This window comes from Vibrio sp. MMG023, assembly GCF_021654215.1.
In the GTDB taxonomy this organism is placed as follows: Bacteria; Pseudomonadota; Gammaproteobacteria; order Enterobacterales; family Vibrionaceae; genus Vibrio; species Vibrio jasicida.
The window spans coordinates 403,699-634,384 of record NZ_JAKFZP010000001.1; the positions used below are offsets into that span (position 1 = coordinate 403,699).

The 230,686-nt window shown below is 45.5% G+C and carries 191 protein-coding genes, 1 tRNA gene and 1 pseudogene (1 of these 193 cut by a window edge); 88 read left to right on the forward strand and 105 right to left on the reverse strand.

Annotated elements, in window-relative coordinates:
• The 4 genes from L1076_RS01775 to L1076_RS01790 form a co-directional block, all read right to left on the reverse strand.
• Positions 1-94: the beginning of a glycosyl transferase family protein gene (locus tag L1076_RS01775; RefSeq protein WP_237303013.1), read on the reverse strand. It extends 860 nt beyond the left edge of the window; only the first 94 of its 954 coding nucleotides appear in the window; its start codon is at positions 92-94; its stop codon lies beyond the left edge, outside the window.
• Positions 91-996, reverse strand: a complete 906-nt coding sequence (gene cobA / locus L1076_RS01780) for a uroporphyrinogen-III C-methyltransferase (protein ID WP_237303014.1) — start codon at positions 994-996, stop codon at positions 91-93. Before cobA ends, L1076_RS01775 begins: the two co-directional genes overlap by 4 nt.
• A gap of 20 nt (positions 997-1,016) precedes the next feature.
• The gene (locus L1076_RS01785) at positions 1,017-3,680 is read right to left on the reverse strand and encodes a nitrate reductase (RefSeq protein WP_237303015.1); all 2,664 of its coding nucleotides are present in this window, start codon (positions 3,678-3,680) and stop codon (positions 1,017-1,019) included.
• 275 nt (positions 3,681-3,955) lie between these two features.
• Positions 3,956-4,390: an N-acetyltransferase gene (locus tag L1076_RS01790; protein WP_039976522.1), complete on the reverse strand. Its 435-nt coding sequence runs from the start codon at positions 4,388-4,390 to the stop codon at positions 3,956-3,958.
• Between the two features lie 363 nt (positions 4,391-4,753).
• Between L1076_RS01790 and L1076_RS01795 the strand changes: the two genes are divergently transcribed.
• From L1076_RS01795 to L1076_RS01820, 6 genes are all read left to right on the forward strand, one after another.
• Positions 4,754-6,970, forward strand: a complete 2,217-nt coding sequence (locus tag L1076_RS01795) for an EAL domain-containing protein (protein WP_343231837.1) — start codon at positions 4,754-4,756, stop codon at positions 6,968-6,970.
• A 220-nt stretch (positions 6,971-7,190) separates the two neighbouring features.
• Entirely contained in the window at positions 7,191-8,447 is a 1,257-nt protein-coding gene (locus L1076_RS01800; protein WP_237303017.1) for an aromatic amino acid transport family protein, read from the forward strand.
• 782 nt (positions 8,448-9,229) lie between these two features.
• Complete coding sequence (locus L1076_RS01805; RefSeq protein ID WP_237303018.1) at positions 9,230-11,005, forward strand: tetratricopeptide repeat-containing diguanylate cyclase; 1,776 nt, start codon at positions 9,230-9,232, stop codon at positions 11,003-11,005.
• Positions 11,006-11,014: 9 nt separating this feature from the next.
• Positions 11,015-11,350 carry a hypothetical protein gene (locus tag L1076_RS01810; protein WP_038873503.1) on the forward strand — a complete coding sequence of 112 codons (336 nt, stop codon included), beginning with the start codon at positions 11,015-11,017 and terminating at the stop codon, positions 11,348-11,350.
• Between the two features lie 256 nt (positions 11,351-11,606).
• On the forward strand, positions 11,607-13,385 hold the full coding sequence (locus L1076_RS01815; RefSeq protein ID WP_104027149.1) for a S8 family peptidase: 1,779 nt from the start codon (positions 11,607-11,609) through the stop codon (positions 13,383-13,385).
• Positions 13,386-13,397: 12 nt separating this feature from the next.
• Positions 13,398-13,841, forward strand: coding sequence for a hypothetical protein (locus L1076_RS01820; protein ID WP_104027150.1), 444 nt, complete (start codon positions 13,398-13,400; stop codon positions 13,839-13,841).
• 82 nt (positions 13,842-13,923) lie between these two features.
• On the opposite strand, the gene L1076_RS01825 is transcribed toward L1076_RS01820, so the two are convergent.
• From L1076_RS01825 to L1076_RS01840, 4 genes are all read right to left on the reverse strand, one after another.
• Positions 13,924-15,213, reverse strand: a complete 1,290-nt coding sequence (locus tag L1076_RS01825) for an alkaline phosphatase (RefSeq protein ID WP_038873495.1) — start codon at positions 15,211-15,213, stop codon at positions 13,924-13,926.
• Positions 15,214-15,351: 138 nt separating this feature from the next.
• Positions 15,352-16,281 (reverse strand): SRPBCC family protein, encoded by a 930-nt coding sequence (locus L1076_RS01830; protein ID WP_237303019.1) that lies wholly within the window; start codon positions 16,279-16,281, stop codon positions 15,352-15,354.
• Positions 16,282-16,438: 157 nt separating this feature from the next.
• Positions 16,439-17,680, reverse strand: coding sequence for a HAMP domain-containing sensor histidine kinase (locus tag L1076_RS01835; protein WP_038873489.1), 1,242 nt, complete (start codon positions 17,678-17,680; stop codon positions 16,439-16,441).
• Entirely contained in the window at positions 17,652-18,320 is a 669-nt protein-coding gene (locus L1076_RS01840) for a response regulator transcription factor (RefSeq protein ID WP_038873507.1), read from the reverse strand. The genes L1076_RS01835 and L1076_RS01840 overlap by 29 nt, the downstream gene beginning before the upstream one ends.
• Before the next feature lie 89 nt (positions 18,321-18,409).
• Here L1076_RS01840 and L1076_RS01845 point away from each other — a divergent pair, with 89 nt between their 5' ends.
• The 3 genes from L1076_RS01845 (at position 18,410) to L1076_RS01855 (ending at position 20,463) form a co-directional block, all read left to right on the forward strand.
• Positions 18,410-19,591 carry a DUF5666 domain-containing protein gene (locus L1076_RS01845; protein ID WP_237303020.1) on the forward strand — a complete coding sequence of 394 codons (1,182 nt, stop codon included), beginning with the start codon at positions 18,410-18,412 and terminating at the stop codon, positions 19,589-19,591.
• Positions 19,592-19,713: 122 nt separating this feature from the next.
• Entirely contained in the window at positions 19,714-20,049 is a 336-nt protein-coding gene (locus L1076_RS01850; RefSeq protein WP_042602915.1) for a hypothetical protein, read from the forward strand.
• Between the two features lie 117 nt (positions 20,050-20,166).
• Positions 20,167-20,463: a hypothetical protein gene (locus L1076_RS01855; protein WP_038877133.1), complete on the forward strand. Its 297-nt coding sequence runs from the start codon at positions 20,167-20,169 to the stop codon at positions 20,461-20,463.
• A 65-nt stretch (positions 20,464-20,528) separates the two neighbouring features.
• On the opposite strand, the gene L1076_RS01860 is transcribed toward L1076_RS01855, so the two are convergent.
• Entirely contained in the window at positions 20,529-21,569 is a 1,041-nt protein-coding gene (locus L1076_RS01860) for a hypothetical protein (protein WP_045405184.1), read from the reverse strand.
• A 375-nt stretch (positions 21,570-21,944) separates the two neighbouring features.
• On the opposite strand from L1076_RS01860, the gene L1076_RS01865 reads away from it, so the two are divergent.
• Both L1076_RS01865 and L1076_RS01870 read left to right on the forward strand, forming a co-directional pair.
• Positions 21,945-22,406 (forward strand): hypothetical protein, encoded by a 462-nt coding sequence (locus L1076_RS01865; protein WP_038873475.1) that lies wholly within the window; start codon positions 21,945-21,947, stop codon positions 22,404-22,406.
• A gap of 85 nt (positions 22,407-22,491) precedes the next feature.
• A complete protein-coding gene (locus L1076_RS01870; protein WP_038873472.1) occupies positions 22,492-22,968 on the forward strand; it encodes a copper chaperone PCu(A)C in 477 nt (158 codons plus the stop codon).
• 238 nt (positions 22,969-23,206) lie between these two features.
• On the opposite strand, the gene yegD is transcribed toward L1076_RS01870, so the two are convergent.
• The 3 genes from yegD to L1076_RS01885 all read right to left on the reverse strand — a co-directional run bounded on the left by yegD (position 23,207) and on the right by L1076_RS01885 (position 25,828).
• On the reverse strand, positions 23,207-24,559 hold the full coding sequence (gene yegD, locus L1076_RS01875) for a molecular chaperone (protein ID WP_045405181.1): 1,353 nt from the start codon (positions 24,557-24,559) through the stop codon (positions 23,207-23,209).
• An 86-nt stretch (positions 24,560-24,645) separates the two neighbouring features.
• A complete protein-coding gene (locus L1076_RS01880; protein ID WP_038873467.1) occupies positions 24,646-25,272 on the reverse strand; it encodes a hypothetical protein in 627 nt (208 codons plus the stop codon).
• A 235-nt stretch (positions 25,273-25,507) separates the two neighbouring features.
• Positions 25,508-25,828 carry a DOPA 4,5-dioxygenase family protein gene (locus L1076_RS01885; RefSeq protein ID WP_038873466.1) on the reverse strand — a complete coding sequence of 107 codons (321 nt, stop codon included), beginning with the start codon at positions 25,826-25,828 and terminating at the stop codon, positions 25,508-25,510.
• Between the two features lie 595 nt (positions 25,829-26,423).
• Here L1076_RS01885 and pdhA point away from each other — a divergent pair.
• From pdhA to L1076_RS01900, 3 genes are read left to right on the forward strand one after another with little or no spacing between them, the layout of a single operon-like run.
• Positions 26,424-27,518 (forward strand): pyruvate dehydrogenase (acetyl-transferring) E1 component subunit alpha, encoded by a 1,095-nt coding sequence (gene pdhA, locus L1076_RS01890; protein ID WP_237303021.1) that lies wholly within the window; start codon positions 26,424-26,426, stop codon positions 27,516-27,518.
• Positions 27,511-28,494, forward strand: a complete 984-nt coding sequence (locus L1076_RS01895; RefSeq protein ID WP_009696326.1) for an alpha-ketoacid dehydrogenase subunit beta — start codon at positions 27,511-27,513, stop codon at positions 28,492-28,494. Before pdhA ends, L1076_RS01895 begins: the two co-directional genes overlap by 8 nt.
• Positions 28,491-29,633, forward strand: a complete 1,143-nt coding sequence (locus L1076_RS01900; RefSeq protein WP_237303022.1) for a dihydrolipoamide acetyltransferase family protein — start codon at positions 28,491-28,493, stop codon at positions 29,631-29,633. Before L1076_RS01895 ends, L1076_RS01900 begins: the two co-directional genes overlap by 4 nt.
• Positions 29,634-29,762: 129 nt before the next feature.
• Here L1076_RS01900 and L1076_RS01905 read toward each other — a convergent pair whose 3' ends face one another.
• A complete protein-coding gene (locus L1076_RS01905; RefSeq protein WP_237303023.1) occupies positions 29,763-30,728 on the reverse strand; it encodes an FAD-binding protein in 966 nt (321 codons plus the stop codon).
• Between the two features lie 11 nt (positions 30,729-30,739).
• Positions 30,740-31,489 carry an electron transfer flavoprotein subunit beta/FixA family protein gene (locus tag L1076_RS01910; protein ID WP_005450138.1) on the reverse strand — a complete coding sequence of 250 codons (750 nt, stop codon included), beginning with the start codon at positions 31,487-31,489 and terminating at the stop codon, positions 30,740-30,742.
• Between the two features lie 278 nt (positions 31,490-31,767).
• Here L1076_RS01910 and L1076_RS01915 point away from each other — a divergent pair, with 278 nt between their 5' ends.
• Both L1076_RS01915 and L1076_RS01920 read left to right on the forward strand, forming a co-directional pair.
• Positions 31,768-33,429, forward strand: coding sequence for an electron transfer flavoprotein-ubiquinone oxidoreductase (locus tag L1076_RS01915; protein WP_237303024.1), 1,662 nt, complete (start codon positions 31,768-31,770; stop codon positions 33,427-33,429).
• 194 nt (positions 33,430-33,623) lie between these two features.
• A complete protein-coding gene (locus tag L1076_RS01920) occupies positions 33,624-35,141 on the forward strand; it encodes an arylsulfatase (protein ID WP_237303025.1) in 1,518 nt (505 codons plus the stop codon).
• A 221-nt stretch (positions 35,142-35,362) separates the two neighbouring features.
• On the opposite strand, the gene L1076_RS01925 is transcribed toward L1076_RS01920, so the two are convergent.
• Complete coding sequence (locus L1076_RS01925) at positions 35,363-36,247, reverse strand: LysR family transcriptional regulator (RefSeq protein WP_045405178.1); 885 nt, start codon at positions 36,245-36,247, stop codon at positions 35,363-35,365.
• A gap of 116 nt (positions 36,248-36,363) precedes the next feature.
• Between L1076_RS01925 and L1076_RS01930 the strand changes: the two genes are divergently transcribed.
• Entirely contained in the window at positions 36,364-37,035 is a 672-nt protein-coding gene (locus L1076_RS01930; protein ID WP_237303026.1) for a type 1 glutamine amidotransferase domain-containing protein, read from the forward strand.
• A 390-nt stretch (positions 37,036-37,425) separates the two neighbouring features.
• On the forward strand, positions 37,426-39,189 hold the full coding sequence (locus L1076_RS01935) for a DUF3859 domain-containing protein (RefSeq protein WP_237303027.1): 1,764 nt from the start codon (positions 37,426-37,428) through the stop codon (positions 39,187-39,189).
• Between the two features lie 45 nt (positions 39,190-39,234).
• Here L1076_RS01935 and L1076_RS01940 read toward each other — a convergent pair whose 3' ends face one another.
• Positions 39,235-39,882: a glutathione S-transferase family protein gene (locus L1076_RS01940; protein WP_237303028.1), complete on the reverse strand. Its 648-nt coding sequence runs from the start codon at positions 39,880-39,882 to the stop codon at positions 39,235-39,237.
• 118 nt (positions 39,883-40,000) lie between these two features.
• Here L1076_RS01940 and L1076_RS01945 point away from each other — a divergent pair, with 118 nt between their 5' ends.
• Positions 40,001-40,831 (forward strand): LysR family transcriptional regulator, encoded by an 831-nt coding sequence (locus tag L1076_RS01945; RefSeq protein WP_237303029.1) that lies wholly within the window; start codon positions 40,001-40,003, stop codon positions 40,829-40,831.
• A gap of 84 nt (positions 40,832-40,915) precedes the next feature.
• Here L1076_RS01945 and artM read toward each other — a convergent pair whose 3' ends face one another.
• The 4 genes from artM to artP form a co-directional block, all read right to left on the reverse strand.
• Entirely contained in the window at positions 40,916-41,584 is a 669-nt protein-coding gene (gene artM, locus L1076_RS01950) for an arginine ABC transporter permease ArtM (RefSeq protein ID WP_005388569.1), read from the reverse strand.
• Positions 41,581-42,270 (reverse strand): arginine ABC transporter permease ArtQ, encoded by a 690-nt coding sequence (gene artQ / locus L1076_RS01955; protein ID WP_005388570.1) that lies wholly within the window; start codon positions 42,268-42,270, stop codon positions 41,581-41,583. Before artQ ends, artM begins: the two co-directional genes overlap by 4 nt.
• A gap of 1 nt (position 42,271) precedes the next feature.
• Positions 42,272-43,003: an arginine ABC transporter substrate-binding protein gene (locus L1076_RS01960; RefSeq protein ID WP_005443853.1), complete on the reverse strand. Its 732-nt coding sequence runs from the start codon at positions 43,001-43,003 to the stop codon at positions 42,272-42,274.
• 88 nt (positions 43,004-43,091) lie between these two features.
• Complete coding sequence (artP, locus tag L1076_RS01965; RefSeq protein ID WP_343231840.1) at positions 43,092-43,820, reverse strand: arginine ABC transporter ATP-binding protein ArtP; 729 nt, start codon at positions 43,818-43,820, stop codon at positions 43,092-43,094.
• Positions 43,821-44,350: 530 nt separating this feature from the next.
• Between artP and L1076_RS01970 the strand changes: the two genes are divergently transcribed.
• Entirely contained in the window at positions 44,351-46,579 is a 2,229-nt protein-coding gene (locus L1076_RS01970; RefSeq protein ID WP_237303271.1) for a hypothetical protein, read from the forward strand.
• A gap of 169 nt (positions 46,580-46,748) precedes the next feature.
• Positions 46,749-47,543, forward strand: a complete 795-nt coding sequence (locus L1076_RS01975) for a glycine betaine ABC transporter substrate-binding protein (protein WP_237303031.1) — start codon at positions 46,749-46,751, stop codon at positions 47,541-47,543.
• Between the two features lie 85 nt (positions 47,544-47,628).
• Here the strand turns inward: L1076_RS01975 and L1076_RS01980 are convergent, their stop codons facing one another.
• From L1076_RS01980 to L1076_RS02020, 9 genes are all read right to left on the reverse strand, one after another.
• Positions 47,629-48,021, reverse strand: coding sequence for a nuclear transport factor 2 family protein (locus L1076_RS01980; protein ID WP_080764979.1), 393 nt, complete (start codon positions 48,019-48,021; stop codon positions 47,629-47,631).
• A gap of 142 nt (positions 48,022-48,163) precedes the next feature.
• A complete protein-coding gene (locus L1076_RS01985; protein ID WP_237303032.1) occupies positions 48,164-49,690 on the reverse strand; it encodes a M28 family metallopeptidase in 1,527 nt (508 codons plus the stop codon).
• 71 nt (positions 49,691-49,761) lie between these two features.
• Complete coding sequence (locus L1076_RS01990; protein WP_237303033.1) at positions 49,762-52,104, reverse strand: M4 family metallopeptidase; 2,343 nt, start codon at positions 52,102-52,104, stop codon at positions 49,762-49,764.
• An 830-nt stretch (positions 52,105-52,934) separates the two neighbouring features.
• Positions 52,935-53,666 (reverse strand): DUF3726 domain-containing protein, encoded by a 732-nt coding sequence (locus L1076_RS01995; RefSeq protein WP_237303034.1) that lies wholly within the window; start codon positions 53,664-53,666, stop codon positions 52,935-52,937.
• A complete protein-coding gene (locus L1076_RS02000; protein WP_237303035.1) occupies positions 53,663-55,399 on the reverse strand; it encodes a hypothetical protein in 1,737 nt (578 codons plus the stop codon). Before L1076_RS02000 ends, L1076_RS01995 begins: the two co-directional genes overlap by 4 nt.
• A 117-nt stretch (positions 55,400-55,516) precedes the next feature.
• Entirely contained in the window at positions 55,517-57,121 is a 1,605-nt protein-coding gene (locus L1076_RS02005) for a BCCT family transporter (RefSeq protein ID WP_038866535.1), read from the reverse strand.
• Between the two features lie 107 nt (positions 57,122-57,228).
• Positions 57,229-58,221, reverse strand: a complete 993-nt coding sequence (locus L1076_RS02010; protein WP_045405162.1) for a membrane dipeptidase — start codon at positions 58,219-58,221, stop codon at positions 57,229-57,231.
• 67 nt (positions 58,222-58,288) lie between these two features.
• Positions 58,289-59,749 (reverse strand): aldehyde dehydrogenase family protein, encoded by a 1,461-nt coding sequence (locus L1076_RS02015; RefSeq protein ID WP_045405160.1) that lies wholly within the window; start codon positions 59,747-59,749, stop codon positions 58,289-58,291.
• Between the two features lie 98 nt (positions 59,750-59,847).
• Positions 59,848-60,246: a Rid family hydrolase gene (locus L1076_RS02020; RefSeq protein WP_237303036.1), complete on the reverse strand. Its 399-nt coding sequence runs from the start codon at positions 60,244-60,246 to the stop codon at positions 59,848-59,850.
• A gap of 155 nt (positions 60,247-60,401) precedes the next feature.
• Between L1076_RS02020 and L1076_RS02025 the strand changes: the two genes are divergently transcribed.
• Entirely contained in the window at positions 60,402-61,298 is an 897-nt protein-coding gene (locus L1076_RS02025) for a LysR family transcriptional regulator (RefSeq protein WP_039975208.1), read from the forward strand.
• 340 nt (positions 61,299-61,638) lie between these two features.
• Here L1076_RS02025 and L1076_RS02030 read toward each other — a convergent pair whose 3' ends face one another.
• The 13 genes from L1076_RS02030 to L1076_RS02090 form a co-directional block, all read right to left on the reverse strand.
• Positions 61,639-62,733: an NADH:flavin oxidoreductase gene (locus L1076_RS02030; protein ID WP_237303037.1), complete on the reverse strand. Its 1,095-nt coding sequence runs from the start codon at positions 62,731-62,733 to the stop codon at positions 61,639-61,641.
• 264 nt (positions 62,734-62,997) lie between these two features.
• The gene (gene cyoE / locus L1076_RS02035; RefSeq protein ID WP_005451612.1) at positions 62,998-63,870 is read right to left on the reverse strand and encodes a heme o synthase; all 873 of its coding nucleotides are present in this window, start codon (positions 63,868-63,870) and stop codon (positions 62,998-63,000) included.
• A gap of 8 nt (positions 63,871-63,878) precedes the next feature.
• Entirely contained in the window at positions 63,879-64,190 is a 312-nt protein-coding gene (cyoD, locus tag L1076_RS02040; protein WP_005443825.1) for a cytochrome o ubiquinol oxidase subunit IV, read from the reverse strand.
• Positions 64,190-64,789 (reverse strand): cytochrome o ubiquinol oxidase subunit III, encoded by a 600-nt coding sequence (cyoC, locus tag L1076_RS02045; protein WP_042602952.1) that lies wholly within the window; start codon positions 64,787-64,789, stop codon positions 64,190-64,192. Before cyoC ends, cyoD begins: the two co-directional genes overlap by 1 nt.
• On the reverse strand, positions 64,779-66,815 hold the full coding sequence (cyoB, locus tag L1076_RS02050; RefSeq protein WP_237303038.1) for a cytochrome o ubiquinol oxidase subunit I: 2,037 nt from the start codon (positions 66,813-66,815) through the stop codon (positions 64,779-64,781). The genes cyoC and cyoB overlap by 11 nt, the downstream gene beginning before the upstream one ends.
• Before the next feature lie 5 nt (positions 66,816-66,820).
• Entirely contained in the window at positions 66,821-67,702 is an 882-nt protein-coding gene (gene cyoA / locus L1076_RS02055; RefSeq protein ID WP_080774367.1) for a ubiquinol oxidase subunit II, read from the reverse strand.
• Between the two features lie 913 nt (positions 67,703-68,615).
• The gene (locus tag L1076_RS02060) at positions 68,616-69,374 is read right to left on the reverse strand and encodes an SDR family oxidoreductase (protein ID WP_005443821.1); all 759 of its coding nucleotides are present in this window, start codon (positions 69,372-69,374) and stop codon (positions 68,616-68,618) included.
• A 59-nt stretch (positions 69,375-69,433) separates the two neighbouring features.
• On the reverse strand, positions 69,434-70,339 hold the full coding sequence (gene mmsB / locus L1076_RS02065) for a 3-hydroxyisobutyrate dehydrogenase (protein WP_039975199.1): 906 nt from the start codon (positions 70,337-70,339) through the stop codon (positions 69,434-69,436).
• 11 nt (positions 70,340-70,350) lie between these two features.
• Positions 70,351-71,475, reverse strand: a complete 1,125-nt coding sequence (locus L1076_RS02070; protein ID WP_237303039.1) for an enoyl-CoA hydratase/isomerase family protein — start codon at positions 71,473-71,475, stop codon at positions 70,351-70,353.
• 8 nt (positions 71,476-71,483) lie between these two features.
• Positions 71,484-72,272, reverse strand: coding sequence for an enoyl-CoA hydratase (locus tag L1076_RS02075; protein ID WP_237303040.1), 789 nt, complete (start codon positions 72,270-72,272; stop codon positions 71,484-71,486).
• Between the two features lie 69 nt (positions 72,273-72,341).
• Positions 72,342-73,496, reverse strand: a complete 1,155-nt coding sequence (locus L1076_RS02080; RefSeq protein WP_045405149.1) for an acyl-CoA dehydrogenase family protein — start codon at positions 73,494-73,496, stop codon at positions 72,342-72,344.
• A gap of 17 nt (positions 73,497-73,513) precedes the next feature.
• Positions 73,514-75,007 (reverse strand): CoA-acylating methylmalonate-semialdehyde dehydrogenase, encoded by a 1,494-nt coding sequence (locus L1076_RS02085; RefSeq protein WP_045405148.1) that lies wholly within the window; start codon positions 75,005-75,007, stop codon positions 73,514-73,516.
• A 36-nt stretch (positions 75,008-75,043) separates the two neighbouring features.
• Positions 75,044-76,255, reverse strand: coding sequence for a thiolase family protein (locus L1076_RS02090; protein ID WP_237303041.1), 1,212 nt, complete (start codon positions 76,253-76,255; stop codon positions 75,044-75,046).
• 289 nt (positions 76,256-76,544) lie between these two features.
• Here L1076_RS02090 and L1076_RS02095 point away from each other — a divergent pair, with 289 nt between their 5' ends.
• The 5 genes from L1076_RS02095 (at position 76,545) to L1076_RS02115 (ending at position 81,869) form a co-directional block, all read left to right on the forward strand.
• Entirely contained in the window at positions 76,545-76,928 is a 384-nt protein-coding gene (locus L1076_RS02095; RefSeq protein ID WP_009704658.1) for a MerR family DNA-binding transcriptional regulator, read from the forward strand.
• A gap of 381 nt (positions 76,929-77,309) precedes the next feature.
• Entirely contained in the window at positions 77,310-78,479 is a 1,170-nt protein-coding gene (locus L1076_RS02100) for an isovaleryl-CoA dehydrogenase (RefSeq protein WP_237303042.1), read from the forward strand.
• Between the two features lie 21 nt (positions 78,480-78,500).
• Positions 78,501-80,105, forward strand: coding sequence for a carboxyl transferase domain-containing protein (locus L1076_RS02105; RefSeq protein ID WP_237303043.1), 1,605 nt, complete (start codon positions 78,501-78,503; stop codon positions 80,103-80,105).
• Positions 80,106-80,130: 25 nt separating this feature from the next.
• Positions 80,131-80,976 carry an enoyl-CoA hydratase-related protein gene (locus tag L1076_RS02110; protein ID WP_237303044.1) on the forward strand — a complete coding sequence of 282 codons (846 nt, stop codon included), beginning with the start codon at positions 80,131-80,133 and terminating at the stop codon, positions 80,974-80,976.
• Positions 80,973-81,869 carry a hydroxymethylglutaryl-CoA lyase gene (locus L1076_RS02115; RefSeq protein ID WP_237303045.1) on the forward strand — a complete coding sequence of 299 codons (897 nt, stop codon included), beginning with the start codon at positions 80,973-80,975 and terminating at the stop codon, positions 81,867-81,869. The genes L1076_RS02110 and L1076_RS02115 overlap by 4 nt, the downstream gene beginning before the upstream one ends.
• Here L1076_RS02115 and L1076_RS02120 read toward each other — a convergent pair.
• Together L1076_RS02120 and L1076_RS02125 are read right to left on the reverse strand one after the other, a co-directional pair.
• Positions 81,866-82,417: a DUF2301 domain-containing membrane protein gene (locus tag L1076_RS02120; protein ID WP_237303046.1), complete on the reverse strand. Its 552-nt coding sequence runs from the start codon at positions 82,415-82,417 to the stop codon at positions 81,866-81,868. The genes L1076_RS02115 and L1076_RS02120 overlap by 4 nt on opposite strands.
• A gap of 74 nt (positions 82,418-82,491) precedes the next feature.
• Positions 82,492-83,370 carry a DMT family transporter gene (locus L1076_RS02125; RefSeq protein WP_237303047.1) on the reverse strand — a complete coding sequence of 293 codons (879 nt, stop codon included), beginning with the start codon at positions 83,368-83,370 and terminating at the stop codon, positions 82,492-82,494.
• Positions 83,371-83,713: 343 nt separating this feature from the next.
• Between L1076_RS02125 and L1076_RS02130 the strand changes: the two genes are divergently transcribed.
• From L1076_RS02130 to L1076_RS02150, 5 genes are all read left to right on the forward strand, one after another.
• Positions 83,714-83,884 carry a hypothetical protein gene (locus L1076_RS02130; RefSeq protein WP_164492026.1) on the forward strand — a complete coding sequence of 57 codons (171 nt, stop codon included), beginning with the start codon at positions 83,714-83,716 and terminating at the stop codon, positions 83,882-83,884.
• 397 nt (positions 83,885-84,281) lie between these two features.
• On the forward strand, positions 84,282-84,644 hold the full coding sequence (locus L1076_RS02135) for a cytochrome c (protein ID WP_038877234.1): 363 nt from the start codon (positions 84,282-84,284) through the stop codon (positions 84,642-84,644).
• Between the two features lie 15 nt (positions 84,645-84,659).
• Positions 84,660-86,069, forward strand: coding sequence for a cytochrome-c oxidase, cbb3-type subunit I (gene ccoN, locus L1076_RS02140; RefSeq protein WP_237303048.1), 1,410 nt, complete (start codon positions 84,660-84,662; stop codon positions 86,067-86,069).
• 1 nt (position 86,070) lies between these two features.
• Positions 86,071-86,682, forward strand: a complete 612-nt coding sequence (locus tag L1076_RS02145) for a cbb3-type cytochrome c oxidase subunit II (RefSeq protein ID WP_038866596.1) — start codon at positions 86,071-86,073, stop codon at positions 86,680-86,682.
• Positions 86,679-88,835 carry a c-type cytochrome gene (locus tag L1076_RS02150; RefSeq protein WP_237303049.1) on the forward strand — a complete coding sequence of 719 codons (2,157 nt, stop codon included), beginning with the start codon at positions 86,679-86,681 and terminating at the stop codon, positions 88,833-88,835. Before L1076_RS02145 ends, L1076_RS02150 begins: the two co-directional genes overlap by 4 nt.
• An 82-nt stretch (positions 88,836-88,917) precedes the next feature.
• Here the strand turns inward: L1076_RS02150 and L1076_RS02155 are convergent, their stop codons facing one another.
• Together L1076_RS02155 and L1076_RS02160 are read right to left on the reverse strand one after the other, a co-directional pair.
• On the reverse strand, positions 88,918-90,111 hold the full coding sequence (locus L1076_RS02155) for an acetate/propionate family kinase (RefSeq protein ID WP_038866598.1): 1,194 nt from the start codon (positions 90,109-90,111) through the stop codon (positions 88,918-88,920).
• A gap of 363 nt (positions 90,112-90,474) precedes the next feature.
• Positions 90,475-92,433 (reverse strand): DEAD/DEAH box helicase, encoded by a 1,959-nt coding sequence (locus L1076_RS02160; RefSeq protein ID WP_038866599.1) that lies wholly within the window; start codon positions 92,431-92,433, stop codon positions 90,475-90,477.
• A 379-nt stretch (positions 92,434-92,812) separates the two neighbouring features.
• On the opposite strand from L1076_RS02160, the gene rnb reads away from it, so the two are divergent.
• Together rnb and L1076_RS02170 are read left to right on the forward strand one after the other, a co-directional pair.
• A complete protein-coding gene (gene rnb, locus L1076_RS02165; protein WP_104028919.1) occupies positions 92,813-94,816 on the forward strand; it encodes an exoribonuclease II in 2,004 nt (667 codons plus the stop codon).
• 72 nt (positions 94,817-94,888) lie between these two features.
• Complete coding sequence (locus tag L1076_RS02170) at positions 94,889-95,683, forward strand: AraC family transcriptional regulator (protein ID WP_038877240.1); 795 nt, start codon at positions 94,889-94,891, stop codon at positions 95,681-95,683.
• A 24-nt stretch (positions 95,684-95,707) separates the two neighbouring features.
• Here L1076_RS02170 and L1076_RS02175 read toward each other — a convergent pair whose 3' ends face one another.
• The gene (locus L1076_RS02175; RefSeq protein ID WP_039975181.1) at positions 95,708-96,064 is read right to left on the reverse strand and encodes a DUF3024 domain-containing protein; all 357 of its coding nucleotides are present in this window, start codon (positions 96,062-96,064) and stop codon (positions 95,708-95,710) included.
• Positions 96,065-96,362: 298 nt separating this feature from the next.
• On the opposite strand from L1076_RS02175, the gene L1076_RS02180 reads away from it, so the two are divergent.
• Positions 96,363-97,190, forward strand: coding sequence for a phosphate ABC transporter substrate-binding protein (locus L1076_RS02180; RefSeq protein ID WP_038877242.1), 828 nt, complete (start codon positions 96,363-96,365; stop codon positions 97,188-97,190).
• 64 nt (positions 97,191-97,254) lie between these two features.
• On the opposite strand, the gene L1076_RS02185 is transcribed toward L1076_RS02180, so the two are convergent.
• Positions 97,255-97,935 (reverse strand): MaoC family dehydratase, encoded by a 681-nt coding sequence (locus tag L1076_RS02185; RefSeq protein ID WP_237303050.1) that lies wholly within the window; start codon positions 97,933-97,935, stop codon positions 97,255-97,257.
• A 330-nt stretch (positions 97,936-98,265) separates the two neighbouring features.
• Here L1076_RS02185 and L1076_RS02190 point away from each other — a divergent pair.
• Together L1076_RS02190 and modF are read left to right on the forward strand one after the other, a co-directional pair.
• A tRNA-Ser gene (locus tag L1076_RS02190) sits at positions 98,266-98,356 on the forward strand.
• 477 nt (positions 98,357-98,833) lie between these two features.
• Positions 98,834-100,282, forward strand: a complete 1,449-nt coding sequence (gene modF, locus L1076_RS02195; protein ID WP_237303051.1) for a molybdate ABC transporter ATP-binding protein ModF — start codon at positions 98,834-98,836, stop codon at positions 100,280-100,282.
• 4 nt (positions 100,283-100,286) lie between these two features.
• On the opposite strand, the gene L1076_RS02200 is transcribed toward modF, so the two are convergent.
• On the reverse strand, positions 100,287-101,753 hold the full coding sequence (locus L1076_RS02200; RefSeq protein ID WP_237303052.1) for an EAL domain-containing protein: 1,467 nt from the start codon (positions 101,751-101,753) through the stop codon (positions 100,287-100,289).
• Between the two features lie 448 nt (positions 101,754-102,201).
• Here L1076_RS02200 and L1076_RS02205 point away from each other — a divergent pair, with 448 nt between their 5' ends.
• The 3 genes from L1076_RS02205 to L1076_RS02215 all read left to right on the forward strand — a co-directional run bounded on the left by L1076_RS02205 (position 102,202) and on the right by L1076_RS02215 (position 107,073).
• Positions 102,202-102,936 (forward strand): IclR family transcriptional regulator, encoded by a 735-nt coding sequence (locus L1076_RS02205; RefSeq protein ID WP_038869667.1) that lies wholly within the window; start codon positions 102,202-102,204, stop codon positions 102,934-102,936.
• Positions 102,937-102,942: 6 nt separating this feature from the next.
• A complete protein-coding gene (locus L1076_RS02210) occupies positions 102,943-103,782 on the forward strand; it encodes an arginase (protein ID WP_038869659.1) in 840 nt (279 codons plus the stop codon).
• A 318-nt stretch (positions 103,783-104,100) separates the two neighbouring features.
• Entirely contained in the window at positions 104,101-107,073 is a 2,973-nt protein-coding gene (locus L1076_RS02215) for a DUF6701 domain-containing protein (protein WP_237303272.1), read from the forward strand.
• 80 nt (positions 107,074-107,153) lie between these two features.
• Here the strand turns inward: L1076_RS02215 and L1076_RS02220 are convergent, their stop codons facing one another.
• Complete coding sequence (locus L1076_RS02220; RefSeq protein ID WP_038869656.1) at positions 107,154-108,446, reverse strand: DEAD/DEAH box helicase; 1,293 nt, start codon at positions 108,444-108,446, stop codon at positions 107,154-107,156.
• 291 nt (positions 108,447-108,737) lie between these two features.
• Here L1076_RS02220 and L1076_RS02225 point away from each other — a divergent pair, with 291 nt between their 5' ends.
• Together L1076_RS02225 and L1076_RS02230 are read left to right on the forward strand one after the other, a co-directional pair.
• Positions 108,738-108,980 (forward strand): hypothetical protein, encoded by a 243-nt coding sequence (locus L1076_RS02225; protein WP_039976164.1) that lies wholly within the window; start codon positions 108,738-108,740, stop codon positions 108,978-108,980.
• 211 nt (positions 108,981-109,191) lie between these two features.
• Entirely contained in the window at positions 109,192-109,467 is a 276-nt protein-coding gene (locus L1076_RS02230) for a hypothetical protein (RefSeq protein ID WP_038869654.1), read from the forward strand.
• Positions 109,468-109,544: 77 nt separating this feature from the next.
• On the opposite strand, the gene L1076_RS02235 is transcribed toward L1076_RS02230, so the two are convergent.
• The 4 genes from L1076_RS02235 to pcp all read right to left on the reverse strand — a co-directional run bounded on the left by L1076_RS02235 (position 109,545) and on the right by pcp (position 113,455).
• Entirely contained in the window at positions 109,545-111,164 is a 1,620-nt protein-coding gene (locus L1076_RS02235) for a diguanylate cyclase (protein WP_237303053.1), read from the reverse strand.
• Positions 111,165-111,327: 163 nt separating this feature from the next.
• Positions 111,328-112,314 (reverse strand): GTP-binding protein, encoded by a 987-nt coding sequence (locus L1076_RS02240; RefSeq protein ID WP_104037002.1) that lies wholly within the window; start codon positions 112,312-112,314, stop codon positions 111,328-111,330.
• Positions 112,315-112,378: 64 nt separating this feature from the next.
• Positions 112,379-112,642 (reverse strand): hypothetical protein, encoded by a 264-nt coding sequence (locus tag L1076_RS02245; RefSeq protein ID WP_038869651.1) that lies wholly within the window; start codon positions 112,640-112,642, stop codon positions 112,379-112,381.
• 174 nt (positions 112,643-112,816) lie between these two features.
• A complete protein-coding gene (gene pcp, locus L1076_RS02250) occupies positions 112,817-113,455 on the reverse strand; it encodes a pyroglutamyl-peptidase I (RefSeq protein WP_104026695.1) in 639 nt (212 codons plus the stop codon).
• Between the two features lie 262 nt (positions 113,456-113,717).
• Between pcp and L1076_RS02255 the strand changes: the two genes are divergently transcribed.
• Positions 113,718-113,966, forward strand: a complete 249-nt coding sequence (locus L1076_RS02255; protein WP_038869647.1) for a hypothetical protein — start codon at positions 113,718-113,720, stop codon at positions 113,964-113,966.
• 484 nt (positions 113,967-114,450) lie between these two features.
• On the forward strand, positions 114,451-114,789 hold the full coding sequence (locus L1076_RS02260) for a hypothetical protein (RefSeq protein ID WP_039976158.1): 339 nt from the start codon (positions 114,451-114,453) through the stop codon (positions 114,787-114,789).
• Between the two features lie 163 nt (positions 114,790-114,952).
• Here the strand turns inward: L1076_RS02260 and L1076_RS02265 are convergent, their stop codons facing one another.
• The 3 genes from L1076_RS02265 to L1076_RS02275 are packed head-to-tail and all read right to left on the reverse strand — an operon-like array spanning position 114,953 to position 116,154.
• Positions 114,953-115,195, reverse strand: a complete 243-nt coding sequence (locus L1076_RS02265; protein WP_020195304.1) for a hypothetical protein — start codon at positions 115,193-115,195, stop codon at positions 114,953-114,955.
• Positions 115,196-115,236: 41 nt separating this feature from the next.
• Positions 115,237-115,452 (reverse strand): DUF3820 family protein, encoded by a 216-nt coding sequence (locus L1076_RS02270; protein WP_005433583.1) that lies wholly within the window; start codon positions 115,450-115,452, stop codon positions 115,237-115,239.
• Positions 115,453-115,455: 3 nt separating this feature from the next.
• Positions 115,456-116,154, reverse strand: coding sequence for a DUF3313 domain-containing protein (locus L1076_RS02275; protein ID WP_045405120.1), 699 nt, complete (start codon positions 116,152-116,154; stop codon positions 115,456-115,458).
• 161 nt (positions 116,155-116,315) lie between these two features.
• Here L1076_RS02275 and L1076_RS02280 point away from each other — a divergent pair, with 161 nt between their 5' ends.
• Positions 116,316-116,624 (forward strand): cysteine-rich CWC family protein, encoded by a 309-nt coding sequence (locus tag L1076_RS02280; protein ID WP_237303054.1) that lies wholly within the window; start codon positions 116,316-116,318, stop codon positions 116,622-116,624.
• A gap of 60 nt (positions 116,625-116,684) precedes the next feature.
• On the opposite strand, the gene L1076_RS02285 is transcribed toward L1076_RS02280, so the two are convergent.
• Complete coding sequence (locus L1076_RS02285; protein ID WP_237303055.1) at positions 116,685-117,029, reverse strand: HopJ type III effector protein; 345 nt, start codon at positions 117,027-117,029, stop codon at positions 116,685-116,687.
• A gap of 232 nt (positions 117,030-117,261) precedes the next feature.
• Here L1076_RS02285 and L1076_RS02290 point away from each other — a divergent pair, with 232 nt between their 5' ends.
• Complete coding sequence (locus L1076_RS02290; protein WP_237303056.1) at positions 117,262-119,031, forward strand: choice-of-anchor I family protein; 1,770 nt, start codon at positions 117,262-117,264, stop codon at positions 119,029-119,031.
• 93 nt (positions 119,032-119,124) lie between these two features.
• Here the strand turns inward: L1076_RS02290 and L1076_RS02295 are convergent, their stop codons facing one another.
• Together L1076_RS02295 and phhA are read right to left on the reverse strand one after the other, a co-directional pair.
• Positions 119,125-119,463 (reverse strand): 4a-hydroxytetrahydrobiopterin dehydratase, encoded by a 339-nt coding sequence (locus tag L1076_RS02295; RefSeq protein WP_237303057.1) that lies wholly within the window; start codon positions 119,461-119,463, stop codon positions 119,125-119,127.
• Complete coding sequence (phhA, locus tag L1076_RS02300) at positions 119,453-120,247, reverse strand: phenylalanine 4-monooxygenase (protein WP_237303058.1); 795 nt, start codon at positions 120,245-120,247, stop codon at positions 119,453-119,455. The genes L1076_RS02295 and phhA overlap by 11 nt, the downstream gene beginning before the upstream one ends.
• Positions 120,248-120,468: 221 nt before the next feature.
• Here phhA and L1076_RS02305 point away from each other — a divergent pair, with 221 nt between their 5' ends.
• Entirely contained in the window at positions 120,469-122,439 is a 1,971-nt protein-coding gene (locus L1076_RS02305; RefSeq protein ID WP_237303059.1) for an acetoacetate--CoA ligase, read from the forward strand.
• Positions 122,440-122,502: 63 nt separating this feature from the next.
• Here the strand turns inward: L1076_RS02305 and L1076_RS02310 are convergent, their stop codons facing one another.
• The gene (locus L1076_RS02310; protein WP_042605292.1) at positions 122,503-123,078 is read right to left on the reverse strand and encodes a methyltransferase domain-containing protein; all 576 of its coding nucleotides are present in this window, start codon (positions 123,076-123,078) and stop codon (positions 122,503-122,505) included.
• A 172-nt stretch (positions 123,079-123,250) separates the two neighbouring features.
• Here L1076_RS02310 and L1076_RS02315 point away from each other — a divergent pair, with 172 nt between their 5' ends.
• Both L1076_RS02315 and L1076_RS02320 read left to right on the forward strand, forming a co-directional pair.
• Positions 123,251-124,129, forward strand: coding sequence for a LysR family transcriptional regulator (locus L1076_RS02315; protein WP_104047846.1), 879 nt, complete (start codon positions 123,251-123,253; stop codon positions 124,127-124,129).
• 175 nt (positions 124,130-124,304) lie between these two features.
• Entirely contained in the window at positions 124,305-125,198 is an 894-nt protein-coding gene (locus L1076_RS02320; protein ID WP_237303060.1) for a cation diffusion facilitator family transporter, read from the forward strand.
• Positions 125,199-126,837: 1,639 nt separating this feature from the next.
• Here the strand turns inward: L1076_RS02320 and yddG are convergent.
• Positions 126,838-127,740 carry an aromatic amino acid DMT transporter YddG gene (gene yddG / locus L1076_RS02325; RefSeq protein WP_237303061.1) on the reverse strand — a complete coding sequence of 301 codons (903 nt, stop codon included), beginning with the start codon at positions 127,738-127,740 and terminating at the stop codon, positions 126,838-126,840.
• Positions 127,741-127,869: 129 nt separating this feature from the next.
• Between yddG and L1076_RS02330 the strand changes: the two genes are divergently transcribed.
• From L1076_RS02330 to L1076_RS02345, 4 genes are all read left to right on the forward strand, one after another.
• Positions 127,870-128,016 (forward strand): hypothetical protein, encoded by a 147-nt coding sequence (locus tag L1076_RS02330; RefSeq protein ID WP_005453721.1) that lies wholly within the window; start codon positions 127,870-127,872, stop codon positions 128,014-128,016.
• 12 nt (positions 128,017-128,028) lie between these two features.
• Positions 128,029-128,679 carry an isoprenoid biosynthesis glyoxalase ElbB gene (elbB, locus tag L1076_RS02335; RefSeq protein WP_005442612.1) on the forward strand — a complete coding sequence of 217 codons (651 nt, stop codon included), beginning with the start codon at positions 128,029-128,031 and terminating at the stop codon, positions 128,677-128,679.
• 334 nt (positions 128,680-129,013) lie between these two features.
• On the forward strand, positions 129,014-130,162 hold the full coding sequence (gene yiaY, locus L1076_RS02340; RefSeq protein ID WP_005442614.1) for an L-threonine dehydrogenase: 1,149 nt from the start codon (positions 129,014-129,016) through the stop codon (positions 130,160-130,162).
• Between the two features lie 149 nt (positions 130,163-130,311).
• Positions 130,312-131,388, forward strand: a complete 1,077-nt coding sequence (locus tag L1076_RS02345) for a PQQ-dependent sugar dehydrogenase (RefSeq protein WP_237303062.1) — start codon at positions 130,312-130,314, stop codon at positions 131,386-131,388.
• A gap of 28 nt (positions 131,389-131,416) precedes the next feature.
• On the opposite strand, the gene L1076_RS02350 is transcribed toward L1076_RS02345, so the two are convergent.
• Entirely contained in the window at positions 131,417-132,412 is a 996-nt protein-coding gene (locus L1076_RS02350; RefSeq protein WP_237303063.1) for a S66 peptidase family protein, read from the reverse strand.
• 124 nt (positions 132,413-132,536) lie between these two features.
• Here L1076_RS02350 and L1076_RS02355 point away from each other — a divergent pair, with 124 nt between their 5' ends.
• Positions 132,537-133,151, forward strand: a complete 615-nt coding sequence (locus L1076_RS02355; RefSeq protein WP_237303064.1) for an HAD family hydrolase — start codon at positions 132,537-132,539, stop codon at positions 133,149-133,151.
• 108 nt (positions 133,152-133,259) lie between these two features.
• On the opposite strand, the gene L1076_RS02360 is transcribed toward L1076_RS02355, so the two are convergent.
• The 4 genes from L1076_RS02360 to L1076_RS02375 form a co-directional block, all read right to left on the reverse strand.
• A complete protein-coding gene (locus tag L1076_RS02360; protein WP_005388254.1) occupies positions 133,260-133,739 on the reverse strand; it encodes a Dps family protein in 480 nt (159 codons plus the stop codon).
• Between the two features lie 300 nt (positions 133,740-134,039).
• The gene (locus L1076_RS02365; protein WP_237303065.1) at positions 134,040-136,040 is read right to left on the reverse strand and encodes a methyl-accepting chemotaxis protein; all 2,001 of its coding nucleotides are present in this window, start codon (positions 136,038-136,040) and stop codon (positions 134,040-134,042) included.
• A 121-nt stretch (positions 136,041-136,161) separates the two neighbouring features.
• The gene (locus L1076_RS02370; RefSeq protein ID WP_005453713.1) at positions 136,162-136,515 is read right to left on the reverse strand and encodes a hypothetical protein; all 354 of its coding nucleotides are present in this window, start codon (positions 136,513-136,515) and stop codon (positions 136,162-136,164) included.
• A gap of 447 nt (positions 136,516-136,962) precedes the next feature.
• Complete coding sequence (locus tag L1076_RS02375; protein WP_237303066.1) at positions 136,963-154,509, reverse strand: tandem-95 repeat protein; 17,547 nt, start codon at positions 154,507-154,509, stop codon at positions 136,963-136,965.
• A 200-nt stretch (positions 154,510-154,709) separates the two neighbouring features.
• Between L1076_RS02375 and L1076_RS02380 the strand changes: the two genes are divergently transcribed.
• From L1076_RS02380 to L1076_RS02410, 7 genes are all read left to right on the forward strand, one after another.
• Positions 154,710-155,063 carry a hypothetical protein gene (locus L1076_RS02380; protein WP_039839707.1) on the forward strand — a complete coding sequence of 118 codons (354 nt, stop codon included), beginning with the start codon at positions 154,710-154,712 and terminating at the stop codon, positions 155,061-155,063.
• Positions 155,064-155,075: 12 nt separating this feature from the next.
• Positions 155,076-156,425: an HlyD family type I secretion periplasmic adaptor subunit gene (locus tag L1076_RS02385; protein WP_009704725.1), complete on the forward strand. Its 1,350-nt coding sequence runs from the start codon at positions 155,076-155,078 to the stop codon at positions 156,423-156,425.
• Positions 156,426-156,428: 3 nt separating this feature from the next.
• Entirely contained in the window at positions 156,429-158,660 is a 2,232-nt protein-coding gene (locus tag L1076_RS02390; RefSeq protein WP_237303067.1) for a response regulator, read from the forward strand.
• Positions 158,635-160,059, forward strand: a complete 1,425-nt coding sequence (locus L1076_RS02395) for a TolC family protein (protein ID WP_237303068.1) — start codon at positions 158,635-158,637, stop codon at positions 160,057-160,059. The genes L1076_RS02390 and L1076_RS02395 overlap by 26 nt, the downstream gene beginning before the upstream one ends.
• A complete protein-coding gene (locus tag L1076_RS02400) occupies positions 160,049-161,635 on the forward strand; it encodes an ATP-binding cassette domain-containing protein (RefSeq protein ID WP_237303069.1) in 1,587 nt (528 codons plus the stop codon). The genes L1076_RS02395 and L1076_RS02400 overlap by 11 nt, the downstream gene beginning before the upstream one ends.
• Complete coding sequence (locus L1076_RS02405; protein ID WP_038895814.1) at positions 161,632-163,770, forward strand: ATP-binding cassette domain-containing protein; 2,139 nt, start codon at positions 161,632-161,634, stop codon at positions 163,768-163,770. The genes L1076_RS02400 and L1076_RS02405 overlap by 4 nt, the downstream gene beginning before the upstream one ends.
• Before the next feature lie 107 nt (positions 163,771-163,877).
• Positions 163,878-164,234 carry a hypothetical protein gene (locus tag L1076_RS02410; protein WP_038867489.1) on the forward strand — a complete coding sequence of 119 codons (357 nt, stop codon included), beginning with the start codon at positions 163,878-163,880 and terminating at the stop codon, positions 164,232-164,234.
• Between the two features lie 56 nt (positions 164,235-164,290).
• Here L1076_RS02410 and L1076_RS02415 read toward each other — a convergent pair whose 3' ends face one another.
• The 7 genes and pseudogenes from L1076_RS02415 to L1076_RS02445 form a co-directional block, all read right to left on the reverse strand.
• Positions 164,291-165,181, reverse strand: coding sequence for a sigma-70 family RNA polymerase sigma factor (locus L1076_RS02415; RefSeq protein ID WP_237303070.1), 891 nt, complete (start codon positions 165,179-165,181; stop codon positions 164,291-164,293).
• A gap of 291 nt (positions 165,182-165,472) precedes the next feature.
• A complete protein-coding gene (locus tag L1076_RS02420) occupies positions 165,473-166,732 on the reverse strand; it encodes a hypothetical protein (protein WP_237303071.1) in 1,260 nt (419 codons plus the stop codon).
• The gene (locus L1076_RS02425; RefSeq protein ID WP_237303072.1) at positions 166,725-167,438 is read right to left on the reverse strand and encodes an ABC transporter ATP-binding protein; all 714 of its coding nucleotides are present in this window, start codon (positions 167,436-167,438) and stop codon (positions 166,725-166,727) included. The genes L1076_RS02420 and L1076_RS02425 overlap by 8 nt, the downstream gene beginning before the upstream one ends.
• Positions 167,438-168,673, reverse strand: a complete 1,236-nt coding sequence (locus L1076_RS02430) for an FtsX-like permease family protein (RefSeq protein ID WP_237303073.1) — start codon at positions 168,671-168,673, stop codon at positions 167,438-167,440. The genes L1076_RS02425 and L1076_RS02430 overlap by 1 nt, the downstream gene beginning before the upstream one ends.
• Entirely contained in the window at positions 168,663-169,892 is a 1,230-nt protein-coding gene (locus L1076_RS02435) for an FtsX-like permease family protein (protein ID WP_237303074.1), read from the reverse strand. Before L1076_RS02435 ends, L1076_RS02430 begins: the two co-directional genes overlap by 11 nt.
• A pseudogene (locus tag L1076_RS02440) lies at positions 169,846-170,529 on the reverse strand (outer membrane lipoprotein-sorting protein); the annotation flags it as partial. The pseudogene L1076_RS02440 and the gene L1076_RS02435, both read right to left, overlap by 47 nt.
• Before the next feature lie 116 nt (positions 170,530-170,645).
• Entirely contained in the window at positions 170,646-172,088 is a 1,443-nt protein-coding gene (locus L1076_RS02445) for a sensor domain-containing diguanylate cyclase (protein ID WP_054755223.1), read from the reverse strand.
• A 362-nt stretch (positions 172,089-172,450) separates the two neighbouring features.
• On the opposite strand from L1076_RS02445, the gene L1076_RS02450 reads away from it, so the two are divergent.
• The gene (locus L1076_RS02450) at positions 172,451-173,614 is read left to right on the forward strand and encodes a threonine/serine exporter family protein (RefSeq protein ID WP_038867439.1); all 1,164 of its coding nucleotides are present in this window, start codon (positions 172,451-172,453) and stop codon (positions 173,612-173,614) included.
• Here the strand turns inward: L1076_RS02450 and L1076_RS02455 are convergent.
• Complete coding sequence (locus L1076_RS02455; RefSeq protein WP_237303075.1) at positions 173,586-173,870, reverse strand: ribosome alternative rescue factor ArfA; 285 nt, start codon at positions 173,868-173,870, stop codon at positions 173,586-173,588. The genes L1076_RS02450 and L1076_RS02455 overlap by 29 nt on opposite strands.
• 368 nt (positions 173,871-174,238) lie before the next feature.
• Here L1076_RS02455 and L1076_RS02460 point away from each other — a divergent pair, with 368 nt between their 5' ends.
• The 4 genes from L1076_RS02460 (at position 174,239) to L1076_RS02475 (ending at position 176,084) form a co-directional block, all read left to right on the forward strand.
• Complete coding sequence (locus L1076_RS02460; protein ID WP_005433440.1) at positions 174,239-174,448, forward strand: cold-shock protein; 210 nt, start codon at positions 174,239-174,241, stop codon at positions 174,446-174,448.
• Between the two features lie 73 nt (positions 174,449-174,521).
• A complete protein-coding gene (locus tag L1076_RS02465) occupies positions 174,522-175,067 on the forward strand; it encodes a YaeQ family protein (protein WP_038867436.1) in 546 nt (181 codons plus the stop codon).
• A complete protein-coding gene (locus L1076_RS02470; protein ID WP_237303076.1) occupies positions 175,054-175,596 on the forward strand; it encodes a hypothetical protein in 543 nt (180 codons plus the stop codon). Before L1076_RS02465 ends, L1076_RS02470 begins: the two co-directional genes overlap by 14 nt.
• A gap of 128 nt (positions 175,597-175,724) precedes the next feature.
• A complete protein-coding gene (locus L1076_RS02475) occupies positions 175,725-176,084 on the forward strand; it encodes a glutaredoxin (RefSeq protein WP_038867434.1) in 360 nt (119 codons plus the stop codon).
• Positions 176,085-176,163: 79 nt separating this feature from the next.
• Here L1076_RS02475 and L1076_RS02480 read toward each other — a convergent pair whose 3' ends face one another.
• Positions 176,164-176,790 (reverse strand): OmpA family protein, encoded by a 627-nt coding sequence (locus L1076_RS02480; RefSeq protein ID WP_038881812.1) that lies wholly within the window; start codon positions 176,788-176,790, stop codon positions 176,164-176,166.
• 370 nt (positions 176,791-177,160) lie between these two features.
• Here L1076_RS02480 and L1076_RS02485 point away from each other — a divergent pair, with 370 nt between their 5' ends.
• Positions 177,161-177,793: a thiol:disulfide interchange protein DsbA/DsbL gene (locus L1076_RS02485; protein ID WP_042603273.1), complete on the forward strand. Its 633-nt coding sequence runs from the start codon at positions 177,161-177,163 to the stop codon at positions 177,791-177,793.
• 14 nt (positions 177,794-177,807) lie between these two features.
• Positions 177,808-178,281: an FKBP-type peptidyl-prolyl cis-trans isomerase gene (locus tag L1076_RS02490; RefSeq protein WP_038881814.1), complete on the forward strand. Its 474-nt coding sequence runs from the start codon at positions 177,808-177,810 to the stop codon at positions 178,279-178,281.
• Between the two features lie 75 nt (positions 178,282-178,356).
• Here the strand turns inward: L1076_RS02490 and L1076_RS02495 are convergent, their stop codons facing one another.
• The 6 genes from L1076_RS02495 to L1076_RS02520 form a co-directional block, all read right to left on the reverse strand.
• Complete coding sequence (locus L1076_RS02495) at positions 178,357-179,295, reverse strand: hypothetical protein (protein WP_237303077.1); 939 nt, start codon at positions 179,293-179,295, stop codon at positions 178,357-178,359.
• Positions 179,285-181,684, reverse strand: a complete 2,400-nt coding sequence (locus L1076_RS02500) for a fimbria/pilus outer membrane usher protein (protein ID WP_237303078.1) — start codon at positions 181,682-181,684, stop codon at positions 179,285-179,287. Before L1076_RS02500 ends, L1076_RS02495 begins: the two co-directional genes overlap by 11 nt.
• A gap of 46 nt (positions 181,685-181,730) precedes the next feature.
• On the reverse strand, positions 181,731-182,393 hold the full coding sequence (locus L1076_RS02505; RefSeq protein ID WP_038881816.1) for a fimbria/pilus periplasmic chaperone: 663 nt from the start codon (positions 182,391-182,393) through the stop codon (positions 181,731-181,733).
• 50 nt (positions 182,394-182,443) lie between these two features.
• Positions 182,444-182,956, reverse strand: a complete 513-nt coding sequence (locus L1076_RS02510) for a hypothetical protein (protein ID WP_039978069.1) — start codon at positions 182,954-182,956, stop codon at positions 182,444-182,446.
• Positions 182,957-183,135: 179 nt separating this feature from the next.
• Complete coding sequence (locus L1076_RS02515) at positions 183,136-183,771, reverse strand: response regulator transcription factor (protein ID WP_237303079.1); 636 nt, start codon at positions 183,769-183,771, stop codon at positions 183,136-183,138.
• A gap of 232 nt (positions 183,772-184,003) precedes the next feature.
• Entirely contained in the window at positions 184,004-184,606 is a 603-nt protein-coding gene (locus L1076_RS02520; protein ID WP_038881819.1) for a beta-phosphoglucomutase family hydrolase, read from the reverse strand.
• A gap of 76 nt (positions 184,607-184,682) precedes the next feature.
• Between L1076_RS02520 and arfB the strand changes: the two genes are divergently transcribed.
• Complete coding sequence (arfB, locus tag L1076_RS02525; protein ID WP_038867424.1) at positions 184,683-185,096, forward strand: alternative ribosome rescue aminoacyl-tRNA hydrolase ArfB; 414 nt, start codon at positions 184,683-184,685, stop codon at positions 185,094-185,096.
• 70 nt (positions 185,097-185,166) lie between these two features.
• Positions 185,167-186,936 carry a methyl-accepting chemotaxis protein gene (locus L1076_RS02530; protein WP_042604497.1) on the forward strand — a complete coding sequence of 590 codons (1,770 nt, stop codon included), beginning with the start codon at positions 185,167-185,169 and terminating at the stop codon, positions 186,934-186,936.
• Positions 186,937-187,189: 253 nt separating this feature from the next.
• Here the strand turns inward: L1076_RS02530 and vmeZ are convergent, their stop codons facing one another.
• Together vmeZ and vmeY are read right to left on the reverse strand one after the other, a co-directional pair.
• Positions 187,190-190,342, reverse strand: coding sequence for a multidrug efflux RND transporter permease subunit VmeZ (gene vmeZ / locus L1076_RS02535; protein WP_039978065.1), 3,153 nt, complete (start codon positions 190,340-190,342; stop codon positions 187,190-187,192).
• A gap of 8 nt (positions 190,343-190,350) precedes the next feature.
• Positions 190,351-191,478, reverse strand: a complete 1,128-nt coding sequence (gene vmeY, locus L1076_RS02540) for a multidrug efflux RND transporter periplasmic adaptor subunit VmeY (protein WP_038867417.1) — start codon at positions 191,476-191,478, stop codon at positions 190,351-190,353.
• Positions 191,479-191,825: 347 nt separating this feature from the next.
• Here vmeY and L1076_RS02545 point away from each other — a divergent pair, with 347 nt between their 5' ends.
• Entirely contained in the window at positions 191,826-192,284 is a 459-nt protein-coding gene (locus L1076_RS02545; RefSeq protein WP_045398369.1) for a cytidine/deoxycytidylate deaminase family protein, read from the forward strand.
• A gap of 69 nt (positions 192,285-192,353) precedes the next feature.
• Here the strand turns inward: L1076_RS02545 and pepT are convergent, their stop codons facing one another.
• The gene (pepT, locus tag L1076_RS02550) at positions 192,354-193,583 is read right to left on the reverse strand and encodes a peptidase T (protein WP_042603276.1); all 1,230 of its coding nucleotides are present in this window, start codon (positions 193,581-193,583) and stop codon (positions 192,354-192,356) included.
• Between the two features lie 190 nt (positions 193,584-193,773).
• Entirely contained in the window at positions 193,774-194,634 is an 861-nt protein-coding gene (locus tag L1076_RS02555; RefSeq protein ID WP_038877598.1) for a DUF6279 family lipoprotein, read from the reverse strand.
• A gap of 263 nt (positions 194,635-194,897) precedes the next feature.
• Between L1076_RS02555 and L1076_RS02560 the strand changes: the two genes are divergently transcribed.
• Positions 194,898-195,071 carry a hypothetical protein gene (locus tag L1076_RS02560; protein WP_038867409.1) on the forward strand — a complete coding sequence of 58 codons (174 nt, stop codon included), beginning with the start codon at positions 194,898-194,900 and terminating at the stop codon, positions 195,069-195,071.
• Positions 195,072-195,122: 51 nt separating this feature from the next.
• Here L1076_RS02560 and L1076_RS02565 read toward each other — a convergent pair whose 3' ends face one another.
• Both L1076_RS02565 and narQ read right to left on the reverse strand, forming a co-directional pair.
• Positions 195,123-195,755 (reverse strand): response regulator, encoded by a 633-nt coding sequence (locus L1076_RS02565; protein WP_227740525.1) that lies wholly within the window; start codon positions 195,753-195,755, stop codon positions 195,123-195,125.
• Positions 195,742-197,478 (reverse strand): nitrate/nitrite two-component system sensor histidine kinase NarQ, encoded by a 1,737-nt coding sequence (gene narQ / locus L1076_RS02570; RefSeq protein WP_104037475.1) that lies wholly within the window; start codon positions 197,476-197,478, stop codon positions 195,742-195,744. Before narQ ends, L1076_RS02565 begins: the two co-directional genes overlap by 14 nt.
• Positions 197,479-197,724: 246 nt before the next feature.
• Here narQ and napF point away from each other — a divergent pair, with 246 nt between their 5' ends.
• The 6 genes from napF to L1076_RS02600 all read left to right on the forward strand — a co-directional run bounded on the left by napF (position 197,725) and on the right by L1076_RS02600 (position 202,337).
• Positions 197,725-198,210 carry a ferredoxin-type protein NapF gene (gene napF / locus L1076_RS02575; protein WP_082041419.1) on the forward strand — a complete coding sequence of 162 codons (486 nt, stop codon included), beginning with the start codon at positions 197,725-197,727 and terminating at the stop codon, positions 198,208-198,210.
• A gap of 42 nt (positions 198,211-198,252) precedes the next feature.
• Entirely contained in the window at positions 198,253-198,561 is a 309-nt protein-coding gene (locus L1076_RS02580; RefSeq protein ID WP_038877602.1) for a chaperone NapD, read from the forward strand.
• Complete coding sequence (gene napA / locus L1076_RS02585; RefSeq protein WP_038877605.1) at positions 198,558-201,047, forward strand: periplasmic nitrate reductase subunit alpha; 2,490 nt, start codon at positions 198,558-198,560, stop codon at positions 201,045-201,047. Before L1076_RS02580 ends, napA begins: the two co-directional genes overlap by 4 nt.
• A gap of 76 nt (positions 201,048-201,123) precedes the next feature.
• Entirely contained in the window at positions 201,124-201,579 is a 456-nt protein-coding gene (locus tag L1076_RS02590) for a nitrate reductase cytochrome c-type subunit (protein ID WP_038877609.1), read from the forward strand.
• Positions 201,580-201,608: 29 nt separating this feature from the next.
• Positions 201,609-202,187 carry a NapC/NirT family cytochrome c gene (locus tag L1076_RS02595; protein WP_038877611.1) on the forward strand — a complete coding sequence of 193 codons (579 nt, stop codon included), beginning with the start codon at positions 201,609-201,611 and terminating at the stop codon, positions 202,185-202,187.
• 15 nt (positions 202,188-202,202) lie between these two features.
• The gene (locus L1076_RS02600) at positions 202,203-202,337 is read left to right on the forward strand and encodes a TIGR02808 family protein (protein ID WP_009704753.1); all 135 of its coding nucleotides are present in this window, start codon (positions 202,203-202,205) and stop codon (positions 202,335-202,337) included.
• Positions 202,338-202,599: 262 nt separating this feature from the next.
• Here the strand turns inward: L1076_RS02600 and phaC are convergent, their stop codons facing one another.
• From phaC to L1076_RS02620, 4 genes are all read right to left on the reverse strand, one after another.
• Positions 202,600-204,375, reverse strand: coding sequence for a class I poly(R)-hydroxyalkanoic acid synthase (gene phaC, locus L1076_RS02605; protein WP_237303080.1), 1,776 nt, complete (start codon positions 204,373-204,375; stop codon positions 202,600-202,602).
• A 66-nt stretch (positions 204,376-204,441) separates the two neighbouring features.
• A complete protein-coding gene (locus L1076_RS02610; RefSeq protein WP_038867394.1) occupies positions 204,442-204,789 on the reverse strand; it encodes a phasin family protein in 348 nt (115 codons plus the stop codon).
• Between the two features lie 43 nt (positions 204,790-204,832).
• Positions 204,833-206,041 carry an acetyl-CoA C-acetyltransferase gene (locus tag L1076_RS02615; RefSeq protein ID WP_042604491.1) on the reverse strand — a complete coding sequence of 403 codons (1,209 nt, stop codon included), beginning with the start codon at positions 206,039-206,041 and terminating at the stop codon, positions 204,833-204,835.
• A gap of 10 nt (positions 206,042-206,051) precedes the next feature.
• Positions 206,052-206,792, reverse strand: coding sequence for an SDR family oxidoreductase (locus L1076_RS02620; RefSeq protein ID WP_038867388.1), 741 nt, complete (start codon positions 206,790-206,792; stop codon positions 206,052-206,054).
• Between the two features lie 751 nt (positions 206,793-207,543).
• Between L1076_RS02620 and L1076_RS02625 the strand changes: the two genes are divergently transcribed.
• Positions 207,544-208,164 carry a LysE family translocator gene (locus L1076_RS02625; protein WP_038867386.1) on the forward strand — a complete coding sequence of 207 codons (621 nt, stop codon included), beginning with the start codon at positions 207,544-207,546 and terminating at the stop codon, positions 208,162-208,164.
• Positions 208,165-208,175: 11 nt separating this feature from the next.
• The gene (locus L1076_RS02630) at positions 208,176-208,442 is read left to right on the forward strand and encodes a hypothetical protein (protein ID WP_039974909.1); all 267 of its coding nucleotides are present in this window, start codon (positions 208,176-208,178) and stop codon (positions 208,440-208,442) included.
• Between the two features lie 249 nt (positions 208,443-208,691).
• On the opposite strand, the gene secF is transcribed toward L1076_RS02630, so the two are convergent.
• The 4 genes from secF to L1076_RS02650 all read right to left on the reverse strand — a co-directional run bounded on the left by secF (position 208,692) and on the right by L1076_RS02650 (position 212,895).
• Entirely contained in the window at positions 208,692-209,594 is a 903-nt protein-coding gene (gene secF / locus L1076_RS02635) for a protein translocase subunit SecF (protein WP_038867383.1), read from the reverse strand.
• 3 nt (positions 209,595-209,597) lie between these two features.
• Positions 209,598-211,436, reverse strand: a complete 1,839-nt coding sequence (secD, locus tag L1076_RS02640) for a protein translocase subunit SecD (RefSeq protein WP_038867483.1) — start codon at positions 211,434-211,436, stop codon at positions 209,598-209,600.
• A 166-nt stretch (positions 211,437-211,602) separates the two neighbouring features.
• A complete protein-coding gene (locus tag L1076_RS02645; RefSeq protein ID WP_038877615.1) occupies positions 211,603-212,082 on the reverse strand; it encodes a hypothetical protein in 480 nt (159 codons plus the stop codon).
• A gap of 144 nt (positions 212,083-212,226) precedes the next feature.
• Positions 212,227-212,895: an SH3 domain-containing protein gene (locus L1076_RS02650; protein ID WP_237303081.1), complete on the reverse strand. Its 669-nt coding sequence runs from the start codon at positions 212,893-212,895 to the stop codon at positions 212,227-212,229.
• Between the two features lie 82 nt (positions 212,896-212,977).
• Between L1076_RS02650 and L1076_RS02655 the strand changes: the two genes are divergently transcribed.
• Together L1076_RS02655 and L1076_RS27050 are read left to right on the forward strand one after the other, a co-directional pair.
• The gene (locus tag L1076_RS02655; protein ID WP_237303082.1) at positions 212,978-213,520 is read left to right on the forward strand and encodes an ATPase; all 543 of its coding nucleotides are present in this window, start codon (positions 212,978-212,980) and stop codon (positions 213,518-213,520) included.
• A gap of 175 nt (positions 213,521-213,695) precedes the next feature.
• Positions 213,696-213,926 (forward strand): hypothetical protein, encoded by a 231-nt coding sequence (locus tag L1076_RS27050; RefSeq protein ID WP_080774283.1) that lies wholly within the window; start codon positions 213,696-213,698, stop codon positions 213,924-213,926.
• 72 nt (positions 213,927-213,998) lie between these two features.
• On the opposite strand, the gene L1076_RS02660 is transcribed toward L1076_RS27050, so the two are convergent.
• The gene (locus L1076_RS02660) at positions 213,999-214,607 is read right to left on the reverse strand and encodes a class I SAM-dependent methyltransferase (protein ID WP_042600211.1); all 609 of its coding nucleotides are present in this window, start codon (positions 214,605-214,607) and stop codon (positions 213,999-214,001) included.
• Positions 214,608-214,649: 42 nt separating this feature from the next.
• A complete protein-coding gene (locus L1076_RS02665) occupies positions 214,650-215,111 on the reverse strand; it encodes an Lrp/AsnC family transcriptional regulator (protein WP_042604487.1) in 462 nt (153 codons plus the stop codon).
• 148 nt (positions 215,112-215,259) lie between these two features.
• On the opposite strand from L1076_RS02665, the gene L1076_RS02670 reads away from it, so the two are divergent.
• Positions 215,260-216,186, forward strand: a complete 927-nt coding sequence (locus L1076_RS02670; RefSeq protein WP_237303273.1) for a DMT family transporter — start codon at positions 215,260-215,262, stop codon at positions 216,184-216,186.
• A gap of 94 nt (positions 216,187-216,280) precedes the next feature.
• Entirely contained in the window at positions 216,281-216,943 is a 663-nt protein-coding gene (locus L1076_RS02675) for a flagellar brake protein (protein ID WP_237303083.1), read from the forward strand.
• 58 nt (positions 216,944-217,001) lie between these two features.
• Here L1076_RS02675 and luxQ read toward each other — a convergent pair whose 3' ends face one another.
• The 5 genes from luxQ to L1076_RS02700 form a co-directional block, all read right to left on the reverse strand.
• Positions 217,002-219,578: a quorum-sensing autoinducer 2 sensor kinase/phosphatase LuxQ gene (luxQ, locus tag L1076_RS02680; protein ID WP_045404618.1), complete on the reverse strand. Its 2,577-nt coding sequence runs from the start codon at positions 219,576-219,578 to the stop codon at positions 217,002-217,004.
• Entirely contained in the window at positions 219,578-220,675 is a 1,098-nt protein-coding gene (locus L1076_RS02685) for an autoinducer 2-binding periplasmic protein LuxP (protein ID WP_237303084.1), read from the reverse strand. The genes luxQ and L1076_RS02685 overlap by 1 nt, the downstream gene beginning before the upstream one ends.
• 377 nt (positions 220,676-221,052) lie before the next feature.
• The gene (locus tag L1076_RS02690; RefSeq protein ID WP_042604484.1) at positions 221,053-221,364 is read right to left on the reverse strand and encodes a GIY-YIG nuclease family protein; all 312 of its coding nucleotides are present in this window, start codon (positions 221,362-221,364) and stop codon (positions 221,053-221,055) included.
• Positions 221,361-222,014, reverse strand: a complete 654-nt coding sequence (locus L1076_RS02695) for a YceH family protein (protein WP_237303085.1) — start codon at positions 222,012-222,014, stop codon at positions 221,361-221,363. Before L1076_RS02695 ends, L1076_RS02690 begins: the two co-directional genes overlap by 4 nt.
• A gap of 93 nt (positions 222,015-222,107) precedes the next feature.
• The gene (locus tag L1076_RS02700; RefSeq protein ID WP_042604483.1) at positions 222,108-222,323 is read right to left on the reverse strand and encodes a hypothetical protein; all 216 of its coding nucleotides are present in this window, start codon (positions 222,321-222,323) and stop codon (positions 222,108-222,110) included.
• A 227-nt stretch (positions 222,324-222,550) separates the two neighbouring features.
• Between L1076_RS02700 and L1076_RS02705 the strand changes: the two genes are divergently transcribed.
• Together L1076_RS02705 and L1076_RS02710 are read left to right on the forward strand one after the other, a co-directional pair.
• On the forward strand, positions 222,551-222,865 hold the full coding sequence (locus tag L1076_RS02705) for a DUF496 family protein (RefSeq protein ID WP_005373603.1): 315 nt from the start codon (positions 222,551-222,553) through the stop codon (positions 222,863-222,865).
• 123 nt (positions 222,866-222,988) lie between these two features.
• Positions 222,989-224,326, forward strand: coding sequence for an MATE family efflux transporter (locus L1076_RS02710; protein ID WP_237303086.1), 1,338 nt, complete (start codon positions 222,989-222,991; stop codon positions 224,324-224,326).
• Positions 224,327-224,417: 91 nt separating this feature from the next.
• Here the strand turns inward: L1076_RS02710 and L1076_RS02715 are convergent, their stop codons facing one another.
• Together L1076_RS02715 and L1076_RS02720 are read right to left on the reverse strand one after the other, a co-directional pair.
• Complete coding sequence (locus L1076_RS02715) at positions 224,418-225,410, reverse strand: Gfo/Idh/MocA family oxidoreductase (RefSeq protein ID WP_237303087.1); 993 nt, start codon at positions 225,408-225,410, stop codon at positions 224,418-224,420.
• 51 nt (positions 225,411-225,461) lie between these two features.
• Positions 225,462-228,098 carry an ATP-binding protein gene (locus tag L1076_RS02720; RefSeq protein WP_237303088.1) on the reverse strand — a complete coding sequence of 879 codons (2,637 nt, stop codon included), beginning with the start codon at positions 228,096-228,098 and terminating at the stop codon, positions 225,462-225,464.
• 631 nt (positions 228,099-228,729) lie between these two features.
• Here L1076_RS02720 and L1076_RS02725 point away from each other — a divergent pair.
• A complete protein-coding gene (locus tag L1076_RS02725) occupies positions 228,730-230,163 on the forward strand; it encodes a glyceraldehyde-3-phosphate dehydrogenase (protein WP_039974968.1) in 1,434 nt (477 codons plus the stop codon).
• Positions 230,164-230,420: 257 nt separating this feature from the next.
• The gene (locus tag L1076_RS02730; protein WP_110415329.1) at positions 230,421-230,642 is read left to right on the forward strand and encodes a hypothetical protein; all 222 of its coding nucleotides are present in this window, start codon (positions 230,421-230,423) and stop codon (positions 230,640-230,642) included.
• Positions 230,643-230,686: the final 44 nt, after the last annotated feature.

The window sequence follows — 230,686 nt, forward strand, 5'->3', positions numbered from 1 at the left end:
CATCCATAACTCGAAACGCTTGGTCAAAGCTCAGTGGTTTTCTACCACGTTCGCCACGACCGACTGTTCTAATACATTCCAAAATGCTGCTCATATTCCCTCGTATTCCGTCACTGACTGTACGGTTTCTATTAGTTGTTCGCGCAGTTTGACAACTTCTCCCATCACAATCAATGCTGGGCTCACGCCTTTAAGTGTAATCGATAAATCATTGAGCTGATTGAGTTGTGTAGCGTGCACTTGTTGTTGAGGGCTGCAACCATGAGTGATTATCGCGACTGGGAAATCTTCTCTCAAACCAGAGCCTAATAAACCCGTTTGTATTTGCGATGACTTTTCTAACCCCATATAGAAGACTAACGTTTGCCCGCTTTGCATCAGTTGGCTCCAAGCTTCAAATGCGCCTGTTACCACTTGCCCTGTCACAAAGGTAACGCTGCGAGCAACGCCACGATGAGTCAGCGGAATCAAGCTGTTTGCTGCACATCCAATCGCAGCGGTAATGCCGGGGATGACTTCGTAAGCGATTGAGTGTTTGACGAGTGCTAATGCTTCTTCGCCTCCACGACCAAATACGAAAGGATCTCCCCCTTTTAAGCGTACAACTCGCTTTCCTTGCTGAGCGAGCGACACCATCAAATCACAGATTTCTTCCTGACCAATGCTGGGTTGTCCGCATCTTTTGCCCACGTAAATCCAATCAGCTTGTGGCAAAGACAACTCCAAAATATCTTTGTTAACCAAACGGTCGTACAGCAGAACCTCTGCCGACATAATCGCTTTTACAGCCTTTACCGTTAACAAGTCAGGATCGTGCGGCCCTGCTCCGACAATCGAGACAAAACCTTTGTGGTTCGCATCTAGATCTGTGGAGTGATTTTCTAAAAGTTGGTTCAGTTTGCTTGCTTGATCATGCTTAGAAAAGCGAGACGAGCGTTCTTGATTCTGGTCCGCTTGTCCTTTCTTAAACCAAGACTTTTGATAAGGCGCTTCCATGTGCTTATCCTCTTTGTGACTTACTTTATTTGAATAGCCAGACTTTGCTGGTTCGCTTGCTGTTTGCCCTTTTGATGCTGATGGCTGTCGACCATTTGTTTGATTTGAGATACGCACGAGCCACAGTTAGTACCGCATTTGAGTTTGTTTTGAAGTTGGGTCACTGACGTGCAGTCTTGTTTCTCCATCGCGTCATGTATTTGTTTATCGGTGACGCGGAAACAACTACAAACCAGTTTGGCACTGCTTTGCGATTGAGTGATGGTAAGCAGTTGCGATAGCTCCATCGGCTTGCCAATCAAGCCGGTAAAGTTGGTGTAGTCGGTTTGAATCGGTTCACCGGACACCACCAAAACGGAGCGAATGATACGAACGTCTCCAACAAGGTCATAGTCCACCGCTAGCCAACCTTGGGCAATATCTATCGTAATTCTGCGGCTCTTTTCCGTTCGACAAAAACTCTGCTTCTTTGGTCGCTTATCGTGTGCAAAGCGCCAAATGCCCAAATTGCTTTCTGCTTGAAATGCGCTGTAGAGAAATTTACCGGAATCAAACTGTGTACCGATGAACATACCGTAGGTTTTTACCGCCGCATCTTGCACCTCAACATAAGACGACTTAAACGCAGGCTGACCAGAAATAGGGTCTTTTGCGCTGTTTACTATCGCGTTAACACTGCTTTCACCGCCATATCGACCCGCCCAGTGCATTGACATAAACAGCTCTTGAAAACCCAAACCTTCATCAATGGCAACTTTGGCATAAATACCGGTGTTTGAAGTAGGCTGAAACAGCTTGGTGAGTTGTCCTGCTTTTAAGCGATTTTGAGTGGCAGAGAGTGTGTTCATGTACACGGTTGGTTCTAACTCAGAGGCGGCAAGGTGTGCGATATGCCCTGTGCGCGTCATGGTATGCCATTGGTCGCGTTGCCTGCCCGTATTGAGCCACCAGCCTTTTGTTCTTTCTAAACGCGTTGGAGATTCACTTGTCACGACAAAACGCGCTTTACCATCTGGGTGCGAATAGACGCCATCAGCAAAAGGACGCTCTCCTCCCCATTGTGTTGGCACCCACTCTTCGTATTCTTGTTCGGTTAAGTTGGCGTATTGAGAAAGATCTAGCTTCAATGGCGAATCTGCATTCATGCCTGTCATCGCCGCATATTCCCTGAATACCGCCCGCTCAGAAGTAAACGCAAAACCATTTTGTGTCTTTTCCAATGCACACATAGCTTGTCCGACTTGGCTTATCGCCCACCAATCTGATTTTGCTTCACCGGGAGGCGTTTGAAACTGACGCTGCCTAGAAAGTCGACGCTCAGAGTTGGTCACCATGCCTTGTTTCTCCCCCCAGCCAGCGGCGGGCAGCAACAGGTCTGCGTAATGTGCGACATCCGAATCCACTGTGATATCGGAAACAATCACAAACGGACAAATCTCTAGTGCACGTTTTACCAATTGGTTATCTGGTAAAGAGACGACGGGATTGGTTGCCATAATCCAGAGAACTTTAATCTCACCACGTTCTACCGCCTCAAACAGCTCAACGGCTTTTAAACCGGGCTGAGTGGCAATTTCTGGTGAATCCCAAAACGCCTGCACTTGCTTGATAGACTCTGCGTCAAAAGCGCGATGAACCGCTAATTGATTTGCCAAACCACCGACTTCTCGTCCGCCCATCGCATTCGGCTGACCTGTAATAGAAAACGGCCCGCAACCTGACTTGGCAATTTTGCCTGACGCCAAGTGTGCATTAATAATGGCATTGCCTTTATCAACACCATTTTCGGCTTGGTTAACCCCTTGGCAAAACAGCGTGATTGCGGTTGGGCTTTGTGCGAACCATTGGAAGAATGTCGTGAGTTTTTCTTCTGAAATGCCAATGGAAGACGTTAAATTAGTGACATCGTAACGCAAATCAGAAACTTCTTCTGCAAGCGCATCAAACCCGTCGGTATGGGAATTTATGTATTGAGAATCAAACCATTGCTGCTCAATAAGAAACTTAAGCAGCCCATTAAAAAGTGATACATCCCCATCATTTTTAATCGGTAGATGCAAATCGGCTTGCTGCGCTGTGACCGTTTCACGCGGGTCAATGACCACCAGCTTGAGATTAGGATTGTTCTCTCTCGCTTGTTGAATACGTCGGAATAAAACAGGGTGCGTCCAAGCAGTATTCGCACCGCAGATGACCAACAGCTCGGTATTATCAATGTCGTCGTAATTGACGGGAACGACATCTTCGCCAAATGCTCGTACATGAGCCGCAACCGCCGAAGACATACACAAACGCGAGTTAGTATCGATGTTTGCGCTGCCAACATAACCTTTCATGAGTTTGTTGGCGACGTAATAGTCTTCCGTCAACAACTGACCAGAAACATACATAGCGACGGAATCCGGTCCAAACTCTGCTTTCGCTTGATGAATCTTTTCTGCAATCAGATCTGTGGCTTGTTGCCATTGCACTTCTTGCCCTTGAGGTCGCTGCTTGGTGACAAGCTTTGGATACAGCAAACGCGAAGGCATATTCAAGCTCTCTGCCAGCGCGACGCCCTTTACGCACAGTGATCCCGCATTTGCAGGATGACACGCATCCCCAACGATTCCTTTCGCATTAACCTCGACACCACATCCAACACCACAATAGGGACAAGTGGTTTTTTTGCATCCTTGCGACATTCCGCCCCCTGATTCTTTCCTTAGAATGACGAGCTACAAGCGAAAAAAAACCTCTCCCGAAACGAGAGAGGCTGCATTGCCTATAAAAGCTCAAAAAAGTAATACCCTATCCGCTTGAAAGCGGCGCATCGAGTTAACGATGAACATAATCTAAATAGCAAACCCGATGCCAATTTTATATTGCATTACATTTCAATAACTTAACAAAATCCGTTTTCACTTTATAATTGGCAATGCACTGATTAGGTGCGAGTTTGAATCACAGAAGTGCAAGATTAACGGGCTAGTGCCATGACCAGTCTCGGCTCTCCATCACCGAAATAATCTTCTTCTTTTTCCAGAACCTTAAAGCCTAACGAAGTGTACAACTTGTAAGCCGGCGCATTGTTTGGATCGACAGTTAACTTAATAACAGAACCGGAACTTGCTTTTGCGATTACATTCTCCACAAGCGAACGTGCAATCCCCTTTCCTCGGTGCTGACTATCTACCGCAAGTGACAAGATCCAATGGGTGTTTTGTTCATCACTTTGTGCCATCAATACATAGCCTGTGACTTGCTCGCTTTGCTTGGAAACTACCAACCCCTGTTGCCAGCAATCAAATGCTTGTCTGAAGAAGAATCTTGGGTATGCATGATGCCCAAACAGTTTATGCTCAAGCTCGTATAGCGTAACTAAATCTTGTTTTTCTGCTGAGGTGATCTTCACAACAACTCACTCCTTCGGGACACATTAAGCAATATCTAAAGCCCCATTTCGATAAACTCCAATTATTTCAGTCAGATTCTAGTGCTTTACCAACTTTAGGCAAAGGTTGATTTTTCAAACAAAGAATCGTGTTCATGAGCACTCTTTCATATTAACGGAACGTCGTACCAGTTTTTATTTGATTGTTGGTTGTTTTTTGTAGAATAATCGCCGCTCTTATATACAAAAATAATAAAAACGATAAGGGCTAACCCGCCCACCATGAGCAACTGCACTCACCTTGCTAGGCGAATCATTATAAAAAATGAAGCATCCGTGCTTAAACGGATGCTTCCATTACGCTGTCAAAATTAGAGTTAAATAATGTCGATGTCTGGATTCGAGCAATCACCCCTGTTGCTCGATTATAAAAATAAAAAGTGGTGGCAGTTTTTAGGCATTCAAATCCTAATATTTTGCGCAATACAAGTAAGCTATAGCCTCTCCAACTTTTACGTGATAGCGCAAGATCGTGTCCACGTACTCTCTTTTACGGCCGCTTTCGTTGTAACAGTCATACTCCGATACAGTTGGCGCGTATTGCCAACAATCATTGCTGGGTTACTTTTCTACTATGGGTGCTTTTCCAAACGTCCGTGGGAAATGGCTTTGCTATTTTCTGTGTTGCTACCCGCATTGCCGCTGTTGTTTTGTCACCTCTACCGATCCGCATTAAAACGCGTTGCGGCGTATAACTTCACCTTAAAGCTCAGTTATTATGCGGTATTAATCGGCATTCTCTATCCTATTGCAAACACTGCTCTACTCATGCTGATTAGTGCCTTTTTAAGTGATGTGACAAATCTCTCTTTTGAGTTTATCGCTTACTCTGTTTTGAGCGCCATTTTGACACAAATGGTACTAACTCCTCTGTTGAGCCTTGGTTTAAGCTATGTCCTTGATGGAGAAAATGCTCCGTATATTAAGCTCGATCGTGCAATGATGGCGGCCTACTCTGATCCATTACACTATCGCTTATGGTTGATGGTATGTGCGCTATTTTTGGTCGCCAGCATATCCACACAAAACCCGCTGACACTCAATACGCTCAGTTTGATGTTACTGTGCCTAGTAGGCATGGGGTTAGGCAAGTTAGGTTTACTGCGCCCCATGTTGATTGGTGCAACGACATTGCTGGTATGCGTGGAAAACATCATCAGTCGATACAATCTTGGCTTTATATCTCGTGAACAAGTTTATGCGATGCTGCTGGTTTTGTTTGTCCTGACCATGCTCACTTTTATGCTTGGTGCCCATACAATAAAGAACTATGTCACGACACGTAATGCGATTCGAAAAGAACGCATCGACAGCTTCACTGGGTTATATAACCTCGCGCAATTAAAAGAAGATGTCGCCAAACAAACCCATGCAACACTTATCTACATCGATCTTGAACCAACCTTATCTAAACTTCATGGATTAGGACACCAAGGTCGAGCACAGTTAATGAAACAACTTAGCCAATACCTCGCGTATAAGACTGACCACCTAACTCGAGCTTATCTGCCGCCATTCGCTAGCGGTTTACTTTGTTTTGCACCACGCTTGCCAAACATGGAAGCAGAGTTAAACAAACTCATTGGGCTGTTAGACCGTTTTTATTTTTACTTCGACGACAGCGCGGTAAGCCTTGTAAAACGTACCATCCAGTGTGCTTCCATCTACGGAAACCACAATCTTGATCCTTTGATCTCCAAACTGTGCGAGCAACAAGGTCGCGACACCACATGCGTGAACTGGGTAACACACAATCAAGAAGAAAATAAGACACTTAACCAGTTGAGCTTCATTCAACAGTGCTTTCGCGAAAACGAATTTGAGCTCTATTGTCAGCCTTATCGAGCGCTATCGGATAACGCTCAAAATGCCCACTTTGAGATTTTGCTGCGCCTTAAACCTAAACAGGGAGAGCTTATGTCTCCGGCTGAGTTTTTCCCTTTAATCAATGAGTTCGGTTTAGAAAGAGAGCTAGACAAATGGGTAATCGAACACACTTTCAAAGCGCTAAAAAACCATATTAAAGATTGGGACTCGATCGGACGATGTGCCATCAATCTGACCGCCAAAGCGCTGAATTCACAGGGTTTAGCGGAAGACATTCAAACCGAAGCGGAGCTACACCAGATCCCGATGAATAAACTGTGTTTTGAAATCACTGAGTCGGATGCACTTCGTAATGAACCAATTGCAATTCAAAACTTAAACAGACTTCGGGAAGCAGGTTCCACCATCGCACTGGATGATTTTGGCACCGGTTATGCGAGCTTCGATTATTTGCGTCGCCTTCCCCTTGACGTACTGAAGGTGGACGGATCATTCGTGAAAAACATTGTCGACAGTGAAAATGACAGAATAATCGTCCAAGCCATCAGCCAAGTCGCCAGCAGCATGCAGTTAGTCACGGTTGCCGAGTTTGTCGAATCAGAAGATCATATCGACACACTGAAAGCGCTAAATATCCAGTTTGCTCAAGGGTTTGGGGTCGCAAGACCACTGCCGCTTTCGGAACACCTTACAAAGTTATCGAACAAAGCTTAACCGCAACATCTAAAACCATAAAATCGTAATATTTCGCGATATAATTTCAACTTATAAACACCGAACTGAAACTATATATCGCTTTTTTCAATTTTACATGGTTCGATAGTTTACACCTTTGCCTCTTCACTAGCATGATTCACCATCACCTCCATGTGATAACAATCACTAAAACAGTTAACATCCGCGCGATTATTATTTTTATAAAGGCGAGTTTTAAGTGAAAGAATCTCGAGATACATTAAATTTTAGTGAATTAAACACAACAAACGCTTGGACTAAACATGATACCCATTGGGTACTAAGTCTGTTTGGTACTGCCGTGGGTGCGGGTATTTTATTCTTACCGATTAACTTAGGTATTGGCGGGTTTTGGCCACTTGTCGTCATGGCGGTACTCGCCTACCCAATGACTTATTTGGCACACCGTGGCCTAGCACGATTTGTGCTGTCATCAAAAGTGAAAAACGCAGATTTTACCGATGTGGTTGAAGAGCACTTTGGCGCAAAAGCGGGACGCTCTATCTCTCTCTTGTATTTCCTTTCGATCTTCCCGATTCTACTTATCTATGGCGTAGGTATTACCAACACCGTTGACAGCTTCATGGTCAACCAAGCGGGTATGGAGCCATTACCGCGTGCCCTACTGTCCGGCGTATTGGTGTTCAGCTTAATTGCTATCATGATGGCGGGTGAAAAAGTGATGCTACGTGCGTTTGCTATCATGGTTTACCCATTGGTTGCGATTCTGGCGTTTCTTTCATTTTATCTGATGCCGAACTGGAGCATACCAGTGATGGATGCGCCGGAAATGTCGTCCTTCGCAAGCACAATGTGGTTAGCGATTCCGGTTGTGATCTTCTCTTTCAGCCACGCAGCAGCAATTTCCACTTTTGCAAATGTTCAACGTCGTCATTATGGTGATGCGGCCGATAATAAATCAGAGCTGATTCTGCGTCGTACAAGCGTCATGCTGATTGCGTTTGTTCTTTTGTTTGTGTTTTCTTGTGTCTTGGCGCTTTCTCCAGAGCAACTGGCAGAGGCGAAATCGCAAAACGTATCAGTACTGTCTTACTTAGCAAATGCAACAGACAATCCATTCATTGCAACGCTTGGCCCACTGGTGGCATTTGTCGCGATCACCTCTTCTTTCCTTGGCCATTTCTTAGGTGCACGTGAAAGCCTAAATGGTTTGATCACTAAGCATTCAGATATGCCGAAACGCCGTGTTGATCACATCAGCGTTGTGGTGCTATTCGTGTCTATTTGGATTGCGGCAATCATGAACCCAAGCATTCTTGGCATGATGGAAGCGCTCTCTGGACCTGTCATTGCAATGATCTTGTTTATCATGCCAATGTTGGCGGTGTACAAAGTGAAAGCGTTAAAGCAATATCGTGGAAAAGTATCGACGTACTTTGTCCTATTGACGGGGATTATTGCAGTAAGTGCGTTGGTTTTTAGCTTGTTGAGTTAAGAAAAGAGACGTGGCTTTTATTTTCAGGGGAATACCTTATTTTTTATTAAGGTAATTCCCTGAATTTTGCTATGGTTTTCTTATTCGGTAATAGAAAGAGACTTTCTCATTACATGAATGTGAAAACACCTACGATCATTAGTACAGACGCGATGCAAGTACGACCGATGATACCAAAGTGGGAAGGTTGAATCATTTCATTGTGCATAGGCAATCTCCTTTTTAGTGAAAACAAGCCGTTTTCTCTTGGCTTACTAACACTATGTCGAAAAAAGCATTTTTCCACAACTCATACAAAGATTAAATTTTTATTACAGTCATGTGAATTTTTAGAGATCGAACGATTTTCTAAGATTGAATTATCATCAAACGGTGTCTTTATTTTTGAATCGGTCAGCGAAAATATCCCCACCAGTCTTCCGACCCTTCTTATATAAATAACCGCAGACAGACTCTACCTTCCTCCTCTACGACAAAGCTGAACTTTTTAAACGTTTACCTTGACCATATGCCTAGTTTCATTGGCTTGGTGAAGAGAATAATAAGCAGAATAAAACCGCTAAATCTATGGGTAATCGCGGTTAAGAGATGATAAACTTGTTACGTGTTTCATTATAAGAGTCAGCTTTTCTATCAACAGTCTGATGCCTTTACCGTTAAAAACGCTGCGATTCCTTTTTCCTATTATATTTGGAGTGCTTTGCTCACTACCCAGCCTAGCCGCTGACGCGCCCAAAAAGGAAAGCTACCTCAAGCAACATCTTGCTCGCGCAGATTATCCAATGCTGGAGTTCTACTTCGACTCCATTGGTAAACCTCGTTCAATTAAATCTAGCGATCTGTCGCTGCCACCTAATGCTTCGCCAGAATCTCAAGCACTGTATTACTTTGCCCGTATCTATCTAGAACGCTACGAAGGGGTTCCTTTACCGAAACTTCCCAACCTTGTGGAGTTTGGTAAAAAGCACAAGTTGCCGTGGGTTATTGCAGAAGCCAAACTCAACCAAGCCGTAGAATTGGTAGAAGCAGACGAAGTGTGGCAAGGCGAACTTCTATTACACGAAGTCATCAACACCGCGCGTGAGATCGGTTATGACTCTTTGCAGGGCCGCGCCTATCGCTGGTTAGGTAATGCCGAAGTCCAACGCGCTCAAGTGCAAACAGGCCTAAGACACTACCGTACTGCTTACGATCTGCTTGAACACTCTGAGTTTGAAATCCAAATCGCGATGACGCTCAATAATATCGCTTCTCTTTACATGGAACTGTCCGATTGGAAGCGAGCGAAAACCTACTTAGATCAAGCGATTTATGGGTATTTAAACAGCGATGATCATTACGACAACAGCCTTTTCCTGGCGATCATGTACGCTAACATGAGCGTGGTTTATTTTGGAATGGAAGAGTACCTTGAGTCTGAACACTATTTCGAACAAGCAGCGAAACTGTCGATGGAAACCGGCTCAGTAAGAATCAAACATAATTCTGTTTCCAACCTATCTCAGCTTTTGAGTACACTTGGTAAGATAGATGAATCATTAGAGCTAGCAGAAGCCTGCTTAGCCTTACCTAACCCTCAGAATCATAAAAGTATCAAAGCCGCTTGTTATGAGGCGTATGCCGAAGCGTACCTCGCAGACAATCAGTTTGATCAAGCAATCTTAAATGCGAAGTTGGCACTCGATAGCTTAAATGAATCGGCTAGCGCTGAAACTAAACAAAAAATGGACCTTCTTCTAGTCATGGTTCGGGCGAATCAAGAGTTGAAGAAGTTTGAAGCTGCATTTGATTACTTAGGTCAGTTACGCAGTTTGGAGCGCAACTTTTCTAGCCATGTCCATGGTGAAGAAATGATTAACATCAAGCTCGATCTTGAGGCAAAGTTAGCGCAAAAAGAGCTGACCTTACTAGAAGCAAAAAATGCGTTGCAAGCATCAGAGCTTGAATCTCAACGCTATCGTGAAATCTTCTATTTTTGTGTCGTTGCGGCTATCGGTTTTTGGTTGTTCCGTTACATCCGCCAGATGAATAAGATCAACGAAGAGTTGGCGCAACAGAACACAACAGATCCGCTAACTAAAGTCCATAACCGCCGCTACCTTCCTAGCTGGTTGGAAAATATGGCTCGTCGCAGTCCAGATAGAAAGTTTGCCTTAGCGGTCATTGATATCGACCACTTCAAATCGTTCAATGACCAATACGGGCACGACTTAGGCGATAAGATGCTGATACACGTCGCCACTATTTTGGATGAGGCGACACGCTCTGGTGATCTTTTGGTTCGTTGGGGTGGTGAAGAGTTTGTATTATTGTTCGAAATCCGTCACGTCGACGACTGTGCAAAAACACTCAACCGTTTGAGACTTGCAGTAGAAAACAACAATCTAGAGGTTGACTCACAGTCGCTAAGCGCCACAATCTCTCTCGGCGCGGTCAACGAGTTAAGCGCTCAATCGATCAAACAAGAGTGGGATAAGTGGTTCTTTGCCGCGGACCAAGCTCTGTATGATGCCAAACAAGCTGGTCGTAACCAGCACAAAATTCACTCGACGTCATAGAAAAGCACAATGAAAAAAATATGGATTCTTGCTGCATTTGCCCCTTTCTTTTTGGCTGCATGCAGTAACCAACAGGCTTCCCAACTTGGAATGCGAAGTAGCAGTGTTAATGTGTACGCTCAGCAAATGAGTAACATGCAATTATGCGAAACGCTCTACTACAATCGCGCCACAAATCAAACTCGAGTAGCAATCGGTGCTGAATTCAACCGTCGCGGTTTGAACAAGAAATGGTGCGATAAAGAATTTAAGAAGTTTTATGTTGAAAAGGTAGTTGACGGTCTGCTGTCTCGTAAAGAACAAGCCCCTACAGAACCTGAGGCAACCATACAACCTGCCATATAAATCACCCCATTCCATAAAAAGCAGGGAATTACTCTAGTTTTCCTGCTTTTTAAACACGCTATCTTCCAGTCAAATATCCAGAATCCCAAGTGACTTCAAGCAGTTAACGTCAAGATAATGTCGTGCGTCGAAAAATGAACGTAAATAAGATGTAAACAGTTTTCGTCTCCTTAGTTAACCGCTAGCTTTGTTTAGACCTGTTTAAAGGAGTATCGAACAGGGACAAAAATTCCAAACAAAGACAATGAGGTCACAAATGGAAACACGCATTAATCGCCTATTCGCCGCGATGTTGGCAGTAGGTATTTCTCCTGCCGTCTCGGCATACGATCCGCTCTATTCAGAGCAATGGCACTTAAACAACACAGGACAAACGGCGTTCGCGGCCAATCCTGCGGTTGCGGGTAACGATTTAAACACCAACCTGACACAAGCAATGGGTATTGCTGGCGTTGGGGTGAAAGTTGCCGTTATCGATTCTGGTGTTCAAATCGACCACCCAGACCTTGCAGGTAACGTAGTCACAGGCAGCAGAAACTTTGTTGAAGACTCTTCATTCCCAGCCGACTACCCAGTCGATGCAAATGGTCACGGTACTGCCGTTGCCGGTTTGATCAGTGCGGTCGGTAATAACGGTGAAGGCGTTCGCGGTGTCGCTTCTCGCTCTTCTTTGATGGGCTTTAACTGGCTCGCTAACCAAACGCTTGAAGGTTGGTTAATTTCTCACGGTGCAGACGCGTCTACCAGCGACGTGCGCGTATTCAACCAAAGTTATGGCTTTAGCCCACTTACCCCTATTCCATTCGACGAGAACGATCCTCAGTTCAAACTCGAAATGGATGTCATGAAAGATGTGAGTGAAAGTAACGCATGGGGCCGTGGAGCAGTCTTCGTTAAGTCTGCAGGTAACGGTTATCGTTACTTCAATACTGGCCGATTCTTCGTTCTTCCAGGCGATTTCTTCGCCGGTGGTGGTAACAAAGGCTTACCAATGCACAACTCACAGCAGTCTTATGACAACGCAAGTTACTACAACCTAGTCACTAGTGCATTACGTGCCGATGGTACACGTGCAAGTTACTCGTCTGTAGGTACAAACGTTTGGGTTGCTGCACCAGCGGGTGAATACGGCCAAGACTTTCCAGCAATGGTAACAACGGACTTAATGGGCTGTGAAGAAGGTCAAAACACCAGCGCAGATTTGGGTATTAATGGCTTACATGGCGGTACAGAGCAAGATCCAAACTGTAACTACACCAGCACGATGAATGGTACGTCTTCTGCTGCTCCAAACACCTCTGGTGCGATTGCCGCAATCATGTCGACAAACCACGCGTTATCAGCTCGTGATGTTCGTGCTCTTCTTGCAGAAACAGCAAGTGTCACGGACAAAGATCACCCAGGTGTTGCACTTGAATTTGTCAACAACCAAGGTGAAGTTGTCAGTTATGAAGCTATTTCACCATGGCAGAAAAACGCAGCGGGCGTTGATTTCCATTCCTTCTATGGTTTTGGTGCCGTTAACCTAGATGAAGCAATGAAGCGTGCACGTATGACAAACAACGTTCTACCTGCACAAGTCATTACGCCATGGGCAAACAATGCAACTGAAGTGAGCGTTCCAGATGCAAGCTTAACAGGCGGCTCTTCTGCTATTGCGATCACTGAAGACTTAACGGTTGAGTCTGTTCAAGTTAAGCTAACGCTTGAACACTCACGCCTACCAGATTTGGCAATTGAACTAATTTCTCCAGCAGGTACGCGTTCTGTTCTACAAACGCCTCGCAACGGCCTTGTTGGTCAATCACTTGATCCAACAGTGGCAGGTTACGAAAACCAACTAATGCTGTCGAACCAGTTCTACGGTGAGAATGCGAAAGGCGAATGGACGCTACGCGCGATCGATACCAACGGTGATGAAGTATTCTCATTCATTGCATATTTCAACTCTTCTGCTATCTATGATGTACCGATGGCAAACAACGCACAACCAGGGGTTATCAAAAGCTGGTCTATGCGTATCTTTGGTCACTAAGGAGTCAATCACATGAAATTTATGACTTTTTCTATTCTGGCTCTTTCAACAATGGCGGCAACTGCAAGTGCACAGCAATTGGCAGAGCAACCAACCCCTGAGTTATTCGTCGCTTCTGACGCGTTAGAAGTTAACGGCCAAGACTACCGTAAGCTATCAGTCAATAACTTATCTGAAGCCGCTGAACTGCATGCCGGTGATGAGGTGTTTAAGAACGCGTTTAGTAACGTATCTAAAGCCACAGGCCTTATCTTTGTAACAGTAAAAAGTCCTACGGATGCAAAGGCTGTAGCAAAGGAGCTGAAACTTGAAGTTGTCTTCGCACAAGGTGAATCCGCGGTGTTTAAAGCATCAGAAGGCCAAGATCTTCTTGGCATCAGTGATTACCTAAATGCGGACAGTCGCGTAAAAGCGTCTAAAATTGAACTAAACAGCGGTAAATACCGTGCACAATAATTCTCTAGCAAGAGAAGTTGGCTGATAAAAATGCCTCAGCAATCGCTGAGGCATTTTCTTTACTAATCAGCTTCAATCTAATTTATTGAATAAACCCGATCAACTTCTTGGCAATATCGGTATTGTTCTGTGAGCCCACAAACTTATCAGCCCCTTTCCCGTAAGCGAACACTTGAACATCAACAGCGGTATGGCCCTTCGTCGTCCAACCAGTAAAACTCTTCTTGTTGATGATGTCTTTCACTTCTTTATAAAGCGCTTTCGCTGGTTCTTCACTTAATTTCGCATAAGCGAGTTGTCTACCTTGCTCTTTCGACAATTCCCAATCCACAGAAGCATTCCATGTTTTGATCATATCGTGAGACTGCGCTAATGACATCGCTAAGGGCCATGCAGTTTGATGAACTCCTTTAATCGCCTCTGTATCCCATTGGTATTGTCCATTTGCACCGATAGTTAAACCGCCTGTGGAGTGGTCAGCCGTCACCACCAACAAAGTGTCTGGATGCGCATCGACATAAGCTTTCGCCAATTCAATCGATTTGGCAAAGTCATCCATTTCTGCCATCGCGCACGCAATGTCGTTCGCGTGGCCACACCAATCAATTTGACTGCCTTCAATCATAACGAAAAAACCGTTATCTCGACGTTGCAGCAGTGAGAGAGCTTTGTTGGTCATTTCCTCTAGACGAGTGGGATTCTCATCAAGCGCAAATGGAAATGCCTTATCTGCGAACAGGCCTAAAGCAGGTAAAGTTTGCAATGCAGGAAGGTCTTTGAAATCGGTAATGTACTGGTAACCTTGCTGTTTAAATTCTTCAACCAAATTGCGATCTTCACGTTCAAAATAACGCACACCGCCACCAAGTAATAAATCAACAGGTAACTGATCATCGACTTTGTTATCAATGTAGTCATTGGCAATCTCATCATAGTTTCGACGAGATTCATTGTGAGCTGCAAAGCTCGCTGGCGTGGCGTGATTAATTTGTGACGTTGCAACTAATCCAGTCGTCATCCCCTGCTCTTTTGCCATCTCAAGCATGGTTTTAACTGGCTTTTTATCGACATCAACCGCCACAGCACCATTATAACTCTTAATGCCACTGCTAAGTGCCGTCGCGCTTGCTGCACTGTCAGTAACATAGGTGACATCATCAGGATACGTCTTTGCCATACCAACTAAGATCGAGTCAAACACCGTCGGCTCAATCTCTTTTGTGGCTGGGTCATCATGATAATAACGGTAGGCAGAGGTAAAGGCAGGTCCCATCCCATCACCAATCATATAGATGATGTTTTTAGGCGCCTCGCTGGCAAAGACAGGACTGGCAAATAAGCAGGCAGTTATTAGAGGGGTTTTCAGTTTCATATCTCATCCATGACATAATGCGATGATGCCAATATGGCACTCATCAACTTGAGTATCGTTCTAATGTTAAAGCATTAACGAATACTATCATGCAGTTAGGATGAAACATGGCGTTAGTTCATAGTTTTACAACGCACATCATTTCTTAAATAAGATAACCTCAGTGCGCAGCTCAGCCTGCTCAGTATCATGCGGACTGTTTAAGTAGCGTTCAATACCCAAAGGTTTGTTTTTCACTTTAACACCATCATGCCGAGTCACACTCATCGCCATTGACCACGCATTACCCAGAAACCAATATTCACCTTTATGCTCCACAACAAAGGTGTCACTGGCCGGAATAGTTCCCGCAACAAAATCCCCCATCGCGGCAACGCCAGCTTTAACTGGTAAACAGGTAATAAATTCAAAGTATCCACGCTTCATGTCCATGGATAAGTAATAGCAAAAGAGCTCTCCGGTCACAGGTAGCTTCTCTTTTTCTACGAGGTCAAATAATCGTTCAATGTGATCTTGCATGATTGGTCCCAGATCATTCATCATGCCGGAACCCGTTAAGCCAATGTAGTTAATTTCATTTTGCTGACGACTACCGACTTCAACCAATTCAGATAAGACAGTTCCGGTCTCTAATTGGCGCTTCAGCATGCGCAGCCCACGTTCATAGTCCATCTCAATCATGCTTTTAAACATGCCTTTCAAGAAGAATAAAAACCACGGCACGCTTGATTGCATCTGCCATTCCACCACAGATCCTTTCTCTGATGGCGTAACGATTAACGTCACTTTCGCATGACTTTTAAAAGGGCGGAAAAAGTGCAATTCCATATCTAAACGATGTTCTTGTGTGCTCTCTAAGACCATTGCCCCAGTACCAACACGCTTCCCGTTCCACTGATAGCCGGAACCGACCAGCCCCTGCTCATTGCTGTAAGTCAGCTCGCAATCCGGCTCTAAAATAAGCCAAGGAGACCATTCCGGCCAATTCTTAAAATCTTTGAGGTAATCGATAATTTCGCTTTGTGTCTTTTCGATTTCAACGCTCTTACTGACGTGGTACGAAAGCATAGTCGCTCCTTGAGTTTCCCTTCCACTCCCTAGAGTCTAATTCATATCAGTGTTTTTTCTTTTTTCACTGGCAGTTAGGTACAAAAAAACCAGAGTGAAATCTCTGGCTTTTCGTTATTCACACCGTTCGAAGCACTCCCCTAATCGAAGTGCTCAATCAGGAAACAAAGTCGATTTTGGCCGTAAACCTTACGCCATCATCCTCTAATTCAAACGGCCAACTCATGCGCTCACAGATGCGTTGCACAATCACAAGCCCACAGCCATAACCGGCATTGTAGGTCTCATTACCATCATGGCGATTCACAACCACCAATTGAGTGCTATTCAGTTCAATCTCGATGTCACCAACGCTGTAACTGAATGCATTCTTAACCAGGTTATTGATCACAATGGTGATAAAACTCTCAGGCGCATGCACCACACCACTGTCTTTTTCCCTTAACTGGTACTCTGCACCTTGTTTAGCAAACAGAGGAGCAAGCTCTTCTAGCTGTTGATTGAGGCAAACAATCAATTCATGGTCGCCGTAGTGCTGCGGCTCAACATTCTCTTTCCCTAACAGTAAGAAAGCTTCCGTTAGAACCCGCATTTCTTCACTGGCCAGTTGAAGACGCGCAATGGCTTTTTGCGCGACGCGTGGTTGATCTGGCACTCGGCTTAAAATATCTGCAGAGCCTTTTATTACCATGATGGGCGTTCGAAGTTCGTGTGATGCAAATCGGCTAAACTCTTGCTCTCGTCGGAAGTAACCTGCGATGTTGTTTTTACTGTCCAGCAAAGTTTGCTCAATATGTCGGGTTTCACTGAACTTAGTATCGACTTCAAACGCGGGTTGGTCCGGCGGCATACAGCCGATTTTGCCTTCAATTTTCGCCAGTGGACGAGAAAGAATTCGCACCATGTAAACACCGTAGCCAACCATGATGATGGAAAACAAGCCACCCAAGAAAAAAGTAAACTGATGCAACGAGCTTTCGTACTCATCCAGATAATCATCGGAATCATCTTGAAAGACGATGTACATCAATCCTTCACCAGATGGGTGCTCGAAGACAACAAAGTGCTTATCCTCTTCACCTAATAGGTATTCATAGAAGCCTGGAAACTTAAACGACAGCAACCAATCAGGTGTCGGAGCTTTGCTCCAGTAGGAATCAAACTCCATCACGTTTGGCAAAGGGGCATCCCAACCCTGCTTTTTGTAATTCTCTTTGTATAGAACCACTTCAGTATCGAGCCAGTGATGCAAGCTCAACACTTCCAGTTTGTTCTCTGCCACATAAATTAATGACCAAAACAACGTAAACATTGCAAACGTCATAAGGCCAAAACCCCAACGAATTTTGCGATAAATACTTGGGTAATCTTTATGCTTTAAGTCGGTAACCTTGTCCATGAATGGTCTCTAATCTAGAATCATCAAACCCTTTGTCGAGTGCAGTTCTTAGCCCGTAAATATGACTACGCAACGCATCACTGCCCGGAGGTTCATCCCCCCAGACATCCTCAATAACTTCGGTTCGAGATACCGATGCCGGAGCCCGCTTTAATAACAGTTTTAAGATCTTAGTTTGAATACGACTCAGTTTGAGTGCTTTACCCATTCTTGTGACTTGGTCGGTACGCACATCTAAACTAATGTCGGCAAATTTGAGCGTGCCAACATCTTGTCTCGGGCCTCGATTTGCCAGTGCATGCACACGTAAACTCAACTCTTGCATTGCAAATGGCTTCATCAAATAGTCGTCACCCCCAGCTTGAAACGCGGCAACTTTGTCGTCTAACGTATCTTTGGCGGTTAAAAATAATATCGGCGTACCACATAGATACTCTTGACGCAGTTTATGGACGGTACTGATGCCATCAAGTTTCGGCATCATGATGTCCATAATGATCACATCATAATGATTCTCTTGAATTAAATTTAGCGCGGCCTCTCCATGATAAGCGCAATCTATCGTCATCCCTTCCAATTCCAGATAATCGGCAATAGTTTCTGAAACATTGTGATTATCATCGACAATTAATATTTTCATAGGCTCACGTTTCTTCACGAACACTTCACGATACGCATCATAAGATACAACCAAATTCATAAATAAGCTTTCAAAAACAGGTATAAATCATGAAAAAATTAGCGCTTGTAGCCGCAGTGGGCATGGCATTATCGGGTTGTGGTGGTTCTGGTGACGGTGGCAGCTCTTCACCTCAACCGGCAGCAAAACCAAGCTCAGCGATTGGTACGGTTGAGTCCGTAAATGAAGCGAAAAGCACCATTACAGTAAATGGCTACACCTACCGCGTTTCTGAAGTCATGTATGGTTCAAAAGAAACCAACCTTGGCGCCGTTCAGCCAAACATGATGGTTCAAGTGGGTTCTGGAACAGAAAAATCAACAGAGGAACCGGTTGTTGTTACGCTAGAACCGACCATGACTGGCACGGTGACCGCGATTGACCACATCAACAAAACGTTCACGGTAAACGGTGTTGAACTTCATTTCGAAGGTTTAAGTGATGAAATCGACCAAGGCGACTGGGTTATGGTGTCTTCACTACCAACCGCTGATGCGGGCTACAAAGTGCTATCCGTCGTTAAGTTTGATTTCGATTACAACGGTCCTGATGAAATTGAAGGTCGTATCTCAAGCATTGACACCAATAACGGTACATTCAAACTAGGTGCGAACGTCACAGTCTCTTATGACCGAGTTGATGGTTTGAGCGTTGGCGAATGGGTAGAAGCCGAAGGTACGATGCAAGGCGATGTTTTCATGGCTACAGAAGTTGAAGTCGAAAACTACGACAGCTTGGTCGGTGATAACGACGTAGAAGGCATTGTTACTTGGGTCGCTAATGACTACAGCCAATTCTCACTAAACTACCGTGGTAACTTCGTTGTCGATAACGCGACCCGCTTTGAAGACGGAACTAAAACCGACTTGAAACAAGGCCAAGAAGTTGAAGTAACGTCTGTAATGAAAAATGGCGTTCGCACCGCGACCGAAGTCGAGATCGACGGCCCAGATTTTGATGGTGACCACGACAGTAACTGGCAAGGTAAAGAGTTTGAATGTGAAGGTGTGGTAACAAACTACAACGTAAACACGGAAACGTTCCAAGTTTCACGCTGTGAAGATGATGCAGACCAAGTCATGTCCAACAACACCGTTGTGATTGACGCTCAAACTCGCTTTGAAGGCTTAGAAAAGCACAATCTAAACGGCACTAAAGTCGAAGTTGAAGGTGTGATCATCAACAACCAAAACGTAGCACGTGAAGTAGAAGCAGAAAGCCACGACGACTAACGTAATGTAAATACACGCAAATATTTAAGAAGCATCACAATTTGATGCTTCTTTTCCTCCCGTGTCGACTTTTCTTCTATCCTCTTTACAACAGATACGTATGACCAAATGAGGGATTAATAATGCGTAAAATAACACTGCCTCTAATGATGATTTTCAGCGCTTGTGCTTCAGCAAGCAGTTTTGCTGCAACAAAGGCTGATGCAACACCAGAGCGAGTTGAATCTTTTGAGTGCACCGGTTCAGTAAACAGCTATAACGCAGACTCCCGAACGTTTGTTCTTGCTTGCCAAAACGAGCATGGGCCTGAATTTCAAACCAAAACCGTCGTGATTGATAGCAATACTCAACTCGAAGGAGTACAGGAAGCCAACCTAGATGGTGCAACGATTGAGGTTGATGGTGTGGTTGTAGGTGATCAAAATATCGCAAGAGAAATTGAGCTCGCGAACGACTAAACTTCCGAAATTACAACAGAAACCCACAAGTGTCGCTTTGGCGGCACTTTTCTTTTCCTGCAAATCAGAATCCCTCAGTTACACTTAATGCATGTTTACATAAATACGGTAACTGGAATGAAAATACGTAATCTGGCCCTCCTTCTTTTCTTGTTTGTTTCTACAGCCAGCTATGCAGGCGTAATGGACCCCGACTGTGATGCTGAAAAAGCCGCGAAAGCAACGGCAACCAAAGCGGTTGTTGGTGTTGGTGGTCGTTGTACCCCAAAAGAAGCGTTGAAAGATACCACCGTAGAAGCGGGCAAAGACGCTCTGCCAGATGAGGGGATTGCAGGTAAAGCAGTTGATGCTGCAATGCCAGAAAAAGAAAAGAAACCTCTTAAGAACACAACCAAGAAAATCATCACGGATTAATGCTGTGTTTCCGCGTACAAAAAGAGCGCCCAGATGGACGCTCTTTTGTTTTTCGCTCGAAATGCTTAAGCCGCTTCAGCTTGACCAATCCAATGGTAATGGTGATTCGCTTTCTTACCGACTAAACCAAGCTCAGCCAATTCTTCAAATACTTTATCAACTTCTTCTGCTGAAAGTCGGAACTGCTTCGCGACGGCTTTCTTAGTACATGTCACTTGATGCCCTTTTAGCGCATCACTCACTTGTTCTAATAACGTCTTTGGTTCTTCTGGCTCAATTGGCACAGACATTTCAGGTTGTTCTTCCTCTTTAATATGAGGTAAGTAACCCGCCGGTTCGAGTTCAATATCACGAACGTTCGCTAGCGTAATACCATCGTTTCTGCGGAAGTAATGACGGAAGCGGTTCTCTTCACCAATCAATCCAACGAAAAACGCTGCGAAGAAGTCCAACAAGATTGATAAGAAGACCACCAAACCAAGCTGCGCTTGAGACGATGTAGTACCGAATGCTTTCGCCAAGCTGTCAATCAAGCCGATCACCGAACCTTGCGCTACTGGCGGTAAGCTGTCGCGTTCCGTCGCTAGGCGTTGCTGTTCTTCACGCAATTTCTTGTTTTGCTCTTGAATACGAGAGACACCTGTCGCGATGCGCTCCATTTCGATGTACTTTTGCGCCGCCATGTTGTTCAGTTCAATCTGTTTATCGATTGATGCAATCTGACGGTTGTAGGCTTCAACTTTTGCCTGCTCTACCGAGATATGGCTTTGTGCACTGTTGGTCGCACTGTTGATACCACCGATACTGCCACCAATAGAAATGGCAGCGAGAACCAAATAAAACACCAATGCCGTTAAGGCACCTGCGTAGTTTCGATGGGCACGACGCTCACCATATTCATACCAAGCGTAAAATTTACCCGCTTCAAATATGATGGCCAAACCGCCAAATAGCGCCTGCATCATTGGGTTTTCATCAATCGACAAAAACAGTAAAAGAGAGAAAATAGTCGATGCTAAAATCGCTGCACCAGTAAACGCATACACGCTCACCATCGCAAAGCGACCTTTAGGATATCGATATCCGATCTGTTGTTCGTATTTCATTGGAGAAATTTCTTAAGATTCCGCAACCCTTATATGACGGGCGCTTCAGGCAACTACAAAGGTGCGGAGAATACCGTATCCTTTATTAAATTACTGTCATAATTCCGTTAATGGAAAACAAGTGAAGAATAGATAGTCACTTTGAATCGAATAAGCGCGATTCTAGCACGTAAAATCACCAATCAAATCCGCACCATTCAGCAAGCCAACAGGTTAAGCTGTGCCGTGAGCAACGCAATTTTAGATATTTATCTTTAGAACAATAATCCACAAAACAAATAAAACACACTCACATCACCTTTTTATAAACTACCAGTTACAATTTAACGCTCATTTGTTAGTATCCCGCGCCGAAACAATGAAGTATCGCGTCGTATGGAAACAGTCAAAATACAATCAGGAAAACCAACTATAAGCGCAGTAGCGATAATCATCGCAGTGCTGTTTCAGTTGTACCTGACATCCACCGTCGCGCTCAACCCTACGCAAATTCACGGTGAAAACTGGCTCAACCAAGTACAAGATGAGAAGGTGCTACTGTGTACTGCAGATGGCTTTAAATGGGTCGATGTTAACGAGTTAATTCAAGCGAATGCACTTCCCAACTCAGACTTCATTCAAGATCTCAATCTGCACGACAGCATCCAATTTGAATGTCCGTTATTGCAAGCCGCTCAATTCTTTATCTCCGTTGCGTTAGGGCTCTTTCTTGCCACCATCTTTTGGCTGCGACGCCGCAAGCACACATTAATATCCTACGACTTCGCCCTATGTGGTCGACAAGTGTATAAACACGTCGCACCAAAACAATCACCACCTCGTGCTTTCCTTGCCTAATGCTCTGCATGTGGCGCACAACAATAACAATTAGTCCGATCGAGCAAACGATTCGGAGAAGCAAAATTTCAAAAGGAAAACACTAATGCTTAAAACAATGAAAACCACAGCCTTCGCTCTTATTGCTCTATTAGCAAGCCCACTCAGCCTTGCTCACGAATACGAAGCAGGCAAGATTCACATCGATCATCCTTGGAGCCGAGAGGCGCCACCAAATGCGCCAGTGATTGGCGGTTTCTTCCAGCTAAGTAACCTAGGTGATGCTGATGACGCGCTGATCGCAGCTTCAACACCGATTGCTGACCGTGTAGAGATTCATACTCACACGAAAGAAGACGGCATGATGAAGATGATTAAGATTGATGAAGTCGTGGTAGAGCCTCAGCAGAAAGTGGAATTCAAGCCAGGCAGCTTCCATCTCATGATCTTCAACCCAACCCAAACGCTAAAAGAAGGCGACCGTTTCCCTGTGACTTTGACGTTCAAAAAAGCAGGTAAAGTGGAAGTAGAAATGGCGGTTGAGAAAAAAGACCACATGGAAAAGCACACGCACCACCATTAATCGCTTAAACGAAAAGAGCCCGCGACTTCAGCGGGCTCTTTTGCTTTTGGTGCTCAGACTTTAATTATGTGTACTTGAGAGATTCCCTACTCGCTCGTCCCCCGCTCTAGGGAATGACCCCATTTAGTCTTCTATCAAAGTTTGAGTGGCTTAGTGCTCAACACATCAACCAAACTCCACCCTCGTCATTCCGACGAGCCTAGGCGAGATCAGGAATCTATTAACAGCTAACTCAGTCTTACTTAAAGCAAACCTCTGCCCAGCGCGCTAGACCTGCGGTGACCGAACCAAAGTAGTTACCACTCACCACCGGAATATTTGGCAATACTGTCTGCACTGCATCACGCAAAATAGGTGAACGTGCCGAACCGCCTGTCATAAAGATCGCATCCGGTTTTACGCCCGCTTGCTCTACCGCTTCAGTAACCAAAGCCGTCATCTTATTCTTAGGTGATTCAATCGCTTCAATCATCTCATCACGTTGAACATCGACTTCAATCAACTCAGACAACAAGTTAATGCCCGCACGGTAAGACGCTTGTTCAGAAAGCGCGACTTTCGCCTCTTCCGCACGACGGACAATGTTATAACCCAGAGACTCATGGTAAACCTCTAACAAGCGAGCAAGCTTTTGTGGCTCTTGCGCTTGCTTGTGCAGAAGTTTCAACGCCGAAAGGTTCTCACGAGAATAAAAGTCACTCTGCGCTTCTACGTTGTTGATGGCAATTGGGTTCCAGAACTGTGTGGTTGGCATAACGATGCCCGACTCCATCTTGCTCTCCATACCAAATGGGAACATCAGTTGTTTGAACGCCAATGCAATATCCAAATCGTTACCACCGACACGCTGGCCACTGTGCGCCAACAGACTTGCTGTGCGATCCGCTTTACCACGCCAAGATGGTCCCATCTGAATCAAAGAACAGTCTGTCGTACCACCGCCAATATCGACCACCAGAATGGTTTTATCTTCCGTTAGCGTCGCTTCATATTCCAGACCCGCGGCAACAGGCTCAAATTGAAACTCAACATTTTGGAAGCCAGCACGTTTTGCTGCTCTTAAGAGAATACCTTCTGCTTGGATGTTCGCCGTTTCTCCTCCACGTCCGTGGAAATTGATAGGACGACCAATCACCGCATCAGTAATAATTTGCTGCGCACTGTTCTCTGCTTGCGCTTTGATGTTGTCCATCATGGCGCAAACCAGATCTTCAAAGAAACTCAGCTGAACATCACGCAGACCAGAAGCACCGAGGAAAGACTTTGGTGACTTCACGTAATAGATATCGCGAGGATCTTCTAAATAACGATTCAGCGCTGCTTGTCCAAACGCCATGTCTTCTGGCTCAAGTTCAATGCTCTCTTCGCGGTTGAAGTTTATAGCGCGACGCAGAACTTGCTCACCCACTTTATCAAAAGGCTTGATATTACGATGACGAAATAGGTGTTCAGACACCGATTCACGCGTTGGTGACGCAAGGGTGGAAGGAATGTAAGGGCTATTCCCCTCAAGATTAAGCAACTGAGGCTCACCTTGTTCCATTTTCGCCACCGAACAGTTTGCGGTGCCATAGTCAAAGCCGATGTACATAAGTCCTCCCACTGACAAAAAAGGTCGGCAATCCTACCTCAACAGTCGTGGAAATTCTAGCGCAACAACTTGAATTGAATCTGGCTTTAGTCTTTCTCTACAGGCTCTTTTTTCATTGAGGGCAGTACAAACGCAAGAAGCAACGCCAAAAGCAGAAATACCGGAGTGAGCGTAAGCCCATGCCAAATCGAGTATCCATCGTGGAAGAGCCAAAAAATGCCTACTGTAAGTAAGTATGCAAAATAGCTACAAAACACTAAGCTAATCGCTACGAAACGAGTGCGGTTAATGATGAGTATGCGCACCAAATATTGGCTCATGATTCCTGCGCAATGGACAGCAAGTTGCCAATTTATAATAAAGCACGCCAACGCGACAAACCCTGAAACCAACAGCGCATCATGAGTATTAACGATGAAATAGCTACCAAAACGACTCATGATGATGGGATAGTCACCTTCATAAATGATCGACCACGAAATCGCATTCGCAGCCGCAACGAAGTTGGCAAAATAGGCGATGGCATAAAAGGTAGTTTGAGAACTGAATGGTTGAAAGACTTCTGAACAATAGCCTTGCCACTCTTCTTGGTTAGCGGTTGGTCCGACCCAATTGCGTTTTTTACTTGGCACACGCTCGGCAAATGCAGGGCCATTACGAAACAACAGCCAAAAGATATACAGCGCTAGTGCCACCAAGAGTATTGTTAGCATCTCCTTTCCCCTCTAGAAATGTCCTTTCCACTGCCAATGGCGTTGGGGTCGTATACTGCACTTCCCTGATTTATATGCTAAATCTTGTTTTAATGCGTTGCTAAACATCAAATATAAGAACATACGATGGTGACTCTTTTGTCACTATCGTTATTTAGGTTTAGCACACGATGGACGGAATTGCTGAATCTGGGTAGGACGAACAAGGAGGGGAAACGTCGCCTACCCCAACGATTTACGCTTCGAGCTTTTCCTCAAATACTCCGAGTTCCCGCCCGAGCCAAATCGCATGTTCTGTGTGATCACGTAATTCGTTATCGCTGACTGGATGGATTAAGACAGAGAAGCCACCTCGAATGGTATCTAACCAAGCGATAAATTCCTCGCTCACGGATTCAACGTGCAGTTCAAACATTGGCATCTTATGGGGCCCAACCAATTTACACACTAACGGAAAAACGCGCAGCACGTCTTGGCGTTCTTGACGAATAATTTCATTCAAGGCTTGAGCTTTTTCCTGCTGCTGAAGCGGAAAATAAACATGAATGTGGTACATAACTTCTCCATGAGTATCACAGACTTTAATTATGGGTCACACTACATGCATTCCCCAACCTTGGGAAGTGACAAGTGACTCTATCTAGTCAAAGCGTGACGACGAGAATAACGTGTTACTGAATTATCACCTCAAAGTGCTTAAAAACCATTCAAGTTGTAAAATTTCACAGCGTAATTTTGTCGCAAATTTCTGGTCAAAGTCAGTGATTCCATTCAATTCTGAAAACGTACAATTCTTAAAACCAGTGTTTTATCCTATAAAAATACACTGTAAGCGAAATTTTACTGTGGAGCATTGCGTAAATCAAAGCATAATTTAACATTTTGTTTACACTTACAGTATCTGGTTATATCAAGATTCATCACTGGATTAGGCGGTGTAAACAGCAGTATCAAGCGACGCCTTGTGTTTTTCCAGAACACAGTTTTGTTAGAGAGACGAACGACAGATGCGTCAATAACTATCAAAAACAACTGCAATCCTAGGTATGACCTTTTGCGCTGATATCAAAGCCTGAGTACCCATACAGGCTGAGATCGAAATAATGAGCAGCTGCAGTCCAAAAGACCCGCAGCGTCAAAAGGAGCTTGAGATGAACGTTCAGGCATTACCCATGCATCGGTTTATCGACCATGATGGGAACCTCGTCAGCCAACTACCCAACTGGGCTGATCTTGAAACTTTGGTCGGATTTTACCAGGACATGGTATTAACCCGGACCTACGATAACAAAGCCGTTGCCCTGCAACGCACTGGGAAATTGGGCACCTACCCATCACACCTTGGCTCGGAAGCTGTTGGTATTGCTGTGGGCAGAGCGCTTAACACCACCGATGTTTTCGTGCCTTATTATCGTGATATGCCCGCCATGTGGTGCCGTGGCATAGGAATGGAAAAGAACCTGCAATATTGGGGAGGCGATGAACGCGGCAGCGACTTCGCGCCTGAAGGCAGTCCTTTTCCTAGTAAAGATCTCCCCTTCTGTGTCCCAATCGCAACTCAGTGTACCCATGCCGTTGGTGTTGCGGCGGCACTGAAAATCCAAGGCAATCACGATGCCGCTTTGGTGATGTGCGGCGATGGCGGCACTTCCAAAGGCGACTTCCTTGAATCCATTAACTGTGCGGGCGCATGGAACATCCCATTAGTTTTTGTGGTGAACAATAACCAATGGGCGATTTCCGTGCCGCGCAGTTTGCAATGTGCTGCGGAATTTCTCTCAGAAAAAGCCAAAGGCGCCGGCATCCCCGGTATTACGGTGGATGGCAATGACATCGTTGCGGTGTTTGATGCAACAAAGAATGCGCTTAACCGAGCCAGAAAAGGCAAAGGCGCAACGTTAATAGAAGCCGTAAGTTACCGCTTGAGCGATCACACTACTGCCGACGACGCGACCCGTTATCGTAACGAGGATGAAGTTCAAACGGCTTGGCAATATGAGCCCGTCCGTCGACTTAAAGCCTTTCTCACCAATCAAGGCGTTTGGAGCAACGAGAAAGAGCAAGAGTGGCAAACCCACTGCAAAGAACAAGTTGAACTCGCCGTTGAACGTTATCTCAATATGCCGAATCAAGCGCCTGAAACGGGCTTCGACTTCCTTTATGAATCCCTACCCCAAGAGCTTCATGCGCAAAGGGATGAGCTAATCAACAAAGCAATGCGAATGCAGGGAGGGAAACATGGCTGAACTCACGTTAGTTGAAGCAGTGAACCTCGCATTGCACCATGAAATGGAACACGATCCGAATGTCATCGTCCTTGGCGAAGACGTGGGTGATAACGGCGGTGTATTCCGCGCCACAGTTGGACTCAAACAAAAATACGGTCTTAAGCGCGTTATCGACACACCTCTTGCTGAAGCGCTTATTGGCGGTGTCACTGTCGGCATGGCAACGCAAGGCTTACGACCTGTGGCAGAGTTTCAATTCCAAGGCTTTGTCTTCCCTGCATTAGAGCATTTGATGTGTCATGCGGCGCGAATGCGTAACCGTACTCGTGGTCGACTCACCTGCCCTGCAGTGTTCCGCGCGCCATTTGGTGGCGGTATTCATGCACCAGAGCACCATTCTGAAAGTGTAGAAGCGTTGTTTGCTCACACCGCAGGCTTTAAGGTTGTGATTCCTTCATCACCGCAACGCGCTTATGGTTTGCTTCTAGCAGCCATTCGTAGCAACGATCCGGTGATGTTCTTTGAGCCAAAACGTATCTATCGCACAGTGAAATCTGAAGTGGTGGATAATGGTGAAGCGCTACCTCTCGACACTTGTTTTACCCTTCGCAAAGGTCGCGACATTACGTTAGTGACTTGGGGAGCGTGTGTTGTCGAATCACTGCAAGCGGCTCAAACGCTGTCCAATCAAGGTATCGAAGTTGAGGTGATTGATTTAGCCAGCATCAAACCCATTGATACCGCGACCATCTTCCGTTCGCTAGAGAAAACCGGACGCCTCTTGGTGGTCCATGAAGCCAGCAAAACCTGTGGTGTCGGCTCAGAACTGCTAGCCAGAACCGCAGAACATGCCATGTGCCTACTCAAAGCGCCACCAAAACGCGTCACGGGCATGGATACCATCATGCCGTACTACCGCAACGAAGATTATTACATGATTCAGGAAGAAGACATTGTGCTCGCCGCGCGCGAACTCGTGGAGGATTGGAAATGAAGACGTTTAACTTACCCGATCTCGGCGAAGGTCTCGCTGAGTCAGAAATTGTGAAATGGCATATTAGTGTCGGTGATATGGTCAAGCTGGATCAAGTGGTGCTTACCGTCGAAACCGCAAAAGCAACCGTGGATGTTCCTGCGCCTTATGGCGGTCGTATCGTGAGTCGTCGTGGCGAAGAAGGCGATGTAATCAACATTGGTGCTCTACTTCTGGAAATCGATGAAACGGGAGCAGAACAAACTGTCTCCGAGAAAAAACAAACTGTCGATGCTGCTACCGTGGTTGGTAATGTCTCCCAACATGCACACAGCGTGAATGTGGATGATTTCTGGATTGGTGGCGAACACAACCCATCACCGGATAATCTCATCACAGCACTTCCTTCTGCTCGCTTACTAGCGAAGAAACTGGGTGTGGATTTGGATTTGGTCAAAGGCAGTGGTCCGGACGGTTTGATTGTCGACGCCGACATTTACGACGAAGCCGGCAAACAGCGTCCAGGTACAGAAGTACTCAAAGGCGCACGCCGAACCATGGTGTCGACCATGGCGGAATCCCATCACAATGTCGCAGCGGTCACCATTACCGAAGAAGCGGTGTTGGAAGGCTGGGAGCAAAGTGAAGATATCAGTATTCGTCTGGTCCAAGCGATCGTGCATGCGTGTCAGGAAGAGCCCGCCATGAATGCATGGTTCGATGCAGAAACCATGACGCGTTGTGTCCACAGTACGGTGAATATTGGTATTGCCGTAGACAGTCGACATGGTTTGTACGTGCCTGTTCTACGACACGCTGATGAATACGAGCCTCAAGAGGTACGTCGTTGGTTAGACCAAACGGTGCAAGGCATACGTGAACGTAAGATCGGGCGTGAACAGTTACAGCACGCCACCATTACGCTCTCAAACTTCGGAGCAATTGCAGGCATTTACGCAACGCCAGTGGTCACACCGCCACAAGTCGCGATTGTCGGTGCAGGTCGAATCATTGAGAAGGTCGTAATTCGAGACGGGCAAGCTGTGGTAGTGAAAGCCATGCCGCTGTCGATTACTTTTGATCACCGAGCATGTACTGGCGGTGAAGCGGCAAGGTTCACAAAAGTGCTGGCAGAGCACTTGAGAAAACCGAGTGTTTAAGCAGCTTTTGCCATAATTAGCGAAGGGCTTCCAATCGGAAGCCCTTTTGTTTTGAGGATGAATTTGAATGAGAGATTCCCTACTCCCACATTCTTCGCTCTAGGGAACCGCGCCCGACAAATACCGAACTTAAACCTTCTCCAGCAACTCCGGCATAATCTCAAACAAATCACCAACCAAACCATAATCTGCGACTTGGAAGATTGGCGCTTCAGGATCACTGTTGATCGCCACAATCACCTTGGAATCTTTCATCCCTGCCAAATGCTGAATAGCACCGGAAATACCCACGGCAATGTACAGTTGAGGCGCGACAATCTTACCCGTTTGCCCAACTTGCAAATCGTTAGACACAAAGCCTGCGTCTACCGCAGCGCGTGATGCACCAATTGCCCCACCAAGCTTGTCGGCAAGTTGTTCCACCAGCGCGAAATTCTCTTTGCTGCCTAATCCACGACCACCAGAGACCACGACGTTTGCCGCCGGTAGTTCTGGTCTTTCACTTTCCGCTTTTTGCTGTGAAACAAACTCACTGTGCTCTGCCTTAATGACAGTTTCTAACGTCACGACATTCTCGACTACTGGTGAGTCAGGCACAGCAATTGCGTCAAACGCTGAACTTCGAATCGTCATTACTTTGATTGTATCGTCCGAACGAACTCTGGCTAACGCATTACCGGCATAGATGGGGCGAACAACCGTATCGAGCGATTCAATTGCAATCACATCTGATAACTGCCCAACATCCAGTAAGGCAGCGACTCGGGGCATCAAGTTCTTACCGAACGTACTCGCAGGGGCAAGGATATGCGAATAGTCCCGACCAACTTCGGCAATCAAAGTAGACAAGTTTTCTGCCAATGCATGCTGATATTCGGCAGCGTCAATCGCAATGATCTGTGAGATGCCCTCTGCACACTTCAACTCATTCAATACTGAGCCGCACTGATGCCCAACTAACAAGGCGGTGACAGGCAAAGAGGCACCGTTTTGTTGAATTTGAGAAGCCGCGCTCAGCGCACGTAACGTATCCGCAGAAAGTGATTGGTTGTCGTGCTCCACCACGACCAAGGTTGCTAACGGTTTGTTTTCCATGGTTATGCCTCCTAAATCACTTTCGCTTCATTTTTGAGCTTGTCGACTAACTCGCTCACACTGCCAACCATCTCACCGGCTTTACGGGCAGGCGGCGTCATGACTTCCAGCACTTGCTGAGAGCGCTCAACACTCACACCAAAGAAGTCTGGCGTCATCACCGATAGCGGCTTCTTCTTCGCTTTCATGATATTCGGTAGAGAGGCGTAACGCGGTTCATTCAATCGCAAATCCGTACTGATGATTGCAGGCAGATCCAGTTTGAGCGTCTCTAAGCCACCGTCGATTTCTCGAGTAACCAGAACCGTTTCCCCTTCTACTTTCACTTCCGATGCAAATGTCCCCTGTGGGCGATTCGTTAGTGCTGCCAACATTTGCGCGACTTGGTTGTTATCCGTATCGATTGACTGTTTACCCAGCAGCACCAATTGAGCCTGTTCTTGCTCCATCACAGCTTTGAGTAACTTCGCGACCGCAAGCGGTTCTGGTGACTGTTCAACATCAATATGAATCGCACGATCCGCACCTAATGCGAGCGCTGAGCGCAATTGTTCCTGACAACTGGTGTCACCAATAGACACCACCAACACCTCCTCTGCTACCCCAGCTTCTTTAAGGCGTACTGCCTCTTCCACCGCGATTTCACAGAATGGGTTCATCGTCATCTTCACGTTGTTGGTTTCCACGCCGGAACCATCAGATTTGACTCTTACTTTAACGTAAGGGTCAATTACACGTTTAATCGCAACCAGTACTTTCACATTCCCTCCTAGCAGATCGCAAAGCGATACGCGTCCTAGCAATTGGGTCATGCGTGACAAAGATTTGTGTTAAAGCTCTGGCTTTTCATTACCTTGCTAACAAAAAACACATTGTGACATTGTCACTAAAAATCTTTATCACGCCCTATGACGTTACCATTTGAGCTTAGTTTAGTTTACGTTTACGTCAACTGGACTATAGTTCTTTATACGAGCACTGCGTAATAGAAGAAGCACCTGAAACACAAAGAAAGGTTTCGCATAAAGGAAGCAAGAAGATGGAAAGAGAATGCATGGAATTTGATGTGGTGATTGTCGGCGCCGGACCTGCGGGTTTGAGTGCAGCGTGCCGCTTAGCGCAACTCAACCAAGAACGTGAAGGTGAGCCGCTGTCTATTTGTGTGGTAGAGAAAGGTTCAGAAGTTGGTGCACATATCTTATCTGGCGCGGTATTCGAAACGCGTGCATTAGGCGAACTCTTTCCTGATTGGCAAAGCATGGGCGCACCGCTTTCCGCCGCGGTAAAAAACGATGCCTTCTTGTACCTAACCACGGAACTTAATCACATTCGTGTTCCCCACTTTCTTACTCCCAACCCAATGCACAATGATGAAAACAACTACGTCATCAGCTTGGCGAACTTGTGTCGTTGGTTAGCAGAACAAGCAGAATCACTTGGTGTTGAGGTCTATCCCGGTTTCGCCGCATCCACGATTAACTACGATGCGTTTGGTGCTGTTACAGGGGTAAACACCAGCGACATGGGTTTGGACAAGAAAGGGGCAGCCAAACCCAACTTTGAGGCAGGTATTGAGTTAAAAGCCAAATACACCGTATTCGCTGAGGGGTGCCGAGGTCATTTAGGTAAAGAGCTCATCCAACGATTTGGTTTAGACGATGACAAACAACCGCAACATTATGCGCTTGGGCTTAAAGAGATTTGGGAGTTACCTGCCGATGCCAAAGATCAATCAGGCAGCGTGATTCATTCTGCAGGGTATCCACTGAGTGGATCCAACACCACTGGCGGCGGTTTTCTCTATCACATGGAGAACAACCAAATCGCTGTCGGGCTTATTGTCGACTTGAATTACAGCAATCCTTACTTGAGTCCGTTCGACGAATTCCAACGCTTTAAGCACCACCCTGCTATCGAACAACATTTGAAAGGCGCTCAACGCATCGCTTATGGCGCAAGAGCCATTGCAAAAGGTGGACTGTCTTCTCTGCCGAGACAGCAATTCCCCGGCGGTTTATTGATTGGTTGTGATGCGGGCACCTTAAACGTCGCTAAGATCAAAGGCAGCCATACTGCGATGAAATCCGGTTTGTTAGCTGCAGAAGCCATTGCCGAAGCATTCATACAATCCAATTCGGAACCGGATTACCAAACCAAGTTTGAAGATTCATGGTTGTATGAAGAACTTAGTGACACACGTAACTTTGGTGCAAACATCCACAAGTTCGGCAGTGTGCTTGGCGGCGCACTTTCCACCTTCGAACACAATCTGTGGCAGCCTCTGGTCAAGAAACCAATACCGTGGACGATCACTGATCCTTCACACGATCACGAACAGCTGAAACCAATTGATGAGTGCCAACCTATTCAATACTCGAAACCAGACGGCATAATCAGCTTCGATAAACCTTCATCGGTATTTTTGTCTGGTACACAACACGAAGAAAATCAGCCTTGCCACTTGCAGCTCGCCTATCCTCATATTCCGATTCAAATCCATTTGAAGAAGTTTGATGAGCCAAGCCAACGCTACTGCCCTGCTGGCGTGTATGAAGTGGTAGAAGTAGAAGGCGAGCGAACATTTCAAATTAATGCCGCAAACTGCGTGCATTGCAAAACCTGTGACATCAAAGATCCATCGCAAAATATCACATGGAAAGCACCAGAAGGTGGCGGCGGACCAAGCTATCAAAACATGTAGCACTTATAAAATGTGATGGTGATTCGCTATCACGCCTCTTTTACCTGAACAATTGATAATTTAAATCCATCAAAAATCTAACAAATCAATCATGTGTACTATGCTTAGTTTGCCAATTCACTAAGCAGTTCACGGTCAATTTGCATCAATCACACCAAAAGAAATGAATTCTACTTATTGTCCAGGAGGACTCGATGAAGAGGATATTGAGGAAGTTTCTCGTATTGATGAGCGCGGTCGCGCCTGTCAGTCTGTTGGCAGCAGATAAACCCAATATTTTAGTATTTTGGGGCGACGATGTTGGTGTTTACAACATTAGCGCTTATCACAATGGCATGATGGGAGGTCGTACACCAAACATCGACACCATTGCCAAGGAAGGTGCCATTTTTACGGATGCTTACGCGCAACAAAGTTGTACGGCGGGTCGCGCCTCGTTCATTCTCGGTCAGCACCCTTTCCGTACAGGCTTACTTACGATTGGTATGCCTGGAGCAAAAGAAGGGATTCAAGCAAAAGATCCAACCATTGCTGAGCTACTGAAAAACCACGGCTACGTTGCGGGTCAGTTTGGTAAAAACCACCTAGGAGACCAAGACGAGCACTTACCTACTAACCACGGTTTTGATGAATTCTTCGGTAACCTCTACCACTTAAATGCTGAAGAAGAACCAGAATCAGAGTTCTACCCTAAAGATCCTGAGTTCCGTAAAAAATTCGGCCCTCGTGGTGTTCTTAAATCCACTGCTGACGGAAAAATTGAAGACACAGGCCCACTCACCCGTAAGCGTATGGAAAACGTTGACCAAGAGTTTATGGAAGCCAGTCTTGCCTTCATGGAAAAAGCCGTGAAAGACGACAAACCTTTCTTCATTTGGCACAACTCGACGCGAATGCACGTTTGGACACACCTAAGTGAAGAATACAAAGGGAAGTCTGGTTATGGCCTTTATGCCGACGGCATGATGGATCTGGACGATCAAGTTGGCGTGATGCTTAAGAAGCTTGACGAACTGGGCGTAGCCGACAATACCATCGTGATTTTCAGTACCGATAACGGTGCAGAGAAATTCACATGGCCAGATGGTGGTACAACACCATTTAAAGGCGAGAAAGGTACAACTTGGGAAGGTGGCTTCCGCGTACCTATGATGGTTCGCTGGCCGGGTCAAATCAAACCGGGGACGGTCATCAACGACATTTTCTCTCAAGAAGACTGGATGCCAACGCTATTGGCCGCCGTGGGTGAGCCAGACGTAAAAGAGAAGCTACTTAAAGGTCATGAAGCCAATAACAAAACCTTTAAAGCGCACCTCGATGGCTATAACCAGTTAGACCTACTTACCGGTAAAACAGATACTGGTGCTCGTAATGAAATCTTCTACTTTGATGCTGGCGGCCACTTAAACGCTCTGCGTTATAAAGATTGGAAGATTCACTTCACCATCATGGAAGGGGCCATCAACGAGGCTTATCGTAAAACGCCAAGCTGGCCGTTGATCGTTAACCTACGTATGGACCCATTTGAAGTAGGACCAGACTCAGCGCTTTATGTCCGACACTTCTACGCAGACCAAATGTGGATGTTTGTCCCAGCGCAGGCTATCGTTCGAAAATTCCTTGAAACCTTTAAAGAGTTCCCTGCAACCGAAGGCAGCTCTTTGAGTATCGAGCAAGTCGTGGATGCCATGACGCAACCACAACGGAATTAATGTTTAACACTTAGTTTGATAAAGCACTAAGCCTACGGAGTACGGATATTATCGCTGGTATCTGTACTCCGTATTTTTATGTCTCAAGCCCTTATACCTCATCTCTAAGAGTCGCATAACCGGCGTTCATCACGGTCGGATAGTTTTAGAAAAAAGCAGATATTGCCTGTCACCCATGGCACAGTTCATCGCGGCTTTATTTGCTTTCGAAATACCCCTCCCTACTCCTGCCAATCAGCAAAATGGTCAAGTAGAAAGTTGATGGCCAATCTGGCCCTTAGAGGTAAAAAGTGGCGATTCTGATAAACGATCCAACTGCTATTACCACTTCCCCAATAAGACTCTAAGATTGGTACCAATCGCCCGGAAGAAATGGCATCGTTAAAGCTACTCTTTGGTAGATACGCCACGCCTAATCCGTCTTCACAGGCTTGCAAAACCGTTTTAGCGTTGTTGCTTTTCCATCGTCCTTGGACTTTCACGCCATCTAGCGCCTTACCATCTTTTTCAAATAACCACATGTCCTTGTTCGTGATGATGCAACTGTGGTGCTTGAGTTGTGTTGGATGAGTAGGAAAACCATGCTCGTCGATATAATTCTGACTTACCGCCGCTGCCATGGGGCGATCGACTAGCTTTCTCGCGACTAAACCAGAATCACTTAGGCGTCCGTAACGAATGGCAAAATCAAAACCATCTTCAATAAAATTGACCATACTTGTATTGAAGTTGACTTCTACCGTGAGGTTCGGATGTTGTTTCGCAAACGCCATCAACGCTGGTGCAACGTGATTTTCAGAAAACGCACCAGCAGCACTCACTCGTAACGTACCACTCAATTGAGTTTGCTGTGTGGTGAGTTGCTCATTGGCTTGCTGAAGCCCAATCACCAACTCTTTACATTGTTGGTAATACGCTTGCCCTGCTTCCGTTAAGCTTACCATTCGTGTCGAACGTGCTAGCAAGGCAACGCCTAAACGTTCCTCTAACTTTGTCACTTGTCGACTTACATGGCTGGTACTGCAACCCAATTGTTTCGCAGCAGAAGAAAACCCTAAGCTCTCCGCAACCGTAACAAATTCGTTGATACCTTCAAAACTGTCCATAGTCACCTTTGCCATATGGCAATAATGTTTTGCTAATTACCTCTATTATCACCCATCTGATTAGCAATTAGTATGAAGGTGCTCAACAAAATACAGCAACCCAAAAGGACCCCATCATGAAGAAAGTACTCATTGTTGTAACGAACCACGCGACACTCGGCGAAACCAATCAAGCAAACGGCACCTACGCACCAGAGCTCACCCATGCACTTGCAGAATTACTTGGTGCGGGCTTCGATTACGACATTGCTTCTATCAAAGGAGGCCAAGCCCCACTGTATGGAACAGACATTGAAGGTGATGCGGTAAACACAAAAATCTTGGCTGATGATGATTTCCAAAACCGTGTCAACAACACGATTCCAGTTTCACAAATCAACGCTGACAACTACGATGCAATCTTCTACCCAGGAGGTTTTGGTCTACTTTCTGACTTAGCGACCAATGAAGATTTCGCACAAATCTCTGCAAAGCATTATGAAGATGGCGGCATCGTTGCAGCCGTTTGTCATGGCCCTGGCGCCCTACTGCCTATCACGCTTAGCAATGGAGAGAAACTGCTTGCGTCTAAATCGGTGACAGGTTTTACCCGTGAAGAAGAAATCGACTTTGGTACCATCAATGATATCCCTTTCCTTTTGGAAGAATTCCTAGCACGTGGCGCAGCACGCTACTCAAAAGTACAGCCGTGGCAAGAGTTTGTGATTGTTGACGAACGTGTGATCACTGGTCAAAACCCAACTAGCGCACACGGTGTAGGGAAAGCAATTGTGGAACTATTGGGGTAATCAAACGATTGTTAAGCAGCGGATATAGAGCGTGGTAGATGCCATATAGCAACTTCCACGACTTTAATGTTCGCTGCTCAGCACTGCCATAAACCTGTGAAGTATAGAGCTGCGAAGTATAATAGTAGCTGTGCTTCACATGTTTATCCCGATATCAATTCGCCCCTTCCACGCCATAACCACCGACGTCACCTTGATCACCATTCGAAAACTTTAGATGAAAAAGCTAATAGTTCCGGTAGTTTACCTACAGTTTTATTTTGAGAAATTGCGTAAACTGCTAAAGATCTATTCAATGTTGCTCTATTCATTGTCGAAACCGTATTCACTAACGGCAAGGCAATTGAGCACCTAAAACTAAAAAGAAAATACTTCGAAAAGGATTCATGTATGAAGGCGTCAGTGGTAAACCGAATCCGGTTATCCGGTAAAGTGGTGATGGCAACAAGTGGTTTGGCGTTATCCGGTTTTGCTTATTGTTCCACTCCAGAAACTATTGGAGACATTCAGTTCGTCGACCCAAACTTTTCTGATTGCTTTTCTGGCTACGAAGCGTCTTCACCAAATATTTTGACCGAACTCGACTGCTCCAACAATAACATTAGCTCTGTGGAAGAAATTAAATTTTTCCCTGCACTAGAAGACCTGATTCTCCTAAATAACAATATTAAAAGCGTCGATACTACACATAATCCAAAGCTCAAACGCCTGATCTTGGCGAACAACCAATTGACAGATATCGACCTCTCTCATAACCCAGAGCTTGAAACTCTGACTGTTTCAGAAAACAACCTGACACAGCTCAACATCAACAAGAACTCGAAGCTGAAAAGTCTCTACGCCTACAAAATGCCTATAGCAGAAATAGACGTTCGCCACCTATCACGGTTGCGTGACCTTGGATTCAGTGCCCATAAACTGACAGAACTTAACGTTAGCCAAAACTCCGAACTCAAGACGCTCTTTCTTGGAAGTGGCAGCCTAACTACGATCGACTTAAGCCATAACCCAAAGCTTTCACACGTATCTCTTCAATCAAACCAATTGCAAGAGATTGATTTGTCGAAAAACGCGAATCTTAAGCACCTTAACGTGCGCAATAATAAGCTCACCAGTTTGGACTTAAGCCAGCAGACACAGCTGCAAGAAGTTAAAGCAGACTATAACCAGTTAGCTGAATTCCAATTGGGTAAAAACCCAGACTTAACGTCACTAGAGCTAAACAATAATAAATTGACCAAACTGGACCTGACTCAACAACTGGCCTTGAAGAAGTTCACGGCATTCAACAACCCACTTTATGATATTGCATTGCCTAAAGGTCATGAGTTTGATCTGTTTTCAGTAGAGGGTTCACCTTATGCCGCTGCTCTAACAACGACTTCTCAAGCAAGCGAAGAGAAAAACATCTCAAACCTACTATCTCCTCGTGTCAGCATCATTGAAGGTGGTGTAATAACGCAAGAGGGAAATGAGTACACCGTGACTCCAACACAAATGGTGATGCCAAAACTCGGCCAGTACATTGGCTTTCGATACTCGGTTACGTTGCCCAAGAATGCACAGGGTGAAGTAGAGCCTAGCCTTGCAAAAACCAACAAATTCCCAATTACCGTCCGGATGACTCATCCAAAGATTGTCGATCCTAAAACGGGCAAAGGGTTCACCGAATCCACTTGGCCTGACACCATGTTTAAGCATGATCGTAACCTCGCGATGTGGTATTTCGGCGATAAAAGCGAGCTGATGTCCGGCCGTTGGAAACTCGAGATACTTTACCGCGATAGCGTGATAGCAAAAAAAGCCTTCCAGCTAGTCAATATGGATGATCCTAAAGAACTCTCTTCAATCAAGGAAGCTCTGGTCATGCAAAACTTATTCAGCAAAGGTTCTAGTTATGTTTGTAAAGAAACCGCCTTTCAGCGCTGTTTTGGGTTCGATAGTACTAGTAAATGTGAGCAAGCACTTGAGCCTTATACCAAGAGCTGCCAGTCAGTAATGGCACGAGAAATCAAAAAACAAAAGGGCAAGTTTGACAGTAAAGACGCTCTGAAAAATGCTTTTCTCTTTTATACAGGGTGTTTAATGGGGACCTACGCAGAAGAAAATCATTTCGAGCGAACAGAAGTACTTCAATGTATGAAAAGTAAATAAGGTATTTTTGAATAGAGCCTCCCATCAAGTGAGGCTCTAGTGCCGTTAAACATCTACCCCTGCTTCATCCTCTTCTACGATATCCGTTTCTTGGCTCGCCTCTTCCAGCCATTGCTGTAAAGCTTCACTTGCTAGCACCTTCTGTTGGTAGGCTTTGGCACCTTCCGATAGCTCTATGCCATAAGTTTGGAAACGCAATGCCACTGGTGCATACATGGCATCGGCGATTGACCACTCTCCAAATAGCCAACCATTCGGATGCTGCTTGGCTTGTTCTGCCCAAATAGCGTCAATGCGTGCAATATCTTTACGTGCACCCTCCGTTAGATCGACTTTTCTGCGCGCGCGAATGTTCATTGGGAGTTCGTTTCTTAAATCAAAGAACCCCGAATGCATTTCTGAGGCAATGGCGCGTGCTTTAGCTCGTTCTGCAGACTTACTTGACCATGCTCTACCTTGCAAGTATTGCTCGTTAACGTATTCCAAAATCGCTAATGAATCCCACACGGTTGCACCACCATCCACCAAGGTAGGTACCTTCGCGGTTGGTGTAATACCTTCCAAGGTTTTGTAAAAATCTTCCGTGAATAATTTGAGCTTGGTGACTTTCACATCCAGTTTGAATTGAGAAAAGATCAGCCATGCGCGCAGTGACCAGCTTGAGTAGTTTTGGTTAGCAATAAACAGTTTCATGACGCCTCCATGCGGTTCGTGTTTTGAGTACCCATTCACAATATCTGATTGTATTTAATGGGACTAACGGATAGTTTTGATGAAACACTTCAACAAAAACGATGGATGAGTTTTAGATATGGATATCGATGCGTTACGCAGCTTTCTGGCTTTTGTCGAAACGGGCAGTTTCACTCGTGCAGCCAAGCAGATCAATCGCACCCAATCAGCGTTCAGTGCACAAATGCGTAAGCTGGAAGACGAACTCAGCGTCAGTTTGTTTGAAAAAGAAGGTCGCAACCTAGTATTGAGTGAAGCAGGATTAGCACTGCGCTCTCACGCCGAGCAATTGGTCAGCTTGCACAATCAAGCGCTGAAACAAGTGAAACGTTATGAGAATAAGCGCCCTCTACGCTTGGGTTGCCCCGAGGATTACAACGACAATATCCTGCCTAAAGTCATCCGCGTATTACAGCAATCTGAGCCAACATGTTCGATTCAAGTCTTCAGTGAGCCGAGCATCACCTTGAGAGAAAAACTTGATGAAGGAAAGCTTGACGCCGCTATTGTGACAAGAGCACCGGACAGTGAGGAAGGTTACTGGCTAGCAAGTGACAAAGGCGTGTGGATTGCTCATCCTGATTTTGACATCGAGCACGCCCAACCTCTCCCTCTTGCCCTTTTCCAAACCGACTGCAAATACCATGCGGCAGCGGTAGACGGGTTAACCAAACGTGGTATCCCTTATCAACTACTGGCGTGTTGCAATACGGCCTCGGCACAACGAGCGATTGTACGTTCAGGCATGGCTATCGGTGCGATGGGCAGTATTAGCGTTAGCGAGGATCTTAAGATCTTAGACGATATGCCATCGCTGCCTTCCGTGGATATAGTGCTGGTCACGGGTGTTGAGCCTCATCCAATACTGGACAAAGAATGCTTGGCGCAATTGGTTGAGTTGATGGCTTGAGCTTTAATACGATACAAATAAAAAATGCCCCTGCTTGAGAGTCAGTAAGCAGAGGCATCGTGAAATTGAATGTGACGTTAGGAATTACGCAGCTTCGAACGCCAATGCTTTCTTCTCTACCTGACGGAAAATGAGAGTCAGCACACCATTCACCGTTAGGTAGAACGCGCCTGCAATACCAAATACCGTCAACGTATCGTAAGTTTGCGCGTTAATGCGCTGCGCGTATCCCATCAGATCCATAATCGTAATTGTGCTTGCTAGTGACGTACCTTTGAAGACCAAAATCACTTCGTTCGAGTAAGCCGGAACAGCACGACGAATGGCGTATGGCAACAGCACTTTCAGTGTTGCCGTTTTGTTCATACCCAGAGCACGACACGCTTGCCATTGGCCAGAGGGAATCGCGTTAAACGCGCCTTTGAACAGCTGAGTACTGTACGCCGCGGTATTCAGTGCTAACGCTAACATCGCACAGAACCAAGGTTGGCTTAACCATGTCCAAAATACACTTTCTCTCACAGCATCAAACTGACCCGGACCGTAGTACACCAAGAAGATCTGTACTAACAAAGGCGTACCAGTAAACAAGGTAATGATGCCACGACTTACCCAATGCAAACCCGGAGTACGTAGGATCAGAGTCAGCGTCATCATCAGAGCTAAGAGACAGCCCACCACTAAAGAAGCGGCAGTCAATTGGAGGCTAGTGCCTAAGCCATCCAGCATTTGCCAAACGTGTTGTTCGTTCATGCGGTTGCCTCCTGTCCCATACTCATGCCTTGAATTGAGAACTTCTTATCAATCAGCTTGACGGCACGTTGTGTAATCAAAGTAATGCCTAAGTAAATCGCCGCTGCAGTTGCGTACCATGTAAACGCTTCATGGGTCGCTGCAGATGTTAGCTGTGCTTGCTTCAACAAATCCGTTACGCCAATCAGTGATACAAGCGCGGTATCTTTCAGCAGAACCAACCATTGGTTAGTTAAACCTGGTAGTGCGTGTCTTACAGCTTGTGGCAAAACAATGCGAACGAAAGCGTGTGCTTGACTGATGCCGAGTGCACTTGCTGCTTCTCTTTGCCCTCTTCCAACGGCTTTCAATGCGCCACGTAGAGTTTGAGAAGCATAAGAAGCGAAGATCAACGATAACGCCACCACGCCAGACAAGAACGGGCTAACTTCAATAAAGTCGCCGGTGATTAAAAACAGAACCTGCGTCGAACCAAAATAGATGAACAACACGACAAGGATTTCTGGCAAGCCACGCACAATCGTCACAAACGCCGTCATTGGCCATTTAACGAAAACGCGGCGAGACATTTCACCACTGGCGAATACCACTGCCAGAATCAAACCGACTAAAAGGCTTGTGAATGCTAGCTGGACAGTCATCCAACTAGCTTGAACAAGCGATAAAGAGTAACCCGTTAGTGCCATATTACTTACCGAAGTACTTGTTGTAGATTACGTCGTATTCGCCGTTCGCTTTCACTGTTTTCAGTGCCGTGTTCAGCTTGTTCACTAGCTCGTCGTTACCTTTGTTTACTGCGATACCGAAACCGTTACCGAAGTATTTAGGGTTAGTAACGTGCTCACCCACGTACGCTAGGTTGTCTTCTTTCTTGAACCATTCCGCTACGACTGCTGTGTCACCGAATACAGAATCAATACGGCCATTCTTCATATCAATGAATGCGTCTTGGTAGCTTGAGTAAGGAACCGCTGTTACACCTGGCATTTGCTCAATCAGGTAACTTTGGTGTGTTGAACCGTTTTGAACACCTACACGCTTACCTTCTAGTGCTTTTTGGTCAGCCACTTTTTCTTTGATAGAAACAAACGCTGCTGAGTTGTCGTAGTAAGGGTCAGAAAAGTTCACTTGCTCCAAACGCGCATCAGTAATATCCATTGCAGAGATAGCCGCATCGTAACGCTTGAATTTTAATGCAGGGATCAGGCTGTCAAAAGATTGGTTGTGGAAGGTACATTTTGCTTCCATTTCTTTACATAGTGCGTTCGCCAGATCCACATCAAAACCTTGGATTTGGTTGTTTTCATCCATGTATTCGAACGGTGCGTAAGTCGCTTCCATCGCGAATTTGATCTCTTCTTGTGCTGCTGCATTTGCTGAGACAAGACCGATTAGTGAAGCTAGTAAAATCTTTTTCATTGCAATACTCCGTGTGTACTTAGTGGGCTGACACTCGCAATGACAGCCGAGCTTATCTGTTAAATAGACTGAACTTTAAAAACGTAATTTAGTGATTTAGGTAATCGGCAAACTGAGTGGTTTGCGGATTAACAAATGCGTCGTGCGTGCCGTGTTCTACGATGTGTCCTTGTTCTAGGTATAGAACATGGCTAGCGATTTTCTTGGCGAAATCCACCTCGTGGGTCACAACTACTTGTGTAATTCCGGTTTCGCTTAAATCATTAATGATTTTGACCACTTGGTTCGTGATTTCAGGGTCAAGCGCCGCGGTAGGCTCATCAAAAAGCAAAACTTCTGGTTTCATCATCAGCGCGCGGGCAATCGCCACACGTTGTTGCTGACCACCAGAAAGTTGCATAGGCCATGCATCCGCTTTGTCTGCCAAATGCAGCGTCGCGAGAATTTGCATTGCCTGCTTCTTCGCTTCTTCTTTATCCATGCCAGAGACTTTTACCGGAGCCTCAATCAGGTTCTCCATCACTGTCATGTGTGGCCATAGGTTGTACTGCTGGAACACCATGCCCACTTTACGACGAAGCGCTAAACCTTGCTTCTCTTTGATTTCAGTTGAAAAGTCGAATGCGTCATTAGTGATGTTTAACTGGCCGTTATCCGCCCCTTCAAGAAGGTTAAGAACACGTAGTAGAGAGCTCTTCCCTGCACCACTTGGACCGAGTAACACCAGCGTTTCACCGCTTTCACAATTAAAACTGACATCGTGTAGAACTTGGGTATCGCCGTAAGACTTATTGATACTTTTAACTTGAATACTCATGCTGCCATACTGCATTAATTGTCACCTGGAGCTTATACTAACAAGAAAGAGATTTTATGCAATAAAAATGTATAAAAATTTAGATTGTTAATTTTTTGTATAAGAAACAACCAGCTCAGCAGAGTATATGACTGGTGCAATGAGTGAGGTTTTAACGGTATTTGTTGATCAAAAAAGCCCACAATTTCGCTAGCTTAGAATTCCATTGGAGACTTAAACTGAAGCTCTGCAGCGCTATTGATTGAGAGCATCATTCCGAAAGAAAGTGACTGGTTGCATAAACACCTTTCCCTCTCATTCTGAGAAAGATCTCGCGTAGCAAATCCCCTATCCTTCAAGATTCAAAATTGAGAATGCCCATACTTACTTTAGAAGAGGCTGATCCACAAAGATTATTCGAACCATAAAGAATTTATAAAGCAGTTACATTCCGGCCATTTCTTGAATTGGTCATACCTATCGCTAATACTTTTCTCGTATTTTGACTCGCAATTTGAGTTATCGACGTTTTTGATAGGGACAAGTCAATGATGAAGCCATATCGTTCTGCGCTGCTTGCGCTTGGTTCTTTGAGCCTTCTTTCGCCTACTATTTGGGCCAGCACTGCGCTCATATTACCTGGATTACATGAGCAAGGTATCGATTTGCGAGATACTCCTGTTTCCGCTGCCGCGGCACTTGAATGGGAATTGGATAATGCCGATGTTGTATTTGGTGCTTATCAAAACAAAAGTGATAACGAACGCGTCAACGCCATTGGTTACATGTACAACCAAAAGCTAGAGCTCAATTCGAGTTGGCTGGAAAACACAATTCGTAATCAAGCAGACTTAAATGGCATCGATTACGAAGATTACTTTCTGCATTTTTCTGAAGACACCATCATTGCAGAAGTCGATACAACCCATGGTGAAAACACGTTACTCAATCGAAAACCAATGATTGTCGGTTATACAGCAAGTGCCGACCATGCCGGTTTTTCGCTCTACCAGCAACCGCCTTGGGATGCAGATGTGTTTGAACAAACCAATAATGGTGGCGCATTGTATGTCTACCATTCCGAGCAGTTCGACCGCTTAGTATTTAAATTCTCTCAGTTCGCTCAAGGCGGCACTTTCAAGATTGAGTACCCTTCTGCTGCCAATGCATTTGGTCAAGTATCGCAATGGAAAAGCGTCAATATTAAGAAAGACAAAACCGAAAACATGACCAAGAACCAAACCGTCATTTGGTCGGTTCCTTCAGATTGGATTCGAGCTACCACCCATGATGGTAGCGGATTGAGCTATGGCGGTGGTCAGTATTTTGGCTCGACGTTTTTGCGCGATGGAGGGCGTTTATACGCGATTAAAATTACTTGGCAAGGTGACAACGTCGATCATCGCCCTCGCTTAAAAGAAGTGAAGTTAAAAAACACCTTCAAGATCGTTAACCTGTCCGATGCACCAACAACAACGTACAACGGTCAATCTATTGAAGGGTGGCGGGAAATCCGTGGTTTTGACAAATCAGCAGACTTAAATCAAGACAACTATCTCTCTTGGAGTGAGTATAAAAATCGCACGAACAAGCAAGCCACTGCCCGCTTCCGATGGGAATCTCGCGTGATCCCATTTGGTCGTATGTGGAACCAAAGCTCATCATGGGCACTGACCAATCTTGCCAATCCACAATTTGCTCAAGCAATGCATAATTATTATCAAACAGAGTGGGCACAACAAGGTTTGAATGGTGCTTACAATGACGATACGAACAAACTCATCGGTCCCAATCAGTTTTATGTTTACTCTGGTGGTACTGTTGAGGAACTAGGCTTTGTGGCCGGTAGTGAAGATGCCGATGAGCTCTATAAAGCACAGTTCTCGGCATTTTTAAACAAACTCGCGACACTGCACGTAGATTCGTTGATTGGCCTAAACATTGGGACAGCAAATCTGTACGGAAGAAATGGTCAGTCACACTTAATCAACGCCGGTTCATTGTATCTACGTGAGCACTATCTATTTCCTTCTACGGGCTTTAGCGGCTATGCCGGTTTAGCCAAATTTTGGGATAATTCAGCTCTAGCCAAAGCCGATCAAAAGGTGATTTTTCAAGCGACAACTCGTCATGGTCGCGTTCAATACTTTGGTAACACGGAAGAGAATTGGAAACAGGACCAATATTCTGCACTGGCCGTGTTCTATTTAAACCATCATCCTGACCGTAGCTACTTTAACCAATGGAACAGCAGTTATCAGTACGGAAGTAATAACACCACAGCCGATAACTTTTGGAAGGCTGGTGTACCAAAGAATATTGCTTATCAACCTAGTGCATTGCTTGCTATCGATTTAGGAGCCCCAGCGAATCAAGTCCCAGAGAATATGATGGCGACCCCGTTAATGATGTCCACCAGCACGCCTACTCCTTCGGATTACACCGTCATTGGTGATTCAACTATGAATGAAGTCGTTCATGCCGATCTTCCTGATGGGTTAGCTTACGTATTGCCTACCTATACATTCTTTGCTTATCAGTCAGAAACCAATGTAGTCCCTCAAGGCCCAACAGAAATGGTGTTAGCTCGTGAGTTCAGCAAAGGCCGTGTGTTATATCGCACTGACTTTTTCGGTAAAAGTGCAGACTATTTCTCAGCGCCGAAAATCACCATCCATTTAGATAAGCCAATGAGACCCGTAGACAAGGACGGCAACGTTGGTGACTACGTGTCGCAAATCGAAATCGGTGGTTACGAAGGTCTGTTCTTGCTGTATTGATAATAGTTTTTTAATCCTTCTTCCTGTCCTACCAACAGTCATTATCAAATCATTTTTGACAGTGACTCAAAGACAGCGCTGTTTATCCCTCTTCACCACAAGCCTACTATTTCCATCACAAAGCAGTGCATGACTCTCCTTCGCACTGCTCTATAGTAAGGATTTCAATATGACTGGTACTCACGCGTCAAAAACGATAAAACTTGGTGTCACTAACCTCTCTTTCCACCGCGTTACCGCTTCTCTTGTTAGCCACGTGCTCAATGATATGGGCTTTGAGGTTGAGCGCGTTTATTCACCCCATGAAGAGAACTTTTCAAAACTCAAATCCGGTGAAATCGATATGCTTTCTTCGGCTTGGTTACCATCAAGTCACGGCATTTACAAAGCATCGGTAGAGGAAGTACAACCCTTGCTAGAACTGGGCTTACACTACGAACCATACGCGCTTTGGGGTGTGCCCTATTACGTGCCTGAAGAGTTGGTATCAGAAGTAAGCGACCTGACGAAACCAGAAGTCGTAGCGAAGATGAAATCGGATATTCAAGGCATCAACCCTGGAGCGGGCATCACGCGCTTTTCGATTAAGATGATGGACGAATACGCTCTGACCGAAGCAGGTTACCGTTTCCATACGGGGACGGAAGAAGATTGCTTTACTGCATTTGAGAAGGCGGTAGAGAACAAACAATGGGTTGTCGTGCCACTTTGGAAGCCTCAATTTCTTCACTATAAGTACGCAATTCGAGAAATCACAGAACCAAAAGGTTTGCTGGGTATTGTCGATAAAGCCGTTTTGCTATTGCGCCAAGACAAACCAGAGAAATTTACTCAAGATGAGTTGAGCAGACTGGACGCGTTACGTTTCTCAAACGACATCATTGCGGAATTGGATTACAAAATCAGTCGTGAAGGACGAGAGTTAGACACGGTGACACGTGAGTGGTTAGACAACCAGATCTAACAAGCTTTACGCGGTTTATAGTGCTTTGCCTTGCTTCCATTGTCACATTACTACATTGCTAAATTGCATGGCAAAGCACGTTAACTTAGTACATGGTGTTCCCGTTTGCTGACTCTTTCGGGATTTCTTGCAAGGCATCCCAGTGTTCGACAATCTTGCCGTTTAAATCAAAGCGGAAGAAATCCATCGTTACGTATTCCACGTCATCAGGCCACGTTTGGTGCGTATGCAACGCTACTAAATTGCCCTCTGCGACTGCGCGAACAAATGCAATGTCTTTTTCTGGGTACTCTTCCTGCATTCTCTCGAAGTAAGCGATAAAAGGATCAGGACCATTACCCACTAACGGGTTGTGCTGAATATACTCGTCCCCTACGTAAAGCTCGACCGCTTTTCTTGGATTTCCTCGATATGCCATCTCATAGAAAGCAATGGCATTACGTTTGTTCTCTTCAATGTCGATTTGCAAGGTGCTCATGGGTTTCTCCTATTCAACTCGCGATCGTCTACAAAGCGTAGTCGAGAATTAAAGCGCGGAGCATCTCCCTCGTAACGAATAAACAAAAATGCCGCACTGTGTCGTGCGGCATTTAGAGTTTGATGAGAAGTAATCTTTATGATCAGTTGGTCGTTTTCTCAAACCTTGCAACAAGACTGGTTTGGTCGAAATTACGATAACCTCGCACCATAATGCTGAACGTTCCTGCGGGTTTATTTAGAACACATTGTTCATTGCTCCCATTTTGGAATGGACGACAATCAAAGTTACTGACTGACACTTGATCGTTGTATTTCACAAAGAGATCCGCATCGCCACTTCTTGGCCCAGACAAGGAAATGGTCACCTTACCCTCCTCTTGAGTTTCAAAACTAAAGAACTGTTCCTCTCCATAGCCTGCTCGTAAATTCTCAACAGGTTCACCATCTTGCAAGGGGGTCACTCCTGTCGTGCTGTCCATGCTTGATTCAATCAAATAGGCGATAGCAAGCTTTGCAAAGTTGCTGGCATGCGAGGCGGTCGGGTCTGAATTTTCCAACGTATCAAATTGGGTATGAATATTCGGGTTGTAGTCTTCAAACAAACTTTCGAATGGCATGGCCGCTGGATAGCCAGCATTGTGCCAAGAGGCATGGTCAGAACAAGCATACCCGCAGCGATCAAACTGGTAGGTAATTTCAGGCGTGTACACATCAATCAACTCAGACAAAAATGCCGTGAGGTTACTGTCCGTATAATCGGTGATGAATGTAATATCATGCGCAGAACCGCTGTAATTGGTCATGTCTAATTGCAACACGGATAGCACGTTGGCTTTTTCGTCTTTCAGTATTTCAACGATGTCTTGCGAGCCTCTCAGCCCAACTTCTTCTGCGGCATAGCCATAGAATTTAATGGTTCTGTCTGGTTGGATACCGCTGGCAATCATTAAGCGAAGTGACTCAGTCACCGTTGCAATACCCGAAGCATCGTCATCGGCGCCCGGAGAAATGGTTCCCTCTTCTGTCCATGCGCCAGCTGTAGAGTCTAGGTGTCCACCCACGACAACAATTTCTTCTGGATATTTCGCACCCAGCAACGTCACTTCGACGGATTTTTGTGGGTAGCCGCGATGGGAAATTTGTTCCGCAGAAGCATAAGAGACTCCTTCAATCTCTTGGTTCCAACGCGCCAGCAACCAATCAGAGGCTTCAACACCCGTTGCGGTGGTATAAAAACGATTGGTAAATGACGTCATGCCTTCTATGGTCTTCACCAAGTTCGTCGGCTCTACTTGATTGATGAGAGCCTCAACCGTGTCATGATGGCTGATCATCGGTTTGTTAAACGTCTTCAATGTGGTTGGCATGGTTGCGGCTTTCAATGCACTGGCTTTGTCTGGGTGCACCATATAACCACCACAGCGGTGCTTTTCATGATGCATGTGACTGGATAGCGTCGCTAACTGATCTGGCGATATTTTCGCGACCACGGCGGGACGAGCACCAAAGAAATCAGAATAAACCGTGGCTCCATGTTTGGTAATCAGATCCAGCGCATCCGCATCGGTGGTGATCCAAACTTGTTCTTGCTCGATCAATTCATTGGCTACAACACTGCTGCTCAACGTACTGCTCAGCAATGCCAATGCAAAAAGAGTCTTTTTCATGTTGGTATTTTCCTTTACTAACCTTACTGACGAAAAAAGGGCCCCGTCTGGAGCCCTTTGCTATTGCGTTGTTATTTGTTTGGTTTGATGAATCGGTAACGCTTGGTTTCAGAACATACGTTGCCCGAAGTACACACTTGGTATTCCACGTCGATAGTGCCGTTGTGCTCAAACTGGTCGACGTAAGACTTAAAGTCTGTTGCACCAACGTTCTTACCGTTACGTTTAACAATGAAGTAATCGTTGGTGTCGTACTTCCAAGACAACTTCACGCGAGCCTTACCATTCGGGAATTTGTTACCAAAGTTGAGCTTCAGCGGGAACGCGTCTGTTTGGCCTTCTTCAATCGTCACCGTTTGTGTGGTTGATGTCGCACTGCCTGCATCATCCGTTACGGTTAACGTCACCGCATAATCGCCTGCTGCGGCATAAGTGTGCGTTACCATTTCGCCAGTTTGCGAACTGCCGTCACCTAGGTTCCATTGGTAAGAAACAATGCTGCCGTCGCTATCGCTACTGGTGCTGCGAAGTGTCACAGTCTTACCAGAGACAGACTGATCAAACGCGGCGACTGGAGGAAGGTTTGCACTGCTATCGTCGTACGTTGCCGTGAGTTCTGCGTTGTCATACTCAGCGTAGCCAAATACGTTCACGGTATAGCGACCTTGCTCTGGGTTCTCAATCACACAAACTTCATCACTAACAGACAAGCTAGAACAAATGTTTTCATTCGAGCTTGGTGCATAATCTAAACCAACGTAAATGTCTGGGTCACCGTTTGGCACCGTTAGATTGATCGTAAGTTGAGGTTTGCCTTCCGGCACTTCGATATCAAAATAGGTTTTCGACCCAGTTGCGCCATCTACGGTCACTGATTGACCGTTTTCAAGACGCTGATATTCTGGCTCTGGCGGCAGTGGCGGCTCAGCACATGGCTCAACACCGACAATGCCGAATGCATCCATAACCGCAGAGGAGTCATACCCTAAGTCGTTTGCTGCGTTCTTGACGCCACATGCGCCTTGCCAAAAGTCACTATCTTGTGACCAGTAGATTTGGTTCGCGAGCACAAACAATTCAAACGCCTTTTTGGTATCCCAACCCGATGTCGTTGCTAAGTGGTAGAAGGCTTTGTTGAAAACACCCGAGCTGTAATGCACATTCAAACCATCATAGTAGTCTTGTGCATGGTTGATGGAAGAGCCATCTCGTGAAGGATCATCCATGTAACGCAATGCACCATCCTCTTTAAAGATGTCTTTGCCGACCATCCAGTCATTCTCGCCCTTCATGTAAAACTCGGCAGCTTCGCCAGCCATATCTGAAAAGGCTTCATTCATACCGCCAGATTGATTGGCATAAACCAGCCCCGAGTTTTGCTCGGTAAAGCCGTGGCTCACTTCATGAGCTGAGACATCAAGGCTGACCAATGGGTAGAAGTAACTCTCACCGTCACCAAACGTCATTGCTTGGCCGTCCCAGAACGCGTTTTCGTAACCCGTTCCATAGTGAACACGCATCATCAGTTTAAAAGTAAGTGGCGCAGTATCGAACCAGTTTTTGTACATATCGAACACGATATTGCCAAAGTAATGGGCATCGTTCAGTGGAGAGTAAGCACCGTTTATTTCTTGGAATTCATTGCGCGGACACTCATAACTGTATGGTGTAGAACCTTCAGTTGCACCATTTAAGTTAACCGTGACAACGTTCTCCGATTCCATTACACAGTTGGTGCCATCTTCTTGTACGTCGAGGTAATGATAGTCGGTGCCATACTCATACATGCCTGTTTTATCGTTACCACCAGGACCTGTACCGATTTGCGCATGAGCAATCCCTTCCCAACGATCAATAACTTCGCCGCTGTGCGCATCTAACATGGTAAATGGGCGAGAAGGTTGAAGGCTGTTTGCGAGCAGGTAGGAAACTACGTAAACCAATCGCGTTTTTTTACCATCTTGATAAATGAATAACTCATCTTCGACATTTCTTAGAAACTTGCCTGCGATACCTTTATTCTCAAGGTTCTTTGACGCAACTTTTAACGCTTCTGCTCGGTTCAATTTAGGCTTTACAAAGCTTCGGTCTAAATCGTTTACACGTAAATAATCGCCTTGTACGGCCTTTAAAGCACCACCTTTAAAACTTTGAGTCGCATTAAGCGAATGCCCCCATACGGGAATGCCCCAAACATTTTGTTGAATCTTTACCTTGTAAATACCACGCTTCTTTAGGTAGATGCTCTTAACTTGTTTAAAGCTAGATGCATTATTAACACCTAATTGCGAATTAAGCCCAGAGAAGTTGGTAAAGTTCACTGGCTTATTTAGTGTGACTGATTCACCTGCATGTACTGACATCGTCATTACACCTGCAACAGCGATAGCTATCAGACGTTTCTTGATTTTCATTTATCTATCTCCTTGATGTATTCGAGTCGAATCTATCAGAAAAAAGCACACCGAAGTCGATAATTAAAATCAATAAAATAGTTGTGATACATCACTTAAACAAATTCATGCAACTGGTAAAAATAAAAATTACAAATTTATGACAATGTCTTTTTTTAGGAAAGAAGATCTCATTTATAAAATGAAGAAATATTATTTTTATCACTAGATATTTTTGTTTAAAAATATTGTTTGTTTTATCCAATTATGAATAAGGCATACTACTAACACTAAATGATTAGAAATACATAAGGAGGGTCAATACTGAACCAAGCGGTGAAGTTAGCATAATTGACTTTATAATTTCAAATACAAAAACCAATAATCAAATATCACTCTTAAATTCAGAATGAATGCCATCCCAATTAAAAACCACCACTGAGATTATGATTATAATCGCACTAAAGACTGTTTAATTTAAATGACTAAGTAATACTAAAGTAGATACCAACTACTATAATCCACATTAAAATAAAGGTCATTAGTCGAAAGTAGTCAACATAGAGAATATAAAAACAATAGTTCTGAATAGATAAATTACAAATAAGATAATAACAAACAGGTTTTAAACAATAGGTAAAAGGATAGATTTATTAAAACCATTAAAAACAAAGACTATGTTTATTGATAGGACAAAATCAAACAAAGTGGATATAAATATAACCACCAAAGTTCGTTATATTTAATAATATTAACAACGGTGGAGTTACCTAAGGAAGAGAGCAACGTTAAGAAAATAAAAAAGGCTACCCTTGGGTAACCTCACACTTTTATTCGTTAATGCATCAATATCAAACTAATTCGCCTGCACCTTGAATAGAACGTTCACTGTTCTCGACAAGGAAAACCGTAGCAGTTTGCTTTAACGTCTCCCACTCGACATCTTCAACAGTAATACCCTCGTCCCAAGATTGCTTTTGTGCACGGCTCAGTTCTTCCCCTTCTATGTGGATGGAGTACCCTTGTGAGCTTGCTTCGATATCAAAGTCATTGACGGAGAGCTCAATTGTCATGCTGTGGTAATCCGTACTGTGATCTTCCACTTGGTCAGAGAAAAAAACCTCTGGTGCAATATGCCCTCGGTTAAGTACATACAAGGTGCGTTTTGGGCTAGTCCCGTTTACCCATTGAGCACGACAGGCAATCCCCTTTGCTGAAAGCCTTGCGAGCTCACTGTATGCTAACCATCGATTGTGACATTGTTTGAGTGTAATGGTGACCGATTTCGTGTTAATCATTTTCTCAAGTGCAAAGTCCAACACTGCAGGCAGATGACATGCGACGCTACCATTATGCAATTCGATTTCGATGCTTGAATCCGTAGTTCCTGTAATAGTCACTGCACAATCGGAGTCCAAATTAAGGAATAAACTCGCGTTGTTAAAGTGACGAACACCATTCAAACCAACCATCTGTAAATCGGCAACCATATTGGCAATCACATCGGCTTCACCACAATGGCGACGCATACCAAGAAAGGCTTTGTTTACTGCTGCTACCAGCTCGTTATGCGAGACGATCATAATGCAAAACCTCCACTGATTTTTTGATTGTCACTTTGCGCGATTTCTTCACGCTCGGGCATGATGGGAAAGATCCATGTATCGTTATAAGCTGGGTGACGAACCTCATCCAAGAGCGGCGCGCCTTGGAAGAAGGTTACGCGCACCCATCGGTCTGAACGCGGGTCAAACTTGGTCGCGCCAAACACAGCTAGCTTGCAGCGTAGCAAATGCATTGGCAGCGCATCTTCTCGCAGCACATTCATTTGGATGTCGCCCATTTCACGGTTACCAAGGGTCCATACTCGTCGTGTAATCGCTCGGTATTGCGGATTTTGCAATAAGAATTCCGCAAGTGATATTTCAGGCAGACATTTCAACAATGCATGGTAGTAGCGATTAACTTGTCGACCTATATCCAGTGGCAGCTCTCGCTCTTCACCAATCTCCTCACCTCGAACTCCCATTCGCGGCTCTTCTTTATCTTGTGAACGATACCAAAACCAATAGTTATTTTCTGACAGTGTGTAATCGGCATCAATAGACCAACGATATTTGCTTTCTAGCACCTGAAGAACATCTTGAACACACTTCCCACCCGGAATCGACAAAGATTCATCGGTATTCATTTGGTTCTCAAATTCATCCACCAAAGACGGGTACAGCTCGATCAAACATGATGTTAGGATTTCTTGGGCTTCCAAACTCATTGTTGTCGTTTGTTCGATCAAGCCTCCCCAATTGATGTGATTCGAAATCAAAGCATTTAGATTAATTTGTAACGCTTTAATGTCTTCTATCGCTTTATAATTCAATTGGTCTTGATGTTGATTGATGGTAATCACTTGCTCTAAGTGGCGCTGCGCTTTTGCCAATAACGCGTTTAGTGGCGATTCTTGCTGAGTCTCGCAAGGCATCGCAAACACTTGAGCAATAGCACGTTCGCGCGACGTCATCCATTGGTCAACGATACAAGGATGGTTAATAAGGTATGGTGCCATGCCCAGTCCTGTTGCGTTCCCCACACCAAGATAGCGCTGTAACCCACGATGTAGTGCGACGGCATTATCGCCACCCTGTTGTTGCGCTAAGTAATGAACCCAATCTAGGCTGAACTCACGCAATAGATACACGGCACACATTTGCGCACTGAACGACTGATTGAAATCGGGATTGTTCTCAAGCAACTTGAAATCTGCAATACCAAACTTACCATTTCCATACACCGCGGTCGTACGTAGGATGTACCCTACTTCCGCCAGTTCTTTCGGCTCGGGTTGTTGGCCTTTAGATAACGCCGCAACAATATGTTCAAACACGCGTACGCTCTTATTCGCTCGCGCTAAAACTAGTACATTATTTGGGTTTCGTCCGGCTTCCTGCAAAGGAACATTAGCTCTTAACTGCTCTAAAAGTTCGACATTTACGTCGCCTTTCACTAACGCGAATGTCACGTCCCATTTCTCTGCAATGACTCGGTCATTACGCTCTTCATCGGCAATTTCATCGCAGAAGACAACCAAATGATAAACGTATTCTGGCGTCGCCAGTTTGTAGATCACATGGCCAAACCCTCTAGGGCAAAGTTGCCATTCATGCTTGTTGACTTGCCACTCTTGGCTCGCCATTTTACGAATCAGGCTTCGTACAAAGCTAATTCGGTTTTGGTGCATAGCCCCTAGCCTTTCTGGCGCCATGACAATAGCAGCGTCGCGTAGTGTTGTTTCAGTGTAAGTAGAACGATGTGCATCCATTTTGCTCACCACCTATTTTTTATTGTAAGAATATAGACTTATGCGGATGCAGGAGGAATCACCCGCACAAGCTCCACGTTATTGTTTATCAGTTATGGGTTATCGCTTTTTAGCGACTTATAACCCTTGTTCTTTTGCCATCTTGATAGCAATTTGTGGCGCGTTCCAAAGTGATGGCAGCAAAATAAGCGACACAGGAACTGCCGTAATGACAATGAAAGATTGCAAGGCAGAGATACCGCCAGACCCCAGCGAAATCAAAATCAATGCGGTCACACCCATCGCCACACCCCAGAAAGTACGAATGATGGCATTCGGTTCCGTTTCCCCACTGATGACGACGCTGATGGTATATGTCATCGAGTCACCCGTCGTTACGATAAAGATGGTGGTAAGAATCAAGAACAAGATAGAAATCAGCATCGGCATTGGCAGTTGTTGTGTTACCGCAAGCAATGCTCCAGGTAAGTTAAAGCCTTCAAACGCGGCACTGACACTGCCAGGGTTTGCGATCTCAAACGCTAGGCCAGAGCCACCGACAATGGTGAACCAGAAACACGTTGTAAGCGGCGCGATGATACTGATGGTCGTAATCAATTGACGAATACTTCGACCGCGGGAAATGCGTGCGATAAAGATCGCCATCATTGGCCCATAGCCTAAGAACCATCCCCAGAAGAACACTGTCCACCAGCTCAACCAACCTTCATCACCACGGTAGGTCGCCATTGGGATAAAGTTGTCCAACATACTACCTACACCTTGAATATAAGCATTAAAGATGAAATCTGTCGGACCGAATATCAGGATGTAAACCATCAACGCCATTGCCAATATTACGTTGTATCGGCTAAGCATTTGCATACCACGATTCAGACCACTTAATGCTGAAACGGTGTAAAGTACGATGGCAAACAAAATGATGATCAATTGCGTGGTAAAGCCATCTGGGATATCAAATAGCACATTTAACGCGTAGCTAACCTGCAAACCTAAGAAGCCGATTGGACCAATCGTCCCTGCCGCTACAGCAATGATGCAGCACGCATCAATCAAAGCACCTGTTTGGCCTTTCAGTGCGCGTTCACCCAATATTGGGTAAAGTAAGATACGAGGTTTAAGCGGTAAGCCTTTATCGTAGTGGAGGTGCATCACCACGATAGACGTCAAGCTGCCAACAATTGCCCACGCTAAGAATCCCCAGTGCATGAAAGACTGTGATAAGGCATTCACCGCACCTTGCTGTGGATTTTCTTGTGGGCCATACAATGGCGGCGGACTCACGTAATGCGCAATTGGCTCTGCAGCTGCCCAAAAGACACCACCACCCGCTAGTAAGGTACAAAAGATGATTGCCATCCAGCGGAAGCCGTCCATTTCAGGCTTGGTCGTTCCACCTAACATCACCTTGCCTGTTCGCCCTGCTGCCAAACCAAGACCAATAAGAAAAGTGAGAAGAAGCAGTAATTGCCAATATGGACCGAAGACTTTTACCGACCACGCGAATCCAGTATTAACCAGTGTTGAAAGGAGTTCTCCATCATACAGTGCGATGGCAACGAACAGGGCAATAAAGCCGCCGCTATACCAAAGTGCGGGATTACTAAGCCCCAACTTATCAGGTGAGTTTTCTTTTGCTGTTGTGTCGTTGTGATTTGCTTGTGACTTCTTTGATGGCACGCTCATCGTTGAAGCTTTCACGCTATTGGTTAAATCAGACATACTCTGACTCCAGAGGTTCATTGCAGCTGCCATTGAACGGCTACAAACAGTGACTTTAACACCCGCCTATTATTGTTTTTTAACGGGCTATTCCTTGTTTAGTTGGGTTAGCTCTCTCTTGCCTCCAGACCTTCTGTGAGGAAGTTGAACCAGTTTTCACCCAGAATTTTTCCTGCCTCGGATTCAGTAAATCCGTGGCGCATTAAGCCGTTGTAAATGTTTTCCATGCCTTTGCTGCCGCTGAACCATGGCAACGCATCTGGCCAACCAGAGTTGTTTGCTGAGCCTTCGCCATAATCCATAGCTTTCGACCAACGACCGTTGCGCATCCACTCAAGCACTTGCTGTGGTTGGTTTAAACAAAGATCACTGCCGATACCTAAATGATCCACACCGAACAGGTCAGCAGTTTTCGCGACCATTTGGCAGAAATCTTCAAGTGTGCACTGGCTACCATTTGGTAAGTGGAATGGGTACAAACTAAAGCCAATCAAACCACCTCGTTCGGTGAGTGCTTTGATGACGGTATTCGATTTGTTGCGCAGCGCATCGTGAGCAAAGGTTGGATTCGCGTGGCTGATACAAATTGGGCGAGAAGAAAGGTCAATCGCTTCCAACGTTGAGCGCTCTGCGCTGTGGGACATATCGATGATCATCCCGACACGGTTCATCTCTTCGATGGCTTGTTTACCAAAACGCGTGACACCAGAGTCGTTCTGCTCATAGCACCCTGTCGCCAATAAGCTTTGGTTGTTGTACGTCAGCTGCATAATCAGCAAACCTTGGCGACGCATGACTTCTATTAAGCCGATTTCATCGTCAATTGGGGAGCAGTTCTGCGCACCAAAAAAGACACCAACCTTACCCTCGACCTTTGCTTTCTCGACGTCAGCCATCGAGTAAATAGGCATAATCAGGTCTGCATTTTGTTCGAATCTCAGGTTCCATTCGGCAAAGCGAGTTAAGGTCTCACGTGCATTCTCATGATAAACGATCGTTGCATGTACAGCCGTAATACCGCTCGCCTTCAGCGTTTGGAAGTATTCTCGATCCCAATTGCAGTACTGCAATCCGTCAATCACAATCCGTTGTTGGTACATAACCACTCCTTAAACGTTAATGAGCCTTTAAGGTTGGGCAGCGGAGTCCTCGGCTGCCCTATTTCACTTAATAAGGACGTTGATAAGCGGTTTTCACCACGGTGTAGAACTCTTTCGCGTACTGACCTTGCTCGCGTGGACCAAAGCTCGACTCTTTACGACCACCAAACGGCACGTGGTAATCCGTACCCGCGGTTGGTAGGTTGACCATCACACAACCAGTTTGTACCTGCTGTTTGAAGATGGCGCTGTTACGAAGGCTTTGTGTGATGATGCCGCCCGTCAAACCAAAGCGAGTATCGTTCGCTACAGCAATGGCTTCATCCAAATCAGAGACTCGAATCACACTCGCCATCGGTGCGAACACTTCTTCTTGGTTCACTTCCCAACTGTTTTGCGTATTGAGGAAAAGGGTTGGTGACATGTAGAAACCGTCATGTTCCAAATTCAAGCGCTCGCCACCGAATGCTAACTCTGCGCCACTTTGGCGTGCTTTCTCAATCCATTCGAAGTTGGCATTCAATTGGTTTCCATCCACAACGGGTCCCATGAACACACCGTCTTCTAAAGCGTGACCGACTTTAAGCTCACTCATTCGTTTGATCAGTGCTTCAACGTAGGCATCGTGAATGCCATCCATGACGACAAGACGAGAAGACGCGGTACACTTCTGACCTGCTCCAGAGAAAGAGCCTGCAATGGTCGCTTCAACTGCGATTTGAATGTCTGCATCATCAGCAACCACAAGTGCGTTCTTACTGCCCATTTCTAGCTGGCAACGGACAAAATTCGGTGCCGTTGCTGCCGCTACTTTACGTCCTGTATCAACAGATCCGGTAAAGCTCACGCCGTTTACGTCTTTCGAGTTGATAAGCGTGTTACCTACTTGCGAGCCACTGCCCAACACAAGGTTGAACGTGCCTGCTGGTAAGCCTTGTCGATGGATAATTTCAGTCAATGCAACCGCACTTGCTGGCGTTAGGTTAGCGGGCTTCCACACGACGCTATTACCAAACGCAAGCGCTGGCGCGATTTTCCATGCAGCCGTAGCGGTTGGGAAGTTCCAAGGGGAAATGATGGCGATAACGCCAACGGCTTCGCGAGTTACCTCAACGGAAACGCCTGGACGGACGGAAGCCGCGTTATCGCCAATTTGACGCAGCACTTCAGCCGCAAAATATTGGAAGAATTGACCAGCACGGTAGATCTCACCGCGACCTTCTGCAAAAGGCTTACCTTCTTCACGAGAAAGCAACGTACCAAGTTCATCACAACGGGCAATCAACTCATCACCAATTGCTTGTAATACCGCTTGTTTACGCTCAATTGGCGTTTTTTCCCATTCGGGCTGTGCAACTTTAGCAGCTTGAATCGCTTGCTCTACTTGCGCTCCACTCGCCTGTGCAAAGTGACCTAAATTTTCACTGATGTCTGAAGGGTTAATGTTGGCAATCGTATCAACGCCCGATTGCCATTCGCCTGCAATATAGAGGGATTTTTCTGCTTGAACATTATTGATAAAAGTCATTGCTCTGTCCTTGTTCTTCCTGACGTCCAGTGGTCTTCCACCAGTTCATTAATCTGACTTACAAAACCAACTAAGTATTGGCTCTGTGCTTTTATAATTTACTCGGGCTGGCTCGCCGATGCGTACACCACAAATTCCACCAGCATTTCTTCGCGAGCTAATCCTGCTACCACCATCGCGGCACGGTTTGGATAAGGCGCCTCAAAATACTCCGCGTACACTTGGTTAACCGTTTTGAGATATTCACGATCAGTCACGTAAATCAGTACTTGTAAAACGGAGTCTAACGATTCACCCGCGCACTCTAAAGTATGGACGAGGTTATTGAAGGTTTGGCGTGTTTGCGCTTCGATACCGCCCTCTACAACAACACCTGTATCATCAATCGGAATTTGTGCCGTGTATAAAGTGCCATTGTTAACGATGGCCCACTCGAGTGGTGCTTTAGAAGCAAACAATGCGGTTTTGACTGGGTATTTTTTCGTAGAAGTATTCACGTGCCTTTCAACCTTTGTAACAACCTTGTTTCAAGATAGTTAAATACTGCACATTGACAGGCGATAAATCGAACGGTAAATTTTTTACATTTGATAAGAAAAATCTATCACCTTATTAAGACTAAGGTAAATAAAGGGATTGCAGAGGTTTCGCCATGAGTATCAAGCTTCAACAATTAAAGCATTTTGTGATGGTGGTCGAGGAAGGTGGTTTTCGAGCGGCATCACATAGAGCGAACCGCTCGCAAGCGGCGCTGTCAACGTCGATCAAAGAACTGGAAAAAAACCTAGGGCAAACGCTGTTTGAAACGGGCAACAAATCCAAGCTCACTCCCTTCGGTGAAATCTGTTTGCCTAAAATTATTCAATTTCTCAACATCTACAGTGCATTGGATAATGACTTGAAAGCCGCCGCCGCGGGCCAACAAGGTCGAGTACGCATCGCTAGCGTTCCCTCCGTTGCGGCTAAATTGATTCCAAGTGTTCTAGGCGCGTTTTGCGAACAGTACCCAAACGTTGAAGTCAGCTTGATTGATGATAACGCCGCTGGCGTCGAAGCCCGTTTGTTATCAGGCGAAGTCGATTTAGCGTTAGGTAACCCATCACATTTAGACGAAGGCGGTATCGAGTTTACCCCGCTAATCTCTGACCCCATTGGTGTAGTGTGTTTGAAGGACAACCCTATCGCTCAGCATCCAGAAGGGATTGAGTGGCAAACACTGTTAGAACAACCTTTTATTCGAAACGGGACTTGTACCCTACTCGATCCTACTCCTGCGCGCGCACTAAGTGAACAAGCTTTGTATTCTGTTGAAAACATCACGTCTTTATTCTCAGTTCTTGAGCTTGGTATTGGTGTCACCACCTTGCCCAAATTAGCGTTCCCGACCAACGAAACTCGACTGGTTTGGATTCCACTGATCGATCCACCTTTAGAAAGACAAGTTGGCATCTTTACTCTGACGGATAGAACCATCTCCCCTCAGGCAAAAGCGTTTCATGATTTGTGCATTCATTACTTGAACTACCAAGAAGAAGTCGAAACTGCATAAGCATATACCCAAGTGACTTCAAGATGCAGGATTCAGAGCGTTGTCATTGATTCGAGGGCAAGGAAGACAACGCAGCGTAATAGCCAGCTATTTCCAAGTTGTTTGACGCAGCAATCGGGTCAATGACACGCTCCCAAAGGGCGAGTTGCCTTGGCTTGTATACTTTGTTGTCGATTCTTGATTTAGAACCACCAAACCTTTAAATCGCCGCCGCGTCTACAAACCAAATCATTCTCGCTGAACCAGCATCTCGAGGTTACTTGGGTATAACTCACAACTAAAAAAGCCCCTGACACGTTAAGCATCAGGGGCTTTGTAAAGTTTCATGCATCAGAACACGTTACTTTCTACGCTTGTAAACCACGCAGAAGTTGCCGCGCTTGGTACGACACTTAGAGCAACGTTCACAATCCACTTCGGCGCGATTGCCGTCTTTCCAACGCTTGATCAATTGTGGCTCTGCCAATAACGGACGAGAGAGAGCGAAGAATTGAATCTTGGTATTTTCAGCCAAGTCTTCAATCGCGCAGAAGTCGTTTAAGCCACCTACGGTAATTACCGGTACGTTCACATCTTGGCTGATCACTTGACCGTATTCATGGAAGTAGCCTTCTTCTTGTAGCGTGTAACCGTCGAACGATTCACCTACCATAGCGCTTGCGTTGCCGTGAATGTTACCCGATACAATGATCGCATCCACGCCTACTTCTTCTAGCTTCTTACAAACAATGCGCGTTTCATCGAACGTCAAACCGCCATCGAAGAACTCCGTTGCTGTCAGCTTCACTAGAATCGGGAAATCATCACCAACTAGCTTGCGTGTTTCGGCGTAGATCTCCATAAGGAAACGCATGCGGTTCTCAAGGCTACCGCCGTATTGGTCTTCGCGACGATTGTAATATGGGCTCAAGAACTGGTTGATTAGGTACGTGTGCGCCGCGTGGATTTCTACACCATCAAAGCCAGAATCTTGTGCACGCTTGCTCGCTAGCGCAAATGCTTTAACGATGTAGTCGATCTCATCTTGAGTCATCGCTTTGCCTTCCGTTTTGGTGCCGCGCTCTGGCACTTCACTTGGAGCAAAAATCACACGCTCACCAACGTTGAAGGTCGTTTTTGTGCCGCCGTAAGCGATCTGCATAACGATCTTAGCGTCATGTTCGTGGACAAGGTCAGTCAGCTTTTTGTATTCATCGATGAAAGAGTCGTTGTAGATCCCCATCATACCTGCGTTCGGCTTCTCTTCTTCTACGATGTTTGCGTAGCCAGTAACGATCAGGCCCACTTCACCTTTGGCAAGTTCTTCATAAATGTCGTACAGCTTCTCGGTCATGTGACCGTCTTCTGTCGCCATATTTTCCCACGTTGCACTACGTACAAAGCGGTTCTTTAGTGTCATGTTGCCAATGCGGGCTTCTGAAAACAAAATGCTCAAGTCCAGTCCTCTTAAAATCTGTCTTTTTAGATGCATCACTACCGAGTAGGAACGAAAAAGGAACAGCGATACACAAAGCATGGCTGTTCCTTCTCTGAATTTCTGTTCAGTGCGATGAGCGACGCGAACCTTACCGCCGAAACTGCGGCAAAACTTTAATCTGGATTAAGGTTTGGTGAGATAGATCACCGATTCCGCATTCATTGGTTTTGTTCTCATCACAACTACTGATGGCATCAATCGTTAACTCAGATTTACTTCCCTTTAATGAATAAACGGCAGTGGAATCAACTCTAAGCCAAGCACACCACTGATGCTCATTACGACTAATAACGACACCTTAAACACCGCTTTGGACCATTGGATGTAGTTGTTGTAATTCACTTTTTGGAATGTCACTCGTGTCCACATAAAGCACACCGCTGCCGAGACCGCTAAATACTCGTATCCAGCTTCACCCAGCATAAACAAACCAATAGCGACCACACCAAAAGCCACCACGTACGCTTTCATATGTTGATGTGCTTTGGTAATGCCCTCTTTAACAGGAAGAACAGGAATGCCTGCATCGCGGTAATCTTGCATGCGGAACATCGCAATCGCGTAAGAATGCGGCATTTGCCAGAGACAAAACATGATGAAGAGTAAAATCGCTTCTAAGCTGATGTAGTTCGTCACTGCAAGGTAACCCACCAAAGGAGGAACTGCACCAGAAATACTGCCAACTAAGGTGCCGTAAACCGAATTTCGCTTGTACCACATGGTGTAGAAGAAGACGTAAAACACGTAACCCAAGAGTACAACCACAGCCGAGAGCGGATTCACTAGTTGAAACAGTAACGCTGTGCCATTCAACAGCAATACCAAAGCGTAAACAAACGCCGCGTCGATGTTGATGTTTCCCATCACCAATTCACGGTTTTGTGTGCGCTTCATTTTTTGGTCGATATCGCGGTCGAAGATGTTGTTCACCACGCATCCTGATGCAATCACAAGCCCGACACCAACTAACGTTGTCAGCAACAACAGAAAGTTAGCGGGTTCTGATTTTGCGGCGAGGAAGAACCCCGCCGCAACAGAAATCAGGTTGCCGAAAATGATGCCCGGTTTAGTAATAGACAAATAACTTTTCAGCATACCCTAGCCTACAACTTCATGTTGACGTTCATGTTGTAGATGATCCAGATCGAACCAGCGATCAGAATCAACACAACGATGGCGGTAAACATCAATGACACCACGTTCCACTGACCTTCTGACGTTTTCACTTCCATGTGCAGGAAGTACTTAAAGTGCACGAAGATCTGCACAATCGCACAACCAAATAACACAGCATAAGTTGCGGTATCTGGCAGCACTTGCGCCCACACACAGTAGAAAGGAATCACGGTCAGGATCAGAGACGCAATAAAGCCTTTTACGTAATCAGAGGCACCTGTATCTAGATGTTGTTCCATTACATAACCCCCAATAAGTAAACGATGGTGAATACACAAATCCAAACGATGTCTAGGAAGTGCCAGAACAAGCTCAAGCACTGGAATCGCATCGACATGTTATCGTTCAAGCCTTTGGTTGAAAGTTGGTGGTAGCACACGGCTAGCCAGATCAAACCAAAGGTTACGTGCAAACCGTGTGTTCCGACCAAAGTGAAGAACGCAGATAGAAATGCACTTTCTTGTGGACCATAGCCTTCAACAATCAGATGATGGAACTCGTACACTTCCATTCCGATAAAGCCAGCGCCAAGTAAGAAGGTCACTTTTAACCAACGTTTTAATCCTGTAACGTCTTTGCGCTTCATCGCAATCATGCCGAAGCCAAACGTGATACTGCTGAATAGCAGCAACATGGTTTCTACAAACACGAACGGCAGTTCGAAAATGTCTTTACCGGTTGGACCCGCAATAGAGCCGCTTTCTAGTACTGCGTAAGTCGCGAACAAGGTCGCAAACAATACACAGTCACTCATTAGGTAAATCCAGAAACCAAACAACTTAATGCCAGCAGAATCATGGTGATGATCGTGGTCGTGAACCGCAACATTAGCTTGCATAGGTCACCTCCAGATCGTCTTTCTTATCGTTGTCTTTCACTTCGTTTTTCTTCGCTTCTTCAAGTTGAGCTCGACGCTCCGCTTCAATCGCTTTGATTTCTTCAACTTCAACGTAGTAATCCACATCGTCGTTGTAGCTGTGTTGAATACAAGTCACGATGATGCCAACAAAGCTTGCTGCTGCTAGCCACCAGATGTACCAAATCATCGCGAAGCCAAACATCAATGCCCATGCAGATACATAGATACCTGTTGGTGTGTTCTTCGGCATATGGATACGCTCGTATTCCACTTCTTTGGTTGGATCGAATTCGCCACTCTGCTTTTGGTACCAGAACGCGTCTAGCACATCACCTTTTGGTAGGTGCGCAAAATTGTAGAACGGCGGTGGTGAAGACGTCGCCCACTCAAAGGTACGACCGCCCCATGGGTCACCCGTTAGGTCACGGTTTTGTTCGCGGTCACGAACACTCACGTAGATTTGAATGAACTGACAAGCTACGCCAAGCGCAATCACTGCCGTACCCGCTGCTGCAACTGCCAACAATGGGAAGTACTCTGGGTTAAGGTCTTGGCTTAGACGACGCGTCATGCCCATAAAGCCCAGTGCATAAAGCGGTAGGAACGCCATTAGGAAACCAACGATCCAGCAAATGAATGCACGTTTGCCCCATGTTTCGTTCATGGTGAAGCCAGTTGCTTTCGGGAACCAGTATGTGATTGCCGCGAAACAACCGAATACCACACCACCGATGATTACGTTATGGAAGTGCGCAATCAGGAACACTGAGTTGTGCAGAACAAAGTCCGCGCCCGGTACTGCCATTAGTACGCCCGTCATACCACCTACAGAGAAGGTAATTAGGAAGCCAACTGTCCACATCATCGGAGTGGTAAAGCGGATTCGGCCTTTGTACATGGTGAATAACCAGTTGAAGATCTTCACCCCGGTAGGGATGGAAATAATCATGGTGGCGATGCCGAAGAATGCATTCACATTTGCACCTGAGCCCATGGTGAAGAAGTGATGCAGCCAAACGACGAACGCCAAAATCGTAATTACAATGGTCGCCCATACTAGCGAGGTGTAACCAAACAGCTTCTTGCGTGAGAAGGTTGCCGTTACCTCAGAGAACACACCAAAAATAGGCAAGATCAGGATGTACACTTCTGGGTGACCCCATGCCCAAATCAGGTTGACGTACATCATTACGTTGCCGCCAAGATCATTGGTGAAGAAGTGCGTACCGATGTAGCGATCCAACGTCAGTAGCGCGATCGTTACAGTTAGGATTGGGAATGAAATGATGATTAGGATGTTGGCACACAGGGACGCCCACGTGAACACTGGCATCTTCATCATTGGCATAGACGGTGTACGCATGCGCAAAATAGTCGCAAAGAAGTTCACGCCTGTCAGCGTGGTGCCGACACCGGATATTTGCAGCGCCCATATCCAATAATCCACCCCAACTCCGGGGCTTGCCTCAATACCAGACAGCGGCGGATACGCCAACCAACCAGTACGACCAAACTCGCCCAAGCCAAGTGACATGTTAGTGAGGATCACGCCCACAACAAACAGCCAGAAACTCAGATTGTTTAAGTAAGGGAATGCCACATCACGCGCTCCAATTTGCAGCGGTACAATGATGTTCATCAAACCAATCACCAACGGCATTGCCACGAAGAAAATCATGATTACGCCATGGGCAGTAAAGATTTGATCGTAGTGATGTGGTGGTAGATAACCGGTCTCACCTGCCGCAGAAAGCAGCTGTTGGCTACGCATCATGACCGCATCAGCAAAGCCACGAACCAACATCACCATTGCCACAGCAATGTACATAAAGCCTAGTTTTTTGTGGTCTACCGAAGTAAACCATTCATTCCATAAGTATTGCCACTTACCCGCTTTGGTTATCGCCGCAACGACAGCCAAACCAACGATCGCGATCACCGCTAGAGTGACGACAATAATCGGCTCGTGATAAGGGATTGATTCAAGTGTTAATCTTCCAAACATTGCGATTATCCTAGATTTTCCGGCAAACAGTTCATTGAACCCGGATGCTGGGTCACGACGTCGGTGAACAAAAATGGTGGAATACTAGAGAACATCTTCACAGGCTCCGCCACCGTTGGTGATGCAAGCGCACGGAATTGCTCCCAGTCTTCGATTCGATCAGGGCTGGCTTTCACTTGCTGTACCCAATTCAGGAATGCAGTGCGATCTTCCATTGCCGCTGCGGTAAATTTCATTTGCGAGAAACCCTTACCGCTGTAGTTAGAAGCAAAGCCTTTGTAATCCCCTGTGTGGTTCGCAATCAGATTCAACTTGGTCACCATACCTGGCATCGCGTAAATCTGAGTACCGAGACGCGGGATAAAGAACGCGTTCATGATGTTATCGGAGGTCAGTTTGAACTGAACTGGAACATCTTTCGGAAACGCCACATAGTTCACTGTCGCAATGTTCTCTTCTGGGTAGATGAACAGCCATTTCCAGTCGAGTGACACCACCTCAATGGTGATGGGTTTGACGTCACTTGCGATGGGCTTGGATGGCTCTAACTCGTGAGTAGAACGCCAAGTGATGGTTGCCAGAATCGCGATGATGATGATTGGAATCGTCCACACCACCACTTCGATCTTGGTCGAGTGCGACCAATCCGGAGCGTATTCTTCATCCGTGTTGGATTCTCGGTAGCGATAAGCGAAATAGATTGTCATTAGAATCACAGGGATCACGACAATCAGCATCAGTAAAAGCGCTGTAATGATCAGTTCCTTTTCCTGAACGCCAATACTACCTTTCGGGTCAAGTAGAGCAGAGTTACACCCTGCGAGCATAAGGATGGTCGCCACCAAACTTATCCTCGATAAGATGCGTGTATATCTTGAAGCTTCCATTAACTTTCTCGATGGTTAGCCAACAACAGAGCAAGCCCTGCGATTGGTTGTCTTGGTCATTAGAATATTTTTGTGTTGAGCTTGTGCAGCAATGGACTTCTTGGTGGGAGATATCAAGTTGCTTGATGGTTAAAACCACACTCACAACGTGAGTTTATTGTTACACTTTGAAATACATTGTTACATTCGAGCGCATTATGCGGAGGGAAAAAGGAAAGCTCATTAGCCACAGATGGAAACTAACGTTCCATTTATGAAAGATAATATTGATATAGGAATAGCAAAACAGGTGCACAAGATTTACGTACTACAGCATATATTCTTTTCTTTACAGTAACTTAAACAATGAAAACAAGAAGAGTAATCAGTTGCTTATTCGGCGCGAGAGTGTGAGCTACATTAGAAAGTACGAATTAAGGAAAGCGTGACCAGCATCATAGTTATGAATTCACATACTATTTACATGGCATTTCAAATTTCAATCACCACGAACGATCTTTCATTCATAGTCTTTATATTTTGACGAGTGACGGGGAAACCGCCCACTGAACTGTTAACTCACTTTAACACTAAGTAGCGACGTCTTTAGCTTGAGAACATTTCATTCTGTACATTTAAATTCGTGAGTTCATTCGAGGCTAGGAAGCTAACAGTCTTTGTTGGGCTTACGATGAGTTTATTGTTTAATTACGGTGAAAAATCAGGCATTACGGTCATGTCCAAACTTCTTATTCTAACGTTCTATTACGTCATCATTTTTTCTTTCACAGTGTGGCTCTGGTCTGACGTAGACGACTCGACTAAAACTGGTTTGTTTTATTTCGTGTTCGGAATAGCATTCTTCCAAAATGCTTATTACACACACAAAATTGAGACACTCAAAAACAAGAAAGAGCCGTAATCGGCTCTTTCTTCACATTCTCATCCCGCCATCCACTTCGAGCACTCGCCCTGTGAAGTAGTCGTTCTCAAGAATGTATTTCACAGCATGAGCAATCTCACTCGTCTCCCCCATCCTACCGACGGGTATCATCTTTTGCAGCCGGTCTATGGCTTCTGGTTTCATTTGATCTGCCATTGCCGTTTTGACGACACCGGGCGCAATAGCCGCAGAGCGAATGCCATATCTGGCGAGTTCTCTTGCCCATGTTGTTGCCATGGTTGCGACGGCAGCTTTCGATGCAGAGTAATTGGTTTGTCCAATATTGCCTGCTCTCGCCACGCTGGAGATGTTAATGATGGCCCCCTTCGAGCCACTCTCGATCATTTTGACTGCCGCTTCTCGACCACACAAAAAGGTGCCCGTGACATTGACGTTCATCACTAGGTTGAACTGCTCAAGCGACATCTTGGTGATCTCGCCGTCTTTGGCTTTGACTAACAATCCATCTCGTAAGACGCCTGCGTTATTAACTAAGCCGTTTAGCTGCCCAAAGTCTTGAAGAATCTCATTAAAGGTATCCTCCACTTCAGATTCATTGGTGACATCAAGTCGATAGATCAATGCTTTGGCACTGAGCATGCGGCATTGTTCTTGGGTATTCAGCAGTCCCGTTTCGTTAACATCCAGCAGCGCTAAATCCGCGCCCGCTTGTGCAAGGCTGACCGCCATCATCTGCCCTAAGCCTTGCCCCGCACCTGTGATTGCAATGACACTGTTTTTTAAATCCATATCTGTACTCCATTACTGGATAACTTCCATGTTTAAACGCCTGATAGGGAATCTTGCTTTTAGCCCTTCTGGTTCTTATAGAATTCAAACAAGCTAGAGAAATCGAGTTCTGCATGACCTGCCGCGTTATGGAATGCATAAAGATTGCGAGCCAAAGAGCCCATAGGAACCGAAGAGTTGGTTTGCAGCGCCGCATCCAAGCCTAAGCCAAGATCTTTGAGCATCAACTTGCTCATAAAGCCCGGATTGTATTGATTGCTCGCTGGCGCAGAGTCCATCACACCTGGGCATGGGTTATAGAGCTCCAGCGCCCAGTTTCGACCAGAGCTTTGCAGCATGATATTAGATAAGACTTTCGGGTCGAGACCATGGTCAATACCGAGATTGAGCGCTTCGCAAGTTCCCGACATCAAGATACCCAACATCAGGTTGTTACAGATTTTAGCCATCTGACCGTCGCCTGCTTTACCAGCGTGGAACACATTCTTACCCATATATTGCAAGATCGCATTGGCTTTAGAGAACGCCTCATCCGAGCCACCAACAATAAAGGTCAGCGTTGCTGCTTTTGCGCCTGCTACACCACCAGATACGGGAGAATCGACAAACAACAATCGTTTGTTCTGAGCTTCGTTCGCCACCAAGCGAGCAGAATCTGGATCAATGGTCGAACAGTCAATCAGCAATGCGTTATCCTGTACAATATTGAGCAGACCGACACCACCGTGTAAATCCCCCAAATACACAGCGCGCACGTGTGCACCTGCTGGTAGCATAGTGATGACCGTTCCTGCACCATCTACGGCTTCTTCTAACGTGCGAGCAACCACCGCGCCAAACGGTTCAAGTTGCTTCGCCGCGTTCACATCCACATCGAACACTTGCACGTGAAACCCTGACGCCAATAGGTTTTGTGCCATTGGACTGCCCATGTTGCCCAAGCCAATAAATGCAATGGTACTCATGTTGTTTCTCCTTATTTTCCTAGCTGTGCAAGTGGATGTTCCTCTTCTGACCAAAGAGAAGTAAACAAGGTATCGATGACGCTTTCATCGACTTCACTGACGCTGTTAAACATCCATTTTGGATTGCCGTCTTTATCAACTAATCGAGAGCGCACGCCCTCTTCAAACTCACCGAGTAATGCGCTGCGAACTGACAAGGTTAGCTCTAGACGGAAACAATCCGCCAACGACAAACGGTGGTACTCTTTGACTTGTCTAAAACAGATATGTGCGGTGATCGGACTGCCCGCAACAAACGATTTTTGTGCGTTCTCAAGCCATTGAGTCTCGCCTTCCATTGCTTGAATACGTTGAGCAATCTGATTTAAGTCATAGCCTTTACAGGCTTCTTTAATTTGGTCGAGATAAGGGCAAATCTGAGTTGTCGGCTTGCTGTCGATGACTTGATCTTCCATCAATTGAAGTAACGCACTGACAAGCGATTTGGCATCGGCAGAGCTCCAATCGACTTGTTTCAGCTCTTCAAGCAGCGCCGGATATTGCTCTTCCAACAGCAACCATTCCGCCAACCCTATAGTGACAGCGTCACTTGAATTCACCATTGCGCCAGTCAACCCAAGGAACAAACCTACCTCTGGGTCGATTTGGCTTAAGAACCAAGTACCACCTACGTCTGGGTAAAGTCCGATATTGATCTCTGGCATCGCGAGACGAGATTTAGGCGTGACGACTCTATGGCTGGTGCCCATAAATAAGCCCATGCCACCGCCCATAACAATGCCCTCTCCCCAACCAATGATTGGCTTTTGGTAGGTATGAATCAGGTAGTCGCATTCGTACTCAAGCGAGAAGTAGTTAGAACAGAACTCGGCAGTCTCTTCTTTGCTTTTCTCGTGCATGACGTGGTACATGGTTCGTACATCGCCCCCTGCACAAAACGCTTTCTCACCCGCGCCATTGAGGATGACACACACCAAATCAGGGTCATCTTGCCATTCGATAAGTTGGTCGTTGAGCTCTGCCAACATGTCGTAAGTCAACGCGTTCAATGAAGCGGTGTTGTCTAACGTCGCGATACCAATTCGGTGCACGCCGTCTAAGCAATCTATTTCGCTAATGGTTACTTTCCCTGTCATGCGACCTCCTATTGATTCTTCCAGTTGGGTTTACGTTTTTCTAAGAAGGCACGAACCCCCTCGGTTTGATCTTCGGTATCGAATAAGTTTAGAAACAGTTCTCGCTCTTTAATCAGACCGTGTTTGAGTGGCGCTGAACGCATGTTTTGGATAAGCGCTTTACATGCGGTTACCGAGGACGGCGATTGATTGGCAACCGATTCTGCAAGCTCAATGGCTTTATTCAGCGCTCCACCTTTTTCCACCACTTCTTCTGCTAACCCGAGTTCTCGCGCTTGCGCGGCACCGACTTGTTCACCGCACAATATGATGCGTTTCGTCCAACCTTCACCGACCAACGCGGTTAGGTTTTGCGTACCACCAGCACAAGGCAATAAGCCCACTTTCGCTTCTGGCAGTGCCAGTACGGCTTGCTCTTCTACCACACGAATATCACACGCCAATGCGACTTCTAATCCGCCTCCCATGGCGTAGCCGTTGATGGCTGCGATGGAAACCCCTCGAAATGCAGAGAGCGTTTCAAAGGCTTCACCAAAGATACGCGCCATTTCTAACGCAACCGCTTTATCGCCATCAGCAAACAACTTGAGGTCTGCACCTGCAGAGAAAAACTTCTCACCATTCCCTGTGAGCACTAGAGCGTAAACGTCTTTATTGTCGTTTAGCGCCAGCACTAGCTCTTTCAATGCGGTTAAGCTTTGGGACGTCCAAGTATTGGCGGGCGGGTTGTTCATGGTCACCACCGCAACATGATTGCTGATGGTATGTTGAATCGCTTGTTGTTCTGTTAGTGACATATCTCTGAATCCTTTCTTGATGAAAATGACCTGAGCTTTACGGATAAAAGCAGAGCTTGTCGGCTGCACTTATAGCAATGCGGACTCTTCTGCGAGCAATCGACGCGCGATGATCAACCGCATGATCTCGTTAGTACCTTCCAAAATCTGGTGCACTCGAACATCACGGAAATAGCGCTCCATTGGGTATTCTTTGATGTAGCCATAGCCACCGTAAAGTTGCAGCGCTTGGTCACAGACTTGAAAGCCGACGTCGGTTGCAAAGCGTTTTGCCATGGCACAATAAGTCGTGGCATCTGGGTCACCTCGGTCTAACTTGCTAGCGGCGTACCGTACCAGTTGACGGGCAGCGACAAGCTCGGTTGCCATGTCTGCCAGTTTGAATTGCAACGCTTGGAATTGAGCTAATGATTTGCCGAACTGTTTACGTTCTTGCATGTACTGCGCCGCTTGATTCAACGCTTGCTGAGCCGTACCGACAGAACAGGTCGCAATGTTGATGCGTCCGCCATCCAAACCTTTCATGGCGAACACAAACCCTTGCCCTTCTTCACCCAGCAGATGTGACGCTGGAATAGAAACATTGTCGAAAGTCACCGAGCGTGTTGGTTGACTGTTCCAGCCCATTTTCGGCTCTTTACGTCCGTAGCTAATGCCGTCTGCATCGGCGGGGACAACAAACGCAGATACGCCTCTCGCACCTGCATCGCCGGTTCTCGCCATCACGACTAAAACGTCGGTATCGCCTGCGCCAGAGATAAAGGTTTTGCCGCCATTGAGTATGTAGTTATCACCTTGTTTAGTCGCAGAAGTCGTTAGAGACGCCGCGTCCGAACCTGCGTTTGGTTCAGTTAAGCAATAAGATCCGAGAAATTCACCCGTAATGAGTTTTGGGCAGAATGCGTCTTTCACTTCATCGGTAGCAAAGCTCGCGACCATCCAAGTCACCATGTTGTGAATGGTCATAAATGCAGTGGTCGATGTGCATCCCATAGAGAGCTGCTCGAAGATGATAGATGCATCCAAACGGCTTAAGCCCAAACCGCCTTGCTCTTCTGGGGTGTAGAGGCTCAAGAAACCAAGCTCTCCCGCCTCTCGTAGAATATCTTTCGGGAAGATTTGTTTCTCATCCCACTCTGCTGCCATTGGCGCTAAACGCTCTGCGGCAAACTGCTGAGCAGTGTCCGCAAACATACGTTGATCTTCGTTGAGTTCAAAATCCATATGAGCTCCTTACTTCGTTAGCGCAGGTTAATGGTGAGGTTTGGACCGGTTGGGATATCATCATCAAACCAACGAGCCGTCACGGTTTTGGTCTCGGTGTAGAAGCGCACCGCTTGTTTGCCGTAGGCGTGCAAATCACCGTAAAAGCTGCCGCGCCACCCAGTAAACGAGAAGAATGGCAAAGGCACAGGAATCGGAACGTTCACACCTACCTGACCAACTTGGATCTCATGTTGATACTTTCTCGCTGCCGCACCATTCGCAGTGAAGATGGAGGTGCCGTTGCCGTATGGATTGCGATTCACGAGCTCTATCGCTTCTTGTAACGTGTCGACCTCAATACACACCAAAACAGGTCCGAAGATTTCTTGGGTGTAAATCGACATCTCGGTGGTGACGCCACTGAATAAAGTTGGACCAACCCAGTGACCTTCTGGGAAGCCTTCTACTTCACATTGGCTACCATCAAGTTCACACACCGCCCCTTGCTGTTTGCCTTCTTCAATTAAACCGAGCACACGCTGTTTTGCGTGTGCGCTGATCAAAGGACCATACGCAGCATTTTCTTCATCCCAAGCGCCAGGATGCACTTTCGCCATTTCTTGTTTTAAATCGGCAATCCACTCTTTCGAACTGCCTACAAACACCGCAACGGATATCGCCATGCAACGTTGCCCTGCCGCACCAACCGAAGAACCAACTAAGTTATTCACCACTTGGTTTTTGTTTGCATCCGGCATCACTACCATGTGGTTTTTCGCGCCAGCAAAGGCTTGAACACGTTTGAAATTCTGCGTGCCAGTGGTGTAAATGTATTGCGCTACGGGTACAGAACCAACGAAAGAAACGGCTTGGATATCGGGATGTTTCAGCAACAAGTCGACCTGCTCCTTACGACCGTGCACGATTTGCAGCACACCTTTTGGTGCACCCGCTTCTTCGAACAGCTCAGCCAAGCGAATGGATGTGAGAGGCACTTGCTCAGAAGGTTTAAGGACAAAGGTATTCCCGCTCGCAATCGCAATTGGGAACATCCAGAGAGGGATCATGGCAGGGAAGTTAAACGGCGTAATACCGCAGCACACCCCAAGCGGTTGAATCAGCGAGTAGCTGTCGATATCTGTAGCAACATTCTCGACGGTTTCTCCCATCATGTTGCTGGCGATATTGGCAGCTTGCTCGACCACTTCGATACCACGCCACACATCCCCTTTTGCATCCGCAAAGATCTTGCCTGTTTCATGAGAAAGTAGCGTCGCCAACTCATCATGATGTTCTTTAAGCAGATGTTGGTAGCGCAGCATTAAACGCGCACGCTCCGAAACAGCGACATCTTTCCAACAGGTAAAGGTGGCTTTTGCACTCTCAATGGCCGCGTGCATCTCTTCATCCGTTGCGCATGGCAAGCGCGCAATCACATCATTAGTGGCTGGGTTTGTCACTTCTACCCAACCCGTTGCTTGAGATTCACGAAACTCACCATCGATGAATAAGGGAACCGTGCGAGTCATAATCTAGTCCTTCTTTACGTTATTCGATAATTGGAATTAAAGCGGTATCTCGATACCAATAGCAGTGGCTTCACCACCACCGATACAAAGTGATGCAACACCTCGCATCACTTTTTTATTGTTGTTGTCGCCATCTGCACCAAGCGATTGCAGTTGGCGTAGGCTATGAATGAGGGTTACTACAATACGAGCTCCACTTGCGCCAATTGGATGCCCAAGCGCACACGCACCGCCTTTGATGTTTACTTTGTCTTTATCGATCCCTAATTGGCGTAACGCGATTTGCGTGACAACAGCAAAGGCTTCATTGATCTCCCAAAGATCGACCTCGTCCACTGACCAATCGAGTTGAGATAACAACTGCTCTATCGCAAAGACGGGCGCAAGGGTAAATTCGGCGGGCTTTCTGGCGTGGGTTGAGTGCCCTTTGATGATTGCTAATGGCGTTAAACCTTGATGCTGTGCCACCTGCGAGTCCATCAACACCAAAGCTGCAGCACCATCGGATATCGCACTTGAGTTTGCAGCCGTCACCGAGCCGTTTTTATCGAACGCAGGTTTGAGTTCAGGGATCTTGTCGAGCTTGATGGAGCGTGGATGCTCGTCATAATCCAATGTTGAAGTGCTATGACGCATCGTGATTTCTATCGGCGAGATTTCATCGTCAAACAGACGCTGCTCGTGCGCTTCCAATGCTCTTGTCGCAGATAGGATTGCCCATTCGTCCATTTGTTCACGAGTAAACTCAGAACGGTCTGCCGTTTGCTGCGCATAGACTCCCATCAAGTGTCCTTCATACGCATCTTGAAGACCGTCGAGAAACATGTGGTCATAGGTAGATTGGTGACCCATTCGCATACCGTTGCGTGCATCTTTGAGCAAATACGGCGCATTAGTCATGCTCTCCATACCACCAGCGATGGCACTGCGAATGCTGCCCGCTTTGATTAGGTCGTGAGCCAGCATGACACTTTTCATGCCAGAGCCACACACTTTATTGATGGTGGTACACCCTGTAGTCTGTGGAAGCTGTGCGCCTAGCGCTGCTTGTCTGGCTGGTGCTTGCCCGCACCCCGCAGGTAATACACAGCCCATATAGACTTCATCGACTTCGCTAACCCCGCTCGCATCCATTGCCGCTTTGATAGCAAATGCCCCTAATTGAGGCGCTGAGTACCCTTGTAACTGACCTTGAAAGCGCCCGATTGGCGTTCGCTTTGCACTGACAATCCAGATGTCGTTTCCCATGATCTCGTCCCTTCTGACGATAATTCACAGTTCACGAACTCATCCCTCACACCTGCTACCACGGAGCTTTCACATAGAATGTGTTGTCACTCCAGCCTCTCATAAAACGATGAATTTTCGCACTGTGATTTCTTGACGTTTACGTAAGCATAGCACTAACATTTACGTTAACGTAAAGAAACACATTAATAACAACACAAATTTACTCTCATGCTTTTAGCTAGACCGTTTAGTTCAAGGCTTGAAGGGATTTTAAGAAGCCAAACTATTCATTAGAGGGAAAAACCGAGTGGATAAATTCAAGATAAGTGACCTCGCCAAAGAGTTCGATATCACGACCCGAAGCATTCGTTTTTATGAGGACGTCGGGCTGATAGAGCCGGAACGAAAAGGCAATATTCGCGTATATCAACGCAGAGATAAGATCCGTCTCAAGCTGATTTTACGTGGTAAGCGACTGGGCTTTTCGCTTGCGGAAATTCGAGAGTTGTTCGAGCTTTACGATACCCAACAAAGCGATGGTCAGCTGCTTAAAATGCTAACCATCATTGATGAAAAACAAGCGCACTTACAGCAGCAACTGGATGATATTAGCGTTGTAATGAACGAGCTAGAAACCGCCAAAGAGCGATGCAAGCAAGCGCTAAGCGACAATAAAACTAACAGCCAATAACTAAAAACTTGTAACGACTAAAACAAACAAGAATAACCATAATTTCCAAGCCCAAGCAGTGTAACTCGAACCTTATTTGTACTAGGGTCTGTTGACCTTTCGAGCTGATTTTTGCAGCGAATTGTTGGGCATTTATACTAGGCAGAGACTTTGATGTGTAGTTAGCCTACATGAGAAGTCGATAACGAAGTAGAAATGACCAACAAACGCTGCCCAAAGGGTTCGGCTAAAATCGTTTTATGCTTTGTTAAGGAGTATTTGCTTAGAATGACTAGGCGACACACTCCTTGCCTCCCCTAAAACGATTTTATCTCGAACAAAATTTAACCGCGAAAGATCAACAGCCCCTAAAAACCGCAGTACTTTCAACAGGGAAATGTTATGAAAAGCAGCTACACCCCACTCAACTTTGGGCTTGGTGAAACCATCGATATGCTCCGAGACCACATCAACGCGTTCGCCACCGAGCATATCGCCCCCATCGCCGCAGACATCGACCGCGACAACCAATTCCCCAATCATTTGTGGTCCAAGTTTGGTGAAATGGGTTTGCTTGGCGTAACCGTCGACGAAGAGTTTGGCGGTGCAGGCATGGGTTATCTTGCTCACGTTGTCGCGATGGAAGAGATCAGCCGAGCTTCGGCGTCTGTCGCACTCAGTTACGGCGCACATTCCAACCTTTGTGTTAACCAAATCTTTCGTAATGGCTCCCCTGCTCAACGAGAAAAGTACCTACCTAAACTCATCGATGGTTCTCACGTCGGCGCACTAGCCATGAGCGAGCCGAACTCAGGTTCTGATGTGGTTAGCATGCAGCTACGAGCCGAAGATAAAGGCGACCACTTTTTAATGAACGGCAACAAAATGTGGATCACCAATGGGCCCGACGCCGATACCTTAGTGGTTTACGCGAAAACCGATCCCAATGGCGGGTCTCGCGGCATCACCGCCTTCATTATTGAGCGGGATTTTGAAGGCTTTAGCCATGCGCAAAAGCTCGACAAACTTGGCATGCGCGGCTCCAACACCTGTGAATTGGTGTTCCAAGATTGTGTCGTGCCAAAAGAGAATGTGTTAGGCGAGTTAAACCGTGGTGTCGAAGTGTTGATGAGCGGTTTGGATTACGAACGCGTGGTATTAGCAGCCGGTCCACTTGGCATCATGCAAGCCTGTATGGACGAAGTGGTTCCGTATGTTCATGACCGCAAACAGTTCGGCAAATCCATCGGTGAATTCCAACTAGTGCAAGGAAAGCTTGCTGACATGTATTCACGCATGAACGCCGCCAAAGCTTATGTTTATGCTGTTGCAGCCGCCTGTGACCGAGGTGAATGCACGCGTAAAGATGCCGCTGGCGTGATCCTTTACAGCGCAGAGCTTGCCACACAAATGTCCCTCGAGGCTATTCAACTACTAGGCGGCAATGGCTACATCAACGAATACGCAACCGGGCGTTTACTCCGTGACGCCAAACTGTATGAAATTGGTGCTGGCACCTCTGAAATTCGCCGCATGCTGATTGGGCGAGAGTTGTTCGAAGAGTCTCGCTAACCCACCGACAAGGAAGTCACTATGGCAATCATTAAAAGTAAAACCAAGCCAACCGACGAACTGTTTTTGTCGAATAAAGCGGTCATGACCGAGTTGGTGAGCAACCTTAAAGCCAATATCAAAGCCATCAAGCAAGGTGGTGGACAGAAAGCCATTGACCGCCAGCGCCTGAAAGGAAAACTGCCCGTTCGTGAACGCGTCATGCATCTTTTGGATGAAGGCAGCGAGTTTCTTGAAGTCGGACAATTCGCCGCTTGGAATGTCTATGAAGAATCAATTCCATGCGCAGGCGTTGTCGCAGGCATCGGCACCATTGAAGGCATTCAATGCATGGTGATCGCCAATGATCCTTCCGTTAAAGGCGGCACCTACTACCCGCTCACAGTGAAAAAACATCTGCGCGCGCAAGAGATCGCCCAACGTTGCCAATTACCCTGCGTCTATTTGGTGGACTCTGGTGGCGCGAACCTTCCTCATCAAGCTGAAGTCTTTCCTGATAAAGAGCACTTTGGGCGGATCTTCTTCAACCAAGCTAGAATGTCAGCACAAGGCATTCCTCAAGTCGCGGTTGTGATGGGGCTTTGTACCGCAGGCGGCGCTTATGTACCTGCGATGGCGGACGTTTCCATCATGGTCAAAGAGCAAGGCACCATCTTCTTGGCAGGTCCACCGTTAGTTAAAGCCGCAACGGGAGAAATCGTCACCGATGAAGAATTAGGCGGTGCCGACGTGCATTGTCGCAAGTCTGGCGTTGCCGATTATTACGCAGAAAATGACCAGCATGCATTACAACTCGCACGCGAAGCTATCTCCAATACCAACCAATCACTCCCAGTTCAAAGCGACAAACCGGTTTTACCACCACGTTACGACGCTGAAGAAATGTACGGCATCGTCAATGCGAATCTGCGCTTGTCTTTTGATGTTAGAGAGATCATCGCTCGTGTGGTCGATGATTCGGACTTTGACGAGTTCAAAGCACTTTATGGCAAGACCTTAGTATGTGGCTTCGCACGAATCCAAGGCAATCTGATTGGCATTGTGGCGAACAACGGCATCTTGTTTTCTGAGTCCTCACAGAAAGGCGCGCACTTTATTGAGCTGTGTGCCAAACGCAAAATTCCCCTACTGTTTTTGCAAAACATCACTGGGTTTATGGTGGGCAAAAAGCTTGAGGCGGAAGGCATTGCCAAACACGGCGCGAAACTAGTGATGGCGGTTGCGTGTGCGGATGTGCCTAAGTTCACCGTGATTATTGGCGGCTCTTACGGTGCAGGCAACTACGGCATGTGCGGTCGTGCTTATGACCCAACCATGATGTGGATGTGGCCAAACGCACGAATCTCCGTCATGGGCGGAGAACAAGCCGCTGGCGTGCTCACTCAAGTGCGTCGAGAAGTGAAAAAACGCCAAGGTGAAGAATGGCCAGAGCCCGAAGAAAGTGCATTCCGAGAATCTATCGTAGACTTGTATGAGTCTCAAGGGCATCCCTACTACGCCAGCGCGCGTTTATGGGATGACGGCATCATCGACCCAAAAGAGACACGTCAGGTGCTAGCTCAAGCCTTAAAAGCCGCGCTCAATGCGCCAATTCCTGACAGCAATTTTGGCATATTCAGAATGTAGAAATGTAGAGAAGAAAGGACGTCACATGCAGGATCATCAACCGAGTATCATCCCCAATACCCAACGACAAGATGAAGTACTTTGGAACGTCGATGAATTCGGCGTCGCAACGCTTACGCTCAATCGCACAGAGAAGCACAATGCGTTTGATGCCTGCATGATTGATCTGCTGATCCACAGGCTGGACTACCTCGCCTTGCGTACCGATGTTCGATGCTTAGTGCTTCGAGGAAACGGCAAACATTTCTCCTCTGGTGCTGATTTGAATTGGATGAAATCCATGGCAAGTAGCACCAGAAAGCAAAACCTAGAAGACGCGCAGAACCTTGCACGTCTGATGCATACATTGGACGCTTTCCCTCAGCCTACTATTGCGGTTGTGCAAGGTTCCGCTTTTGGTGGCGCATTGGGCTTGATCTGTTGCTGTGATATCGCCATCGCAGCGGAGAATGCGAACTTCTGCTTGAGTGAAGTCAAACTGGGGCTGGTTCCAGCAACCATCTCTCCTTATATCATGCGAGCAATGGGCAACCGACAAGCTCGTCGTTACATACTCAGCGCCGAAGTGATTAACGCCGCTAAGGCTGAAAAGTTTGGCATTGTGCATGAGGTTCATAAGCTGGATAAAATCGAAGCCGTGGTAGAAAGCTTGATTGATTCTTTGCTGCTCAATAGCCCAGATGCGATGCGAAAAGCCAAAGCGTTATGTCATCAATGCCACCAAAATCCGATTGATGGTCAGCTTATCCAATACACGAGCCAGCTCATCGCCGACATTCGCGTATCGCCGCAAGGACAAGATGGCTTGCAAGCCTTTCTGGAGAAACGAGAACCTGGTTGGATAAACAAGCCAACTAAGGGCAAGAAATGAATTTGCCAAACAAGGTAAATATTGTCGAAGTAGGTGCGAGAGACGGTCTGCAAAACGAATCACCGGTGTCCACGCAAGCCAAGATCCGCTTAATCGACCTACTCTCAGATACAGGACTCACCCATATTGAGGCAGGCTCTTTTGTCTCGCCTAAATGGGTACCTCAAATGGCGGACTCACTCGATGTTATGAAGAAAATCACCCGCCGCCACAACGTCATCTACTCAGCCCTAACGCCTAATGTGCAAGGCTTTGAAAAGGCACTAGAAGCCGGCGCTACCCAAGTCGCGATCTTCACCTCTTCATCGGAGGGCTTTTGCCAACACAACATCAATTGCTCGATTGCGGATAGTCTTACCCGCTTTGAACCAGTAATGGAATTGGCAGCAAAGCATAACATTCCCGTTCGGGGTTACTTATCTTGCGTGGCAGACTGCCCTTACGACGGGCCAACCAAGCCCGAGCAAGTCGCAAGAGTCGCTAACCTGCTGATGGAATTAGGGTGCTATGAGGTTTCACTTGGAGACACCATAGGTACAGGCACGCCGATACGCATCGCTAAAATGTTAGAATCCGTACAAGTAAAAGTCCCAACCAATAAGCTTGCGGTGCATTTTCACGACACATGGGGGCAAGCGTTGGCGAATATCTACCAAGCCTTAACGATGGGCATCAATACCATTGATAGTAGTGTGGCTGGGCTTGGTGGTTGCCCTTACGCTCATGGCGCTTCAGGTAATGTTGCTACCGAAGATGTGCTCTACCTTTGCCAAGGCTTAGGAATCGAGACCGGAGTAGATTTGGAGTTGCTTGCCAAAGCAGGATGGATGATCAGTGAGGAATTGAACCGCCAACCGACCTCAAAAGTCTCGCTGGCGTTAAAGCAGCGTTAGATCTCGTAATTCGCTTTGATACCGATATCGAAATGCAACGGCATACGCCATTTAGCAAAAGACAGGAAGCCCATTACCAATCCAGCCAACAACATAGTGATGGCAGCAAGGATTGGAAGGTTAAACCACAATGCAAACGTAGCTACAGCGAGAAACGCGGGCACCATCTTCAAGCCTGGCACTTTAAAGCAAAAAGACTCTTTAAGCGCAATGCCCGAAAAGGTCACAAAGATAAAGCCAAGCCCTAACCAAGTGCGCTGAAACTCCAAGTCACCTACCATCAATACCAAACCAATCCAAGACGCCCAACTGATCACGGCCCGTACGTGTTTGCTGTAAACATGAACGTTCGCGGCAGATAACGCACCAGCCACACAAAGCGCAATGACTGAGGTTTGGTAAACCAATGGTGAACTAGAAATTGCACCAGAGATAAGAACCGAAAAAACAAGCAGCGCCATAGCAAACAAAGTAATACCAAAGCGATACAAGCACACGCTGATTTTATCGAGTGAATCTAGCGTCTCTTGATGTTCTGTGTTTGCCATGGAAAGCATCCTGCCTAGAAATGAAAAGGAACAAAAAGCCAACGAGGGTGAAATCGTTGGCTCTATAAACTTAATTACGCCCGTTTGGGAAAGCGAAGTTTACCGCCAGTTCGGTAGATCACCAAAGAGAATAAGATAAGAGCGCAGCCGACGAGTTTATTAGAGGTCAGCACTTCGCCATACCAAATCACACTTAGAATCACAGTCCAGACAGGTTCAAGGATCATAATCAGTGCAGCGTTACCCGCTTGGACAAACTTTTGCCCCATGGTTTGCATCACGTAACGTAGACTGGTTGCCAAAAGCGTGCTCAACGCAAACCAAATCCAAATTGATGTGCTTACCTCTGTCGGCACCGTTTCCACCAAAGATGAAATCAGCAAACCAATCAACCCCGTGACAAACAGTTGGATACACGTTAGCAACAACACAGGCAATTTTTGCGAATACTTGCTGTTTACGTTGAAGTGCAAAGCGAGCATCAAAGCCGCGCCCAAGAACCAAAGCTGACTGCTAGATTGTTGCCAACCACCAGCCAAAGACAAACATCCTAGACCAAGAATCGCGATCGGGAGTGACACCCAAAAAATTCGTTGAGGTCTTTGACGAAACATAATCCACGCGACAATGGGTACAAACAACATCGATAGGCTCATGATGAATGCACCCTCACCTAGCGTGTCACTGATTGAAATCGCGTAGATCCAACACATCAGTGCGCCACCTAAAAGCACACCCACGCCTGCCGCAGCAAAAATATCTTTCTTATTAGCAGCACGAAGCGGTTTGATACACAGAGGCAGCAAACACAATGAAGCGATGGTGAATCGCAGACCGATAAATCCGAATGGTGGGAGACCTTGAATGGTTTCTTTGGAGAAGATCCACCCTAATGCCGCGATCATCGTAGTAGCGACGAGCACGAATGCAGCTTTGAGTTCTGAGTTAAGCATAATTACTCACAAAAAAGACCCTACGAGGGATTCGTCAGGGGTTATTTATCATTGATTTTAATGCGTGACAGCTAGTTATATTTGCATCGCAAATGCTGACTTTATATGTAATTAGAAAGGAGGGTGTTAACGTTTGCGAAACGCTCACAGTATACATGGCAGCTTGATTATCATCGAGATAATTACTGCATTTATCAGCGATTATTTATGCAGTTTATACCGAATGAAATCCCTATCAAATCATCAGGCTAAAGCTCAAATATTGTACGGAATAACCTCCATTTCTGGCATCACGAAAATGGTATAATTCAAACGCAATAAAACAGACATCAGGAGGTGCTTTATGAGACATTCGACCGTACTCTTTTTCATTCTGATTGCCTTGCTTATTATCGCGCCAGTAGGCCTTGGTTCCTTATTCAGTTTCGTCTCTTCTATACGATCTAGTCACTTAGAAGCTGATCCGGTTTCTATTGCCCATATTTACGACATGATGATTTATCGCGGGCGTTAGTTTGTTTTCGATCCTATCTTTCATTCATGGGGTCTTCCGTGAAACGAAGGCTCCCAGACCTTGAAATTCCAACTCACCTAAAACTTTGTTCAAAAGCTCTTTTGTTTGATTTTGTATCAATTCCCATCCATACCCTATTCAACCGTAGCTAACCCGTTATTTTCCTGTCGATTTATTCACCAAAATTTTGCCCTAATCGTTACGTGTTCACGTATTAAATAGAAAAATTCACAACTAAATCGGCTCGTACGTAGCGATATTGTCAGTACCTGCTTACTCTTTAACCTACAACTATAAAAAATACGCCAGTGCATTCACGCCACCAATAACAGTGAAAATCTGGAATATCAGCGCCCGAGTTAGTGAAACACGCATTCAAATTACTAGGGAATCAGTGATGAGATTAAAGAACACCCAAAACATGAGCGCAGCTTTGAGGACGGCTCTCGTCGTCGCTGTGTGCATCTCTCCCCTCACCTTTGCGGCAGAAGGTGATGAGCAATTCGAAGTCGGCAAAGAAAAAGCGAAAGTTTGTATGACTTGTCATGGTGTCGATGGCATATCGACCATTGATGCGTACCCAAACTTACGCGGCCAGAACAAAACCTATCTGATTTCTTCCCTTAAGGACTACAAAGCGAGGGAGCGAACCAGTGGTCTCGCGGTGCTGATGCAACAGCAGGCCGACGCCCTCTCTGATCAAGACATTGAAGACATTGCCCACTACTACTCTCAGCTAGGCAAAGAAGCTCAACCTTAAACGAGGAGCGTTCTTATGGAACAAGCAGCAACTCAATACAACACTAAAGTTGTGAAGTATTTTGTGTTGGCATCGTTAGTTTGGGCTATTGTCGGGATGATCATTGGTGTGATCCTCGCGGCGCAGTTGTATTGGCCAGTACTTAACTTCGATTCTCAATACTTCCAATTCGGTCGACTCAGACCACTACACACTTCCGGCGTAATATACGGCTTTGTAGTCAATATTTTGATGGGTACCTCTCTCTACATCGCTCAACGCACCGGACGATGTAATCTCTTTAACCAAAGCTTATCTTGGATGGTTTTCTGGGGTTGGCAACTGGTACTCTTTTTGGCGTTAATCAGTTTGCCCGCTGGCTACACAACTTCAAAAGAATACGCTGAGTTAGAGTGGCCAATCGACCTTTTGATCGTCTTAGTCTGGGTGCTTTATGCGGTGCTTTTCTTCGGCACAATCGCCAAACGAAAAGTCGACCACATTTTCGTAGCCAATTGGTTCTTCGCAGCGTTTATCATTGTCATTGCCATGATCTTCATCGTGAACAACTTGGCCATGCCTGTATCGTTGATGAAATCTTATTCCGTCTTTGCTGGAGCGCAGGACGCCATTGTGCAATGGTGGTGGGGTCACAACGCAGTGGGCTTCTTACTGACTGCTGGTGTGATTGGTATGAATTATTACTTCATACCAAAAGTGGCAGACCGCCCTATTTACTCTTACCGTTTATCTGTCATCCACTTTTGGGGCTTGGTTGGTTTTTACACTTGGGCAGGTACCCACCATTTGGTTTATTCATCGGTGCCTATTTGGGTACAAAACATCGGCATCATCATGTCACTCATTCTTTGGCTTCCATCTTGGGCGGGCGCTTTCAACAGTGCGATGACACTGCTACAAAACAAAGAGAAGCTTAAATCTGACTACATTTGCCTGTTCTTCTTCTCTGCCATTCTTTACTACTGCTTAGCCACATTTGAAGGGCCTCTACTGGCAATTCGCTGGTTCAATATGCTCGCGCACAATACTGAATGGGTCATCGGTCACGTTCATTCCGGCGCATTAGGTTGGGTCGGTATGTCAGGCATTGCGGTGTTCTACTACTTCATCCCTCGTCTATGGAACAAAACAGATTTGTGGTCAAAGCGTTTGATAAAATGGCACTTCTGGCTCGCGCATGCTGGTGTTGCGATTTACGCCATCGCGCTCTGGGTTGCTGGTATTGGCGAAGGCTACATGTGGCTAACTCAGAATGAGAATGGCGAACTGGTTTACAGCTTTATTGAAGCCATGAATTTTAAAGCGCCATGGTTGTTCCTGCGGTTCTTTGGGGGCGCACTCTTTGTACTTGGCCTATTCCTGATGGCATTCAACTTGTACAAAACCGTGCGTTCTCCATCGGTGTTAGTGGCAAAGGAGGCATAAGATGAGCAAAGACTTTACTCACTCAGTGGTCATCTTGATCATCACTACGGTGGTTGTGGCCTCCTTCTCACTCGCAGTTTGGGTTGTGCCGAATATTCTTCGCACCGACGACATCGCCAAAGGCAGCTTGGCCAAGCCTTTAACCGCCATTGAGCTTGCGGGTCGCGATATTTACATCAGTGAAGGGTGTCATGTCTGCCACACGCAGATGGTTCGTCCTCTAGAGCCTGAGACCAAACGCAACGGTCGCGCAAACAAGGAATCAGATGACATTTACGAATTCCCTAACCTATGGGGTTCAAAACGCACAGGTCCGGACTTAACCAACCTTGGCCGTAAATACTCTGACCAATGGCATGTATTGCATCTCATCGATCCTCGTCAGGTCATTCCAACGTCCATAATGCCGGCCTACCCTTGGTTGTTCGAACAAACGCTCTCGGGCGATGCAATTGTCGACAAGATGGAGACACTACGCACATTAGGGGTTCCATACACAGACCAAGAGATTTCCGACGCGCGCTTGCAAGTTCGCGGTAAAACCAAAGGCGAAGCGCTGATCCGTTATCTTCAAAGTCTTGGCCAAGATACAGCACAGGAGGTGGCTCCATGAGCACATTCTGGAACTGGTGGGCCGTTGCCTGCACAATAATCTTCTTTGTCCTGATGGTGGGCGTTATCGTCAAGTATTGGCGAAGCAACCATAAAGCAGACCAAGACCACACGATCGCCTCTTTTGATGGGATAGATGAAAAGGACGCGCCACCACCTAAACTCCTCTTCATTAGTTACGCTGTCGCGTTTTTACTCTCCGCAGGCTATTTGGTTCTGTATCCAGGGCTTGGTGAATGGAAAGGCTTGGCGAATTATGACCAAGCGGACGACAAACTTAGCTCGCCATCAACCACACTCGACCAGCAATTTAGCCAAGTAACCGACACCTCTTTGGCGGCACTTGCACAAGATGCCGATATTGTTCGTAGTGGTCGTATGTTGTTTCAAACCCATTGCGCAGCCTGCCATAGAGATAATGCACAAGGGCAAAAACACTTTCCTAACCTTATCGATAAAGAATGGATGTACGGCGGAGATGATGAAGCCATCATTCATTCCATAGCGAAAGGCCGTAACGGTGCGATGCCCGGCTGGGTTGAAGTGATGAGAAAGGACGAAGTGGACAAGGTTTCTTACTATCTTGCGTCACTCAATCAACGCCACAGCAATGTGCCTGAAGTTAAAATAGAGTTGGGTAAGACCTTGTTCGTTCAATACTGTGCCTCATGCCATGGAGACGGTTCTATCGCTAATCAAGAAACGGGAGTGCCCGACCTTTCTGATAGCGTATGGCTTCATGGTGGCAGTATTGAAGAGATTCAACACACCATCAATTACGGTTTGAACAACTTGATGCCTGCGTTTGAAAACCAACTCTCAGAGCACGAGATCCTCGCGATTGGTGCTTACATCCGCAAAGCCGGCGAAGAGGAAGAGCAGAAGCTCGCAGTACTTAACGCTCAATCTGTCGAGCGTGGTGAATATCTAGCACACGCGGGGGATTGCGTCGCTTGTCACAGTGCAGAAGGTGGCGAACCTTTTGCCGGCGGGCTACCGTTTGTTACGCCATTTGGCACAATCTATTCGACCAATATTACTCCTCACGCCAGTGAAGGGATTGGTGAATATGACTACGACAACTTCCGTGATGCTCTGGTACACGGTAAAGGCAAACATGGTTACTTGTACCCGGCAATGCCTTACACCTCTTATCAATACCTCACGGAACAGGATATGACGGATTTGTGGGAGTACATGCAGTCTATTCCTGCCGTGGCGCGTCGTAACGATGAAAACCACATGATGTTCCCATCGAACATTCGTCTTGGTCTACTTGGCTGGAACATTGTCTTTATGGACACCGACCCTATCGACTACAACCTACCCTCAGAGCTTGAGGGCACGGTGGATGACGTAGAGAAGTGGCAGAAAGGCAAATACTGGGTTGCAGGCTTAGGACACTGCTCAGAGTGCCACACGCCGAGGAATATTGCTCAAGCATTGATTCCTGAGCGCATCTTCCAAGGTAATTTGATTGACGGCTGGAACGCACCTGACATTACGTCCACGGAGCTGTATGTGGGCGGTTGGGATGAGAAGACTCTGACCGACTTTTTGCACACAGGTCACTCAGACAAAGGCACTGCTTTTGCTGGGATGGCTGACGTGGTCAAAAACAGTTTGAGCTTAATGACTCGTGAAGACGTTGAGTCTATGTCCTACTATCTACTCAATGGTGACGTAAACAACTTCATTGCCGCCGATGCCGTTCCTTTGGAGCCTAAAGGGTTTGACGAAGCGGCTTATCAAGAGTCAATCTATGCAACTTACAAGCAAACATGTGGAGCATGCCATGGTAACGATGGTAAAGGACGAGATCCGATAGCACCAACGCTCTTGAACAACGGCATTATCATGCACAGTGACCCGTTTAACACCATTGCAGTAACGGTACGAGGTTTACAACCAACTTACATTGACCCTGAACGTAACTTTATGCCGATGGCAAGCTTTGAAGACATCTTATCAGACGCTCGTTTGGCAGAATTGATTACCTTCGTACGTAAACACCTCGGCGATCAACAATCGCCTGTTACGCCAGCAGACGTTCGAGAAGTAAGGGAAACCTTAGGAGCCGCAGGTTATGCCGGAGGACTGCATACCACACCAGATATGTATGACCGACGAGATAACAACATCCATATCAAGTAACTAAAGTGGCGAGTATCAGGTACAAAAAAAGCCCTTTCCAATCGGAAAGGGCTTTGACTTAGTTCCCAAAATTTTTGCCGTTTTACAGCAGTTCTACCGACTGTTGAGCGATAACCCACTCTTCATTGGTAGGAATAACCAGTGCTTTCGCACCAAGCAACTCAGATGTAGCAACAACACCTGCGTTACCAAATCGAGCGTCTTCGTTACCTTTCACATCTTCAACAAAACCTAGCAGTTTAAGGTTGTTTAAGATTTCACGACGAATTGGCATAGAGTTCTCGCCAATACCGCCAGTGAAGATGATGCCGTCAAATGAATCTAGAGCAGCAAGGTAAGACGCAATGTATTTAGACACACGGTATGTAAACACTTGGAACGCTAGAGTTGCACCTTCGTGACCCTCTTCCATCGCTTCCAAAATACCGCGTGCATCACTTGTTAGGCCAGAAACACCTAAGAAGCCTGAAGCCTTGTTTAGTGAGTTAAACACTTTCTCTTGAGACCAACCTTTCTTCAGAAGGTACTCAATGATACCTGGGTCTAGGTCACCACAACGTGTGCCCATCATCAGGCCAGACAGCGGCGTGAAACCCATAGATGTATCTACAGACTCACCATTGTTGATTGCACAAACAGAAGCACCGTTACCTAGGTGAACAGAAATGAAACTTGATTCTTCCACTGGTTTATTCAGCATCTTCGCAGCTTCACGGCTTACGAAGTAGTGGCTCGTACCGTGGAAGCCGTAGCGACGAATTCCAAAGTCTGTATAAAGTTCTTTAGCAATTGCACCGGTGTAAGCTCTTGCAGGCATTGTTTGGTGGAACGCAGTATCAAACACAGCAAACTGAGGCAGCTCAGGGAATGCAGCCATAGAAGCACGCATACCAATCGCATGAGCAAGGTTATGTAGAGGGGCTAAGTCACTTAACGCTTCTACGTCTGCAATAACAGACTCATCTAAACGGACTGTCTTGGTAAACTTCTCACCGCCGTGAACCACTCGGTGGCCAACAGCAACAACATGGTCAATTAATTTGTACTCTTTTACTAACTCAACTAATTTTGCTACTGCAAGTTGATGGTGGTTCTCATTACCTTTAATAGCAAATTCAAATTTTTCACCGTTGAATTTCCAGCTCATACGAGCGTCTGATAGACCAAAGCATTCGCCCAGACCACTTAGCACAGCATCGCCAGATTGTGAGTCGATGACTGCAAATTTTAGTGATGAGCTACCTGAGTTGATCACCAGTACAAACGAATTAGACATGAAATAGTTTCCTGTTGTGGAGCAAAGGTTGTAATTGCGCATCCGCGCTTCGTACTTCTTGTTTGTGCTCTCTATTATTCAATAATTTTTTAATCTTTCAACTATCTTTTAGTGTTAGTTGCTCGTTTGCGTAATTTTTGTTGATCTATGACAAGTTTAAAATTTATTTGAGCAGTGAAATATATCAAATTCACTCAACAAAAGTGGAATCAGACACTTAAAATCATCAATATATGAGTAAGAAAACAAAAATATTACGAATTTTTTTGAATGAATAGAGTATAGAAGAGCAGAGACAAAAAAGCCGAGCATTTCGCTCGGCTTTCATATTCAACTATTTTTTAATGCAATAGTGTGCAGATATTATGCGTCTTGCGTGCGACGACCACGGCCGTGACCACGTTCACCACGGTGTGCACCACGGTGATCACCGCCACGGTTACGATCGAAACGACGTTCGCCACCTTCACGGTTACCTTCGCGGTTGCCACCTTCACGGTTGCCATCGCGGTTACCACGGAAACCACCTTCGCGACGACCGCCTTCACGACGATCACCACCACGGTTGCCGTTGCCGCCTTCACGGTTGCCACGGTAACCGCCGCCATCACGACGACCACCATCGCGACGACCACCGTCACGACGACCGCCACCACGAGACTCACGGAAGTCATCGAAGTCACAAACTACAGCGCCAACTTCTTGTTGACGGATGCGAAGCTTGCTTAGCTTGCTTGCTGCGTCTGAAGTCATTGCTTTTGGTAGCTGAACAAATGTGTGACCTTGAGCTAGCTTAATCGCACCGATAGAGCCTTTGCCTAGACCAAGCTCGTTAGCTAGAGCACCAACGATGTCTTTCACTTGAACACCTTGCTCACGACCTACTTGAAGCTGGTAAGTATCCCAATCTTGTGTATTGAAGCTGCGACCGCCTTCACGACCGCCTTCGCGACGCTCTTTACGACGTTGCTTGTCACGTTCAATCGCTTCAACCATTGGGTCTTCGCCAATGTAGAATAGAGGACGTTTACCTTGCTGACGCTTAAGAAGCATTGCCGCAAGCATCGCTGGGTCGATTTCTAGAGAAGTTTGTAGTTTCTCTACTAGCTCAGCGAATTTGTCTAGAGACTTGTGCTCTTTCTCAGCTTCTAGTTCAGCAGCTAGCTTGCTTAGACGAGCTTCAGCAACTTGGTCACGTAGAGGAAGTTGGATTTCTTCCATAGATGACTTAGTTACGCGCTCGATAGTGCGAAGCATGCGGATTTGGTTAGTGCGAACAAGTAGGATCGCTTTACCTTTACGTCCAGCACGGCCAGTACGACCGATACGGTGGATGTAAGACTCAACATCGAATGGGATGTCGTAGTTAAATACGTGTGTAATACGTGGAACGTCAAGACCACGTGCAACAACGTCTGTTGCAACTAGGATGTCGATAACACCTTGTTTGATATGATCAACAGTACGCTCACGTAGAGACTGAGGAATATCACCGTGCAGTGCAGCAGCTTTAAAGCCACGTGCAGATAGCCAATCAGCTAGACGCTCAGTGTCTTGACGAGTACGTACGAATACGATTGACGCGTCAGTTTCTTCAGTTTCAAGAAGACGAGACATTGCTTCATCTTTCTCTACACCCTTCACTACCCAGAACTGTTGTTGAACTTTGTCTACAGTGTGGTTTTTACCAGCAACGTCAACAGTTACAGGATCACGTAGGAAGCGCTCAACAATGTTTTTCAGCATTGGTGGCATAGTTGCAGAGAATAGAACACGTTGAGCTGATTCAGGAGCGTGCTCCATGATTGCAGTTACGTCGTCCACGAAACCCATGTTTAGCATTTCGTCCGCTTCATCAAGTACGAAAGTGCTAACTTCGTCTAGATGTAGACGTTCACGGTTGATAAGGTCTTGAACACGGCCAGGAGTACCTACAACAACGTGTGCACCGTTTTTAAGAGCACGCATTTGATCCACGATAGAAGCACCACCGTAGATTTCTAGAACTTTAAGACCTTTGATATTTTTACCAAGGTTTTTCATTTCAGCCGCAACCTGAATCGCTAGCTCACGAGTTGGAGCAAGAACGATTGCTTGTGGTTTACGCTGATCAAGATCTAGCTTGTTTAGAAGAGGCAGAGAGAATGCTGCCGTTTTACCTGTACCCGTTTGTGCCTTGCCCAGCGCGTCAGCACCTTCCAATAGGTGTGGGATTGCCGCAGCCTGAATTGGAGTTGGTGACACGAAACCCATTCCGTCTAGAGCAGAAAGGATAGAATCATTCAGAGATAAATCACTGAATTGAATAACAGAATCTTGCATTGGGATCCTACTTAATTAAACAAAAAAACAGTCCCATATGCTCTTCCAATTCGATACTGATCCATCCAGATACTAAATCCATTCAGAAAGGAATTAGCACAGTACACAACCGCGATAAGCCATTAGGGACGACTAAGGGAGGCGGATTATTCCTTAAATGCATAAAAAAAGCTAGAAAAAATTGAATTACATCACAATTTATTCTCACTAATGGTAATATTCGCATAAAATTCCACCTACCCCTCCATTCTCCGTAGAGAAAAGCACCACAACGCTGTTCAATTCATCAATAATTCACAGTGAATTTGGGGGCTTTAGGTAGTAATAATAGCCCGCAATGATTATAGTGTGCCCAATTCCATTGGTAAGTTAAGAAAAGATGTTTCAAGATAACCCTCTATTAGCTCAGCTTAAGCAACAAATCCAAGAAAACCTGCCTAAAAAAGAAGGCTCAATCAAAGCAACCGATAAAGGCTTTGGCTTCCTGGAAGTGGACAGCAAAACCAGCTTCTTCATCCCACCAGCGTACATGAAAAAGTGCATGCACGGCGACAAAGTCGTTGCCATCATCCGCACTGAAAACGAACGTGAAGTCGCAGAACCACAAGAGCTGCTAGAACAAGCTGTAACTCGCTTTATTGGCCGAGTAAAAATGTTCAAAGGCAAGCTAAACGTTGCACCTGATCACCCACAGCTGAAAAAGCTCTCTCTTAAAGCGAAACTAAAGAAAGGCTTAAAGCCTGACAATTTCGTTGAAGGCGACTGGGTTGTTGCTCATCTTATTCGTCACCCTCTTAAAGGTGACAACTCATTCTTCGTAGAGATTTCTGAGAAGATTACCGATGCAAACGACAAGATTGCACCTTGGTGGGTAACGCTTGCACAAAACGATTTGCCAAACTCAGAGCCTGCTGGCATTGATAACTGGGAATTGAAAGACGATGCGGATCTAGAACGTGTTGATATGACACACGTGCCTTTCGTCACCATTGACGGCGAATCAACCAAAGATATGGACGATGCGCTGTTTGCGAAGAAGACAGAGTCTGGCGACTTTGAACTGACCATCGCAATTGCCGATCCAACTGCATACATTACACCAGAAGACGAAATGGATAAGGTTGCACGTGAACGTGGTTACACTATCTACCTTCCAGGTCGTAACATCCCTATGCTTCCGCGTGACCTTGCAGATAACCTATGTTCACTGATTGAAGATGAAGTACGCCCTGCGATTTGCTGTACTGTGACAGTAAGCAAAGAAGGTGTCGTTGGTGATGACATCAACTTCTTCGCAGCAAACATTAAGTCTCATGCGCGCCTTGCTTATGACAATGTGTCAGATTGGCTAGAAAACGGCAGCTCAGACAAGTGGCAACCATCAGAAGAAATCGCAACCATCGTTCGTGACCTATATGACTTTTCTCTTGCTCGCGCTGATTGGCGAGAAAAGAATGCCGTTGTCTTCCCAGATCGCCCCGACTACCGTTTTGAACTAAGCGAAGACAACGACGTTATTGCTATTCACGCGGACATGCGCCGCAGCGCAAACCGTCTTGTTGAAGAATCCATGATCACTGCAAACATCTGTGCAGGCCGTACACTACGTGACAAATTTGAAACGGGCGTGTTCAACACACACGCTGGCTTGAAAGCTGAGAAAATCGAGGAAGTCGTTCAAATGGTAAACCCTGAAGGTACACTTGAATTCACAGCAGAATCAGTTGCGACACTAGAAGGCTTTGCGGCACTTCGTCGTTGGTTGGGCGAACAAGAAACGACATACCTAGATAACCGTATCCGTAAATTCCAAACGTACAGTGAAGTAGGCAACCAACCACTTCCTCACTACGCAATGGGTCTAGATATCTACGCGACTTGGACTTCACCAATCCGTAAATACGGCGACATGATCAACCACCGCATGCTGAAAGCCGTTATTCTTGGCAAAGAACCGGTTCAAACACCTGATGATGAAGTCGGCGAAGAATTAGCACTGCACCGTAAGCACCACAAAATTGCCGAGCGAAACGTGTCAGATTGGTTATATGCTCGTACTCTTGCAGAAGAGCCAAGTAAGAAAACGTGTTTCACAGGTGAGATTTTCGATATTAATCGTGCTGGTGCACGTGTTCGACTTCTCGAAAATGGCGCAGCGGCCTTTATTCCTGGTAGCTTGATTCTTGATAATAAAGAAAGAATTGAGTGTAACGGTGACAACGGTACCATTTCTATCGATAAAGAAGTGGTATACAAACTGGGTGATACATTGGAAATTGTTCTTTCGGACGTAAACCAAGAAAACCGCAGTTTAGTTGCAAAACCGACCCAGGTATTCGCTGATAAGCCAGCGACACAAACAGAAGAATCTGTGAGTGAATAATACCGGTTGAAGTTTAAAGGCGCTCAACTGAGCGCCTTTTTTATTTGTCATGTAAAAACGATAAGAACGAATATGCCGAACATTGAGATCATTCGCTTTAATCACTTCACTGCTCGCAAAAGTGAACGCTACACCGCCACCCACAACGGGTTATATGTTGTTGAGGAAGGCACCCTTGTTATCAACCAGCCAAGTGGCGAACAATTTGAACTGAAAGCAGGAGATTTCACCCTTTATAATTCAGCGGACTTAAGAAGTGCAGAAGCCAAACCTGGCGGTTTTAAAGCGATTGCCTTGGTCTTTGACATTGGTTTGTTCAGTGAATTCAAATCGGCCCACCCTACGATTACATCAGACACCGACGATCGTCGCTTTTATCCATTTTCAGCTCAAGGCCACCTAGTTATCTCGCAGCTTAAGAGCGCGTTAATTGAATTAGCAGATAACAAAGCACCACAATACGCTCAAAGCCATATTGCCCTCGCCCTGTTGTCACTGATGGTAGAAGTTCAGCCAGACATCTTATCTATCATTGATGACGCAAGCAGCCTAACCGCGTCTCAGAAGGCGATTAAGTATATTGAAAAGAACATAGAAAAAGACATTACGTTAGAAGCGTTAGCAACGCACATGAGTATGTCTATCGCCACACTCAAGCGTAGATTGGCAGCGGAGAACCTTTCGTTCTCTCATATTTTGAAAGTGAAGCGCATCAACCATGCAGCAACCCAACTTCGTGTCTCTCAGAAATCCATTACTCAAATTGCCTTTGAATCTGGATTTAAAAGCGCAGCACATTTTAGTACCGCATTTAAATCGATTTACAGCATCACGCCAAAAGAGTTTCGTAGCCAAATCGCAAAGTAATCGGGGTTGAAGATAAGTTAGCCATCAATCCCAAAAACACGCTTGAGGATCGCTTTCCAGTTCGGCGAGAAGCACCTCAAGCGTTTGACTACTTGGTAGCTTCTCGTAAGGTATCCATACCAGTTCTTCTTCACTATAGGTCGGAACATAAAAGCACCAAAGCTGAGTTTTAGCATCAAATAGGATTTTAGCGATGGGAGATGTGTACTCACTGTGTTGTGAATCAAGTAAGAAGTGCGCATGATAAAGCTCGACACCGTTCTCTATAGGCTCGTACAAGCACTTCCCCAGCGCTTCTACTGGCAAATTGACATTTCGTCTAGCGCAAAGCGTTTGAACCAACTTATGTAGGCGACTGGTCGCCATTTGAGACACGGACATGAGCGTACTCCTGATATGTTGTTCTTAGTATATACCCAAGTGCCTGAGAGAGGCAGAAATCACCATCGGGCATGCGCCCGCTCAAGTCTAGAATAGCATCGCATTTGATGCCGAAAAGCTAACTGCGTCACCTCTTTCACTTCAAATCAGTGAAACCCTCCCATCCGATATTATTGATAGTTATCAACATAAAACGAGCGCAATCGATAATTCGCTATGGATATCAATCTGCATTCACAAAAGTGTAACCTGAACGAAATATGATGAGCGCTGCGATATACCGTATATGGAGTTCAATATGTTACGTTTTACTGTGGCAACTGTATTAGCCATGGCTCTTTCCCTTCCTTCTGCTGTGGCAAAAGAAGTGAATATTTCAGGTTCTACTTCCGTTGCACGAGTAATGGATGTACTTGCAGAAGAATATAATAAAACACACCCTGATGATTATATTGCCGTGCAAGGTATTGGCTCAACCGCTGGTATCACTATGGTAAATAAAGGTGTGGTTGAGATGGGGATGAGCTCTCGCTATTTAACAGAAAGAGAGAAAGGAGAAGACTTAAACGTATTCCCTATCGCTTATGATGGTCTTGCTGTTGTTGTTAACCGCACTAACTCTGTAGCCAACCTTTCGGAACAACAACTGTTTGATATCTACAAAGGTAAAGTCGACAACTGGAAGCAAGTTGGCGGTACAGACCAACCTATCGCAGTCGTCACGCGTGAAGCCTCTTCCGGTTCTCGTTACAGCTTTGAAAGTCTACTTGGATTAACCAAGATCGTGAACGACCGCCTGGTCTCTGATATCAATCCGAACAACCTTGTCGTCAACAGCAATAGCATGGTAAAAACCATCGTAAACCATAACCCTCACGCGATTGGATTTATCTCTGTTGGCTCAGTTGACCGGTCAATAAAAGCGATTCAATTTGAAGGCACTGCTCCTACAGCGAGCAATATCGCCAATCACAAATACAAGCTAGCTCGCCCATTTTTAGTTCTGTACAAGGTCGATGGATTGGAAAAAGCAGGCAAAGACTTCGTGAAGTTTCTGAAGTCGCAAGAAGGTCAAAAAGCGATTGCAGATTACGGTTACACACCGGTAAAAAGCTTCAATCAGTAAACCGCGGATACAAAAAAGAGAGCCTAGTTGTGCTCTCTTTTTTGTTTGAATCTTTTTATTCCAATTAGAAATGCAACTGAATCACAGAAACAACTACCGCTCCAGGTCGACGAATACCTTCAATTTCTACTTTGATTTCACGCTCAATCTCAAGGCCTTTCTTGATTGGTGTGATTTTAGTAAGCGTACTTGATGCACGTACATTGTTACCCGCCTTCACAGGGTACGGGAAACGTACTTGGTTTAAACCTAGGTTCACGACCAACTTTGCTGTTGGGAACATTGGTTTTTCTGGATCAACAGAGTCTGTCAGCTTCGGCAAAAGCGCCAACGTCAGGAAACCATGAGCAATCGTAGTTTTAAATGGTGATTCTGTTGAAGCACGTTCTGGATCGGTGTGGATCCATTGCATGTCTTCCGTTACCGAACCAAATTGGTTGATACGTTCTTGAGAAACATGAACCCAGTCACCCACGTGGATCACTTCACCAATCTTGTCGCTCAACTCATCGAAAAGCACTTGTGCTTCTGGTTTTAGGACAATTGGATCAGGTTGAGAAATCACTTCCTCATTCACAGCAGGCTGCTGATGATCACGTACTTTAGAAAAAAGAAAGCTGCTTTGTGCTCGACCTAAAAAGTCACCCCAATAATCGCGTAGCGTTGGAGACATCCAATTCATAAACTCTGATTGGTGAGCAGAGATCGCACCAACTTTGTCTTTAAATAGATTCGTGACTTTCATAAAAACCCTTCGATAAATTCAAGCACAACTGGCTATACCAGTTAATTTTGAATTAACTCACACTATGTTGCAAATACTTTCGGGCGAACACATGTATACTCAAAGTCATTTAATTCTTATTTTTCATGAAGATAGCAATAAAACACTATTTTATTAAGTAACCACAACATAAAGTAAATACTCTACAATATATCGTAACAATCATCTTTTCTACGGTAATTTGTGATATTCACCTTCTAGAAGTGTGACTATAAAACGCGCAAACAGTTCTTTTAGATGAAATCAATACTTTACAACGTTTTCTACTCACCCTATTATACGTCCCGCAACGGAGAGATGGCTGAGTGGTTGAAAGCACCGGTCTTGAAAACCGGCATACGTTAATAGCGTATCTAGGGTTCAAATCCCTATCTCTCCGCCACATTTAGAAAGCCCGTTGAGAAATCAACGGGCTTTCGTCGTTTTAGCATTTGGAAAATTACGGGATTTCTAACTCCCTAGTCGTGTGCGACCCCAGCACTCCGCCACATTCTAGTAAAAAGCCCGTTAAGAGATTAGCGGGCTTTTTCGTATTTCAGCGGTTTAAAGGTATTAACCCAAATCCCTCCTTGAATGCAAGCCCAGACTAGGCGTCCCCGAACTCCCCCACATTTAGAAAGCTCGCTGAGAAATCAACAGGCTTTCGTCATTTTGAATCTTGTAAGATACAGAACAGCTTGTTCCCTAGTGGTTTGCTCCCCCACTACATACTCTTCCCTTTCACCTTATTCTAGATTTACTGACCAACTCCGCACTTATCGCAATCGACGAAAAAATCCGCACATCAATTCGTTCTATGCAGACTCAGACTTGTTATAACTAGGAGCAAGATAACAATAAATCATGGAAGACAGACACAATGCCGATTCAATTTCATCAGCTTACTGCAAAGGAAAACACTTCTACTCTCTCTATCGACGATTGGCAGATTGAAGCCGGGCAATCTTGGGGGATATTCAGTTCTGAGGGCGATATTGGTTCGATGCTTGGTGACTTACTGTGTGGTGAGATTAAACCTGAATCAGGTAAACTGAACATCGAAGATTGTCATATTGCTCAGGTCTCCCTTTCTGAGCAACAACGATTATTGGAACTGGAGATAGAAAAGGACGATACCGACTTTCTCGACCATATTGACCAAGGCAGTTCCGTTTACCAGTTAATTTTTGAAGTCTGCCAAGATGAAGCCTTCACACAGGATCTGATTGAAGACCTCGACTTATCACATTTAGCAGAAAGCGGTTTTCGAGTGCTTTCAACGGGTGAAACACGACGCGTTATGCTTGCCCGAGCGCTAGCGACCAAGCCTGACTTAGTGTTGCTAGACAACCCGTTTACTGGTTTAGATATCGCTCACCGTGCGTCATTGGCGACTTACCTTCAAACACTCTCTCAATCAGTACAAATGCTGATTACCTTCTCTCGTGAATCTGACATACCTGACTGGATAGAACGTATTGCGCTGTTCAACGCAGGCAAGCTTGATAGCACCATGGATAAGCAAAGCTGGGACCTACACCCTGTCATAGCGCAGATCAAATCACAGTCAGAAAAACAAAGCAAAGAGATGATGACGTTGATTCGCCAGCACCAACATTCAACTCACTTCGATAACCCCATCTTTGAGCTAAAAAACGGCAAGGTCGAGTATACAGAGAAAACCATTTTCACCGACTTGAACTGGCGTATCGACAAAGGTCAGCATTGGCAAGTAAAAGGACCGAACGGCTGCGGAAAAAGCACGTTATTAGGGCTGATATTTGGTGACCACCCTCAGTGTTACAGTAATGATATTCAGATCTTTGGTAAAAAACGCGGTACTGGCGAAACCATATGGGAAATCAAGCAATACATTGGTATGGTTTCTTCCGCACTACATCTGCAATATCGAGTCAACTGCAGCGCACTAGAAGTCATTCTATCAGGGTTTTATGACTCAATTGGGTTGTACTCCAAACCAAGTAAGAAAGAACTCAATATAGCTAAAGAGTGGCTGACAATCTTGCATATGGAGCAGTATGAGAAAACGTCGTTCAAACAACTGGAATATGGTCAACAGCGCTTGCTCTTAATAGCTAGAGCGATTGTAAAACAACCAACGTTGTTAATACTGGATGAGCCCTACCAAGGTTTAGATTACCTTGGTCGAGTGCTGGTAAAAAACACCCTTGAGTTAGTTGCAAAAGAAAACCTAAGCCAGCTCCTATATGTTTCTCACTATCAGGAAGATGGCTTAGAGAGTATTCAGAATTATCTAGAATTCAGATTCGACGAACAGACTCAATGCTATAAAGGGAGTACTGAGTAAGCATTTACTGAGAACCAACCACTTCCGAATAAGGAAGTGGTTTAGCATAGAAATAGCCTTGGTGTAGGTTCACACCTAACATCGTCAAGTGTGCTGCTTGCTCCCGAGTTTCGACACCTTCTGCAATCAGATCGACATGTAGATCCTCAGCCAATCTAACAATTGCATTCAATACCGTGGAATTAACGCTGTCAATCCCGATGGTATCAACAAAGCACTTATCAATTTTCAGATAATCGACCTTCATATGTTGCAGAACTGCCAATGCGGTTTGCCCTGTGCCAAAGTCATCGATCAACACCTGAATCCCATGTAACCTGAGCGCCGCAATATGGCACCTTGCCTCCCCATCAATCAATTGCCTCTCGGTAATCTCAATGCTCATCTCAACATTGTATTGTTTCAGTTTCCGATGAATGGTCTCGATTTTTCTTATTACGTGAGCACCAGCAAGATAACCTGGTGGGACATTGATGCCTAGATGGACTGGCTGTTCGAACTTAAATTGAGAAAAATCCTCACACGCTCTTTCTAATACGAAATCAGTTAGCATCTCCACCAACCCGCTCTCTTCTGCCGCAGGTACAAATTCATCAGGAGAAATAAAACCCTTCTGTTTGTGAGGCCAACGCACTAAGGCTTCATAGCCAAACGTTTTACCAGTTCTCGAATCTACTTGAGGTTGGTAATGCAATAAGAGCTCCCGCTTTTTAATCGCTTTGCGTAAGTCAGAAACTAAACTTCGCTGAGGATCGATGAAGCGATTTACCAAGAAAATTAAGAGATAAAAGAGTAATAATATTGGAAGCGCTGAAATCACATATGAAAAGCGCTTCTGCTCAACGTAAAAATCGCTGGCTTCCACTAGAGCCTCGTAGTCAAACAACTTAGAGTAGCCAAGTGATACTGCGTTTTCTCCCTGCATAGAAGCATCTTTGGGCGCAGAATCCTTACCAACAAACATAGCCGAACGCTTTAAACGTATATCATTACGATAACCAATCGTCGCGCCAAAGTAGTCTCTATCCACGATAGTAACGGCTTGGTATTCCGGTGCATCCTCTTTGGGGGTGATCAGAAATAAGACTTGGTCAGCATAGCCAGTGATATGACCTAGCGTAAGTTCACCTTTGCGATATAGCTGAACATAGTTCTCCATCGGACGATTCATTGATCCCAGTTTCGAGGAACAAATGATCTGACCATCTTTTACGATCAAGGTCTCGTCAATGTGTCTCTCAAACATTAAATTTTGTTGTATTGCTTCACAACGCTCCGGATTGATCAATGCTGTCCGGTTTTCTGTCTCTATTTGAAACAGGATTTCATCCGCAACTTGCAGATTTTTATCAAGAATATGGTCAAGGTTACGTTGAACACTTTGATGCGCTAAATAGAAAACTTCCGCGACAATAAGTGGCAGCGGGAGCAAGTAAATGATGGCTTTTTTCAAAAGCTCTTTATTTATCATCGAGGAATAATCTCTTCTCAATCAAACTTACAAACAAAATACAAATAACGCTTCCCTATCAGATACTTAAGAAACCACTTCAAAAGCAACCGCCAGAACCTATCCACTGATTGAGTATGGTTAACAAGTAATAAAGCCGCAAATATAACAATGAGTTATTGATACATGGCTCATTTGAGAGACAGAGTTTACCAACTTTCAAGACTGGAATGCGATCTGTGAAGAGGAATTCACACAAAAATTGCTAATTTAACCAGTAGGTAAAGGTGAAGTCTGCAGGAAGAAAAATCATGACCCGATGCTTAAATGGCGAGCCCTCCTCTTAAAGGAAAAACATTAATATGGCTTTTTCTCATTATATGAGAATATCCAATCCCAATTATTTTCCTTTTCTCAACGTTTAAGAATTATAGTTGTTGCATACCCATTATCACGTTACAACATGCTCATGACGACAAACAAAGCCAACGCTAATCAGGTAAACGAAAAGGCGCTGCAATTGCTCATGCAAGTCGCAGTTAGTCCATTCCCAGTCTCTGCGAAAACGCTCAGTGAACAACTGGCTGTTCCTTTGAGTAGTCTTTATCGACATTTAAAGCTGCTTAAAGAATGGAACTTGATAGAGGAAAGTGTCCACGACAAGACATTTGTAGTCGGCCCAGCAGCTTTGTTGCTAATGCATAGCTATGAGACCGCGCAACATGGCTTAGATATGGTGGAAACCATTTTAGCTCGCCTAGTTCAACAAACAGGCGAAATGGCCGCTTACATGGTGCCTTCTGGTTACCGCGCGCTTTGTGTCAGACAGAAAGAGAGTATGCAGGCGCTTCGATGCAGCTACGTCCAGGGTCAAAGTCAACCATTGCTTCGTGGCGCCTCATCTAAGGTGATGCTGGCTTTCATGCCTCAAAGCCGTTGCGAAAAAATCTTGCGTCATTTTGGGCAAGATCATCGCCTCAGCGAATGGGAACAAGAGCTCAGTACCATCCGTAAGAACGGATACGCTGTCAGTACATCAGAAATCGATCCTGGTGTTTCTGGCATTAGCGCACCAGTCATGAAAGGAAGTAAATTGATTGGCGCAGTCTCGGTAATGGCTCCGGCTCACCGAGTCGAAAAGGATAAGCAGCGTATCATTTTGCATGTGTTGCAGGCAGCGAGAGCGTTGCCGCCAGAAAGGTAATTCATCATGTTAGGCTTTTTCAAACGCTACAAACTTCATCGAGCTCATAAGTCCGTCCACCATTACCCTTTTTCTTTTATGACGGTTTGTGAGCATTTAGCCCCGATGAGCAGTGGCACGTTTGATTTAGCCGATCAAAGTTTAGAGAATGCCAGTGACTGGCTCTATCAACAACACGATCAAGGCTCAGCCGCAAACCTTGGGCACTTTTCCCATCCCCAGATTGAGAGTGGCGATTTTCAAGAGGCATTAAGCTTGTCTCTTTCGCGCCACTCCATACCGGTTGTCTTATCGAATTGTACCGAAGCCATTCTATCCATGTTGCCAGTTGTGGTTTGCGATAATGACGAAATAGGCATCATAAATATCGGACACCGAATGAGCCTAAAACCGACACTAGACCCTCGCCTTGGCTCCGCTTTTCATTTTGCGCTGTCACGCTACCCAAATGTCCGCATGTTCTTTGCTGGCGCGAGTGAGCAAGATACCAAACAAGAAGCTTGGGACTATGCCGAAGATCAAGGGTGTGATTGGGTTACCGACCGCGAATTTACCTTTCGTTACCGCAATCACCTCAAGCAACAAGTCGGAAGCTATTTAGACCATTGTGATCAGATCGTCATATCAATTGATTTGGCATCACTACTGACAAAAAACAGTCTAGATGGAACACCCGCGCTGGATATACAAATGGTTCTTCGTACGATTCGTTTGTGTCTGGTATCAGGAAAGGTAAAAGCGGTACAACTTGTCGGAGACAAAGATCGTCTTGTCTATTCGAAACAAACGAAAGCAATTCTCCAAGAGCTTTATCAAATGGCTCCTTTAATCGACCATGCCGCATAAGACGTGCTTCTACATCAGAGCCAACATTAAGGTGTTGGCTCTATCAGTTTGGTTACATATAACCCTTTCTTATTATTTTCTAACAATTTGATACGCTAAAAGTGCGACACATACCCACCAAAACTATTGAACTAAGATCACATTCACGTTTTAATAGACTCATATGAACTTGGTATGACATACGAATAAAAAGCAACCAAAGTTCAATAACTAAGCGGGCATACTATAAAAAACTAAACCGCAAACTTAACTTCGATGAGCCTTTTGCTCACACTCGCTTGGTGCCATTAAGTTCCACTAGATTTAGGATACTTGATGATGCTAAAACAAATATTCATCACACTCGCATCTATTTTTTCCCCCTACGCTCTGGCAACAGTGTTTGATTTAGCTGACATTAAAACCGGTGATGAGGTCGGTTTTTGCCCAGAGAAGATACAGATACAAGAACCTACCGACCAAAAATATGATAAAGCGTACTACTGTCATGGAAACATAACACTTGAGCTAGATGAACAAATAATCAACACCCAAGATACCAAGATTCAGCTTCGTGCTTTTACCGGCTTGAACTTTAAAGGTAGAAATAGCATTGGCTCTCCGGAAAACCCGATAGGTATAAAATCCCTATCCCAAGGCGTAATAGTTAGCAATGCCAACCACGAAACTGACTACACATACATTTATGGCGATGTAAAAACGGATTATACGATTTCACTTGAAAACGTACTTATCGATGGTGATGTAGATTCAAGAGGCATGACTGTCGAGCTAAAAGGCCTCTACAACGTTGTCAATGGTCAAGTAACTGCAAGTCAAAACCTCAAGCTTGAGAACGCTCAAGTCTGCGGAGATGTTTGGTCGTCAGGCGGTTTAGTAGAAGTTGGAGCGAACAAGAATGTTATTGTCGGCGGCCTCTTTTCTTTACAAAATCTAACGCTCTCAAATACCGATGTTTTTGGTGCAATAGAATCCAAAGGTGCAAACATCACACTAGACAATACTTCGGTTTATGCAAAATATAATGCTATTAAAGCGTTTCATACTGCAAGTTTTGTGGATGGTATCGGCCAAGTGTGTGGGAAAATAGAAGCCCACCGAGTCAACAACGACATCACTCAATACTGCGGAAAAGATGATCAAAACTGCTCATATGCAACCAGAAATTGCCCAGAGAAAGAAGTCCCTGTTTGCGAGTTAATCCCACCGAGTTATGACGATTTCGACCTTATCGTCACACCAACAGAAGACATCGCACTAATGTGTGGTGATGAACTCCCTCAGTTTACCGTGACTACAACCAACAATGATGAAGTAACGAGCGCTAAAGTATTGGCTACTCTCTCTCATCCTGACCTATTCACCCTTGAGATGGTTGAAGGAAAGCAGAAGATTGATGACAACAACTTTATCTCAAAAGATGACGGTACGCTGATAGTAAAAGTCGTCCCTAACAACATTGATGCTATCGCTCTCGATGCAAACTATACCCTCACCTTTACCATGGTGGACGACACAAACAAAATGCAGACTGTCCAGTTTATGTTTACGCCATATATGTTCGAAGCCTACGCTGAGGACCTGAGTAGCCTTAAAGAAATCCACGTCATTGCTGGTAAATCGCAGACCGTGGACACTCGCTTGTTGGCGTGTGCAACTACTGGTGAGCAAGTCATTGCAACCAATTATGATGGCAAACCTCAAATCACTCATCCTCTGATCAAACCCGCAGGTGGCAGCGAAGGCAACTTTAGTTATTCTGCAGATTTTAAAGACGGTGTCTCGAGTCACGGCTTAATCACGAATGAATCCGGATTATTCTCTGTAAAAATGTCCGATAGATTCGAGTGCTCAGGTTTCGCAGAATGTCCAGATGATGGCTCTGTATACGTTGAAGGTACATTTGATGTCAAATCTCGACCATGGACACTGGCCATTTGCGACGGTTCAACCACACTAGCTTCCGGTACTTCGAAAAGTGGTCCTGGATTTATTGCCGCTGGCGAACACTTCTCACTGACCGTTAAACCCATCATTTGGCAAAGTGGTGGCTCTGTTACTGGTGAAGTAAATACAAAGAGTTATTGCGACGCAGATGTTACTGGCAACTTTATGTTGGAAGATGCACCCGCGGCGAGCATCGTGATCAGCAGTAAACAAAAGACACCGACCGAAACAGCAAACCAATCCGAGAAGTTACTGGAAAGTACCTTGTCACTCACTCGCAGCCATACCGAGAGTGAGAACTCTAAATACACCTTCTCCGGCTTGTACTGGGAAGAAGTTGGCAGCCTAAAGATCAAAGCAAGTTTAAGTAGTCAGTACCTTGATATGACGGTTAACACCGGCTTTCGAAATGTTGGTCGCTTCTACGCCAAATACTTTAAGGTGAGAGAGGCAGAATGGACGTACCCGACAAAACAAAACTTCATTTACATGAATCAACCATTTGAAGAGGTTCGTTATGACGTGGTCGCCCTTAATGCCAAACAAGAAGACATAGAGAATTACGTGTATTTCGATGCCAGTCTTCGAGAACACTTCCATTTGGGCGAATTGAGTGACTACGTAGACCGTTTCATTCCACCAGCAGCGCACTCGGTTGAGTGGAACTTGGTGGGTGACGCAAGTGTTGGCAGTTTCACAATTGAAAAAGCTACTGGCAATGCGAATTGTGACAATAGCCCTTGCTGGGAGAAGGATGCAACTGATGGTCAGTATCCAGACGGCCCATTCAATAAAGACTCAAAATCAACAAAGAGTGAAATAGGTCTAACTCACACAAACGTCGTCGATGAAATACACTTCTTTGATGACCGACATATCTTAAAAGAACAACCGGATATCCGCTTTGGCAGGCTTAATTTTAAAGACGTTGGCGGCAACCAAGGTATGACCATCAAGGTCCCACTTGACGTCGAAGTTTGGCAAGGTAGCCGCTTTGTGACGCACTTTGAAGACAGCGCAACCACTGCCAACGGAGAACATCACTCCAGAACCCCTATTTGGTCGAATTCTTCACCAAATAACACCAAGCTATCTGGCGAAGGGACTATGCTAGCAGGTAGAACGTATGACCTTGTCGCAAGCCAAGTGGACTCTGCACGAGAACAGGTTCGCTTTCATTTAGACCTAAGCAGTGGCGGCAATAACTTACCTTGGTTGAAATACAATTGGGATAAGACCAATAAAGAAGAAGATAACCCGCCAACGGTCGTGACCTTTGGCATTCATCGTGGTAATGACCGTATCATCTATCGAGGAGAGCCCAATTTTATAGGGATGAATTAACCTCTTCATTTCATAGATAAAAAAGCGCCCCTCGGTTGAGGGGCGCTTTTCGTAGAATGTCCTTTTTCAATAAACGATGATTAGTTTGACGAACGACGTGCTTTCAAACGTTTTACCATCGCTAAACGACGTTCTGCTGAGCCTTGGTCCGTAGCCGATTGGTTCGGGTTATTACGTCGACCTTGACGATTTTTGAATGCCGGTTTTGAATTCAACTTCTCGATGTAAGCTTCACGTTGTTTTGGTTCGTAACCAGCTAGTTCGATTCGACGAATATGCTGCTGGATTAGATTTTCCACCTGTACAACCGTCAACTCTTCTTCACGGTTAACAAACGACACGGCATGACCTTGCTTACCAGCGCGACCAGTACGACCGATACGGTGAACATAGTCTTCTGCTAAGAATGGCATGTCGTAGTTGACTACGTGAGGTAGATCTTCGATGTCCAAACCACGAGCAGCAACGTCCGTCGCTACCATTACGCGTACTTTGCCTGTTTTGAACTCTTCCAGAGCACGACGGCGAGCACTTTGCGCACGGTCACCATGACAAACCACCGCTTTAATGCCATCCAGCTTCAGCTCTTTAACTACGTCGTTTGCGGTTTCTTTATAGTTGACGAAAACCAGCACTTGCTTCCAGTTTTTACGACCAATAAGTTCAGAAAGTAGTTCTGTCTTACGCTCCTGGTCTACTGGGTACAATACGTGAGCAATGGTTTGAGCCGTAGTATTCGCTCGTTCTACTTCGATACGCTTTGGCTTACGTAGAATGTCTCTTGCTAGAACGTTCAATTGGCTAGAGGTTGTTGCTGAGAACATCATGATCTGTGGGTCGGTATCCACATCTAACATGATTTTACGAACCGCATTGATAAAACCCATATCCAAGATTCGGTCTGCTTCATCAAACACAAGAAAATCAATGTTTGCTACTGAAACGTTACCTTGTTCAATGTGCTCTTCTAGGCGTCCTGGCGTTGCAACCAGAATATCCACACCATTTTCTAATGCTGTCACCTGTGATGACATCTTGCGACCACCAAAAATAGCCGCAACAGAGAGGTTCGTATACTTAGTGTAAGCTTTGATGTTATCAGCGATTTGCTCTGCTAATTCACGAGTCGGAGCCATGATAAGTGCACGTGCTGTCTTACGAGACGCGTTACGACCACTATCAAGCAAACGTTGAATCATTGGCAAAGAAAAGGCTGCGGTTTTACCCGTACCCGTTTGTGCAGTAGCGAAAATATCATGGCCTCGACGAGCCATTGGAATCGCCTTTTGTTGGATTGGCGTTAACTTCTCATAACCGCATTCTGCCAGTGCTTTAACCACTTCTGGCGCAAAACCTTGAGATGAAAATGACATTGAGCGTATTCCTTAAACAAACCACTAGATAGCTTTGAAAATTTAGCCGTGCACTATACCCGAATTCAAGTGATTTATCTCACTTTTTTCAACACCTAATCTGCAAAAAAGGTCACCTTTTTCTGGGTTTTACACCTAGGTTATTTCTTCCTCATTCATAAATTAGCATTTTATAAAATGTTTTTTCATAATGCCTACCACTTGATATATATCAAACTAGTTGTACATTTATAAGCATACACTGCGCGCGTTTTAATCAACCTAATCAATCTAACTATAGAGAATAGAATCATGAACAAATGCTTGTTGGCTCTCGCAATGGTTTCTTTAAATTCATACAGCGCAACCGCGACGATGGGCTGGTCGGGCGTCGTACCTTCGATCGCTCAAGTTCCCGCTAATATTACCGTCGAGAAAGAAACCGTACACTTTGATCTCTACGGAAAACATGTCGAGTTATCAGTAACTAACCTGACAAAGGATCAGATCATCATCGATCAGGCGAACGTTCCTATGCTGGCCTTAGACTTATAATCTGCCTGCCAAGGAGTGGCTGCCTACCTTCTTTTTTGTCACTTTAATTCTCATCCATAATCTCACCAAATTTAATCATCTCCGCAGTCCGGTCGCCTTACATACTGATAGTAAAGAATTGTGATGTCTCATCACTTCAGTCAATAATTAGCATTAAAGAACTTTTTTGACTGGCCGCTATAAAGACGTCGCATAAACAAGGAAGGTTATCATGACAAAGCAAATATTATCGCTAATGCTAATCGCTCTCTCATTCAACGTGAATGCAGCAGGCGCTTTGATGAACTGGTCAGGAAAAGTGAAATCGGTCGCCGTTCTGCCGACTAACATAGAGGTCAAATCAGGTTACCTCGATTATGACCTTGACCAAAAACACGTCCGAGAGAACCTCGGCCTTGACCACATTGATTACACCGCACCCACTCTAGAAAAAGATCAACTTATCGTGTACCAAGCGACGGTACCGATGTTATCGCTAGAGCTTTAAGCAATGGTTTTTAGCCATTTCTAAAGTTAAGGCGCATTGGAATTCCTTCGCAGTATGCGCCTTACTTTTAGAATGGATTATTTTATAAAGTAGTAACGGTTCTTACCTGACTTCTTCGCTTCATACATCGCCATATCAGCTTGATGCATTAGCTCGTCGAGTGTGCAATCCTGCCCTTTTGTATAACAACCGCCAATCGAGGCAGTCACTTGATGGAAGGTCCCTGGTAACACTTCAATTGGATCTTGAATCAACTGAATCAAAGATGCCGCGTAGTGTTCAGGGTTTTGCATATGCTCTTGAGAGCTCAACAAAATAGCAAACTCATCACCGCCTAGACGTGCCAGCAAGGCTTTACTGCCAAATACACGATGCATTACGGACGCAACATGAATTAAGGTTTTATCTCCTGCTGAATGCCCATATTCATCATTAATGAACTTAAAACCATCAAGGTCGAGGTAGATCAAGCAGACCATTTTTCCTGCTTTTAAGTTTTGAGCCAGCGTATTCGTCGCTTGATTTTGAAATGCGCCACGGTTAACGAGACCAGTAAGGCTATCGTGTTGTGCCAAGTAGTGGATACGTTGATTATCGGCGAAGGCTCGCAGTTGGAAACGCGCAATAAAGTAAGCCAAAATAATGCTCAATACCACGCCAACCTGCATTAACCATTTTCGTTCGTATTGTGAACTGACGATGTCCTTCCTTTCGCTAAAATCAACATAAGAAACTAACTTCCATGCCGTTGAGCTGTTTTCGCTAACGTGGTAGTCCTGAAAGCAGTATGGATTGATGCGATCAACAGCACCAACGGACTCGATCGTCATGATGCCTTTATCCGTCTCGATCTGACCTGTAGACGTGTTGTGAATTTGTTCGGCCAACTCTGGAAATGCACTGTAGATGGTCTCATCACTTCGTTGGTTATACATAAATGCAAACTCAGAATCGCGATGCTGTTTGTTAAACAAAAAATAACCGTCTTTGTTGAGCAACATGTAGTTGGTTCCCATATCGAGATTAAACAACGCCATGCCTTCCATTAGGTATTTCGCGAGATAGTTAACCACAACGATGCCACGCTTTTGCCCTTTTTCATCAAAGACAGGAGTGGCCAAACGAATCATAGGTTTAAGCGGTACTTCAATCTGACCATGCTCAACATTCAAATCTAAAGGCGATACGTAGATCTTTCGGCAACCTAGCTGCAATGCTTTATTGAAGTAGTAACGGTGGCTTTTGTTTTGTAGTTGCTCGGTCGGTACGACCTGTGAGTGTCCATCGTTAAAGTTAATACGAACCACTTCATTCCCTTCCAAATCGAGATAACGAAGTTGGTCATACACTTCTTTACGCTGACTGACTGCTTCCAAAATGGTACTCAGCCTTGTGAGTTCAACATCGCGCTTGGCCACAGGCAACAACGCCACCACGTCGTACACCTTTCTCGCTTCCATAATGTCGGATAACAAAGCGGTTTCTCTTACCACGGAGCCCATTACCCACTCGATGTATTGCTTCTTGCCTTCTAACAGTGCTTTTTGTTGAACACGGATGTTGCTCTTTTCTGCCTCTTCAGACGCAGACTTATCGTAATGAATGATGGCGCCAAATACCGCAACGAGCAGAAAGAAAATCGCGATAAAGCGTAAGCAAAAGAACTTCAACTCAGAAAAAGTAAAGGTAGAATTCAAGTGGTCTCCGGTTTCTTACCTAGTGATAAAACCGGCAATTATAGTGATACAAATCACATATAAATAGGTTCGTATCGATAAAAATTTTCTATCATCTCAACAGTGAAAGCGAATAAAAAAGGCCCGAGTATCCACTCAGGCCTTGTTCCATCTTGGTTGGAGTCTATTCTGAGATGTCACAAAGCTTTAGTAGAAGCGCTTCCAACTGGTCCCAAGGCATCAATTGAGAGTCAATTACCTCAAGGCGTGATTCGAAGCCCTGTAGGCTCATTTCATTGACTGAAACCACGCCATTCGCCACGTTAAACGCGTAGCAACCTTGGTCTGTGTTCATCACTGCTTTCACACGTTCAGCAGTTAGCTCAGATAGCATGGAGAACAGTTGTTCAAAATTGAATGAGTATTCCGCGCCGAACAACCAACCACAGCTGAAGTAACCCTGCCCTTTGTTCTCTTTACGAATGAAAGCTTCACCCGGAGGTAGTTGGAATTGAGGCTCTTGGTGAGCATGATCATGATGATGCGCTTCAATATGAGAAGAAGCACTGCCGTGCACCCGTTCGATATCTAACACTTCAATCGGTAAGTCACCGTCGTGAATCAGCTTACTGAACACTTTAGAAGGCGTTTGGTCTGTCACCCAGTCATTGAAAACATCAATATCATGGCTTGTACACAGGTCAACTTTGCTACCAATGACCACATCTGCGCTATCAAGCTGATCAACAAAGTTTTTGTTAGAAAGGTACTTCTCGTTACTTAGGTTACGCGGGTCCACCAGCGCAATCGTCGCTTTAAGATCCACATACGGTTGGTACTGCTCAGACGTTAGCGTCGCAACTACTTGCTTTGGATGGCCCAAGCCCGTCGGCTCAATAAGAAGACGGTCAGGGTTCTGGCGCAGCAAAGCCGTAATACCAACAGACATAGGCACGCCAGCCGTGCAGCACATGCAACCGCCCGGCACTTCTTTGATCATCGCGCCTTGGTCAGTCATCATCGCGCCATCGATACCAATTTCACCAAACTCATTGACTAACACAGCCCAGTTCTCGTTCTCTGGTTTGTTTTTCAATAAATTCAAGATAGCGGTGGTTTTACCGACACCCAAAAATCCTGTCAGTATATTGGTTGGTACTCGATTTGACATGCTCTTCTCCGACAAGCTTGTGCTTAAATGCTTTTGCCAAAGTATACGGAGAATGTGACTTGCTTCAACGCTTTTTATCGCGAGGGTCTAAGCCTTTATGCAACGCATTCGCTTTTGTCTGCTGAGATTGTTGGTAATAACCAAATGCATCCGCATTTTTAACACCAGAAAGGTGCATGCTGGTGTGAATCACACAAGTAAAAAACGCGACAATCGCTACAAGGATTGGAAGCAGTCCGAGGGTGTTTTCAAATTTTAAAGCGGCAATAGCCAAAGCGAAAACAACCGCAGAGGAAAGTGCAATGATCTTACTTCTATTGCTTTTCATGATAGTTCGCCTTATTTGAACGAGAGATCAAAGTGAATCGGTGTTACTTATCCATTTCACAATTCAATGCTACTCCTTTCATACCCCACAAAATTTGAGCGACTTAACAGATACAAAAACACCGAGCTTAATGGTGCTCGGCGTTCATCTAAGGATTTGAATTTGGCTTGTGTATCAACAAATTTGTCCTGCGCTGACTGCAATGTCAGATTCGTTGTCAATCGCTGCTTGAGCCAAGAGCGCTAACCCTTCAACAATCACATCCAACGACATGGTTGGCTGGTTGCCTAAAGCGTCTTGCTCTGGCAAAAGAGGAATATGCACAAAGCCATGACGTACCGATTTATCACGCAAGTAATGCTGGATACCATAAAACAGGTGATTGCATACAAACGTCCCTGCCGTATTTGATACTTGGCATGGAATGCTCGCGTTTTGTAAAGCGTTTGTCATCGCCTTGATGGGCAGCGTTGTGAAGTAAGCGTCTGGGCCATCTTGAACTACTGGCTCATCGATTGGTTGATGGCCACCATTATCAGGGATACGGAAGTCGTCTACATTAATTGCCACACGTTCTGCAGTAATCGCTGCACGCCCTGCTGCCTGCCCTACTGTGATGACAATATCTGGTTGGTATTGCTCAATCGCGTTAACCACGGTATCGATAGATTCATAACGTGTGACGGGCACTTGGCAAATCATCACCTCGCCGCCATCGAGTTTCTTTCTATCAAGTCGCTTTACTGCTTCTAAAGCAGGGTTGATGGATTCACCACCAAATGGCTCAAAACCTGTCATTAACACTTTCTTCATCGGACTATTTTCTCTTGATAGTAAAACTCAATGGTTGAGACTCGAATTTACAATAACTTAGCGTCACAAAGCCAAGTATTATTACATCGCGGCAATGAACTGCACAAAACCGCGACTTACATATAGCGTAAAATTGGAGATAGCCCCTATCTTGAACTTGCAAAGCAATGTTCTGCTGAGCAAATCCTAGCTTGGTTTCTAACGGTAAGTTAGGTAGAGTACGCGACCATTGAGTATCTGCAATTCGAAGAGATCGAAGATAATGAACATTGATAATCACGTTATCGAAACATTGGAAGAGCTAGAAGCTTTCCTACATCTAATTGAAAGTGGCGCGCTAGGTCTTGAAGGCGTCGCTGGCGTAGCATTAGCAACAACCAACACTGATGGCCGTCCATTTGTTGCAGTATTGGACGAAAAGCATCAATTAGTTCTTGGACGTTGGGTTTCTCAACACGTTTACGAACACGGAAAAGACATCGTTCGTCACGGCCCGCAGCGCAAGCATTAATCCTGCTTTTAAATGACAAAAAGCTCGCTTATATCGCGAGCTTTTTTGCACCCTCCGTAAGGCATTTCAGCCCATTCCTACAATGCCCGCTGGCTTTCTAAGCTATTGTTCAAAAATAAAAAATAAGCTTGTCTGCATGGTAACCAGTCGTGACATTTCGCTGACAAAACAAGATAAGAAATTCCTAGAATTTATCTCGGAGGCGATTTCTAATTGTCGTTTCCAGACACCATCGCAGAGCAGTGATCCTAGTTGCTCTGTTTGCCCCTTATAGTCCGCTTGACAGCCTTGGGCTATACGGGGCTTTTTTAGAGATCTCTGTATGCTTGTTATGGCCACTTAATATTAGACAGAAACCTGTCTCAACTTGGCGTGGTGAATGTCAGGAAGTAGCACAGAATTATCGCCTTGAACAACTAAATTTCTACTACGTTCTGTACTTGATAGTGATAGAATCTCCGCATCAAAACTATCGAGCAACTCTATGTTTATCCATCATGTAAACGGCATCGACTGGCTGGTGATTACAGCTTTTGAAGAACTGAAACCTATATTCATCGAAGACGCTGGTGCGATCCCCTCTTGTTTCTCTATCGACAGTGAATTGAGCCTGATTGATCAAGCCAAACGCACTTATGGATATTTGCCTGCACTCAACGGTGTAATCACGGATACTGGCACGTTTGAAAGCCAAGATAACGAAGAAGATTTGAACCCACAGCTAGCATGCTTAGTCGAGGGACGCGGGCGAGTGTTTATCTATCACGGCGGATTTGTCGCTTTTGTGGATGATGAGCAAACCTTTATTACCCGAATGAACTGAAAATTATTCCACGAGAAAGGCAATGCTGCGGTTAACTAGCGAGCAGCATTGCTTACAAAGAATGGGGCAAAAAAAGAGTCAGCTTGATAGTCTGACTCTTTTGTATGAAGCCGAAGGTATTTCGAGAAAAGTGGTAGGTAGTTGAATCGGTTGAATCCGCTTATTACTGAGGCTGGTGGCCAGTCTTCTTTGCAAACTCCTGCATCGCTTCGGCAAACGTTGTGGTCCCGCCTTTCGCTTGAACCTGTATCACCTTGTACCCCATCTTTTCCAACGCTTGGCGTTCTGCCAAGACCGCTTTGTCATCTTGCTGACTGCCCTTTGCAGGTTGATGAAGGTAACACCCTTCTAGTTGACCATCTTCGACCAGTTGGTGGTGTTTCAGTGCATTAATATCAAAATTCATGGTAATTCTTTAAATCAAAAATAGGGGGTTTCTGTGGCAGGTTACATGCGCTTTAAAGGCTTAACAACACTGTCCAAGCCTTCAATTTTAAGTGCGAGGCAGAGCTTTAGCAGTTCGCCTAGCTCCCCTTCCGGAAAACCTTTTTTATCGAACCAGAGTAGGTATTCTTCTGGAAGATCAATAAGAACACGCCCAGCGTATTTGCCAAACGGCATTTGCATTCGAGCGAGTTTAATAAGGTTTTCTTTTTCTAACATATACTACGGAGTCTGTTGGGATAAATCTTGGCTAAGAGTAACACCCAAGCGATCGACCCACCAGTTAATTGCATCTTTAGCATCGTCTAAAGAGTCAATCATAGTCGAGAAGTCTTTATTTCCTGCTTGACGATCAATCGCGGCGAACAAAGGCGCATCGCTCTCAGAATCACTCACCAGTAACTCCACCGTCGCAGAACCTACATTGGTATGCTCACCTGTCGTAATTTTTGAGATGGTCGAGATCCCTAAACCAACTGGAAGAATGCTTGAGGTAACCGCAAGAAGAGGGTTAGGCGTTTCTACATTACTGACTGCAATGCTCAAGCGAAGTGTTTTTTCACCGGGTTGGTCGACAATCTTTTTGACCGGTGAGATGCGCGCTTTTAACTGCTCAACCATGTAAGTCGTCAATTCATTGATTTCTTCATCATCGAGCTCAGATTCTTGAACCACAACCATTACTCGGTCAATCACCACGCTATCGTATTCATCCATTTTCTCTTTCAATCGAGTAGCATCGCGCAAACCAACTCTGGCCCAAACAAGATCAACGCCACCCTCTGGTCCGGGACGAAAATCTTCATAACTGGTGAATTTCGTCGCACTGACGACAGGACCACCTGCACATCCACTCAAGATGAAACCCAGAGTTACAACAACCGTCGCCTTAAACAAGCGCTCAACCAATGACTTAAACATACCAACTCCTCAAACTTTGAGTATACAGTTTATCATTCCATATAAATTTGGCTAGTATTTATTCACTTAATGGATGTTTTGTTGAATCAAGTATTGAGCTTCCCGCTGCACAATTTCATGTTAAAGTACGCCGCTTACTGGAAAGCATAACGAGAAAAATAATGAAATCACCTTGCCGCGCAGCCTGTAAAAACAACGGCGGATTCTGTTCTGGCTGTCACCGAACCATGGAAGAAATCGTGCAGTGGAAAGATAAGTCTGTTGCTCAACGAGACGCGATCATCGAGCAATTGGTTGGAAATGATTCAACCCACTCTTGCCCTGAATGTGGCACGAACGCGCACTGTGATATTGCTGCGGGGAAAGAGACGTGCTGGTGCTTTGATATTGAGACCAGAGATTTACCAAAGCCAGAAGCGGGACAGCTTTGTTTGTGTCGTAAATGTTTGGAGAAAAAGCCAGTCGCCTAGCCTATCGAATATAGGACATAACGGACTGGCTATCATTGAAATGAAGGTGAGTTCTGCGAACTATTTCTGCGCTAACGCTTGGGATTCAAACTTCACGCCATCCCAGCCTGTCACCATAAAGTTACGAATGTTTTGATGGTCGTTGTTCTCTGGATGTGCCAATACGTCTTCACGGTAGAAGCGACCAAAACACGCCAACGTTGCCTCTTTGCTTAGGTTATTCAGTTGACCAAAAGCGAAGATCTTGCACGAGCCGTTGTTCTCACCTGCATTATTCTGCGTTTCACCATTCACAAAAGCCACTGGCGTAAACGCGTAGTTTGCCTCTATCGCTGCCATTGTCGTTTCAAATTCTACTGTCTCAGGTGATGCCGTTAGCGCATCCAAAAATTCTTTAAGTTCCATTATTTCTAGTTCCTAGTGTCTTTTCATCTTAAGTGTTCGACAGACGTTCAGATGAAAACTGACACATTTGTTTCATCAAAAGCCAATATAAGAGTCATAAATCATAAATATATTCAGAGCCTTATTTAATAACACATCAATCAATGCGCTATTCCTCACTGTTGTAGTGAATGAATAGATATCTAACTTAGGTGCATTGAGCAACATTGTATCTGCTTAATAAGGAAATATCATGACCACCCCATTTAAGGCAATAGGCGTATTGGCATTATCTTCACTTGCCATCGCATGTTCATCTCAACCTGACGATTCTCTCTCTTCGTTTGCAGCCCAATGTAAAGCATCGGTAGCACCTGTTACTGGGGAGACATCCATCCAAGGTTTGACCTTTATGGGAACGTCTATCGCTGACGCACCATTCGATACATCGGCAGCAGAAATCGTTCAATATGATGCGTGTACTGACAAGCTTTACGTGGTCAACGCTCAAGCAAAGCGTGTCGATGTGCTTTCTATGGATGACAGCGGCGCACCAACGCAAACTGCATTCATCGATCTCAACAGCGCAGGCGAAGCGGCAGGCGTTGAAATTGGCGCGGCAAACAGCGTTGCAGTCTTTAATGGTTTAGTCGCTGTAGCGATTGAAAACAGTAATAAGCAGGCGAATGGCATTGTTGGCTTGTACCGCTCGGATGATTTGTCGCTGATCACCACCTTCCCTACCGGCGCATTGCCAGACATGGTCGGCTTCTCAAAAGACGGCAGATACATTGCGACAGCAAACGAAGGTGAGCCAAATGGTGACTACAGTGTCGATCCAGAAGGCAGCATCACATTAATCGACTTGAGCCAAGGCGTAAACCAAGCAGAAGTCACGCAGATTGGTTTCAATGAGTTTGATGGTGCGCGTAAGTCTGAGTTACCTGCTGATGTTCGAATCTCAGGTCCAAATGCAACGGTGGCGCAGGATCTAGAACCGGAATACCTCACCTTTGCTGACAACGGAAAAATCTACGTTGCACTGCAAGAGAACAATGCAATGGCAATTGTAAACCCTGAAAGCAAATCGGTAGAGAAAATTGTTGGTCTGGGCGAGAAATCTTGGTCTGATTCAAAACTGGATGCTTCGAACAAAGACAAAATCATTGGCAACTTTAAGAGCTACCCTCAACTGGTTGGTCTGTACATGCCAGATACCCTCGACAGCTACTCTGTAGATGGCAAAACTTACATCCTCTCTGCCAACGAAGGTGACGGTCGTGAGTATGGCTTCAAAACAACACAAGCTCTATGTGACCAAGCGGGCTTCAAGTGGGATGAAGACGATTACCTCGGTACAGATGAATATACTTCTGAGCAAGGCACCTGTTTAAGCCATGTTGACGAAGTGCGCGGTAAGAAGCTGAAAGTCGCAGCAGATCACCCGCTGGCAGAGGCGCTAAAAGACAACAAGCAACTCGCGCGTCTAAAAGTGATTAAGCCTGAACAAACGCTTTCTGCGCAAGACAATGTTCAAGCCTTTGGCGCACGTTCGTTCTCTATTTGGGATGAAAACGGTGAGTTGGTTTTCGATAGTGGTGACGATTTCGCGACCATCGCATTAATGAATGAAGGTAAGAACTTCAACAGCACCAACGATAGCAATGACAGTGGCGATGACCGCAGCGACGACAAAGGCATTGAGCCAGAAGCGATTGAAGTAGCACAAATCAATGGTCGTCACTACGCGTTTATCGGCTTGGAGCGTCAAGGTGGCATCATGATTTATGACATCACAGACCCGAAGCAAGCGCAGTTCCTGCATTTCGTAAACCGTCGTGATTACAGCCAACCAGTTTGTACAGAAGTGGAAGATGGCGAATGCGCGAACGACACTTACAATCCAAAAGCAGGTGATTTGGCGCCAGAGTCAATCAACTACTTTGCTCGTAACGGACAACACTTTATTGCAGTGGATAATGAAGTGTCAGGGACGACGTCTGTGTTTCGAATTGAGCTTTAATACCCACTCTTCAAGAGAACAAAATTAAAAGTAAAGCGCCCGAACTTCAGTCTGGGCGTTTTTGTTATTACGAGTGAGCATAACCACTCAACTCTATTCTTCAATCGCCAATGCGTCGCACTTCGAAGCACAGATAAAGTCGTTCTTATGCAGACCTTTAATAGAGTGGCTCCACCACGTGATGGTCACTTTGCCCCACTCCAACAAGATAGATGGGTGATGGAATTCATCTTCTGCAAGCTCGGCAATCTTGTTACTAAACGCCCACGCTTGTTTGAAGTTCTTAAACTTGTAGACCTTCTCAAGTTGAGGAATCTCATCTCTCCCAATGATCTGCCAATCAGACAATTGCAGCAGCAAAGACTGTTGTTCGTCTTTACTAAGTGCAATGGCATCGATACTACAAGCTTCGCATTTTTGTTCATTCAACATGAGCAGGTTCCTTTGGTTCAAAAAGTGGTGGAAGCAATCCGGCTTCAATCGCTAGATCGGCTTGTTTCAATAAATTCAGTTGGCTAATTTGGAAAAGCTGGGACAGTTCTTCAATCACGTAGTATTTCGGCTGCATGATGTCGATTCGATAAGGGGTTCTTAGCACAGTTTGCAGGTCAAACTCGTCTCTAATCGCGATGTCGCTTTCCAATGAATAGATGGTTTCTCCCGGAGATGAAAGGATGCCGCCACCGTAGATCTTGGTTTTGTTACCCTCTTGAACCAAACCGAACTCGACTGTAAACCAATATAAACGCGCAAGGTACCCTCGCTGCTTTGGTGTCGCGGCTTGTCCAAGCTGTCCGTAGTGCTCGGTAAAGGCGGCAAAATCAGGGTTGGTGAGCATAGCACAATGACCAAAAATCTCATGGAAGAAATCTGGCTCTTGTAGGTAATCAAACTCTTCTCGCGTTCTCAAAAATGTCGCGACTGGGAAGCGTTTATTTCCAAGCAAATTGAAGAAACGATCAAAGTCGATCAATGCAGGTACTGGCTCCACTTGCCAGCCCGTTGTTTCCATCAAAACACGATTGATTTCGGGCAGCTGTGGCACGCGGTCATGTGGTAAATCGAGTAGCTTGAGTCCATGCAGATAAGCGCTACATGCACGGTCTTGAATCACGCTCATTTGTCTTGTTACCAAGTCGCGCCAAATAGCATCCTCTTCATGGCTCCATTCCACCCTTCCATCCTGATCGACGGGTTTTGAATGATACTGAGTCATCGCACATCTCCGTTAACAAATCCTTTACATTAAGCCTATCTACACTCTTTTGTCCTTCCAATCCCCTGACCATTTTCCACTCAAAATTTAAGTGTAACATTTTCTTTACATTAACACCTAACACATTGATATACATAAGGAGCCAGTTTCTCCAACGAGTTTGACTTTATTTCTGGTTCACCTCAGACTGAAAACGTTAAAACTTTGTTATAGAGGGAGCTATGCGCGAGAGCAACAAAGTCTGGCAGCCGACGGAAGATCGAATCGAGCAAGCCAATATCACGCAGTTTATCGAGCACATTAATCGGCAGGGGTTCGAGCTCAAAAACTACTCTGATTTGCACCAATGGTCTTTGGAGCATAACGAGCATTTCTGGAAAGAGGTTTGGCAATTTTGCGACCTAATTGGCACGCAAGGCGATACCGTAAAAGCACAAGGTGAAAGCCGTTGGCAATCACCAATGCAAAATCGAGATGCCGTGTGGTTCCCTCAAGCTCAAGTTAACTACGCAGAGAACCTGCTTAGTTTGGCAGAGCAACAAGCCAATGAGTTAGCGATTTGGTTTGAAAACGAAAAAGGTGACAAACAGACTTACACATGGAAACAGCTGTGTGATGAGGTCTCGAGCGTTCAGCAGTGGTTAGTCGAATGTGGCATCAAGCAAGGCGATGTGGTTGCAGGTTATTTACCACATATGCCACAAACCGTTATTGCAATGCTAGCCACCACCAGCTTAGGAGCAACTTGGACGTCTACCTCCCCTGATTTTGGGGTAGAAAGCGTTATTGAGCGCTTCGGGCAAGTGAAGCCAAGGGTTCTCTTCACCTGCGATGGTTATACCTTCAACGGCAAAACTTTCGATATGTCAGAGAAGAACCATCACATCGCGGATCATCTTGATGGACTGAAACAAGTGTGCCAGATCGGTTACCTCAAACCACATGTGTTCGAATGCGATGTTTGTACTCACGATTGGCAAAACATCATTAATCAGTATTCCCCTGCTCCGTTGCATTACACTCGCGTGGAATTCAATAGCCCGCTGTTTGTGCTTTATTCCTCCGGCACAACTGGCAAGCCTAAGTGCATCGTGCATTCTGTTGGCGGTACGATTCTTAATCATCTTAAAGAGCACCAACTTCATTCAGACATTCAGCTTAAAGATCGCGTCTTTTATTACACAACTTGTGGGTGGATGATGTGGAACTGGCACGTATCTGCTCTAGCGAGTGGCGCGTGCTTGGTGATTTTCGATGGCAGCCCGGTTTACCCAACGCCTGATGTATTGTGGGATTTAGCCCAGCGAGCAGAGGTAGGTCTCTTTGGTACTGCCGCTAAGTACCTAGAGGCGATAGAAAAAACCGGATTGTCACCTATCAAAGATTACTCACTCCCAGCTTTGAGAACCCTGTGCTCTACGGGCTCAGTGCTTTATCCAGAGCAGTTTGATTACGTGTATCAACACATCAAGCAAGATCTGCACTTGGCTTCTATTTCAGGCGGAACAGACATCTGTGCCTGCTTTGTATTAGGCAACCCTATCTCGCCTGTTTATCGTGGTGAATGTCAGTACGCTGGTTTGGGTATTGATGTTCAAGTGTTCAACTCGCAAGGTCAAAGCGTGAGTGAACAACGTGGTGAGCTCGTCTGCACCAACTCCATGCCCAACTTTCCTGTCGGCTTTTGGAACGATACAGGGGAACGCTACCACAACGCTTACTGGGACAAGTTCGATGATATCTGGCATCACGGTGACGATGTCGAACGCAGCGCCAAAGGTGGATTTGTTTTCTACGGTCGTAGCGATGCATTGTTGAATCCTGGCGGTGTGCGCATCGGCACAGCGGAGATTTATCAGCAGGTAAACGCCATAGAAGGTATCGTCGATTCCATTGCCGTTGGTAAAGAGATCGAGCGAAACGAACAAATTTGGCTGTTTGTGCAGACCGCTTCGGGTGTCACTTTAGATGACAGGTTAGTAGCAGAGATTAAGTCGCGCCTCAAAACGTCCTGCTCGCCAAGGCACGTGCCAAGCCAAATCTTCGCCATCAGCGACATCCCTAAAACACGCTCAGGGAAGTTGGTGGAACTTGCAGTCAAACAAGTCATAAATGGCAAGGAAGTCGAGAACTTAGGTGCGATTGCGAATCCAGACGTTTTAGAAGAAATTCGACAACTCACTTTTGTCTAGCGAATCGAATGAAACAAAAAAGCGAGCTAGATTGCTCGCTTTTCTTATGTTCTTTATCGGAGATTAACGGCGACCTACGCCCATTAATACTGACATTGTGTGCCCGTCTGATGTGATTTCGAAGACCTTCTTCGTTTCTACCTCAGCAAAGCCTGCTTTGATAAGTGCATTCTCTGATTTCGCTAGAGTGAAGCCCTCTTTCGCTGAATCTGCAACCCAATCGAAGTGAACAAAATAGCCACCTTTATTGAGTAATGAATGCGAAATCTTTAATGCGGTTTCAAAATCATCAATGAATGCAAGCACAGAAGATGCCACTACAAGATCAAACTGATTACGAAACGCTGGATGTTGAGCAACCAAACCACGGGTTAACACATCCACTACCGGTTCAACGTTTACAAGTTCTTTCTTATCGAGCTCTTCGATCATAGCTTCGGACGCGTCCAATGCCACAATGTCTTTAGCGGATGGTGACAACAGCTGGCTTAACTGCCCAGTCCCACATCCAAAATCCAATACTTTAATGCCATCAAGCTGAGTAAGCTGTTGTAACTGTGCAAACACCGACTGAGCAAATTGTTCTGTTGCTGGGTTTGATTCCCAATTCTTTGCTAAGCCGTCCCAATCTTGTGCCATCGTGGCCTCCATGTTCACTTCTTGTAACCCCCATAGATTACCGCAAAAACGTTAAAACACCATAGACTTATCTGGCGAATCCGTGTTTTTTTCGATAATCTTTCTTACCATTAGAAAGTCAATTCCAACGTACTGCGCGTTATTACCATTTCACTTTAGGTCTCGTCTAATCATGAACTTAGCTCAAGTTGAAGCTTTTTGTACCATTGCCGAGTGTGGTTCCGTCTCAGAGGCGGCACGCCAATTAGACTGCAATCGAACCAAACTCAGCATGTCGATTAAGGCGCTTGAAAAAGACTTAGATGTTGAGTTATTCCTTCGCACGGGCAATCAACTCATGCTCTCTGAAGCAGGAAAGGCGATTTATAAAGATTGCGAAAACCTGCTTGTTACAGCTCAACGTATCAAGAAAACCTGCGCTCTAGTGTCTGAAGGGTTCAACGCAGAAGTTTGGGTCGCACGTGATGACTCCCTTCCTGATGAATTATGGCAAGAGCTATCTCACACACTCAATAATCGCTTCCCCTCAACCACCTTCAACTTAATATTGGCGTCCAGTGGTGACCTTTCAAATTTAGTCAGTACACAACAAGTCGACTTTGCATTTGGTGTGGACTACGAACGTGTCGACGATCCGCATATTGTCTACAATCCATTAGGCAAAATTCGAATGATGTCGGTCTGTGGCTTTGATCACCAACTGAGTAAAATGCGCCGCGTAACCGATGAAGACCTGCGTAACCAAATGCAAGCTTTGATGGTGTACTTGAATGAAAAAGACAACCCGGAACTCCACCCCTTTTCTACTCGATACATTGGTTTTTCCAGTTTTGACTACATGCTAAACACCATTTTGGAAGAAGACGCATGGGGTGTATTGCCAGAGCCTTTGATCCGACATTATTTGAGACATCAGAAACTTGCAGTGATCAAACACACCTATGGTTTGACGCAAGAGGACTACTGTATGTTTGTGCCAAACGGGCAAACAGAGCACCCTGCAATGAGTTGGCTGGCTGATAAATTAAGCGAGTATTTATTCGACTTCTAAACATATTTCACTGAGCGTCAAATATATTGACAGAAAGAAGTAAACATAACTCACTGAATAATAAGAAAACCACCAAAGAACCATCTCATATCGATTAAATGTCACGCAGTTTTAATTTGCTTAAATTCGCCCAGAAGAGAACAATGTAAGGGTGTAGAAATAAAAGGCATATTTTATGTGTGACAGGACAAGCAAAAACGAAAACCGAATCTTAACCTTCTCAGCCCTTTTAGCTTCTGGGTTTGCAGTCGGTGGGATGGTACTTGGCTTGCTTGTTGGGTCGATCGTCATCGTATTTGACGGTGTTTATTCTCTGGTCAGTCTGCTGTTAACTTTATTGTCACTGGCAGCTTCTTACTACATCAGCAAGCCATCAAAATCTATTTTTCCTTTCGGCAAGGCTGTACTTGAACCTATCGTTATCGCTATCAAAGCAGCGGTTATTCTAATTGTGGTTGCTTTCTCGTTGTTCTCAGCGGTAACCGCGCTGATGTCAGGCGGCCGAGAGGTTGATGCTTCTATTGCAACTATCTTCGGTGTCGTTAATGTGGTTGGTTGTGGTTACGCTTGGTGGTTTATGGCGAAGAAAAGCCGTCGCTTCTCGTCAGGTTTAATCGAAGCTGAGAAAAAACAATGGCAAATGGATACGCTTTTAAGTGTTGCTGTTACAGCAGGTTTTATCGCTGCTTGGTTAGTATCATTAACACCATACGCCCACTACGCCGTCTATGCAGACCCAATGATGATGCTATTGATGGGCTTCTATTTCCTTAAAGTACCATTTGATATGCTAGTTGGTGCCCTACGTGAACTGCTAATGATGACACCTAGCAAAGAACTATGTCAGAGCGTTGGTAAAGACGTTCTTGAGATTGAAAAAGTGACTGAGCACCAATTGAAACTGGCTGGCGTAACGAAAGTTGGTCAAGAATTGCGAGTGAATGTGGACGTACATGTGGATGACGACACACTAGAGCTTGATACGCTAGAACACACTCGTAAGCAACTTACTAAGCGACTATCGAAGCACAGATTCAAGCTTCAATTACAATTGAACGTCGCGTATTAGATCGCCACCAAGAATCATTAGAACTCAAAAGAAAAGCTCCCAATCTTGGGAGCTTTTTTATTTCTTCGATTGATGCACTTACAACCCCCTCCAACTCCCCCTTTATCGACTTGAGTTGCTTCGCATTTGAATACGGCGATTAAGGGGGAGGGCTATTCTTTGCTAACTTAAGCTCGCCACTCTTCTACTGATCCTGCGAATGCTAATAGTGCGCACTAGACTAACCTCGGATGTAGAACCAGTCCCTCCCCTTTGACTCGGGGTGTTGAGAGCTTAGATGCCAAATACAAGGGGAGGTTAGGAGGGGTTGGTACATTGAACTGTGGTTTGTGAACTTGCCCCCCACCAGCTCTCCCTTTTATTGACTGAAATTGCTTCGTGTTTGGATGCGGCGTTCAAGGAGGAGAGCTATTCTTTGCTAACTTAAGATCGCCACTCTTATAGTGATCCTGCGAATGCTAACAATGAGCGATGGATTGATCTTGGATGCGAGACCAGTCCCTCCCCTTTAACTCGGGGTGTTGAGAGCTCAGGTGCCAAATACAAGGGGAGGTTAAGAGGGGTTGGAACATTGAACTATGGCTTATGCACTTACAACCCCCTCCAACTCCCCCTTTTATTGACTTGAGTTGCTTCGCATTTGAATACGGCGATTAAGGGGGAGGGCTATTCTTTGCTAACTTAAGATCGCCACTCCTCTACTGACCCTGCGAATGCTAACAGTGCACAATGGACTAACCTCGGATGTAGAACCAGTCCCTCTCCTTTAACTTGGAGTGTTGAGAGCTTAGATGCCTACACAAGTGGAGGTTAGGAGGGATTGGTGCATTGAACTGTGACTTGTGAACTTGCCCCCACCAGCTCTCCCTTTTTATTGACTGAAATTGCTTCGCATTTGAATGTAGCGATAAAGGGGGAGAGCTATTCTTTGCTAACTTAAGATCGCCACTCTTCTACTGATCCTGCGAATGCTAATAGTGCGCACTAGACTAACCTCGGATGTAGAACCAGTCCCTCCCCTTTGACTCGGGGTGTTGAGAGCTTAGATGCCAAATACAAGGGGAGGTTAGGAGGGATTGGTACATTGAACTGGGACTTATGCACTCACAACCCCCTCCAACTCCCCCTTTATCGACTTGAGTTGCTTCGCATTTGAATACAGCGATAAAGGAGGAGAGTTATTCTTTGCTAACTTAAGATCGCCACTCCTCTACTGACCCTGCGAATGCTAATAGTGCGCACTAGACTAACCTCGGATGTAGAACCAGTCCCTCCCCTTTGACTCGGGGTGTTGAGAGCTTAGATGCCTACACAAATGGAGGTTAGGAGGGATTGGTACATTGAACTGGGACTTATGCACTCACAACCCCCTCCAACTCCCCCTTTATCGACTTGAGTTGCTTCGCATTTGAATACGGCGATTAAGGGGGAGAGCTATTCTTTGCTAACTTCAGCTAGCCGCTCTTCTACTGCTCCGGAGAATGCTCATAGTGAGCAATTGATTTATTCTCGGATGCAGGAACAGTCCCTCCCCTTTGGCTCGGAGTGTTGAGAGCTTGGATGCCAAATACAAGAGGAGGTTAGGAGGGGTTGGTACATTGAACTGTGGCTTGTGAACTTGCCCTCTCCTACAGAAAACTTATCCAGCCGCTTCGCGCTTCTCTTTAGTGACCAGCCAACACATCAGCGAACCAACCGTTACCATTACGACGCCTTGCCAAAAGCTGTGGCTTAAAGTGACGCCTAGAATAATAGAAGAAAACAGAGCAGAGAAAATCGGCGTAAAGTAAGACAAGGTTGCGAGAAACACCATATTGCCGCCAACAATCGCGATATTCCATAATCCGTAACCACCCGCCATTAAAGCTGCAGAAGCCACTAAGTACCCCATCGCTTCCCAACTGAATGCCATTGGCGGCTCATCAGTAAAGGCGTATTTGATCCACAAAGAGATGGCTGTCGCGATAAAGAACAAAGTAATCGCGTTGTGCTTCGATTGTTGTCTTTGAGTCAGATTGCAATACACAGCCCAGATGACTGCGCCTGCAAATGCCATGAAGTAAACAATCGGATTGCTACTGATGTTCGCCATTAACTGCGTCGGTGATAAGCCGCTATCACCACTGACCGTCCAAGCGACACCAATGAATGCCAACATAACTGCCGGGTACAGTAGCCAGTTTGGCTTTTTGTTACTGCCCAATACCGCAAACAAAACGGTTAGTGCCGGCCATAGATAATTGACGATCGAAACTTCAATCGCCTGAGAACGAGAATTGGAGTAGCCCAATGCCAACGCCAGGAAGATCTCGTAGCAAACAAACATCGCCCCACCCAGAACCAAATACTTGGGTGAGAAGTACGACAGTTTTGGGATGCCAACCACAATCAACAGAAAAATGGAGCTCAGAGAATACAGCATGACTGATCCGCCCACGGGTCCCAAACTTTCTGTGACCAATCTTGCGATGCCTAACAAACAGCTCCAAGAGAGAATGGCGATACAACCATAAAGGGTGAAACGAAACTGATAGGATTGCATGTTATCTATGTGACCTACTGCTCATGAATGCCAAAGGAAACTGCAGCTTAACTCAAAAATGATCCGCTTCAACGTACTCTTTTTCCAAAATCGGTATAAAAACCACTCTATTAAGCGGTTGGAGTCGATATGAAACATTTTCTGCCTTCGAGTGTCATGCTGACACCTTTTGTTGTGCGCTACTATGAGGAAGACGACGAAAGTGAAAACGTTGAAACACATTCGGAAACGCATGGTCTAGATAGTGAAGAACAATCTAAGGAACGTTCAGAGTAAAGGAATCCAATCATGAAAAAAGTCGCAGTCATTTTAAGTGGTTCAGGCGTTTACGACGGTTCTGAGATCCACGAAGCCGTATTGGCGCTCTACGCCATCGAGAAAGCAGGTGCAACTTGGCACTGCTTTGCACCTAACATTGACCAACTCCACGTCATCAACCACCTAACTGGTGACGAAATGGATGAAACACGCAACGTATTGATCGAATCAGCTCGTATCGCACGCGGAAACATTGACGATGTCGCCAAGCTTAACGTTGATGAATACGATGCCCTACTACTTCCAGGTGGATTTGGTGCCGCGAAAAACTTAACCGACTTCGCCGTCTCAGGCGCAGAGTGTTCGATTAATACTCACGTTGCCCAAGCGTGTCGTGCATTCGCTCAAGCGGGCAAACCTGCAGGGTATTTATGCATCGCACCAACCATTATCCCGATGATTTATGATCAAGGTGTAAAAGGCACCATTGGTAATGATGAAGCCACTGCAGCAGCATTCGGTCATATGGGGGGTGAGCACGTCAATTGTCAGGTGGATGAAATCCATTTCGATGAAAAACACAACGTGCTTTCAACACCAGCTTATATGTTAGCGGAGAATATCTCCCAAGCCGCATCAGGCATTGAAAAACTAGTAGATAAGTTAGTTAAAATCGCCTAAATCGAAAACGTTTGCTTAAAACACACCATACGAATCCCCATTGATAAACTGCATATTAATGGGGATTTTTTATACTTTAGTCGAATTGAGAGATAAACCGTACGAATCTTGTCATTTTTGCCAATCGTTTGCGTGATAAATGAGATATTTCAGCTACGTTAAGTAGGTGTTGCACTATCTCACTGTGCAACAAGACTGCCATCACACTTTCAGCCCTCAAGATACCCCTAAGGGGTTAAACTTGTCCTAGATCAATCTAAACCAAGAACGGGGTATGCAAGAGTAAATGACAGATTAAGAAAGATTATTAAAAATAACGACGGAGCAATCCAATATGACAAGTGCATTTTTTATCCCTACCGTAAACCTAATGGGCGCTGGTTGTCTGAAAGACGCAGCAGACAGCATCCAATCTCAAGGCTTTAAAAAAGGTTTGATTGTTACGGATAAGATTCTTAACCAAATCGGTGTAGTAAAGCAGGTTCAAGATCTACTAACAGAACGCGACGTAGCAACTGTTGTGTTCGATGGCACTCAACCAAACCCTACTATCAGCAACGTTAACGACGGCTTGGCACTTCTTACTGATAACGAATGTGACTTCGTTATCTCTCTTGGCGGTGGTTCACCACACGACTGTGCGAAAGGTATCGCGCTTGTTGCTTCTAACGGCGGCAAAATCGCAGATTACGAAGGCGTAGACCAATCTGCAAAACCAATGATGCCACTTATCGCAATCAACACGACTGCGGGTACTGCATCTGAAATGACGCGTTTCTGCATCATCACTGACGAAGAGCGTCACATCAAGATGGCTATCGTTGATAAGCACACAACACCGCTTATCTCTGTAAACGATCCAGAGCTAATGCTAGCTAAACCTGCTTCGCTAACTGCGGCAACAGGTATGGATGCCCTAACTCACGCAATTGAAGCTTACGTATCTATCGCGGCAACACCAATCACTGATGCGGTAGCAATCAAAGCGATTGAGCTTATCCAAGCGTACCTACGCACAGCAGTGAAAAACGGTGAAGATCTAGAAGCTCGTGAACAAATGGCATATGCACAGTTCATGGCGGGTATGGCGTTCAACAACGCGTCTCTAGGTTACGTACACGCAATGGCACACCAGCTAGGTGGTTTCTACGACCTTCCACACGGTGTTTGTAACGCGATTCTTCTACCTCACGTACAGCGCTACAACGCGCAAGTATGTCCTGAGCGTCTACGTGATGTAGCGAAAGCAATGGGCGTAAACGTAGAAGGCATGTCTGCTGAAGCAGGTGCAGCGGCAGCAATCGACGCTATCGTTACTCTAGCGAAAGATGTGGGTATCCCAGCAGGTATTAAAGAGCTTGGTGCGAAACTAGAAGACATCCCAACACTAGCAGACAACGCACTGAAAGACGCTTGTGGTTTCACTAACCCTAAACAAGCAACTCACGAAGAAATCTCTAAGATCTTCGAAGAAGCGATGTAATCTCGCTACATAAACAATTCTCTAGCCTTAATTCAATCCCCGATCTCGTATCGGGGATTTTTTACATTCTTATACAATCCATGCTCTGCAAAACGTTCTCTTTTAGTGTTAGCTTTTAAGCATTAATACGATTCATATTGGAAGAAACCATGAGAACGATTGCTGCTGCCCTACTCGCTTGTTTATCCTTTTCTGCCAACGCTGCCGAATACCGCGCTAACGAAGTGGCGAATGGATTTCAGATCCCTTGGGGGATCGAGTTCTTAGATAACCAACGCGTTATCGTCAATGAAAAGAACGGTACGGTTTCGCTGCTGGATATCACTACAGGCAAACCTCAAAAGCTGTTTAACGTTCCCGATGTGAACACCAATGGACAAGCCGGCTTATTGGATGTTGCGCTCGCACCGAATGCCGATAAGCAAAACCCGCAACTCTTCTTTACCTACAGCAAGCGTACGAGCAAAGGCAATACGGTGGCGTTAGCGACGGCGCAATTGCAAAACAATCAGCTTGTAGGTTGGAAAGATCTCTTTGTTGCTGATGCCATCACCGACACAGGGCGTCACTACGGCAGTCGAATTTCATTTGTTGACGACAAAGTTTACTTCTCAATCGGTGACCGTGGCGAACGTGATAATGGGCAAAACACTCAAACCCATGCTGGCAGTATTCTTCGTCTCAACCTTGATGGTTCGGTTCCGCAAGACAACCCATTCAAACCTTCCGAAGCTCGTCCTGAGATATGGAGTTACGGGCACCGCAACCCACAAGGTATGTTTTACGATGAAGCAACAAAACAGCTGTGGTCAATTGAGCATGGACCACGCGGCGGCGATGAAATTAATCTAATCAAGAGAGGCGCGAACTACGGCTGGGCAAAAGTATCTCATGGCAAAGAATATTGGGGACCGTTGGACGTCGGAGAAGCTAAGTCGTTGCCGGGAATGGAAGATCCAAAGTTGGTATACATTCCTTCTATCGCACCCAGCAATATGATCTTGTACCGTGGCGATAAATACCCAGAGTTGGACGGAAAAATCCTCGCCGGCGCATTGAAGCTGGCGCACATCAACGTGGTCTCTATTGATAATGGCAAGCTCACCGAATCAAAAAGATTGATGGAGAATCTTGGTGAGCGAGTAAGAGATATAACCATCAGCCCCGATGGTTATATCTACTTTTCTACCGACAGCGGCAAAATCTTTCGTCTTGAGGATAAATAGTTTTCTCTGACGAACGAGTCAAAAAAAGCTAGCTCTTTAAACTCACTGCCACCGTTTCATTGTCAAAATCGAGCGTCATGGTCGAGCCCAATGGAACGGTAAGCATTGGGTGGGTATGACAGCTATCAAAGTCATACAAAATTGGCAGTGGTTGACCGTTAAGTACTTCTAGTAACACGTCTATAGGTGCACGACCTGTGCCTTTATCGTTAAACTTTTCATGCTTGCCAAGAACAACTGCACTGACTTTTTCAAACACGCCAGAAAGCTTGAGCAGCGCAAAAGAGCGTTCGACCGTTTCAATACCCTGCAAGCAATCTTCCACCAGCAAAATATCGCCTTGTTCGATACTCGGCATAAACTTGCTTGCCCAGATGCCTGTCATGGTATTGAGGTTGCCGCCAATCAAGCGTCCGGTGATCTTGCCTTCGCCTTTAAAGTGCCACTGGTTCGCTAGCGTGTGCTTTGCGCGGTCTTGCTCGCCCCACTCTATCCATTCATCTGTCCAACCTTGAGGCATTGTGTATTGATGCGCCAATCCATCTAACGTATTCACAATCGACTCAAACGAAGCGAAGGTCTCGTCCACCAGTGGCGGGAATTCACCCAGAGATGCCACTAAAGCGGGACCATAGAAAGTAACGATGCCGGTTTGTGCATAAATGCCCATGAGTAGAGCCGTCACATCCGAATAGCCAACAATGATCTTGGGATCTTTCTTCAATGCCTCGTAATCAATGTAAGGCAGCAATGAGTTACTGTTGTAACCGCCAATGGTCGACATAATACAGCGCACTTCAGGATCACGAATCAGCGTATTCAATTCTTCTACTCGCTCTTGAATCGAACCCGAGCGATATTGGTCAGTTTTGCCCGTTAAGCTACCTGCTTTTAGCTGGTAACCATGGGATTCCACATACGCTTTGGCACGTTCAAAACGCGCTGGCGTAAATACCGTGGCTGGAGAGGATGGCGAGAAAAAGCCGATGGTGTCGCCTTTTTGTAATGGTTTAGGAATGATCATGCGCGTCCTTGTTTTGTGATACATGGTTGATTTATTTTCGTACAAACTAAGCAGAAGAATCTAAACTTAACAATAACCTTTTGTTTTTTAAAACGATAGTTCGGTTAAGTTGTACGAGGTCATTATGATTCCATTCCCTTTACAGCTCGATAAAATTAAAGCCGTGGTGTTTGATTTAGACAACACCTTGGTGAGTTCTGATATGAACTTCGGCGAATTGCGACGACAGCTTGGCTGTCCGCAGAGTGAAGACCTATTGGATTTTGTCGAGACACTTGAGCACCCTCACCATCGAGAGCACGCTCATAACGTTATATTTGATTACGAGATTTCTGATGCTGAGCAGTCTGCCCCAATGATTGGCTGCCATGAACTGCTCGCTCACTTGCATCAAAATGAAATCAAAACCGCTATCGTGACGCGCAACTGCCAAATCGCCACGCAGCGCAAACTAGAACACAACCAAATCTCAGTGGAACGAGTCATCACTCGTGAATGCTTCCCGCCCAAGCCAGACCCTTTGTCTCTGCAGGTATTAGCGAAAGAGTGGCGTTTGATGCCAGACGAAGTGCTTTATGTCGGCGATTACCTTTACGACTTGCAGGCAGCGTATAACGCGCAGATGCCCTCTTGCCTTGTTCATCACGGTAATCAAGAAACCTTCAATGATTCAGCCTCATTGGCGCTTAATGAACTCAGTGATTTATTGAGCCGTTTCGAATCCTTACCACGCAAATAAAGCACACATATAAAATACGCAAACAAAAAAAGGGGCACCAACGTGCCCCTTATGACTTATTCCCGATTGTTTCATGCATTCCCAAAGACTACTTGGGTGATGCGCTGCTTAGCCTTGTAGGTAAGCGTTAAGCATCCACATTAATTTTTCTTGCTCACGGATGTAGTCACCCATCAATGCCGCTGTACCTTCGTCATCTGCTTCACCCGCGTTTTGTAGAATCTCACGCTGTTTTAGAAGTAGAACGCTAAAGCCTTGAACCAGACCTTGTACACACTCCTCACCAGAAGTCGCGTTTTGATGTTCTTTAATTTCACTTGCTTCCAAGTAGTTGCTGAATGCGTGCGCTGGCGTATGACCCAAAGTTAGAATACGCTCTGCAAGCTCATCGATTTTTGTTTGTAGATCAGTGTAGATCTCTTCAAATTTTACGTGCAGTTCGAAGAATTGCGCACCTTTAATGTTCCAGTGGTAACCGCGAGAGTTCATGTACAACACTTGGTAATGCGCTAGCAGTTGATTTAGCTGTTGAGCTAGTTGTGCTGATTGTTCGCTGTCTAGACCAATTAGGCTTACTTGTTTGTTCATAATCTTGCTCCTAGAAGGATGATACCAATCGTAGTAACGAACGATTCTCTTACCGGGATTGGTATAAAGTTTAAAAATTCTTTTGCAGTATTTGCTGCCGATGGAGTCATATTACGACTCCGGCTCGGTGAAGAAAATTTGGTTTTAGCTATGATTTAAATAGCCAAATCCAATGAGCAAGTAGACGAATATCGGCGTATCATCCAACAAAAAGCCCCAACCCTTTTTGTGTAAAAAGGATTGGGGCTTTTTTACTATTTGGTTAACGTTCAAAAGTAGATGAACAGACGTAAACCTTATCTACGCCGTTTTGAAAGTTGCCATCTGTTGATTCAGCTCAGTAACTTGCTCTTTTACTTGCAATGATGTCTCTGATGCACGTTGGCTGTTATTCGAAACCTCATCCACTGATTGAGTTATATCGGACATCAATCCAGTGATCGAATTGGTCGCATGAGATTGCTGCTCTGCCGCTGCCGCAAGTTCTGCCATTTGTTCATTCAAAGAACCAATTTGTTCAGTAGTGATGAGCAAACGAGTTACCGCTTTTTCAATGTGCTCAGCGCCCTGCTCCGCCAGTGATTGACTGTGTTCAATCTCCTCAACCACCGAATTAGTCGAGCGTTGAATCGCATTAATGATGCCGTTGATTTCTGTCGTCGATTGAGTGGTGCGAGTCGCTAACATACGCACTTCGTCCGCCACCACCGCAAAGCCTCGTCCTTGATCACCTGCACGCGCTGCTTCTATCGCGGCATTCAATGCCAGTAAGTTAGTTTGCTCTGCCAAGCCCTCAATCACTTCCGTAACTCGGCCAATGGCTTCGCTCTCTTTGCTTAACTGCGTCACTTGCGTGCTCGCGGTTTCAATGCTGCCATGCAAGCTTTCCATGGTGACTTTGTTTTGCTCTAAAGCATCACGACCTTGTTCAATCTCGCCTTTTGAATCAGAAAGCTTCTGCACCGATTGATTGGCTTGATCTAGGGTGTTACGCGCGGCTAAAGCGATTTCATCCAATTGGCTTCCCATTTCAACAATGCTGGTCTGTTGCTGTTCAACATTCGATGAGGTGACTTGCGCCGATTCTAACAAAGCTCCCATGCTGGTATCCACTTGGTGCGCTTTTTCACTCACCCCTGCCACGATGCTCGCTAACGATTGGTTCATGCGGTTAATCGAATCGGTAAGGTCTGCCAATTCATCTTTCCCAACAACAGTTAACGGAGGCTGAGAAACATCTCCTGAAGCGATCGTCTTTGCACGCTCCGATAAGTTTTTCACTCGGCGACCAATGGTGTTGCCCATGTATTTTGAAATCGCGACTGCGGCAAACAAAACTAATGCCGCTGCAATCAACATAGTGGTCAGTACGTTCTTGATCGACTGATTAATACCCTGTCCACTTTGATCAGCACGACTTTGTTGAGCCAATACGATCGTCTCTAAGCTTTGGTCTAGTGCATCCGCTGCTGGCAACAGTTCATTCGCCATTAACAAGTTTGATTCGTTCCACTCTGGCGATTGACGCAATGCAATTACCTGCTCTGCTAAAGGAAAGTACAGTTGCTGCATTTCCTTAAACAGTGACCACAATGACTGGTCGTTATCAGTCAGTCTGTCGAGTTTACTGTCGATTTCCGCCACGGACTGATTGTGGTACTTAATCAAGTCGTGGTATTTGTCCAGATGATCTTGCTGCCCGTACAACAGGAAATCTCGCAAAGCAGACAGAGCATTGGCGAGCGAGGTATAGCTGTCGGCGTAGACTTTAAACAGACGCTTTCTGTCTCCACCAAATGGGTTTCCTGACTCTTCGTTGATTAAGCTTTGAAGCTGATCAAGTGCTACTTCTGCAATGGGTGCCGCTTCGTTAATAAAGAGGTTGTGCGCGGGTAAGTTCTCATCACTGTGGCTGAGCTCTATCAACTTGTTTAGAGAGACTTTTACCGCGTCCCACTGGCTTTGAATCGCTTGAAAATCCTGTTCAGAGATCAAAGCCTGCAACGTTGGAAGCGACTCGTCTGTTGACGCCATGATATTGCGTACGTCCTCACTCAGACGTGCGCTCGCCTCTTCATCGCCACCTAGCAACATGTAGGCTCGAATAGAAGACAGCGACGCTTGAACGGACTGTTGGATACCGCGGCTGGTGTCGACGGTCGGTAAATCGGATTTAAGTAATGAAGAGGCGTATTGCTCTACGGTGGTGACGTTGCGATACGTGAATACCGCTGATGCCATAAAAAGTACGGCTAGCAGCACAAAACTGAGCTGCAACTTCCCTGATATCGTGAGGTTCATCCATAAACTCCTGAGAACGATGAGCCTTAAATATAACGATGTTTACAAAAATGTTAAATACAGGTATCAAAAGTTGCTAAGAAAACCATGTAAACCACTATTTCAAGCCAAGAAATGGGACTTATTCGAAGTATGGTATGCGCTCACTACGTAAAATCAGATAATTAACGTAAGTGGTTTCTAAGCAGTCTTGCTCCCACAACGAGAGAATCCGCTTGGTGGCAAAGTAGTAATCTTTGTTACGCAGTAGCACGCCCACCGTACGGCTGAGCTGCTCAAAGCGCTGTTGCTCATTAGCAGAAATGTAATTGTCTTCATTCTGAATGATGGGCGCCAATCCATCGGCAAACCAATTGTTCAGAATTTCACGCATCTCAAGTTCCGACTCTGGTACATCCATACACGACAACTCACGATGCAGTGGCGGCGGTACTATGTACTTCGACGCTTTTGGCGAACTGACATAACGGTACATGTCGCCCCTCCTTGTAAATGACTCTTATACCCAAGTGACTTCAAGATGCAGGATTCAGAGCGTTGTCATTGATTCGGGGTCAAGGAAAACAACGCAGCGTAATAGTCAGCTCTTTCCAAGTTGTTTGACACAGCCATTGATTCAATAAAGAAGCGAGTCAATGACACGCTCCCGAAGGGCGAGCTGTCTTGGTTTGTATACTTTGTTGTCGATTCTTGATTTAGACCCACTAGACCTTTAAATCGCCGCCGCGTCTACAAACCAAGCCATTCTCGCTGAACCTAACATCTCGAGGTTACTTGGGTATAAACTAACTAAGAATACTTTTTTCAATTTCCAAGTTTTTTCTACAGCTCATAGAAAAAAATCCGACAAAAAAGCCATGCAAAGTAGACTCTGCATGGCTTTGGTTTGGGCAGCAATGACACTGCCCTCGTCTATGACTAGTTACATTGAGCTTTGATCGAAATCGTTGCCTTGGTCAGTACCCGTTTGAGTATCCGAGTCGAAGCTGCCAGAGTCATCCGTGAAGTCAACACCTTGATCTTGACCTCCCGCACTTGTCCAGTCGCTGCCGCCAGATTCCATACCCGCCATATCTGGTTGCTGATCTTGAGCAGAACCTTGCATGGTGTATTGATCATCGACTTCAACTTCAACTGTGCCACTCGCACCTTCTACTGCGCTGCCCAATTCGTCGTAACCTTGGAATTGGATTTCGCTCGTACCTTCGTAGCCTTCTGGTAGGTCAACCGATACTGGTTGGTTCAGGTTGCCACTTAATGTGAAGCTGCCATCGCCATTATCCAGTGCGTTGCTTACTGATGCACCATCAGGTAGACCGGACATTTCTGCATAATCCACCGATTCGTTACCACTGACCTCATCTGGAACCGAGATAGAAATGGTATCGCCTGGTGCTGCAGTCACATCAGCTGCGCTCTCCTCTTCGCTGTCTGCACCGTTTGCTGCTTGCTCTTCAGGCTGTTGCGCTTCGCCAACTTGCTGCTCTGATGATGCTTGAGCAGTTTGAATTTGTGGCTCGTCACTTTGCGCTGAATCGTCCGCAACTTGGATGCTCAGATTCTGAGTCGATACTTCACCGTTGTCGTTGACCTGAACATCCATAGCCAAATTGCCATCGAAGTCATCGTTCGGCCAATATGTCCACTCTTCATCACCTGATTTCGCGAAGAAACCTGCATCGTTTGCATCGGCGACATCCAACACTTCTGCTGAAGGGCTAATGCCAAGCTCATCAATCAACTGTGCTTCCGTTAGTGTTAGTGAACCATCATCAGCGAGTGCGTAGCCTTCGCTGGTTGTGGTTTCACCTTCACCTTGGATGTCGACATTAAAGAAGCTCTCAATGCGGTTTTCACCGTCATTTGCAATGAAGCCAACTTGAACATCTCCGGTGTACCCTTCTGCTGGTGTGAATTGGTAGTTACCTTGGTTATCGGTCTCTATCACACCTTGACCTTCCATTAGGCTCACTGACTCAATGCTCAAGCTATCGCCTTCTGCATCGCTCAAGGTCGATAGCATGTCATCATTGGTGAACGACAAGGTGCCATCCGCTACCATTTCTGTGGTAGAAATGCTGTCGATTTCTGGAGAAGCATTCTCTTGTGGTGCGTCTTCTTTCACGACCACACCCGTTTGCTCATCATGAAGCACACCGTCTTTATCAATCACGTAAGCGATATCCGCTTCACCCGTAAAGCCTGGTGCTGGATTGAATGTCCATGTTCCATCACCGTTATCGACAATCTCACCTTGGCTGCGATCAGCTAGGTGAACGAATTTCACTTCATCACCCGCATCAGCATCTACGTTCTCTGCCAATCCGATTAGGTCATCAGCGGTTAGGATAACTGGCTCACCCGCTAGGGTTTCGAAGTCACCTGAATCAATGCCATCTTCGAACTCTTCTGGCTCGTCACCGTAATCCACCGTGGTTGCGGTCACGGTTACGAAGAACTCGCCATTAAAGTCAGCCGGAGGCGTCATTTGCAGGTCTGAAATATCCCACTCTTTCAAGTCGATGTATTGACCCGGTTCCGTAATGGTAATGGTGTTCACACCATCCGTAACTTCGAAGCCAACAGGGAAACCAGTCATCACTAGGTTACTTAGCGTTTCTGAATCGTCGATTAGACCGACATTCAAGCCTAGGTGACCTGTTTCGTCCTCACCGAAGACTAACGGACCATCATGGTCGGTTGTGATGACTGCGCCATCCGCAACAGGGCGAACAAACACTGGCACATCAAGTACTGTTTCAAACTCACCGTCACTTACCACAACTTGTAAGTCAGAAACCCCTGCAAAATCGCCAGTCGGTGTGAATGTCCAAGTACCGTCACCGTTGTCTGTTACCTCACCACCATCTTCACCTTCTGCGGTGATAATGCGTGATACGACTAGGTTTTCAGTGTCGATATCGCCGAACAAGTTCATCAGGTCGCCAGCGTCGAAGGTGAATGCGCCATCCTCGTCGGTTGCCATAAAGGCATTACCCACATTGAATGGAGCATCGTTGACTGGAATGACATCCACATTCAACGAGCCTTCAACCACTTCTTCACCATCCGTCGCGGTGTAGCCCAGTTCCACCAAACCATTGAAGTCTTGAGTGGTTACCAAGTGGTACATACCATCTGGCTGCTGAGTTAATGTCGCGTTTGCAGGAGCACGAACCGTGATGCTTTCTACGCTGATTTCGTCACCATCAAGATCCGTAACTTGATCAGCGATGTAAGCTGGGTCAATCACCATGACCACATCTTCTTCGCCTTGCATCTGGATGGTTGGAGCTTCTGGTGCATCGTTAACCGCTTCGATGTTTAGATTGCCTTCAACCGGCGTAACTAAATCACCATCGCTGACGCCGAACGACATTGGCACATCGCCGTTGAAGTTCTCAGCCGGAGTGAATGACCAAGTACCATCACCGTTGTCTAGCAAGTCACCGTATTGCTCATCAATCACTAAGTCGACAGCAGACAGTTCGTCGTAGGTGTTGTCGATGTCTGTCGCGTTAGCAAGCAACATGTCCTGCGTGATAAGAATGGTGGTATCTTCGGTGCCAGCAATATTCACTGGCGTTGATTGCGGCGCATCGTTAATTGGGTTCACCGTTAGGTCGACGCCCACTTCCACGCTCGCACCATCGTTATCAATCAAGTCGAAGCTTAGGTCGATATCGCCATTGAAGTTCGCATCAGGCGTAATCGTAAAGCTACCATCTTGGTTCTCAACAACGGTTGCATTGGCAACCGCGGTTAAGTTCACTGCTTCTAGATTATCGCTGTCTACGTCACCCGCTTGAGCCAGTAACTGCTCTTGACTCAATGTGATTGAACCGTCTTCATCGACGCTGTAAGCCAAGTCGCCAGATACCGGAGCATCGTTGACTGGCAATACATCAATGTTCGCGTTGGTTGTCGCAGTTGCACCGTCTTCATCAGCGACGACTACGTCTAAGCTTACGCCACCGTTGAAGTTTTCATTTGGTGCGAAACTGTAAGTGCCATCGTCATTCGCCGTTAGAATGCCGTCGCTACCACTGTAAGAGACGCTTTCTAGGCTCACGTCACCTTCCACATCGCTTGACTGCGCTAGCAGTTGCTCTTCCGTGAAGATAATGACTTCATCTTCATTGACAGAGTAACTTGTCGCACCTGCGATTGGTGGATCGTTCACCTCAAGAACGGTAATACCCGCAGTGGTTGAGTCTGTCGCACCCTCTTCATCGACAACTACAACGTCTAGGCTGACCTCGCCATTGAAGTTCTCGTTTGGAGAGAAGGTGTACGTACCATCGCCATTGTCTTGGAAGACGCCATCGTTGCCACTGTAAGTCACACTACTGATGTCTACGTCGCCTTCAATATCCGACGAATTAGCCAGTAGTTGCTCGTCACTGATGGTGATCGAGTTGTCTTCATGTACGGTGTAAGACGTGCTGCCCGCAACCGGAGGATCGTTCTCTGGCGTCACACTCACATCAATGTTGGCAGAGGTCGTATCCGTACCGTCTGACACATCGAACGTGAAGTTCACATCGCCATTGAAGTTCTCGTTCGGCGCGAAGCTGTACGTGCCATCGCCATTGTCGGTTAGGACACCGTCCGTGCCAGTGTAAGTCACACCTTCAACGGTTAGGTTGTCACCTTCTACATCCGTCGCGCCTGTTAACAAGTCTGCGTCTGTGAAGGTAAGAAGACCGTCCTCACCCACGGTGAAAGCTTGATCTTGTGGCTCTGGCGCATCATTGACTGGTGTTACTGTTAAGTCGAGACCAGCCGCAACCACTTCTTCGCCATCCGTGACATCGTAACTAAACTCAATGTCGCCGTAGAAGTTCTCGCTCGGAGTAATGGTGAAGCTGCCATCTTCGTTCATTTCAACCGTTGCATTTTCATCATTGGTGCTCAGGTTGATTGCGCTTAGATCATCACCATCGATATCAACGGCATGCTCAAGTAACTGCTCTTGAGTCAACGTGATGCTGTTGTCTTCGGCAGTGACCGCCGTGATATCACCCGTAACTTCTGGTGCATCATTGGTTGGCGAGATATGAATTGTCACATCTTGCGTCGCTGTCGCCGTGGTTCCGCTATCCACATCTGTAGAGGTTGCGTTCACGGTTAACGTCACATCGCCATTGAAGTCCGCAGAAGGAATAAACTCTAGCCCTTCTAGCTCGCCAGGTTGTAGTGACCAAGTGCCGTCGCCGTTATCAACACCTGCTGATAGTGCGCTGCCTTCTGGCACATCTTCAATCAAGATAGCGAGGTTTTCTGAACCATCGGTATCGGTTAACGCAGCATCGATATCAAGCGGCACTGGCGTATCTTCGGTACCAATGATTTGGTAATCCGCGTCCGCTACCGTGATTTCGATGTTGTCGATACCAAACGATTCATCCCAAACGTCTTGATTCAAGGTTGAACCGAAGCCGAGTTGTAGTTCACCATTCTCGACAGGAACCGTCAGATTGATTTGGTGAGCTTGGTCGTTCCAACCACTGAAGCCTTCGCCTTGTGAAGAGCCGTGGACAACTTCACCTACTTCGTTACCGTTAGAGTCGTAAAGCGTTGTCGTACCATCTTGAGTACGGAACGCTGAGTTCTCTAACGTCGTTAGCTGTTCTCCACCGACAAAGATTTGGAACGACTCGCCATCCCATGAATCGATTTCGTAGAAGCTAAACGAGATATTCACTTCATTAACATCGCTTGGGATATCGTAGGTTTTGCTGACCGCTTCATCACCGCCAGTGCCACCAATACGACCCAACATATCGCCCGTTTCGAACCCTTGTGAGCTCTCAGTGTTCGCGTTCCAACCGTTCGAGCCAGACTCGAAGTTATCAGAGGCAATCACCAAGTCTGAAGCAATCGACAGCTCTGGCATATCGACCACAGATTGAACATCGATGTTCACTTCTGCTGGTACGGTTGCGGTGCCATCGTTGACATCAAACGTCACGTTCACGTTGCCATCGAAGTTTTCATTCGGTGCGAAGGTGTACGTGCCGTCACCGTTATCAACCAAAGTACCGCTGTCAGAAGCAACGTTTTCAACCGTTAGGTTATCACCATCGATATCACCTGCATTTTGCAGCAGTTGCTCTTCGGTGAAGGTGAAGCTGGTGTCTTCTTGCGTAACAAACTGTGGCTGACCAACCGTTGGCAGGTCGTTCACTGGGTTCACGGTCAGATCGGCAGTCGCTTGAATGGTTGCATCGCCGTCCGTAATGTCGAAGCTCAGATCAATGTCGCCATTGAAGTCTGCATCCGGCGTGATAGTGAAGCTACCATCATCGTTCGCAACAACGGTCGCATTGCCGTCAACAGTCAGGTTGGATGCGTTTAGATCATCGCCATCCACGTCGCCCGCTTGAGCAAGAAGCTGCTCTTGGCTCAGTGTGATAGAACCATCTTCATCCACGCTGTAAGCCAAATCACCTGATACTGGAGCATCATTGACTGGAAGAACATCGATGTTTGCATTGGTTGCTACCGTTGCGCCATCTTCATCAGTGACAACCACATCAAGGCTGACATCACCGTTGAAGTTTTCGTTTGGTGCGAAGCTGAATGTACCGTCGCCGTTATCGGTAAAGATACCGTCGGAACCGCTGTAGCTGACGCTATCAATCGCCACCTCACCTTCAACATCAGAAGCGTTCGCCAATAGCTGCTCAGAGCTAATGGTGATGACTTCGTCTTCGTTGACTGAGTAGCTGGTCGCGCCTGCAATTGGTGGATCGTTCACCTCAAGTACCGTAATACCTGCGGTGGTTGAATCCGTCGCACCGTCTTCGTCTACCACAACAACATCTAGGCTGACTTCACCATTGAAGTTCTCGTTTGGCGAGAATGTGTAAGTACCATCGCCATTGTCTTGGAACACGCCATCTGCGCCACTGTAGCTCACGCTATCAACCGAAACATCGCCTTCAATATCTGACGAGTTCGCTAGCAATTGCTCATCGCTGATGGTGATCGAGTTATCTTCATGCACCGTGTAAGACGTGCTGCCTGCCACCGGTGGATCGTTCTCTGGCGTCACACTCACATCGATATTCGCGGTCACGGTGTCCGTGCCATCGGAAACATCGAAGGTAAAGTTCACGTCGCCATTGAAGTTTTCGTTTGGAGCGAAGCTGTAAGTGCCATCACCGTTGTCGGTTAGGACACCATCAGCACCTGTGTAGCTCACGCCTTCAACCGATAGGTCATCGCCATCGATATCCGTTGCGCCATCAAGCAGATCTTCATCAGTGAACAACAAGACGCCATCTTCACCAATGGTGAACGTTTGATCTTCTGGCTGTGGTAGGTCGTTAACTGGATTAACCGTCAGGTCAGCTGTTGCAACGATAGTATCGCTGCCGTCGTTGATGTCGAACGTGATATCAATGTCACCATTGAAGTTCGCATCAGGCGTAATGGTAAAGCTACCATCGTCATTAGCCGTAACCGTTGCATCACCGTCAACCATTAGGTTAGAAGCGGTTAGCGCATCACCTTCTACATCCGTTGCTTGAGCCAACAATTGTTCTTGGCTTAGCGTGATTGAGTTGTCTTCGTCGACACTGTAAGCCAAGTCACCCGATACTGGAGCATCATTGATTGGCAGAACATCAATGTTTGCCGTCGTCGAAGCGGTCGCACCATCTTCGTCCACGACCACAACATCAAGATTCACTTCACCATTGAAGTTTTGGTTTGGTGCAAAGCTGAACGTACCATCACCATTGTCGGTAAAGATACCTTCACTGCCACTGTAGCTCACGCTATCTAGTGCTACCTCACCTTCAATATCGGAGGAGTTCGCCAACAACTGTTCTGCACTGATGGTGATGACTTCATCTTCATCAATGGTGTAACTGGTTGTTCCTGCGATTGGTGGATCGTTCACCTCAAGAACGGTAATACCCGCTGTTGTTGTATCAACCGCGCCGTCCTCGTCAACCACGACAACATCTAGGCTAACATCGCCATTGAAGTTTTCGTTTGGTGAGAAGGTGTAAGTACCATCGCCATTAATTTCTAGCACACCGTCGTTACCGCTGTAGCTCACGCTGCTGATCGCAACATCACCTTCGATATCAGACGAGTTAGCCAGTAGTTGCTCATCACTGATGGTGATCGAGTTGTCTTCATGCACTGTGTAAGACGTGCTGCCTGCCACTGGTGGATCGTTCTCTGGCGTGACTGTCACATCGATATTCGCGGTCACGGTATCCGTGCCATCAGAAACATCGAAGGTGAAGTTCACGTCGCCATTGAAGTTTTCGTTTGGAGCGAAGCTATACGTACCATCACCATTGTCGGTTAGGACACCGTCCGCGCCTGTGTAAGTGACACCTTCAACCGATAGATTATCGCCATCGATATCCGTTGCGCCATCAAGCAGGTCCTCATCAGTGAACAGCAAGACGCCATCTTCACCAATGGTGAACGCTTGATCTTCCGGCTGTGGCAAGTCATTAACTGGGTTAACGGTTAGGTCCGCCGTTGCAACAATAGTGTCGCTGCCGTCGTTGATATCGAACGTGATATCAATGTCGCCATTGAAGTTCGCATCTGGCGTGATAGTGAAGCTACCATCGTCGTTTGCCGTAACTGTTGCATCACCGTCAACCACTAGGTTAGATGCGGTTAGCGCGTCGCCTTCTACATCCGATGCTTGAGCAAGAAGCTGTTCTTGGCTAAGCGTAATTGAATTGTCTTCATCGACACTGTAAGCCAAGTTGCCCGACACAGGGGCGTCATTGATTGGTAAGACATCGACCGTGAGGTAAGTATTGACCTCTGAGCCATCTTCATCACGAATGGTCACATCCAACTGCACTTGGCCGTTAAAGTTTTCATTTGGTGCAAAGCTACAAGTACCATCGCCGTTTACTGAGAAGATACCATCTGGACCGTCGTAGCTGATGCCTACTAGCTCAACATCGCCTTCAACATCCGAAGCATTCAGTAGCACTTGCGATTCACTAAACGTTAAAACTTGGTCTTCATCGATAGTGTATGCGGTAGGACCTGCGATTGGTGGGTCATTTACCTCAATCACAGTAATGCCAGCAGTGGTAGAGTCCGTTGCACCTTCTTCATCGATAACGACAACATCTAGGCTCACCTCGCCGCTGAAGTTCTCGTTTGGTGAGAAGGTATACGTACCATCACCGTTGATTTCTAACACACCGTCGTTGCCGCTATAACTGACGCTGTCGATCGCCACTTCACCTTCAATATCAGACGAGTTCGCTAATAGTTGTTCGTTGCTAATGGTGATCGAGTTGTCTTCATGCACTGTGTAAGCCGTGCTACCTGCAACTGGTGGGTCGTTCTCTGGCGTCACGCTCACATCGATATTTGCGGTCACAGTGTCCGTGCCATCGGAAACATCGAAAGTGAAGTTCACATCGCCATTGAAGTTCTCGTTTGGAGCGAAGCTATACGTGCCATCACCATTGTCAGTTAGGACACCGTCCGCGCCTGTGTAAGTGACGCCCTCAACAGATAGATCATCCCCTTCAATATCGGTAGCACCTGTTAGCAGGTCTGCATCGGTAAAGGTCAGTACACCATCTTCGCCAACAGTAAACGCTTGATCTTGTGGTTCTGGTGCATCATTGACAGGCGAAACCGTTAGCTCTAAGTTGGTTGAGACAACATCATCACCATCAGACACATCGAACGTAAAGGTAATATCACCATTAAAGTCCGCATCTGGCGTTAATGTGTAAGTACCGTCGCCATTATCCGTGATGGTGATGTTTTCGTCATCTGTTGCCAAATTCAGCGCTGTCAGTTGATCACCATCCTGATCACTAGCATTCGCAAGTAAATCTTCTTGCGAGATAAGGATAGAACCATCTTCTTCAACCAGTGCTGATACTGGCAATGCTTCTGGCGCATGTTCAATAACAGCGCCTGTGGCATTGATATAAATAGTTTGAGAAACCGTCTCAACATCACCGTTAGACAACTCAGTGGCTGTAGCCGTTACGTTTACCTCTAGCTGTTGATTGAAGTCTTCTGGAAGCTGAATCTGTAACTCTTGATCAATAGCAGTGGTCGGCAGTGTTACAGAGCCATCAGGCCCAACCGTCACTTCGCCACTGTAGATCTGGCTATTTACTTCACCAACATCAATGGTGAAGTTGAAATCGGAATAATCAGCATCACCACCACCGTAAAGATCCTCAAAACCATAGACCAACTCACCGTCTTCATTAACCGTAGTACGCGTATGTTCAATGCCGTCTTGATTAAGCTCAGAGCTCGAACCACCATGGAAGATCGCATCTCCAAACTGGCTTTGAATCACCGTTTCTGAACCGTCAACACCAACAAACACCAGTTGTGGGTCGACGGTATCCATATTGGCCGGCGAACCATCCGTTGCACGGAATTCATATTGACCATCTGGCAGAGCGTCGAAGTTATTGTGGGCATGACCATTTGGAATTAAGAACAGATTGAAGCTTTCCCCTTCCGAAATTTGGAAGCTAAATTGGTCTTGTCCCGGAACGAGGTCACCACCACCGCCAACTTGAGAAGCGTTTTCGTACACCACTTCAACGCCCGTGATATTGCCGTCTTCATCAACTTTGTAATAACCAGCCGCGTTTTGGTAACCCGCAGTCTCACCTTCAAACGTAACCGTGATTTCAGTATCGTTGAAACTGGTGATACCGTTATCTTGATCGTTAAGTACACCTTCGTTGTCGTAACTGATGACGGAGCCTTCTGGCACGCCATCAACGGTCACAGTCAGCGTTTCAGAAAGGTCTTGGTCTACGAGCGCAGCCGCAATATTCAGCTCAACAATGCCGCCTGGATCAACCAAAATAGCGTTATCATCGATCACAGCACCATCACCATCTGTAATGGCAAGATCAGGGGCATCCGCAACCGCTTCAATGTGGATATTGATGTCTTGTTCTACTTCATCCGTACCATCAGAAACCGTAAAGCTGAACTGCAAGTCACCACTGAAGTGCTCTTCTGGTACGAAGCTAAACGTACCATCACCGTTGTCGGTGACCGTACCTTCATCACCTGAATAATTAATACTGGTAACGGTTAGGTCATCACCTTCAATATCGATAGCGCCATTGAGCAAGTCCCCCTGAGTAAACAGGATACTGCCATCTTCTTCGATGCTATACATGGCTGGTGCGACAATTGGGATATCGTTGACGGGATTAACCGTCAGTGTCATATCAGTTGAAGTGCTTAGCTCGCCGTCGTTCACTTCATAGGTAAACGCAATTTCACCATTAAAGTTCTCAGATGGCGTCACGGTATAGGTACCGTCACCATTATCAACAATGCTTGCATTTGGATCGTTAGTCTCAAGCGCGGTCGCGTATAGATCATCACCATCTTGGTCGCTGGCATTTTCAAGCAGCATTTCTTGTGTCACGAGGATAGATCCATCCTCGTCCACGTCTGCCACGATTGGTGCAGCTTCTGGTGCGTCGTTGACGAACTCAACTTTCAAGTCGATGTTTGCCGCCACCACATCGGTGCCATCGCTCACATCAAACGTGAGGTCAACATTACCAAAGAACCCCTGCTCTGGCGTTAACGTGTAAGTGCCATCGCCATTGTCTGTTACTTGAACCGTATCGCTCAAGCTCGTCACGTTCACAACAGATAAGTCATCGCCTTCGATGTCCGTCGCTTGAGCCAGCAACTCTGCTTCAGTAATCGTGATGGCTTCGCCGTCTTCTGTGGTGAAGGACAAATCAGGCACATCTGGCAGGTCGTTCACTGGGTTAACGGTGAGGTTTAGATCCGCAGCGACGGTTTCAATCGCATCAGTTACGTCATAAGTAAATTCGATTTCACCAAAGAAGTTTTCGCTCGGTGTAATCGTGAAGCTACCATCAGCGTTCTCAACGATGGTTGCATTAGGATCGTTGGTCGACAGGTTCACCGCTTCAAGATTGTCACCATCCACGTCCGTCGCGTTCGCTAACAAGTCTTCTTGAGTGATGGTAATCGAGCCATCTTCGTCCACGACTGCATCAATAGGACCGCTGACTTCCGGTGCTTCATTGACGATCTCGACATCAATTGAGGCGGTACTTGGTGCACTTGCTTGACCATCGCTGATGTCGAAGGTTAGGTTCACTTCACCGTAGAAGTTCGAAGTTGGCTCGAAGGTAAAGGTGTTGTCGCCGTTGTCTGTCAACGTACCTTGTGACTGGTCAACAAGCAGTAGATTCTCGATATGCAGAATGTCGCCATCCACATCGGTCGCACCTGATAACAGGTCTTTTGCTTCGATGATGATGGTGCCGTTTTCTAGCATTTGAGTATGCAGCGGTGCACCAGGAACTGGCACATCGTTGACCGGAATAACGGACAGATCTAGATGAGTATCGACTTCATCTGTGCCATCGAAGACTTTGTAATCGATATCGACTTCACCATTGAAGTTTTCATTCGGCATAAAGGTGTAAGTGCCGTCGCCATTATCGACAAGCTCACCGTTATCACCGCTGTAAGAGATATCAGAGATAGACAGCGCATCGCCTTCCACATCACTTGCATTGGCAAGCAGATCGTCCGCGCTAAACGTAATGCCCACATCCTCATCCGTCGACAACACAATCGGACCAGAAACGATTGGCGCATCGTTTACTGCTTCGAAGTTGATGTTGATGATGTTGTCGTCAGTGAGTTCACCATCTGTAACTTGGTAGCCAAGCTCAATCTCACCGTAGAAGTTCTCATCTGGTGTGACTGTCCATGTACCATCGCCGTTGTCGGTTAACGTAGCGTGCTCCGCGTTATCCCCCACCAGCTCTAGGTTTTGAATATCAAGAACATCGCTATCGATATCACTCGCTTGTGCTAAAAGCTGTTCTTCTGTGATAACCACAGAGGCAAACTGCGTAGAACCTTCGGTATCAATGGTCACATTTGGTAGATCAGCAGTCAGTTCGATTTCACTGTCACCTTCACGGATATTCAGTTCGACCGTTTCAGTGATTTCCGTGCCGTCCACGCCAATAGATGTGAACACCGCTTCATCATGACAAGTTTGCGATACCGTCATGTTTTGAACCACGTAAGTACCGTTACCTTGAATCGTTCCTAGCTCAAAGTAAGATACAGGCTCGTTCACCGTTAGGGTGTAATCCGTCTCATAGCTACCACGATCTTCTTTGTGGTAAGTCATCGAGTCGATCAAGTCACCATCGGAGTTGAATGCGCGAATTTCGACTTCCGTAAAGTGGCGAGACTCTTCCATAAACCAGCCGCCTAGACCATCTAGGTGGAAGCTGATTTCGTTGATGTCTTGACCTTCAACGGTTACAGTCAGTTTTTCATCGCCACTCAAACCTTGGCGGTCAGTATCGCCAATACCATGCCCAATGTGCGTGTTACCATTCCAAGCACCAAGAGGGTCGTCGTTACTCTGAACGGTAACCGTCAAATCACCATCAGTGAATTGACGCGTATAAGGGTCAACTTCATCCCCCCAATCATCCACACTCGCGTTGTCATCAAACGTACCGATTTGTGTCGTATGTGTACCGTTGGCTAATGCCTCATCATTTGGAATGAAGCGCACTTCCGTGTCTGCAGGCACCTCCTGCCCGATTTCTAGCTGTACCCATTCGTCATTTAGATTCGCTTCAATGATGCCGTTTTCAGGGGCTTGGTCGAGACGTAAAGCAGGCTCTTCACGCAGAGAAACACCCACTGTTTGGTCTTCTTCCGCTTGAATAAAGATCTCGTCGCCCGCTTCTGGCGCATCGTTGACAGGATTAACGGTCAGATCCAACGTGGTCAGAACATCATTTTCGCCATCGCTGATGTTGTAAGTGAAGTCCAACTCACCGTTAAAGTTTTCCGTATGCGTAATGGTGAATGAACCATCATCATTGGCTACGATCGTCGCATCTGGGTCATTGGTTTGTAGATTGCTAGCAACAAGGTGATCACCTTCAATGTCTGTCGCATTCGCAAGCAACTGTTCTTGTGTAATGGTGATGGCGTTATCTTCATCCACCTCCGCTTGAATGCCTGACGTTTCTGGTGCGTCGTTCACCGCGATAACATCGATGCCTGCGGTTGTCGTATCCGTTGCACCATCTTGGTCGATGACCGTAACGTCGAGCGAAATGTTACCGTCAAAGTTCTCATTTGGTGTGAAAGTATATGTGCCGTCGCCGTTGTCCACGAAGCTGCCGTCGTTACCAGAGTAGCTAACATTCGCCAAGGCTACATCGCCTTCCACATCAGAAGAGTTGGCTAACAACTGCTCGTCACTAATGGTGATTTGACCATCTTCTTGAACCGTGTAAGACGTAGCACCTGCCACCGGTGGATCGTTCACTGGTGTCACGCTGACATCAATGAATGCTGGTGTTGAACCTGTGCCGTCAGACACATCGAATGTGAACTGAACATCACCGTTGAAGTTCTCATTCGGCGCGAAGCTGTAAGTGCCATCACCATTGTCGGTAAGTACACCATCCGCACCTGTGTAGAGAACGTTTTCGATAGACAGATCATCGCCATCAATATCCGATGCGCCTTCCAATAGGTCTGCATCCGTGAACAGCAAGGTGCCATCTTCTTCTACCGTGAACTGTTGATCTTGCGCTTGTGGCAAGTCATTCACAGGATTAACCGTAATATCCAGACCAACTTGTACCGAGCCACCATCGTTATCAATGATATCGAAGGTCAGATCTAGGTCGCCGTTGTAGTTTTCATCCGGTGTGATGGTGTAACTGCCATCATCGTTGTATTGAATTGTCGCGTTGTCATCTGTCGATAGATTGATGGCTTCAAGGTTCTCGCTATCAATATCGCCCGCTTTGGCAAGCAGCTGCTCTTGGCTTAGCGTGATTGAGCTGTCTTCGTTGATGGTGTAAGCCAAATCACCCGATACTGGTGGATCGTTGATTGGCAATACGTCGACATTGATGTGCGTATCAACGGTAGCCCCATTCTCATCTTGAATGGTCACATCCAACTGAACTTGACCATTGAAGTTCTCGTTTGGTGCAAAGCTGCAAGTACCATCACCATTGACGGTAAAGATACCATCCGAGCCTTCATAGCTGATGCCAACAAGCTCTACATCGCCCTCGATATCAGATGCGTTGGCAAGAATTTGTGACTCACTGAATGTCAGTACTGAATCTTCATCAACCGTGTAAGACGTTGGACCGGCAACTGGAGGGTCATTCACTTCAATGACCGTAATGCCTGCGGTCGTTTCGTCAATCGCACCTTGCTCATCCGCCACAATCACATCAAGGCTGATATCACCGCTGAAGTTCTCATTCGGCATGAAGGTATAAGTGCCGTCACCGTTGTCTTGGAATACGCCATCAGTGCCTGAATAGGTCACGCTATCGATGGACACTGCGCCTTCCACATCCGAAGAGTTAGCCAGAAGCTGCTCGTCGGAAATGGTAATCGCATTATCTTCATCAACCGTGTAAGACGTAGAACCCGCAACCGGAGGATCGTTCACTGGAGTGACGCTCACGTCCACATTTGCAGGTACGGTCTCAGTGCCGTCAGAAACACCAAAGCTAAAGCTGACATCACCGTTGAAGCTTTCATTTGGTGCAAAGGTGTAGGTACCATCACCATGGTCAGTCAGCACACCATCGCTGCCTGTGTAGCTAATGCCATCAACCGTTAAGTTGTCGCCATCGATATCGGTCGCGCCAGCAAGCAAGTCTGCATCGGTAAACTGAAGCGTGCCATCTTCTTCAACACTGAACTGCTGGTCTTGAGGAACAGGAAGATCGTTAACCGGATTAACCGTTAGATCCGCCGTTGCTTGGATAGTGTCTGTGCCGTCCGTAATGTTGAATTGGATATCAATGTCACCATTAAAGTCCGCATCTGGTGTAATCGTGAAGCTGCCATCATCGTTCGCTGTAACGGTTGCGTTTCCATCCACCGTCAAATCGCTAGCAGTCAGGTCATCGCCCTCAATATCAGACGCTTGAGAAAGAAGCTGCTCTTGGCTGAGTGTAATCGCACCGTCTTCATCAACGCTATAAGCCAAATCACCCGATACTGGCGCATCATTGATTGGCAATACATTCACATTAATGACGGTATCAACTTCTGCTCCATCTTCATCTCGAATGGTCACATCAAGTTGAACTTGTCCGTTAAAGTTCTCGTTTGGCGCGAAGCTGCACGTGCCATCATCGTTAACGGTGAAAATGCCATCCGGACCATCGTAACTAATGCCAACAAGCTCTACATCGCCTTCCACATCCGAGGCATTCAACAGCACTTGCGACTCACTGAAGGTCAGAACTGAATCTTCATCAATAGTGTAAGAAGTTGGTCCAGCGACTGGTGGATCGTTCACTTCCAGCACCGTAATGCCAGCAGTGGTGGCATCCGTTGCGCCTTCTTCATCAGCGACGACAACATCAAGCGTCACTTCACCATTAAAGTTTTCATTTGGAGAGAAGGTGTACGTACCGTCACCATTGATTTGCAACACACCATCGCTGCCAGAGTAGCTCACGCTATCAATCGAGACATCCCCTTCTAAATCCGAAGAATTTGCCAACAGTTGCGCGTCAGAAATGGTAATAGAGTTGTCTTCGTGAACCGTGTAAGACGTTGAACCAGCCACCGGAGGATCATTCACCAGCGTAACGCTCACATCTACATTCGCAGAAACCGTATCTGTGCCATCAGATACCTCGAAGCTTAAGTTCACATCGCCGTTGAAGTTCTCATTTGGCGCAAAGCTATACGTGCCATCGCCATTGTCAGTTAGAACGCCGTCGGTTCCTTCATAGCTGATTCCCGTTACAGAAAGGTCATCGCCTTCAATATCGGTCGCGCCAGCAAGCAGATCCGTATCAGTAAATTGCAGTGTGCCGTCCTCTTCCACACTGAATTGTTGGTCTTGAGGAACCGGCAGATCGTTGATTGGATTAACGGTTAGGTCAGCGGTTGCTTGAACGGTATTCGTGCCATCTGAAATATCGAAGCTGATGTCGATATCACCATTGAAATCTGCGTCTGGCGTGATAGTGAAACTACCATCGTCATTTTGAGTCACCGTCGCATTGCCATCTACCGAAAGGTTAGAGGCCGTCAGTGCATCACCTTCCACATCGGAAGCTTGCGACAACAACTGCTCTTGGCTCAAACGAATCGAGCCATCTTCATCCACCGAGTAAGCAAGATTGCCAGATACTGGTGCGTCATCGACAGGCGTGACGCTTACATCAATGTTGGCAGAAACCGTATCTGTGCCATCGGACACATCAAAGCTGAAGTTCACATCACCATTGAAGTTTTCATTTGGCGCAAAAGTGTAAGTCCCATTGCCGTTGTCGGTCAGGATGCCGTCGCCACCGTCGTAGCTCACACCTTCAACTGTTAGGTTATCGCCTTCAATATCCGTTGCGCCAGTAAGCAGATCCGCATCAGTAAATTGCAGCGTGCCGTCCTCTTCCACCTCAAAGGTTTTATCTTCAGGCACTGGTGCGTCATTGATTGAACGGACAGTTAAATCAATAGAGCTTGAAACGGTTTCTTGACCATCACTGATATCAAACGTTAAGTCGAGCTCACCATTGAAATCAGCGTCCGGAACCACGGTGAACGTACCGTCACCATTGTCTTGAACCGACGCATTCGCACCCACTTGGACGTTAGACGCAACAAGGTCGTCGCCATCAACATCACTTGCGTATTCGAGTAATTGTTCTTGAGTGAAGGTAATGGTGCCATCTTCATCCATGATGTAAGCCAGATCTTGTTCTACCTCTGGCGCATCGTTTTCACCTTCGACTTTAATTTGGAACGTTTCGCTCGTGGTTTCTGAGTCGAAATCATCTTCTACTTGCGTTGTGGTCTCTTCACTGGTGTCCTGAACGTCCACCGCAAAGGTTTCTTCTGTGGTTTCTGAATCTAGGTTGTCACCACCTTGTGAACCTTCAGAATCGGATGAAGAGGCACTTGGCGCAGCCGAAGTTTGTACAGCTTGTCCTTGTGCTTCATTGCCTTCTGCGTCCGAACCACCTTCAGAACCAGAGGCATCACCGCCACCAACAGCTTGTGCACCCGCACCTGAAGCCGCACCGCCGCTGCCCGCTGCTTCTTCACCAGACCCACCGTCTGATGCCACGCTGTCTACCACGTTCGATTGAGCGGCATCCGAACCACCGCTACTCTCTGGCGCGTCTTCTTGTACCGCACCACCGGACGCCGAGGCTTCTTCCTCTGCTCCGGCACCACTTGGGTTGTCTTCCATCGCCTGATTGGCTTCGTCTGCTGCATCGGTATTTTCAGCACCCGTCGCTACGGTCGAAGCAATCGTATTTTGTTGATTTTGCTGATTCTGCTGCTGGGAGGGCGTACCCGCGTCATTGGTTTCCGTCTGTTCTACCGCGTCATTTAGGTCTTTGTTTTGGTTATTTTGGTTGTTGTCACCTGCCATTACAGCCTCCGTTGCCATTAGCTAACTGATCGTGTTTAGAGGCAGTAAAGGACACCATTCTGGAAAACCAACTTTTTTATCCAACTTTTTTCATACTCATGTTGTTTAACCAGAAAGAGGTAAAAAAAATTTGAAAACGCAATTTAAAGATCCTTAGTTATTGTCATTAAAGCAATTAGGGCGGTGGAACAATGATAAACATGACGAATCTGTTGCGCTCAGTCGACAACAGCCACAAAGGGCTGCAATTGCTATTGGGAGATTTTTACAAGGATTTCAGCAGCGCGGCGATCAACATCGAAATGCTGCATAAACAAAACCGTTTTGAAGAGCTGAGCGGCTACTCAAAAAAGCTGAAGACTATTCTCGTATTGCTTTGTGATGATGATTTACCACCCAAGATGGCAAAGCTGGAGCATTTGAGTAAGCACCACTTCCCTGCACCTAATGAATTGATTGAGGACATCAAAACTGAGCTCAACAACGTGAACAAGCAAATTAGCCAGCTGTTAGATATCGAGAACTCTATCAATGACAGCGCAGATGATGAATAACCGAGGTGGATCATGAGTAACAAGCAGATCGAGCACCACCTCAGAAAAGCACTCGTTTCCAATAACGAGTCTTCGAAGGTGACCGCAGACGATACGATCGTGCTAGCCAGTGCGATGACCAGCGTACACAAAACATTGCTGGTTATCTTTTTGCTTTCAATGGTGGCGATCGCCGTGGCGTCTCAAGCTCGTATCGACATTGTGGTGTCGGTGCGCGGTGAGCTATTGCTGGAATCTGACGTAGAAAAAGTGCAACACCTTGAAGGCGGTATTCTCGAAGAAATGTTAGTGCGCAAAGGCGAAGTGGTTTACGAAGGTCAACCCATTGCGCGCATTCGCTCTTTGGATAGAAACACTCAACTCGATACGGTAAACACAGAAATCATTCAGCTCGAGTTAGACAAACTCCGTTATGAAAGCTTGCGCGATATGGTGGAGCCCGATTTCTCTGCCTACATCGAAAAATATCCAGAATTGGTTCAGGTAAATATGAATACCTGGCAGCAGGAGTTTTCCAAAAACCGCTCTAATGAAGAGTTGATCACCCACGACATCAACCATAAGAACTCATTGATTGATTCTATGCTTAAGCGCCGCAAAAGCTCCGAGAACCAGCTTTCTTTGATTCGCAAACAGCTCAATATCAAGAACACCTTGTACAAAGAAGAAATGGCGTCTTATGTCGATGTTCTGAATATGCAGGTTCAAGAGTCAAACATGGTGCGTGAGATTGAAAACCTCGATGAGTCGGTCATGAATGAGCGATTTCAACTGGACAAACTAGAGAAGCAGTACCGAGACTTGGTGGAAAATCGCAACTCCGAATACCAAGCGCAAATCATTCAAGCGAAGAAAGATCTCAAGCTGAAACGCATTCTTCGTCCTCAACACTCAGACAAAGTGGATCGCCTCGTGGTCTACGCCCCTATTGATGGCGTGGTCGATAAAGTGCACTTCAACTTCCGTTCTGCAGTGATACCGCCGGGGGAAAGTATCGCGGACATTGCGCCGATCAATAACTCCCTTCATGGCGAAGCGAAGATTCCACGTAAAGACATGGGCTTTGTTGAAATCGGACAGGCAGTCAAAGTGAAGATGGACACCTACAACTTTGCCAAATACGGATTTTTGGAAGGTCGAATCGCGTCGATCAGCCGTTCGTCCTATGAAGAAGAGGACGCTGAATTCTACCTCGCTGAAATCCAAATCAGCCAAAACTATCTAGAGCGCGGAGGCACACAATACAAACTATCCCCTTACATGGAGTTTACCGCCGACGTGAAAACAGGGTCACGTCGGGTTATCGAATACGCTGCGAAGCCAGTTATGTCGGCTATCGAAGACGCGTTCGATGAGAGGTAATGGATGAGTAACAAACCTTCCTACAACATTTCCGTTCCTGTTATGCGCCTAAGCATTGCTTTCAGCTTGGTGCTGGCTGCCCTCGCCTTTTATTTGTATTTGTCTTGGGAAAAAGTGGATTCAGTGGAGCAAGTGCAAAACGCGCCTCTGTTAGTTCAAGCTCAACAACTCAACCAAACCATCGAACTTGATATCCAAACGCTTCAGCGCTGTTTAGCCGCGCGTTATTGCAGTACAACAGAGCTTGATTTTAAGGTTCTGAAAAATGAAATTGATCAGTTTAAGTCTCTCGCATCACTCAACAAAACCGAGTTTAGCTTGGTGGGCGCGACCGAATATACGCAGCTTGAACTGGCGATTAATCGCTTCTCGGACAGCTCAAAAACACGTGACGATGTGTTGGCACTGTATCTCTCGCTCACCAACAACTACCTACAAATGGACGACAACTATCGCACCATGTTTAACAACCATGCGAGCGACCTAATGATGGAGAAAAACGAGTTCTTTATTTGGTTGCTTATGGTCGTTGTTGTGTTGGTTGGTATCGCCGTCCTATCGAATTTGGTGGCAATCCTAAAACTGAAAAAATCCAATTCGAATGAGCGCGACATTGACCAAGAATTCGATGGGCTTTATCAAGAGCTCAAACAACTGGATTTACAAAGGTTGGAAGAGTTGCTGAATGAAGTGAGCATCAATCCGAAGCAGCGTCAGATCTACTCTCACTTAAAACTGATTTTCAGCAAACTCGAAGAGCAAAAACGCAATAACGATCTCTACAAACAGCTCTATGCCCTGATTGGTTACGAGATTCGTGGCATCACCAACACCATTAACGGCGGCGTGCAATATCTCGTACAAGAGACCGATGAGAGCGGCGTGTTGATGGCGCAAGATATAACCTCGGCTGCCAATACCCTGTCTGAATTGGCAGAGAACTACAATCGCCTCATTTCACAAGGGACCGAGAGCAAATCGAAAGAGTTTTCACTGCTGAATGTGCTGTCTGAATTGATGATTCACATCAGCTCCAAAGTGCAGCGAAATGAAGGTGAGCTAGACTGCTTTATCTCAGATAACTTACCAAACCGTGTTGAAGGACAGTCCACCAGCTTATTCTGGGTGTTGTTCCTTCAGCTATCGAATGCCATCCAACTCAAAGCCGATAAGAAACTGTTTGTCACTATTGAATCGGGAGCTGCGTCAGACATTGAAAACACTCGCCTGACCATCAATCTAAACTTCTTAACCACACTGGATGTGCCGTTTGCCAAGCTCAATACCCTACACTGGAGCGACCATAAACAGCACACCGCAACCAAAGACGATTTGGCGAAAAGCGTACTGAAAGATTATGGCTATTACGAGAGCCATTGGTATCAATCGGGCAATCAGGAACGTTTTCAAATTCAGCTCGATTTGAAAGCCAAGAGCTTCCACACCGAGAAAACTCGCTTCGACAATAAGCGCCTATTACTGTGTGCCAACTCTCAGCTGCGCATTGATGTAATGAACAAAATGTTGGTCAACTTAGGATTAGAGATCACACCAATTCGCACCCCGAACGAGCTCTTCTCCGCTGCAAAAACCTTTGGCGAATACGATGCCATCATGCTGACCGACACGTTCGAACCAAACAAGCTGCCCTCACTAAGCAAAACGGTGAAATCGCAACTGCGCACTCACCCGAACACCAAGTTGTTGCTTTCAGTCACTAGCACTCAGCAAGCACAAGAGAGCCATACCTTTGTCGACAAGATTCTGAACTCTCCTGCGATTCCGTATGAGTTCATCCCTAACCTATTGGCAATCATGGAAGCGGAAGCCTCTGAAGATCAGATGGAGAACAGCTCATTCCTAATTGTGGAAGATGACCGTGTTCAACAGATTCTACTCAAACGTATTTTGAGCAAGCAAGAATACGAAGCCGACACCGTTGGCGATGGCGCAGACGCTGTTCAGCACTTCATGAATCAGCGCTCGGACATCATTTTTATGGACTGCATCATGCCAGGCATGGGCGGTATTGAAGCAACCAAACGCATTCGACAATACGAACAAGAAAGCGGACAAAACCCTTGCACCATTATAGGTGCGACAGCATTGACCAGCAGTAATGAACACCAAGCTTGTATCGAAGCTGGGATGGATTACGTGATCAGCAAACCTTATAAAAACGACGAAATCATCAAGGTGATCAACAAATATGTGGCGGTACAGAAACTTAACTAGCTGCATATTGGCAGCACTAACATTGAGCAATGCTCCTTCGGCAATGGCGACCACCTTGCTTGAGGCGGTCAAACTCGGCTTGGACAACAACTTATCTCTGCGCGCTAGTGACAAAGGCGTGGAAGAAAACGAATACAACATCGACATTAGCCGTTCTAAGTTTCTACCCTCTTTAAACGGTGCCGCTGATACTACATGGAATGAAAACGAGACCATATTAACGGGAACACCGGATACACGTTCTAGCTACAACTCGAACAGCTACAGCGTGTCTTTATCCCAATCGGTGTTTAACCTTGGCGACATCTTCAAATACGGCACCGCGAAGCTGGATTTCAACATTGAAGAAATTAAGCACGAGAACAAAATCCAGAGCACCATTTCTGAAATCGCGACGCAATATTTCGAGTACCTGAAAAACAACGCGCAAATCAAAGCCACCAAAGTCGAGCTTAAATCTTCTGAAACGCGTGAACGCCAAATGCGTCGCAACGTGGAGCTTGGCAACACTGCGGCGAGCGAGTTGTATGAGGTAATTGCTCAGAAAGAAGGCATTGCCAATCGCTTAAGAACCTTAGAGAAAGACCGGCGTGTGATCTTGAACGGTTTAGAGATTCAAGTTCAATACCCAGTCACCCCATCGCAGGACATCTACGAAAGCGTGCCCTTGGCGGAAATCAGCGAATCCGAACAACGCGCGATTCTTGAACAAGCTTTGAAGCTCAATAACGACTTACTGGTTGCGAAGAAGACCGTAGAACGCAGCCGAAGAGGCTTGAAAGAAAGCGGTTCAAACTTTGTGCCGACCGTATCGCTCTCTGCCAGTTACCGTTACGACGATGCGAACAACTATGACCGAACCGACCCCACCGCAACAGGGGACAGTAACTCCACCAGCGTCGGCTTGAACTTGAATGTGCCGATTTTCTCCGGCGGTTCGGATTACTACGGTTATCAAAAATCGTCGACTGCTATTGAGCGAACGGAGCTACTGTACCAAGATTCGTTGTTCACGACTCGCAATAGCGTTAACACCTCGGTGCTCAACATTAATGACTTCTCCCGCGCCATCAGCAGTTACGAGAACATCATCCGAGCCAACTACGCTTCCTACAAAGGCATTCAACGCGCTTACCAGCTTGGTACGCGAACCATTACCGACTTACTGGCAGCGGAAAGTAAACTGTTTAGCGCGCTACGTGATTACGAGAGCGCGCGTTATGACTACATCATTGAATCGATCAATCTTGAGCAAATCAAAGGCATGTTGTCGGTGCAATCCATCGAAAGCATCATGCAGTTGATGAGCGATATCGAAGGCAGAAGCAATCAAGACTTAGTTCCAAAACACCTTCTCTCCAAACCATCGATTAAGAAAGGAGGTCGCAATGCAAACTGAGCATTTTTCCCAGAAGATTAACTTTGCTGACAAGTGTTACCTGACTTTCTCCACGGTCATCTCGACGCTGTTTGGTTTAGTGCTGCCCTTTTCGATTCTCATTATCTTTGACCGTGTTTTACCTAACCAAGCCAAAGACACGCTGTTTCTTCTGTTTGCCATTATCTTGATCACCATCTTCCTCGATTATCACTTAAAGAATCAGGAAGAGAAGATCTCGTCGGTGATCATGAAGCAGTTCGAAACTAACTTAACCAACAAGGTGTTTCAATCCATCTGTTTGGCTGAGATATCGAAGTTTCGTCGTCTAGAACCTGGTGAATACCTAGAACGTATTGCCACCATTCCAGAAATTAAATCCTTCTTTGGCGGAGAATCTGTACGGGCATTGATCAACCTTGCCGTCAGCATACTGACCATTCTGATTATCGGTCTGATCAACATCTGGGCAGGGGTGACCATCTTGCTCGCCTCCATCATTTTGGCGGTGTTCGCACTCAGCCTCTCCAAGCAAAAAATCAACAGCCTAGAAAACAAATCCGACATCGAAGGCTTAACCACCTCAAAAATCATCGAGATCATCTCTAGCCCACTCGATATCAAAGCGCGCAATATGGAATATCGCGTTGAGAGCCTCATGACACAAATGGTGGAAGAGCGTGAAGTCGAGAACATCAAATACGAGCAAATCGAATCAAACTTCAGCCTTATCTTGTCGCTCATACAACAGCTCTCCATTGCTTGTGTGGTGGTAGTTTTGGCAACGGCCGTTATCAACATGCAATCGAGCCAAGGCATCATGGCAGCCATCATCATGCTTACCAACCGCTACTTCGCCCCATACCAGCAAGTGATGCGCACGGTGAGCCGCTGGGAGTTGAACAAACTTCATATTCAACGAATCGCCGAGTTGCTTGAGCTTGCGGCATCTGTAGAACAACAAAATGACACGACAGAAGTCGAGCGCATCTCGGTGAAGTATTCGGAAAAACAACGCATTGAGTTTGAACGCGGCCAGGCTTACTTGCTGACGGGGAAAAGCGGCGCAGGCAAAACCCATCTTGCCAATTGCATTACGCGACAAAACACCGACAACAAACTGGACATTAAGATCAACGAGACACCGCTCGATGACGTCAACTACAACGTCTGGCGTAATAGCGTGCTGATGGTCGACAAAACCAGCTCGTTCGTCGAAGGCACCATCATCGACAACCTGACTTGTTTCCGCCCGAGCTTAAACAACACCGCATTTGCGCTTTGCGAAACCATGAACATCAAAGCACAAATCGATGCCCTTCCCGCTGGTTTTTACACCGAGCTTAAAGGACATTTACGCAACCCATTCTCGCGCCAAGTCGCTTATGCCTTGTTGTTAGTGCGTGCCTTACTCGCGAACAAACATGTGTTGATCTTCGACGACATCGACTGTGTTTATGATGACGACTTCGCTCGATTGGTTTTGACCAGTACCGCCTATCGCGCCAACGACAAAATCCTCATCATCGTCAGCAATAAGATGGACAAACTCAATCATCGCCTCAAACGCGTCAAACTTACCGGAGGTGACCAATGAGTATTTTGGTTGATTTTAATAATGTCCCTCAGCGCTTGTTGGACTTTGAGGCTCGCAGTTATGACGAGCGATACAATCAGTCACCTTTGATTCGTGGTTTAGCTTACACCCTCATTGCGCTTGAATGGGAAGGTACACCTTCTATCCTCAGCGACGCTTTTATCCCTAAACCAAAAGACAGCGACAGTTTTATCGCCACGATTGAACGCCTTGGTTACCGTTGTGACGTCACCAAATTAAAAACATTGGAACACATCGAGGGGCACCCTCATCCTTGTTTTATCGAGATCGAAAACCTCACTGCGATTTTCTTGGGCACTAAAGACGGCAAACTGATCCTGTTTGATTACACCAATAACAACACCATTGAATACCCGCTCTGCAAAAAGCCGTGTTTGTTGGTCTCGATCAGCGAATACTCGCGCTTGTTCCGAGAGCCGCCACCTGAATCTCAAGACCGCAGTAACTGGATTAAATACGCGTTTTATCGCTACAACAATGAACTCAAAAGTCTGATTATCCTCAGCTTCGTGATCAGTATCTTGGGCGCACTCCAACCCTTCTTTATCATGAGTGTGTACAACTTCGCCTTGACGTCTAGCTCGCAAGCCACGCTCTATTGGCTCACGTTGTTTGCCGTGATTGTTGGATTCTCGGAATACTTTTTTAAGAAAATGCGGGTCAACATCATTGCCACGTCAGGTAAGGATTTGGCGGTGCACATTTCTCAAGCGGTTATATCCAAGCTGCTATGGCTCCCGTATGCGATGACATCCACCGCCGGTGTGTCCTCTCAGTTGGCGCGTTTAAAAGACATCGACACATTCCGCCGATTGGTAACGGCAGAGTCAACCTTGAGCTACTTCGACATGCCGTTTGTTATCGTGTTCATTGTCGCGATTGCCATCATGTCAGGAACCGCAGCATTGGTCGTCATGGCGGGGTTGATTCTGATGTTGGTGTTCTGTGTTTATTCTCGTTACATCTATTCACAAGCCACATCGAAGAGCTCTCGCGCCAACGCCATGGTTTCTTACCAATGGAATGAGATTCTTCGTGGCATCAAAACCATCCAAGGCTTGCCACTGTTGCGCGTTATTCAATCGCGCTTCAGCGCTTCACACATGCAAAGCACCAACGATGCAGAGAACGTTGCGGTGACCAACAGTAAGGTTCAAGCCGCAGGTGGCAGTTTGATTCAGGTGATTGGTACCGCAAGTATCGTGACCGCGGTTATCGGTGTAATGGATGGCACGTCAGACGCAGGCGCCATGCTTGCAACCGTAATTTTAGTCTGGAAGGCGTTAGGTCCAATTATGGGCATCTACAACTCCATTTCTAAGTTCCAATCGATCAAGGCGTCTTCTGCGCAAATCAACAACCTGATGGCGATGAATGACGATAAGCTAACATTGGAGAAAAGCCCACCTATTCGCCTCTTCCAAGGCAGCATTGTCGGCAGCGGTGTGAGCCATCGCTACACTGGCGCAGCAACGGGCTTAACCAATCTCGGATTTAAAATTGCCCCAGGGGCGAAGGTGGTGATTTGTGGACCGACTGGTTGCGGTAAAACCACGCTAATTTCCATTCTTGCGGGTTTAGAAGATAGATACCAAGGCGCAGTGTCGGTAGACGGCTACAACATCAAACAGTTCAACAGCTATCGCTACCGAACCTCAATTAACTACATCCCGTTTAATTTACATATTTTTGAAGGCTCTCTGGAGACTAACTTCATCTTGCATAATGGACTCATCCCTACAGAAAAGATGCAAGAGATGGTGAGCTTTTTCGAACTCGACGCATGGTTGCCAGAAGGATTGGACACTCAGCTAAGCGTAGATAAATGCAAGAATTTACCTAACGGTATTCAACAGAAATTGCGCCTCGCGTTGGGGCTTGGAAGCTGTGAACAATCGCTGATCATCATTGATGAACCATTTAATGGCGCTGAGCAAGAAAATGCTCAGTACTTCAACCGCTTGTTCACCGATAAATTGCTAAACAAAACCGTGGTGTTCTCTACCAATGATCCGGGCTTAATCGCCACTTCGAACATGAGTTTAGTGTTGGAGCCGGATGGGAACTTGAAGTATTTTGGCTTAACAGACAAATACTTAAACAGCTTAAGTTAAGACTGTGGCGCTTATTCACAAATCCAGCATTACTTAATGAATGCAATTGACAAACATATAGACCAAAGAGATGATTCGCATGAACAAGACGTATGATAAGGGATGAAATGTACACATTCGTTGCTGACAAACTCGATGCCGTTTATTTATCAGCGATTCCAGACAGCCATGATTTTCAGGATTGTGATATTCCGGAGGAGGAACTCGAGATCCGAGAGATTATTGACGTTTGGTATGAAAGTGCTTTCTTGCCTGATTTTAATCTTCAACGTATTGAAATTGAAAACAAAGCGCAGCTCGTTGAAACCCAAAGTCATGTCATGAGCAAAGACACAGCCACCTTGGCTTTTTTGCTTAAAAATAGAGTTTATCGAGCAGCCCTTAAAAGAGTATTAAGTGTATGGACTCGAGAACAAACCGCTAAAACGCAATTACAACTGCTGTTGCTGTCCACTGAACAATGAAAAAAGCCAGCTAACTCGCTGGCCTACGTACCGTTCTTCTGAGATTAGCAATCTCACTACACCCACCCATCAAATTTCAAACGCTTCTGAATACGCTCAACCGCTTCTATTTGCATTTGGCGCACTCGTTCGTTCGAGATATTTAGCAAACCACCCACTTCAGAAAGAGTCTTAACGCTGTGTTCAAACAAACCGAAACGATGGATTAAGACTTGTTGTAACTTTATCGGCAATGTATTGACCACGTACTCTAACGCTTGAGTAAAACACTCGTCTTCACAGTCTTGCTCAGGGTCTGGCGTATATTTACTTTCACAATGGTCAAGAACGAATGGCGCATGTTGCAAATCAACCGTGGTAGAAACATCAATAAAGCCACTCAAAGCAACCAACTCATCAACTCGCTCGACTTTAACCCCAGAACAGTTAGATAGCTCTGCAATGGAGATGTCTTTACTCATGCTTTTACTCGCGTCGTGTTTTTTGGATGCTAAGCTGTTTATCTCTTTGCAAACATGAACAGGGAGTCGAACCGTACGGCCATTATTCATCAATGCCGCTTCGATATTTTCGCGAATCCACCAAACAGCATAGGTCGAAAAGCGGAAGCCTGGTTCTGGATCAAACTTATCGATGGCTTTGATCAAGCCGATGTTGCCCTCTTCAATTAGATCAAGCAACGTGAAATTGTTACCAGTACGTTTTAAGTAGCTTTTTGCAATTTTCACCACCAAACGTAAGTTAGACTCAATCATGACCTCGCGCGCTTCTTTATCACCCGTACGATTAAGCTTGGCGTAATGCAGTTCATCTTCTCGAGAGAGTAAATCAATCCCCACGATGTCTTTTAGATAATGCGCGTAAGGATCTTTACCTGCAGAAAGCGTTTCTTTCATTGGCATCTCATCCGTGACACCTCGGGACCTAGCAAAACACTCGTTGTTCATTTCCCCGTCCTTATCAAGCCAACTTTATTTGTGTAACTCTTTGGCTACTTTTCTACGTGGCTCAATTAATATGCCACCCAACGAATAACATTCGTTTTACGTTGAGTGTAGACAAGGCTTTTTAGCTTTACCAAGAAATTGCATTTAATTTCATATCAACCCTGCACTCAACTGTCAAAGCGTGAGCGGGTTGGTATTTATGGAGCATCATTCAGTATCGTATTTACATCAGAGTTGATAGAAGAGTTTCACTTACTAACTTTTAAATAAATTCACTTTTAAAACATATATTTAAAAACTATATTTAATATTAGCAAACAACAAAGTCGCAGGTACTTCGCCAAACAAACTGCCACTGCTACCGTTAAAGCTTTGGATTACCGTGAGCAATTGCCAGTCATTAGCGAGGGAGTAGTTACTCGATATCCCAAGGAAATAGGAATGATCGTCGTAGTAACTGGTTGAGAGAGTGACGCGGTTTAGAGGCGTTAAGTCAAAGCTCACATCGGTATACCATGTATTTCGTGTAAAGCTCAACGTTTTTGCATCGAGAGGAAGGTTCAAATACGCCAATGCGCTTGATGCATCTTGCGGCTCAGAGATAAATAACCACGCTGTACGCCCCATCCAGCTGCGTTTGCCGCCAAAGCTGTAATCCGATTCAATACTGGCAACTGTGGTTTTTCTGGTCGGTTCACCCTCAAATTCTGGATCAATGGGATCAAACCACGTGAGCTCTCCACGAAAACCCGCATCAAACACATCCGTTGCAAAACCAGCGCCGAGTACGTAATCCATCCGAGCTCGCCCTGCAATAAACTGATAATCCCATCCCGATTGATTGGCGAAATAACGCAGTGAGGCACTGTCTTGTCCTGACTGACGAGCTGGTGAAAACACCAAATCTACCCCATCGGCAAAACCTAATTTTCTGCTCAACATGACCGCATCCGTGCCAGCCCGCTCTTCATAGTCAAAATCATAAATCGAATACGCATTGTAGATATCATTTGGATTCCATATCGTATTCATCGACCAATTGATACGAAAGCGCCCTAGTTGCGCTCCCCAGTCATCTTGCTGCCAAGTGAGATATAGACGATCAAGCTGACTGTTAATGACCACATCATCTTCATGCCAGTTTTTGCTTAAATCCATGTAACCAGAATCCAACGCGACCAAATCGGCATAGCCAGGAAAGTCGGTAGAATCGCCCCAAAGTGCTCGATTTCGTAGCCCAACATTCACACGCCAGCTAGAGGAAAAACGGTATTCAAAGTTAAGTCGATTGTGTATCAAGTTATCGAACGTATTATCAGTGCCATCAGGAATACTGTAGGTTGCCATGTATTTGATGTAACCATCCAAATCCCATGACTTTTGAGGCTCTAACCCGGGAACAGCAGACAAGGCAGGACCAGCCTGAAGACTAAGTAATGAAAGACTTAACGCCTTAATAAACACTGCATTTGCTTTTGTGCCGGGCAAGCAAGTTTTCAATCGGAGAGCTTTGGAGCAAGTCGCAGACAAATGAGAAACAGCTTTATGCATGCGACCTCTCTGCGCGATTATCAATATTACTGAAATCACGCGCTAAACGACCGTCTTCAAACACGATAATTCGGTGTGCACGTTTTATCACTCGCGGATCGTGGGTCGAGAAGATAAACGTCGTTCCCTCTTGTTCGCTAAGCTGCTCCATAATGTCGAGCAGCTCTGCGGTGCTTTGGGCGTCTAGATTGGCAGTAGGTTCGTCCGCCATGACAAAACGAGGCTTCGGCGCTAAAGCACGAGCAACCGCAACACGCTGTTGCTGCCCGCCGGAAATTTTACCTGGCACCTTATTCATCTGTTCCGCCAATCCCACTTGTTCAAGTAAGGACGTCGCACGTTCACGACACTCTCGCTCAGTTTTACCTTGCAGCTGCATGACGAATTCCACATTCTCAAGCGCGGTTAACACAGGTAACAAACTGTAGTCTTGGAAGATGAAGCCTATATTATCGCGCCGATAGGCAATCAGTTCTTTTTCTGACATCGATGAAATCATGCAACCGTCGATTTCCACTTTGCCAGAGCTTGGGGCATCAATACCGCCAATCATGTTCAGTAACGTCGTTTTACCCGAACCGGATGGTCCCATGATCGCAACAAATTCACCCTGCTTAATCTCTAGGTCTACCGACTGCACTGCGTGAACAGGGTAATCACCATCGGCGTTGTAAATCTTAGTTAGGTTTTCTAGTTTGATGGTCATTAGCTTTTCTCCGCCATGGCATTCACAGGTCGATGCTTCAAAATTTGTCGTGCGGGATACAGGGCTGCGATAAGGCTGGCAACAAAAATCGCGACAATGATCATTTGATATTCCGTTATTGATACCCGTGGATAAAGCAAGGTATCCACGCCATAAGCCCCTAGCCCTTCCGCCATGCCAGCCAGCGACAATCCGGTAACACTTAGCACCTTAAGCATAATTGCACTCCCGAGTAACCCAATCGCACAACCGCTTAATCCGAGGAACAAGGTTTCGAAAACGATCAACAAGCGTATCTTGTGTTTTTGCATCCCGACAGCCATTAACACACCGAACTCTCGAGTGCGTTCAAACACCGACATCAGCATGATATTGATGATGCCAAGGGTCATCGCCAGCACAAACACCACCAGCATCACTTGGTTGGAAACATCCATTGTGCTCATCATGGTCGAGAGCAAAGGTTGGATCTCCTGCCAAGGTCTCACACTGAGCAAGTTTTTACTTTCCGGCGGCAAAATAGAATGGGTGAACTCCAGTAACTGCTTGAGCTCAGTATCGTTATTAGAAGTAAGGAGTATCGCGATTTCGTGCGTGCCACTCAGCCCCGCTACCTTTTCAAGATCCGCTTTTCGGACGTAAACATTCCCGTCATCAAATCCTGTCGATGGTGTTTTGAATATACCTCGAACACGAAACGCCGCCCCTGCAACCTCCCCGTTCACATCAGACAAAGTGAGTACGACTTTGGAGCCAACGCGTAGCTTCAATCGTTCGGCTATCTTGCTCGAAACCAAAATCGGATTTCTGCCTTCTTCGCTAAACCATTCTCCGTCGACAATGTGATGTGAGAGTGGCGTGATGTTTTGCTCTTGCTCGATATTAACGCCGTTGATGCGAATACCACGTGTACTGCGCGCCGACGCTATCATGCCATCTGCTAGAAATCGCTCAGAGATGGCTTTCACTTCTCGGTTACTCGCCAACACTTTGCTTATCTTATCCGTATCGGGAATCACATCTTTTAGCTCAGGATTAACCAAGTAGGACTTTTGCTGGATCTGCAAATGACTGGTTTGCCAAGAGATGGCGTTCTTAATCATGCTATCGACCAAGCCATTCATGAATCCCATCATGGCAACCACGCCCATCAAGCCAAATACCATGGCTCCGAGCATAATTGAGGTTCTCAGCTTATTACGCCACAAGTTACGCCAAGCCAACTTAACCAGCATGAGCACCTCCTTTTAACCCTGCCGCAATGGGCATTTGAAGCATGCGAACCATTGGGTAAAGCAAACACAACAAAAGAATGAACAGCACGACGGCGATTTGATTGAGCAGCAAATGTGGATCGAGCGAAACGGGCACAATAGGTTCAAAACCACTTTCCCGCATGAGCTTGGCAGCATCGCCGGTAATTTCGATTGGATTAAAGTAGAAATACCCCAACACAGGGGCACTCACGATAAGCCCAATAATGATGCCAATGACGGACATAAACAGAGACTCTATCGTGAGCAGAAGAACGAGTTTGGAGCGAAGCATTCCGGTTGCCAGCATGACAGCGAACTCACGTTGGCGCTCTAATGTTGTCATCAAGATAGTCGCAAACAAGCCAAAACCAACAATGCCGTAGAGAATATAAATCAAGAAAATACCGCCCGCTTTATCCAAGGCGATTTGCTGTGCCATTTCAGGCGACAGCTCTTTCCAATCTTTCACGGCTACGTTATCGCCATACTCGGCTTTAAGCTGTTCAACAGTATCAGGTAGATCTCTTAGACTCTCAGTATTTAAAACCCATGCGGTGACTTGGTCATCCAATGAATACAGGTTTTGCGCAGTATCGAGCGGCATGTACACCAACTGAGAATCAAGCTGCTGCAAAGGAAAATGAAGAATGCCCGAGATTTGATACAAACCTGCCGCGGTCTGTCCTCGATAACCGGCACCGTAAAGTACTAATTCATCGCCAACCTTGAGTTGTAAATAATTCGCTAAACCACCACCAACTAGCACTGATTTTTGCCCCGATTGGATGTAGCTTCCCTCAATCAACTTGTCGCTGATATTGGAGTACCGGTCTTCAGCTTCAGGCTCAACGCCAAGTACCATCACGCCTTTTGAGCGTTCGTCTTTTGCGGCTAAAGCAAAAGACTCTACCCGAGGTAATACCACATCAATATTGGGATTGTTTTTCGCCGCTGAAATAAAGGTGTTGGTTTGCGGTAAGACATCATCAATGCTGGAAGAGTCACCAAACTCGGGGTTTTGCAGTTGAATCAACCCGGTATAAAACTTGGCGGCATTTTTGATATTGGACGTGTAACTCCCTTCTTGAAACGCTCGCGTAATAAGCGAAAGAAACAGCACCAATGCCAACGCAGACGCCGTCAGTAGTGTCCTGCGCTTGGTGAGTAATGAGTACGGTTTTGTTTTCTGGCTTATCAAGCGGCTGCATTTCCATTCTGGTCGCCAATTTTCTCCCGCCGAGCTCTTTCACATCATAAGTCGTCATCACGTTCACTCTCTCATCAAACTCATCGTAGAATTCCACTTTGCGTTGCAGGTAGGTGGATTGAGATATCCACAACGTGACTTTACTCCATACGACAGGCGCGTCAGTTTTGGCAAGCGCATCAATTATCCAAACTTTATCGCCATCAAAGCTGTCCTCGCCTTTCAATTCATGTTGATAATCGACCACGATAGAGGACTGGTTAATTAAGTCATCATTGGTGAAGTCAGAGCCCATCCACGATTGGCTCAACATAGATGGCGCGATTTTGATGACGCGTTCAATACTCGGCACCCAATTCCACATTTCTCTTTGTCGTTTTAGAGAAGCGCTGCCCTTATCTTTTGCTGGCGCTGTAACCAACACCAAAGACAAATCCGTCCCTTTGGTCCAATTCTTCATGGTCATCGACCGAGTCCAATCAGGACGAATGATCTCCATTGTAGATTCGGTATAACTGGAATCACCGCGCATTGCTTGATCTGACTTTTTAACAATGTCGGAGGCACTTTCCGCATGCAAAGAACATGAAGCAGTAACACACAGTAGAGATAATAAGGCTTTATACATGACATACCTCAATGTTAGAAAAACAATGATTTACTAAAAAAACAACAATGAAAACAGTAGGTTCAAATCAGTATAGCAAGCAAGATGGAGGGGGTAGCGAGAGGTGGTTCAAAGTTTTACTGAACCTTACGAAGTAACGGCTCAACGTTAGTTCTATTAATGATCTGAAAAACAGCGCGGTTCTTACCATTGGCCTTACCGCAATACATAAGTTGATCTGCGTCTTGTAAACTTAATTTTGCATCGAATGTTGGATAGAAAGCGCATCCTAGGCTGACACTAACGTGCATAGTTTTTCCATCTAGCAATATGGGAAAATCGTTTATCCGAGCACAAATTTCCCTAGCAAGCACTTCTGCTTCTTCCGCGGAGAGTGCTGCTGTCACCAAAGCGAATTCTTCACCACCAATACGAGCAAGCGTCATGCGCTCATCAATAACGGATTGCGCGGTATTCGCAACCGCGACGATCGCTTTGTCCCCAACTAGGTGACCAAACTGGTCGTTAATCGACTTAAAGTCATCGATATCAAACACCATAACCGTCAAGTTGCTGCGAATGGCGCTCAGCGTAGAAAGTTGCTCTATCAAATGACGGCGGTTGTAGAGCTTTGTCAAAGGATCAGTCAGGGTCAACTCGAATAATTGTTGGTTGGCGAGCGTTAACTGCCGAGTCCGTAACTCGACAGTTCGTTTTAATGAAAAGATATGAAACATTGCAGCGATGATAAGAGCAAAAACGGCAACGGGGACAAGGTAAGTGGGGTATACGGTTTTCACATGTATCCAGCGGCTTAAGATGCGATCTTTATCCGTTTCTAGCACTCGTTCAAAGGCATGTGAAATTTTTGCAATGGACATAGGGCTGCCAACTCCTGCTGCAATTCTTAAGTCTTTACTATAAAGATGCAACGCAGGAACGAATGTCAGGCCCTCCGGCACGGTTGCCATGTAAAAATTAGTGACTTGCATATCAGCTACGAATAGGAAAATTTTCTTCTCTGCCGCGGCACGCAGCATCGCATCATTATTTGCATAAAGGGTGAGTGTTGCTTTCGGGTATCTTTGCCGTACAAAGAACTCTTCGTAGCCACCTTTTACGATGCCCACTTCCATTGCCGAGTCGCCCTTAAGCACCGCATTGATTTCAAGGCCCAGTATGTCCTTGTTGATATACAGTTGGGTATCAATTGGCATGATCACCGAGCCAAAGTCTAAATAGGCATCCCTCTCTCGTGAATAAATCAACCCGGCATGAATATCAGCCTTGCCCTCTTTCACGGCTTGTAACGATGCTTCCCAGTCTAAGAGTAGAAATTCTACGTGTAGATGATTTCGAGCTGCAAATTCTTTCCAAAAGTCGATAAGAATGCCTTGAGGTTCACCATCTGGCGTTAGGTAAGAAAAAGGTTTCCACGCTTTAGAATTGGCGACAACAAGTGTATCTTGCTGCGAATCATGGCTATAACAAGCAGCACTGTACAACACCGTCATCACCAGCGTTAAAAAGAGCAGCTTTGTGCTTTTCCAACCATAAGAACTATAACGTAAGAGGTACATACAAACTTTCGCCAACCTTAGGTTCATCTCGTCTAAGACTTCAATCGAACCTAAGATATAGCAGAGACTTATCAAACTGGTAGAACACCTTATTGATATGAATCTAAATTAATACATATTTTCTCAAAAATGATACTTTTTAACTATTCGTTACTGCCAATTGATAAGCCTTTGTGATGAATTTTATATCGAGAATAGTATGGTAGAACTCAAACGTTTGCTTAGAATTTTTATGCAGCAGCGAAAACACCTGACATAGCCCACAAAAAAACATAAAAAATGTAATGATTATTCGCTCGATAACTGTGGTTTTTGTTAACTTACGCGCAATTTTTTTGTGACCCGAATTTTTCGCTTTCGCTATGCCTTCTCAATATAGAATTAACAAAATCGTCGAAATTGGCGATACATTGCACCGCAGTGGTTGCGCACCATACAAGGTAGAGAAGTACACTCAACACTATGCTCAAAAGCATGGCGTCGATGTGATGATCCAAGCGACACCGACTGCGATCAACTATCAATTTCCCGATGACAACAACGCTGTGGTTCTTAAGCGCCTAAAACCTGCCTCTATTAATCTAAGCTTGTTAGCGAACACCATTATCCGGATCAACCAACCGAGTAGCGACCCCGTTCCTGAACCTGCGGGCTATCCGCCTTGGGTCATTGCGCTTGCGAACATGGGCATACCGCCAGCGTATTTAATGTTAGTTGGTAGCACATTAGAAGCGGTTGGTTTTGCATTTTTACTCGGTTTTATGGTGTGGGGCTGTCAGCAGGTCTGTCGGGCTCGACGAGCAATAGCCGTCGAGTTCATCGCCGCCCTATTTACAGGCATCATCGTTGCCTATCTTTCCAGCACAGGTTTACCTATACCCGTTTGGGCATTGTGCATCGCGACTATTGTCTTATTTGTGCCGGGACTATCTATCGCCAACTCACTTGAATGTTTAGCATTTAATGATTTGGTTTCCGGAACGAGTTTACTCGGACAATGTGCACTCACATTGATCAAACTGTTTGTCGGCATCACTATGGGTCTCAATATTGGCGAGGCGATTTGGGGGCAAGCCCAGTCCATCGCGTATACCAACGAGATCCCGATTTGGATGCACATCAGCGGCTTATTTTTAATCTCTGCTTGTTTGGGTGTGATTTTTAATGCCCGTCTGATCGATATTCTATTGGGCTTACCCGTTGCTATGCTCGGGATGTGGGGACCTTTCTACCTTGGATTTGAAAGTGGTTGGGTGGTAGGCACATGGGTAACAACCGTGTTGATCACGTTATACGGTACATGGATAGCGAAAAAGATGGAGTTAACGGGATCCATTTACATTGTCCAAGGCATCATCATTTTGGTTCCAGGCAGTCGCGTGTTGGTTAGCGCAAGTCAATCTGTGTTTGAACAATCAATTCTACCAATACCAAGTATTGGTCTTTCTGCCCTGTTTATGTTCTCGGCCATCGTTGCTGGACAAATCACCGCTTACTCTATCTACTCGCCAAAAATTGAACGCTAGCCAACATCGATTCTTCAGCCATGAAAAAAGCCCTATTCAAAATCCACTGTAGTGAAAACTTTGAATAGGGCTCTTTGCCTCTATGTTTCTCTTTTCTGTTAAAACTGCCTTTCCCTTTCTTTGCTTTTACTACTCGAGTTTTGAATAGTTGGCTGGTTACTACTGCTTTTAGTGCGTTATCTTTGATTTCACCTCGGCCGAATTCGGTATCTTGATGACATTCATTCAGCTGAGGAGTCGGTTTTTTCGTTGCCATAAGTCCTCCGCAATGGTCGAACCAGATTGGACAATAATTTTCGAAAATAGTCAAATTTGTAGAATTAAATTCATTTTATTCTTCAAAAACTTCACAACAACGTCATTTATTTGAAATTTCATCAAAAATACAGTGGTTAAAAAGTGACTAAATACAAATATTTGCCCTATAAGCACCAATATATGTTGACTCTGCCTGTATTTAACCTAGACTCTCTCACGGCTAGAAAGAAAGTTCTTTGTTTTCACATTTCGTTGGATTACTCGTAATTCCCCCGTCCTGTGGTACGCAATAGCAATTTATTTTTCCACGCTATAAGCGCCGTATTAGGCGAAGATTTACATAAATTAGATATTTAGGAAATAGACATGTCTAACAAAGCTACTGGTACAGTTAAGTGGTTCAACGAAACTAAAGGCTTCGGCTTCATCCAACAAGAAAACGGTCCTGACGTTTTCGCTCACTTCTCTGCAATCCAAGGTGACGGCTTCCGTACTCTTGTTGAAGGCCAGAAAGTAGAATTCGAAATCACTCAAGGTCAAAAAGGTCCACAAGCTGAGAAAATCACTCTAGTTTAATCCTTTAAGATTTTGATATGGTAGCCAGCTCTAAGCTGGCTATTTTTTTGCCCTTAATTTATTGATACCCCTTATGGCTTTAAAACCGACAATTTACAAGTTTCGTATCGCAATCTCCGATATGAACAACGACCACTACGACTCTAAGAACCTAACCATCGCCCTTCATCCTTCAGAGAAACCACAACGCATGCTCGCGCGTATTTTGGCTTTCTGTCTTAATGCAAAAGATGATTTAGAGTTCACGAAAGGTCTTTCAACAACTGAAGAACCGGATTTGTGGCGGGTGGAAGACGATCAGAGCATCACGCACTGGATCGAAATTGGTGAGCCAGAACCGGACCGCATCAAGAAAGCAACCCGCTTAGCAAAACGTGTAAAAGTGTATACCTACAACACAAAAGCATCCGTTTGGTGGGACAAGATGGCAGGCAAGTTTGGCATGCTTCCTGTTGATGTGGCAAGTTTGGATTACGACGCTATCGACTTGATTTCACAACACCTTGACCGCGGCACTAGCCTTTCTGTTATGATTACCGGCACCTCAATTTTCGTTGATATAAACGAACAACACGTCGAAGTGACGGTGAAGGAATTACAAAGTAATGACGCCTCTTAATGAACTGCTCCAAGAAATGGGGTTCAAAAACATCCCTTTCGTTAACGAGCATAAAGCCGCGAGACGACGTTGGACCAAAGAACAAGCCCCATTGTTCATTAGAGTATGTGAAAACAAGCCTGAAACGGCGCCAGCCCTGCATTTACTTGGACTTTTGACCAAGTCTCATATTGAAGCCAGCGCACTGTACGAGCAGCATTCCACGTCTTCTCAACATATGCAGAAAGCGCTGAGTGATACCTTAGGCGATGAGCATGCAGACAAGTTTACTAATCAGTCCGCAGAAGACTTAATACTCATAACTCACCTATGGCTGTATACGCAAGGCTACTTAAACATGGATTTTAGTCTTGCTCATGATCATGCAGAACAAACTCAAGAAAGCCTTCAGCACGAACTCGTAATTAAACGTATGGATCTCGATGCTTTCCGTACCGACTTAATGCAGAGCTTCTACCTTGGTAAAGAAGCAACCCCAGCCAAATCGAATGGATTACTTGGTTGGTTAAGGCAACTCTTTTCCTCATAAAAAACATGGTTTTGTCAAAACCCGACACCTGCTAGACTACGCCCTACATACATGCAACGATTTCTTAACTATTGAGCTCGTTGCATGCTCGTAAAGGACACTCATCCATTGAACATCAAGGGATCATTATGACGTTTATCCGTTGGATTTTGGGAAAAATCATTTTACTTCTCAATGCTGTATTCTCTCCTCGCGGCGTTAAGCGTAGCGAAGAAGCTCAAAAAAGTGTTGACGAAAAAGCCACACATTACGCGCTATACCAATTTGAAGCCTGTCCTTTTTGCGTAAAAGTTCGTCGAGCGATGAAACGCCAGTCAGTAAACATCGAATTGCGTGACGCAAAAAATGACTCAGTACATCGTGAAGCACTGGAGCAAGGTGGCGGTCGCGTTAAAGTACCGTGTCTTCGTATTGAAAAAGATGGCGAGACACAATGGCTTTACGAATCTTCAGACATCGTGACATACATTGAAAAAGAATTTGCCTAGTTCCCCCTAAGAACATTGGCGGATGTAGAAGAGGCACCTATTGGTGCCTCTTTTCTTTGATGCGAAAACATTATTCTGTTTACTGATCCACAATCAACATTAGTTCTACTCGACGGTTACAAGCTTTACCAGTTGACGTCGCGTTGCTGCATTGTGGTACGTATTCTCCAAAGCCACGAGAAAACACGCGCTGGCGCGGTAAACTCGTCGCCAACAATTGCTTCTCGACTTCACGAGCTCGCTTTTCTGACAAACTGTCGTTGAAACTTGCAGCACCTGTACTGTCCGCATGGCCATCAATCACGACATCGACATCCGTTCTGCCTGATAAATAATGACCTAGGTTACGAATCCAATCTTGAGATTGCGAAGAGAGCTTCGCTGAGCCAGTTTGGAAATGAACCTGCTCTTTCAACCGAATCATAAGATGCTCGCCACTGATGGTTTCGTGGGCGATTTGATGCCTATTTAAAAACATCTCCAGTGACATCACGCCCTGTGGCTTTTTTCCCATCGAACTCGTCGCTTGTGTAGTCTGTCTCGGTGCAGAAACATAAGAAGTAGGTGCGTAACCCCACTCTGGATGTCTTAGCTCTGAATTTGTTCGAGGGGCGGTATCAAGAATGTTCCCCCCTGGGACCATGTTAGGATCCATGCTGGTGCATCCGGCTAACATACCGCATGCAACTAAAAACCAATGCTTCATACTGTTACCAACGTAGAATGAATTCCTGCTCACTGTGTCGGCTCAAAATGTCCAAACTTTAGTGCTTTCGTTTTTCTAATCTATTTTACAAGCACCTATCGTGCCAATGTTTTCTTTTACTCGACAATTTATCGGTGTTTCCAAAGGTTTAACCGCCTATCCCATCATATGTACATCACTAAGTTGCGACCAAATTCTATGAGCTAACATCCGCTAACATGATTTAGGGCAACAAACCACGCGCCATAACTATGTTTTGACTAAACTTTCTTCGATTGTCTCACTTTAGTGTAACAAGCCGTTTTAATGGTTTTCGTTGATAACGTTAACCGATAAACTATCGATAACTTTACAATCTAGAGCGTCACCCATGTTTAAAACCATCTCTAAAGGCGTTGTCCTTTTTGCCGCAGTAGCGGCACTTGCGGCTTGTGATAACGGCAATTCTCAGCCACAACAAGGTAAACAATACGAAGTACTGCCAGCATCATTGACGGAATATGACCTAGCCCCACTGACGGAAGTCTTCTCTCTCAACTGTGGTCACTGCCGTACGATGGAAACCTTTGTTCCTCAAATCGAATCACTCACTGAACAGAAAGTGCAAAAAATGCATGTGACGTTCAATGAAAGCGCGCAAATCAGTGCCATCATCTTCTACACAGCGGTTATGCAATTAGATGGCACACCAGACAAAGCATTCATGGAAGAATTGTTTGCAGCAGTCCAAATGGGGTCAGAAGCGACGACTGATGAGCGTCAAGCAGCAGTAGAGAAAGTATTTGAATCTCGTAATTTAATTAGCCCATACCAATTGGACGAAGCTCAACAAGCTGAGCTGTTTAAGTTCATTGCAAAGGCAGAAGAAATCACAACTCGTGGTCAGATTAACTCAGTACCTGCCTTTATCGTAAACGGCAAATACCAAGTGATCACTGGTGGTCATGAAACCGTTGAAGCAATGGCTGACACCATCAATTATCTGCTAAAACAACCAAAATAAGACAAGGAGCAATTGTGTCTAAATTTCTGTTTCCTCTTATCATTTTCATCCTAGCTGGCTTTTTTATTTACCGCACTTGGACAAACCATAAAGTCGCAGATGAAAACTTTGCAAAAGGCCAAGCGTTCTTGCTAGAAAACAGCAAAGCCGAAGGCGTCATTACAACAGAAAGTGGCCTACAGTACTTAGTACTAGAAAAAGGTACTGGTGAAGTCCACCCAACAGCGAACAGCAAAGTAAAAGTACACTATCACGGTACACTTATCGACGGTACGGTATTCGATAGCTCAGTAAATCGTGGCGAGCCGATCTCATTTGGTCTTAACCAAGTGATCAAGGGTTGGCAAGAAGGTTTACAGTACATGGTTGTTGGCGAAAAAATCCGCCTGTTCGTGCCAAGTACACTAGGTTACGGGAAAAGTGGCTCAGGCCCAATCCCACCAGCGAGCGTCTTGATTTTCGACGTGGAGCTATTGGATATCCAATAACCTCTCCATAAACTAAAAAACGCCGCGATAATCGCGGCGTTTTTGTTTTATTGGTTTAGCTTACATCCAACGTAGTCAGTATGCAATCAAACTTACCGTCATCTCATCTTCATACTGCCCAGCGGTGGCTCCGGGTACGGCTTTGTTTTCAAAAGCCATGTTGAATCGAGTTTGATTACCACGTCGAGTATTTAAAAATATAGGGCTATCTAAGTCGATATTCTGCCCTTGCAACGAAGTGGTATAAGGGACCTTGTGAGTGGGTTTCCTAGTATTAACAAGATGGCCGTTATTCAATGAATTTAGCTCGAGTTTAACCGATGCATTGCTAATCACAATAATATCCAACGCTCTATGATTTTGGTTAGTCAGGTTCCCCATATCCACGGTGATTCTCGCCCCCGATACGGAAATGCGAGAGCTAGACTTAGCTTCAATCCTCGCACGAACGAAAGGCTTTATGGTGTAATCAAGGCTGGCATTTTTGACGACTGCGTCCACTTGCTTACCGAACATAGACAGTTCAAAATCAGCTCGATAGTTCCCAGGCTGCATGATTTTACCCTCTGGCACTTGCACCCAAAAATCGACCTGTTTGCCACCACGGTTTGGTAATAAAAAATCACCTTGAGGAGTTCTATTTAAGCTTTTTCTTTGTGCGTTCAAAACTGTCGAATTCACCTTACCTTGAGGCCCTGTAACAACCTGCTGCCAACCATTTGATGGTTTGATGGCAATACCATTTACACAGTTGACCAAGCGGTTATCTAATTCGACTTTACCTTGAAACCACAGGGTGTCAGGTTGCGCCACTTTCAGTTTATACGGCACATCATTGATACTCACTTGAAACGAACCCTCACACTGAGCTTCATTGATATCACTTGCCACCACTGATGAAGTAAAAGCGGTCACAAGCAACATTCCTGCGATTGTTAAGACATCACTGCAACTTATCGTGTTCATCCTATTCACCCTTTCCTTAGCAGTACAATGCACTTGATTACTTGTCATTACTCAGCACCACTTTGATTTCGCCCAAATTAATCAAGCTCGAATCAGATTCCGGAATCGTGATAATGATTGGCTGGGTGCTCAAACCGTAAAGTTGAACCAAGTATTTACCGGGACTCAGTCCTTGAATGAAGAAACGCCCTTGTTTGTTGGTGAAAAACTCAATTTGTTTATCATCAACCAACACACGCCCTTGTCGGTACTCGATAGGTTCACCGCTAAGACGCTTCAAATAACCACTCGCGGTGTATGACGCATCGGAACCTATCGTCAACAAATATCCGGTTGCCGCCGCAGGCATTAGCTCAAGTTTGCCATCCCCCCAGTCATAACCAACGGGAGAATCCACAACGTTATAATCCATCGCATAACGAGCATAAGGTTGCGAGATAGAGACCAGACCATCAATGCTTTGGGTTGCTATCGCTGTCGGCCTTCCTTGGGAGTCTACATCTAGATTCGCTGTCGCTTCCCCCAGTGTTGAGTGTACCTCTGCAACGACAAATGGCCCACTGGTTGCACGCCCCCACCCCCAGTCGCCGTCAACCATACCAATTGCTGTCGCTAAGCGCACTGAAGCTTGGTATTGCTCGGTATCTTCTTTTCTCACCACATCACGACTCACTTCAGACTCGGCTCTGAATCGGTTTGCGGTGTAGCTAAGTTGAGCGCGTTGGGTATCACGAAACTCATCCCGCTCCGCTTCAATTCTCACTCCGTAATCACCGACATAGTTCAAACCTTCATTACTAAAATACGCTCGGCTTCGTTCATTCTCACTGTTGTAAGAGAGACCTATACGATTTCCATGCTCATCCGAATACCAATTGTATTCAAAGGTAAACAAGAAACGCGTATCCGGTTCGTTATAACGCTCGGATTCTTCGTATTCGGTACCAACCCCTACGGTAAAACCACCATGCCGCCAATTGAGCAACACAGAACCTCGCAACTCATCGTCATCCGGCGGAAGTTGCGTGACACGCCCCGTTAAGGTCAGATCTAACTCACTATTGATTTGCCAAAAATAATTCGCGAGATACTGCGTATATGAGTTACCCTCTTGAGACTCTTGCCAAGGCTTACTTTGAAAGTCATCCGATTTTTCAATTGCAAAACGTAAGTTCGGCGACTGGCTTTCGCCACTGCCAAAAATACTGTTCTCGTAGTCAAGAGATGTTATCCACCCATCTTCGTCTGAACTTGCAGAGCTGAATGAATAACGCGCGGTGACATTACCGACTGCACTCTTAAATGTCGTCAATGCACCCCAAATTGCCCCTTCTTGGGCATACAAACCGTTGACTCCTGTCGTCAACCAATCGGTAACACCATATTCGATATAGCCTGTTGCCACCCATTCGTCTTGATACTCAACTTGACGATTGTCATAGATGATTGGTTGCCCAACGGAAAAAGAGTAATCAATCAGACCTTTTTTCAACAGCTTAGCGTTATAAAATTGAGTAAAGCGTAATACTTCCTGCTTACCAGAAACATAGTTAACGACAACCGTAATATCATTCGCACCGTTATCTAAAATCAGATTCTTAAGGTTGTAGCGCCCCGGCTCTAATCGCCCACCAGAAATTCGCTCACCGTTGACATAAACTTCCACTTCAGCAGATTCAAGCAGGACAAGCTGCTGGCTGCTCTCTGGGCTTGTCTCACGATCCGGCTGCAAGTCTGCATATCGACTCTCAACAGAAAAACCGCCCAGTGACATTCCATAAATATGTCCGGACTCACCGCTGATCACATCGCCGACAGATGTGCGCATTGGTAGGTTAGGTTTGTCATAAAAAGCAATCCACTCACCTCGGGAAAAATTTGTTGTTTCGTTATCCGCTTCGAGGTAATTGGCGAAAAGAAAGTTAACACCATTAGCACCACCGATGTTGCCTTGTGACAGCCAATCCAGCGAAGTGTCCCAAGTCTCAACGCTCTCTTGCCAATAATTGTTATAGGCAAAACTAAAACTATTTAACCAGCTTAGCGAGCCACTTTCGGAGGGAACAAAATCGGGGTAACTAGACGATAGATTTATGTCTTGCTCGCTAAGGATTTGCGCAGAGAGGCGGACGTCAATAAACAATGATTCAGTGTTGAGAGTGGCTTCTATACCACGCTCAGCGAGCGTTGCGACATCAACGAATGTTGATGATTCTGAGCCAAAAAACTGCTGCCACCATTCTGGGCTCACTCGCGGCCCAAGCAAGTTTTGAAGCACATCAACAGATACGCGTTCTAGAGCCATACCGTGTATTTCAACAGGGAGATCGCCAAGCTGATTTTGCTCATATACTAGGGGCAAAGAGAGGCTGTAAGAGCTTCCCCATACAGCCCCAGAAATAAGGACAGCGATCGATACGACGAATGCGCGCCACATTGTAACCTTCCGTGTATATCAGTGACGTTATGAAAACTGGGGGTCGTTAGTTCACAAGAAGTGACTCGACGTTCACCAGAACTTTCTGATTTGGTACGAGATATTGCATCGGCAGAACCGGTTCTAATTGTTCCCAGTCCCAACGCTTAGTCTGACCTTGCCAATCAACCGAATAAGTGTGTTTGTTTAGCTCAATAACACTTGAACCTGTATTGCTAATTTTCAGGTTCGGCTTCTTGCCATTGGACACAATGATTTCGCTAGAATAATGGTCTTGCGCATCTTGTGGAGACACAAATACAAGCGCTCCGATTCGGAACAACATTTGTATGGCATCTTTCTCAACTTCATTCGCTTTGAGTGGCAATTGGCTCACGATCAAGCGATAGGACTCTGCCACACCCTTAGGTGCACCAATATATTGCACTTTAATGGTCTGAGATTTCCCCGGTTGAATAAGAACTTGCGGTGGAAAGATCATCAAGTCACCGGTTTCAAGAAGCGACTCTTCATTGTTGAATTCGACCAATCGCTTAACACCAGTCACTTCGATAGGCAGAGGAGCAAGAGAGGTATTGGTTACCTTAAAAAATACCGTCGTCTCTTTCCCTGAATCGGAAAGAAATTGCACCATAGGGAAAAGCTCAAAAGCCAACACTTGGGCTGGCATGTAAATCAAGATAAGAAATAATATTCGAAGTGTTTTCATACAACATAATGGCTGAGGGATAGGCAGAGCTTCCCTCAGCACATTCCTTTCTACATGTGGAATAGAGTCACATACATCGCGCCGCTGTATTCACCCCAACGCGCACCAGCTTGAGGTTTAGAGGTAATTGAAAGCTTGTGCTCATCAGTCATCGTTTTATCTAGGTTGTTACTAATTTCAACAACTTGATGGATACGAGCAACGGTAGTGTCAATCCCTTTGTCTTTTAGCTTAGTTTCACCATTGAAGCTGTACTCCATTGGAATTTCATCTTCATTACTGTTGGTAAAACCGAACGGGTCAACTTGGACAATGCCTTTAGTACCGTATGAGTTGCACCATGTTTTAAAGCCAAATTCTTTGGTGTCAGATGATTTGGTTAAGTCGAAATTAATGACGTCCAAGTTGCCGTAAGTCATCATTTCACAACGCTTAGGCACTTCACCTTTGAACTTGACATAAAAGTCTGCACGACCTTCGTCAGACCCAACGACCCAAGGATTCGCAACGGCACCAGCCGATAAAAGTAACGCCATTGCTGCAAAACCTGCTAAACGTTTCATGATTGTTCTCCTTTACATTTATTCCTGCGGTTTAGACCAAAAGTTGAATTAAGTAGACGAGATAAATTTACGCCTTATTAACTTTTTTCCTATCGGTCATCTGACCAGCAATAATGAAATAAAGAATGAGGAAAGTATCATAAAAAAATAAAATTGATTTAGAACAATAAAAACAACAATTACTCCATCATTAAGGCACCAAGCTGATTACGACTTTGCTTCCCTGTCTTACATAAAATATGTGATACATGAGTTTTAACTGTGCTTAAACTTACGTTCATTTGAACCGCAATCTCCTTATTAGAATAACCTTGAACTAAATATAAGAATACTTTTTGCTCTTTCCCCGACAACTCATATTTCGTACCAAGAACTTCCATGGACAGGCCAGTATTTGATTGCCCTCTTATGATGTTTCTCAAGGAATAAGACATTGCCTCTCGACTAAACCAAAGCTGACCAGAGGTAACCATCCTTGTGGCTTTATGGAGAAGTTCTAACGTCATATCTGACTCAAGCAAGCCACACCACCCCAAAGAAATCAGACCCTTAACACCTTCTAAGTCTTGTTGATTTGCATTCACAAGTATCCAAGCCCCTCCACGTGTAATTGGAGAAATTAAATGAAGAGATGGATTTCCTAGCGTAGAACGATCATAAATAACCAGATCATTTTCACTCAATCCCCAAAGTTTATTGACAGAAGCTTCAATAAAAAATGTATAAGCTTTAAAACTGTGTGAAAGACCCGCAATAACCAACTCAGACCACTCAGGATTTTCTGAAACAACAAAAACCTTTTGTGAGATCTTCATAATGCATCCTTTTAAGGATTGTAATAATTAAAAATAACAATTATAGAGAGTCTGAGTATATTACTTTATTATCAGATTGATATTTTGACTATCTTCACAATACAGTTTTTATTTATCTGGGTTAAATTTCGAAAACAGAAAATAAAAATTAAAACAAAAACGCCGCGATAATCGCGGCGTTTTTTCTATCAGATAAAGCTATACCCAAGTAATCTGAAAGTGATTAGCTGTATTAAGCTTTCGGGTAAAATACCAGTTTATCCCCTTCCACCATGACGCAATCCATGTCCGCGGCATGAGCGGCTTTTTTGCCAAGCTCGGTATCTTCAAATACCACACACTCTTTCGCGTTTAAGCCAAGCTGTTTTGCTGCCATCAGAAAAGTGTCTGGGAAGGGTTTGTGATTTTCTACGTCAGTAGCCGTCACGACTGCGTTTAGCTTCTTCAAGATACCCGCTTTCGTCAGTAATCGCAGTGCACTGTCACGTTGACTGCCAGTCCCAACCGCGATCTTCTTTTCGCCAAAGTATTGGTCAAGAACCGTATTGGTGCAGGAAATGATTTCGCCATGCAGTTCCATCTCTGCAAAGGTTTCCATCTTGAAACGAGAGACAGTTTCAGGATCGAGAGACAAACCATGCTCACGGTTCACTTCACCTACAATTTTGAAGCTTGGCATTCCACCTAAGCTGTGTAACCAGTCTTGATGAAATGGGAAGTCAAATCGATCGGCTGTTGCTTGCCAAGCGGCCAAGTGCGCTGGCATGGTATCAATCAATGTGCCATCCATATCGAAAATCAGACCTTTGTAGGGGCTTAAATCTATCGTGTTCATGTCAATTCTTCTATTTATACATCTCTAGTGGTAATTTATCAGCCATTGCAACAAACCATATTGGCATTTAGTAAACATGCTCAAAATTTCGAACTCCGTCACAATTCAAGACTGGGAAATCCAATTATCCCCCATCCGCGCTCAAGGAAATGGTGGGCAAAACGTTAATAAGGTATCGTCCGCGATACATTTGCGCTTTGATGTACGTCATTCCACATTGCCGGATTTCTATAAAGAGCGGTTACTTGCGCTGTCAGATAGCCGGATCACCAAAGAGGGAGTGATCATCATCAAAGCACAACAATTTCGGACGCAAGAGCAGAACAAAGAAGACGCATTAAACCGATTACAAGCGTTAATCCAATCTGCTAGCCGGACGGATAAGAAGCGTATTAAAACCAAACCAACACGCGCTTCGCAACGTCGCAGACTTGATAGTAAAAACAAGCAAGCGACAAAAAAACAGCAACGCCAAAGAGTGCTGTACTAAAAACGTCAGAGCTAACCATTGGGAACCTTTTTGGGCTCCTTACTTTAGTCAACTATTCAGGACAAGCTTTATGACTATCAGGCACAAGCTCTACTCCCTAGGAGTGATCGCCATTTTGGGTATCGTCACCCTGTTGGCCACCTCGTCACACTTCGCTAACCAAAGCCAAGAGCTCAACCACGCGATTAAACTCGTCGGAGATTTGGAAATCCGATTGCTCAACCTTCGCCGTAACGAAAAGGACTTTTTATTACGCGGCAACAACAAATACCTTGGTAAGTTTGACGGAAACGTTGATAAGTTCCTTAGTACCGAACAAGAATTGGCAGGCATTCTTAACCGTTATGACCTCCCTTCTAGCCACCAATTCAAACAAGACCTATTATCTTATCAAGCTGGCTTTCAAAAACTTGTAGCGGCCTATGAACGTTTCGGATTGGATGACCAAAGTGGGTTGCTTGCACCGTATCAGCAAGCGCTGTCTGAAGCCAAGATAACCGCTAATCACGAACAAGTGATCGCTTTGACTCAATTCGATGAACTCGTAAAAGCAGGCGAAGTTAATGAGAGCCTATTACAAGGCTTATATGTACCAGCATTGATTGAGAGTGCGCATCAGCTTTCCGCTCAGAAACGAACCATAGGCGTTGCTTACAATAAAGGTTTATTGGGCGAGACTCGTGCCCTCTCTCATACTGTGGAAGAACAATTTAAGACGTTCTCTTCAGCACTGACCAATGCGGCTCAAGAACGCGATACTCAGAATGCTATCGTGAAGCAAAGCATCACTGTGCTGGTTTTGGTGGTGATATTTGCCCTTATTATGCAGATATCTCGGTCTATTAACTTACGAGTCAGCAGCTTATTAGCCACGATAAAAAACATCAGTGAAAGCAACAATATGGGTTTACGTTCTGAGCTAAAAGGCAAAGATGAGCTGGTAGACATTAGTCACCACTTAAATGATCTATTAGATAAACTAGAACACTTAATCCATGGCACCCAAGAAAAGTCCGCACAGTTATCTGCTAGCACAGACAACATGCACCGCGAACTTGAAGGTGTGATGGAGCAATTCCACGCACAAGCTGACCACACCTCTTCTATGGCAACCGCTGTACAGCAAATGGTGGCGACAATTGGAGAGATTTCAGAAAGCACATCCGTCGCTGTAGAGGGCGTCCATCAAGCCGCAAGCAACGCAGAACAAGGTCGTACTGTCGTCGAGGCTACAGTAACGAATGTCGGCCAGTTAACGGGCATTCTGTCTAATAGCCAACAATCGATTGGTTCTTTGAACGAACACGTTGCGAAAATTGGTGGTGCAGTCAACATCATCCAAGACATTGCAGAACAAACTAATCTACTTGCTCTCAACGCGGCAATTGAAGCGGCGCGTGCTGGCGAACAAGGACGCGGTTTTGCGGTCGTTGCAGATGAGGTTCGTGCATTGGCAAGCCGCACACATCAATCGACAGAGGAGATTACTCGCGTGGTGTCAGACATTCAATCGCAAATGTCGATGGTGGTTTCAGATATTGATCAATGTAATGACCAAGGGCAACAAACTCTATCGGCATCAGGACAATTGGATTCCAGCTTACAACAAATCATTGCCGACATGAACGCGATTCAAGGCAACTCGGAGCGCATTGCATCAGCTATTGAAGAGCAAGGCATTGTGATGAACCAAGTCAGTGATTCGATCACCGAACTGAATGTAATTTCCGAAAATAACATGCAGTCAGCCCAAGAATGTTTGCACGAGGTGAACTCGGTTTCTGCACAAGCTCATGATATGGACGATGCCGTCGCTAAATTTAAGACACGCGACGTATAGACAGCGACAATCACTAAGCATTCTGTGAATACGCCAGTTTCGCTCTGCCTTCATCCTAGTGAGAGTATAGGGATGTTTAAAGTGCTCAATAACTTCGACCTAGCGTCACAAGATTTGAGCCCATATGAAAACGTCGAAGATTGGAGCAAGTGCCAAGAGCTTGGCAACTGATGCCTTTTCACTATCAACGTCAACAAAAAGCCCGAGGCACTCACATGCATCGGGCTTTTTATTTTCAGAGTGAACTCAGCGTTTATTCATCATCAAGAGGAACAAGCTTGGTACTTCCGCCATGGATTTTCTCACGCTTTCTCTGTACCAATGCGTAGAAGCCTGGTATCAAGAAAGTACCCGCTAGCAGCACGCAGAGTAGCCCCCCTATCAACGAGATACCCAACGAGTTCTGACTCACGTGACCTGCACCCGCCGCAAAGATCAACGGGAAGATACCCAAGATGAACGACCAAGAAGTCATGTTCACCGCACGGAAACGCAGTTTACCACCTTGAACAGCCGCACTATCGATATCCACATCTTTCTCTTCACGCTCTTGCTTGGCGAATTCCACAATAAGGATTGCATTCTTCGCCGCGAGCGCTATGAGTAGGACGAGACCTATCTGCGCGTACAAGTTGAGAGGTGTGCCTGTTAGGTTCAATGCGAGGAAGGACCCCAACGTCGCTACTGGCACCACTAGGATAATTGCAAGTGGAATCGTCCAACTTTCGTATTGCGCTACCATGAACAAATAAATGAAGATCAACGCCAACGCAAACGCATAAATCGCTTGGTTACCCGCTAGCACCTCTTGGTAGGCCATGCCCGTCCATTCGTAAGTGTAACCTTGTGGCAGAACTTCTGCCGCAACGCGTTCCATTGCTGCAATGGCATCACCACTTGAGTAACCCGGAGCTGGCTGACCTTGGATAATGGCACTGCGGTACATGTTGTATCGCCATGCTACATCCGGTTCAAACACTTGCTCATAACTCACTAGCGTACTCAACGGCACCATATCACCACCAGAAGAACGAACGTGGAAACGCTCTAAATCTTCCATGCTGCTGCGGTGTTCACTGTCTGCCTGCATCGTTACGCGGAAGTTTTTACCGAACATAGTAAAGTCATTCACGTAAAGTGAACCAAGGTTACCTTGTAGAGTTTGGAAAATAGACGACAGTGGGATGCCTAACTGTTGCGCTTTTTCACGGTCAATGTCGACGTAGTAATGCGGAACGTTGGCACGGAACGTACTGAAAGTGTAAGCAATTTCAGGCGCTTGGTTAGCAGCCTGAATCATCTCGCCCATAACCATTGATAGGTCTGTACGGCTACGGCCTAGCGTATCTTCAAGTACGAATTCAAAACCAGATGCCGCACCCATACCCGGAACCGCAGGTGGTCCCATGGCAAAGACGATAGCTTGAGGAAGCTCCATTGCAGCTCGACCGTTAATACGGTTCGCAATCGCATTGGCAGAGTGCTCTCCATCTAAACCATTTCGCGTATCCCAATCATGCAGTTTGATAAACAGAGACGCACCGTTTGATGCTGCGGCACCTGTCATGAATGAGTATCCATTCGCAACGGTAACACCATCCACGCCCGGTTCCTGTTCCACCATCTTCATCAGATCATTTGTCACTTCCTCAGTACGAGAAAGCGAAGCGGAATCTGGAAGTTGCACGTTAACCAGCAAGATGCCCTTATCTTCTTGGGGTACAAACGCCGTTGACGTCGTTTTCGCAAAGAAGGTTACTGCAGCAACCGCAACAAAGAAGAAGGTGATCAGTAGGATCGACTTCTTCACTAGGAAGCCCGCAATTTGACCATAGCGCGCAGTCACTCGCTCAAGACCACGGTTAAACGCTTGGAACCAGTTTGCCGTGTTGCCACCACCCTGTTTCAATACCAACGAACATAACGCTGGAGACAGTGTTAGTGCGTTAATCGAGGAAATAACAACTGAAATACAGATGGTCAGTGCAAACTGACGATACATGATGCCAGTGATACCCGGAAGCATGGCAACTGGAAGGAATACTGCTAATAGAACCAAAGTCGACGTAACAATTGGACCCGTCACCTCTTTCATTGCGATCAAGGTTGCTTTACGCGGTGAAATACTCGGGTCTTTCGCCATCGTGGTATCCACGTTTTCGATAACCAGAATCGCATCATCTACAACGATACCGATAGCGAGAATCAAACCAAACAGCGTTACTGTGTTTATGGTGAAGCCTGTGGCCTGCATGATGGCAAAGGTACCAATAAGCGACACCGGAATGGCCACCACCGGAATTAAGGTTGCACGCGCACTCCCCAAGAACAGATAAGTCACTGCGATTACCAGCAAGATTGCTTCAATCAGCGTTTTGACAACACCCTTAATCGATTCGGCAACAAATACGGTTGTATCGTAACTGGTTTCGTAAGCCATACCTTCAGGGAAGTTTGTACTTAGGCGATCCAGCAAGTCCATGACCGCCTTACCACTTTCCAGTGCATTCGCATCCGATTGCAAAGACAGCGCCACGATAGAAGCGTCTTGACCACGGAACTTACCGTTACCGTCGTAGAACTTTTTACCAAGTTCAACACGAGCAACGTCTTTCAGGTACACCGTTGAACCGTCTGAATTAGCACGAAGAACCACGTCTTCGAACTCACTCACGCTTTCCAAACGACCTTTGGTCACTAGGTTAAACTGAACTTCTTGCGGATTATTGTAAGGCGCAGCGCCAACACGTCCTGCAGCAACTTGAACGTTTTGTTCAGCTAACGCCGCGTATACGTCGCTCGTGGTTAGGTTGAGGTTGGCCATCTTCTCTGGATCCAACCAAACACGCATTGCGTATTCACCACCACCGATAACGTTAACCTCACTGATGCCCTTGACGCGCGCAAGCTGATCTTTCACGTTCAGGTTGATGTAGTTGATAAGGAACTTGTCATCATACTTACCATCTGGCGAGTAGAAGTTCAGAACCATCAACAGGTCCGGAGAACGCTTTTTCACCGTGACACCAACCATACGCACTTCTTGAGGCAACTTGGACTCAATCTGTGACACTCGGTTTTGCACGTTAACCTGAGCCATGTCTGGGTCTGTGCCTACATCAAAGGTGACATTTAGGCTGTACGAACCGTCATTCGCGCTTTTCGAAGACATGTAAATCATGTTTTCTACGCCATTGACGGAGGTCTCTATGGGGTCGGCTATCGCCTGTTCAACCACTTCGGCACTCGCGCCAGTGTAAAACGCCGTCACGCTCACCGATGGCGGGCTGATTTTAGGATATTCAGCAACGGGTAGGATCGCTAAAGAGATGGCACCTGCCAACGTCAAAATGATCGAAATTACCAGTGCAAACTTTGGTCTTTGTATAAAGAAACGACTTAACATTCCGCCTCCTACTGCTTGTCTTCAGCAGGTGCTTGAATGCGCACTTCTACGCCGTTACGCACACGTTGCAGACCTTGTGTAATGACCGTATCGTCCTGTTCTAGACCTTCATTAATGATGATGCCCTGCTCGACTTGTGGACCAAGCTTCACATTGCGACGTTCAGCAACATTACCTTCTGCCGTCACCATAACGAAGTCACCTTCGAGGTCAGTTTGAACCGCACGACGTGGTACAACGATCACGTCTTTCGCGTTTTTATCACGCAAGTTCACTTTAATATGCTGACCAGGAAGTAATTTCTGTTCTGGGTTTGGCACCAAAGCACGCATAGCAATCGTACCCGTCTGAGTATTGATACGGTTACCCAAGAAATCCAACTGACCGAGATGCTCGAAGTACTCGCCGTTTTCAAGTTCAAGTTGAACCTCTACCCCACTCGACTCAGCACTCCCATCACCTTTGATACGATCCATTCCAAGCGTTAAACGCTCACGTTCGCTCACGCTGAATGAAGTATGTACTGGGTCTAAGCTAACCAGTGTAGTTAGGATGCCAGAAGATGGAGAAAGTAGATCGCCCGTACTTACTTTACTGTCACTGATGCGACCGCTAAATGGCGCTCGGATTTGCGTATAAGAAAGGTTAACTTCCGCCAGTTTAAGCTGCGCATTTGCGGCTTCCAATTCAGCACGAGCACCAAGTAACGTTGCCGTTAATGCATCAAACTCGGATTGCGAAATACTGCCACGAGGAAGCAAGTTTTTGCCGCGTTGGTGATCAAGCTCCGCTTTTTTCAATGCTGCTTTCGCTTGAGCTAGTGCTGCTTTAGCACTCGCCACTTGAGCTTCGAAAGAAGAAGGCTCTATGGAGTACAACAGCGCTCCTTTTTCGACCATTTGACCTTCGTCAAAATGGCGAGCTTCGAGGTAGCCGGAGACTTGTGCCGTAATATTCGTATCTTCTACTGCTTCAATGCGGCCGATGTAAGATTTACTCGGCTGGTAGTCGATAATTGTGACATCCTGAGTCACAACAAGAGGAGCTTGGCTCCCCTTCTGGGCATTGTTTGCTTCTCCGCATCCCGCGAGGATAGCTGTTGCCGCCATTAATGCGACGAGTGGTTTCTTTTGCATGTATATACCGTCTTTATAGAACAGGATTCAATTGACAATACCCTAACCTTACAGGGAGCTTTGTCCGAAAACTTCAAGAGAAATAAGGGAATGTGTTTCAAAGTGTAAGCTGATGAAACGACTCGCAAACATAGTAATAATGGCGCTAAAAATGTTGCGATCATGTTCGTGGTTTAACATGAAAATCATCTTGGTAACTCACTTCATCATTGCCATTTTTTTACGCAATCATTGTTATATGAGTTAATAAAGTGAAAACTTCGTTGAGAGGAAGCATGATTTGACTATTTTTTTAAACAGAATGGGTTATCATGCAATTAATTCAAAGCTTTCGACCGAGGATGAGTATGATTTCTAAATGGGAGAAACGTTTTTACCAAATGGCTGAGTTAGTGGCGTCTTGGAGTAAAGACCCATCTACACAGGTCGGTGCGGTAATCACTAAACAGAACCGCATTGTTTCGGTAGGCTTCAACGGCTACCCACATGGCGTGTCTGACAGCGTTGATACAGATGAACGTGAGCTAAAATACCTCAAAACACTACACGCAGAAGAGAATGCGATTCTGTTCTCTAAACGCGATTTAGACGGTTGTGATATTTGGGTAACCCACTTCCCTTGTCCAAACTGCGCAGCAAAGATCATCCAAACCGGGATCGCTCGAGTAAGCTGTCCAGAACAATCAGAAGACTTTTTGTCTCGATGGGGTGACAAGATTCAAGTGAGCCAAGATATGTTTGACCAAGCAGGCGTTGAAGTAAACTGGTTACCAGTAAGCGACATTGAAGAAAAAGATGTTCGCTAATTCTGATTAAGACGCCAAAAAATAAGAAAGCCCAGACACTGTCTGGGCTTTTTGTATCTAGCGTGACACTTAGCTATGCTTCTTCGCGGTAAGTTCAGCAATTTTCACAATGACTTGTACTGATTTCTCCATCATTTCTACCGAGATAAATTCATGAATGCCATGGAAGTTATAACCGCCGGTAAAGATGTTCGGACAAGGTAAGCCCATAAATGATAGGCGCGCACCGTCTGTACCACCGCGTATCGGTTTAATAAGTGGCTCCACATCGCACTCTTCCATCGCTAATTTAGCGAGTTCGATAATGTGAGGGTAAGGCTCTACCATCTCTCGCATGTTGTAATAGCTGTCAGTTAACTTCAAATCAACCGAGCCATGCTTCAGCCCCGCGTTCATGTCATCGACTAGCTTCTGCATAAAGGCTTTACGGCTTTCAAGTCCTTCACGATCGAAATCACGGATGATGTAACCTAGCTCACTGCGGGCGACACCAAGTTCACCAGATTTAAGATGAAAGAAACCTTCGTAGCCTTCTGTCGTTTCTGGCGTTTGATCTTCTGGCATCTGCACTTGGAATTTCGCAGCCAAGTTCATAGCGTTAACCAGTTTACCTTTAGCAGTACCTGGATGAACACTTACGCCATGGAAAATAACATCTGCACTGGTCGCGTTGAAGTTTTCGTATTCCAATTCTCCTTGAGGGCCACCGTCGATAGTGTATGCCCATTGCGCGCCAAACTTTTCTACATCGAACAAATCAGCACCGCGACCAATCTCTTCATCGGGAGTAAAGCCGATACAAATATCACCGTGTGGGATTTCTGGGTTTTCGATCAACATGGCAACGGCAGATAGAATCTCTGCAATACCCGCTTTGTTGTCAGCGCCAAGCAACGTTGTGCCGTCAGTGGTAATTAGGTTGTGGCCATGAAGTTCATGCAGATCTGGATACTGCACCGGAGAAAGCACTTCATCACCTAGACCAAGAGCGATATCACCGCCTTGGTAATCTTCAATAAACTGGGGATTTACGTTTTTGCCTGAAGCATCAGGCGCGGTATCCATGTGAGCAATAAAACCGATAGCAGGCACAGCGTAATCAACATTCGACGGTAATTTTGCCATTAGGTAACCGTTATCACTCAAGGTTACGTTGCTCAATCCGAGTTCCTGCATCTCTTTCTTTAAATGCTGAGCAAAAACTAACTGACCGCCAGTACTTGGGCAGGCGCTCTCGTGGGGATTTGATTGAGTATCGAACGTGACGTAGCGAAGAAATCTTTCAACTAAATGCTTCATAATTATTCTCATTGTTTTGGGTGAAGGCCCGCACAAGGGATACATGGGTGTGCGAGGATCCTATCCAACATGGTTCGACAAGCCATGTTACGCTCATGCCACAATAAGAATTTGCTTTGAATCAGTTTTTCATCAGAAAGTGCTGGTATGCCCTACCAGCACTCACACTAACAGATTGTTTTATCGAGTATTAATTCAGTAGTTCTTCAGCAAGCTCACGCCATTCACGAATTTTGCCATGAAAATGTCGCCATTGTTTATCACTCATCGATTGGGATATATCTAGAGTGAATTGATCCGTCAGTTCGATATTACGATCAATATTGTCCCTCAATTGATCACTATAATAACTTTCCGGCTCGAATAAGAGCTTCATGAATACCTGCTGGTAAACAACAGTGTTGGTTTTATTTTCGAAAAGGTACTCTAACTCCTGAATTATTGACGAGCGGTAATCTCGCCATAACGGACTATTTATAATCACCTCTTTAGAAAGTTGTTTCGCGCGCACTTTTTGCTGGTTAGATAATTTACCAAGCCACTCTTCCATCCACTCTTCTGTATTCTCTAAGACAATTTCTCGCAGCTCTTGTTCCGTTTTCCCTGCGTATTTTTCATCTCTTTCTTTGTAACGCTCTTTTACACTGTCGACAAACTCCGATTCTTGCTTAGTGTCTAACTGCATACTCAGCGAGAAGAGGTCCGGCGCGGCTTTCGAGACAAGACGTTGGTAGTGGTCTCGCATTTGATCTCGGTTCGCTTGCAATGACTCTAGCGTCACGTTGTCTTTATTCAGTGACTCTAATTGTTTTAAGTGATCGATATATAAAGGTAATTCTTCCTCTTTATGCCAATCGGCCAGTAATAAAATACGCTCTTCAAGCAACGACTCTTGCTCTCCATCAAGAGAAACGTAATCGTCTAAATATTCAATCACAACCCAGTCTATATTGCTGTATAAAAACTTTTTTGCACATCCGGCTAACAACACAATAGATATCAATACAAATCCATATCGAACCGCTTTATTGGATAAACTTTTAAATTTCATCACCGATCCATATTCCCTTTTTTATTGATTAAGTTCTATACTCACCCTAAATCACTTAGTATTGCGGCAAACTTTCGTCAGTATGGCAAAGTCTTTTTGCCACCCTCGTAGTATATAGAGTTTGAAATTAACTTTTTTATCACAACTATCCGCAAAAAAGTGAGTTAGTGCGCAATTATCGACCAAAACATGAACGAGACGGCGTTCCTTAAATGGCATATAAATTGCATCAATAACAACAGGATAGTTTATGGAGGCGTAGCATGGCTGCTGCTGAGCAACTTGATACGATTGTAGAGTACGAAATTCGTTACTTTGAACAGGGGAAAATACACAGTATGAGAGTGGTCGCGGAAGATAAGAAAGCGGCACATCATTACTATTTAGAGTGCGGTAAATACAATAGCGATTTGTACTCTATTCGCCCAGACAAATAAAAAAACCGCCTAAATTTGGGCGGTTTTTGCATCTAAAGCACTCAGAGTAAGTTACTTAATTTCACCAAAGCGCTCTAGGTAAAGCACGGTTGCTGCAGTACGTGAAGGTACTTTCAGCTTTTTGAGTAGACTCTTCATGTGTACTTTTACCGTCGACTCAGAGATAAACAGGCGATCTGCGATCTGTTTATTACGGAAGCCACGTGCTACCTCTTGCAGGATCTGTGTCTCGCGATCGGTCAGCGAGTCAAACACATCCTCTTGTCCTGAACGCTCGTTCAAGTATTTCGCAACCGCTTGGCTGTAGGCCTTGTCACCTTCATGTGCTTGTTTTAGTAGCTCAACTAATTCATCTGGCTCGGTATCTTTTAGTAAGTATCCGTCTGCTCCGCTACGCACAATCGCTTCAATATCCGCAGGGCTATCAGAAACCGTCAGGATTACAATGCGAGCTTCACAACCATCGGCACGAAGTGCTTTAAGCGTGTCCAACCCAGACATGCCTTTCATATTCAGATCCAGAAGCACCAAATCCAGCTCAAGTTCGTGAGCTTTTGCGACCGCATCCGCACCACTACTGGCCTCTGCGATAACTTCAAAGTCTGACTCAAAACTTAGCAACTGATGAATACCACGTCTCATGAGTGGGTGATCGTCCACCAGCATTACTTTACACACTGTCAATGTTTACTTCCTTACTATGTTGGAATTCTAGTCTCACGATACAACCATCATTTTTTTCTGCCTCTATACTGAGGTCGGCGTGCAATCTTGCAGCACGTTCTTGCATGATACTCATACCATAATGATTTAATTTCTCGCTCTGTTGATCAAAGCCTATACCATCATCGGCTACGGTCACTGTGACTTTCCCACCAGAATCAAGACATTGGATCTTAATATTCTTAGCTTGAGCGTGTTTTATCGCATTTATTGTCGCTTCTCTGATCAACTGTAGTAGATGCACCTGTTGATGCGCGTCTAATTCCGTTGATGAAAGCTTATTATTCAAAGAGATTTCCGCTGTTGTTTGTTCGTCTAACGTCGCGACCATTTCTTGAAGCGCTTGCCCAAAACTGCCTTCTTTGATGGTAAGACGGAAGGTGGTCAAAAGTTCACGTAATTGGGTGTACGCGGCTGACAATCCGGTATCAAGCTCAGCAATCACCTGATTGGTTTGGGCTATCGCTTTCTCATCGGGAATATTCTTCACACTGCGTTTAAGCAACGAGACTTGTATTTTTAAATAAGACAAAGCCTGTGCTAAAGAGTCATGCAACTCTCGGGCAATGGTTGCTCGCTCTTCCATCAACAACAACTGCTCGGCTTGTCGCTGCGCACGATTGTAATATACCGCACGAGATAAGATTTGGACAAAGTTGCCAATCAATGTTTCATTTGGGCAAGGTAATCCGGCTTTCCAATGTAAATAACCAAGATGCTCACCATCTAACGTTAATGTCTCACTGTGACAATCGGTATCACAACCGTGTCGGCACTTTTCCCCTTCAGTCAGTATCCAATTTGGCTCACCAATTTGGTCAATTTCAAGCTTAACTGCACGAATTCCTTCCAAACTTGCAATATGTTGTAAAATCGCCTGAAAATTTTCTTGATGAATACGTGACGCCGTCAGCTCTTTTGACGAATCGTAGAGTACTTGGAGCGACTGATTTGCGTGTTGTAACTTGCGAGTTTTCTCATCAACCGCTTTTTCAAGACCACGATACAAATTGCCTAGATCCATCGCCATCCGATTGAATGTTCGGGTTAAAATGCCCATCTCATTGTCACTTGATACATTGAGAGACACATCAAATGAGCGGTTTTTAATCTGCTCACTTGCCGCTACCAAAGCGCGTAACGGCCTTACCACTTCTAACCGAATAAAATGCACAACAAACATGCTTGCGCACAGAATCCCGCCAAGCCCCAACCCACCAATCCATGCTAGGTTGATGAGTTTTTGCTCAGAATAGTTTTGTAGCTTAAAAACAAAGGCATCAATTTGTTGAACAAAACCAGCGACTAAAACCAAGTATTGAGTCCGATCTTGGCTCTTTAATACCGATTTAAGTTCATGCCAACGCAGAATCAGCCGGTAATAGTCTTTTGTGATGTCTTCGGGCACCGTCCAATGCTGAAGCGCTCTCATAGAATGTGAATAGATTGAAGCTTCAAATAAATCAATGTGTGAAGAATAATCAACAGATTCACTTTGAATATCATGAGCTAACCGATAACTCTGCATTCGCATTGAACCAGCAACGTTTACTGCCTCTGCATCGTTCAAGCTTGATGCTAAAGTGAAAATAGCAAAGCCAGTAGTCGCCACAGAAAGAAGTAAAATCAACATCATGGCAGATGCAATTGTACGTGTTACTGACTTTTTCACATTTTTAAACAACTCTGAACTCCGCTCATTTGATAACCATGTTTGCCTTTATACAACACGTATTATCTTTCAACTTTATCAATATGTGATCACCTGCGTCGGAATTTATTGATCCAAAACAATATTGCATTCGAATTACCCCCTAAGAGGTATTTATAGATATATGTCAAAAACTACAATTTCGTGTACTTAAATGACAGTTTATTAATGAAATTGTGGACTATGCTTAGTTTGGGTTTCTAATTTTGAGGTGACTAAGTGGTAGACCTTTCTCGAAGAAGACTTTTTGCTAGAAAAACGCAACAGGATAATTCCTTACGTCTTCCTTGGATAGCGAAGCCAACGCAGTTTACAGACGACTGCACTCGTTGCGGTAAATGCGTCGAGGCATGTGAAACCAAAATTATAATCAAAAGCGACGGTGGATTTCCTGCGGTCGACTTTTCTATCGATGAATGCACTTTTTGTTATCAATGCGCCAATGTTTGTCCTGAACCCTTGTTCTTATCAGAAACAGAACAGCCATGGCAGGCAAAAGCGAGCATCACCGATAGTTGTTTAGCTAAGCAAAATGTCGAGTGCCGAAGCTGCGGGGACATGTGTGACTCAATGGCAATCCGGTTCAAATTGGAACTGGGCAAGGTGGCACAACCAAATTTAGACCTTGATGAGTGTAACGGCTGCGGCGCATGCGTTTCAGTGTGCCCTACTTCATCCATCAATGTGAGCAATATAACAGCCTGAACCGTCAGTGGTCGGTGAAAGGCAATAAAACGAGAGAGACGTATGTCACTAAACGAAGTGCATATTTCAAGTCTGGTAGTGCATGTTCTGCCTGAACATTTAGCAGAGACGAAAACCCAGATCGAAACATATGAAAATGCGGAAATCTACGGCGACAGTCCTGAAGGCAAAATCATCGTTGTGCTTGAAACAGAGAACCAAGGTTTCATCACAGACACTATCGATGCGATTAATAATTTACCGAATGTCTTGAGCACGGTTTTGGTTTATCACCAAATCGAAACTGGGCTAGAAGAAACGGACGAAAAAGACACTGGAACACAACATTCCCAAATTGAGGGTGAAGTATGAAAATGACAAGACGTGCGTTTGTGAAAGCAAACGCGGCTGCATCAGCTGCTGCTGTCGCAGGTATTACACTACCAGCTTCTGCAACAAACCTGATTGCAAGCTCTGATCAAACCAAAATCACATGGGACAAAGCGCCTTGTCGTTTCTGTGGTACAGGCTGTTCTGTTCTTGTTGGTACTCAAAACGGTAAAGTAGTAGCAACACAGGGTGACCCTGAAGCGCCGGTAAACAAAGGCCTGAACTGTATCAAAGGTTACTTCCTTTCAAAAATCATGTATGGCCAAGATCGTCTGACTACGCCAATGCTGCGTATGACAGATGGTAAATATGATAAGAACGGAGATTTCGCACCGATCTCTTGGGACGCTGCTTTCGACATCATGGCAGAGAAATGGAAAGCATCTCTAGAGAAAAAAGGCCCAACCAGCGTGGGTATGTTCGGTTCTGGTCAATGGACCGTAATGGAAGGTTACGCTGCTGCAAAAATGATGAAAGCAGGTTTCCGCTCTAACAATATCGACCCTAACGCACGTCACTGTATGGCATCTGCTGTAGTTGGCTTCATGCGTGCATTTGGTATCGATGAGCCAATGGGTTGTTACGATGACTTCGAGAACGCTGATGCATTCGTTCTTTGGGGTTCAAACATGGCAGAAATGCACCCTGTACTTTGGACTCGTATTACTGACCGTCGCCTAAGCCACCCTCACGTTAAAGTGAACGTGCTTTCTACTTACTACCACCGTTCATTTGAGTTGGCAGATCACGGCTACATTTTCAATCCTCAGTCTGACCTAGCGATTGCTAACTTCATCGCAAACTACATCATCGAAAATGATGCAGTGAACTGGGATTTTGTAAATAAACATACTAACTTCACCCAAGCTGACACTGATATTGGTTACGGTCTACGTGATGACGATCCACTACAAAAAGCGGCGAAAAATCCAAACTCAGGCAAAATGAGCCCGATCAGCTTTGAAGAGTACAAAGCATCGGTTGCGCCTTACACTGTAGAAAAAGCATCAGAGCTTTCAGGTGTTGCACCTGAAAAACTGATCGAGCTAGCGAAGCAATACGCGGATCCAAACACGAAAGTCATGTCCCTATGGACGATGGGTATGAACCAACATACTCGTGGTGTATGGATGAACAACTTGGTTTACAACATCCACCTACTGACCGGTAAGATTGCGACTCCGGGCAACAGCCCATTCTCACTAACAGGCCAGCCATCAGCATGTGGTACAGCTCGTGAAGTTGGTACGTTCGCGCACCGCCTACCTGCTGACATGGTTGTTGCTAACCCTAAACACCGTAAAATTGCAGAAGGTATCTGGAAGCTGCCAGAAGGCACTATTCCACCAAAACCAGGTTTCCACGCGGTACTGCAAGACCGCATGTTGAACGATGGTGTATTGAACTGTTACTGGGTTCAATGTAACAACAACATGCAAGCTGGTCCTAACATCAATGCTGAACGTCTTCCTGGTTACCGTAACCCAGAAAACTTCATCGTCGTATCTGACCCATACCCAACAGCAACCGCGCAAGCTGGTGACCTTATCCTTCCTACCGCGATGTGGATCGAGAAAGAAGGTGCATATGGTAACGCAGAACGTCGTACTCAAGCTTGGTATCAACAAGTGGGTACGGTAGGTGAAGCGAAATCTGACCTATGGCAAGTAATGGAATTTTCAAAACGCTTCAAGATGGAAGAAGTGTGGCCAGAAGAACTACTAGCTAAAGCACCGGAATACCGTGGTAAAACCATGTACGACATGCTCTTCAAGAACGGTCAGGTAGATCAGTTCCCAATTGAAGAAGCTCGTGAACTAAATGATGACGCACACCACTTCGGTTACTACATCCAAAAAGGTCTGTTTGAAGAGTACGCAACGTTCGGCCGTGGCCATGGTCACGATCTAGCACCGTATGACGTTTACCACACCGTACGAGGTCTACGCTGGCCTGTGGTTGATGGTAAAGAGACATTATGGCGTTACAAAGAAGGCTCAGATCCATATGCGAAAGCTGGCTCTGGTTGGGACTTCTACGGTAAGCCAGATAACAAAGCATTGATCATCTCTGCACCATACGAAGCGCCACCGGAAGTACCAAATGAAGAGTTTGACATGTGGTTATGTACTGGCCGTGTTCTTGAACACTGGCACACAGGTACAATGACGCGCCGTGTCCCTGAGCTATACAAAGCGGTTCCAGATGCGGTGTGTTACATGCACCCTGATGACGCTAAAGCTCGCAACGTTCGCCGTGGTGAGGAAGTTCTGATGGCAAACAAACGTGGCGAAGTTCGCGTACGTGTAGAAACTCGCGGCCGTAACCGTCCACCAAAAGGCTTGGTATTCGTACCATTCTTTGATGCTCGTATTTTGATTAACAAGCTCATCCTTGATGCGACTGACCCACTGTCTAAACAGACAGACTTTAAGAAGTGTCCAGTCAAGATCACTAAGATCGCTTAATACTCATACCTCGATTGCATGGCCGCTGTCCGCAGCGGCCAAATAAAGAATTAAGCCATAAGGCGGAGATTGTAAGATGAAAAAATTACTTGTTGCACTTTTGTCAGTAGGTGCCCTGATCAGTGGTAGCGTATTTGCAGAACTTGATAATCCAGGTGGTACTGGTGGTCTAGATTCATTGCGCGGCGCTTCTCAGCTTGAGGACACTCGCCCTGCTGATGATTTCAAGAAGTTCCCTCGCGAACAAGTTCTTGATAGCAGCTTCGTATACCAACCACCATTGATCCCACATAACATCCGTGGGTACGAAGTTTCTCTAAACGCAAACAAATGTCTTTCATGCCATAGCTGGAAAAACGCGAAAGAAATGGGCGCTACCAAAATCAGTGTGACCCACTACGTTAACCGTGACGATGCTGTACTTGCAGACATGTCACCACGTCGTTACTTCTGTTTGCAGTGTCACGTTCCTCAAGCTAATGCTAAGCCGCTTGTTGAAAACGAATTCAAGAGCGTTGACGCACTGAAATAAGTGCTGCGTGGAAAGATAAGAGGCTATCTATGAAATTATTGAAAGCGTTTTGGAAGAGGCTAACAAGCCCGAGTAAAGCTGCGGTTGGCGTAGTATTATTCTTGGGGTTTGCTGGTGGTCTTCTATTCTGGGGCGCATTTAACACCGGGATGGAGGCAACCAACACGGAAGAGTTCTGTTCTGGCTGTCACGCCCCTATCGTTGCAGAAATTCAAGAAACGATTCACTATTCTAACCGTTCTGGTGTTCGTGCAATTTGTTCAGATTGTCACGTACCGCACGAATGGACAGATAAAATCGTACGTAAAGTTCAGGCATCCAAGGAGCTATTTGCTCACTATGTGACGAAGACCATTGATACTCCTGAAAAATTCCAAGCTCGCCGCGCACACCTCGCGGAGCGAGAATGGGCTCGCTTGAAGAAGAACGACTCTTTAGAGTGTCGTAACTGTCACGAGTTTGAATACATGGACTTCTCAGAACAAGGTTCACGAAGTGCAAAACAACACTCAACAGCACTCGCAAATGGCGATAAAACGTGTGTAGACTGTCACAAAGGTATTGCACATAAACTGCCAGACATGCATGGTGTTGAAGGCTGGCAATAAGGAGAAACACAGACAATGAGCAATCTAGAATCCTTTATCTGGCATTTCCTTGGATATAGCGCAATGCCCGTGATTATTCTTTCCGGCTTTGTGGGGGTAGCAGCAGTCTCTCTATGGCTACTTTCACTAGGTAAGGATAAAGAGGTGTAATTTACCTCTAGTCAGTCAACATTTTTGCCTATTTTGTTGACGGAAAACGCCAAGCATTTACTTGGCGTTTTTTCTTTCTAACGGGCAAAGAGTACGCTTTGGTTATTGCTCTCCATATACAACCCTCCCAAACTAATCACCTTCCCTACGGTTCAATCTAAGGCTATTTGGGGTCAACGAATTAGAAGTGATCTAAGAGAAGTAACACAGATAAAAAAGGCGACCCTATAGGCCGCCAAATAATACTGCTGTGAGGAGCAGTTTAGGACTCTTTAATAGGCAGAACTTGTCGAACGTATTGACCCGGAGCTTCATCAATAGCCGGATTTTGCTCAGAACCAACTGGGAACGGTTCGACCTGCTCTTCTGGGTTGAACTGCATTAACCATTGATGCCAGTGTGTCCACCAAGAACCCTCCTGATGGTTAGCATTGTTAAACCATTCATCAGCAGAATCATCAAGGTTGTCGTTTAACCAGTAGCCATACTTATTTTTAGCAGGATGATTAACGATCCCCGCGATATGACCAGACTCCCCCAACACAAAGGTCTTATTGCCGCCAGTATTGAGTGCACCACGATAGGTTCCTTGCCACAATGCGATATGGTCTTCTTTGGTCGATACAAAGTAGCTCGGGATCTTAATCTTATTCAGATCGATCCAGACGCCACCGATCTTCACGCCCTTGTCTTGAACAAGCTTGTTCTCTAGATAGAGTTCACGCAATAAGAAGTTGTGGGAAGCAGCGCTCACATTGGTGCTGTCGCTGTTCCAGTACAGAAGATCGAAGTCTACAGGGCTGTTGCCTTTGAGGTAATTGTCCACGTAGTAATTCCAGTACAGACTGTTCTCGCGTAATAGGCTGAAGGTAACGCTGAGTGAGCGGCCATCCATGTAACCTTTCGCGTTGTTTTGCGTCTCAATTGCACTGATGATGGTATCGTTGATGTACGCCCCTACTTCGCCCGGCTGAGAGAAGTCCAGTAGAGTGGTAAAGAAGCTTGCAGATTTAATGCGTTTCTTCATACGTTTCGCAGCATAGTACGCCACGGTACTGGCCAAGACCGTACCACCAATACAGTAACCAGCCGCATTTATCTGCTCTTGACCCGTTACGTCTTCGATGGCCGTAACTGCTTTGGCGACGCCTTCCGTCACGTAGTCACCAAACTCAACTTGAGCTTGCTCTTTACCTGGGTTGCGCCACGACATCATAAACACGCTATGACCTTGCTCTAACAACCAACGAACCATTGAGTTCTTCGCGGTAAGATCAAGGATGTAATATTTGTTGATGAAAGGAGGAACGATCAGAAGAGGTGTCGCGTTCACTTTTTCTGTCAATGGACGGTATTGAATGAGCTCAAACAACTCATTTTGAAACACAACATCGCCTGCGGTTGTCGCCACATCATCACCAACACGGAAAGCATTGTTGTTTGTCATTCGTACTTTCAGAATGTCTGCGCTTGACTCTACGTCCTCTTTCAGCTTTTCCAAACCCGTTAGAAGGTTTTCACCATTTTTCTCTAACGTCAGTTTAAGCAGCTCTGGGTTAGTCGCGATAAAGTTTGAAGGAGAGAGTGCATTGATGGCTTGGCGAGAGAAGAAGGTAATGCGTTCTTTCGTCTTCTCATCCAACCCTTCAATAGAATCCAGAGTGTCGAGATAAGTCTTACTAAACAATAGGTAGGATTGTTTGATGAAGCTGTACATCGCTTCGTTTTGCCAAGCTTCGTTAGAGAAACGCTTATCACCCTTCTCTGCTTCGATGATTTGTGCCTGGTTACCAGCTAACGCCACGTTCTGCCATATTTGCAGTTGTTGCTCCCACCACTCAGCTTGGAGTTTTAAAATCGCAGCTGGTTGATTGGCGGCTTGTTCGAACAGTTTAGCCGTGTCTTCGAAGTTCACTTCTTGCATGGCCTTATTCAAAGGAGAATTCACGACTGCCTTGTTGACTTCGAAATCATGCCACCACTGATGATTGGTTTCTTGAAGCTTAACAAGATAGTCCGAAAAGAAGTGCTGAAACATAGTCTTACTCCTATATTCGGAAAGAATAACGCCGCCCAAGAACTCGGGCGGCGAAAAGTGGACGTATTACGCAGGAGTAACAGTCTTTAGATTTTCCGAAGTCATTTGTTCAACGTCTTCTTTGAATTCTTTTGCGATAGATTGCAACTTGTTGCTGTCATCCATCATTTGTTGAGAAAGCTTTGTAAGCACGCTTAGTTGCTGGCTGTTAAACGCCGTTAAAGAAGTGACGTCTTTGATTTCTGACGCTGCTTTCATTTGGTTTAGGCCAACTTCGCTATATGTGCGGATTGCATTCAGTTGAAGCTCTGTAAGCACTTCTACATTCTTGGTCACTAGCTTGTTGAACTTCAAGTATGGTTCAAGGTTCTTTTCAGTTTGATCGCTAAAAGTTTTGAAGAAATCAGTGTACATGGTTTATCTCCTAGAGAAAGAATTAAAATATCCGTTTAAATAACTACTTAACTGCTTTTACAACCACAGCCGTGCCCATACCGCCGCCTACACAAAGTGAAGCAACACCGTACTGACCGTCTTGTTTGTGAAGTTCGTGTACTAACGTAACCAAAATGCGGTTACCTGATGCACCTAGAGGGTGGCCCAATGCGATTGCACCACCATTAAAGTTGGCTTTGTCTTGAATTGAGCTCACAGGAACTTGGTTGGTTTCTGCCAATTTATGAATCACACCCAAAGCTTGTGCAGCAAAGGCTTCATTCAGCTCATAAACGTCAATATCGCTGGTTTTCAGGTCGGCTTTGTTCAACGCTTTGTTTACCGATTCAACCGGACCAAGACCCATAATTTTTGGATCCAGACCAGACTGCGCATAACTTACGATTTCAGCGATTGGCGTTAAGCCGAGTTCCTGAACTGCACTCTCAGAAGCAAGGATAATGGCACTAGCACCGTCATTAATGCCGGAAGCGTTGCCTGCTGTTACCGTACCTTCACGGTCAAAAGCTGGGCGCAGTTTACTCAAGCCTTCCAGTGTTGCGTTTGCTTTAGGGTATTCATCCGTATCAAACACGACGGTTTCACGACGTTGTTTAACTTCGACCGGCACAATTTCGTCTTTGAACTTGCCCGCTTCAATCGCAGCGACAGCCTTTTGTTGGCTCGCTAGCGCATATTCGTCTTGCTGTTGGCGCGTCAAACCAACCTCTTTCGCAACATTTTCGGCGGTAACACCCATGTGGTATTGGTTGTAAACGTCCGTCAAACCGTCAGCAATGAGGAGATCTTTCAACTCCATGTTGCCCATCTTATTGCCATCACGTACAACGCTAGGCACGATGAATGGGATTTGTGACATTACCTCGACACCTGCAGCCACAACCACTTGTGCATCGCCACTGCGAATATGAGAAACGCCATCCATGACAGTTTTCATACCACTGCCGCAAACCATGTTCACGCCATAAGCTGGCACAGACTCGGGAATACCGGCAAACATCGCGGCTTGACGACCAACGCCCATACCTTGCCCTGCTGCAATAACGTTACCAACGATCACTTCATCGACTTTATCGCCCGTTAGTGATGCCGCCTCAAGCGCACCTTTAATTGCAACCGCCGCTAGATTGCCCGCTGACGTGTTTTTTAAGCTTCCGCCAAACGCGCCAATCGGTGTACGTTTCGCTGCAATAACAAATACTTTTTTCATCATCTTCTCCTTAGCTCATGTATAGGCCGCCGTTCACCGACAGTGTTTCACCGGTGATGTAAGCGCCGGCATCACTCACTAGGAAGCTTACGGATGATGCAATTTCTTCAGGCGTTGCTAAACGCTTCATTGGGATCTGGTTGGTGATAGACTCCAGCACTTCCGGTTTCATTTGTTCAACCATTGGTGTCCCTGTGTAACCCGGAGCAATAACGTTTACCGTTACGCCGGAGCGAGCCCCCTCATATGCCAATGCTTTAGAAAAACCAATCATGCCAGCCTTAGCCGCTGAATAGTTTGCTTGACCAAACTGGCCTTTCAGGCCATTAACAGAAGAGATGTTAATAATACGACCACCACCTTTTTCGCACATGGTTGCAAAAAGCGGCTGTGTCACGTTGAACAAGCTATTTAGGTTGGTATTAATGACGTCGTTCCAAGCTTGTGCAGTCATCTTTTTAAACACGCCATCGCGTGTGATTCCTGCATTATTGACGACGACATCAACGGTTCCTTCTTCCTCAAGTAAAAGTGCTAGTTTTTCAGCACATTGAGCGGTGTTCGTTACATCTAGTTCAAAAAGACGTACCTGATCTTTATTGAACCCTTTTTCATTAAACCATTCCAACGCACACTCATAGTTACCAGTAAAGTAAGTAGCAATTACTCGGTAACCATCATTAACTAATTGAGAGGAAATAGCAGAACCAATTCCGCCTTTTGATCCAGTGATCAAAGCGACTTTCTTCATTGAAGACTCCATTCTTAACGGCATTAAAAAAGCGAATTAAGACACTGGCGAAATATTTCGCCAACTGACATATAAATTTATTCTTATGGCAACAAATCCTCTGCTGCCTTTTATTTTAAGTTAACCTAGAAATATTACATTTCAAATAAAAAACTCATTCATTTGCATAAGATTGATTTAGATCTCACTAGCAATGAAATGTTATAGAAAGGTTAAATACACTTAAACAATTGATTCAAAAAGACTTAAATTATAGACAACTTAATCAACAATGATTAAAACCATCTTTATTTCAGTCACTTATACGAATTTTTATGTTTATTGCATTTACAAAGAGTGAAAGATCATCTTTGGTTTCTAAACTAATAATTCTTAATTAAATCATTGGAGTAATAGTTCCAATAGATGACCTTACAAATATTAAATATATCATTTATTTAGATATCACCTTGCATTAAAATTTTAATTAGCATCAAACCTTTAATGACAATTAAATCAACGTAAAATAAATAAAAACCCAGAAATATTTTCCTTAATATAGGCTTATTTAAAAACCAACTTTTTATAAATGTCACCATTTGGTGCATGCAAGCACTAATATGTCGCAATCATTTAATTACTATTTTATTTTTATTAAATAGTTGAAAGGTAGATGGATGCCCAGGAAGGTAACGACTTTTATCTATGGCATCGAAGAGCACTTTGCACTATCTTTGTTGCCTGACTAGCTAATAATACAATAATCACTAATATGAATACCGCTTTGCTGACCATGTTTATCCCCACCTTTTTCTTTGTTTCTATCACGCCTGGCATGTGTATGACACTCGCGCTCACGTTAGGCATGAGCATCGGCTACCGAAGAACCCTGTGGATGATGGCAGGAGAATTAGTTGGGGTGGCGCTGGTTTCTGTCTCTGCAGTACTTGGTATTGCCGCAATCATGCTCAACTACCCATGGCTGTTTACTGCGCTCAAACTGATTGGCGCTAGCTACCTGCTCTATCTGGGAATTGAAATGTGGCGTTCACGAGGTAAGCTCGCAATCAATGTTGATAGTATTGATGTCCCGACTAGTGGTAACTGGGATTTGGTGCTTCAAGGGTTTATTACAGCCATCGCAAACCCAAAGGGGTGGGCGTTCATGATTTCACTTCTCCCTCCGTTTATCGATCAAAGTGCAGCACTCACGCCTCAACTTGTTGTTCTCGTCTCTATTATTTTGCTATTTGAGTTCATCTGTATGTCTCTTTACGCTACTGGTGGCAAAGGACTTAAACGTTTACTAGGCCAATCAAAAAACGTGCGCTTGATGAACCGAATTGCAGGCACTTTGATGATGGGTGTCGGTGTTTGGTTGTTATTGAGCTAATTCAGCAAGCAATGACACACATCTTAGATAAGTTCAAACAGACCATTCGTGAGGCGCTCGATTTTCAGGCTCGCGTGTGGGTAGTAAACGTCTATACGGGAGAGCACAAAGGCGAGTCTTATGTGGTGAATGAGGACAGCTTTTCGGAACCATTACAGTGGATGAAGAAGAAAGGTTATCAAGATGCAATGCTCACCAAAGTTGAATCGATGAAGCGTTCCCAAATCATAGAGTTCGATCTTGGTTCAGTGAAGCATCGCCTAATGCGCGTTAAGTAACACCTTCTTTTATTTATCGTTTCTCTAGATAAAAAAGCGCCACTCAAGTTGAGTGGCGCAAGCACTTTTACCTATACCAATCAGGGTAAGTAGATGGTTACATCATCGCGCAAGAAAAATCGCTTAGAGCAAGGCATAGATTGCAGCTAACTAGTTAACCTACCTACAAAATCTATAACGTAGCTATCAGCGATTTTAACCAGCAATGATGACCAAATATCTATTCTGATTGGTATTACACACCAAACATTATGGTGCAGTGTCGATCTCTACTGGTAGGTAGTGTTTTGGTTCTAGCTTCAACCATTCCGGAAGCACCGTACCAATCGAGATAGATGACCACGTACCCGATAGTACGCCGATAAACATTGCTGTTGAGAAACCAGCAAGAGCTGAGCCCCCCATTATCCATAGTGCTCCAACAGTGATAAGCGTTGTACCAGACGTCACCATAGTACGGGAGAACGTCGCCAGTACCGCTTCATCGTTAATTTGTTCCGTTTTCCAACTTTGCTTAGCAACCAGTAACTCACGAATTCGGTCTGCAATGATAATCGAGTCATTCAACGAGTAACCGAGAATAGCGAGAATCGCTGCGAACACCGTTAAATTGAATTCCATTTGGGTAATAGCAAAGAAACCCAGAACGAGAATAACGTCGTGCGCGAGAGCGAACAATGAACCACTTGCTAAACGCCACTCAAAGCGGAAACACAAGTAACCAAGAATTGTCAGTACTGAAACCAGTAGCGCTAAACCACCTTGATCGAACAAATCCTGACCTACTTGAGCCCCTACGATACTGTTACTTACAACTTTCACTTCATGTGAGATCGGCTTAAGCGTCTCTGCCACACTTGGTAAAGTTTGACCCTCTGTTGGTGCTGAATAGCGAATCACCCAACGACCATCCTCACCAGAACGAGTTACTGATGTCGAGTCACCCAACTTAGGTTGCAGTGCATTCAATAAATCGTGGTTCGTTAGTTGTTTATCGACTTTCACTTCGGTAACCATACCACCAGTGAAATCAAGACCTAAGTTTAGTCCCTTCATACCAAGGGCGACCAGCGCAATGACCGTTAGAACAACAGAAACAAACGTTGTGAAGTAACGAATCTTGCGGATATTTTGTTTTAGCATTTCAACCATGATTTAAACCCTTACATCACGACGGCCATCACGGCCCCAAATTAAATTAATCATTGCACGAGAAGCGAATACGCCAGTAAACATACTGGTCATCAGACCCAAGCCTAGTGTTAAAGCAAAGCCCTGAATTGGACCGTTACCGATCGCGTATAGAATCACTGCTGTGATCATGGTGGTGATGTTGGCATCAAGGATGGTTGCAAATGCACTGTCAAAACCGAGGTCAATCGCTTGAGCGAAGCTGCGACCCTCTCGCATTTTGTCCTTAATACGTTCAAAGATAATTACGTTGGTATCCACTGCCATACCTACGGTCAATACCAAACCGGCAATACCAGGCAATGTAAGTACCGCACCTGGAAGCAGCGCGATTAAGCCAAGCAAGCAAAGCATATTTGCACAAAGTGCTACGTTTGCAACCCAACCTAAACGACGGTACCAAAGCGCCATAAAGGTGAGCGTTAAGCCCATACCTAGCGCAAGCGCAGCAAAGCCGTTTTGAATGTTTTCTGCACCAAGAGAAGCACCAATTGTGCGCTCTTCAACAATCGTTACTGGGGCAGTTAGAGAGCCTGCACGCAGAAGCAAAGCTAGTTGTTGCGCTTCATCCATGCTGCCAGCACCTGTGATGCGGAATTGGCTACCAAGTTGAGATTGAATCGTTGCAACACTGATGACGCGTTCACTGCGCTCTGTCATGCCGCGTTCATTTGTCTTGTACTCACGGTACACGGTCGCCATAGGCTTACCAATGTGAGTCGCGGAGAAGTCACTCATCTTCTTACCACCCGCGTGGTCTAGAGAGATGTTTACTTCTGACATGCCCATTTTATCCACGCCGGCACGTGCGTTTACAATGTGCTCACCAGTAAGGACAGGACGTTTAGCAAGAATAACGGTACGGCCGTCGTTGTCTTTTAGAACAAGATCTTGGCTGCTTCGTGCTTGGCTTGCATCTTTCACTTCATAGAAAGCAAGACTCGCTGTTGCACCGATAACGTTTTTCGCTTGGGCAGGATCTTGAACACCAGGAAGTTCGATACGAATACTCTCTTTACCTTGACGTTGAACCATCGCCTCGGTAATACCGAGTTCTTCTATACGACCGCGCATGATCTTCAAGTTTTGTTGCAACGTAGTCGTTTGGAACTCTTGGATGTTTTGTTCACTTGGTTGAAGTTCAAAGCCTCGGTCTGTGCTTGTCATCGTCCAGCCAGGGTAGTTTTGGCGAAGGAATTGGCTTGCTGCTTTCAAGCCTTCCTCGTTTTCACTGTTTACCGCAATGTGGTTGCCCGCTTCAGCGCGAACCTGAACACCACGAACACGCTCTTCACGAAGGCTTGCTTTGATCTCGTCTACTAATGCGTCACGTTGTTCTTCGAATGCTTTATTTACATCTACGTTCAGTAGGAATTGCACACCACCACGTAAATCCAAACCTAGCTTGATTGGGCTAAAGCCCATTTCATTTAGCCACTCTGGTGCAACCGATACGTAAGAGAACGTAATGCTGTCGTCTTTGTTCAATTGTTCGTTTAACAGAGCCCTCGCTTTACTTTGCGCATCTTCTCCATCGAAAACGATTGTGGTTTGGCCGTCTTTCTCAATGATCTTCGACGCAGGAATGTGATGCGACTTTAATAGCTGATCCAATTGAACCACTGACATCGCACTGTTGTTTTGGTCAGCAAACGTAACCTGAATAGACGGCTGCTCGCCAAACCAAGTTGGGATTGCGCTCAAAGTTAAGATGATAACGGTCGTAATTAATACGACATATTTCCATGCTGAGTAATGGTTCAGCACTTTTCTGGTTTTTTGTGGTTTCGGTGTTTTCTTCATGTAAACATCATCCATTCACTAATCAGTGAATATTCAAATAGTTAAATTCAAGACACGACAAAACGATTACCCAACTAAAAGCAGGTATGGAATGCGCAGAACGATCACTCGCCCTGTAAAAATGTTGTCGTGTTAAGAATGCACAAGATGTGCAGAGTGATGGTGTTTAAGCTGAAAACTGACTATTGAGAGCGACGTACATGGCATTGGTGTCTTTCCAACCAGCAATGCGATGGTCACTAACAAAATGGTGAAAGGTAGATTGGTTTTGACGCCAACTGATGTCCATTAGGCTATAAGCATAACCAGCATCGGCGTAAAAAGGACTGGTTAGATCGCCAACGAAATCAACATGTTCGTCGTCGATATTCTCACGTAGGTGCGATGTCCAACGCTGAGAGTTAAAAATAGCGAATGAATCTTGGCTGGCATGCCCCTCTGAAACAGGAGACTGAGTAGACTCTTCTGTCAGCTCGGAGATATCAACCGGAGAGTTCGTTGCGGAGTTAGCAACCGTAAAAGGTTGTAACTTAGAGAAGTGAGGTAAATGCGATTTATGCTCTAACTGCGCAGCAGAAGCTTGCATTGGCGATAGCACCATTGCAAGTAGCAGCAAAAACAGTTTTCTAACGTAAATCCAAGGCATGATAGCTCACTTAAAACAAAACGAGCCGAGTTCTTCAACTCAGCTCGCAGATAGTATTCCTATTGCTTATAGTTAACAACTAAAAAGTTATAAATCTCTGTTTCCAACCTTGGAAAACAACATCCACCAGCGTTCAACAGACATTCATCGATAAAATATTTCACCTTTATCGACATCTAAATAGATTTTGTTTTCATGTTCTAGCCCGCCGCAATATATGAAATACACATTGCGCTTTCTATACGTCACAGAGCGAACCCATCCTCCAAGCTCTTCGAAGTCACTAGGCGCACACGTTTCGTCATCAAGCAATTGCTGCGTTTTATTACGAAATATATCTAAGTGTACTTTCAAATCATCGGACTTTTGTAAGTAGTTATCCAATATTTCCAAGCGCTCTTGTTCTTTAATCACCGGTTGTGAATCCGATAGCCCTTTCGCATCGACCCATTCTGCCGTTTCTTCCCCTCCCTCTTCATAAACAATGTAATCCGAGAGGCGAAACCAACCATCAGCTTTCTCCAGCACCGATACTTTCTCACCCTTATATAGGGTATCAACAATCAATGATTGGTTATCGGGTTTGTTATACACGTTGATACGGCGTTCTGTGACATAGTATTCGGTGACCTCTGGAGCAAGCACTTCCAAATCCATGATAGGTTTTGGTTCCTCTTTTGGACCCACCTCTTTTTCAGGCTTAAGCGGCGCTTCAGCGACAGGCTCATCTTTTTGCATAAAGAAGAAGTAGTACCCTGCCCCAGCGCCTCCAAGCAGCAATAAAATGACCAGTGCAATCAGTGCTTTCTTCATGTCCTATTCCTTTTCTTCTTTACATCAACGACGCCCATACAGCATCTATACTGATAGCAGATGCATAACTGACGTGACAACAATGATGAACAAGCTCAAATGGATATTGCTCCTAGCTCCACTTCCAGCATTCGCCAATATTCAATGTGACCACGCTTCGTGGAATGACAATCTTACCCAATTCAGTCGTTTAGAGTCCAATTACAATGAACATGCTCGCTGGTTTAATGAGAGCCTCAAAGAATACAACGATAGTCAGATGTACTCACAAACATTTTCAACGGATGAGTTAAGCAAACTTTGGCGTACGCCTTCCAATAAGAACCGCTTGAAAAAGCAATTGTTGGAGTCAGAGGAACAACGAGAGGATTTCATCGAAATGTCACGCGCTATAAACGCCCTGATGCATCGCTCTCAAACCATCGCTGACAATTGGAAACGCATTGTCTTTTATTGCCAGAAGGAAGGCGCTAAGTCGAACGAGATCACGGCGAACTGGTATCTGACCAATACATTAGAAATGCAAAATGACTTCCGAATTTTGGCAGGAAAGTACCTCACACTTGCCAATCAATATGGCATGGAAATCGACGCTATTAATTATGCACGAAACAGCTCTGAATGATTCTGTTCATATTGGGATTGTTCCCCTTTTCAAATTGAGCAAATAATAATCAAACAGGTCATTTTATAGAGACATCCGTCACAATAACGCTTTACTTACGACCAGTTTTTGGGTAATTTACCCATTAACAAAATTTAATATAAAGTCACATTTGGCTGGAGATGATGCTATAAAAATGGTTATCAATCGATTAAGTAACAGGGATTGTCCTAATGCTACCAAAGCCAAGTTTTTGTCAGTAGTTAGGCACGTTAAACAGTTCGGTTCAATCAGTGACTTGGACCTTTGTAAAATCTTCGGAGAGACAATTTGGAGCGATGGGAGGGAATACCATTCAGCCGCGTTCTCATTTAAGGTTGATAGACACACAGGTAACTGTGAGATCTCAAAATACAAATACCAATAAGGCTTAAAAGAATCACCAAGCGGAGTCAGGCAACTGACTCCGTTTTTTATTGCTCGCTAAACGAAAGGCGATTTAATGTTTTGGCATCACAATAGTGAAATCGTGCTCGGAATACCCTTCAACCAAATAACTGTCCTTACATAACAGTCGGCAATAACGCAGTATTCCCTCTTTGTTGTGCGATTCAAGCATCTTCATACTCGGTAACTTTGCCTCATCCAATAAGTTAAACGCACAGGCTATCTTCGCCGCCCGATACATCTTCTCAATCATCTCGACAGTATGATTTGGATTAGCTGATTGATAATTCAAAGAGCCAGAAGCCAAGACATAGTCCGCACTCGGCAGCACAAGTTTGGAAAAGTCTCCTCGTATGTAATCCGCGTGTGTTTTAAAGGCTCTTTGCCTAGCCACAGAAATGAACTGCTTCTGCTGGTCAATTCCGATATAGCCAGATAAGCAGATATCTTTTTGCTCTAAATATTCAAGTAAATCAGCATAACCACATCCGATATCTACAAGGCTCGCACCATCAAGCGGCAAATCATGACACAAGACTTCAAAGCGACTTACTTGGCTAAACTTGTCCTGCCAACCTAATGTTTTTGCCTTGTCGTCACCAAATTGCTTATATCGTTTACGGTGATAATGAGCGATACGCAGCCTATCTAACCACTTCATGTTTACTTACCTTTCGAAACCACTTTATGATTTAGCATCAACTTAAGTCTGAGTATAAATAGGAAGATTACCATTACCCTTCACTTGTCGAATGGCTAAGTGCGTGTGGATGTCTTTTACATTTTCCAATCGCTGTAATTTTCGAGTAAACGACTCATAACCCGTCAGATCTTTGCTTACTACTTCGAGCAGATAGTCGTATGCCCCAGAAACAACATGACAGGAGATGACCTCTTCCATATCACCGATGGCTTGTTCAAAGTCATCAATAGAGGTTGCTTGGTGATTATTTAAACTGACCTCAACAAACACCGTCATCGCGATGCCCGCTTTATCACGTGAAATCATTGCCCTATAACCGCTAATGACCCCCTCCTGCTCTAGCCGTTTGATCCTTCTTGCACAAGGTGAAGCAGAGAGTCCGACTTTATCTGCAAGCTCACTCGTCGTCATCGTCGCGTCTTGTTGAATCAAATGAAGTAATTGGCGATCTATTTTATCCATTTCATCATCCATGCCAAATTTCACTAACAAAAGCTTTCATTTAGATTAAAATCATCAATGTCGAGCGATATAGCGCTATAGTTTGCCACCATTAATCGTCACTTTCATCCGATAATTAACACATTATTCACAAAGTATTGGACACATGATGGCTTTAGGATACGCCGCGATGCTCACCACCCTTTTTCTTTGGGCTGGTTTTTTTCTGTCCCTCAAAGGCGGGGCGATTTCTAACCTTGAGCCAGCAGACATTGCTCTCACCCGATTTCTCATCCCGGCCTTAGTCTTATTTCCATTCGTCATCAAATCGATGGATCACGTGCGCGCGGTCCCCAACAAATACCTCCTCGGTATCCTTCTTGGCAGTGGCTTGCCTTACTTGTTGATTGTTGGCACTGCAATGCAGTTTGCCCCTGTCGCGCATGGCAGTGCTCTCGTCCCAGGAACCTTGCCTCTATTTGTATCTGCTATCGCGGTAATTTGCTTTCAACAACCACTCAGCCGGCATCGAATTATTGGTCTCTCGGCGGTGTTGTTTGGTATAGCTGTTTTTTTATTGTCCAACTTGGCAAATGAATACAATTGGCCCCAACTTAAAGGGCATTTTTTGTTTTTGCTGGGTAGTTTGATGTGGGCCACGTTTACTATCAGTGCTCGTGTAGCAAATTTGAGTGCACAGGTTTGCGCTGGGTTTGTATCGGTCATCTCGTTTGCGATGCTTATCGTTGCCATCGGTTTTGGTTGGACAGACAGTTACCTCGCCATCACTCCCTTAAACAAATGGCCATGGAGTGAACTCTTTGGACATATCTTACTGCAAGGTGTTGGCGCTGGGTTAGTTGCCTCTTTCACCTTCCTCTATGCCGTAAAAAACATTGGGGCAGAAGCGAGTGCAGCCTTCGGTTCCTTAACCCCGGTGCTCGCGACCTTGCTGGCGATACCGGTTTTCAATGAAAGACCAGATATCTTAACTTGGTGCGCACTCTTTTTGGTTACGTGTGGCAGCATCGTGGCAAGCAATGTTTTAATGAAACAAGACCCTGGCCAAAAATATCAGCCCCCCGTTCACAGATAAGAATAAAATTGCACGACTTTTGTCTCCGACTATTGAAAGCCAAAACGGCGTTTTGATAACCTGTTGGGCATAATAAATTACAACGTCAGATGTTATGCCTTCAACTCACAGCAAAGACGAATTACATCGATTTTTAAAAACAGGAATGCGCCTCTGGGTTAACTTCGAGTTCAGCTCGGAAGAAAAATACAGTTACGCTGCGACTTATATTGGATTGAAAGAAAACGCTTATATCATTCTCGATATTCCGACACGGCTACTGGAAGAACAAGCACTCCGTAAGCTCAATAATGTCGATGTGGTCATCCGAGGCGTTTCAGATACGGATTTGGGACACGTGATTGCTTTTAAAACCAGCGTTCTGATGAATATTCTACGTCCATCTCCGTTGTTATTTATTCGTATTCCCGCCACATTCGCGACCAAGCCCGTGCGAGAACATGAACGCTACAAGCTACAGCTGGGTTGCGCTATCGACCATATGAACAATAAATACGAAGGCTGCTTGATTGATTTCTCGTTATCCGGTTGTGGGATCTCAACCATGATAGAACCAGAGTTCTTAATAGGTGATAGGATCACGATAGACTCACCTCTAAGTGGTTATATTGATGATGACAATCGCTGCTCCGTTGCAAACATTAAGAAACTTGCCAAGGGTTGGATTATTGGAGTGCAATTTGCGGAGCCTTTGAATATGACGGAAGAACTCAAAACAGAGTTGCTTGAACAATCCTTTTCTGCAGCGACAATATAACGAATCAATAGTGTCAACGATAAGAGGGGCCACTACGCCCCTCTGTTTCGGTTTTTAATTACGTTCTTTCTACTAAGAATCGCTGCTTGAAATCGACAAATGCCTCGTGCAATGCGTTCTCTTTGATCGGTTTGAGCAGCACATAGTTCGCCCCTGCTGCCATAAATGCATCACTGGTTTCTTTTGCAGTATCTGCAGTACAAGCGTAAATAGGCGTGCCCAGTCGTAAATTCTGGCGTATCTCGTGCGTCGTTTCGATACCACCAAGGTGCGGCAGTTGATTATCCATCAATATCAAATCGTAATTATTGTCAGACAGATATTCCATTGCCTCTAAACCGTCTTTCGACCAATCCACCTGCATTTTGTATTTCTTACAAAATGCTTGAAGGATAAAGGCATTGGTATGATTGTCTTCCACCAGCAAGACTTTTAAGCTTTCATCAAACAAGGCTTCTGGTTTCACACGCTGACTGGCATCCAAAGGACGAAGTACACGCGCTCGGTCTTTGACAGGTAGCGTGACGACAAATGTGGTGCCATGCCCTTTACTACTACGAACTTGAACGTCACCTTCTAGCATGTCGACAAGGTTCTTCACGATGGTCAAACCTAGGCCACTGCCGCCGTATTCACGAGTGGTTGTTGCCTCTTCTTGAACGAAAGGTTCGAACATTTGGTCAAGCTTATCCGATTCAATACCAATCCCTGTATCGATGATCTCAACAACCAAGACACTGTTCTCTGCGCCATAAAATTGCTCTAACTCTGCTTTTAGATGAACGCTTCCGGATGGCGTGAACTTCACCGCATTGCTGACTAAGTTAAACAAAATCTGATTGAGTCGAACTTGATCAGTAAAGATTTCGACATCTTGATCGAGCTTGTTCTCAATGATGAGTTCAACGCTCTTGTTATTGCAAATTGGACGATAAATGTTGTCTAGCGTGCGAATGGTGTCATTAAACGAAAACGGGTGCTTTTGAATATTGAACTTACCTTGCTCAATCTTGGAAAAGTCTAAGATATCATTCAAAACTGCCAATAAATGCTCACCACTATGGCAAAGCACATCGATTTGATTCTTCTGTTCTTCGGTTTCCACCGTGTCTTTTAATAACTGTGCGACACCCAAAATACCGTTAATTGGCGTTCGAATTTCATGGCTCATCTTTGCGAGAAAATCAGCACGAGCTTGCGCAGACTTTTCTGCCTCACGCCGTGCAATGTTACTCTGCTTTTCGGCTTCGATGAGGGTTGTGATATCTTGACCCTGAACGATAATACCGCTGATATCACCATCAACACGAATTGGCGATAAATTCCAACGGTATATCTTGTTGCCAATAGGTACGTTAACCCCTGTCAATGTCGCTCCTTGAGCTGCCATTTTCAGGTGTGGGGTCAGTTTCTCTTTGAAACCTTGGAAGACCGGGTGCATGGTTTCATGATCGTCATCTATCACCAACTCTTTACGTGCTGCTGGGTTCATCTGAATCAAGATACTTTCTTCCGACCAAACCATGATTGGCGACAACGCAAAATTAAACAGATCTCGGAAAGACTTCTTCTGCGCTTCTAGCTCTTCAAAGGTGCTTTCCAGCGTTGAACCTATATGATCAAACTCTTCAATATTTGAACCGTTAAATCGTTCAAACCCTTTTTCCTCACGCGCGGAACGCGTGTAAGACATCAATGATTCCAGTTGAGCCGAGACTTTACTCTCAATCCACTCCTTGGTCAGCAACGCAATCATAATCATGCCGACAATCGAAGCCAGCATGGCTAAAAGGTGCTGGATTTGCAGCGTCACGACACTGTGATTATCTTGCACCGTGAGCAAATACAATTCTGTCGTCACAGCATTAACTTCAATCGGAGTTTCTATGACGAGCAGCTTATCGAGTTTTTTTTGTGATCCTTTACGCTGCAATACGTCTGCAACACTGTATGCTTCATCCCCTATGAGAGAGTTTGCTAGCGGGACATTGTTGGCAACCATTACGACGTTATCTACGTTACTCTCGCTTTTAAGTTTTTCCATTAGTGCGAAATTGTTATCTAACACAACCACATTAAAGGAAAAACCCAAGACCTCTCCGGTCGGCGGGGCTATTACGGGTACACGGCGAAGCAACATATGTCGAGAACCAATCGAGGTCATCACATTAACGTAATACCAGTTGTTACTGAACGTGACGCGATTGGCGAGACTATCAAGGATAAGATCGTTCACGCCATAAAAGTGTGCATTGCCATCATCCCAAATGATGCCTTTATGGTCAGTCAGAAAACGAAATTCTGGTGTATGAGCAGGATCGCTTTGGTCAATACTGAGGAAGAAGTAATTCAACGCATCTGTATTTCTGTCGACGTAAAAATTACGAATCACTTCACTTTTTGTATTGCTATCGTGATGGATTTGAATCGCCGCGAAATGGCTATCGAAAATGTTGTGTATCAGAGCAGAAGTTTGTTGCTTGGTCCTGTCTACTTCTTGCCAAATGATCTGTTTAGAGAAGTAATAGCTCTGAATAAAAATCCCGAGAATGATCGGAGCGAGAACAAGAATGATGATCTTTGTAATGAGCGTCGCAAGAGAGCGACGCTTTTTGGCGTTTGAACGTATTGTCATCAATTATCTGAGTATCTAAATGCACGCTTCTTAAGCGCTTCGATTCTTTCCGGTGAATCCGCTTTCGTGACAATTTCAAAATCACCGGAATACACGGTAGGTACTGGCTTTCCTTCCAAGTCCCACTTAATGGCTTCTGCCATCGCAATCCCGGTGTCGTCATTCATACGCATGACAGTAATGTCGAGATCGCCTTTTTGGATGGCGTCTAACTCGGCAGAGCCCCCACCCCATCCGTTAATCATAATGTCTTCTCTTCCCAATTCAGAAAGTGCATCAACCGCACCCAACGCCACATCAGTAGAGCAAGCATAAATAAAATCAACATCTGGGTATTTGGCTAAACTCGCTTTCGCAGCATCATAACCAGACTGCTTTGTTGCTTTTGTATAGTAGGCTGATTGTAGCTCAAAGTTATTATCACGGTTAACTTGGTGAATAAAAGTATCACCTCTTACGTCACTAATGTAACCCTCAGAAAAATAAAGCACGCTGTAATAAGTGTGTTTTGGGAAGTACTTTCCGAATTCCGTTGCTAATTCTCGACTGCCTTCTGCATGGTCAAATCCAACATATAAAAACGGCTGATGTTTGTCCCACTCTCGTACTGGCGTAGTGATATTTTGTAAAATCAGCTTGGTATTTGTTGAATCCAATACATGTTCAACAAATTTACGATGTCTGGTTGTATCCAGAGTGAAGATTAAGTAATCAGATTTACTTTTTAATGCTTCCATTAAAGACAAACTCTGTTGCTTTATATCGGCATTCGGACGCGTAAACACTTGGTTAATTTGATAGTTAATATTCAACTTATCTAAACGCTTTTCAAAAGCAGCAATGTTTCGTACCCAGTAATCTGACACTTGTTGACCCGGATATACGACGGATATTTTAAGTGGACGTGTTCTGGTTTTAGAGAATGGCACAGGGCGTTCGCGAACGGCTTCTGCTAAGGCATTGGTCAGCTTTCTTTGCTCAGGAAACTCCTCAAGAAAATCTTGGTATGCCCAATAGCCATTAAGCACTTGTGTCGCATGTGAAATCGGTGAAAAACCGATCATAGAAATCAGAGAAAGTAGTACCGCTTTTTTCATGTGTTGCTCTTATAGTTTTTTATGGAGCATGTCGCTGCTCTATTTTATTACCTAGCCGAGTCATCCTTTACCCTATTTGCACATATCCATAAAAGCCCGCTTGTATACCCAAGTAACTTCAGATGCTTGGGTCTCTATAAATGTTTCTATTAAGCCTTGCGGGGCATTACCGTATTATGTGTTACTACCGACGGAAATGATACCCACCCCCGTCAAAAATAAACCGCCATTTGAAGGCGGTTTGTCTTTTTGAAAAAGAAGTGTTTGCTTGAGGTATCAAACCTTGGATTAGCAGCACAGTTTTGCATTTTCTGACTCATTCACCATCGCGTTTGAATGGCGTCATTTTTGCTCTTGTTTTTCCGTGCACGTTTGACTTACCGCATTTGAAAAGAAAGCACTTGATTGTCATCGACGTTGATCTTCGCGACTTCTTCTACCAATTGCTCTTTCTTTGTTTTGGTCAGTTGTTTGATGAAATATTCCGCTTTCATCGCAACACTTTTACTTTCAAAACAAGATGACCACTCCAAAGTCAGTGGCCCCTTCCCTTTCAGTGCTTTCGCACCTTTTCCCGTTTGATGCTGTTTAAAGCGTCGCTGTACATCATTCGTCACACCACAATACAGTGCATCGCGGTTGTTTCGGATCAGATACACACTCCAGCTTTGCTCGGCAATATCACTCATGAAAGCAGCGACGCGACCTGTTCTTTTAGTGCTTCTAATTCTTCACGAAGTTGCACTACTTCTTGTTCTAGCTGAGCAACGCGCTCGGCACCGGCAGAAGAAGGAGCAGATGACGCTACGGCCAGTTCGCTCATGTCAACTTCACCACAGAATAGGTGCATGTAACGAGACTCACGTTTACCTGCCTCACGAGGAAGTTTTACAACAAGCGGGCCTCTTTCTTCACCAGCTAAAAGCTCAAGTGCGTTTTCAACTTCTTTAACATCATTGAAAGTAGCAAGGCGGTTTGTTCGCGTACGGAGCTCACCCGGCGTTTGAGCACCGCGTAGCAGCATGCAACACACGATGCCTTTCTCTTGTACGCTAAGCTGTAAATCGCCGAACTCTGTATTACAGAATCGATGCTGATACTTACTCACTCGGCTGTTAAAACTGCTTTCATCACTTACAAGTCGACGCTCAATGAGCGCATCCACTGCATCTAAAACGTCAGCTTCAGATAAAGACATAACCGGCTCACGGTTACTTTTTTGATTGCACGCATTCGTTAGCGCGTTAAGGCTGAGAGGGTATTGGTCGGGGGTAGTCACTTCTTTTTCGATCAAGCAACCAATTACTCGTGCTTCAATTGCCGTTAGCTCAACTTTCATAATGCATTTCCTTATTATTTTTGCATTTGAATTTGGGTATCAGGCTAAAGCATAGCGCATGGACCTGACACCCTTTGCGATTCGGGGTAGGTCTTAATGCTCTGATAAGATCGACACTTTGGTCATCTTTCCATTCTCATCAACCATCATTATCTTCGAACGGTTGAGTTCGACTTCTGTGATTTCGAGTTGTGTTCTTGCTGTAACGTAAGCCGCTTTAAGTTTATCTGCCAATGAGTCGGTGGTTGATTCCATTTCTTGGCTTTCGACTTGCTCCGCAGTATTACCAGAGTTCATTTCGAGCTTCATCATATTGTCTTTAATGAAGCTGATAATATAGCGTCAAAACTCCTATGACAACGAGTTGGGGCATTTCAGTGAACGATAATCCAAGCTTTTCAGTAACGAGTGTTAACAACACATCAGAATTGGTGGATAAATGTTCAACCCTACGCCACGTTTGATCTAAAGACTGTTATGCCACGAGATGTTGTGCTTTAATCGAGTCAGATATTCACAAATTAGGAAAGGGAACCATGAGTAGCGTATTTGAAATCGTGAACCAAGCTCGTCGTAAAAACAAACTAAAACGTGAGCTGCTTGATAACGAGAAAAAAGTTCGTGATAACCGTAAGCGTGTAGACCTTCTAGAGAACCTACTAGACTACATCAAACCTGAAATGACTCACGACGAAATCGTAGCGATCATCAAAAACATGAAAGCTGATTACGAAGACCGCGTTGACGATCACATCATCAAGAGTGCAGAAATCTCTAAAGCACGTCGTGACATCAGCCGTCGTATCCGCGAACTGACTGAAGAAGACAAGCAAACTAGCGGCAAAAAATAAGTCGAATTAGTTTCAGAATTCAACCCCGAGCAGGGATAACTTGCTCGGGGTTTCTTTTTGTCTCTTTGTTGTACACTGTGTACAATAAAATCAACTTCAGTTCCAAAAACATTCAACGTTCCTATGCCTTTAACTTCTTCTACCGCACAACCAACGTTAGCAAAGCAACTGTTTACGATGACATGGCCAATGCTCTTTGGTGTGTTGTCGTTGATGAGCTTTCAGCTAGTCGACAGCGCCTTCATAGGCCAACTAGGTGTGCTGCCTCTCGCTGCACAGGGCTTTACTCTACCACTTCAAATGGTGGTTATCGGTATTCAAGTCGGCCTTGGCATTGCAACAACCGCGGTAATTTCAAAAGCATTAGGCGCAAACGATACCCGCTATGCAAAGCAATTAGGCGGTCTGGTTTTAATGATCGGATCGGTAGGCGTAGCAGTATTCGGCTTGCTCATCTGGCTATTGCGCTACCCTATTCTCTCGCTTTTGAGCGCACCTGATACCGTGATGTCAATTATCGACAGTTACTGGCCTTGGTGGCTATTGAGCTCTTGGGTAGGTGCGGTGCTGTATTTCTACTACAGTATCTGCCGCGCAAATGGCAACACCATGCTACCTGGCACCATGATGATGGTCACCAGCGGCGTGAACTTAGTGCTCGATCCGTTGTTTATCTTCACGTTTGATTTGGGGATTAACGGCGCAGCAATTGCCACCGTCGTCGCCTTTGGTTTCGGTATATTGGTCGTCGCTCCTCGTGTTCAAAAAAACCATTGGGCAACCTTCCAGTGGCAGGATTTGAATGTGGTTAAGAGCATCACGTCCATCGGTAATATCATGGGCCCAGCGATGATCAGCCAGTTATTGCCGCCTCTCTCCTCTATGCTAGCGACCAAGCTGCTTGCTGGCTTTGGTACGGCGGCAGTTGCATCTTGGGCTTTGGGCTCGCGCTATGAATTTTTTGCGATTGTATCGGTATTGGCGTTAACCATGTCAATGCCGCCGATGGTCGGACGCTTATTAGGAGCGAAAAACTACACCGACATTCGTGCATTGGTGTCTATTGCCGTTAAGTTCATCCTTGGTTTCCAGTTGTTGATTGCGCTAGTAACCTTTACCGCAGCTAACCCACTCGCCTTACTTATGACAAGTGATACTCAAGTAGAACAAGTCTTGCACATGCACTTGATGATTGTCCCAATCAGTTTAGGTTCACTTGGGGTGTGCATGTTGATGGTGTCGATTTGTAACGCACTGGGGAAATCTTATACCGCACTAACCATCTCAGCCCTGCGCCTGTTTTTGTTCTTCCTACCGTGTCTATGGGTAGGGGCTCAGGTGGGAGGCATTCAAGGTCTACTGATTGGCGCTTGTATTGGTAACCTCATGGCTGGAATCGCGGCTTATATTACGTACCAAAAAACCATTAATAAGCTCTCAGCTCAACAAGTCTCAATGTAACAACGCTTTCGAGTAACGCTGAAAAACAAAGCCCTCACTTCAACGGCGAGGGCTTTGTTGTTTTAAAAACGAGAAGTTGAACGAACTAACCTCAACTAAGTAAAGACATTTTATCAGCAGGGAAAACCACACCAGTTTGCCTTCTTACTTCGGTCAGTACTTTTGCAACGGTCAATGAACGCTGCTTCATTTGATCATCCATCACACCCAGTTTAAGTTGTTTAGCAAAGGCTTGAGCTTCATAGAACATGTGGTTCTCTTCTTGCGGCAGCGTTAGGACTTCTTTATCTTCACCGCGCGGAATGCGTTCAACACCACGACCTGTCGCAATCATATCGACAATCACACTACCCCGCTCACCTTGAAATTCACTTGGAATGAGTGAATCACTCACCTTAGAGTGTAGTAGGTTCACATTAAAGCCATCGTACGCCAGTGTTACGCTGCCACAACCATCTACGCCTGATGATAAGATGTGAGCACTTGCTTGAACACTATTCGGCTCACCAAACAGTTCAATCGCAGAACCAACACAGTAATAACCAATGTCCATGATTGAGCCATTAGAGAACTCTGGGTTGAAGGTATTTGGGTTTTCACCGTTTAGGTATTTCTGGTAACGAGAGGAGTATTGGCAGTAGCTAATCGTTGCATGACGAATAGGGGCAATTGTCGGTAAGCTGTCTTTCAACACTTGGAAGTTTGGTGTGTATGGCGACATGAAGGCCTCGAACAGCACCACGCCATTTGCTTCTGCAGCCTTAAACATGGCTTGTGCCAAAGGATAGTTAGACGCCATGGGCTTTTCACAAATGACATGCTTACCAGCGTTTAGCATTTGAATAGCTTGAGGCGCATGAAAAGAGTTAGGACTAGCAATGTAGACCGCATCGATATCTGAGTCTTTACTTAAGGATTCTAAACTATCGTAATAAGACGCTGCGTTATAAGGTTCACCAAACGAACGTGCCTTATCAATATCACGTGAATACACCGCTTGTAGGCAAAATTCTTTACTTTGAATGGCCGCTTCAACAAATTGTTGGGAGATCCAGTTAGTTCCAATAACAGCAAGTTTGAACATGTTACTTCCTTTTCATTATCGTTCGGTAGCCATAGGGCCCATCAGAGCGATTTAAGCAAGCTTTAGTTCATTAAACAACTCAAATAGTTGGTTCGATTTGTAAGGTTTCGGTAAGTATGCATCCATCCCCGCCGCAAAGCAGTTCTGAATGTCTTCCTCTAGTACGCTCGCGGTCAAAGCGATAATGGTGATCTTATCGCTGCCCACTTCTTTTTCCCAACGACGTATCTCTTTTGTGGCGGTTAAGCCATCCATCACAGGCATCATGCAATCCATCAGAATCGCATCAAATTGCTCTCCTTTTGTAATGGCTTCTAATGCTTCTTGTCCATTACTGGCAATTAAATAATCGTAGCCCGCTTTATCAAGAAAGAAACTGGCAATCTTTTGGTTCATCAAATTGTCTTCTGCAATCAAAATCCGGCGATGAGTTCGAGATTGGTTAATGTTATGAATGACAGCCGACGCCGTGACATCGTAACTTTTATTATTCTGTTCGACTTGAGCAAGCTCATCAATGGCATGTCTGAAGCGATTACCAAGGAAGGGTTGAGTCAACACCGCATGAATGCGCTCTGAGTTGGTATAGGTCGTAGTGAGATGATGCTGACAAACAATGATTCGACTCACATCGACATATTTCTCTAGTTCATCGATGGCCGAGTCCAACGTACTTTTACCATCATGGCAGTAAAAAATGACTTCAGCTTCTCTTGAAGAAAAGGTCAAATCATCAATGCGCTTAACCTCTGAAAGTTGTATTCCTGCTAAACGGCATTCTTTAACGATTTGGTCGGTGTAACGGTATTGGTCTGTGATGAGTATGCCCGTTCGAATTAATTCTGAACGCCAACCAACTATTGGTAGCACTTCTACCTCGATTGAGAATTCGAAATGGGTTCCTATCCCTTTCGATGATGTCGCGGTTAATTTGCCGCCCATCATGGCAACCAATTGACGACAAATCGCTAAGCCTAATCCAGTACCACCAAACTGACGCGAGATGCCTTCATCTTCTTGGGTAAAAGGTTCGAAGATGGTATTCAGTTTGTCTCGCTCAATGCCTATCCCTGTATCTGTCACTCTAAACGTTAAGAAAACGCTCTTTTGCGTCGTCGATTCTTGGTAATCAACGTCGACAGAAATGTGCCCTTCATGAGTAAACTTCACCGCATTCAAGACTAGGTTCATGATGATCTGTTTGATGCGGTGATCGTCGACCATAATGCGTGGAGGAATACGTTCATCTAGGTTAATGTTTAGTTCCAGTTGCTTGGACGTTGCTTTAGATTGAAACAAAATCATTGACTGATAAACGACCTCGCGAATGTCAGTCTCGATTAAGGAAAGCTGTAAGTGACCAGATTCAATTTTCGATAAATCGAGAATGTCGTTCAGAAGAGTCAGCAACGTATGAGACGAAGTATCGATATCGGTTAAGACTTCTTTCTGATGAACTGAAAGGGCACTTTGGGACAGAATCTCCGTCATCCCAATAATGCCATTCAATGGGGTTCGTATTTCATGGGACATGCTGGCAAGGAAAACTGACTTTGCTCTGTTAGCCGAGATAGCTGACTCTTTGGTTTTTAGAATCTCTTCTGTCTGTCGGTTTTGCTCTTCCATCATACGATTGACTTGCTGCGCGAAAATGGTGAACTCATCATTACCATCAACGGCCACTTTCTCCCCTTTAACGTGTTCATGGATGAGCGTGTTGAGAGAGTGAATGATAGAGTCCAGTTTGCTGTGCACTCGATACCAAGTACCAAACCCCAGCCAACACAATAAGACGATGATGACCATGACTCCCGACGTCATCAGCGTGATGCTTTGTTTTTGCGAACTGACTTGTACTAACAATGCACTCTCGACTTGTTGAGTGAACCCTGCCGTCATTACTTGTAAGCGTTGTACGCGGTGGTCAAGGTCTCTAAGGTAAGTTACATAGTCCGATTGCGATAACTCACCTACCATCAAACGCCCACGAGCTTCAATGCTAGAAAGGTAGCGCGGCGATGTGTACAGGCCCAGTAGTTTCTCAACTTGCTCATTTGAAGCCCCCAGCTTTATGAACCCTTCCAAACTTTGCTGCTGCCGCTCAATTGATTGGAAAAACATGCCTTGATTGGGCTTACTCTCCGGCTCTAACACCAAGCGATAGGTCAGCCACGCCTCTTTTTGCGTCCAATAAGAAAGCTGTGCGAGGTAAGCAATGAAGTCTTGCATCCAATGCGCTTCGTCACTGTCAAATAGATGGTAATGCTGAACCAATGCCTCAGACATCTCCTGTAAGAGTCGAAATGACCGATCTCCTGCATCCACACTGTCCTTTATGTCGCCGGAGATCACATCTAGCATGGCTTGCTTTAAATCATTGGAATATTCCACTGTGTGACTGTTTTGCATGAACTTGTCGTAAATCGCGAGGGCTTTGTCTCGTTGAACTTTGACTTCGATCGGAAGAGGTTGCTCTTCTCCATATTGATGACGTTCTTTCTCCATCTCATACACAAAGTGGGATGCTTCAGAAATCAACTTCAAGCCTTGAATATTACTGACGGTTTGGTTGAGTCTGGCGACTCGTTGAGAGTTAATAGAAAATTGGTGAACGGCGAACACAGAAATAACCACCGCAGGTAACAGTGCGAGTAGAGCTAAACGTAATTTTATAGAAAGTTTTATCATCCGTTCGCCCGAGTTAAGAAAAGGCCCTCGAATTAATACTAGACTACTTTCATAGATTGAATATGAACTTATGCGAAGGGTTTTATTGGCGCTTTTGCTTCGCTTATCTGCTCAAATAGGCAAAAACAACACTTAGCGCCCTTTGTTGCACCAAGGTTAACCGAACAAAAAGTGTGACTGCTTGCAAAATTTTGCAGCATCATTTTTAAACAGATTTGGTTAAATCGACATAGACCATTGGTGAACCCTAGACGGTCATTAAAAAGTTGATAAGACGTTTACCATTTTCGTGTTAAAGGATACAAACATCACAAACTCCAAATGGTAACTATCATTGTTGCAACCTTTCTATTTGAGATGATCCTTTATAGTCACGAATTAAGTTTTATATTTGTAAAAAGTCAATCCCCATAAAACCCTGCCTTAGTCACATTAATCAACTAATCAAAAGACGATTTGCCACACTTTAAGCTGGATTTATTTTTCCTAGCAGAATAAGACCTCCGCCCGTACAATCCGCACACATAATTATTACAACCCAATTACATAACACCCTCACTTCACGCTCTACCGTTGAGGTAACAGCTGAAAGTAAGGTCAGCCCCCAAAACGTGAAAGGTCCGAAACAACAATGAGTCCAGAGAAATATCTCCAAGACTGGCAAACAAGCCAAACGATTGCTGAATCTATTTCCCCTCTTATTGGTAAGCTATATCGTCAAAAAGGAATTGAAGTAGTTCTTTTTGGTAAGACACTTATCAACGCCACCACCATCGACATTCTCAAAACTCACCGCATTGCAAGACGTTACACTGGAAGTCCTCTATCTCTTGAACAAACCATGCCAATCATTCAAGCGTTGTGCGAAATGAGCATTTCATCTTGCCGCGTCGATGTTGGTCAGCTTGCTGGTATGTACTGGAAAGATCACGAAGACACCTCTGCCCTAAACGACTTCTTGCACACAGCTTTGCACGGTGCCCGTGATGCTGATTCTTCTTTAGCGGCTCGTGATGTGGTTCTTTATGGTTTCGGTCGCATTGGTCGCCTATTGACTCGCCTATTGATTGAAAAGAGCGGCCCAGGTTACCCACTTCGTTTGCGTGCGATTGTGGTTCGTGGCGGTAAAAAAGGCGACCTTGAAAAACGTGCGAGCCTATTGCGCCGTGACTCTGTACACGGTCAATTCAATGGCAGCATCGTTATCGATGAAGAGCGCAAAGCCCTCATCATCAACGGCAACTACATTCAAATCATATACGCAAACAACCCAAGTGATGTGGACTACTCGGTTTACGGTATTAACGATGCACTTGTTGTTGATAACACCGGTGTTTGGCGTGATGCAGAGGGACTAAGCCAACACCTAGCATGTAGCGGGGCAGAAAAGGTGCTGCTTACTGCGCCAGGTAAAGGTGAAATCAAGAACGTCGTATTTGGTGTGAATGAATCTGTGATTCAAGAAGATGACACCATCATCTCTGCGGCGAGTTGTACAACCAACGCCATTACACCGGTCCTTAAAGCGTTAAATGACAAGTATGGTGTTCTTTCGGGTCATATTGAAACGGTACACTCTTATACCAACGACCAAAACCTCATCGACAACTTCCACTCTGGCGATCGTCGTGGTCGCAGTGCCTCTTTGAACATGGTTCTCACTTCAACAGGTGCTGCGAAAGCCGTCGCAAAAGCACTGCCTGAACTAGCTGGTAAGTTATCTGGAAACTCGATTCGTGTCCCTACTCCAAATGTATCAATGGCTGTTGCAAACCTAAACTTAGGTGAAGATGTAGACCGTGATTCGCTGAACGACTACCTACGTGAAATGGCGTTAAACTCAGAGCTTTCTGCTCAAATAGATTACACAGATTCGACAGAAATCGTATCAAGCGACCTAGTTGGATCTCGTCACGCAGGAGTGGTGGACGGACAAGCGACCATCGCACAAGACAAGCGTTGTGTATTGTACATCTGGTACGACAACGAATTCGGTTACAGCTGCCAAGTTGTGCACTGTATGGAACAAATGATGGGTGTTCGTTACCAAACATTCCCTCGATAAGGTGAAACCTTGCTCCACAACGTTAACCACAATAGGTAACGAGTAGCACCTCAGCATTTGTTTTTAATAATAAGCGCCCCGCGCATTACTAATAGCTCTTCCCCGTTTATACGCCTGATGACCTCAGGCGTTTTTTCGTTTTTAAGACTCTTTGACATTCCTCAGACATTAATTAACCAACTTGAACGCTATATTCATGTTTCGTTCATGTTCAGAGCACTAATATGAACCCATAGATTGAAAGAGAGGTCATGATTATGAATCGAATTATCGTTACTGCACTAGCACTGATTACTGGCTTTTTTACTTTGGTATTTAGCCTAATCATGGCGATTCCTTTGACCATCGCAGCCCTGATCACTGGTAAACGTATTGAAAAGCGCGTGAAGCAAATGCAGCAAGAAATGCATGAAGAATATGAATTCAATACGGGCAAATCCAACGCGATTGAAGGCGAGTTTGAAGAAGTTCGTCGCTAGCGTTTCTGAAGGTTCCACACTCCCCCTATGTTCCTGAGCAACCT

Excerpts from the sequence above, each read along its gene's own strand:
- cobA (WP_237303014.1), bottom strand. The coding sequence starts at position 996 with ATGGAAGCGCCTTATCAAAAGTCTTGGTTTAAGAAAGGACAAGCGGAC.
- L1076_RS01785 (WP_237303015.1), bottom strand. The coding sequence starts at position 3,680 with ATGTCGCAAGGATGCAAAAAAACCACTTGTCCCTATTGTGGTGTTGGA.
- L1076_RS01795 (WP_343231837.1), top strand. The coding sequence starts at position 4,754 with ATGTCGATGTCTGGATTCGAGCAATCACCCCTGTTGCTCGATTATAAA.
- L1076_RS01805 (WP_237303018.1), top strand. The coding sequence starts at position 9,230 with ATGCTGGAGTTCTACTTCGACTCCATTGGTAAACCTCGTTCAATTAAA.
- L1076_RS01810 (WP_038873503.1), top strand. The coding sequence starts at position 11,015 with ATGAAAAAAATATGGATTCTTGCTGCATTTGCCCCTTTCTTTTTGGCT.
- L1076_RS01815 (WP_104027149.1), top strand. The coding sequence starts at position 11,607 with ATGGAAACACGCATTAATCGCCTATTCGCCGCGATGTTGGCAGTAGGT.
- L1076_RS01820 (WP_104027150.1), top strand. The coding sequence starts at position 13,398 with ATGAAATTTATGACTTTTTCTATTCTGGCTCTTTCAACAATGGCGGCA.
- L1076_RS01825 (WP_038873495.1), bottom strand. The coding sequence starts at position 15,213 with ATGAAACTGAAAACCCCTCTAATAACTGCCTGCTTATTTGCCAGTCCT.
- L1076_RS01830 (WP_237303019.1), bottom strand. The coding sequence starts at position 16,281 with ATGCTTTCGTACCACGTCAGTAAGAGCGTTGAAATCGAAAAGACACAA.
- L1076_RS01835 (WP_038873489.1), bottom strand. The coding sequence starts at position 17,680 with ATGGACAAGGTTACCGACTTAAAGCATAAAGATTACCCAAGTATTTAT.
- L1076_RS01840 (WP_038873507.1), bottom strand. The coding sequence starts at position 18,320 with ATGAAAATATTAATTGTCGATGATAATCACAATGTTTCAGAAACTATT.
- L1076_RS01845 (WP_237303020.1), top strand. The coding sequence starts at position 18,410 with ATGAAAAAATTAGCGCTTGTAGCCGCAGTGGGCATGGCATTATCGGGT.
- L1076_RS01850 (WP_042602915.1), top strand. The coding sequence starts at position 19,714 with ATGCGTAAAATAACACTGCCTCTAATGATGATTTTCAGCGCTTGTGCT.
- L1076_RS01855 (WP_038877133.1), top strand. The coding sequence starts at position 20,167 with ATGAAAATACGTAATCTGGCCCTCCTTCTTTTCTTGTTTGTTTCTACA.
- L1076_RS01860 (WP_045405184.1), bottom strand. The coding sequence starts at position 21,569 with ATGAAATACGAACAACAGATCGGATATCGATATCCTAAAGGTCGCTTT.
- L1076_RS01865 (WP_038873475.1), top strand. The coding sequence starts at position 21,945 with ATGGAAACAGTCAAAATACAATCAGGAAAACCAACTATAAGCGCAGTA.
- L1076_RS01870 (WP_038873472.1), top strand. The coding sequence starts at position 22,492 with ATGCTTAAAACAATGAAAACCACAGCCTTCGCTCTTATTGCTCTATTA.
- yegD (WP_045405181.1), bottom strand. The coding sequence starts at position 24,559 with ATGTACATCGGCTTTGACTATGGCACCGCAAACTGTTCGGTGGCGAAA.
- L1076_RS01880 (WP_038873467.1), bottom strand. The coding sequence starts at position 25,272 with ATGCTAACAATACTCTTGGTGGCACTAGCGCTGTATATCTTTTGGCTG.
- L1076_RS01885 (WP_038873466.1), bottom strand. The coding sequence starts at position 25,828 with ATGTACCACATTCATGTTTATTTTCCGCTTCAGCAGCAGGAAAAAGCT.
- pdhA (WP_237303021.1), top strand. The coding sequence starts at position 26,424 with ATGAACGTTCAGGCATTACCCATGCATCGGTTTATCGACCATGATGGG.
- L1076_RS01895 (WP_009696326.1), top strand. The coding sequence starts at position 27,511 with ATGGCTGAACTCACGTTAGTTGAAGCAGTGAACCTCGCATTGCACCAT.
- L1076_RS01900 (WP_237303022.1), top strand. The coding sequence starts at position 28,491 with ATGAAGACGTTTAACTTACCCGATCTCGGCGAAGGTCTCGCTGAGTCA.
- L1076_RS01905 (WP_237303023.1), bottom strand. The coding sequence starts at position 30,728 with ATGGAAAACAAACCGTTAGCAACCTTGGTCGTGGTGGAGCACGACAAC.
- L1076_RS01915 (WP_237303024.1), top strand. The coding sequence starts at position 31,768 with ATGGAAAGAGAATGCATGGAATTTGATGTGGTGATTGTCGGCGCCGGA.
- L1076_RS01920 (WP_237303025.1), top strand. The coding sequence starts at position 33,624 with ATGAAGAGGATATTGAGGAAGTTTCTCGTATTGATGAGCGCGGTCGCG.
- L1076_RS01925 (WP_045405178.1), bottom strand. The coding sequence starts at position 36,247 with ATGGACAGTTTTGAAGGTATCAACGAATTTGTTACGGTTGCGGAGAGC.
- L1076_RS01930 (WP_237303026.1), top strand. The coding sequence starts at position 36,364 with ATGAAGAAAGTACTCATTGTTGTAACGAACCACGCGACACTCGGCGAA.
- L1076_RS01935 (WP_237303027.1), top strand. The coding sequence starts at position 37,426 with ATGAAGGCGTCAGTGGTAAACCGAATCCGGTTATCCGGTAAAGTGGTG.
- L1076_RS01940 (WP_237303028.1), bottom strand. The coding sequence starts at position 39,882 with ATGAAACTGTTTATTGCTAACCAAAACTACTCAAGCTGGTCACTGCGC.
- L1076_RS01945 (WP_237303029.1), top strand. The coding sequence starts at position 40,001 with ATGGATATCGATGCGTTACGCAGCTTTCTGGCTTTTGTCGAAACGGGC.
- artM (WP_005388569.1), bottom strand. The coding sequence starts at position 41,584 with ATGAACGAACAACACGTTTGGCAAATGCTGGATGGCTTAGGCACTAGC.
- artQ (WP_005388570.1), bottom strand. The coding sequence starts at position 42,270 with ATGGCACTAACGGGTTACTCTTTATCGCTTGTTCAAGCTAGTTGGATG.
- L1076_RS01960 (WP_005443853.1), bottom strand. The coding sequence starts at position 43,003 with ATGAAAAAGATTTTACTAGCTTCACTAATCGGTCTTGTCTCAGCAAAT.
- artP (WP_343231840.1), bottom strand. The coding sequence starts at position 43,820 with ATGAGTATTCAAGTTAAAAGTATCAATAAGTCTTACGGCGATACCCAA.
- L1076_RS01970 (WP_237303271.1), top strand. The coding sequence starts at position 44,351 with ATGAAGCCATATCGTTCTGCGCTGCTTGCGCTTGGTTCTTTGAGCCTT.
- L1076_RS01975 (WP_237303031.1), top strand. The coding sequence starts at position 46,749 with ATGACTGGTACTCACGCGTCAAAAACGATAAAACTTGGTGTCACTAAC.
- L1076_RS01980 (WP_080764979.1), bottom strand. The coding sequence starts at position 48,021 with ATGAGCACCTTGCAAATCGACATTGAAGAGAACAAACGTAATGCCATT.
- L1076_RS01985 (WP_237303032.1), bottom strand. The coding sequence starts at position 49,690 with ATGAAAAAGACTCTTTTTGCATTGGCATTGCTGAGCAGTACGTTGAGC.
- L1076_RS01990 (WP_237303033.1), bottom strand. The coding sequence starts at position 52,104 with ATGAAAATCAAGAAACGTCTGATAGCTATCGCTGTTGCAGGTGTAATG.
- L1076_RS01995 (WP_237303034.1), bottom strand. The coding sequence starts at position 53,666 with ATGATCGTCTCGCATAACGAGCTGGTAGCAGCAGTAAACAAAGCCTTT.
- L1076_RS02000 (WP_237303035.1), bottom strand. The coding sequence starts at position 55,399 with ATGGATGCACATCGTTCTACTTACACTGAAACAACACTACGCGACGCT.
- L1076_RS02005 (WP_038866535.1), bottom strand. The coding sequence starts at position 57,121 with ATGTCTGATTTAACCAATAGCGTGAAAGCTTCAACGATGAGCGTGCCA.
- L1076_RS02010 (WP_045405162.1), bottom strand. The coding sequence starts at position 58,221 with ATGTACCAACAACGGATTGTGATTGACGGATTGCAGTACTGCAATTGG.
- L1076_RS02015 (WP_045405160.1), bottom strand. The coding sequence starts at position 59,749 with ATGACTTTTATCAATAATGTTCAAGCAGAAAAATCCCTCTATATTGCA.
- L1076_RS02025 (WP_039975208.1), top strand. The coding sequence starts at position 60,402 with ATGAGTATCAAGCTTCAACAATTAAAGCATTTTGTGATGGTGGTCGAG.
- cyoE (WP_005451612.1), bottom strand. The coding sequence starts at position 63,870 with ATGCTGAAAAGTTATTTGTCTATTACTAAACCGGGCATCATTTTCGGC.
- cyoD (WP_005443825.1), bottom strand. The coding sequence starts at position 64,190 with ATGGAACAACATCTAGATACAGGTGCCTCTGATTACGTAAAAGGCTTT.
- cyoC (WP_042602952.1), bottom strand. The coding sequence starts at position 64,789 with ATGCAAGCTAATGTTGCGGTTCACGACCACGATCATCACCATGATTCT.
- cyoB (WP_237303038.1), bottom strand. The coding sequence starts at position 66,815 with ATGTTTGGAAGATTAACACTTGAATCAATCCCTTATCACGAGCCGATT.
- cyoA (WP_080774367.1), bottom strand. The coding sequence starts at position 67,702 with ATGGAAGCTTCAAGATATACACGCATCTTATCGAGGATAAGTTTGGTG.
- L1076_RS02060 (WP_005443821.1), bottom strand. The coding sequence starts at position 69,374 with ATGGATTTAAAAAACAGTGTCATTGCAATCACAGGTGCGGGGCAAGGC.
- mmsB (WP_039975199.1), bottom strand. The coding sequence starts at position 70,339 with ATGAGTACCATTGCATTTATTGGCTTGGGCAACATGGGCAGTCCAATG.
- L1076_RS02070 (WP_237303039.1), bottom strand. The coding sequence starts at position 71,475 with ATGACAGGGAAAGTAACCATTAGCGAAATAGATTGCTTAGACGGCGTG.
- L1076_RS02075 (WP_237303040.1), bottom strand. The coding sequence starts at position 72,272 with ATGTCACTAACAGAACAACAAGCGATTCAACATACCATCAGCAATCAT.
- L1076_RS02080 (WP_045405149.1), bottom strand. The coding sequence starts at position 73,496 with ATGGATTTTGAACTCAACGAAGATCAACGTATGTTTGCGGACACTGCT.
- L1076_RS02085 (WP_045405148.1), bottom strand. The coding sequence starts at position 75,007 with ATGACTCGCACGGTTCCCTTATTCATCGATGGTGAGTTTCGTGAATCT.
- L1076_RS02090 (WP_237303041.1), bottom strand. The coding sequence starts at position 76,255 with ATGGGAAACGACATCTGGATTGTCAGTGCAAAGCGAACGCCAATCGGG.
- L1076_RS02100 (WP_237303042.1), top strand. The coding sequence starts at position 77,310 with ATGAAAAGCAGCTACACCCCACTCAACTTTGGGCTTGGTGAAACCATC.
- L1076_RS02105 (WP_237303043.1), top strand. The coding sequence starts at position 78,501 with ATGGCAATCATTAAAAGTAAAACCAAGCCAACCGACGAACTGTTTTTG.
- L1076_RS02110 (WP_237303044.1), top strand. The coding sequence starts at position 80,131 with ATGCAGGATCATCAACCGAGTATCATCCCCAATACCCAACGACAAGAT.
- L1076_RS02115 (WP_237303045.1), top strand. The coding sequence starts at position 80,973 with ATGAATTTGCCAAACAAGGTAAATATTGTCGAAGTAGGTGCGAGAGAC.
- L1076_RS02120 (WP_237303046.1), bottom strand. The coding sequence starts at position 82,417 with ATGGCAAACACAGAACATCAAGAGACGCTAGATTCACTCGATAAAATC.
- L1076_RS02125 (WP_237303047.1), bottom strand. The coding sequence starts at position 83,370 with ATGCTTAACTCAGAACTCAAAGCTGCATTCGTGCTCGTCGCTACTACG.
- L1076_RS02130 (WP_164492026.1), top strand. The coding sequence starts at position 83,714 with ATGAGACATTCGACCGTACTCTTTTTCATTCTGATTGCCTTGCTTATT.
- L1076_RS02135 (WP_038877234.1), top strand. The coding sequence starts at position 84,282 with ATGAGATTAAAGAACACCCAAAACATGAGCGCAGCTTTGAGGACGGCT.
- ccoN (WP_237303048.1), top strand. The coding sequence starts at position 84,660 with ATGGAACAAGCAGCAACTCAATACAACACTAAAGTTGTGAAGTATTTT.
- L1076_RS02145 (WP_038866596.1), top strand. The coding sequence starts at position 86,071 with ATGAGCAAAGACTTTACTCACTCAGTGGTCATCTTGATCATCACTACG.
- L1076_RS02150 (WP_237303049.1), top strand. The coding sequence starts at position 86,679 with ATGAGCACATTCTGGAACTGGTGGGCCGTTGCCTGCACAATAATCTTC.
- L1076_RS02155 (WP_038866598.1), bottom strand. The coding sequence starts at position 90,111 with ATGTCTAATTCGTTTGTACTGGTGATCAACTCAGGTAGCTCATCACTA.
- L1076_RS02160 (WP_038866599.1), bottom strand. The coding sequence starts at position 92,433 with ATGCAAGATTCTGTTATTCAATTCAGTGATTTATCTCTGAATGATTCT.
- rnb (WP_104028919.1), top strand. The coding sequence starts at position 92,813 with ATGTTTCAAGATAACCCTCTATTAGCTCAGCTTAAGCAACAAATCCAA.
- L1076_RS02170 (WP_038877240.1), top strand. The coding sequence starts at position 94,889 with ATGCCGAACATTGAGATCATTCGCTTTAATCACTTCACTGCTCGCAAA.
- L1076_RS02175 (WP_039975181.1), bottom strand. The coding sequence starts at position 96,064 with ATGTCCGTGTCTCAAATGGCGACCAGTCGCCTACATAAGTTGGTTCAA.
- L1076_RS02180 (WP_038877242.1), top strand. The coding sequence starts at position 96,363 with ATGTTACGTTTTACTGTGGCAACTGTATTAGCCATGGCTCTTTCCCTT.
- L1076_RS02185 (WP_237303050.1), bottom strand. The coding sequence starts at position 97,935 with ATGAAAGTCACGAATCTATTTAAAGACAAAGTTGGTGCGATCTCTGCT.
- modF (WP_237303051.1), top strand. The coding sequence starts at position 98,834 with ATGCCGATTCAATTTCATCAGCTTACTGCAAAGGAAAACACTTCTACT.
- L1076_RS02200 (WP_237303052.1), bottom strand. The coding sequence starts at position 101,753 with ATGATAAATAAAGAGCTTTTGAAAAAAGCCATCATTTACTTGCTCCCG.
- L1076_RS02205 (WP_038869667.1), top strand. The coding sequence starts at position 102,202 with ATGACGACAAACAAAGCCAACGCTAATCAGGTAAACGAAAAGGCGCTG.
- L1076_RS02210 (WP_038869659.1), top strand. The coding sequence starts at position 102,943 with ATGTTAGGCTTTTTCAAACGCTACAAACTTCATCGAGCTCATAAGTCC.
- L1076_RS02215 (WP_237303272.1), top strand. The coding sequence starts at position 104,101 with ATGCTAAAACAAATATTCATCACACTCGCATCTATTTTTTCCCCCTAC.
- L1076_RS02220 (WP_038869656.1), bottom strand. The coding sequence starts at position 108,446 with ATGTCATTTTCATCTCAAGGTTTTGCGCCAGAAGTGGTTAAAGCACTG.
- L1076_RS02225 (WP_039976164.1), top strand. The coding sequence starts at position 108,738 with ATGAACAAATGCTTGTTGGCTCTCGCAATGGTTTCTTTAAATTCATAC.
- L1076_RS02230 (WP_038869654.1), top strand. The coding sequence starts at position 109,192 with ATGACAAAGCAAATATTATCGCTAATGCTAATCGCTCTCTCATTCAAC.
- L1076_RS02240 (WP_104037002.1), bottom strand. The coding sequence starts at position 112,314 with ATGTCAAATCGAGTACCAACCAATATACTGACAGGATTTTTGGGTGTC.
- L1076_RS02245 (WP_038869651.1), bottom strand. The coding sequence starts at position 112,642 with ATGAAAAGCAATAGAAGTAAGATCATTGCACTTTCCTCTGCGGTTGTT.
- pcp (WP_104026695.1), bottom strand. The coding sequence starts at position 113,455 with ATGAAGAAAGTGTTAATGACAGGTTTTGAGCCATTTGGTGGTGAATCC.
- L1076_RS02255 (WP_038869647.1), top strand. The coding sequence starts at position 113,718 with ATGAACATTGATAATCACGTTATCGAAACATTGGAAGAGCTAGAAGCT.
- L1076_RS02260 (WP_039976158.1), top strand. The coding sequence starts at position 114,451 with ATGTTTATCCATCATGTAAACGGCATCGACTGGCTGGTGATTACAGCT.
- L1076_RS02265 (WP_020195304.1), bottom strand. The coding sequence starts at position 115,195 with ATGAATTTTGATATTAATGCACTGAAACACCACCAACTGGTCGAAGAT.
- L1076_RS02270 (WP_005433583.1), bottom strand. The coding sequence starts at position 115,452 with ATGTTAGAAAAAGAAAACCTTATTAAACTCGCTCGAATGCAAATGCCG.
- L1076_RS02275 (WP_045405120.1), bottom strand. The coding sequence starts at position 116,154 with ATGTTTAAGTCATTGGTTGAGCGCTTGTTTAAGGCGACGGTTGTTGTA.
- L1076_RS02280 (WP_237303054.1), top strand. The coding sequence starts at position 116,316 with ATGAAATCACCTTGCCGCGCAGCCTGTAAAAACAACGGCGGATTCTGT.
- L1076_RS02285 (WP_237303055.1), bottom strand. The coding sequence starts at position 117,029 with ATGGAACTTAAAGAATTTTTGGATGCGCTAACGGCATCACCTGAGACA.
- L1076_RS02290 (WP_237303056.1), top strand. The coding sequence starts at position 117,262 with ATGACCACCCCATTTAAGGCAATAGGCGTATTGGCATTATCTTCACTT.
- L1076_RS02295 (WP_237303057.1), bottom strand. The coding sequence starts at position 119,463 with ATGTTGAATGAACAAAAATGCGAAGCTTGTAGTATCGATGCCATTGCA.
- phhA (WP_237303058.1), bottom strand. The coding sequence starts at position 120,247 with ATGACTCAGTATCATTCAAAACCCGTCGATCAGGATGGAAGGGTGGAA.
- L1076_RS02305 (WP_237303059.1), top strand. The coding sequence starts at position 120,469 with ATGCGCGAGAGCAACAAAGTCTGGCAGCCGACGGAAGATCGAATCGAG.
- L1076_RS02310 (WP_042605292.1), bottom strand. The coding sequence starts at position 123,078 with ATGGCACAAGATTGGGACGGCTTAGCAAAGAATTGGGAATCAAACCCA.
- L1076_RS02315 (WP_104047846.1), top strand. The coding sequence starts at position 123,251 with ATGAACTTAGCTCAAGTTGAAGCTTTTTGTACCATTGCCGAGTGTGGT.
- L1076_RS02320 (WP_237303060.1), top strand. The coding sequence starts at position 124,305 with ATGTGTGACAGGACAAGCAAAAACGAAAACCGAATCTTAACCTTCTCA.
- yddG (WP_237303061.1), bottom strand. The coding sequence starts at position 127,740 with ATGCAATCCTATCAGTTTCGTTTCACCCTTTATGGTTGTATCGCCATT.
- L1076_RS02330 (WP_005453721.1), top strand. The coding sequence starts at position 127,870 with ATGAAACATTTTCTGCCTTCGAGTGTCATGCTGACACCTTTTGTTGTG.
- elbB (WP_005442612.1), top strand. The coding sequence starts at position 128,029 with ATGAAAAAAGTCGCAGTCATTTTAAGTGGTTCAGGCGTTTACGACGGT.
- yiaY (WP_005442614.1), top strand. The coding sequence starts at position 129,014 with ATGACAAGTGCATTTTTTATCCCTACCGTAAACCTAATGGGCGCTGGT.
- L1076_RS02345 (WP_237303062.1), top strand. The coding sequence starts at position 130,312 with ATGAGAACGATTGCTGCTGCCCTACTCGCTTGTTTATCCTTTTCTGCC.
- L1076_RS02350 (WP_237303063.1), bottom strand. The coding sequence starts at position 132,412 with ATGATCATTCCTAAACCATTACAAAAAGGCGACACCATCGGCTTTTTC.
- L1076_RS02355 (WP_237303064.1), top strand. The coding sequence starts at position 132,537 with ATGATTCCATTCCCTTTACAGCTCGATAAAATTAAAGCCGTGGTGTTT.
- L1076_RS02360 (WP_005388254.1), bottom strand. The coding sequence starts at position 133,739 with ATGAACAAACAAGTAAGCCTAATTGGTCTAGACAGCGAACAATCAGCA.
- L1076_RS02365 (WP_237303065.1), bottom strand. The coding sequence starts at position 136,040 with ATGAACCTCACGATATCAGGGAAGTTGCAGCTCAGTTTTGTGCTGCTA.
- L1076_RS02370 (WP_005453713.1), bottom strand. The coding sequence starts at position 136,515 with ATGTACCGTTATGTCAGTTCGCCAAAAGCGTCGAAGTACATAGTACCG.
- L1076_RS02375 (WP_237303066.1), bottom strand. The coding sequence starts at position 154,509 with ATGGCAGGTGACAACAACCAAAATAACCAAAACAAAGACCTAAATGAC.
- L1076_RS02380 (WP_039839707.1), top strand. The coding sequence starts at position 154,710 with ATGACGAATCTGTTGCGCTCAGTCGACAACAGCCACAAAGGGCTGCAA.
- L1076_RS02385 (WP_009704725.1), top strand. The coding sequence starts at position 155,076 with ATGAGTAACAAGCAGATCGAGCACCACCTCAGAAAAGCACTCGTTTCC.
- L1076_RS02390 (WP_237303067.1), top strand. The coding sequence starts at position 156,429 with ATGAGTAACAAACCTTCCTACAACATTTCCGTTCCTGTTATGCGCCTA.
- L1076_RS02395 (WP_237303068.1), top strand. The coding sequence starts at position 158,635 with ATGTGGCGGTACAGAAACTTAACTAGCTGCATATTGGCAGCACTAACA.
- L1076_RS02400 (WP_237303069.1), top strand. The coding sequence starts at position 160,049 with ATGCAAACTGAGCATTTTTCCCAGAAGATTAACTTTGCTGACAAGTGT.
- L1076_RS02405 (WP_038895814.1), top strand. The coding sequence starts at position 161,632 with ATGAGTATTTTGGTTGATTTTAATAATGTCCCTCAGCGCTTGTTGGAC.
- L1076_RS02410 (WP_038867489.1), top strand. The coding sequence starts at position 163,878 with ATGTACACATTCGTTGCTGACAAACTCGATGCCGTTTATTTATCAGCG.
- L1076_RS02415 (WP_237303070.1), bottom strand. The coding sequence starts at position 165,181 with ATGAACAACGAGTGTTTTGCTAGGTCCCGAGGTGTCACGGATGAGATG.
- L1076_RS02420 (WP_237303071.1), bottom strand. The coding sequence starts at position 166,732 with ATGCATAAAGCTGTTTCTCATTTGTCTGCGACTTGCTCCAAAGCTCTC.
- L1076_RS02425 (WP_237303072.1), bottom strand. The coding sequence starts at position 167,438 with ATGACCATCAAACTAGAAAACCTAACTAAGATTTACAACGCCGATGGT.
- L1076_RS02430 (WP_237303073.1), bottom strand. The coding sequence starts at position 168,673 with ATGCTGGTTAAGTTGGCTTGGCGTAACTTGTGGCGTAATAAGCTGAGA.
- L1076_RS02445 (WP_054755223.1), bottom strand. The coding sequence starts at position 172,088 with ATGTACCTCTTACGTTATAGTTCTTATGGTTGGAAAAGCACAAAGCTG.
- L1076_RS02450 (WP_038867439.1), top strand. The coding sequence starts at position 172,451 with ATGCCTTCTCAATATAGAATTAACAAAATCGTCGAAATTGGCGATACA.
- L1076_RS02455 (WP_237303075.1), bottom strand. The coding sequence starts at position 173,870 with ATGGCAACGAAAAAACCGACTCCTCAGCTGAATGAATGTCATCAAGAT.
- L1076_RS02460 (WP_005433440.1), top strand. The coding sequence starts at position 174,239 with ATGTCTAACAAAGCTACTGGTACAGTTAAGTGGTTCAACGAAACTAAA.
- L1076_RS02465 (WP_038867436.1), top strand. The coding sequence starts at position 174,522 with ATGGCTTTAAAACCGACAATTTACAAGTTTCGTATCGCAATCTCCGAT.
- L1076_RS02470 (WP_237303076.1), top strand. The coding sequence starts at position 175,054 with ATGACGCCTCTTAATGAACTGCTCCAAGAAATGGGGTTCAAAAACATC.
- L1076_RS02475 (WP_038867434.1), top strand. The coding sequence starts at position 175,725 with ATGACGTTTATCCGTTGGATTTTGGGAAAAATCATTTTACTTCTCAAT.
- L1076_RS02480 (WP_038881812.1), bottom strand. The coding sequence starts at position 176,790 with ATGAAGCATTGGTTTTTAGTTGCATGCGGTATGTTAGCCGGATGCACC.
- L1076_RS02485 (WP_042603273.1), top strand. The coding sequence starts at position 177,161 with ATGTTTAAAACCATCTCTAAAGGCGTTGTCCTTTTTGCCGCAGTAGCG.
- L1076_RS02495 (WP_237303077.1), bottom strand. The coding sequence starts at position 179,295 with ATGACAAGTAATCAAGTGCATTGTACTGCTAAGGAAAGGGTGAATAGG.
- L1076_RS02500 (WP_237303078.1), bottom strand. The coding sequence starts at position 181,684 with ATGTGGCGCGCATTCGTCGTATCGATCGCTGTCCTTATTTCTGGGGCT.
- L1076_RS02505 (WP_038881816.1), bottom strand. The coding sequence starts at position 182,393 with ATGAAAACACTTCGAATATTATTTCTTATCTTGATTTACATGCCAGCC.
- L1076_RS02510 (WP_039978069.1), bottom strand. The coding sequence starts at position 182,956 with ATGAAACGTTTAGCAGGTTTTGCAGCAATGGCGTTACTTTTATCGGCT.
- L1076_RS02515 (WP_237303079.1), bottom strand. The coding sequence starts at position 183,771 with ATGAAGATCTCACAAAAGGTTTTTGTTGTTTCAGAAAATCCTGAGTGG.
- L1076_RS02520 (WP_038881819.1), bottom strand. The coding sequence starts at position 184,606 with ATGAACACGATAGATTTAAGCCCCTACAAAGGTCTGATTTTCGATATG.
- arfB (WP_038867424.1), top strand. The coding sequence starts at position 184,683 with ATGCTCAAAATTTCGAACTCCGTCACAATTCAAGACTGGGAAATCCAA.
- L1076_RS02530 (WP_042604497.1), top strand. The coding sequence starts at position 185,167 with ATGACTATCAGGCACAAGCTCTACTCCCTAGGAGTGATCGCCATTTTG.
- vmeZ (WP_039978065.1), bottom strand. The coding sequence starts at position 190,342 with ATGTTAAGTCGTTTCTTTATACAAAGACCAAAGTTTGCACTGGTAATT.
- vmeY (WP_038867417.1), bottom strand. The coding sequence starts at position 191,478 with ATGCAAAAGAAACCACTCGTCGCATTAATGGCGGCAACAGCTATCCTC.
- L1076_RS02545 (WP_045398369.1), top strand. The coding sequence starts at position 191,826 with ATGATTTCTAAATGGGAGAAACGTTTTTACCAAATGGCTGAGTTAGTG.
- pepT (WP_042603276.1), bottom strand. The coding sequence starts at position 193,583 with ATGAAGCATTTAGTTGAAAGATTTCTTCGCTACGTCACGTTCGATACT.
- L1076_RS02555 (WP_038877598.1), bottom strand. The coding sequence starts at position 194,634 with ATGAAATTTAAAAGTTTATCCAATAAAGCGGTTCGATATGGATTTGTA.
- L1076_RS02560 (WP_038867409.1), top strand. The coding sequence starts at position 194,898 with ATGGCTGCTGCTGAGCAACTTGATACGATTGTAGAGTACGAAATTCGT.
- L1076_RS02580 (WP_038877602.1), top strand. The coding sequence starts at position 198,253 with ATGTCACTAAACGAAGTGCATATTTCAAGTCTGGTAGTGCATGTTCTG.
- napA (WP_038877605.1), top strand. The coding sequence starts at position 198,558 with ATGAAAATGACAAGACGTGCGTTTGTGAAAGCAAACGCGGCTGCATCA.
- L1076_RS02590 (WP_038877609.1), top strand. The coding sequence starts at position 201,124 with ATGAAAAAATTACTTGTTGCACTTTTGTCAGTAGGTGCCCTGATCAGT.
- L1076_RS02595 (WP_038877611.1), top strand. The coding sequence starts at position 201,609 with ATGAAATTATTGAAAGCGTTTTGGAAGAGGCTAACAAGCCCGAGTAAA.
- L1076_RS02600 (WP_009704753.1), top strand. The coding sequence starts at position 202,203 with ATGAGCAATCTAGAATCCTTTATCTGGCATTTCCTTGGATATAGCGCA.
- phaC (WP_237303080.1), bottom strand. The coding sequence starts at position 204,375 with ATGTTTCAGCACTTCTTTTCGGACTATCTTGTTAAGCTTCAAGAAACC.
- L1076_RS02610 (WP_038867394.1), bottom strand. The coding sequence starts at position 204,789 with ATGTACACTGATTTCTTCAAAACTTTTAGCGATCAAACTGAAAAGAAC.
- L1076_RS02615 (WP_042604491.1), bottom strand. The coding sequence starts at position 206,041 with ATGAAAAAAGTATTTGTTATTGCAGCGAAACGTACACCGATTGGCGCG.
- L1076_RS02620 (WP_038867388.1), bottom strand. The coding sequence starts at position 206,792 with ATGAAGAAAGTCGCTTTGATCACTGGATCAAAAGGCGGAATTGGTTCT.
- L1076_RS02625 (WP_038867386.1), top strand. The coding sequence starts at position 207,544 with ATGAATACCGCTTTGCTGACCATGTTTATCCCCACCTTTTTCTTTGTT.
- L1076_RS02630 (WP_039974909.1), top strand. The coding sequence starts at position 208,176 with ATGACACACATCTTAGATAAGTTCAAACAGACCATTCGTGAGGCGCTC.
- secF (WP_038867383.1), bottom strand. The coding sequence starts at position 209,594 with ATGGTTGAAATGCTAAAACAAAATATCCGCAAGATTCGTTACTTCACA.
- secD (WP_038867483.1), bottom strand. The coding sequence starts at position 211,436 with ATGAAGAAAACACCGAAACCACAAAAAACCAGAAAAGTGCTGAACCAT.
- L1076_RS02645 (WP_038877615.1), bottom strand. The coding sequence starts at position 212,082 with ATGCCTTGGATTTACGTTAGAAAACTGTTTTTGCTGCTACTTGCAATG.
- L1076_RS02650 (WP_237303081.1), bottom strand. The coding sequence starts at position 212,895 with ATGAAGAAAGCACTGATTGCACTGGTCATTTTATTGCTGCTTGGAGGC.
- L1076_RS02655 (WP_237303082.1), top strand. The coding sequence starts at position 212,978 with ATGATGAACAAGCTCAAATGGATATTGCTCCTAGCTCCACTTCCAGCA.
- L1076_RS27050 (WP_080774283.1), top strand. The coding sequence starts at position 213,696 with ATGGTTATCAATCGATTAAGTAACAGGGATTGTCCTAATGCTACCAAA.
- L1076_RS02660 (WP_042600211.1), bottom strand. The coding sequence starts at position 214,607 with ATGAAGTGGTTAGATAGGCTGCGTATCGCTCATTATCACCGTAAACGA.
- L1076_RS02665 (WP_042604487.1), bottom strand. The coding sequence starts at position 215,111 with ATGGATAAAATAGATCGCCAATTACTTCATTTGATTCAACAAGACGCG.
- L1076_RS02670 (WP_237303273.1), top strand. The coding sequence starts at position 215,260 with ATGGCTTTAGGATACGCCGCGATGCTCACCACCCTTTTTCTTTGGGCT.
- L1076_RS02675 (WP_237303083.1), top strand. The coding sequence starts at position 216,281 with ATGCCTTCAACTCACAGCAAAGACGAATTACATCGATTTTTAAAAACA.
- luxQ (WP_045404618.1), bottom strand. The coding sequence starts at position 219,578 with ATGACAATACGTTCAAACGCCAAAAAGCGTCGCTCTCTTGCGACGCTC.
- L1076_RS02685 (WP_237303084.1), bottom strand. The coding sequence starts at position 220,675 with ATGAAAAAAGCGGTACTACTTTCTCTGATTTCTATGATCGGTTTTTCA.
- L1076_RS02690 (WP_042604484.1), bottom strand. The coding sequence starts at position 221,364 with ATGAGTGATATTGCCGAGCAAAGCTGGAGTGTGTATCTGATCCGAAAC.
- L1076_RS02695 (WP_237303085.1), bottom strand. The coding sequence starts at position 222,014 with ATGAAAGTTGAGCTAACGGCAATTGAAGCACGAGTAATTGGTTGCTTG.
- L1076_RS02700 (WP_042604483.1), bottom strand. The coding sequence starts at position 222,323 with ATGAAGCTCGAAATGAACTCTGGTAATACTGCGGAGCAAGTCGAAAGC.
- L1076_RS02705 (WP_005373603.1), top strand. The coding sequence starts at position 222,551 with ATGAGTAGCGTATTTGAAATCGTGAACCAAGCTCGTCGTAAAAACAAA.
- L1076_RS02710 (WP_237303086.1), top strand. The coding sequence starts at position 222,989 with ATGCCTTTAACTTCTTCTACCGCACAACCAACGTTAGCAAAGCAACTG.
- L1076_RS02715 (WP_237303087.1), bottom strand. The coding sequence starts at position 225,410 with ATGTTCAAACTTGCTGTTATTGGAACTAACTGGATCTCCCAACAATTT.
- L1076_RS02720 (WP_237303088.1), bottom strand. The coding sequence starts at position 228,098 with ATGATAAAACTTTCTATAAAATTACGTTTAGCTCTACTCGCACTGTTA.
- L1076_RS02725 (WP_039974968.1), top strand. The coding sequence starts at position 228,730 with ATGAGTCCAGAGAAATATCTCCAAGACTGGCAAACAAGCCAAACGATT.
- L1076_RS02730 (WP_110415329.1), top strand. The coding sequence starts at position 230,421 with ATGAATCGAATTATCGTTACTGCACTAGCACTGATTACTGGCTTTTTT.